At 45.6% G+C, this 230,686-nt stretch carries 211 protein-coding genes, 6 tRNA genes and 2 pseudogenes (2 of these 219 running past the window's edge); 123 read left to right on the forward strand and 96 right to left on the reverse strand.

The genetic code is table 11. The annotated features are described in order from the left end of the window. The 5 genes from LEP1GSC061_RS07155 to LEP1GSC061_RS07175 form a co-directional block, all read left to right on the forward strand. Positions 1-888, forward strand: partial view of a UDP-3-O-acyl-N-acetylglucosamine deacetylase gene (locus LEP1GSC061_RS07155; protein ID WP_016544696.1) — the 3' portion only. Its footprint begins 108 nt before the window's first position; the window shows 888 of its 996 coding nt (coding positions 109-996); its start codon lies off the left edge, out of view; its stop codon occupies positions 886-888. 123 nt (positions 889-1,011) lie between these two features. Next, positions 1,012-1,389, forward strand: a complete 378-nt coding sequence (locus tag LEP1GSC061_RS07160; RefSeq protein ID WP_016544872.1) for a TIGR04452 family lipoprotein — start codon at positions 1,012-1,014, stop codon at positions 1,387-1,389. 101 nt (positions 1,390-1,490) lie between these two features. Then, a complete protein-coding gene (lepA, locus tag LEP1GSC061_RS07165; protein WP_016544960.1) occupies positions 1,491-3,296 on the forward strand; it encodes a translation elongation factor 4 in 1,806 nt (601 codons plus the stop codon). Between the two features lie 6 nt (positions 3,297-3,302). Further along, entirely contained in the window at positions 3,303-4,253 is a 951-nt protein-coding gene (locus LEP1GSC061_RS07170; RefSeq protein ID WP_040508244.1) for a hypothetical protein, read from the forward strand. 78 nt (positions 4,254-4,331) lie between these two features. After that, positions 4,332-4,880: a hypothetical protein gene (locus tag LEP1GSC061_RS07175; RefSeq protein ID WP_016544709.1), complete on the forward strand. Its 549-nt coding sequence runs from the start codon at positions 4,332-4,334 to the stop codon at positions 4,878-4,880. Here LEP1GSC061_RS07175 and LEP1GSC061_RS07180 read toward each other — a convergent pair. Next, on the reverse strand, positions 4,867-5,280 hold the full coding sequence (locus LEP1GSC061_RS07180; RefSeq protein ID WP_016544859.1) for a membrane protein insertion efficiency factor YidD: 414 nt from the start codon (positions 5,278-5,280) through the stop codon (positions 4,867-4,869). The genes LEP1GSC061_RS07175 and LEP1GSC061_RS07180 overlap by 14 nt on opposite strands. Positions 5,281-5,336: 56 nt before the next feature. Here LEP1GSC061_RS07180 and LEP1GSC061_RS07185 point away from each other — a divergent pair, with 56 nt between their 5' ends. Further along, positions 5,337-6,131: a hypothetical protein gene (locus tag LEP1GSC061_RS07185; protein WP_156844507.1), complete on the forward strand. Its 795-nt coding sequence runs from the start codon at positions 5,337-5,339 to the stop codon at positions 6,129-6,131. Between the two features lie 59 nt (positions 6,132-6,190). Here LEP1GSC061_RS07185 and LEP1GSC061_RS07190 read toward each other — a convergent pair whose 3' ends face one another. Genes LEP1GSC061_RS07190 through LEP1GSC061_RS07200 form a run of 3 tightly spaced genes read right to left on the reverse strand, consistent with a single transcriptional unit; the run spans position 6,191 to position 9,542 of the window. After that, entirely contained in the window at positions 6,191-6,922 is a 732-nt protein-coding gene (locus tag LEP1GSC061_RS07190; RefSeq protein ID WP_016544511.1) for a succinate dehydrogenase/fumarate reductase iron-sulfur subunit, read from the reverse strand. Then, the gene (locus LEP1GSC061_RS07195; RefSeq protein WP_016544396.1) at positions 6,922-8,838 is read right to left on the reverse strand and encodes a fumarate reductase/succinate dehydrogenase flavoprotein subunit; all 1,917 of its coding nucleotides are present in this window, start codon (positions 8,836-8,838) and stop codon (positions 6,922-6,924) included. The genes LEP1GSC061_RS07190 and LEP1GSC061_RS07195 overlap by 1 nt, the downstream gene beginning before the upstream one ends. A 2-nt stretch (positions 8,839-8,840) precedes the next feature. Then, complete coding sequence (locus LEP1GSC061_RS07200; protein WP_016544294.1) at positions 8,841-9,542, reverse strand: succinate dehydrogenase cytochrome b subunit; 702 nt, start codon at positions 9,540-9,542, stop codon at positions 8,841-8,843. A gap of 309 nt (positions 9,543-9,851) precedes the next feature. On the opposite strand from LEP1GSC061_RS07200, the gene LEP1GSC061_RS07205 reads away from it, so the two are divergent. The 4 genes from LEP1GSC061_RS07205 to LEP1GSC061_RS07220 all read left to right on the forward strand — a co-directional run bounded on the left by LEP1GSC061_RS07205 (position 9,852) and on the right by LEP1GSC061_RS07220 (position 13,078). Next, entirely contained in the window at positions 9,852-11,327 is a 1,476-nt protein-coding gene (locus LEP1GSC061_RS07205) for an aldo/keto reductase (RefSeq protein WP_016544993.1), read from the forward strand. Further along, complete coding sequence (locus LEP1GSC061_RS07210; RefSeq protein ID WP_016545004.1) at positions 11,311-11,796, forward strand: DUF309 domain-containing protein; 486 nt, start codon at positions 11,311-11,313, stop codon at positions 11,794-11,796. The genes LEP1GSC061_RS07205 and LEP1GSC061_RS07210 overlap by 17 nt, the downstream gene beginning before the upstream one ends. Positions 11,797-11,809: 13 nt before the next feature. Further along, on the forward strand, positions 11,810-12,700 hold the full coding sequence (locus LEP1GSC061_RS07215) for an alpha/beta fold hydrolase (protein ID WP_016544698.1): 891 nt from the start codon (positions 11,810-11,812) through the stop codon (positions 12,698-12,700). A 168-nt stretch (positions 12,701-12,868) separates the two neighbouring features. After that, positions 12,869-13,078: a hypothetical protein gene (locus LEP1GSC061_RS07220; protein WP_016544757.1), complete on the forward strand. Its 210-nt coding sequence runs from the start codon at positions 12,869-12,871 to the stop codon at positions 13,076-13,078. A 95-nt stretch (positions 13,079-13,173) separates the two neighbouring features. Here LEP1GSC061_RS07220 and LEP1GSC061_RS07225 read toward each other — a convergent pair whose 3' ends face one another. After that, positions 13,174-13,479, reverse strand: a complete 306-nt coding sequence (locus LEP1GSC061_RS07225; protein WP_016544833.1) for a hypothetical protein — start codon at positions 13,477-13,479, stop codon at positions 13,174-13,176. A gap of 463 nt (positions 13,480-13,942) precedes the next feature. On the opposite strand from LEP1GSC061_RS07225, the gene LEP1GSC061_RS07230 reads away from it, so the two are divergent. Further along, positions 13,943-14,149 (forward strand): ribbon-helix-helix domain-containing protein, encoded by a 207-nt coding sequence (locus LEP1GSC061_RS07230; protein ID WP_016544672.1) that lies wholly within the window; start codon positions 13,943-13,945, stop codon positions 14,147-14,149. Between the two features lie 108 nt (positions 14,150-14,257). Further along, on the forward strand, positions 14,258-14,557 hold the full coding sequence (locus tag LEP1GSC061_RS21825; protein ID WP_269571854.1) for a putative toxin-antitoxin system toxin component, PIN family: 300 nt from the start codon (positions 14,258-14,260) through the stop codon (positions 14,555-14,557). Positions 14,558-14,572: 15 nt separating this feature from the next. Here the strand turns inward: LEP1GSC061_RS21825 and serA are convergent, their stop codons facing one another. After that, positions 14,573-15,796 (reverse strand): phosphoglycerate dehydrogenase, encoded by a 1,224-nt coding sequence (gene serA / locus LEP1GSC061_RS07240; RefSeq protein ID WP_016544985.1) that lies wholly within the window; start codon positions 15,794-15,796, stop codon positions 14,573-14,575. A gap of 116 nt (positions 15,797-15,912) precedes the next feature. Here serA and LEP1GSC061_RS07245 point away from each other — a divergent pair, with 116 nt between their 5' ends. Next, the gene (locus LEP1GSC061_RS07245) at positions 15,913-16,458 is read left to right on the forward strand and encodes a hypothetical protein (protein WP_016545059.1); all 546 of its coding nucleotides are present in this window, start codon (positions 15,913-15,915) and stop codon (positions 16,456-16,458) included. A gap of 20 nt (positions 16,459-16,478) precedes the next feature. Here the strand turns inward: LEP1GSC061_RS07245 and lysS are convergent, their stop codons facing one another. The 4 genes from lysS to LEP1GSC061_RS07265 all read right to left on the reverse strand — a co-directional run bounded on the left by lysS (position 16,479) and on the right by LEP1GSC061_RS07265 (position 19,495). Then, positions 16,479-17,978 carry a lysine--tRNA ligase gene (gene lysS, locus LEP1GSC061_RS07250; RefSeq protein WP_016544242.1) on the reverse strand — a complete coding sequence of 500 codons (1,500 nt, stop codon included), beginning with the start codon at positions 17,976-17,978 and terminating at the stop codon, positions 16,479-16,481. Between the two features lies 1 nt (position 17,979). Then, complete coding sequence (locus LEP1GSC061_RS07255; RefSeq protein ID WP_016544369.1) at positions 17,980-18,615, reverse strand: hypothetical protein; 636 nt, start codon at positions 18,613-18,615, stop codon at positions 17,980-17,982. Positions 18,616-18,675: 60 nt separating this feature from the next. Beyond that, positions 18,676-18,758: transfer RNA gene (locus LEP1GSC061_RS07260), tRNA-Leu, on the reverse strand. Between the two features lie 65 nt (positions 18,759-18,823). Beyond that, positions 18,824-19,495 (reverse strand): CDP-alcohol phosphatidyltransferase family protein, encoded by a 672-nt coding sequence (locus tag LEP1GSC061_RS07265; RefSeq protein ID WP_016544737.1) that lies wholly within the window; start codon positions 19,493-19,495, stop codon positions 18,824-18,826. Positions 19,496-19,623: 128 nt separating this feature from the next. Here LEP1GSC061_RS07265 and LEP1GSC061_RS07270 point away from each other — a divergent pair. Beyond that, a tRNA-Asp gene (locus LEP1GSC061_RS07270) sits at positions 19,624-19,697 on the forward strand. Between the two features lie 235 nt (positions 19,698-19,932). Here LEP1GSC061_RS07270 and fliG read toward each other — a convergent pair. From fliG to pdhA, 4 genes are read right to left on the reverse strand one after another with little or no spacing between them, the layout of a single operon-like run. Then, on the reverse strand, positions 19,933-20,952 hold the full coding sequence (fliG, locus tag LEP1GSC061_RS07275; RefSeq protein WP_016544632.1) for a flagellar motor switch protein FliG: 1,020 nt from the start codon (positions 20,950-20,952) through the stop codon (positions 19,933-19,935). Between the two features lie 26 nt (positions 20,953-20,978). Further along, positions 20,979-22,298 (reverse strand): pyruvate dehydrogenase complex dihydrolipoamide acetyltransferase, encoded by a 1,320-nt coding sequence (locus tag LEP1GSC061_RS07280; RefSeq protein WP_016545023.1) that lies wholly within the window; start codon positions 22,296-22,298, stop codon positions 20,979-20,981. 44 nt (positions 22,299-22,342) lie between these two features. Next, a complete protein-coding gene (locus LEP1GSC061_RS07285) occupies positions 22,343-23,317 on the reverse strand; it encodes a pyruvate dehydrogenase complex E1 component subunit beta (RefSeq protein ID WP_016544889.1) in 975 nt (324 codons plus the stop codon). After that, positions 23,317-24,300 (reverse strand): pyruvate dehydrogenase (acetyl-transferring) E1 component subunit alpha, encoded by a 984-nt coding sequence (gene pdhA / locus LEP1GSC061_RS07290; RefSeq protein ID WP_198014251.1) that lies wholly within the window; start codon positions 24,298-24,300, stop codon positions 23,317-23,319. The genes LEP1GSC061_RS07285 and pdhA overlap by 1 nt, the downstream gene beginning before the upstream one ends. Before the next feature lie 151 nt (positions 24,301-24,451). Between pdhA and LEP1GSC061_RS07295 the strand changes: the two genes are divergently transcribed. The 9 genes and pseudogenes from LEP1GSC061_RS07295 (at position 24,452) to LEP1GSC061_RS07335 (ending at position 33,305) form a co-directional block, all read left to right on the forward strand. Beyond that, positions 24,452-25,129 (forward strand): response regulator, encoded by a 678-nt coding sequence (locus tag LEP1GSC061_RS07295; protein WP_016544219.1) that lies wholly within the window; start codon positions 24,452-24,454, stop codon positions 25,127-25,129. Between the two features lie 97 nt (positions 25,130-25,226). Then, positions 25,227-26,567: pseudogene (gene creC, locus LEP1GSC061_RS07300) on the forward strand (two-component system sensor histidine kinase CreC). 77 nt (positions 26,568-26,644) lie between these two features. Beyond that, on the forward strand, positions 26,645-27,973 hold the full coding sequence (gene creD, locus LEP1GSC061_RS07305) for a cell envelope integrity protein CreD (protein ID WP_016544764.1): 1,329 nt from the start codon (positions 26,645-26,647) through the stop codon (positions 27,971-27,973). Between the two features lie 103 nt (positions 27,974-28,076). After that, positions 28,077-28,763: a DUF1361 domain-containing protein gene (locus LEP1GSC061_RS07310; RefSeq protein ID WP_016544651.1), complete on the forward strand. Its 687-nt coding sequence runs from the start codon at positions 28,077-28,079 to the stop codon at positions 28,761-28,763. Positions 28,764-29,168: 405 nt separating this feature from the next. Beyond that, on the forward strand, positions 29,169-30,014 hold the full coding sequence (locus LEP1GSC061_RS07315; RefSeq protein ID WP_040508121.1) for a flagellin N-terminal helical domain-containing protein: 846 nt from the start codon (positions 29,169-29,171) through the stop codon (positions 30,012-30,014). Positions 30,015-30,428: 414 nt separating this feature from the next. Next, positions 30,429-31,277 (forward strand): flagellin N-terminal helical domain-containing protein, encoded by an 849-nt coding sequence (locus LEP1GSC061_RS07320; protein ID WP_040508246.1) that lies wholly within the window; start codon positions 30,429-30,431, stop codon positions 31,275-31,277. Positions 31,278-31,550: 273 nt separating this feature from the next. Then, positions 31,551-32,318, forward strand: coding sequence for a hypothetical protein (locus tag LEP1GSC061_RS07325; protein WP_016544513.1), 768 nt, complete (start codon positions 31,551-31,553; stop codon positions 32,316-32,318). A 116-nt stretch (positions 32,319-32,434) separates the two neighbouring features. After that, a complete protein-coding gene (locus tag LEP1GSC061_RS07330) occupies positions 32,435-32,755 on the forward strand; it encodes an ArsR/SmtB family transcription factor (RefSeq protein ID WP_016544659.1) in 321 nt (106 codons plus the stop codon). A gap of 1 nt (position 32,756) precedes the next feature. After that, a complete protein-coding gene (locus LEP1GSC061_RS07335; RefSeq protein WP_016544255.1) occupies positions 32,757-33,305 on the forward strand; it encodes an SRPBCC family protein in 549 nt (182 codons plus the stop codon). Between the two features lie 56 nt (positions 33,306-33,361). On the opposite strand, the gene LEP1GSC061_RS07340 is transcribed toward LEP1GSC061_RS07335, so the two are convergent. Beyond that, positions 33,362-34,609, reverse strand: coding sequence for a lipoprotein LipL46 (locus LEP1GSC061_RS07340; protein ID WP_016544381.1), 1,248 nt, complete (start codon positions 34,607-34,609; stop codon positions 33,362-33,364). A gap of 66 nt (positions 34,610-34,675) precedes the next feature. On the opposite strand from LEP1GSC061_RS07340, the gene LEP1GSC061_RS07345 reads away from it, so the two are divergent. Genes LEP1GSC061_RS07345 through LEP1GSC061_RS07360 form a run of 4 tightly spaced genes read left to right on the forward strand, consistent with a single transcriptional unit; the run spans position 34,676 to position 38,212 of the window. Beyond that, complete coding sequence (locus LEP1GSC061_RS07345; RefSeq protein ID WP_016544945.1) at positions 34,676-35,935, forward strand: exo-beta-N-acetylmuramidase NamZ family protein; 1,260 nt, start codon at positions 34,676-34,678, stop codon at positions 35,933-35,935. Between the two features lie 31 nt (positions 35,936-35,966). Then, positions 35,967-36,500 carry a hypothetical protein gene (locus tag LEP1GSC061_RS07350; protein ID WP_016545050.1) on the forward strand — a complete coding sequence of 178 codons (534 nt, stop codon included), beginning with the start codon at positions 35,967-35,969 and terminating at the stop codon, positions 36,498-36,500. Further along, positions 36,497-37,351: a DUF2797 domain-containing protein gene (locus LEP1GSC061_RS07355; RefSeq protein ID WP_016544675.1), complete on the forward strand. Its 855-nt coding sequence runs from the start codon at positions 36,497-36,499 to the stop codon at positions 37,349-37,351. The genes LEP1GSC061_RS07350 and LEP1GSC061_RS07355 overlap by 4 nt, the downstream gene beginning before the upstream one ends. Positions 37,352-37,357: 6 nt before the next feature. Further along, entirely contained in the window at positions 37,358-38,212 is an 855-nt protein-coding gene (locus LEP1GSC061_RS07360; RefSeq protein ID WP_016544848.1) for a M48 family metalloprotease, read from the forward strand. Positions 38,213-38,225: 13 nt separating this feature from the next. On the opposite strand, the gene LEP1GSC061_RS07365 is transcribed toward LEP1GSC061_RS07360, so the two are convergent. After that, positions 38,226-38,297 (reverse strand) — tRNA-Pro (locus tag LEP1GSC061_RS07365). A 93-nt stretch (positions 38,298-38,390) separates the two neighbouring features. On the opposite strand from LEP1GSC061_RS07365, the gene LEP1GSC061_RS07370 reads away from it, so the two are divergent. Together LEP1GSC061_RS07370 and LEP1GSC061_RS07375 are read left to right on the forward strand one after the other, a co-directional pair. Then, the gene (locus tag LEP1GSC061_RS07370; RefSeq protein ID WP_016544431.1) at positions 38,391-39,575 is read left to right on the forward strand and encodes a DUF2157 domain-containing protein; all 1,185 of its coding nucleotides are present in this window, start codon (positions 38,391-38,393) and stop codon (positions 39,573-39,575) included. After that, complete coding sequence (locus LEP1GSC061_RS07375; protein ID WP_016544265.1) at positions 39,572-40,123, forward strand: GDYXXLXY domain-containing protein; 552 nt, start codon at positions 39,572-39,574, stop codon at positions 40,121-40,123. The genes LEP1GSC061_RS07370 and LEP1GSC061_RS07375 overlap by 4 nt, the downstream gene beginning before the upstream one ends. Here the strand turns inward: LEP1GSC061_RS07375 and LEP1GSC061_RS07380 are convergent. The 5 genes from LEP1GSC061_RS07380 to LEP1GSC061_RS07400 form a co-directional block, all read right to left on the reverse strand. Further along, positions 40,083-40,973, reverse strand: a complete 891-nt coding sequence (locus LEP1GSC061_RS07380) for an NAD(P)-dependent oxidoreductase (protein WP_016544373.1) — start codon at positions 40,971-40,973, stop codon at positions 40,083-40,085. The two genes, LEP1GSC061_RS07375 and LEP1GSC061_RS07380, sit on opposite strands and share 41 nt — an antisense overlap. Before the next feature lie 48 nt (positions 40,974-41,021). Beyond that, entirely contained in the window at positions 41,022-41,765 is a 744-nt protein-coding gene (gene mce, locus LEP1GSC061_RS07385; RefSeq protein WP_016544940.1) for a mammalian cell entry protein Mce, read from the reverse strand. A gap of 67 nt (positions 41,766-41,832) precedes the next feature. Then, entirely contained in the window at positions 41,833-42,600 is a 768-nt protein-coding gene (locus tag LEP1GSC061_RS07390; RefSeq protein WP_016544793.1) for an ABC transporter ATP-binding protein, read from the reverse strand. A 1-nt stretch (position 42,601) separates the two neighbouring features. Then, positions 42,602-43,381, reverse strand: coding sequence for an MlaE family ABC transporter permease (locus LEP1GSC061_RS07395; protein WP_016544679.1), 780 nt, complete (start codon positions 43,379-43,381; stop codon positions 42,602-42,604). 5 nt (positions 43,382-43,386) lie between these two features. Then, positions 43,387-44,646 (reverse strand): hypothetical protein, encoded by a 1,260-nt coding sequence (locus LEP1GSC061_RS07400; RefSeq protein WP_375517768.1) that lies wholly within the window; start codon positions 44,644-44,646, stop codon positions 43,387-43,389. A 261-nt stretch (positions 44,647-44,907) separates the two neighbouring features. On the opposite strand from LEP1GSC061_RS07400, the gene LEP1GSC061_RS07405 reads away from it, so the two are divergent. Next, positions 44,908-45,966: a D-alanine--D-alanine ligase gene (locus LEP1GSC061_RS07405; RefSeq protein WP_040508123.1), complete on the forward strand. Its 1,059-nt coding sequence runs from the start codon at positions 44,908-44,910 to the stop codon at positions 45,964-45,966. Between the two features lie 32 nt (positions 45,967-45,998). On the opposite strand, the gene metW is transcribed toward LEP1GSC061_RS07405, so the two are convergent. The 3 genes from metW to LEP1GSC061_RS07420 form a co-directional block, all read right to left on the reverse strand. Continuing rightward, positions 45,999-46,610, reverse strand: a complete 612-nt coding sequence (metW, locus tag LEP1GSC061_RS07410) for a methionine biosynthesis protein MetW (protein WP_016544399.1) — start codon at positions 46,608-46,610, stop codon at positions 45,999-46,001. Continuing rightward, positions 46,607-47,716, reverse strand: coding sequence for a homoserine O-acetyltransferase MetX (gene metX / locus LEP1GSC061_RS07415; protein WP_016544280.1), 1,110 nt, complete (start codon positions 47,714-47,716; stop codon positions 46,607-46,609). The genes metW and metX overlap by 4 nt, the downstream gene beginning before the upstream one ends. A gap of 117 nt (positions 47,717-47,833) precedes the next feature. Beyond that, the gene (locus tag LEP1GSC061_RS07420; protein WP_016544931.1) at positions 47,834-49,138 is read right to left on the reverse strand and encodes an O-acetylhomoserine aminocarboxypropyltransferase/cysteine synthase family protein; all 1,305 of its coding nucleotides are present in this window, start codon (positions 49,136-49,138) and stop codon (positions 47,834-47,836) included. 325 nt (positions 49,139-49,463) lie between these two features. On the opposite strand from LEP1GSC061_RS07420, the gene impL63 reads away from it, so the two are divergent. Then, the gene (gene impL63, locus LEP1GSC061_RS07425; protein ID WP_016544882.1) at positions 49,464-51,149 is read left to right on the forward strand and encodes a cytoplasmic membrane protein ImpL63; all 1,686 of its coding nucleotides are present in this window, start codon (positions 49,464-49,466) and stop codon (positions 51,147-51,149) included. Positions 51,150-51,172: 23 nt separating this feature from the next. Here impL63 and LEP1GSC061_RS07430 read toward each other — a convergent pair whose 3' ends face one another. From LEP1GSC061_RS07430 to LEP1GSC061_RS07445, 4 genes are all read right to left on the reverse strand, one after another. Continuing rightward, positions 51,173-51,937 carry an RsmE family RNA methyltransferase gene (locus LEP1GSC061_RS07430; protein ID WP_016545020.1) on the reverse strand — a complete coding sequence of 255 codons (765 nt, stop codon included), beginning with the start codon at positions 51,935-51,937 and terminating at the stop codon, positions 51,173-51,175. Further along, on the reverse strand, positions 51,937-52,446 hold the full coding sequence (locus tag LEP1GSC061_RS22105; RefSeq protein ID WP_198014243.1) for a zinc ribbon domain-containing protein: 510 nt from the start codon (positions 52,444-52,446) through the stop codon (positions 51,937-51,939). Before LEP1GSC061_RS22105 ends, LEP1GSC061_RS07430 begins: the two co-directional genes overlap by 1 nt. Then, positions 52,447-53,271 (reverse strand): flagellar-coiling protein FcpB, encoded by an 825-nt coding sequence (fcpB, locus tag LEP1GSC061_RS07440; protein ID WP_016544767.1) that lies wholly within the window; start codon positions 53,269-53,271, stop codon positions 52,447-52,449. A gap of 123 nt (positions 53,272-53,394) precedes the next feature. After that, entirely contained in the window at positions 53,395-54,693 is a 1,299-nt protein-coding gene (locus LEP1GSC061_RS07445) for an AAA family ATPase (protein ID WP_040508251.1), read from the reverse strand. 81 nt (positions 54,694-54,774) lie between these two features. Here LEP1GSC061_RS07445 and fliN point away from each other — a divergent pair, with 81 nt between their 5' ends. After that, positions 54,775-55,299 carry a flagellar motor switch protein FliN gene (fliN, locus tag LEP1GSC061_RS07450; RefSeq protein ID WP_016544543.1) on the forward strand — a complete coding sequence of 175 codons (525 nt, stop codon included), beginning with the start codon at positions 54,775-54,777 and terminating at the stop codon, positions 55,297-55,299. 41 nt (positions 55,300-55,340) lie between these two features. Here the strand turns inward: fliN and LEP1GSC061_RS07455 are convergent, their stop codons facing one another. From LEP1GSC061_RS07455 to LEP1GSC061_RS07465, 3 genes are read right to left on the reverse strand one after another with little or no spacing between them, the layout of a single operon-like run. Beyond that, positions 55,341-56,273, reverse strand: coding sequence for an SPFH domain-containing protein (locus LEP1GSC061_RS07455; protein ID WP_016544530.1), 933 nt, complete (start codon positions 56,271-56,273; stop codon positions 55,341-55,343). Positions 56,274-56,279: 6 nt separating this feature from the next. Further along, positions 56,280-57,209, reverse strand: a complete 930-nt coding sequence (locus tag LEP1GSC061_RS07460) for an SPFH domain-containing protein (protein WP_016544388.1) — start codon at positions 57,207-57,209, stop codon at positions 56,280-56,282. 33 nt (positions 57,210-57,242) lie between these two features. After that, complete coding sequence (locus LEP1GSC061_RS07465; protein WP_016544899.1) at positions 57,243-57,716, reverse strand: NfeD family protein; 474 nt, start codon at positions 57,714-57,716, stop codon at positions 57,243-57,245. A 70-nt stretch (positions 57,717-57,786) separates the two neighbouring features. Between LEP1GSC061_RS07465 and LEP1GSC061_RS07470 the strand changes: the two genes are divergently transcribed. The 6 genes from LEP1GSC061_RS07470 to fliM all read left to right on the forward strand — a co-directional run bounded on the left by LEP1GSC061_RS07470 (position 57,787) and on the right by fliM (position 63,360). Continuing rightward, positions 57,787-58,224, forward strand: coding sequence for a heme-binding domain-containing protein (locus tag LEP1GSC061_RS07470; RefSeq protein ID WP_016544979.1), 438 nt, complete (start codon positions 57,787-57,789; stop codon positions 58,222-58,224). A gap of 30 nt (positions 58,225-58,254) precedes the next feature. Beyond that, entirely contained in the window at positions 58,255-59,670 is a 1,416-nt protein-coding gene (gene argH, locus LEP1GSC061_RS07475; protein ID WP_016544406.1) for an argininosuccinate lyase, read from the forward strand. 29 nt (positions 59,671-59,699) lie between these two features. Continuing rightward, entirely contained in the window at positions 59,700-60,602 is a 903-nt protein-coding gene (locus LEP1GSC061_RS07480) for a peptidylprolyl isomerase (protein ID WP_040508254.1), read from the forward strand. After that, on the forward strand, positions 60,602-61,213 hold the full coding sequence (locus tag LEP1GSC061_RS07485) for a hypothetical protein (RefSeq protein ID WP_016544568.1): 612 nt from the start codon (positions 60,602-60,604) through the stop codon (positions 61,211-61,213). The genes LEP1GSC061_RS07480 and LEP1GSC061_RS07485 overlap by 1 nt, the downstream gene beginning before the upstream one ends. Positions 61,214-61,348: 135 nt before the next feature. Then, positions 61,349-62,338, forward strand: a complete 990-nt coding sequence (locus LEP1GSC061_RS07490) for a hypothetical protein (protein WP_040508256.1) — start codon at positions 61,349-61,351, stop codon at positions 62,336-62,338. Then, positions 62,335-63,360, forward strand: a complete 1,026-nt coding sequence (fliM, locus tag LEP1GSC061_RS07495) for a flagellar motor switch protein FliM (RefSeq protein ID WP_016544795.1) — start codon at positions 62,335-62,337, stop codon at positions 63,358-63,360. Before LEP1GSC061_RS07490 ends, fliM begins: the two co-directional genes overlap by 4 nt. A gap of 69 nt (positions 63,361-63,429) precedes the next feature. Here the strand turns inward: fliM and LEP1GSC061_RS21035 are convergent, their stop codons facing one another. Then, a complete protein-coding gene (locus LEP1GSC061_RS21035) occupies positions 63,430-63,648 on the reverse strand; it encodes a ferredoxin (protein WP_084680474.1) in 219 nt (72 codons plus the stop codon). A gap of 299 nt (positions 63,649-63,947) precedes the next feature. Here LEP1GSC061_RS21035 and lsa33 point away from each other — a divergent pair, with 299 nt between their 5' ends. After that, positions 63,948-64,877 (forward strand): surface adhesin Lsa33, encoded by a 930-nt coding sequence (gene lsa33, locus LEP1GSC061_RS07505; protein ID WP_016545041.1) that lies wholly within the window; start codon positions 63,948-63,950, stop codon positions 64,875-64,877. A 64-nt stretch (positions 64,878-64,941) separates the two neighbouring features. Here lsa33 and LEP1GSC061_RS07510 read toward each other — a convergent pair whose 3' ends face one another. Both LEP1GSC061_RS07510 and queF read right to left on the reverse strand, forming a co-directional pair. Further along, the gene (locus tag LEP1GSC061_RS07510; RefSeq protein WP_016544262.1) at positions 64,942-65,205 is read right to left on the reverse strand and encodes a SemiSWEET transporter; all 264 of its coding nucleotides are present in this window, start codon (positions 65,203-65,205) and stop codon (positions 64,942-64,944) included. Positions 65,206-65,207: 2 nt separating this feature from the next. Beyond that, positions 65,208-65,621, reverse strand: coding sequence for a preQ(1) synthase (gene queF / locus LEP1GSC061_RS07515; protein ID WP_040508258.1), 414 nt, complete (start codon positions 65,619-65,621; stop codon positions 65,208-65,210). A 95-nt stretch (positions 65,622-65,716) separates the two neighbouring features. On the opposite strand from queF, the gene guaA reads away from it, so the two are divergent. Next, positions 65,717-67,522 carry a glutamine-hydrolyzing GMP synthase gene (gene guaA, locus LEP1GSC061_RS07520; RefSeq protein WP_016544846.1) on the forward strand — a complete coding sequence of 602 codons (1,806 nt, stop codon included), beginning with the start codon at positions 65,717-65,719 and terminating at the stop codon, positions 67,520-67,522. Positions 67,523-67,531: 9 nt separating this feature from the next. On the opposite strand, the gene LEP1GSC061_RS07525 is transcribed toward guaA, so the two are convergent. Continuing rightward, positions 67,532-67,966, reverse strand: a complete 435-nt coding sequence (locus tag LEP1GSC061_RS07525; protein ID WP_016544758.1) for a DUF4505 family protein — start codon at positions 67,964-67,966, stop codon at positions 67,532-67,534. A 59-nt stretch (positions 67,967-68,025) separates the two neighbouring features. Here LEP1GSC061_RS07525 and LEP1GSC061_RS07530 point away from each other — a divergent pair. Together LEP1GSC061_RS07530 and LEP1GSC061_RS07535 are read left to right on the forward strand one after the other, a co-directional pair. Next, positions 68,026-68,096, forward strand: a tRNA-Cys gene (locus tag LEP1GSC061_RS07530). A 15-nt stretch (positions 68,097-68,111) separates the two neighbouring features. Then, a tRNA-Leu gene (locus LEP1GSC061_RS07535) sits at positions 68,112-68,198 on the forward strand. Between the two features lie 10 nt (positions 68,199-68,208). Here LEP1GSC061_RS07535 and LEP1GSC061_RS07540 read toward each other — a convergent pair. Beyond that, positions 68,209-70,173, reverse strand: coding sequence for an O-antigen ligase family protein (locus tag LEP1GSC061_RS07540; protein ID WP_040508259.1), 1,965 nt, complete (start codon positions 70,171-70,173; stop codon positions 68,209-68,211). 110 nt (positions 70,174-70,283) lie between these two features. Between LEP1GSC061_RS07540 and LEP1GSC061_RS07545 the strand changes: the two genes are divergently transcribed. The 9 genes from LEP1GSC061_RS07545 (at position 70,284) to LEP1GSC061_RS07585 (ending at position 79,932) form a co-directional block, all read left to right on the forward strand. Continuing rightward, on the forward strand, positions 70,284-71,183 hold the full coding sequence (locus LEP1GSC061_RS07545) for a glycosyltransferase family 2 protein (protein WP_016545021.1): 900 nt from the start codon (positions 70,284-70,286) through the stop codon (positions 71,181-71,183). A 2-nt stretch (positions 71,184-71,185) separates the two neighbouring features. Beyond that, positions 71,186-71,968 (forward strand): LBBP_01157 family protein, encoded by a 783-nt coding sequence (locus tag LEP1GSC061_RS07550; protein WP_016544973.1) that lies wholly within the window; start codon positions 71,186-71,188, stop codon positions 71,966-71,968. A gap of 2 nt (positions 71,969-71,970) precedes the next feature. Further along, complete coding sequence (gene gmhA / locus LEP1GSC061_RS07555; protein ID WP_016544319.1) at positions 71,971-72,558, forward strand: D-sedoheptulose 7-phosphate isomerase; 588 nt, start codon at positions 71,971-71,973, stop codon at positions 72,556-72,558. 30 nt (positions 72,559-72,588) lie between these two features. Further along, entirely contained in the window at positions 72,589-73,347 is a 759-nt protein-coding gene (locus LEP1GSC061_RS07560; RefSeq protein ID WP_232218380.1) for an ATP-binding cassette domain-containing protein, read from the forward strand. A 13-nt stretch (positions 73,348-73,360) separates the two neighbouring features. Continuing rightward, a complete protein-coding gene (locus LEP1GSC061_RS07565) occupies positions 73,361-74,806 on the forward strand; it encodes an FHA domain-containing protein (protein ID WP_016544540.1) in 1,446 nt (481 codons plus the stop codon). A 164-nt stretch (positions 74,807-74,970) separates the two neighbouring features. Further along, positions 74,971-76,368, forward strand: a complete 1,398-nt coding sequence (gene leuC, locus LEP1GSC061_RS07570; RefSeq protein ID WP_016544462.1) for a 3-isopropylmalate dehydratase large subunit — start codon at positions 74,971-74,973, stop codon at positions 76,366-76,368. A 10-nt stretch (positions 76,369-76,378) separates the two neighbouring features. Continuing rightward, a complete protein-coding gene (gene leuD, locus LEP1GSC061_RS07575) occupies positions 76,379-77,005 on the forward strand; it encodes a 3-isopropylmalate dehydratase small subunit (RefSeq protein WP_016544894.1) in 627 nt (208 codons plus the stop codon). A 40-nt stretch (positions 77,006-77,045) separates the two neighbouring features. Beyond that, positions 77,046-78,047 (forward strand): PLP-dependent cysteine synthase family protein, encoded by a 1,002-nt coding sequence (locus LEP1GSC061_RS07580; RefSeq protein WP_016544873.1) that lies wholly within the window; start codon positions 77,046-77,048, stop codon positions 78,045-78,047. Positions 78,048-78,051: 4 nt separating this feature from the next. Further along, the gene (locus LEP1GSC061_RS07585; protein ID WP_016544184.1) at positions 78,052-79,932 is read left to right on the forward strand and encodes an AAA domain-containing protein; all 1,881 of its coding nucleotides are present in this window, start codon (positions 78,052-78,054) and stop codon (positions 79,930-79,932) included. A 4-nt stretch (positions 79,933-79,936) separates the two neighbouring features. Here the strand turns inward: LEP1GSC061_RS07585 and LEP1GSC061_RS07590 are convergent, their stop codons facing one another. Beyond that, positions 79,937-80,563 (reverse strand): DUF1109 family protein, encoded by a 627-nt coding sequence (locus LEP1GSC061_RS07590; RefSeq protein WP_016544261.1) that lies wholly within the window; start codon positions 80,561-80,563, stop codon positions 79,937-79,939. A gap of 117 nt (positions 80,564-80,680) precedes the next feature. On the opposite strand from LEP1GSC061_RS07590, the gene LEP1GSC061_RS07595 reads away from it, so the two are divergent. From LEP1GSC061_RS07595 to LEP1GSC061_RS07625, 7 genes are all read left to right on the forward strand, one after another. Next, a complete protein-coding gene (locus LEP1GSC061_RS07595; protein ID WP_016544641.1) occupies positions 80,681-81,274 on the forward strand; it encodes an RNA polymerase sigma factor in 594 nt (197 codons plus the stop codon). 3 nt (positions 81,275-81,277) lie between these two features. Beyond that, positions 81,278-82,456: a GNAT family N-acetyltransferase gene (locus LEP1GSC061_RS07600; protein WP_016544483.1), complete on the forward strand. Its 1,179-nt coding sequence runs from the start codon at positions 81,278-81,280 to the stop codon at positions 82,454-82,456. Then, complete coding sequence (clpS, locus tag LEP1GSC061_RS07605; protein WP_016544773.1) at positions 82,453-82,779, forward strand: ATP-dependent Clp protease adapter ClpS; 327 nt, start codon at positions 82,453-82,455, stop codon at positions 82,777-82,779. Before LEP1GSC061_RS07600 ends, clpS begins: the two co-directional genes overlap by 4 nt. Further along, the gene (clpA, locus tag LEP1GSC061_RS07610) at positions 82,776-85,016 is read left to right on the forward strand and encodes an ATP-dependent Clp protease ATP-binding subunit ClpA (protein ID WP_016544683.1); all 2,241 of its coding nucleotides are present in this window, start codon (positions 82,776-82,778) and stop codon (positions 85,014-85,016) included. The genes clpS and clpA overlap by 4 nt, the downstream gene beginning before the upstream one ends. Before the next feature lie 114 nt (positions 85,017-85,130). Further along, positions 85,131-86,876, forward strand: coding sequence for a gamma-glutamyltransferase (gene ggt, locus LEP1GSC061_RS07615; protein ID WP_016544966.1), 1,746 nt, complete (start codon positions 85,131-85,133; stop codon positions 86,874-86,876). A 36-nt stretch (positions 86,877-86,912) separates the two neighbouring features. Then, on the forward strand, positions 86,913-88,454 hold the full coding sequence (gene gshA / locus LEP1GSC061_RS07620) for a glutamate--cysteine ligase (protein WP_016544657.1): 1,542 nt from the start codon (positions 86,913-86,915) through the stop codon (positions 88,452-88,454). A 2-nt stretch (positions 88,455-88,456) separates the two neighbouring features. Next, positions 88,457-89,479 (forward strand): carboxylate--amine ligase, encoded by a 1,023-nt coding sequence (locus tag LEP1GSC061_RS07625; RefSeq protein WP_415751828.1) that lies wholly within the window; start codon positions 88,457-88,459, stop codon positions 89,477-89,479. Between the two features lie 61 nt (positions 89,480-89,540). On the opposite strand, the gene LEP1GSC061_RS21420 is transcribed toward LEP1GSC061_RS07625, so the two are convergent. The 10 genes from LEP1GSC061_RS21420 to LEP1GSC061_RS07675 form a co-directional block, all read right to left on the reverse strand. Next, a complete protein-coding gene (locus LEP1GSC061_RS21420) occupies positions 89,541-90,275 on the reverse strand; it encodes a hypothetical protein (protein WP_156844509.1) in 735 nt (244 codons plus the stop codon). 1,127 nt (positions 90,276-91,402) lie between these two features. After that, a complete protein-coding gene (locus LEP1GSC061_RS07635; protein ID WP_040508260.1) occupies positions 91,403-91,645 on the reverse strand; it encodes a glutathione S-transferase N-terminal domain-containing protein in 243 nt (80 codons plus the stop codon). 7 nt (positions 91,646-91,652) lie between these two features. Then, positions 91,653-91,964 (reverse strand): Grx4 family monothiol glutaredoxin, encoded by a 312-nt coding sequence (gene grxD, locus LEP1GSC061_RS07640; RefSeq protein WP_040508126.1) that lies wholly within the window; start codon positions 91,962-91,964, stop codon positions 91,653-91,655. Between the two features lie 31 nt (positions 91,965-91,995). Then, positions 91,996-92,220 carry a BolA/IbaG family iron-sulfur metabolism protein gene (locus LEP1GSC061_RS07645; RefSeq protein ID WP_016544900.1) on the reverse strand — a complete coding sequence of 75 codons (225 nt, stop codon included), beginning with the start codon at positions 92,218-92,220 and terminating at the stop codon, positions 91,996-91,998. Positions 92,221-92,292: 72 nt separating this feature from the next. After that, a complete protein-coding gene (locus LEP1GSC061_RS07650; protein ID WP_016545079.1) occupies positions 92,293-92,571 on the reverse strand; it encodes a BolA family protein in 279 nt (92 codons plus the stop codon). Beyond that, positions 92,572-93,345 carry an ABC transporter permease gene (locus LEP1GSC061_RS07655; protein WP_016544906.1) on the reverse strand — a complete coding sequence of 258 codons (774 nt, stop codon included), beginning with the start codon at positions 93,343-93,345 and terminating at the stop codon, positions 92,572-92,574. It lies immediately after the preceding gene. Then, positions 93,342-94,259: an ABC transporter ATP-binding protein gene (locus LEP1GSC061_RS07660; protein WP_016544772.1), complete on the reverse strand. Its 918-nt coding sequence runs from the start codon at positions 94,257-94,259 to the stop codon at positions 93,342-93,344. Before LEP1GSC061_RS07660 ends, LEP1GSC061_RS07655 begins: the two co-directional genes overlap by 4 nt. A gap of 76 nt (positions 94,260-94,335) precedes the next feature. Then, a complete protein-coding gene (locus LEP1GSC061_RS07665; protein WP_040508127.1) occupies positions 94,336-95,715 on the reverse strand; it encodes a dihydrolipoyl dehydrogenase in 1,380 nt (459 codons plus the stop codon). Between the two features lie 148 nt (positions 95,716-95,863). Then, positions 95,864-96,679 carry a hydroxyacylglutathione hydrolase gene (locus LEP1GSC061_RS07670; RefSeq protein WP_016544227.1) on the reverse strand — a complete coding sequence of 272 codons (816 nt, stop codon included), beginning with the start codon at positions 96,677-96,679 and terminating at the stop codon, positions 95,864-95,866. 21 nt (positions 96,680-96,700) lie between these two features. Further along, on the reverse strand, positions 96,701-97,015 hold the full coding sequence (locus LEP1GSC061_RS07675; protein ID WP_016544302.1) for an STAS domain-containing protein: 315 nt from the start codon (positions 97,013-97,015) through the stop codon (positions 96,701-96,703). A 279-nt stretch (positions 97,016-97,294) separates the two neighbouring features. Between LEP1GSC061_RS07675 and LEP1GSC061_RS07680 the strand changes: the two genes are divergently transcribed. Both LEP1GSC061_RS07680 and glpK read left to right on the forward strand, forming a co-directional pair. Further along, positions 97,295-98,251 (forward strand): MBL fold metallo-hydrolase, encoded by a 957-nt coding sequence (locus LEP1GSC061_RS07680; RefSeq protein ID WP_016544643.1) that lies wholly within the window; start codon positions 97,295-97,297, stop codon positions 98,249-98,251. 25 nt (positions 98,252-98,276) lie between these two features. Beyond that, positions 98,277-99,770 (forward strand): glycerol kinase GlpK, encoded by a 1,494-nt coding sequence (gene glpK / locus LEP1GSC061_RS07685; RefSeq protein WP_016544721.1) that lies wholly within the window; start codon positions 98,277-98,279, stop codon positions 99,768-99,770. On the opposite strand, the gene LEP1GSC061_RS07690 is transcribed toward glpK, so the two are convergent. The 6 genes from LEP1GSC061_RS07690 to sppA form a co-directional block, all read right to left on the reverse strand. Further along, positions 99,771-101,057, reverse strand: a complete 1,287-nt coding sequence (locus LEP1GSC061_RS07690; RefSeq protein ID WP_016544871.1) for a hypothetical protein — start codon at positions 101,055-101,057, stop codon at positions 99,771-99,773. 15 nt (positions 101,058-101,072) lie between these two features. Next, the gene (locus LEP1GSC061_RS07695) at positions 101,073-101,360 is read right to left on the reverse strand and encodes a hypothetical protein (protein WP_016545003.1); all 288 of its coding nucleotides are present in this window, start codon (positions 101,358-101,360) and stop codon (positions 101,073-101,075) included. 51 nt (positions 101,361-101,411) lie between these two features. Continuing rightward, on the reverse strand, positions 101,412-102,392 hold the full coding sequence (locus LEP1GSC061_RS07700; protein WP_016544916.1) for a PP2C family protein-serine/threonine phosphatase: 981 nt from the start codon (positions 102,390-102,392) through the stop codon (positions 101,412-101,414). Further along, the gene (locus tag LEP1GSC061_RS07705) at positions 102,389-103,009 is read right to left on the reverse strand and encodes a hypothetical protein (RefSeq protein WP_016544745.1); all 621 of its coding nucleotides are present in this window, start codon (positions 103,007-103,009) and stop codon (positions 102,389-102,391) included. Before LEP1GSC061_RS07705 ends, LEP1GSC061_RS07700 begins: the two co-directional genes overlap by 4 nt. A gap of 106 nt (positions 103,010-103,115) precedes the next feature. Then, complete coding sequence (locus LEP1GSC061_RS07710) at positions 103,116-104,534, reverse strand: MBOAT family O-acyltransferase (RefSeq protein ID WP_016544839.1); 1,419 nt, start codon at positions 104,532-104,534, stop codon at positions 103,116-103,118. A gap of 32 nt (positions 104,535-104,566) precedes the next feature. Further along, positions 104,567-105,595, reverse strand: a complete 1,029-nt coding sequence (gene sppA / locus LEP1GSC061_RS07715) for a signal peptide peptidase SppA (RefSeq protein WP_016544496.1) — start codon at positions 105,593-105,595, stop codon at positions 104,567-104,569. A 106-nt stretch (positions 105,596-105,701) separates the two neighbouring features. On the opposite strand from sppA, the gene LEP1GSC061_RS07720 reads away from it, so the two are divergent. From LEP1GSC061_RS07720 to LEP1GSC061_RS07740, 5 genes are all read left to right on the forward strand, one after another. Then, a complete protein-coding gene (locus tag LEP1GSC061_RS07720; RefSeq protein WP_016545005.1) occupies positions 105,702-106,607 on the forward strand; it encodes an aldose epimerase family protein in 906 nt (301 codons plus the stop codon). 79 nt (positions 106,608-106,686) lie between these two features. After that, the gene (locus tag LEP1GSC061_RS07725; RefSeq protein WP_040508129.1) at positions 106,687-108,381 is read left to right on the forward strand and encodes a DNA repair helicase XPB; all 1,695 of its coding nucleotides are present in this window, start codon (positions 106,687-106,689) and stop codon (positions 108,379-108,381) included. 21 nt (positions 108,382-108,402) lie between these two features. After that, complete coding sequence (locus LEP1GSC061_RS07730) at positions 108,403-109,620, forward strand: pyridoxal phosphate-dependent aminotransferase (protein ID WP_016544929.1); 1,218 nt, start codon at positions 108,403-108,405, stop codon at positions 109,618-109,620. 5 nt (positions 109,621-109,625) lie between these two features. Further along, positions 109,626-110,615, forward strand: a complete 990-nt coding sequence (locus tag LEP1GSC061_RS07735; RefSeq protein WP_016544334.1) for an SH3 domain-containing protein — start codon at positions 109,626-109,628, stop codon at positions 110,613-110,615. Next, positions 110,612-111,397 carry an alpha/beta fold hydrolase gene (locus LEP1GSC061_RS07740; protein ID WP_016544434.1) on the forward strand — a complete coding sequence of 262 codons (786 nt, stop codon included), beginning with the start codon at positions 110,612-110,614 and terminating at the stop codon, positions 111,395-111,397. Before LEP1GSC061_RS07735 ends, LEP1GSC061_RS07740 begins: the two co-directional genes overlap by 4 nt. Here LEP1GSC061_RS07740 and LEP1GSC061_RS07745 read toward each other — a convergent pair. Next, a complete protein-coding gene (locus tag LEP1GSC061_RS07745) occupies positions 111,390-112,847 on the reverse strand; it encodes a sodium:solute symporter family transporter (RefSeq protein ID WP_040508130.1) in 1,458 nt (485 codons plus the stop codon). The genes LEP1GSC061_RS07740 and LEP1GSC061_RS07745 overlap by 8 nt on opposite strands. Before the next feature lie 145 nt (positions 112,848-112,992). Here LEP1GSC061_RS07745 and thrB point away from each other — a divergent pair, with 145 nt between their 5' ends. Beyond that, entirely contained in the window at positions 112,993-113,955 is a 963-nt protein-coding gene (thrB, locus tag LEP1GSC061_RS07750) for a homoserine kinase (RefSeq protein ID WP_016544670.1), read from the forward strand. Here thrB and LEP1GSC061_RS07755 read toward each other — a convergent pair whose 3' ends face one another. After that, positions 113,956-114,600: a hypothetical protein gene (locus tag LEP1GSC061_RS07755; protein WP_016544565.1), complete on the reverse strand. Its 645-nt coding sequence runs from the start codon at positions 114,598-114,600 to the stop codon at positions 113,956-113,958. It abuts the gene before it with no gap. 3 nt (positions 114,601-114,603) lie between these two features. After that, on the reverse strand, positions 114,604-114,927 hold the full coding sequence (locus tag LEP1GSC061_RS07760; RefSeq protein WP_016544414.1) for a hypothetical protein: 324 nt from the start codon (positions 114,925-114,927) through the stop codon (positions 114,604-114,606). A 332-nt stretch (positions 114,928-115,259) separates the two neighbouring features. Here LEP1GSC061_RS07760 and LEP1GSC061_RS07765 point away from each other — a divergent pair, with 332 nt between their 5' ends. From LEP1GSC061_RS07765 to serB, 9 genes are all read left to right on the forward strand, one after another. Beyond that, positions 115,260-116,321: a DsbA family protein gene (locus LEP1GSC061_RS07765; protein WP_040508264.1), complete on the forward strand. Its 1,062-nt coding sequence runs from the start codon at positions 115,260-115,262 to the stop codon at positions 116,319-116,321. A gap of 40 nt (positions 116,322-116,361) precedes the next feature. Next, complete coding sequence (locus LEP1GSC061_RS07770) at positions 116,362-117,342, forward strand: malate dehydrogenase (RefSeq protein WP_016544986.1); 981 nt, start codon at positions 116,362-116,364, stop codon at positions 117,340-117,342. A gap of 15 nt (positions 117,343-117,357) precedes the next feature. After that, complete coding sequence (locus LEP1GSC061_RS07775) at positions 117,358-118,497, forward strand: aminotransferase class I/II-fold pyridoxal phosphate-dependent enzyme (protein ID WP_016544861.1); 1,140 nt, start codon at positions 117,358-117,360, stop codon at positions 118,495-118,497. A 1-nt stretch (position 118,498) separates the two neighbouring features. Next, entirely contained in the window at positions 118,499-119,164 is a 666-nt protein-coding gene (gene bioD / locus LEP1GSC061_RS07780) for a dethiobiotin synthase (RefSeq protein ID WP_016544797.1), read from the forward strand. Next, positions 119,161-120,465 (forward strand): adenosylmethionine--8-amino-7-oxononanoate transaminase, encoded by a 1,305-nt coding sequence (gene bioA, locus LEP1GSC061_RS07785; RefSeq protein ID WP_016545053.1) that lies wholly within the window; start codon positions 119,161-119,163, stop codon positions 120,463-120,465. Before bioD ends, bioA begins: the two co-directional genes overlap by 4 nt. Before the next feature lie 67 nt (positions 120,466-120,532). Next, the gene (gene bioB, locus LEP1GSC061_RS07790) at positions 120,533-121,627 is read left to right on the forward strand and encodes a biotin synthase BioB (protein WP_016544959.1); all 1,095 of its coding nucleotides are present in this window, start codon (positions 120,533-120,535) and stop codon (positions 121,625-121,627) included. 147 nt (positions 121,628-121,774) lie between these two features. Continuing rightward, the gene (locus tag LEP1GSC061_RS21650; protein WP_016544656.1) at positions 121,775-121,948 is read left to right on the forward strand and encodes a hypothetical protein; all 174 of its coding nucleotides are present in this window, start codon (positions 121,775-121,777) and stop codon (positions 121,946-121,948) included. Between the two features lie 28 nt (positions 121,949-121,976). Next, positions 121,977-122,723, forward strand: coding sequence for a GDSL-type esterase/lipase family protein (locus LEP1GSC061_RS07795; protein WP_016545013.1), 747 nt, complete (start codon positions 121,977-121,979; stop codon positions 122,721-122,723). 6 nt (positions 122,724-122,729) lie between these two features. Next, positions 122,730-123,599: a phosphoserine phosphatase SerB gene (serB, locus tag LEP1GSC061_RS07800; RefSeq protein ID WP_040508131.1), complete on the forward strand. Its 870-nt coding sequence runs from the start codon at positions 122,730-122,732 to the stop codon at positions 123,597-123,599. 7 nt (positions 123,600-123,606) lie between these two features. Here serB and mutS read toward each other — a convergent pair whose 3' ends face one another. Further along, positions 123,607-126,171, reverse strand: coding sequence for a DNA mismatch repair protein MutS (mutS, locus tag LEP1GSC061_RS07805; protein ID WP_016544258.1), 2,565 nt, complete (start codon positions 126,169-126,171; stop codon positions 123,607-123,609). Then, positions 126,137-126,802, reverse strand: coding sequence for a phosphoribosylanthranilate isomerase (locus LEP1GSC061_RS07810; protein ID WP_040508132.1), 666 nt, complete (start codon positions 126,800-126,802; stop codon positions 126,137-126,139). The genes mutS and LEP1GSC061_RS07810 overlap by 35 nt, the downstream gene beginning before the upstream one ends. 95 nt (positions 126,803-126,897) lie before the next feature. Here LEP1GSC061_RS07810 and LEP1GSC061_RS07815 point away from each other — a divergent pair, with 95 nt between their 5' ends. Next, on the forward strand, positions 126,898-127,596 hold the full coding sequence (locus LEP1GSC061_RS07815; protein ID WP_016544531.1) for a purine nucleoside phosphorylase YfiH/LACC1 family protein: 699 nt from the start codon (positions 126,898-126,900) through the stop codon (positions 127,594-127,596). 14 nt (positions 127,597-127,610) lie between these two features. Here the strand turns inward: LEP1GSC061_RS07815 and LEP1GSC061_RS07820 are convergent, their stop codons facing one another. From LEP1GSC061_RS07820 to LEP1GSC061_RS07835, 4 genes are read right to left on the reverse strand one after another with little or no spacing between them, the layout of a single operon-like run. After that, on the reverse strand, positions 127,611-128,018 hold the full coding sequence (locus LEP1GSC061_RS07820; RefSeq protein ID WP_016544419.1) for a response regulator: 408 nt from the start codon (positions 128,016-128,018) through the stop codon (positions 127,611-127,613). Positions 128,019-128,057: 39 nt separating this feature from the next. Continuing rightward, positions 128,058-129,134, reverse strand: a complete 1,077-nt coding sequence (gene leuB, locus LEP1GSC061_RS07825) for a 3-isopropylmalate dehydrogenase (protein ID WP_016544785.1) — start codon at positions 129,132-129,134, stop codon at positions 128,058-128,060. Between the two features lie 15 nt (positions 129,135-129,149). Beyond that, positions 129,150-130,376 (reverse strand): aspartate aminotransferase family protein, encoded by a 1,227-nt coding sequence (locus LEP1GSC061_RS07830; protein ID WP_016544691.1) that lies wholly within the window; start codon positions 130,374-130,376, stop codon positions 129,150-129,152. After that, positions 130,373-132,142: a phospho-sugar mutase gene (locus LEP1GSC061_RS07835; RefSeq protein WP_016544311.1), complete on the reverse strand. Its 1,770-nt coding sequence runs from the start codon at positions 132,140-132,142 to the stop codon at positions 130,373-130,375. Before LEP1GSC061_RS07835 ends, LEP1GSC061_RS07830 begins: the two co-directional genes overlap by 4 nt. A 176-nt stretch (positions 132,143-132,318) precedes the next feature. On the opposite strand from LEP1GSC061_RS07835, the gene LEP1GSC061_RS07840 reads away from it, so the two are divergent. After that, positions 132,319-132,684 carry a hypothetical protein gene (locus LEP1GSC061_RS07840; protein WP_016544362.1) on the forward strand — a complete coding sequence of 122 codons (366 nt, stop codon included), beginning with the start codon at positions 132,319-132,321 and terminating at the stop codon, positions 132,682-132,684. A gap of 21 nt (positions 132,685-132,705) precedes the next feature. Further along, entirely contained in the window at positions 132,706-133,842 is a 1,137-nt protein-coding gene (locus LEP1GSC061_RS07845) for a pyridoxal phosphate-dependent aminotransferase (protein WP_016544898.1), read from the forward strand. Here the strand turns inward: LEP1GSC061_RS07845 and LEP1GSC061_RS07850 are convergent. Then, positions 133,740-134,843 (reverse strand): hypothetical protein, encoded by a 1,104-nt coding sequence (locus tag LEP1GSC061_RS07850; RefSeq protein ID WP_156844510.1) that lies wholly within the window; start codon positions 134,841-134,843, stop codon positions 133,740-133,742. The two genes, LEP1GSC061_RS07845 and LEP1GSC061_RS07850, sit on opposite strands and share 103 nt — an antisense overlap. A gap of 90 nt (positions 134,844-134,933) precedes the next feature. Between LEP1GSC061_RS07850 and LEP1GSC061_RS07855 the strand changes: the two genes are divergently transcribed. From LEP1GSC061_RS07855 to LEP1GSC061_RS07895, 9 genes are all read left to right on the forward strand, one after another. Beyond that, complete coding sequence (locus LEP1GSC061_RS07855) at positions 134,934-135,704, forward strand: LOG family protein (RefSeq protein WP_016544788.1); 771 nt, start codon at positions 134,934-134,936, stop codon at positions 135,702-135,704. 89 nt (positions 135,705-135,793) lie between these two features. Then, positions 135,794-136,075, forward strand: a complete 282-nt coding sequence (gene rpmB, locus LEP1GSC061_RS07860) for a 50S ribosomal protein L28 (RefSeq protein WP_016544385.1) — start codon at positions 135,794-135,796, stop codon at positions 136,073-136,075. Then, positions 136,026-136,715, forward strand: coding sequence for an endonuclease III domain-containing protein (locus LEP1GSC061_RS07865; protein ID WP_016544558.1), 690 nt, complete (start codon positions 136,026-136,028; stop codon positions 136,713-136,715). Before rpmB ends, LEP1GSC061_RS07865 begins: the two co-directional genes overlap by 50 nt. Positions 136,716-136,738: 23 nt before the next feature. Beyond that, the gene (locus LEP1GSC061_RS07870; RefSeq protein WP_040508265.1) at positions 136,739-137,164 is read left to right on the forward strand and encodes an acyl-CoA thioesterase; all 426 of its coding nucleotides are present in this window, start codon (positions 136,739-136,741) and stop codon (positions 137,162-137,164) included. A 5-nt stretch (positions 137,165-137,169) separates the two neighbouring features. After that, positions 137,170-137,628: a peptide chain release factor family protein gene (locus LEP1GSC061_RS07875; RefSeq protein WP_016545063.1), complete on the forward strand. Its 459-nt coding sequence runs from the start codon at positions 137,170-137,172 to the stop codon at positions 137,626-137,628. An 11-nt stretch (positions 137,629-137,639) separates the two neighbouring features. Continuing rightward, positions 137,640-139,499 carry an excinuclease ABC subunit UvrC gene (uvrC, locus tag LEP1GSC061_RS07880; RefSeq protein WP_016545045.1) on the forward strand — a complete coding sequence of 620 codons (1,860 nt, stop codon included), beginning with the start codon at positions 137,640-137,642 and terminating at the stop codon, positions 139,497-139,499. Between the two features lie 51 nt (positions 139,500-139,550). Continuing rightward, positions 139,551-141,761: an LIC11755 family lipoprotein gene (locus LEP1GSC061_RS07885; RefSeq protein WP_016544600.1), complete on the forward strand. Its 2,211-nt coding sequence runs from the start codon at positions 139,551-139,553 to the stop codon at positions 141,759-141,761. Beyond that, positions 141,758-143,149, forward strand: a complete 1,392-nt coding sequence (locus LEP1GSC061_RS07890) for an LA_2168 family protein (protein ID WP_016544810.1) — start codon at positions 141,758-141,760, stop codon at positions 143,147-143,149. The genes LEP1GSC061_RS07885 and LEP1GSC061_RS07890 overlap by 4 nt, the downstream gene beginning before the upstream one ends. Continuing rightward, positions 143,146-144,897 carry a phospholipase D-like domain-containing protein gene (locus LEP1GSC061_RS07895; protein WP_016544233.1) on the forward strand — a complete coding sequence of 584 codons (1,752 nt, stop codon included), beginning with the start codon at positions 143,146-143,148 and terminating at the stop codon, positions 144,895-144,897. The genes LEP1GSC061_RS07890 and LEP1GSC061_RS07895 overlap by 4 nt, the downstream gene beginning before the upstream one ends. Here LEP1GSC061_RS07895 and LEP1GSC061_RS07900 read toward each other — a convergent pair. Continuing rightward, positions 144,877-146,208: an O-antigen ligase family protein gene (locus tag LEP1GSC061_RS07900; protein WP_016544353.1), complete on the reverse strand. Its 1,332-nt coding sequence runs from the start codon at positions 146,206-146,208 to the stop codon at positions 144,877-144,879. The genes LEP1GSC061_RS07895 and LEP1GSC061_RS07900 overlap by 21 nt on opposite strands. 135 nt (positions 146,209-146,343) lie before the next feature. Here LEP1GSC061_RS07900 and LEP1GSC061_RS07905 point away from each other — a divergent pair, with 135 nt between their 5' ends. Then, positions 146,344-147,639, forward strand: a complete 1,296-nt coding sequence (locus LEP1GSC061_RS07905; RefSeq protein WP_016544520.1) for a glycosyltransferase — start codon at positions 146,344-146,346, stop codon at positions 147,637-147,639. Between the two features lies 1 nt (position 147,640). Here the strand turns inward: LEP1GSC061_RS07905 and LEP1GSC061_RS07910 are convergent, their stop codons facing one another. Next, complete coding sequence (locus LEP1GSC061_RS07910) at positions 147,641-148,699, reverse strand: glycosyltransferase family 9 protein (RefSeq protein ID WP_100759490.1); 1,059 nt, start codon at positions 148,697-148,699, stop codon at positions 147,641-147,643. Continuing rightward, a complete protein-coding gene (locus LEP1GSC061_RS07915; protein ID WP_016544187.1) occupies positions 148,696-149,298 on the reverse strand; it encodes a DUF4254 domain-containing protein in 603 nt (200 codons plus the stop codon). Before LEP1GSC061_RS07915 ends, LEP1GSC061_RS07910 begins: the two co-directional genes overlap by 4 nt. 132 nt (positions 149,299-149,430) lie before the next feature. Here LEP1GSC061_RS07915 and LEP1GSC061_RS07920 point away from each other — a divergent pair, with 132 nt between their 5' ends. Beyond that, positions 149,431-151,191 carry a patatin-like phospholipase family protein gene (locus tag LEP1GSC061_RS07920; protein ID WP_016544326.1) on the forward strand — a complete coding sequence of 587 codons (1,761 nt, stop codon included), beginning with the start codon at positions 149,431-149,433 and terminating at the stop codon, positions 151,189-151,191. Between the two features lie 3 nt (positions 151,192-151,194). Here the strand turns inward: LEP1GSC061_RS07920 and LEP1GSC061_RS07925 are convergent, their stop codons facing one another. The 5 genes from LEP1GSC061_RS07925 to LEP1GSC061_RS07945 form a co-directional block, all read right to left on the reverse strand. Next, a complete protein-coding gene (locus tag LEP1GSC061_RS07925; RefSeq protein WP_016544910.1) occupies positions 151,195-151,824 on the reverse strand; it encodes a phosphorylase family protein in 630 nt (209 codons plus the stop codon). A 5-nt stretch (positions 151,825-151,829) separates the two neighbouring features. After that, on the reverse strand, positions 151,830-153,758 hold the full coding sequence (locus LEP1GSC061_RS07930; RefSeq protein ID WP_016544333.1) for an AMP-dependent synthetase/ligase: 1,929 nt from the start codon (positions 153,756-153,758) through the stop codon (positions 151,830-151,832). A gap of 9 nt (positions 153,759-153,767) precedes the next feature. Next, the gene (argC, locus tag LEP1GSC061_RS07935; RefSeq protein ID WP_016544887.1) at positions 153,768-154,781 is read right to left on the reverse strand and encodes an N-acetyl-gamma-glutamyl-phosphate reductase; all 1,014 of its coding nucleotides are present in this window, start codon (positions 154,779-154,781) and stop codon (positions 153,768-153,770) included. Between the two features lie 118 nt (positions 154,782-154,899). Then, positions 154,900-155,988 (reverse strand): recombinase RecA, encoded by a 1,089-nt coding sequence (recA, locus tag LEP1GSC061_RS07940; RefSeq protein ID WP_016545015.1) that lies wholly within the window; start codon positions 155,986-155,988, stop codon positions 154,900-154,902. A gap of 280 nt (positions 155,989-156,268) precedes the next feature. Then, positions 156,269-157,102, reverse strand: coding sequence for a hypothetical protein (locus LEP1GSC061_RS07945; protein WP_016544741.1), 834 nt, complete (start codon positions 157,100-157,102; stop codon positions 156,269-156,271). Between the two features lie 70 nt (positions 157,103-157,172). Here LEP1GSC061_RS07945 and LEP1GSC061_RS07950 point away from each other — a divergent pair, with 70 nt between their 5' ends. From LEP1GSC061_RS07950 to LEP1GSC061_RS08000, 12 genes and pseudogenes are all read left to right on the forward strand, one after another. Next, positions 157,173-157,643, forward strand: coding sequence for a hypothetical protein (locus tag LEP1GSC061_RS07950; RefSeq protein ID WP_040508270.1), 471 nt, complete (start codon positions 157,173-157,175; stop codon positions 157,641-157,643). Positions 157,644-157,646: 3 nt separating this feature from the next. Beyond that, on the forward strand, positions 157,647-158,051 hold the full coding sequence (locus LEP1GSC061_RS07955) for an HIT family protein (protein WP_016544426.1): 405 nt from the start codon (positions 157,647-157,649) through the stop codon (positions 158,049-158,051). Positions 158,052-158,105: 54 nt separating this feature from the next. After that, the gene (locus tag LEP1GSC061_RS07960; protein ID WP_016544328.1) at positions 158,106-159,488 is read left to right on the forward strand and encodes a TldD/PmbA family protein; all 1,383 of its coding nucleotides are present in this window, start codon (positions 158,106-158,108) and stop codon (positions 159,486-159,488) included. After that, the gene (locus LEP1GSC061_RS07965; RefSeq protein ID WP_016544206.1) at positions 159,488-160,825 is read left to right on the forward strand and encodes a TldD/PmbA family protein; all 1,338 of its coding nucleotides are present in this window, start codon (positions 159,488-159,490) and stop codon (positions 160,823-160,825) included. Before LEP1GSC061_RS07960 ends, LEP1GSC061_RS07965 begins: the two co-directional genes overlap by 1 nt. A 208-nt stretch (positions 160,826-161,033) precedes the next feature. Beyond that, on the forward strand, positions 161,034-162,281 hold the full coding sequence (locus LEP1GSC061_RS07970; protein WP_040508134.1) for a hypothetical protein: 1,248 nt from the start codon (positions 161,034-161,036) through the stop codon (positions 162,279-162,281). A 211-nt stretch (positions 162,282-162,492) separates the two neighbouring features. Further along, positions 162,493-162,699 (forward strand): hypothetical protein, encoded by a 207-nt coding sequence (locus LEP1GSC061_RS07975; protein ID WP_040508135.1) that lies wholly within the window; start codon positions 162,493-162,495, stop codon positions 162,697-162,699. Continuing rightward, positions 162,636-162,818 (forward strand): annotated as a pseudogene (locus tag LEP1GSC061_RS21425) (metallopeptidase TldD-related protein); the annotation flags it as partial. The gene LEP1GSC061_RS07975 and the pseudogene LEP1GSC061_RS21425, both read left to right, overlap by 64 nt. Positions 162,819-163,554: 736 nt before the next feature. After that, positions 163,555-164,355, forward strand: a complete 801-nt coding sequence (locus tag LEP1GSC061_RS21430) for a hypothetical protein (protein ID WP_156844512.1) — start codon at positions 163,555-163,557, stop codon at positions 164,353-164,355. Positions 164,356-164,428: 73 nt separating this feature from the next. Next, on the forward strand, positions 164,429-170,113 hold the full coding sequence (locus LEP1GSC061_RS07985; RefSeq protein ID WP_016544312.1) for an alpha-2-macroglobulin family protein: 5,685 nt from the start codon (positions 164,429-164,431) through the stop codon (positions 170,111-170,113). A 9-nt stretch (positions 170,114-170,122) separates the two neighbouring features. Beyond that, complete coding sequence (pbpC, locus tag LEP1GSC061_RS07990) at positions 170,123-172,252, forward strand: penicillin-binding protein 1C (protein WP_052006500.1); 2,130 nt, start codon at positions 170,123-170,125, stop codon at positions 172,250-172,252. Positions 172,253-172,321: 69 nt separating this feature from the next. Next, on the forward strand, positions 172,322-173,125 hold the full coding sequence (locus tag LEP1GSC061_RS07995; protein ID WP_016544485.1) for an AAA family ATPase: 804 nt from the start codon (positions 172,322-172,324) through the stop codon (positions 173,123-173,125). A gap of 8 nt (positions 173,126-173,133) precedes the next feature. After that, positions 173,134-174,324: a hypothetical protein gene (locus LEP1GSC061_RS08000; protein ID WP_016544223.1), complete on the forward strand. Its 1,191-nt coding sequence runs from the start codon at positions 173,134-173,136 to the stop codon at positions 174,322-174,324. Position 174,325: 1 nt separating this feature from the next. Here the strand turns inward: LEP1GSC061_RS08000 and LEP1GSC061_RS08005 are convergent, their stop codons facing one another. From LEP1GSC061_RS08005 to LEP1GSC061_RS08045, 9 genes are all read right to left on the reverse strand, one after another. Then, positions 174,326-174,874 carry a YceI family protein gene (locus LEP1GSC061_RS08005; protein WP_016544330.1) on the reverse strand — a complete coding sequence of 183 codons (549 nt, stop codon included), beginning with the start codon at positions 174,872-174,874 and terminating at the stop codon, positions 174,326-174,328. A gap of 8 nt (positions 174,875-174,882) precedes the next feature. Continuing rightward, the gene (locus tag LEP1GSC061_RS08010; protein ID WP_016544914.1) at positions 174,883-175,596 is read right to left on the reverse strand and encodes a hypothetical protein; all 714 of its coding nucleotides are present in this window, start codon (positions 175,594-175,596) and stop codon (positions 174,883-174,885) included. A 197-nt stretch (positions 175,597-175,793) separates the two neighbouring features. After that, positions 175,794-176,549, reverse strand: coding sequence for a SprT-like domain-containing protein (locus tag LEP1GSC061_RS08015; RefSeq protein WP_016545008.1), 756 nt, complete (start codon positions 176,547-176,549; stop codon positions 175,794-175,796). Then, complete coding sequence (locus tag LEP1GSC061_RS08020; protein WP_016544487.1) at positions 176,512-178,503, reverse strand: ATP-dependent helicase; 1,992 nt, start codon at positions 178,501-178,503, stop codon at positions 176,512-176,514. Before LEP1GSC061_RS08020 ends, LEP1GSC061_RS08015 begins: the two co-directional genes overlap by 38 nt. 6 nt (positions 178,504-178,509) lie before the next feature. Continuing rightward, positions 178,510-178,980 (reverse strand): FKBP-type peptidyl-prolyl cis-trans isomerase, encoded by a 471-nt coding sequence (locus LEP1GSC061_RS08025; protein ID WP_016544354.1) that lies wholly within the window; start codon positions 178,978-178,980, stop codon positions 178,510-178,512. A gap of 125 nt (positions 178,981-179,105) precedes the next feature. Then, on the reverse strand, positions 179,106-179,441 hold the full coding sequence (locus tag LEP1GSC061_RS08030; protein ID WP_016544264.1) for an LIC14007 family protein: 336 nt from the start codon (positions 179,439-179,441) through the stop codon (positions 179,106-179,108). 148 nt (positions 179,442-179,589) lie between these two features. Further along, positions 179,590-181,992, reverse strand: coding sequence for a SpoIIE family protein phosphatase (locus tag LEP1GSC061_RS08035; RefSeq protein WP_016545078.1), 2,403 nt, complete (start codon positions 181,990-181,992; stop codon positions 179,590-179,592). Positions 181,993-182,046: 54 nt separating this feature from the next. Further along, the gene (locus tag LEP1GSC061_RS08040; RefSeq protein WP_016544827.1) at positions 182,047-184,071 is read right to left on the reverse strand and encodes an oxidoreductase; all 2,025 of its coding nucleotides are present in this window, start codon (positions 184,069-184,071) and stop codon (positions 182,047-182,049) included. Between the two features lie 144 nt (positions 184,072-184,215). Further along, entirely contained in the window at positions 184,216-185,733 is a 1,518-nt protein-coding gene (locus tag LEP1GSC061_RS08045) for a 2-isopropylmalate synthase (RefSeq protein ID WP_016544744.1), read from the reverse strand. Between the two features lie 113 nt (positions 185,734-185,846). Between LEP1GSC061_RS08045 and LEP1GSC061_RS08050 the strand changes: the two genes are divergently transcribed. Then, positions 185,847-186,185, forward strand: a complete 339-nt coding sequence (locus LEP1GSC061_RS08050) for a hypothetical protein (protein WP_016544321.1) — start codon at positions 185,847-185,849, stop codon at positions 186,183-186,185. On the opposite strand, the gene LEP1GSC061_RS08055 is transcribed toward LEP1GSC061_RS08050, so the two are convergent. Then, a complete protein-coding gene (locus LEP1GSC061_RS08055) occupies positions 186,182-186,895 on the reverse strand; it encodes a queuosine precursor transporter (protein WP_016544524.1) in 714 nt (237 codons plus the stop codon). The genes LEP1GSC061_RS08050 and LEP1GSC061_RS08055 overlap by 4 nt on opposite strands. 151 nt (positions 186,896-187,046) lie before the next feature. On the opposite strand from LEP1GSC061_RS08055, the gene LEP1GSC061_RS08060 reads away from it, so the two are divergent. Then, positions 187,047-188,645 (forward strand): glycosyl hydrolase family 18 protein, encoded by a 1,599-nt coding sequence (locus LEP1GSC061_RS08060; protein WP_016544253.1) that lies wholly within the window; start codon positions 187,047-187,049, stop codon positions 188,643-188,645. Further along, complete coding sequence (locus LEP1GSC061_RS08065; RefSeq protein ID WP_016544432.1) at positions 188,632-189,579, forward strand: L-threonylcarbamoyladenylate synthase; 948 nt, start codon at positions 188,632-188,634, stop codon at positions 189,577-189,579. The genes LEP1GSC061_RS08060 and LEP1GSC061_RS08065 overlap by 14 nt, the downstream gene beginning before the upstream one ends. A 30-nt stretch (positions 189,580-189,609) precedes the next feature. On the opposite strand, the gene LEP1GSC061_RS21835 is transcribed toward LEP1GSC061_RS08065, so the two are convergent. Continuing rightward, entirely contained in the window at positions 189,610-190,305 is a 696-nt protein-coding gene (locus tag LEP1GSC061_RS21835) for a S49 family peptidase (protein ID WP_232218391.1), read from the reverse strand. A gap of 256 nt (positions 190,306-190,561) precedes the next feature. Continuing rightward, a complete protein-coding gene (locus tag LEP1GSC061_RS21840) occupies positions 190,562-191,320 on the reverse strand; it encodes a Clp protease/crotonase-like domain-containing protein (protein ID WP_016544692.1) in 759 nt (252 codons plus the stop codon). Positions 191,321-191,446: 126 nt separating this feature from the next. On the opposite strand from LEP1GSC061_RS21840, the gene uvrA reads away from it, so the two are divergent. Further along, positions 191,447-194,281, forward strand: coding sequence for an excinuclease ABC subunit UvrA (gene uvrA, locus LEP1GSC061_RS08075; RefSeq protein ID WP_016544708.1), 2,835 nt, complete (start codon positions 191,447-191,449; stop codon positions 194,279-194,281). Between the two features lie 41 nt (positions 194,282-194,322). Beyond that, the gene (locus LEP1GSC061_RS08080) at positions 194,323-195,378 is read left to right on the forward strand and encodes an acyl-CoA dehydrogenase family protein (protein ID WP_016544693.1); all 1,056 of its coding nucleotides are present in this window, start codon (positions 194,323-194,325) and stop codon (positions 195,376-195,378) included. An 8-nt stretch (positions 195,379-195,386) separates the two neighbouring features. Here LEP1GSC061_RS08080 and LEP1GSC061_RS08085 read toward each other — a convergent pair whose 3' ends face one another. Both LEP1GSC061_RS08085 and LEP1GSC061_RS08090 read right to left on the reverse strand, forming a co-directional pair. Further along, complete coding sequence (locus tag LEP1GSC061_RS08085) at positions 195,387-196,412, reverse strand: cation diffusion facilitator family transporter (RefSeq protein WP_016544269.1); 1,026 nt, start codon at positions 196,410-196,412, stop codon at positions 195,387-195,389. A 15-nt stretch (positions 196,413-196,427) separates the two neighbouring features. Beyond that, positions 196,428-197,459 carry an OmpA/MotB family protein gene (locus tag LEP1GSC061_RS08090; protein ID WP_016544881.1) on the reverse strand — a complete coding sequence of 344 codons (1,032 nt, stop codon included), beginning with the start codon at positions 197,457-197,459 and terminating at the stop codon, positions 196,428-196,430. 138 nt (positions 197,460-197,597) lie between these two features. Between LEP1GSC061_RS08090 and mgtE the strand changes: the two genes are divergently transcribed. Beyond that, on the forward strand, positions 197,598-198,992 hold the full coding sequence (gene mgtE, locus LEP1GSC061_RS08095; RefSeq protein ID WP_016544490.1) for a magnesium transporter: 1,395 nt from the start codon (positions 197,598-197,600) through the stop codon (positions 198,990-198,992). Between the two features lie 48 nt (positions 198,993-199,040). Further along, complete coding sequence (locus LEP1GSC061_RS08100; RefSeq protein ID WP_016544356.1) at positions 199,041-199,673, forward strand: LA_2219 family laminin/E-cadherin/plasminogen-binding protein; 633 nt, start codon at positions 199,041-199,043, stop codon at positions 199,671-199,673. 13 nt (positions 199,674-199,686) lie between these two features. On the opposite strand, the gene LEP1GSC061_RS08105 is transcribed toward LEP1GSC061_RS08100, so the two are convergent. The 4 genes from LEP1GSC061_RS08105 to fbp form a co-directional block, all read right to left on the reverse strand. After that, entirely contained in the window at positions 199,687-200,052 is a 366-nt protein-coding gene (locus tag LEP1GSC061_RS08105; RefSeq protein WP_016544358.1) for a response regulator, read from the reverse strand. Positions 200,053-200,056: 4 nt separating this feature from the next. After that, positions 200,057-201,598 (reverse strand): MASE3 domain-containing protein, encoded by a 1,542-nt coding sequence (locus LEP1GSC061_RS08110; protein WP_016544944.1) that lies wholly within the window; start codon positions 201,596-201,598, stop codon positions 200,057-200,059. Positions 201,599-201,841: 243 nt separating this feature from the next. Then, positions 201,842-203,518: a thiol-activated cytolysin family protein gene (locus tag LEP1GSC061_RS08115; RefSeq protein WP_016544413.1), complete on the reverse strand. Its 1,677-nt coding sequence runs from the start codon at positions 203,516-203,518 to the stop codon at positions 201,842-201,844. A 351-nt stretch (positions 203,519-203,869) separates the two neighbouring features. Further along, positions 203,870-204,892 (reverse strand): class 1 fructose-bisphosphatase, encoded by a 1,023-nt coding sequence (gene fbp / locus LEP1GSC061_RS08120; protein ID WP_040508275.1) that lies wholly within the window; start codon positions 204,890-204,892, stop codon positions 203,870-203,872. 173 nt (positions 204,893-205,065) lie between these two features. Between fbp and LEP1GSC061_RS08125 the strand changes: the two genes are divergently transcribed. From LEP1GSC061_RS08125 to rpoD, 7 genes are all read left to right on the forward strand, one after another. Beyond that, positions 205,066-205,497 carry a hypothetical protein gene (locus LEP1GSC061_RS08125; RefSeq protein WP_040508137.1) on the forward strand — a complete coding sequence of 144 codons (432 nt, stop codon included), beginning with the start codon at positions 205,066-205,068 and terminating at the stop codon, positions 205,495-205,497. Positions 205,498-205,600: 103 nt separating this feature from the next. Continuing rightward, complete coding sequence (locus LEP1GSC061_RS08130) at positions 205,601-205,816, forward strand: hypothetical protein (protein ID WP_016544442.1); 216 nt, start codon at positions 205,601-205,603, stop codon at positions 205,814-205,816. A gap of 106 nt (positions 205,817-205,922) precedes the next feature. Further along, complete coding sequence (locus LEP1GSC061_RS08135; protein WP_016544563.1) at positions 205,923-206,387, forward strand: DUF6789 family protein; 465 nt, start codon at positions 205,923-205,925, stop codon at positions 206,385-206,387. Positions 206,388-206,593: 206 nt separating this feature from the next. Next, entirely contained in the window at positions 206,594-206,803 is a 210-nt protein-coding gene (gene rpsU / locus LEP1GSC061_RS08140; protein WP_008591132.1) for a 30S ribosomal protein S21, read from the forward strand. Positions 206,804-206,843: 40 nt separating this feature from the next. Next, the gene (locus LEP1GSC061_RS08145) at positions 206,844-207,293 is read left to right on the forward strand and encodes a GatB/YqeY domain-containing protein (protein WP_016544452.1); all 450 of its coding nucleotides are present in this window, start codon (positions 206,844-206,846) and stop codon (positions 207,291-207,293) included. A gap of 13 nt (positions 207,294-207,306) precedes the next feature. Then, positions 207,307-209,097 carry a DNA primase gene (gene dnaG, locus LEP1GSC061_RS08150; protein WP_016544957.1) on the forward strand — a complete coding sequence of 597 codons (1,791 nt, stop codon included), beginning with the start codon at positions 207,307-207,309 and terminating at the stop codon, positions 209,095-209,097. Positions 209,098-209,108: 11 nt separating this feature from the next. Then, entirely contained in the window at positions 209,109-210,875 is a 1,767-nt protein-coding gene (rpoD, locus tag LEP1GSC061_RS08155) for an RNA polymerase sigma factor RpoD (protein WP_016544384.1), read from the forward strand. Positions 210,876-210,992: 117 nt separating this feature from the next. Here the strand turns inward: rpoD and LEP1GSC061_RS08160 are convergent, their stop codons facing one another. Next, entirely contained in the window at positions 210,993-212,606 is a 1,614-nt protein-coding gene (locus LEP1GSC061_RS08160) for a glycerol-3-phosphate dehydrogenase/oxidase (protein ID WP_016544734.1), read from the reverse strand. A 62-nt stretch (positions 212,607-212,668) separates the two neighbouring features. Between LEP1GSC061_RS08160 and tyrS the strand changes: the two genes are divergently transcribed. Both tyrS and LEP1GSC061_RS08170 read left to right on the forward strand, forming a co-directional pair. Further along, complete coding sequence (gene tyrS / locus LEP1GSC061_RS08165) at positions 212,669-213,886, forward strand: tyrosine--tRNA ligase (RefSeq protein ID WP_016544903.1); 1,218 nt, start codon at positions 212,669-212,671, stop codon at positions 213,884-213,886. Between the two features lie 7 nt (positions 213,887-213,893). Further along, positions 213,894-215,093, forward strand: a complete 1,200-nt coding sequence (locus LEP1GSC061_RS08170) for a polysaccharide deacetylase family protein (RefSeq protein WP_016544574.1) — start codon at positions 213,894-213,896, stop codon at positions 215,091-215,093. On the opposite strand, the gene LEP1GSC061_RS08175 is transcribed toward LEP1GSC061_RS08170, so the two are convergent. The 5 genes from LEP1GSC061_RS08175 to LEP1GSC061_RS08195 all read right to left on the reverse strand — a co-directional run bounded on the left by LEP1GSC061_RS08175 (position 215,090) and on the right by LEP1GSC061_RS08195 (position 220,663). Beyond that, entirely contained in the window at positions 215,090-215,755 is a 666-nt protein-coding gene (locus tag LEP1GSC061_RS08175) for a hypothetical protein (RefSeq protein WP_016544461.1), read from the reverse strand. The two genes, LEP1GSC061_RS08170 and LEP1GSC061_RS08175, sit on opposite strands and share 4 nt — an antisense overlap. 188 nt (positions 215,756-215,943) lie before the next feature. Continuing rightward, positions 215,944-219,270: an efflux RND transporter permease subunit gene (locus LEP1GSC061_RS08180; protein WP_016544226.1), complete on the reverse strand. Its 3,327-nt coding sequence runs from the start codon at positions 219,268-219,270 to the stop codon at positions 215,944-215,946. A gap of 35 nt (positions 219,271-219,305) precedes the next feature. Continuing rightward, the gene (gene def / locus LEP1GSC061_RS08185; protein ID WP_016544209.1) at positions 219,306-219,836 is read right to left on the reverse strand and encodes a peptide deformylase; all 531 of its coding nucleotides are present in this window, start codon (positions 219,834-219,836) and stop codon (positions 219,306-219,308) included. A 2-nt stretch (positions 219,837-219,838) separates the two neighbouring features. Next, complete coding sequence (locus LEP1GSC061_RS08190; RefSeq protein ID WP_016545071.1) at positions 219,839-220,525, reverse strand: hypothetical protein; 687 nt, start codon at positions 220,523-220,525, stop codon at positions 219,839-219,841. A 65-nt stretch (positions 220,526-220,590) separates the two neighbouring features. After that, positions 220,591-220,663 (reverse strand) — tRNA-Ala (locus LEP1GSC061_RS08195). Between the two features lie 61 nt (positions 220,664-220,724). Here LEP1GSC061_RS08195 and LEP1GSC061_RS08200 point away from each other — a divergent pair. From LEP1GSC061_RS08200 to LEP1GSC061_RS08220, 5 genes are all read left to right on the forward strand, one after another. Further along, complete coding sequence (locus LEP1GSC061_RS08200; RefSeq protein ID WP_016544952.1) at positions 220,725-221,030, forward strand: hypothetical protein; 306 nt, start codon at positions 220,725-220,727, stop codon at positions 221,028-221,030. Between the two features lie 9 nt (positions 221,031-221,039). Beyond that, positions 221,040-223,805, forward strand: a complete 2,766-nt coding sequence (locus LEP1GSC061_RS08205) for a SpoIIE family protein phosphatase (protein ID WP_016545049.1) — start codon at positions 221,040-221,042, stop codon at positions 223,803-223,805. Positions 223,806-223,820: 15 nt separating this feature from the next. Continuing rightward, positions 223,821-224,150 carry an STAS domain-containing protein gene (locus tag LEP1GSC061_RS08210; RefSeq protein WP_016544240.1) on the forward strand — a complete coding sequence of 110 codons (330 nt, stop codon included), beginning with the start codon at positions 223,821-223,823 and terminating at the stop codon, positions 224,148-224,150. Between the two features lie 206 nt (positions 224,151-224,356). Next, positions 224,357-226,009, forward strand: coding sequence for an acyl-CoA carboxylase subunit beta (locus LEP1GSC061_RS08215; RefSeq protein ID WP_016544405.1), 1,653 nt, complete (start codon positions 224,357-224,359; stop codon positions 226,007-226,009). Positions 226,010-226,015: 6 nt separating this feature from the next. After that, positions 226,016-228,760, forward strand: coding sequence for an ATP-binding protein (locus LEP1GSC061_RS08220; protein ID WP_016544341.1), 2,745 nt, complete (start codon positions 226,016-226,018; stop codon positions 228,758-228,760). Between the two features lie 105 nt (positions 228,761-228,865). Here the strand turns inward: LEP1GSC061_RS08220 and ispH are convergent, their stop codons facing one another. Further along, on the reverse strand, positions 228,866-229,804 hold the full coding sequence (ispH, locus tag LEP1GSC061_RS08225) for a 4-hydroxy-3-methylbut-2-enyl diphosphate reductase (protein WP_016544447.1): 939 nt from the start codon (positions 229,802-229,804) through the stop codon (positions 228,866-228,868). Positions 229,805-230,193: 389 nt separating this feature from the next. Here ispH and LEP1GSC061_RS08230 point away from each other — a divergent pair, with 389 nt between their 5' ends. Next, on the forward strand, positions 230,194-230,686 hold the 5' portion of the coding sequence (locus tag LEP1GSC061_RS08230; RefSeq protein ID WP_010515586.1) for a flagellin N-terminal helical domain-containing protein. The gene runs 356 nt beyond the window's last position; the window shows 493 of its 849 coding nt (coding positions 1-493); it begins with the start codon at positions 230,194-230,196; the stop codon falls past the right edge of the window.

Genomic DNA, 230,686 nt, shown 5'->3' on the forward strand with positions numbered 1-230,686 from the left:
CCGGATCAAAATTTCTCCTACACCTTATCATCCGAATTCACTGTAAGCGGAAAAGCGACCTTCGAAAATAAGGATTCTAAGATTCGAGTATCTCCTGCACTCGGAAAACGTTCCAGTTTTACCTTCGGCGATCGTAGATACGAATTGGATCCTTCCTTATGCCATAAAGGAAATCATAATATTCAACTGGGAGAGATAAAGATCATAGAGCATCCTCTCGCATGGCTTTTGGCATTCGGAATCTACGCCGATTTCGAACTTTCGGAATCCAGTTTTCCTACATTCGATGATTGTGATCTTCCTTATATAGAAGGAATGCGGGGCAATTTGCGTAAAGGATCCGAGAGGCCTAAGATATCCGTTTCCAATCCTTTCGCAATGGTCTGGGAAAAGGGATATTGTATTTTGGAACCGGGCGATTCCGATTCTCTTGTCCTGGACCACCAGGTGGCGTATCCTGGAAATACGATAGGCAACTCCAGGATCAGAATGGAATTTCGTCCGGAAACATTTTCCTATTTCGCGGACGCTCGCACTACCGCGTTTAGAACCAAGAAAGACGCGGAAGGTTTTTATCAACTAGGGTTGGCGGGAGGACTGAAGGATTATCCTTTTACTTTGGAGAATGTACTACTTCTGGATGAGGAAAAGATTTATAATCCCAGAAAGAAATATTTCGATCCGGTGACTAATTTCGATTACGAGTTTCTCTGTCACGAAGCCATCGATATCGCTTCCTGGCTGCGATTCGTGGAGGAGGAATACCAGGGTAGGTTTGTGGGAAGAATGACTACTTTTTTATTCGATCATCACAAGCAGATCGATATCGCAAAATTTGCATGCGATCGGGAGAAGATGGAAGAGGCGGGTTTGAAGATCCTCCGTTGATCGATATTCTTCTGATTAAAAAAGTCGGAAAATCTCTGGGAATGGTTTAAAACTTCTTGTAAGCGAGGTGAGGATTCTTTAAGAATCCAAATTGTCAAAATTTTTCTAAAACGAGGTCTTTAGATGAGACTCAAGTTTCTATTAGTTTTAATCCTTGTTTCCGTTTTCGCGAATTGTGCTCTCTTGAACCGTTCGGGGCTTACGGATCGTTACAAAGGCAAGGAAGCTCAGGACATGATCCAAGACGCAGCGACAACTTCCGCGTTGATTTATGCGATTTCTACCGGAGATTATAACGCATCCGTCTATACACAAAATATCCTGCTACCGACGATTCTTGCCGGAATCAAACCTAGCGAATATTACGTGAAGGCGGATATAGATTCCTGCGTGAGCGAGATCAAACTCTTCGGAGTTTTAGGATTGTCTCCTACTTATTCGTCCATTTTCGGTCAATGCTCCAATTTGCAGCCGGAAGGCACGATTTACGGAGACTATTGATCTACTGTTTCCTTTTCCGGATTTAACCCGGACTTTCGATCTGGATCCCCCTCGTAAAAGACTTTTCAGGGGGGGAATCCCCGAGGACCTTGTTTTTAGCAATGTCCGACCGCCAACAATACATACGAAATTTTTCCATTATCGCTCATATCGATCACGGTAAATCCACCCTTGCCGACAGGCTTTTGGAGATAGGCCGGATCACGGACGATCGGACTAAAAAAGACCAGATTCTCGACTCCATGGATATTGAAAGGGAGAGGGGAATCACCATCAAGGCCAATAACGCTACCTTTAATTACCAGGCGGCGGACGGCAAAACCTATACCATGAACCTCATCGACACTCCCGGTCACGTGGATTTTACCTACGAGGTATCTCGTTCTCTCAAAGCATGCGAGGGAGTACTTCTGATCGTGGATGCGAGCCAAGGTGTGGAGGCCCAGACTCTGGCCAATCTGTATCTCGCTATGGAACAGGATCTCGCCATCATCCCGGTGATGAACAAGGTGGATCTTCCTGCTGCGGATGTCGAAAAGACTAAGCTACAGATCGAGGATAGCTTGGGATTGGACGCGGAGAATGCGGTGGCGATTTCCGCAAAGACCGGTCTGAATGTGCAGGCGGTCTTGGAAGAGATCACAAAACAGATCCCTCCGCCTAAAGGAGATCCGAAGGGTCCGCTCAAGGCTTTGATATACGATTCGTATTTCGATCCGTATATGGGGGTCGTGATCAAGATCCGAGTTTTCGACGGAACCGTAAAGAAAGGCGATCGCATTCTTCTAATGAGTAGCCAAAAGGACTTCACGGTAAACGAAGTCGGGATCAAGGGAATCACTTTGACTCCTACCGATATCCTCTCCGCGGGGGAAGTGGGTTATATCATCGCAGGGATCAAAAAGGTCTCCGACGCGAGAACCGGCGATACGGTTACTCTCTATTCCAATCAGGCCGCAGAGGCGGTGCCGGGATACAAAGATGCAAAGCCGATGGTCTTCGCGGGCCTCTTTCCTATCATGGGAGAACAGTTCGAGGAACTCGTGGATGCGATAGAGAAGATGAAGCTGAACGACGCGGCCTTGGTCTACGAAAAAGAAAGTTCCGCGGCTTTAGGATTCGGCTTCCGGGTAGGATATCTGGGGCTATTGCATATGGAGATCGTTCAGGAGCGTCTCGAAAGAGAATTCAACCTGGATCTCATTACTACCGCTCCTTCCGTTAAGTATACGATTCGAACGAAGAAGGGAGAAGTATTCGATATAGACAATCCTTCCAAATTTCCGGATCCGATTCTCATAGAAGCTACGGAAGAACCTTATGTGAAAGCGTCCATCATCACTCCTAACGAATACGTCGGAAATATCATGACCTTGGCCATCGAAAAGAGAGGGATGCAATTGGATACCGTGTATCTTTCCCAGGACAAGGTTCAGTTGACCTATGAGATTCCTCTCGCCGAGCTAATATTCGAATTTTATGATAAGTTAAAATCCCTTACCAGAGGATACGCCTCCTTGGATTACGAGCCTTCCGGTTATAAGGCTTCCCGACTCGTAAAAATGGACATTCTGGTGAACGGAGAGCCTGTGGACGCATTATCCATGATCGTCCACACATCGAAGGCGGAGCAAAGAGGAAGGGAGATCATAGAAAAATTAAAGGAGATCATTCCTCGCCACCAATTCATGATTCCTCTTCAGGCGGCAGTAGGAGGAAAAATTCTCGCCAGAGAAAGTATTTCCGCACTCAGGAAGAATGTGACCGCGAAATGCTACGGTGGGGATATTACCCGTAAGAAAAAACTCTTAGAGAAGCAGAAAGAAGGAAAGAAACGTATGAAGCAAATCGGAAACGTGGAAATTCCTCAGGAAGCTTTCTTGGCCGTTCTCAAAACGGGAGATTAAATGCCTATGGATCCGAACGCAATTTTCGCGATTCGGACTCCGATCCAATTCCTCTTTCGCTCCAAAAACGTCGAAGTCTATGTAAAGAGAGACGATCGGATCTTCTATTCTCAGGGCACAAAAATCAGAAAATTGCTCGGGATCTACCATGCGATCCTCCCGTTTTGGAAAAACGGCAAAATCCGAAAAGTAAGGATCGTCGGAAATCTGCATTCAAACGCGGTTTTATCCGGGGTTCTTTTCTTTCGGTATCTAGGAATTCCCGTCCGAAGCCTGGTCTATTCTAGAAACCCGATCTTAGTCACTCCTGCTTCTCAAATCGCTAAAAGATTTTCCGAAATTAGTATCTTTCCCACGAGGGAAGTCTGGAAAGAATCTATAAATACCGGGGAAGTTTCAGAAAGAATAGGGGGCTCCGCCGCCGGTCTGGAGTTCCTTCCTAAAACCGGAGAACTGATATTGCCGGAATATTTTTTTTCCTCTGAGGCTCTTCAAGGACTCAATTCTCTTTGGGAAGAAATTCCGGAAAAGGAATTTGATAGAGTCATAATCGATATCGGCTCCGGCCTGACCTGGATTTCCGCAAAGGATTGGGGAAGAACGGAAGTTTCCGGAATTTGCATCGGACTATCTCGGGAAAAAATGATTCCTTGGTTTCGGGAAAATATCCCCCGACTGGATAGGACATTCTTATCCCATTTGGGAGATGGCATGGAGGATCCGAGGGATCTTAAGGGGACCGCTTACGGTTTCGGCTCCAAAGATAGTACATGGATTTTCAAGAGTTTGGAATATTATAAAAGGACCGGGATCTATTTGGAGCCGATTTACGCCGCCAAATCCTTAGCGGCTATGGAAGAACGGATCGAAAAGGGGGAATGGGGAGGTAAAATCCTCTACATACACCAGGGAGGAAGTTTGATGGGAAGTCCGACCGGGATCTATTCGATCGAATAAATCGACTCTCAGGGAAATCTACGTTGACTGAAATCGATTTCCATAAAGTATCTCAAATAAATCAATTACGGATCTATTATGAAAAAAACGTTGTTCGCCCTTATACTTATTTTGATGCAATGTACTACTACGGTTCGCGTAAATACGGATCCGCAGGGATTGGATATCTATTATTTCGGCCAGAGAATGGGTAAGACTCCTCTGGAAATGGAGATGAACGACGGCGTTTTCGAAAGCCGGATCTTTGAAATCAAAAAGGACAGAAAGGTCTTGAGAATCGTACCGGTTGCGACGGAGATTAAGATTCCCGCATTGATCGGAGGTATCTGTTTCCTATTTCCTTTTCTTTGGGTAGTCGGACCTAAATCCTACCAACATTACACCATTGATGAGGCGTTCGATAAGACGACTCTCCGGGAAGATTCCGCTCTGGTGATGGTCCACCTTCCTAAGGGGATGGAAATGATCGTGGGGACCCGGGTTTTAAAGAGCGAAGACTTCGCGTACATTTCCGGACAGAGGGAGAATGTGAAACTTTGCGACTCGGAAAAGTGCAACGATCTGGGGAATCACGATTTTAAAAACGGCCAAGGCTATTTCTACCAATTGGACGCTAATCGTCTTTAAATTCGGATTTAAAAGAGTCTAGATCTCGAGGAGATTGGTCGATCGGTTTGTCCGAGACCAATCTTCCTCTTCCTTTCTCATACATATAACGTTTCAGTCCCCAGGAATCCAAGAATCGATTCTCCACGTATAGGATACGATTGAGGGAAAAGAAAAAGGCGGAGATAAAATCGCTGGATCGGAATTCTTCCTTAACGAACTGTGAACAGGACGGATGCATAGGGCAGGATACATTTTGGAATTTCCTGTCCTTGCTTTGGTGTTTTTCTACCCGATCCAGAACGAGTTTATTCAGAAAGAATGCATCCTCGTTTCTTTCCGATCCCGAAGAAGTTTGGCAGAATGAATAGAATCCGAAACTCAGTGCTATTAACGCTGCTATTTTTAGTCTGCGGATCATTTCCTTTACGTTCCTCTTCCATGCCCGGCTGCGAGCTGGATTTCTTACAGAAGAGTATGCTTCAAAACGCGATCCAATATTACAAGTCCGAAAGATACTTGGAGACTGAAATCGAGCTAAGCCGAATTTTAACGGGTGCGGATTGCAAGGATGTGCGTTTATTTAGAATCTTCTCCTTAATTCGCCAAGGAAGGGAGATCGGATCCTCCCTGACCGAAAAGGATTTCGACGATATTCGTATTCGGATTCTTTACGATTTCTCCAATTTGGTCCAAACACATAAGGATTATAAAGAGCCGAAAAGGAACTCCAATTGTTTCTATCCGGATTGCAGGCTGGAGAAACTGGAGATGACTTTGATTTATTTTATCACTCTCACTGATTTCGCTTCTAAGAACGAATCATCCGGCATTTCCGCTCAGGAAGGAGAGGAAAAGGAAAGGTTGGTCCGATTCCGGGAAGAAGAAGGGAAAAAGGTCGAAGAAAATTCTAAGAACCCCTACGGATCCGCGTTTCTTTCCGCGCTATTGCCGGGAGCGGGTCAGGTTTATAGCGATCAGTTTGCGGAAGGAGTGACTTCGTTTTTCGTAAACTTGGTACTGATATCCGCGAGTTACGCGCTTTATGTGGCGGAGCCAACGGGAGTTTTATTCTACACCGTTTCCGGAATATCCGTGATCACATATATCACGAATATAATCGGAGCTTATGCCGCAGCGAATCGGAATAATAATTATTGGAAAGAAGAAGCTATTCAAACCATCAAAAAGGAATTTATCGGTCTAGGAATCTTGGAGAAGGAAATTCTTTTTCGTCTATATCCGAGGGAGTTCGAGTCCGAAAAGAAATAAAAAACCCTCGGGTTCTTAAGTCCGAGGGTTTATCTAAACATCTCTTCGATCTTAACGGATCAGGAAAGAATGTACTCTTTGTTCAGGACTCGGATGAAATCCGCTTTGATATCCTTAGGACAAGCGGCTTCGCATTCGTATTGGTTGGTGCAATTTCCGAATCCTTCCTTGTCCATAGCGTTTACCATGTTCTTTACACGCTCTTTCTTCTCGACCTGTCCTTGAGGAAGAAGTGCAAGATGGGAAACTTTTGCGGAAACGAATAACATCGCGGAAGCGTTCTTACAAGAAGCGACGCATGCTCCGCAACCGATACAGGTAGCCGCATCCATGGCCACGTCCGCATCCTTTTTAGGAATGGGAAGAGCGTTCGCATCCGGAGCTCCTCCGGTATTGATGCTAACGAAACCTCCGGCTTGGATGATTCTATCGAAACCGCTTCGATCTACGACCAGATCTTTGATAACCGGGAATGCCTTGGCTCTCCAAGGCTCCAAGAAGATCGTATCTCCGTCCTTGAAGCTACGCATATGCAACTGGCAGGTTGTGACTCCCGGAAGAGGACCGTGAGCCTCCCCGTTGATCATGATATTGCAGGAGCCGCAGATACCTTCTCTGCAATCGTGTTCGAAAGCGATCGGATCGTCTCCTTTGGTGATCAGCTCTTCGTTGACCACATCCAACATTTCTAAGAAGGACATATCGGGAGAAACGTCTTTGGCGTCGTAATTTACGATTTTGCCTTTCTCCTGGGAGTTTTTCTGTCTCCAGACTTTTAATTTGAGATCCATTATTTGTAACTCCTAGTGGCGAGTTTAATGTTTTCGAACTCGAGTTTCTCTCTATGCTCCACGGGTTTAGCTCCGACTCCTTTCCATTCCCAAGCGGTTGCATGGCAGAATTTGTCGTCGTTACGCTTCGCTTCTCCGTCGTCCATTTGGTGCTCGGTGCGGAAATGTCCTCCGCAGGATTCTTCCCGAGTGAGAGCATCCAAGCAGAGTAGTTCTCCAAATTCCAAAAAGTCCGCAACTCTTCCCGCTTTTTCCAGGGATTGATTTAACTCAGATCCGGAACCGGGCACGTTTACATTTTGCCAGAATTCTTCGCGGATTTGCGGAATTTTGACTAGGGCTTCTTTTAAGCCCTTCTCGTCTCTCGCCATACCGCAATTGTCCCACATGAGTTTTCCGAGTTCTCTGTGGAAAGAGTCGACGGTTCGTTTTCCTTTGATGGAAAGAAACTTATTGAGTTGGGCGTTTGCGTCCGTTTCCGCCTTCTTGAATTCGGAGTGGTCGATGGAAGGAGTTTTTCCAAATCCTACTTCGGCCAGATAATTTCCGATGGTGTAAGGTAGAACGAAGTAACCGTCTGCTAGGCCTTGCATGAGCGCGGAGGCACCCAATCGGTTGGCTCCATGGTCGGAGAAGTTGGCTTCACCGATCACGAATAGGCCGGGAAGATTGCTCATCAGATTATAATCCACCCAGAGACCGCCCATGGTATAGTGAACGGCAGGGTAGATTCTCATCGGAACCTTGTAAGGATTTTCTCCGGTGATTTGTTCGTACATCTGGAAGAGGTTTCCGTATCTTTCCGCGATCGTATGTTCTCCCAAACGATTGATCGCAGAGGAGAAGTCCAGATATACACCTTGGCCTCCCGGTCCTACTCCGAATCCTGCGTCGCAGACTTCTTTCGCGGAACGAGATGCGATGTCTCGAGGACAAAGGTTTCCATAACTTGGATATTTTCTTTCCAGATAATAATCTCTTTCACTCTCCGGTATATCCGCAGGATTACGAGTGTCTCCCTTCTTCTTAGGAACCCAGATACGACCGTCGTTCCGTAGGGATTCGGACATCAGAGTCAATTTGGATTGGTGGTCTCCGGAAACGGGGATACAAGTAGGGTGAATTTGCGTGTAGCAAGGATTCGCGAAGAATGCGCCTTTTTTATAGGCGCGGAAGGTCGCGGTTACGTTAGATCCTTTTGCGTTCGTGGAAAGATAGAATACGTTTCCATAACCGCCGGAAGCGAGGACCACTGCATCCGCTGCGTGTACGGTTACCTTGCCGGTGACCAGATCCCGAATGACCACTCCTTTTGCGTGACCGTCTACTACGACCAGGTCCAACATCTCGGTTCTAGGATACATTTTCACGTTTCCGAGTCCGATTTGACGGGAAAGGGCGGAGTAGGCTCCGAGTAGAAGCTGCTGTCCGGTCTGGCCTTTCGCGTAGAATGTACGGGAAACTTGGGCTCCACCGAAAGATCGGTTGTCCAAATGTCCGCCGTATTCGCGAGCAAAAGGAACACCTTGCGCCACGCATTGGTCGATGATGTTCGCGGATACTTGGGCCAAGCGATAAACGTTCGCTTCTCTCGCGCGGAAGTCTCCACCTTTAATGGTGTCATAGAACAGACGATAAACCGAGTCTCCGTCGTTTTGGTAGTTCTTTGCGGCGTTGATACCGCCCTGAGCCGCGATGGAGTGAGCTCGTCTAGGGCTATCTTGGAAGCAGAAAGTTTTAACGTTGTAACCCAACTCTGCGAGAGTCGCGGATGCGGAACCTCCGGCGAGTCCGGTTCCGATTACGATTACGGTGTATTTTCTTTTATTGGCGGGGTTTACCAGTTTGATATGGGATTTATAGTCGTCCCATTTCTTTTCCAAGGGACCCGAAGGGATTTTGGAATCTAAACTCATGATTATTGCGCTCCCGAAACTTTTACGAAGTTAAGAAGTACGGCAACAGGCATAGATGTATTGCCGATGAAAATGGTCAGTGCGTATAGGATCGCAAATGCGTTCAATTTGGGAGCCCAGAAGGGAGTATTTAAACCTAAGGTTTGGAATACACTTGCTACTCCGTGTCTCAAGTGGAAGGCCAAAAGAAGCATCGCGAAGATATAGGATGCGGACACGTATATATTCTTAAATCCTAAAACGATCATGGAATATACGTCATGTCTGGACTTATCCCCGATCATTTCCTGGAGAGCGTAATTTTCCGGCTGAATTTTACCGAAGGTGAAATGCAGAAGATGGTAGATTACGAAGGCCAGGATTACGGAGCCCGTAAGTGCCATATAGCGGGAAGAAAGGGTAGCCTGGATCGTGCTTGGTTTTACGTAGCCGACCGGACGAGCCTGTTTGTTTTCAATAGACAATTGGATCGCATAGAACACGTGTAAAACGAAAGCGACCAAAAGAATTCCTCGAGCCAGCCAAAGTAGCCCGCCCAAGCTCTGCAGAAACTCGGCATAAGTATTAATCTTATCCGGTTCCTGGAAGATCTGGAGGTTCCCCAGCATATGTACGAATACAAAGCCGAAGAAAATGATTCCGGTAATCGCAACGATAGTTTTTCTACCGATGGAAGACCTTAGATATCCAGCCTGAAAATCCATTCAAAATCTCCTGTAAGGATCATGGGAAGAAGTCATCGATTTGTTGAAGAAGGGGCCAGGAAAAAGAACAAACGTTCTCCTTAGCTCCTACAAAATAGGATAAAAAAACAGGTCAGGACGAAAAGCACTTTTAGGCGAAAAGACAAAAAATGGACATTTAAGTGGGAAATGAGAAACTCGGGCCGAGATTTCGGAAACGGAGACTTCGAAAATGCGACAGACCGGCTCGGATCAAGTCGCTAAGAATCGGTCTCATTTGGTGCGGTGCCGAAAGCGTCACTAAGAATCAAATACGGAAAGTTTAGAAGAATGCAGACCCAGGATCCTTTTCAGTCTTTATACCGGAACCGATTGCAAGAAGGTTCGTTTTCCGTTTCAGAGGGACCCGAGACTTCCGGGTCCGGATATTTTTCCTTCCGAGGACTTCGGATTTCTCGGGTAGGTTTCGGAGGATATAGGATCGGTTTATCCGACCCGGAGCATAGGGAGGCTTTGGAATATTCTCTAGAATCCGGGGTCAATATAGTCGATGTATCCGCCAATTATGGAGACGGAGAGGCGGAAGGTTTGGTGGGAGATATACTCTCGCAAAAAGCGGAAGAGAAGAGAGAATTCCGTAAGAAAATATTTATAGTGACCAAGGCCGGTTATATACAGGGCAGAAATTTAAGAGTCCTAGAGGCTCGGGAAAAAGAAGGTAGGGGATTTTCGGAAATCACAAGATATCAGAACGGACTCTTCCATTGCATATCTCCGGATTTTTTGGAGGACCAATTGGAAAGATCCCGAAAGCGTCTCGGAGTTTTTACGATCGACGGATTCCTTTTGCATAATCCCGAATATTATCTGATGTTAGAGGAGAAGAAAGGACAGCGAAGAGAAGAAGCTAGGGAAGAATACTACCGGAGGATCCGAACTGCATTCGGTTTTCTGGAAAGGGCACGTAAAGAGGGGAAAATTAGATACTACGGAATCTCCAGTAATACATTTCCAGTACCCGAGGACCGTTTCACTCATACTTATTTGTCGAAGGTACTACAAATGGCAAAGGAAGCCGGGGGAGAAGAGCATGGTTTTGCCATCGTACAATTCCCGGGCAATTGGTATGAAGACGGATTTCTGCGGAATAAGAATTCCGAAGGAAGAACGATACTGGATCTATGCGAGGAAAATACGCTCCTCCCTCTAATCAATCGACCCTTGAATTCTTTCCGAGAAGGAATCGGAATGTTGCGTCTTTCCTATTCTCCCGGTGAAAAAGAACCGGATTTGTCGAAGGTACTACAAAACTTCTCCTCAGAGGCCGCAATCATAGAAAGATTAGAAGATTCCGAAGGACTTCCTTCTCTTTCCGGTCTTTGGTCGGAATATGGGGATAGAATACAAACGGAAGAGCAATTCCAAATTCTTCTGGAAAGATCCTGGATCCCGGAACTCCGAAAGACGATCGACCGGATCCATTCTGAATCGGGAAAAGCGGATGCGGAAGAATATATTGGAATTCTGAATGCGACCCTACCCAGACTCTCCGAAGTCTTAAGGCAAAGGGGAGAAGAGAAGCTTTCCTCCTTATATGAGAATCTGTCGGAAAGGTTCCCGAATCCGAATCCCCCGAAAAGCCTTTCCTCTCTCATGGTTTCTCATCTGGCCTCTCTTCTCTCCCACGGATCCGTTCTATTAGGAATGAGAAGAAGGTACTATGTAGACGATATTCTGCCCTTGTTTCGTAACCCTTGGCCTAAGATATCCTCTAAACACTGGGGAGAGCATGGAATTCGATCCTGAAATAATAGCGATATTGGATCGAATCCGCGGTAATCCTTCCGCCGACGAAACCTTCGATTATGCCTGGCAGGAGGGGCGGAACTTGTACGGTTCGGGAAGATATTTCGAATTGCACGAGGTATTCGAGTTCCAATGGAAAAAGGAAGTCGGGCCGAGAAGATTATTATTCCATGGTTGGATCCAACTTGCGATTTCTCTCAATAAGATTTTTGTAAAGCCAAATCCGAGAGGAGCGAGGATGCAGGCGGAAAAGGCCAGAGAGAAATTCCTTTCTCTCGGCGAAACGAAAGCGCTTTCTCCCTACGGTACCGATCGTAACCGGGAGATTTTGGAATTTCTGGAGGAACTACTCGGGCATTTCGAGGGAGAAAATGGTTGGGATCACGAACGAATTCGGAAAATTTCTCCTCCGGAAATAGATGCAGACGGTAAGGAATGGTTTTCAATCTCCGCTTTTTACGGAGAATGACCTCGGGGAAAAAATGAGCGATCCAGTTAAGATAGGGAAGGAGACCGAATCGGGATTTTTCGAATCCGGAGGTTATAAACTCTCGTATGCCAAGAGAGATAACGGGAAGGGGAGAGCGCTCCTATTATTGCATGGCTTCATGGATTCTTCCCGGACCTTTCTTTTCCAGGAAGAATTTCTATCCCAGTATTTCGATCTATACCGTTTCGATTATCGGGGTCACGGAGATTCAGAATGGCTGAGAGAAGGGTTCTATCATTTTCTACTTCCCTTATTGGATACGAAAAGTTTTATCCAGGCTTATCTTCCCAAAAAATTCCATATCCTGGGTCATTCCATGGGAGGAGGGCTTGGGTCCAGAATTTCAGGATTGTATCCGGATCGGGTGGAAACCCTGGTTTGTTTGGAAGGATTCAGTTCTCTCCAAGATCCCGAAAAGGAAAGAAGAAGGTTTCTTTCTTGGCTGGAAAATTGGGAAATCAGTCTGGCTGGAAAGGAAAGAAAACGCCAGAAAAGTTTTAAGAGTATAGAAGAAGCCGCTTCCAGGCTCGCTCCCGTTTATCCTCGACTCCCTTTTGATAGACTCTTAAAGATTACGGAGACCTTAATCAAGCCCACAGAAGACGGTTTTATTTGGAAAAGCGATCCTTCCTATAAAAACGGCCCTCCCGTTTTTTTGAGCCCTCAATTCACACGCCATCTTTGGGAAACGATTTCCTGTCCCGTCATGGTGATCTACGGACAAAAAACAAACCTTCCTTTGGACGACTCCAAGGAGGTGTTCTCTCATATTAAGAATTTAAGATATGAGGAAATTGCCGACGCAGGTCATAATATGCATCACGATCGTCCCGATGCCTTGGAAGAATTGCTGAAGAGTTTCTACGTAACGAATTTGAAGTAAATATTTCTTTCGTACTTTTTAATTTCGTCTAACGTTAATTCTGTACACATTCGTTTAGTACGGATTTTTTCCGAGACATAAAAAATTTCTAATAAAAAGATAAAAAAAACTTGTACTTTCCTAGGGGAAGCTTACTCTCCTTCCAACGTTTTGTCGTTAGGAGCGAACATGGTCAGCAGCAAATTCAAAGAGCAAATGGAAAGATACGTAAACTATAGAGGAATCGATATCATTCTACATTTGAAAGACGGATCCGTGATCGAATTGGATAAGAATCGCAGATTGATCGGCGAGGAGATCGTATACTTCCCTGAAAAATCCAGTCCCACAAAAGTTCCCCTGACCATGATCCAAAAAGCCGACCTATTCGTAGCCTAAGGAAAATAAAGTATTCGTTTTGCTTTTCTTTGCAAAACGACGAGACGAGTAGCCGGGAAAAGATTCCCGGCTTATTCAATCCGATTCTTACCGATTCAGGCCAGATCTTGGATCAATTCCTCGATTTCGCGAATCTTATCGAAATCCTTTTCGGTATAATTCAGGAATAGATCGTATTCCGATTCGGAAATCCGATCGCATTTGATGACCTTCATAGGAATATCGATGGAACCGGAAACGCTGAGCATTCCCACTTTTACGGCGAGGTTGGTGCCCGGATCGAAAGGGATCTCCGTCCTGTGAACGATTCCTACAAGAACGTTCTCGGCTATCCTCAATTTAGAGTTGTCGATGATCTGAATACCAACATTCAGGGTGGAGGGAATTCTATTGTATTTCATGGCGGGCCTCCCGATTGCTTCCTAAATTCTAAGAACCTTCGCTTACGTTCCGATTAAGATCCTTTTACGATCCCGAGAAAGGGGAACGAGCCGGAATTTCGGAGAATCAGAGCATTCTGACCTTATTTAAGCAAAATCCATGCCAAGTCCGCTTTCATTCAATCTATAGCGGGAATTTGGAAAGAAATTGATTATAATATTACGTCTCTATCCATTATAATAGATGCTTTGTTCATGAAAATAGAAGCTGGCGATACTAAAGGAAGATGAGCGGATTGAACCGGATATTTGCAGCAGTTTAGTGAGGATTCCCAGTATGATTTTTCTCAGGAAAGATCTGTCTTTTTATTAAGCGAAATGGACCTTCCCTATGCTAAGAATCTAAGAATCGCTTTTCCGCCGATTTTGATCTTTTTTTTTCATTTTCTTTTTATCTTATTACTCTGTATTACAGGTATTCCTTATGAGAAAAGTCGTCTCGGTCAGCCTGGATACGGATTTAGATTCCTTATTGGTTCGTTTTTCCGTCCAAGAAAATATTTCCAAAAGCGAAGTGATCCAAAAGGCATTGAGACAATATTTCTTCTTGAGCGAAGCTAAGAGATTGAGAGGAAAAGCCAAACAATACGCGGAAAAAGCCGGATATCTTAGCGAAGAGGATTATCTATAAAGATATTTCGTGAAAATCGTCCTGGATACGAACGTACTGCTTTCCAACTACCTTTTCCAGGGATACACTGCCGAGGTGTTCTAGCATATCTGGCTTAGGCACGAGATCATTCTATCCCCTTGGATCTTGGAGGAATTCCGGGACAAGTGCTTGTCTAAATTCAAAATGAAGCCCAAGGACTTTCGGGAAATTTTAAGTCACTTGAAAACCGGAGCCACAATCCTGGAACCGAAAGGGAAACCGCCCACAGTTTGTAAAGATCCGAACAACAATCCCGTTCTGCACTTGGCGGAATATTCGGAGGCGGAATTATTACTTACCGGAGACACCGATTTACTCGTAATCGGAGTATTCGCAAGGGCGAAAATTCTTTCTCCTCGCCAATACAAATTGAAATATCTGATCTAAGCGAAACTCAAGGAATCAGTACAGGATCCGAGTCTTAATGGAGCCCGGATGTTTTTCGATTCTTTCCTTCAATTCGTCTCCAACACTCATATTAATGACCATAGAGAGATAACCGATTTCCGCGCTGGTTCCCAGATGTTGGGAGCTGATATTCGCACCGATCTCGGAAACGAGACTGTTGATATCCTTCAAGAATCCGGGCTGGTTCTTGTGAACGTTTAGGATTCGATACATTCCCTGAGGGATCGGAGTCAATTCCAGATTGGGGAAATTCACCGCGAAAGTGGTCGAACCGTTATTTATGAATTTTATCAGTTTATTCGCGACTTCCGATCCGATATTCTTCTGAGCTTCTTCCGTGGAGCCTCCGATATGCGGAGTTAGAATAACGTTTTGCAAATTTTGGATGGGAGTGATGAAAGGATCGTTATTGGATTCCGGTTCTTCCGGAAATACGTCGATCCCCGCTCCTGCGATATGACCTGCCTTGATTCCTTCCGCCAAAGCCTCTAGATCCAACACTTTTCCTCTGGAAAGGTTGATGACATAGGCGCCTTTCTTGCTGAGTGCGATCTCTTTTTTGCCGTAGAGATTCATTGTCTCCGGAGTTTCGGGAACATGAAAGGTTAGAAAGTCTGCTTTCGCGAGAAGCTCTTCGTAGGAACCTACTGGACTTGCATTTCCCAAGGGAAGAACGGTTTGAACATCGTAATAAATGACTTTCAGTCCCATGGCTTCGGCAAGTACGGAAACTTGGCTACCGATATGTCCGTAGCCTACGATTCCTAGGGTCTTACCTCGGACCTCGAAACAATTCTTGGAGATTTTATTCCAGATTCCGCCGTGGGTGTTTCGGATATGATCCGGAACCCTCCTGGCTAACATTACGATTTCCGCAATTACCAATTCTGCAACGGATCTGGTATTGGAGTAGGGCGCGTTGAAGACGGGGACTCCTTTTTTCTCAGCTTCGATCAGATTGACCTGATTGGTTCCTATGCAGAAACAACCGATCGTCATGAGTCTTTTGGCCTTATTCAATACGGGAGGAGTGATATTGGTCTTGCTTCGTATTCCCAAAACGTGAACGTTCTCTATCTCTTTTAAAAGTTCCTCTTCGCTAAGGGCTTGGGGAAGCAGCCGGACGTTGAAACCGTCGTTTTGGAATAGCTGAAAGGCGTCTTGGTGGACGTTTTCCAAGAGTAGCACATTGATCTTTTCTTTTGGGTAGGAAATCATAGTTCTATGGCCATGGAACCCGTCCGCCTCTTCGCTGAAAACGGATTTTTTACTTCACCTTTGGAGCAACCGGGTCAGAATGGGAGGAAACCCTTATTCGGAGGTCGATTCGACCCATGCCAATTTCCCGATCCGTCTTTTGGAAAATTTCCATTTTGCTTCTGTTCGCATTTTTCTTTTTCGCTTCCTGTTCGGCAAGGGTTCAGATTCTCCCCGAGCCTGTGGTGGAGCAGACTCTATTTCGTTCCGGAGCCGTTTGTCCTTCTTCCTGGCTTTGTAGTCTGGGCAAATCCGGATCCCTGAATTTTAAGGGAATCCTAAACAATAAAACGGGGGAGAAACCGCTTTTCGTAGAATACTACGTGAGTTCCTTCGAGGAGAGTTTTCCAATCGGAATCTCAATCAAGTTGGACCAGACCTGGCATAATTTACGAAAGACTTCTACGGATTATGGGGATACGGTGAGAGTGGTTTCCATTCTACCTTCCGAGATCGTGGATAAGGTATTAGCCGCTAAGGAAATTCAGTTCAGCTTTTCTTCCCGGGACAATACGACCACTCTCGCTCTGAATGTTTCCGATGCGGAGAGTTTGAAATCCAAGTTAAAGGATTTAAAGGAAAGAATAGACGCCCAGGCAAAATTGAGCATCACAAATCATTAAAATGATTTCCGAGCGGCCGATTATTCCGGCCGCATCAGTGGGAACAGGATGGTATCACGGATAGAATGGGAATCCGTGAGTAACATCACCAATCGATCGATTCCGATTCCGAGTCCTCCGGTAGGCGGCATTCCGTATTCCAGGGCTCGGATATAATCCTCGTCCATCATAAACGCCTCGTCGTCGCCCGCTTCTCTTTGTTTTACCTGTTCTTCGAACCTCTCTTTCTGGTCGAACGGATCATTCAACTCGGAGAATGCGTTTCCGATTTCTCTTCCTACGATATAAGGTTCGAATCTTTCCACATAATCCGGATTATTAGGATCCGATTTAGCGAGAGGAGAAAGCTCTTTCGGATAATCCGTAACGAATACAGGTTGGATCAGATTCGGTTCCGCCTTTTCGGAGAAAACCTCGTCGGCCACTTTCCAAATGGAAGTGCATTTGCTTGCGTCCACTTTTACCGAAGACGCTTTTTCCTTGGCTTCTTCTAAAGTTTTCACTTGGGAGAAATCGATTCCGGAGTATTCCTTGATGATATCCACGTATTTCACTCTTCTCCAAGGAGGAGTGAGATCCACCATGTCTTTACCGTACTTAATCTTTAAGGATCCGCAGATTTTGGACGCGACTGTGGTGATGAGTTTTTCGGTTAACTCCAGCATTTTTCCCATGTCTCCGTAAGCCATATAGGCTTCCATCATGGTGAATTCGGGATTGTGTTTGGTGGAGATGCCTTCATTTCTGAAATTCCGGTTCAACTCGAAGACCCGATCCAGTCCTCCTACGATCAATCTTTTGAGATATAATTCGGGAGCGATCCGTAGGAACAATTGCATATCGAGAGTATTGTGATGCGTAACGAAGGGTCTCGCCGCGGCACCTCCCGCAATGGGTTGCATCATGGGAGTTTCCACTTCCAAGAATCCCTCGGAAGTAAGGAAGTTTCGGATCTCGGAGACGATTCTACTTCTGGTGATAAAGGTATCTCGGACGTGATCGTTCACTACGAGATCCACATATCTCATACGATATCTCTGTTCCACATCCGCGAATGCGTCGTAAACAACACCGTCTTTTTCCTTTACGACGGGAAGAGGGCGGATACATTTCGCAAGAAGGGTAACGGAAGTGAGATGAAGAGTCGTTTCTCCTTTTTGGGTTTGGAAAAGATAACCTTCGACTCCGATTAGATCGCCTAGGTCCAGGGTTTTGAAAAGGGAATACGAGTCTTCTCCCAAATCGTCTCTCGTCGCATAGAGTTGGATGACACCGGATCTGTCCTTCAAGTGCGCGAAGCTCGCCTTACCCATTACTCTTTTGGAATGTAATCTTCCGCCGAGTAGGAACTTTTTGTCGGAGCCGGTAGGATTTTTGGCGAAACCTTCGATCAATCCCGCCGAATCCGAATCCGGAAAAAAACGAACCGGATAGGGGTCCAAGCCCTTGCTCTTGAGCTCGTTTACCTTTTGGATCCTTTGTTGAATGAGTTCGTTCGTTTCTTTCTGATCTTGAGACATTCTAATTTCCTAATAATATGAGATATAAATGCTTAGCGAGCCTTCCTAAAACGGACTCCAGGCTCTTGGGTTTGAGAAACCAATCCGAGGCGGAGATTCCTTCCGGAACCTTGGATACAGCGATGTAAATTTCCGCCGGTTCCAAAACTCCCCTGTATAAACGGAGTAGGGTGGCGGAATCGTATTCCTTACCAATGAGAAGGAAAGTCTTCCATTGTCTGTCCAATGCGATTTTCAGAAGAGTCTTAGGAAAATCCTGGGGACCGGAAGCGACCGTGTAGATTAGAATTTTATTCTCCTCTACGCCTAAGGAAGTCAGATAGGTCTGGATAGAAGGGACCAGATCCGCTCCGATTCCCAAATCAGACTCAGCACCCGCAGGATAATAGAGCACAAGAATCGTAGGAGCGAGTCCCTTTTTGTAAAGAGCCGCAGCTTGCTTGAACTTGTCTTTTTTTCCGGTCTCTATGGCCTCTACGATGATCGCGTCCGACTTCTTGGAATCCGCTTTAGAAACTAGAAGAAAAGGAGCTGAGAAGAATAGAACCAAAAGAAGCAGAAGTAGTCCGAAGAATCCGTAAGAAACTAGCTTGGTCTTATCTAAGAATTCTTTAACGGAAAGAGGGCTGGATGCCATATAATTCGTACCGAGGAGCTAAATTTCCGAGGCGAGGGGCTAATTCTGATGCAACCTGATTGCTCGAGAGGGGACTCGAACCCCTACACCGAACCGGCACAAGCACCTCAAGCTTGCGTGTCTACCAATTCCACCACCCGAGCGGTTGCGATTGACAGAATGGGTGAGGGCCGAGCGGTGTCAAGGAAATTCAAAATAGTATTGCGAATCAGACCAATTGGTATTTTTTCTTCTGCTTTTTGTCTTCGGGATCCAGAACGAAACGCTCCGGATGGAATACGATATCCCAATAGCGTCTGGCATAGGCTACGATTCCCAAGGAAAGAATCAGAACTAACAAATACCCGGAAAATTCAGGATGCAGGAAGAAATGATCGGTGGGTAGACCTGGGCCAATCACGGGAAGAGTCATGTACCAAAGAACGGTTGCAGCCACAAGGCCCACCCCGATTTTACCCCACCAATTCGGTTTTCCTTGGATTCCTCTTTTTAAATAGAGAAATCCTCCCAGCCAAACTCCTAGGGTTTCTCTTAAGATGTAAACGATCAGGATCCAAAGAGGGAATTGGTAGTAGTGAACGATCACGGATAATCCGCCGATAGTCACAATCTTATCGCAGATCGGATCCAAGTATTTTCCTAAAACCGATTCCTGGCTTAAGAGTCTGGCGAGAAATCCGTCAAGATAATCGGTGAGAACCGCTAACACGCAGGTGCCGATCGCAAGATATAGATATTCTCCGTTGCGAGGTGATTCCATATGCTTTCTTGTGAATTGGATAAAAAAAGGAAGAAGTAAAACTCTGGATACCGATAGGAAATTGGAAACGGTGAATACCCTGTCTTCCAAAAGATCCTTAGGTTTTTTTTCGTGGAGCATCTTTGTTCGGCCGTTTCGAGGGAAAAATCGTTCTATGGGAGAGGCTAAGGAAGGGACTTAAAAATTCATCCCTTTTTCCTAAAACAGATTGACCCCCTGGCCCCAACAGAAATCATGATCTTCATTGAGGAGCTGTAGCTCAGCTGGTTAGAGTGCCTGCCTGTCACGCAGGATGTCGCGGGTTCGAGTCCCGTCAGCTCCGAAATAATCCCCCAAAAACAAGTAAACTAGAGCTGACGGGACTCGAAGCTTTTGCTCGAGAGCCAATCTAGCGACCCGTAGGGAGCGTAGTGATTGCGTCGCAAGCCACGGAAGGCGCAGCGCGAGCAAAAGACGCCGTGGAGCCAAATTCGCCACGATGGCGAATTGCGTAGCGGCGAGTCCCTACCTGACTCATGAAGAACGCGGAAGCATTCAGAATGAGCATCAGCTCCGTTTCAAATAAATTCTTCCGAATCCTTTTTCAAGATGATCTCTCCAATCTCTTCCAAATCCCGTAAGACTGTAAGAATACCATTCCTTGCGTCCGTGATTTCTTTCAGGGTTACTTTCCCGCGAATCTCCATACTTTCCAGAATATCGTTGGCTCTGTTCTTAGACATAGCTTCGAAGAAGTGCGCCTTGATCTGATCTCCTGCTCCTCGTAAGGCGATTGCGATCAAATCGTCTCCTCCCAATCTGTTGATCAGGATGCGCATTTCCTTGGAGTTGAGTAGTAAAATGTCCTCGAAGGTATAGAGTTTCTCCCTAACCTGAGAAGCCAATTCCGGAGAATGCTCCTCCAGTTCCTTAAGGATGGTTTCTTCCAAGGATTTGTCCATATGATTCAGGATGCTTGCCAGAGCTTCTGCTCCACCTGCTTCGCTGAATTCCGATTTATCCCTTTGTTCGTATTTTTTCTTCAGAACTTTGGCTATTTGGCGTATCGCGTCGGGATGGGTTTTGGTGGTGTTGGCGAGTCGGACCGCGACCTTACTTTGGATTTCCTTAGGCAAAAATTTCAAAGTCTCGGCCGCTTTCTTAGGATGAAGGAAGGCCAGGGTGACGGCGATCGTTTGGGTATGCTCCGGAGCGAGAAGATGAGCAAGCGTTTGGGGTTCTGCGTCGTTTAGAAAGGAAAAATCCTCTTCAGTATCCTTTCTATCTAGTTTTCCTAATATGCTTTCCGATTTTTCCTTACCCAGAGATTGGTAAAGTAGCTCTCTTGCAGTGTCGATTCCGCCCCTGGATTCTCCCGCTAGTTCCTTTAAGGAACCCTGAAAGTCCAGTAACGCTTCCTCTTTCTCGGACTTAGAGACCGCCTTGATCTTGGCCATTTCTTGAACGATTTCTTCGATCAGCTTCTCGTCCAATTGGGCTAATGCCTTTGCCGCGGCGTCCTTGTCTAAGGAAAGCAAAAGCATAGCGGCCTTTTTTACCTTTTGGTCGCGAGTCTGGAGTTTGGAGTCTTTTTCCACCGTAAGTCCCCGGTATAATGAAAATATTATGCGAGTAAACGGAGGGGATGCTCCAGGAAATTCTTAAATATCTCCAGCCATCCGGCTCCCACCGCTCCGTCCACGACTCTGTGGTCGCAGGACAAGCACACGGATAGGGTCTTACCGGGAACGATAGCGCCGTTTTTGATTACTGGCTTGGAAACAACGTTTCCAATTGCAAGAATGGCCGCTTCCGGTTCGTTGATAACCGCGGCAAATCGATCGATGCCGAACATTCCCAGATTGGAGACAGTAAAGGTTCCGTCCGAAAACTCTTCGGGTTTGAGTTTTCGTTCCCTTGCACGGGAGGCAAGTTCTTTTACCGTTCTTCCTATTTCTAAAACCGTCTTAAGATCCGCATTCCTCACATACGGAGTGATGAGTCCACCCTCGATGGATACTGCGACTCCCACATCCACTCTTCCGTGTTTGAGAATATGATCCTCTCTCCAAGAGGAATTCACTTCCGGAACCTTACGCAAAGAAAGAGCCGAGGCACGAATGATAAAATCGTTTAAGCTTAGTTTGATTTCCTCTCCGGAGGCTTTCAGATCCGAATTAAAATTCTCCCTAAGTTGTACTAGGGGTTCCGCATCTATCTCCATATCCAAATAAAAATGAGGTTGGTGGGTTTTGGAGTGAACGAGTCTGGAAGCTATGGTTCTTCTCATTCCCGAGATCGGTAATTTCTCCTCCTGAAAATTGGCTTCTAAGAAAGGAGAAGCTGGGGAGAGGAAAGCAGGGATTCCGGATTCTATATCTCTTTTGAGAATCCTTCCTTCCGGGCCGGTTCCGCGTATTCTGGATAGATCTACTCCGGAGTCTTCGGCAAGTTTGCGCGCTAACGGAGAAGCTTTGATTCTACCCTCGACGGCTGAAGGAGAAAGTCCTCTACTCGGATTTTGGATAGAGTTTTCTCTTTCCGGCTCCTTAGAAACGAATTTTTCCGAAGGGATCGATTCGGTTTTGGTTTCCATCTTTTTCTCCGCGGGGGGAGGAGACGGTGGGAGCGAGGGCGAGCTAGCGGAAGAAGGGGAGGGGGCCGATCTGGATTTCGCTTCCGTAAGAAGAGCCGAGATATCTTCCCCCGCCTTGCCGATGATAGCAACCGGGGCTCCTACAGGAAGCTTCGCTCCTTCCTGGGCTATGATTTCCAAAAGCACGCCCGAATCGAAGGCCTCCATTTCCATGACGGCCTTATCCGTTTCCACCTCCGCGATGGCTTCGCCCGGGTTCACGGAGTCGCCCTTTTTCTTGAGCCATTTAACCAGAACTCCCTCGGACATCGTGGGGCTGAGCTGGGTCATTTCGGATATTTTTGCCATAAATATTGCCTAAGTATAATATTATAATATTCAATTATTATGAATTATTTAATCATTTCTCTGACTTTTCGGATTATCTTATCCTCGCTCGGGAGGGAAAGTTTTTCCAGGTTGGCCGCATACGGCATAGGGACGTCTTCCTGGGTGATTCTTTCCACCGGTGCGTCCAGATAATCGAAAGCATCCTTTTGTATTTGGTAGGCTACCTGTGCTCCGAATCCGGCCACATTCCATCCTTCTTCCACAATGAGTGCCCGATTCGTCTTTCTAACGGATGCGAGAATGGCTTCTTCGTCCAAGGGCCGAATGCTCCTTAAGTCCAGGACTTCTACGGAAATTCCTTCCTTGGCGAGCTTTTCCGCCGCAGGCAGGACGTACATCAGTGCTCTCGACCAGCTGATGATCGTAAGCTGGGTTCCTTCTCTTTTGATGTCAGCCTTTCCCATCGGGATGGAAAATTCTCCTTCCGCGACTTCCCCTTTAGTTCCGTATAATACTTCGCTTTCTATGAAAATGGTGGGATTATTGTCGCGAATGGATGTCTTGAGCAAGCCGTAAGCGTCGGAAGGGGTGTAAGGAGCCAAGACTTTTAAGCCTGGAATATGAGCGTACCAACTCTCGAAAGATTGGGAATGTTGGGCCGCGAGTCTGCCTCCCGCTCCTCCCGCGCCTCGAAAAACGATGGGAATGGGAAATTGTCCGGCGCTCATATAATTCATTTTGGCTGCGGAGTTGATGATTTGATCAATGGCTACAAGAGAGAAATTCCAGGTCATGAATTCTATGATGGGTCTAAGCCCGACCATTGCCGCGCCGATTCCTACTCCCGCAAAGCCGTTCTCCGAGATAGGAGTATCTATGACTCTTTTTTCTCCGAATTTGGTAAGCATACCTTGGGAAACCTTATAGGCTCCCTCGTAATGGCCTACCTCTTCTCCCATGAGAAAGATATTCGGGTCCTTTTCCATTTCTTCGGTCATGGCCCGGTTTAGAGCTTCTCTATAAGTGAGTACGGCCATTATACATTCTCCGCATAAACGTGTTTATAAAGCCATCCCAGAGGCGGTTCCTCGCTTTTTTCTGCGAAGTCCACGGATTCCTCGATCAGCTTGGCGATATTCTCGTCCATTTGAGTCAGCTCTTCATGCGCCCATCCTGCGGCGACCAACTCTTTTTCGGCTCGGACGAGAGGGTCTCCTTGTTTATACTTTTCTAATTCTTCTTTGGTTCTGTATTTGGCGGGATCCGACATGGAGTGTCCGCGGAATCTATAGGTCGAGATCTCCATAAGAGTAGGACCTTCTCCTCTTCTCGCTCTTTCAACTGCGACTTTCACGTGGTCTCGAACTTTGCGAACTTCGTCGCCTTCTATATGATCTCTCGCTATATCGTAAGCTGTGGCCCGAACGGATACGTCTTTGACGGAAAGTGCGCGGTATTCCGGAGTTCCCATGGCGTAATGATTATTCTCACAGATCATTACTAACGGTAATTTCCAGATGGCCGCGAGATTCATTCCTTCGTGAAAGGATCCTATATTGGCCGCTCCTTCTCCGAAAAAGCAGAGTGTGACCGCACCGTCGTTTCTATATTTGGAAGCGTAGGCGATCCCGGCTGCTAGAGAGATATGTCCTCCTACGATTCCGTGACCACCCATGAAATTTTTGTTCTTATCGAAAAAGTGCATGGAGCCCCCGTTGCCTTTTACGATTCCTGTTCGTTTTCCGAATAGTTCGGCCATGAGAGACTTAGGTTCCAATCCTCTTGCCAAAGCGTGTCCGTGATCCCTATAAGTGGAAACGATATAATCCTTTGCTTCCAGTGCGGAGATAGCCCCTACGCCTACGGCTTCTTGACCGATGTATAAATGACAGAAGCCGCCGATTTTACCCATGCTATAGGCTTTTGCGGAAGCCTCTTCAAAGCGTCGGATCAGAAGCATCTGTCGATAGAGTTCGTGTAAATCTTGGGTGTCTTTTTTTGTTTTAGGTTGGCTCATAATGTAATGCGGTTCGCTGAAACAATCGCAAAGTATCGATCCAGAACTAGGATATGCAAACCGATTTCCGGATTTTAGGAAAAAAAATGGGAAAGTCGATCGAAGTAAAAAATTTTCCTTTCCTAAACGGGAGTTTCAATTTCCCTTTTTTTGAATGAACTTATCTAGGACGATTCTGGTCACAGAAGACGAGCCGGGCATACTAGATACGATACGTATCGTTCTGGAATCCGAAGGCTTCCGTATGTTGACCGCGATGACCGGAACGGATTGTCTTACTCTTCTAAAAGAATCTCCCGACTTACTCGTTTTGGACGTGGGTTTGCCCGATTCTAACGGATTTGAAATTTTAAAAGAGCTAAGAAAGAAATATTCCACACCCGTGATTCTTTTGACGGCGAGAGAATCCGAATTGGATCGAATCCTCGGATTGGAGTTGGGTGCGGACGATTATATGGTAAAACCGTTTAGTCCTAGAGAATTGACGGCAAGAATCCGCGCGGTCCTCCGTAGATATGACGTTAAATCCCAAGAGAAACCGAACGATTTTTTTGCGGACGAAGATCGTAAAACCATACATTATTTCGGGAAAGCTCTAACTCTAACGCCCTACGAATACAAAACACTGGTTCTTTTCCTAAAGAGAAGGGGAAGAATTTTCACTAGAGAGGAAATCATGGATCTGGTATGGACCGAACCCGAGGAAAGTTTCGATCGGGCGGTGGACACGGTAATCAAGAATCTGCGCTTCCGACTCAAGGAAATCCGACCCGATTTGGATCCGATTGAGACTAGGAGAGGCCAGGGATACGGTCTAAAGGAAACGCTATGAGTCTTTGGTTCCGAATCGTAATCGGTTTTTTTTTGTCTTTTCGATCGGATACTACTATTTCGTAGATAAGATCGAAGAGTCCATTCGTCCCCGTTATATGGAAACCGTCGAGGAATCCATAAACGATACGGCTCATCTACTTTCCGCTCTCCTAGAAGAGGAGATTTCCAAGCATCCTTCTTTTTCCTTGGCCGAAATCTCGGATCGATTCCTTTCCCATATTTTTCAGAATGCGAAGCGAAGAACCCTCACTTCTTGAATCTTTGCGGTGACTAAGAATAATGTGGACTTGCAAGTGTATGTCACGGATGATAAGGGAATCGTAATCTTCGATTCGGAAGGAATGCGTAAGGGAGAGAATTACTCTCGTATGAACGACGTGTATTTGACTCTGAGAGGAAAATACGGCGCTCGGTCCAGTAAATTATCCGCTTCGGATCCGGAAGGAGCCTTATTTATCGCCGCTCCGATCCGTAGATTCGGAAAGACGATCGGAGTACTCACAGTCATCAAACCTAAGAATAGCGTGATACCGTTCATAGAAACCGCTCGGGAAAAATTTTGGGACCTAAGCCTATTCGTAGCCCTATCCATCGTTATCCTATTCTTGAGCGTTGTGTATTTTATCTTTTCTCCGATTCGAAAATTATCCGAATACGTATCCGATTTGAGAGAAGAGAAAAGAGTTCCTTTTCCGAAGATCGGAGTTCCAGAGATCCGAGACTTGGGAGAAAGAATGGACCAATTGGTCCGGGAACTTGCGGGAAAGGAATACGTAGAAAATTACGTCCAGTCCTTGACTCATGAAATCAAAAGCCCTCTTTCCTCATTACTCGCTTCCGTAGAACTGATCTCCGAGGATCCGAAACGTTTGGAGTCCTTGCTCAATAATATCCAATTGGAAGGAAAAAGAATCCAAACGATTATAGAAAAATTATTGGAACTTAGCGCACTCGAGAACGTTTCCAGTTTGGATAAGACTCCCGATTTGGATCTTTCCGAAATCCTAAAGGAGACGGTCTCTTCTCTGCAACCGGAAGCGATTCGAAAAAATATTATATTAGAATCGCATACGGTTCCGGTATTCCTAGAAGGGAATCGGCTCTTCCTAAGCATGGCCTTAAGGAATTTGGTGCAGAATGCCCTGGATTTTTCTCCTCGCGGTTCTAAAATCCGGGTCACCTGCGGGATAGAGAACGGCTTGGGCTTTTGGGAGGTGAGAGACGAAGGGGAGGGAATTCCGGAATACGCATTGGCTCGGATTTACGAGAGATTCTATTCTTTACCTCGCCCCGATACCGGAAGGAAAAGTTCCGGACTCGGACTTGCGTTCGTTTTGGAAATCGCTAGACTACATGATTCTGAAGTGGAGATCAAGAATACAGAATCCAGAGGGGTGATCGCCCGTATTCTATTCCATAAAATCTCTATCGGATAAGGATCCTCACCCCGTCCTCACAATCGGCTCATAATGTCCACACGAAAGGGAGAGATACTTTCGGTCAGGAGTGAGCCATGTTCAAAATACAAACTTCAGTGAATCTTAGGATTCTTATATTAGGCGTTATGCTCGTAGGGTTCCTTGTCCCTCTCGCAATGGTAGGGGGACTCGTATCCGAAAGGCAGGACCGTGCGAGAGAAGCCCTTCTAGAGATGGGAAGCAAATGGGGTTCTCCTCAAATTGTGGCAGGCCCTTTCCTTGTGGTCCCTTATAAATTGTATAAGGAAAAGAAGAAGGGAGAGGATGCCGAAGAAGTCGCAGAAGAAGGAGAGGTCTATTTTTTACCGGAAACCCTAAATGTGGAGTCGGATCTAAAGGCGGAGAAAAGAAAGCGGGGAATTTACGAAGCCGTTCTATACGGGGGAAACGTAAAAATCCGAGGAGAATTCAAAGCTCCGACAAGAAACGATTTTCCGAGTAGAACCGAACGAATCGGTTGGGAAGAGGCAAAATTGATCGTTTCCGTTAGCGATCCTAAAGGAATCGGAAACGCGATCCAGTTGGCCTGGTCCGGAAAAGAGAAATCGTTCCAACCGGGATCCTCTTCTCCTTATATTCCATCCGGGTTGTATACGGATTTGGATCTTTCTAAGCGTGAATCTTCTCTATCTTTCCAAATCCAAATGCCTTTGAAAGGATCCGAATCCGTTTCCTTCGTCCCATTGGGAAAAGACAGTTCGATTAAAATTTCTTCCGACTGGAAGGATCCGTCCTTCGAAGGTTCCCTATTGCCCAGGGAAAGAACGATCACGGACAACGGGTTTCAAGCGGTTTGGGAATCCTCTTACTTTGCCAGAAATTATCCGCAAGTGATTCCTTATATGAATCGCGGGCTCATGGAAACTATGGAGATGTCCGGATACGGAGTACGTCTTATTCTTCCCGTGGACCATTATTTGAAATTGGAGAGGTCTTTGAAATATGCCATCCTGTTCTTGGCCACAAGTTTTACGTTATTCTTCCTTTTGGAAATATTCGGAGGCAAGATACTGCATCCTTTACAATATCTGATGATAGGAACCGCAATGGTAGTCTTCTATGTCTTGACTCTTTCCTTATCGGAGCATCTAGGATTCGGGTTCGCTTATCTTGCGGCATCTTTGGCAGTCTCCGGTTTGATCTCGTATTATGCAGGCTCCGTACTCCAGAGTCTTAAGAGGGGACTACTTGCGGGAGGATATTATGCAGGACTGTATTCTTTCCTGTATGTGATACTTTCTTCCGAAGACAACGCGCTCCTTTTAGGATCCGTCGCAGTCTTCCTTCTCTTAGCGCTTCTCATGCATCTGACTAGGAAGATCGATTGGTATTCCTTCGGGTCCAAGGAGAAGGCTCTCGCTTAATAAGCGGGAAAGAGATTTTCTAATTTGGGAAGAGGTTCCGCAAGGGGCGTCGGCCGTCTTGCTTGGGACCTCTTTCTGTATATTTCAATCAAACGGAGCCATTATGAATTTACTCCTTCGTATTCCTTTTTTATCCCAACTGTCCGTACTTTTTCTATCCTGCGGATTTAGCGTTCTTCTTTTGATAGCACGGATGATCGTATCCCAGGAGAGAAGCTTTCTTTTTTTAGTCTGGAATTTATTCTTAGCGATCGTGCCGGTCGTCGTGTCCTATTTCTCCTATTTATATTATCTTTGGAGAGGAGGAAGAATCGGAATTTTCTTCTTCGGCTTATTGTGTGTCTGGTTCATATTCTTTCCTAACTCGCCTTATATAGTAACGGATTTCATCCACTTACGAGCCAGGCATTCCATACCGATTTGGTTCGATATATTATTGATATTTTCCTTTGCCTGGAGCGGTTTCTTTGCTGGTTTGATTTCCTTAAGAATGATCCATCTGATCCTGAGCGAAAGAATCGGCGTCCGCAGCGGATGGCTTTTCATTCTCTCGGTGGCACCTATCACTTCGTTGGGAATTTGTATCGGCAGATTCTATCGTTGGAACAGTTGGGATGTTTTAGAAAATCCCAGGTCCCTTCTTTTGGACTCGTTGGACTTTCTAGGAAAAGTGATCGGTAGCCCAAGATTAGCAGGAGTCCTGGGGCTCATGTCTTTGGGGCTGGTTCTCGCCTATCTTCTGATTCTTTCCGTAGGGGATATGAGAAGGAGTAAGGAAAGAAATTCATAAGGGGATCGGGAGGGGAAGGGTGATGAGATCCAGCCTTTCCGCTTTCGGAAGAATTCTAAAAAAAGTGCTTAGGGAATTTCGCGAATCGTTCGAAGTTTTAGATGAGCCCAAAAAAGAAGAATTTTTTCTGCAAAAAATCTTTCCCTCCTTCGATCCTGAAAGCCTGAAAACAGACGAAAATTAGCGAATTTAATCTAAAATCGCTAATTTTAATCAAAAACGTAAGAATTAATCCCTGCCTATCCCATCTCCGAAGATATATCTGAAGGAAACTCGAGGAATTCTAGGATATTTCCCGGATTTTCGATCCTTCATTTATAAAAATAGAAAAAGACCAAAACCAAACCAACGCACAAGAACCCGGCACGGACGCCGGGCTCATGATCAGTTTCAAGGAGGAAACTCATGATCATTAACCACAACTTAGCCGCGATTAACTCCCACCGCGTTCTGAAGTTCCAGAACAACGAAGTGGCGAAAAACATGGAGGCTCTCTCTTCCGGTATGCGTATCAACCGTGCCGGTGACGACGCTTCCGGTCTTGCCGTTTCCGAGAAGATGAGAACTCAGGTGAAAGGACTTCGCCAAGCGGAGAGAAACACCGAGGACGGTATGTCCCTGATCCAAACTACGGAAGGGTATCTGCAGGAAACTAACGATATCATCCAAAGGATCCGCGTACTTGCCATCCAATCTTCTAACGGTATCTACGGCGCCGAAGACCGCCAAATGATCCAAGTGGAAGTTTCTCAGCTCGTTGACGAGATCGATCGCATTTCCTCCCAAGCAGAGTTCAATAAGATGGCATTGCTCCAAGGCGATTTCGCCCGTGGATCAAGAACCGCGTCTATGTGGTTCCACATCGGACCGAACCAGCACCAGAGGGAACGGGTTTATATCGCAACGATGACCGCTAAAGCCTTGAACTTGATCAAAGCTGACGGCTCTCTGTTGACTCTCTCCACTGCAGAGTGGGCGAACGACGCAATCGGACTTTTGGACGATGCGTTAATGAAAATCAACAAACAAAGAGCAAACCTCGGAGCTTACTTCAACCGTTTAGAGCATGCTTCTAAAGGCCTGATGGTAGCTTACGAGAACATCCAAGCTTCAGAGTCGAGAATCAGGGACGCGGATATGGCAGAGGAAACTGTATCGTTCACTAAGAACCAGATCCTGGTTCAGTCCGGTACTGCTATGTTAGCTCAGGCTAACGTAAGACCTCAGTCCGTCCTCCAGTTACTTAGGTAATTAGGACTTTCCGGCAGCGGGGGCAGCAATGCTCCCGCACCGGGAATCTTTTGAGTTTAGATTCGAAGCCGCGTAAGCGGCTATCTTTGTCTGAGCACCTAAAAAGAGGCACGGGAAAAATACTGGGGACTTGACTCGAATAATTATCCCAATCTTTTTCCGGTTCCTTTTTTAGGAAGAATTTCCTAAGAACCAAAGAACCCGGGTCGAATAGACTCGTGACTCGTTGAACGTATAAAAGGGCGGTACTATATAAGAGTAATCTTATGTAATCAGTGTAGATAAACATCCATTCCTCCTCGGGAGAATATGGCCTGTCGGGTGGTCCGACCGGGTCCATCCCGGAGCACCGGACAGACCATGTCCGATCGGAGGATAGGGAGATCCTCCGGAAATCTCTACAAGGAGTGTAGGATGATTATCAATCACAACCTGAGCGCGGTGAACTCTCATCGCTCTCTGAAGTTCAACGAGCAAGCTGTGGATAAAACCATGAAAGCTTTATCGTCCGGTATGAGGATCAACTCCGCCGGCGACGACGCTTCTGGTTTGGCTGTCTCCGAGAAACTTCGGACCCAAATCAACGGTCTGAGGCAAGCGGAGAGGAATACGGAAGACGGGATGAGTTTCATCCAGACTGCTGAGGGTTTCCTCCAGCAGACCTCGGACATCATCCAAAGAATCCGGGTTTTGGCCATCCAAACCTCGAATGGAATCTACAGCCCCGAAGACAGACAGTTGGTTCAGGTGGAAGTTTCCGCTTTAGTCGACGAGGTGGATCGGATTGCTTCCCAAGCGGAGTTCAACCGATTCAAATTGTTCGAAGGAGATTTCGCAAGAGGTTCTAAAAGAGCTTCTATGTGGTTCCATATGGGACCGAACCAGAACCAAAGGGAGAGGTTCTTCATTGGAACCATGACTTCCCGGGCGTTAAAGCTGACCAAGGCTGACGGCAGACCCATTGCGGTTTCTTCTCCTGGGGAAGCGAACGACGTGATCGGCTTAGCCGACGCCGCGCTCGGAAAGATCATGAAACAGAGGGCGGATATGGGGGCTTATTTTAACAGGCTCGAATATTCCGCAAAGGGGCTCATGGCTGCATACGAAAATATGCAAGCCTCCGAGTCTAGAATTCGGGACGCGGATATGGCGGAGGAAATGGTTACGCTAACTACAAAACAAATACTCGTGCAGAGTGGTACGGCGATGTTAGTGCAAGCCAATATGAAACCGAATTCGGTCCTGAAACTTCTCCAACTTTAGTCTTTGGGAAGAAGGTGCCACCGGAAGATTCTCTTCCGGTGGCTTTTTTATATCCCGACGTATTAGAAGAGTTCGAAACTCTTCTAATACATATTCGTCTAAATTGGATATTTCTAAATAGGACCGGTAAAAAAGAAGGACCGATTCTTACAAAAAATTCCGGTCCTATTTTTATCCGATAAGTATATAGATTTCGAAGAGAACGATTTAGCTTGACTCTATTCCGTCCTTTCGTGAAAATTCCGAGGCATCTTTTCCCGAAAGGATAATGGAATGATTCGTAGCCTCCTCATCTTAGCGATACTATTGGAATTACACTGTGCGACAGCAGATTCGGAAAGAAAGTCGACATCCGAGTCCGATAATTCGATTACGATAGATTGCTCGGATACCAAAAGCCCGTATCACCCCTCGGCGGTGGCGAGTAGAGGCGGTTTTTCAGTTACTCGATTCTTAGAAACTTCTCCTTCTTACATTGCCCATGAAAATTTCCTGAAACAAAACCAGAAAATCTGGGATAAGGCAAATGCGGATTACCAAGCCAGAAAATTCCAGGAAGTCAGGACATCCCTGCAAACCTTGGTAACGAAATACGAAAAAGATTTAACGTTAAGGGAATTATATGCGAAGTCCTGGTATTGGAGTCTGGGAAATAGGGGTAAGGAAGATAAGCTACTTGCTTTCTATTTGGATCTATATAAGCGCATTCAGAATGAAATCGACTTACAAGACGGAATCCGAAAAAAAGACGAGGTCATTTTAGTTGCCGGATTCCACGATGTGGAATGGAAGATCGCGACCATTTATCTTGACAGAGCGGAGTGGCAAACAGCGGAATCCTACTTAGAATTATCTCTGTTCGGAGGAACCATGCTCTCTGACGGATATAATACCAAGCATCCCGCAATCATTGAGAATTATGCCTACCTAACTGAAACCGCATATTATCTGAAGGATAAAGACAAGAACCGTTTTTATTTCTGCAAAACCAAGCAATTGGATCCTCAAAATACCTACGTATTTCAGTTTTTACTCCGTTAAATCTGAGTTTTTCTTTCATTCCCTTCGCTTCGATCCTGAAAAAAATTTTGGATGGGGATAGTTGTTTTATTTATTTAAGTATTGACTTATATAAGTGACGGATTTAATATTCGATCATGCAAGCATTAGATGCGATCGCAGATCCAACAAGGCGTAAGATCTTAGAACTATTGTTCGAAGGGGAATTGGGGGCGGGTGAAATTGCAGGGCATTTCGATATTAGCCAAGCCGCGATCTCCCAGCACCTGAAAGTTTTGAGAGATTGCCATTTGATCCAGGCTAGAGTGGATGGGCAACGTAGGATCCATTCCCTGGACTATAGAGGTTGGAAAGAGATCCAAGACTGGCTGGATCGAGCCAAGAATTTCTGGGAAGGAAGATTGGACGCCTTGGAAAAGGAATTGAGAGCCAATAAAATGAGGAAGGAGAAGAGATAGCATGAAGAATCTATCCATTAATAAGAATTACGGTACTTTCGTATCCGACAGCGAAGTGCGTTTCGAAAGATTATTACCCGGACCGATACAGACAGTTTGGGAATACCTAACCGATTCCGAGAAAAGGGGAACCTGGCTCGCCAAAGGAAATATGGAGATGAGAGTAGGAGGGAAGGTGGAATTAAACTTTCTGCATTCTTCTCTTTCGGATGAGAAGACTTATCCGGATCGATTCAAGGCCATGGAAAACGGAATCAGCGGCGAGGAAACGATTACTGAAATCGATCCACCTCGATTCTTAAGTTTTACTTGGTATCCGGATTCGGAGGTGAGTTTCGAATTGATCGAAAAGGGAGAGGACGTTCTTCTAACAGTAAGACATCATAAATTGAAGAAGGATAACGATAAGCTTTTGGTTTCCGCCGGATGGCATTCCCATCTGGATATATTGGTTTCCAAATTGTATAAGGAAACCGTTCCCAAATTCTGGCAAAGTTTCTTAAAATACGAATCCGAATACGAAAAGGCTTTGAAGGTAGCCGGGAAATAAATAAAAAAGGCCGACGAAATTCTCGCCGGCCTCCTTCTTTTCGGATTCGAAACCGATTATTTATTCGGAGTGAATTCCAAGGATACCACTCCTCTCGAAGCGGATTTTACGTTTAGTTTCTTACTAGCCAAGAAAGAGAAACCTCTATCCTTCTTGTATACCAACTCGTCCATGAAGAGAGCGTCTTTTCCGGGGTAGGTGACTTCCCATTCGGATCCGTTCACGTCTGAGGTTCTGATATTGATATCTTTAGCCGCAGTCAATTCGGTGAGATCGTCCTTGAACTTGGTGGCTTCGTCTGCGTTCAATCCGGTAAATTTCAGAATGATGGTGTTATTCTCTGTGAGATTGAACCATTCTTCTTTTAATTGTTTGCTTACCTTCTTGGTTACGCTTTCCGCCCAAGCAGCGACCGCTTTCTCGCGGGAAACTTTTTGGGTGATGTCCGCTCCTCTTCCGTCTCCGGTTCCGGTATCCACGATCTTACCGTCTCCCCAAAGTAGGACTACCTTGTAGGATCCGGTTGCCGCAGTACTGAAGATCGGACGATCCAAGTTTTTACCGCCTATATTGGAAATCTGGCCTTGGTCTTCGGTTTCAACGGTTCCTACAATCAGGACCTCCGCACCGGAAGCTTGGGCTTGGGCGATGATAGGAGAACCCGCATCCAAACCGCCGATCGCATCCGCATTGACTCCGGAAGGTTTTACGGTTTTAGAAGCGGTACTCGGATCTACGATTTTGTTTCCCGCTTTTTTCAAAGCCTTGATGACCTCTGCTTCCGCGATATTATTCGCGCTCAGTGGAGGAACAGGAGTTCCGCCAACAACGGAAGGGATCAAAACCACGAGTCTAGGATTACCAACGTCCGCGAGCAGAGACTCTACTGCGGTCGAAAGTTTGGTTTCTTCGATCGTGCAACGAACGGTGAGTTTTAAAATCGGTTGGGTATCTATTTTACCTTCCGCCTCGTCCACGATATCGTAGGTCTTTACGAATGCATCGGTCTTGGAAAGTAGACTAGAGCCCAAGCTTTCTCCGTCGGAGGCTTGGCTTTTGTTGGAGATCTCCTCTCCGACGACTTTACGAACCGCGTTGATCTTCGCGTCTTTGATGGCTCTTTGTTTTGCGTTGGCCTTATCGCCGTTGTAGATGGGAGCCTCTCCTAAGACGGTGATCGTATTGCCTTCGCGAGTATATTCTTCCTTTTTTTTACGGCCGGTACTGCTACCGGTTGCGCATGCAAAAGTGAAACCTAGTATGAGTGTGAGAGCGGTGAACCGCAGGATGGGCAGCTTTGCCATATCGCTTCCTTTTTCTCCTTGATGAATTGAATTCTGTCTATTTACTGAACAAATAAGGTATCTTACATGCGGTTCAAAGAAAGAAACAAAAAAATCCTAACTTTACTCATTTTTTTTCTGACAATATGCTCCGACTCTTGCGCGGAAGCATCATCCAGACGTCATATTTCCAAATCTAAAATCATCCCGGCCGAAGTTTCCTTTTATGAAGAAGTATTACCGACTCTCGCCGGCAAAAATGTCGTACTTGTTACGAATCCTTCCGGAATCGGCAGACATCCGGAAAAGATCCTGAAGGAATTCAAGGATAAGAAAGTCAAAATCAAGCATCTGATCGGACTAGAACACGGCTTTCTGGGTTTGGAAGAGGACTTTAGTAAGTCACCCGTTACAGTAGACGAAACGTTTCAATTACCGATTTATCATATTTATAAAGTAAAGAATTCCGAGATTCCCGCTATATTAAAAGGAGCCGATGCGATCGTATTCGACGTGGTGGATATGGGAATGCGCTGTTATACTTATTTGAGCGTACTCAAACGATTGATGGACAATCTTCCGGATCCGAATACCCGTTTCATCGTTTTGGATCATCCCAATCCCGCCTTATATCTGGGCGCGAGGGGAGAAGGGATACAAAAGAAATTCCTGAATTTCGCGGGAGAATTTCCCTCCCTATTCTTCACGGGTATGACTCTGGGAGAAGCTGCCGCCTTCTACAACGGAGAATATCTTTCCGGCAAAGTAAAATTGGATATCGTTTCCCCTACGAACCTGAAGAGAGGATTCGATTGGGAGAAGGACGGAATTCCATGGTCTACTCCTTCCCCGAATCTTCCCGTCTTGGATGCGGCCAGAAATTATCTGGGGCTCGTATTATTAGAAGGAGTCAACGTTTCCGTAGGAAGGGGAACTCAGGCTCCTTTCATCTATTTCGGAGCTCCTTGGATGAACGAACCGGAATCGGTGATTAGCGAACTAAACGAGGATAGCAACGGGGATTATTATTACCAGAGCGTATTCTTCAAACCTACTTTCGGCCCTTTTAAGGGAGAGATTTGTAGAGGGCTAAGACTCACCGTAGTAAATAAGAAATACGATCCGATCCGTATGGCTTATAACCTAACCTCCATTCTGAAAAAGCATTACAAAGACTTTAAGTGGAGACAGTATGCGGACGGGTCGCATAATATAGATTTCCTTTGGGGAACGGAAAAATTCCGGGAATCCGTGGACGCGGGAAAAACCTACGAAGAATTTAGGAAAACTTATGCGGAAACGGAATCCGCAACCAATAAGCAGATAGAAAAGTATCTGCTCTACTAAGGCTAAATCCGAAAAGTTCGAATAGATACATATGAATATTAGAATTTGGAGCATTCTCTCGCTCTTGTTATTCTTTTCTCCGATTCTATCCCTATCCGCGGAATGGAAAGAATACGGTTTGAAAGAAGTATTGGGAAGATTGAAATATTACGCTTTTGCGAAGATCGCGCAGAGCGTCCGAAGAGGGGCGAACTTCGATCAGGAAATCCGACTAAAGGAAAGTCCCTGTGAGGATACTTTTCCGGAATTGGAGGGAGAGTTTCGTTGTTCTTGGCTTAGAGTCTCTACGGTAGAGGCCAAGGATTCCGGTCCGGAAGCGGAACTTGTAGGAAAATGGTATGAAGGGCATACCCTCGCAGGTAAAGGAGTTCTATCCGTACCGGGAAGGAACGGCTCGCCGGATCTTAGAATATTCTACCATACGGACGGAAGAATCAGCCATTATTCTTTCGGAGATAGGATCGTAGTATTCGATTGGAAGGGACAGGAAATCAGTACTATTCTTTCTGTAAAAGTGGATTCTCAGTTGCGGCCTTTAGGTGGTAAGGAATACTTTTTCCCATGAAAGAAATCTCCCGGGGATTCTTGCGAATGATGGACCATTCCGGTCTAGACCCCGTGGAATACGTTTGGGTGACTGCGGAATATGCCTCCGGAGATTCCGGGAAACAGGAAGCCAAGGAAGTCGCCGCTACATTTAGGATGAACGATCTAGTAGGCAAGAGGGTAAAATTGGAATTTACCGGCAAGATCCGATGCGTCCATTGCGGAAAAATCACGAGCAAAAGTTTCAACCAGGGAAGTTGCTTCCAATGTTTTCAGACTCTGGCGCAGAATGATCTCTGTATTCTCCGTCCCGAGACCTGCCATTTTCATTTAGGAACCTGCAGAGAGCCGGAATGGGGAGAAGGATACTGCTTTCAAAAGCATACCGTCTATCTGGCCAATACGAGCGGACTGAAAGTGGGAATCACCAGAGAGAAGCCCGTTTCGAATCGTTGGGTGGACCAAGGTGCGCAGGAAGCGGTTCCTCTCTTGGAAGTGAACTATAGGAGGGACGCGGGACTCATAGAGAAGGAATTCACTTCGGTCATAGACGATAAGACCAAATGGCAAAAGATGGTGACAGAGGATTCGGAACCTTTCGATCTTCCCGCAAAGAAAAAGGAATTATTGGAAATCCTGGAGTCTTGGGATCTAGGAGTGCCGTATACGGAAGTCGAAGAAACCGTTCCCACCAAGTTAAAATATCCAATATTAGAATATCCTAAAAAATCCAAGTCTTTCAATCCCGAAAAGGAAACGGAGATAGACTCCAAATTATTGGGAATCAAGGGACAATACCTTCTTTTCGAAAGCGGAGTGATCAATATTCGCTCCTACGGCGGTTATGAGATTGTACTTAGCAGCGATTGAATTAGAATGAAAAAAAAGATCCGTCGAATTCTATTCCTGTTCTTATTCTCCTTTAGTCTCACAAACTGCGGCTGGATGGTCGATTCGTTCTTTCCCTTGGAGATAGACGAATTTCTGGGAAAACAATATTACCAAGGCGCAATCCGTGGGGAGCATGGAACCAAGGAATTCAAGAGCGAAGGCCTACGAAAATACGTGCAATCCATTACGGATCGTGTCTTGAAATCTCCTGAAATTCGTTATAAGGAGGTGTTTCCGTATAAGGTAACCGTAATCGATGACGACCAAACCATCAATGCGGTCTGCGCTCCCGGGGGATATATATTCGTTTATACGGGGCTGCTTCGTTTCGTGGACGACGAGGCGACCTTAGCCGGAATTCTCGCTCACGAAATCGCACACGCTGAAAAAAGACATTCTACCAAGCAATTGTCCTTTAATATCACTCTGTATTTTATCTTATACACAGTGCTTTCTTACGTTCTGGGACCGGATATGGCGGAACACGCGTCGGATATCGCGGGATTTTCTTCGGGAATCGTGGGACTTGCCAATAGTCGCTCCGCAGAAGAGGAGGCCGATCATTTCGGTTTCGAATATATCCGATCCACTCCGTATTATCCGGGAGCCATCGCGAAATTCTTCTCGGATATCCAGGTTTGGAAGAAGGAACATATGGGAGAGTCGGAGGAGAATCTACCTCTCGGAAAATACTTGAGCTCCCACCCGTTGGATGAGGAGAGAATTTCGGAAAACGAGAGAAGACTGAAAGAATCCGGAATCAAGGCTCCGAAGAAAGAGGCTTTTTTCAGAGATAGATATAAGGCGAAGATTTCCTCTTACTTACCGGAAGAAAAATAAAGAAGAATCGATATCGGGATGACTGGACTTGAACCAGCGACCCCTTCGTCCCGAACGAAGTGCGCTACCACTGCGCTACATCCCGAATCGTTTTCCAAATTGGCGGTAACCTGTGATTCGACAAGTCATTTTGAAACCGAGTTGACCGTTTTCGAATTCTCAAGGATAAAGACGGTCCATGAATTGGAAGAAAAAACTGCAGATCTGGGTGGAATCCGGACTCATCAGTAAAGATCAGTCCGAAGCCATCTTGCATTTCGAAAACTCCAAGCGAGTCCCTTATGCATTCTATTCTTTTCTGGCGGTAGGGATCGTCGTTTTAGGGTTAGGCGTGCTTGCGATTGTCGCGGCCAATTGGGATAAGATTCATTATTCCTTAAAACTGTTCGTGGCCTTTGCGAGTCTCTTTGCGATCGGCTTTCTTATTCTGTATTCCGGTAGAAAAGGAATCTGGAACGATACGATCCGTTATCTGCTGGTTTTATTATTCTCCGTATTGCTTTTCGCGAATATAGGACTCATATCCCAGGTATATCATACCCAAGGGAAATTATACCAAGGACTCCTGCTTTGGAGCGGCATTACGATTTTACTGGTGATTCTCTTTCCCGGCAAGGTTTTACAGCATCTTTGGATTTCCGTATTCAGTTTCTCTTTCTTTAGTTGGATTCTTTCCGGAGCGGACTTGGAATGGAAGGAAGAGGAATATTTCCTCAGTCTGGCGATCTATTGGTTTGCCTGGATCTTTTCCGCGATCTCCATCTTTGCGGAAAAAAGAATGGAAACGAAGGAAAATCAAAATTTCTTAATGAGTAATCCTTTTCTTCTTTGGGCTTTCGGTTATTTTCTGGTCGCTTCGATTTGGGGAAGTTATGCGACTCAGAGAGAGGAATATTTGGAAGATTTCCGCAGTTTTTCGAATCCCAATATTTTACATTCTTGGTATTTGCCTTTTCTACTCCCCGTTTTGCTTTTAGGACTAGGCGTTCTTTTTAGAACCCGTTTTTCCAAACGGAAATTGTTCCTACTCTTCCTTTCCGGAGTATTTCTGAGCCTGTTGAATTTTCCGAATCTTACACATTGGCACGGTAAATTGCCGTCTGCGGTTTATTTCTTCGGAGCTTGGTTACCATTCGCGTTTTTATTCTTTGAGTCCAGGAGATGGTTCGATCTTTCTTTATTCGTTCTGGGGCTTAGATTTGTCGCGGTTTATTTGGAAGTATTCGGAAGCCTCTTGGAAACCGGCATAGGACTTATCGTTTCGGGAATATTGATCTTAGGCTTTAGCATTCTATTCTTTAAATTAAAGGAAAAGATTCGAGAGAAAGCGAACCTTCTCTTTCCTTTGGAGGACGAAGCATGAATCGTTTTTATGCGTCTATCATCGCATTTTTAGTGCCGATTGCGGTTCTCGCTTCGATGGTAATCGATCGGGAAATGGATCTGCGCAGAGGCAAGATTCTAATTCTTCCGATTTCGGGTTACGATCCTAGGGATTTACTTTCAGGGCAGTATATTCGATTTAGAGTAGAGGGAGAATTTTCCGAACGAGGATGCCAGACTGCGGAGACTGCATCTGCGGATCCCACTGAGATTCCTAAACCGAAAAAGTCCAAGAGAGAATCTTGCGTTTGTTTCCAAGATAGGGAGCCAAGCGCCTACGAAACTATTTCCATACCGGATTGCAACCCGGAGTCCCTAAAAGACTCCGGATGCTGGACTTACGTAAGGGGAGAATGTAACGGAGATTATTTCGATTTTCCCTACCATAAATACTTCGTTCCGGAAGCCTCCGCCAAGGAATTCGAGGATAGACTTAGGACTCCCGGGGCTAAAATCCAGCTCAGGATGGACGAGTCCGGAAACGGAATTATCGAGAAGATTCTTTGGCCGGAGGTATCTTCGCAGTGACTTCGTTTAGGCTGCAATAATCCTTTTCTCCTAGTCCTTGGAGCATTCCGGATTCGTAAATTTCTCCTAAATGAGAGACCAAGGGAAGTTTTGTACCGGAATGCTCGGCCGAAGCGAGAGCGTGTTTCAGATCCTTGTACATATTCTTTAGGGCGAAATGGGTTTCGTAATTTCCGGAGAATACGAAAGGAAATTTGAATTCTGAAATTCCCGATTTGGCGGCGGATTGTTCCAAGATGGATTTCAAGATTTCAGGAGAAATCCCTTGAGCTTCGGCCAAGGAGAATCCTTCCATATAGATCTGGAAAATTCCGGCCTGAACCATATTCAATGCGATTTTCGCCCTTTGGCCGTCGCCTATGTTTCCGCAATAGACTACATTCTTACCGCATACTTCGAATACGAATCGGATTTCCGAAATGTCTTCTTGGGACGGAGCTCCCACCATAAATAGAATCTGCCCGTCTCTGGCCGCGTTTTTGGATCCTGTCATGGGAGCGTCCAGAAAACGGATCCCTCGCTTTAGGAAAATATCATGTAGTTTTAGGGTAAGTTCGGGAGAAGTGGTTCCCATATCGATGACGAATTTGGGATCGGATTCCAAAAGTCCTGAGTTGCATACCGCATCTTCCACCACCGAATCCTCGGTAAGGCATAAGACGATTATATCCGAATCTTTGGAGGCGGAGGCGACGTCTCCGAAGATCTCACGATTCTTTCCTTTCATGTCCAGGATCTTCTCCGGGTTCCGAGCGAATAATCGGAGCTGAGCTCCGGACCGGGAAAGATTATCCGCGATTCCTCTTCCCATGATTCCAGTACCTATGATTGCGATTCTTTGGGCCGACATGGTTTCAGGATCCGGGAAGAAGCGGGGTTTGGCAAGAAAAAGAGAATCTTAGAAAGAGCTAAGAGCCGCGCGGATAAAGCTCGTAACTGGAGCCTGTTCCCGCGTATCTTCCAGACCTTCTCGCAATTCTCTCAGAACGATTTGTGCGTCCGTCAGCACAGTATTCACGTTCGTATGCAGATCGTCCCGGTTGATGAGTCGTCCTAGAGTTCCGTCACCGGAATTGATCTTGGTGGTGATATCCGCAACATTGGAGAAGGTCCTACGAATATCTCCTCGGTTTTCCGCGATGAGCTCGGAGAGGGAGACTAGAGGATCTTGGAGAACTCTACCTTTCAAGGGACCCGACTTATAATCTACGGTCTGGAAAGATCTTTGCCCTACCTTTCCCTCTTCGGTGGATTCCGAAGTTCCGGGATCTATCGAAATCACACGACCGGAAAGAAGACTTTCGTTACGGATCGCGATATCGTAGTTTTCGTACATTCTCACAGGTTCTTTGAGAAGAATAGTGACTTCCACGCGAGTGGCGACTCCGACCTCTCCCGGAGGAAGAACGGCTCCTTCTTCGTTGATTTGGATGAGGCGAATATTGGAAACGTAACCGAAAGGAACCCCTTGGACGGTGACCTTATTACCCACCTTGATTCCTTCCGAGTTTTTGAAATTGATCTTTAGGAATTCTCCCCGCTTTTGCACGGGACCTCCTTCCGTCATGACCGTAAAGTATCCCACCACTACTACGGCGACGGAGAAAATGGCTCCTACGAGAAGGTAACGAAACGATTTCATTCTTAGATCGAATTCCCTTGGATTAATATCGGCATTCTAACCCCTATTCTTTGGTAGGACCGGGTTTTCACGATTTGGTTTCCAGAATCATGGGGCCTTTCGTCTTCCCATGAATGAACTGACGGATGAATTCATTCTCCGAATTCTGCACTTCTTCCGGGGTTCCGGTGAATAATACCTGACCTCCGTAAAAAAATGAAATGCGGTCGGCGATCATATAAGCGCTAGACATATCGTGAGTGACTACCACCTGGGCCGCTCCCGTTTCCTTTTTGATCCTCAGGATGAGTTCGTTGATCACGTTGGACATAACCGGATCGAGTCCGGAGGTAGGCTCGTCGTAGAGAATGATTTCCGGGTTCGCGGCGATGGCTCGGGCAAGACCGGCCCGTTTCTTCATACCGCCCGATATGTCGTTCGGAAAATTATCCTTGGCGACGGTCATATCCACCAATCTCAATTTTTCGGACACGATCTTCTGTATCTCTTCTTCGGTAAATAGTTTATGCTCTCGTAGGGGCAGGGCCACATTATCGAATACGGTCATCCAATTGATGAGCGCTCCCGACTGAAAAAGAACTCCCATTTTAGAACGGATTTTTTCCCTCTCCGGAACGGGAACGTGGGAAATTTTTTGACCGAAGATCCTACATTCTCCCGCGTCCGGTTCCAAGAGTCCTGTGATATGTTTGAGAGTTACCGATTTACCAGTACCGGACGGGCCCAAGACCACCATGGTCTCTCCCTTACGCACTTGTAGATCCATACCTTTCAGAATCTTACGGGCTCCGAAGGCTTTATGAAGATTTATAAGTTCGATCGCGTATTCTTCCATATTATTGCCTGTAGAAAATCGCGGTGATCACATAACCGAAGAATATGACCATAAGAAAGGAAGTGACCACGGACTCCCTGGTAGCTCTTCCCACTCCGATGGCTCCTCCGGAGGTTCTGAGTCCATGAGAGCAGGAAATCGAGGAAATGATCAACCCGAATATGAAACCCTTGAATAAACCGGTGTATAAGTCCTTTAAACCGGGAATGGAGGTGATTCTTTCGTATACGTCCTGGAAATAAACAATGTATTCGATCCCCAATTGGAAATGTCCTACTATGGCTCCGCCTAGGATTCCTAACGTGCTGGAATAGACGCAAAGAATGGGAACCATTAAAGAAAAACCTAATACTCTCGGAAAGACCAAAAAGCGTACCGGATCTATGGACATCACTTCGAGAGCGTCTATTTCTTCGGAGACTTTCATGGTCCCGATCTCCGCGGCGATCGCCGAACCAATGGATGCTGCAAGAATGAGAGCCGTCATAAAAGGAGACATTTCTCTAGTGAGGGTGATGGTAAGAAGAAGACCTATCTGGCCTTCCGCCCCGAAGTCCTTTAGGCCCAAGCCGGTATTCAAAGTGAGGAGCATTCCGGTAAATACTGCCACCACGGAAACCACGAATAGACTTCCTACTCCCGAGATGTACATTTGATCCAGAATTTCCTTCCGTTTCTCTATGGAGAATCGTAGGTTCAGAAAGGTTTCCACAATCAAGAGAATCGTGTAACCCGCTGCGTATAAGTTCTCGTTCACTTTTTCTTTTATGCTTTCGATCATCCTATCTATATCCTGATCCACCAGAGAAGCTGCACCGTGGTCTTCTCCTTGTCTTTTTCCAATCCGAAGAAACCGTACAGAAATTGGTACGAGGTCTTTTCCGGAGTGGAGCTATATTCCACCAAAAACGGAATATGAACGTGAAATTCTTCCCGGCTCCATCTTTGGGTGTACAATCTCATTAGGAGAGAGAGTCTTTTTTCCCCGTTGGACAGACTCTGAAATTCCAAGATGGACCAGACCGGGTCCCAAATCCTTTCCATAGTCTCCGATTTGAGCGGAAATAAGGAAAGAAGATTCCAAGTTAAATTTCCATCCCTGTCCTCATGCCATCGAAAGAATGGCCAGAGTTTATAATAATTTTCTTCTCTTCCCCATTGCACGTAGGTTCGGTTCGTCTTCCACCAAAATGGAATGAAATAGGTTTCGGAAGATTTGATATGATAACTGTCCGTGCTCAAACGGAAATAGAACGGAGTCAAGAAACGGGTTTCCTTATACGCGAAGCGATAGTAACCGTAAAAAGGAAAGAGAATTAACTTTCTGTAATCTTCGTCGTCGTTTCTGCCGTATTGCAAAAGAAAGAAGAGTGCGTTCCAATCCATTTCCTGGGTTTTTTTATCGTAACCATAGCCGAATAGGGAGCCGAAAATCGGAAACCATAAAAATGCCCTGGCTTTCATGTTTCCGAATTCGGAATCTTTGGAAAGGTAAAAAGGCCAGAACATAGCGTAGGAGAACGGCTCCCTTTTGTCTTGGTTGACTCTTCCCCATTGGAAGAACGGCCAGAGGGCAGAATACCTCTCGTACTTTCCTTTGTGAATCTTTTGAGAATAGAAAGGAAAAATCCTGAGATCGTTTCGAACCTCCGAACCTCCCCACATGATAATAGGCCAAAGAATTCCGTGCGCCTGATAATTCTTATGTTTCCAGTTCGAATAAAGAGGAAAAAGAATATAATTCATTTCCGAATAACTGACTTTCCCTCTCATCTGACCGAATAGAGGGAAGAATCCGAAATAAGAATCCTTAGCCGTATCCCCTTTGCCCCAGATTAGGAACGGAGAAAGAGTGTCCTCATCCCAACCTATATCGTCGTGAAAAGTCTCCGTTCCGGAAATGAAGAATAAAAAGGTCCAAACCCTCCAGTAATCCGTTTGTTCCGAATAGAAGAACGGAAACAGGACCGTTCTGTACTGGTAGTTGGATTTGGTTTCCTTATAGAAAGAGAAGAACGGACGGTAGATTTGTTCCTCTTCTCCCATTCTCTTTTCGGATTGGTACAGAAACCAGAACTGTTTGTATTCGGAAGGGTAGGGCGAAACAGGTTTGAATGGAAATTCAGAAAATAGGCTTTCCGTAAAAAACAGGAAGAAAAGGATAAGGAGAATATTCTTATAAAAGCCTGTTCTAAAAAGTCCAGGCTTTTGAAGCCCGAGACGGATTGTCGGAAGATGACCTGATCTTTGGGACGGACTATAAATCATTCTTCCTAAAAAATCCTAGAGAAGGGGTAAAAGAGGCTCATTGTGAAAATTGCGGTATTATTCGGAGGAACTTCCACGGAACACGAAATTTCCCTAAGAACGGGGAGTTTCATAAGTAAAACTTTGGCCGCAATGGGACATTCGGTCAAACCCATTCTGATTTCTAGGGACGGAAGATGGGTGATACCGAAAGAGTATTCGGTCCGTTTACCTGAATCTACACAGAATGACTCGGATTCCTTTCTCAGACAATTCGAAGAAATAAACGGTGTGAACGCGGGTCCGTTTTCCTCTTTAGATTGTGATGTCGTATTTTTAGGACTCCATGGAACCTCCGGAGAAGACGGTTCTATGCAAGGATTTTTGAAAGTACTCGGAATCCCTTTCACAGGTTCCGATGTGAAGGCTTCGGCTCTTGCCATGGACAAAATCCGTGCGAATCGACTCTTCCAACTAGCCGGAATGTCCGTGGCTCCTTTCTGGGAATTGAGAAAAAAGGAATTTCTTACCGAATCGACTCCGGTCGAAAGCCTGGGATTGACATATCCTTTGTTTCTAAAGCCTGTAGAAGGAGGTTCTAGCTTTCACACTTTTAGAATCAATACCATGGAAGAATTGGAACGTAGGCTTCCCGAATTCTTCGAACACGAAGACCACGCCATTTTACAGAAATTTCTAGATGGAACCGAAGTGTCCTGCGGGGTCTGGGAAAAAAGAGAAGCCGGAAAGAAGGTATGGCAAGCGCTTCCTCCGACCGAGATCATTCCGGGGGGAGAATTCTTCGATGTGCAATCCAAATACAAACCGGGACTCTCCCAAGAAATCACGCCGGCGCGCTTGCCCGCCGAAGTTATAGAGAAGATCCAGGAACAATCGGTTCTTGCTCATAAAACCTTGGGTTGTGAAGGATATTCTAGGACGGATTTTATCGTAGTATCCGGAATTCCTTTCGTATTGGAAACGAATACGCTTCCCGGGATGACCGAGACTAGCTTGATCCCACAACAAGCCAAGGCGGCGGGTATCGCAATTCAGGAATTGTACCAATCTCTGATAGATCAGGCTTTGGAAAGAGCGGGAAAAATTCCCGTCGGTTGATTCGATCGGAACCTGCGGTTTTCCGACTTGAGCTATCTAATCTGAAACAATGCCAATTTCGCGAAGAAATTCGGACGAAACTTTACCTGTTTGAAATCGGTAAAGAATGCTTTGTCTTCGACAGTGAACCCTCTTAAATCGCAAAATTCCTGGAAATCCAAGACGGATAAAAAGTGTAGGTTCGGAGTATTGAACCAGCGATAAGGAAGCAGGTCCGTAACGGGAGTCTTACCTTGGAATAGGATCTTAAATCGCACTTCCCAATATCCGAAATTAGGAAAAACTAAAATAACTTTTTTACCGATGCGCAGGCATTCCTTGATAATTTCTCCCGGATGCCTCGTCTCTTGGATCGTCTGGTTTAGGATCACGTAATCGAAACGTTTGTCTTCGTGGTGGCTCAATCCCTCGTCTATATCTCCGTGGTGTACATAGACGCCTTTGCGTATGCATTCCACGATCGCATCCTCGTCCTTTTCTATGCCTTGTCCTCGGATGCCTTTTTGCTTCAGAAGATAAAGGAGATCTCCGTTTCCGCACCCTAGATCTAAGACCTTGGATCCGGGAGAGATCGCATCTAGAATATAACCGAAGTCCGGTCTTTCTTTAAGAGTGGCGCTTTTAAGAATTTGGGATGCGATCATTCGTCCACCGGCATATTCAGGAATCCTCTTAGTACGTCCTCTTGCTTTGCGTTCGGAAGTAGGAAGCTATCGTGTCCTTCTTTGGCATTCAGTTCCACGTACATCACCCTTTTATCGGAAGCCTCTAGACTCTTCACGATCTCTCTGGATTGGGAAGGGGGATACAGCCAATCCGAACTATAGGAGATCACTAAGAATCTGCATTTAGCGGGAGATAATGCGCGCGTGAGTTCCTTTCCTTTGCCTAGGCTATAATGATCCAAGGCCTTGGTCACATATATGTAAGAATTCGCATCGAAGCGATCCACGAAACTTTCGCCCTGGTAAATAAGATAACTTCCTACGGCAAAATCCGAATTTAAGAGGGAACCTCTAGGCGGATTCCTGCCGAATTTTTCCCTCATCTTATCGTCCGAGAGATAGGTGATATGGCCCACCATTCTCGCGAGCGCCAATCCTTTGCGAGGAGAGGCGTTATCCTCGTATAGGCCATTATTCCAATTCGGATCTGATAAAATTGCCTGGCGACCCACTTCGTTGTATGCGATCTGCATCGCGGAATGTTCCGCAGTGGAGGCTAGTATGATACAGTTATCCAAAAGATCCGGATAAGCGATACTCCACTCTAATGCCTGCATTCCTCCCATGGAACCTCCGGCAACGCAGAATAATTTGGAAATTCCCAAATGATCCACTAAGAGTTTTTGGGCCGCCACCATATCCTTGATGGATACGAAAGGGAAACTGGAGCCGTAAGCTTTGCCTGTGACAGGATTTACGGTAAGAGGACCGGAGGATCCTTTGCAACCTCCGATCACATTGGAAGATATTACAAAATATTGATTCGTATCGAAGGCTTTTCCAGGGCCTATATAATCGTCCCACCAACCGGGGCGCTTATCGGTGGAAGTATGATAACCCGCCGCGTGAGCGTCGCCTGAAAGAGCATGACAGACCAGGATCGCGTTGTCTTTATTAGGAGAAAGAGTTCCGTAAGTTTCGTAAGCCAGGATGACGGGAGAGAGAACGGATCCGTTGTCCAGACGTAGATCACCTAAGACCGCCGTTTTCGGCTCAACGATTCCTATCGAACGAGCATCGATCATCCTTTACTTCCAAAACAGTTAGGCCACTTTCCTCACAAACTCCCTCCGGAAGAGAATTCCGAATAGAGAAGGGGAAAGTGGCCGATTATTAGACGATTTTTCCTAAGGAGTCGGAAGTCACACCTTTTTCAGTGCTTCGTCCAAATCCGTAAGAATATCGTCTATATGTTCGAGACCGACGGACAGACGGATAAATTCTGGAGTCACACCCGAGGCAAGTTGCTCTTCCGGACTCAACTGTTGGTGAGTGGTGGAAGCCGGATGGATCGCCAAGGACTTAGCGTCTCCTACGTTTGCGAGTAAGGAGAATAGTTCGAGTCCGTCGATGAGTTTCTTTGCTTCCGGAACTCCTCCTTTGACTCCAAATCCTAGGATGGCCCCGAAAAGACCGCGGGTATGGTATTTTTTCGCCAACGCATAGTTTTTGTCGGAAGGAAGACCCGGATAGTTCACCCAGGATACTTTCGGATGCTTAGAAAGGAATTCCGCGACTTTTAGGGCGTTTTGGGAGTGTTGGGTCACCCTCAGATGCAGGGTCTCGATTCCTTGCAGAATATTGAATGCGTTGAATGGAGAGATAGCCGGTCCGAGATCCCTGAGTCCTTGCACTCTTGCCTTGATGATAAAGGCGATATTCACACCTCCGAAAGGTTCGAATTTACCGAATACATCCCAGAATTTCAAGCCGTGGTAGCTTGGATCCGGTTCCGTGAAGTTTTTGAACTTACCGTTTCCCCAGTTGAATTTACCGGAGTCCACGATGATACCGCCTATGGAGGTTCCGTGTCCGCCTAAGAATTTGGTGAGAGAGTGAACGACTATGTCCGCACCATGATCGATAGGACGAACCAGATAAGGAGAAGGTAGTGTATTGTCGATTACAAGAGGAACTCCCGCTTCATGGGCGATTTTTGCGACCGCCTCGATGTCCAGGGTATCCAGTTTAGGATTTCCTAAGGTCTCCGCAAAGATTGCGCGGGTCTTATCGTTAATCGCTTTTTTGAAATTTTCCGGATTGGATTGGTCTACGAAATGGACCTTGATTCCTAATTTAGGGAAAGTATAATGCAGAAGGTTATAGGTTCCGCCGTAAAGAGAAGAAGAGGCTACGATTTCCTGTCCGGATTCTACAATATTCAAAAGAGCTAATGTTTCCGCGGATTGACCGGAAGCGGTAGCTAAAGCTGCGACTCCGCCTTCTAAAGCGGCCACTCTTTGCTCCAATACGTCGGTAGTCGGGTTACCGATTCTAGTGTATATATTACCGAACTCTTGCAGACCGAAAAGTCGCGCCGCATGGTCGGTATCTTTGAAAACGTAGGACGTAGTTTGGTAGATCGGAACCGCCCTAGAGGTAGTATGTGGATCCGGGGCCTGTCCCCCGTGGAGAGCGATAGTCTCCGGTTTGAATTGTCTTGCCATGCGATGGAAACTCCTTTTAGTCAATTAAAGATATCTTCTCTTTAATGTCCAGAAATATTCTATTAAATAAGATATTTTGTAAAATATAGCAGAATGGACTTCTGTTTTATATATTGGAACGTATTTTATTACTTAAGTAGGATCCGGGTTAAGAAAAAGAAAATTATTTCCAAAAAATGGAGAAACCTTCTTCTTTTACTGGTTTTTGTTTTTCGGGGCTGCTTAGAATCAGATCGTCGTTTAGATTCCAAGCTCGGCATACGATATTAAAGATAATCTTTTTCTTTTTACCGAGGGAGAGAATTCCGGCAAGTCCGGCGAATCTATGAAGTTAAAAGTAAGCAAGAAAATACGTAATTCTTTCCTTTTGCCCGGACTATTATTTATATCCGTCTATTTCTTTCCTTCTATCGGATCGGAATTGGAAGCACAGCTATGGATGCCTCCCGGAAGGCAATACATGCAACCCCCGGATCCGTTTACCTTCGACGCGGGGATTAATAAATTCAATAACGACTATTACTTTTATATAGCTCCCACTCTGAATCTGAATTTCGGAGGGGATTTCGGGATGTCTTTAACCGCTCCTCTGAACTTTCTGATCTACGATCAGGACCCTAAAGATCCCACCGTAAAATTGGGAAGTCTCAGAAAGATAGATTACGATCAGAAAAGCGATTATTTAAGGATTATTAATAATATCTGGTATGGAACCTACGGGATGTACAAACCCGGGGAGACCACATTCTCCTTTTTTGCAGGTAAGATTTTCGACGGGTATGTGGGGCATGGAACCATAGTAAACCGGTATGTAAACAACCAAAGGATTGATATTTATAATGTGGGTCTCATGGCCGATTTCAATAGCGATTTCGGCGGTGTGCAAGTATTTACAAATTCGGTGTACACTCACGAAATAGGGTCGGCACGCGCTTATATTCGTCCATTCGCGATGGCTTTTAAGCTATTCGATATCGTGACGGGACGATCCCAACTATTCTCCATGATGCAGGTGGGCCAGGGAAATGTGGCCGACGAAGCCGGACGTAGGAAAGTATACGAAGAAGCTGGAGTCGACCAAGAGGACAGGGAAAAATACCGGGCCTTAGTGGAAGACGAGAAGACAAAGCAGCAAAAGGAAGAGATGGTTCCCATCGATAAGAAGCCAGAAACGGCGCAACAAAGGCTGCGGGAATTCTTCAATCAGGATAATTTTACGAATCGTTTTGCGATCGGTTATACAACCGCTTTCGACACCAAGGCTCCTACTCAATTGGATTTCGATACGACAGGACGTCTGAGATTGGACTCCAATAATAATCCTCTCGTAGACCAAACGGAAAAGCTGACCATCCAAGGGATGGACGCAGAATACAAACTTTTGAGTTCCAAATACGTGGAGCTAACCCCGTACTACGACGTAAATACGATCAAGACCCTGAATAACGCCAAAGGTACTCATTATGGCGCGATGCTTCGCTTAGGCGGTAAGGAAATTTATCTAAAACTCAAGCCCGAATACAGAAACATGGACGCGAATTATATTCCCATGTATTTCGACAGCTTTTACGAAATAGAAAGATTTCAAGCAAACGTAAATTCCAAGATTCCTATGACCAAATTGGAAGCGGCCAAGCTTGCGGATCCGGACGCCCCCAAGTTAAAGGGAACCTTCACCTCTCTTATTCTAAACTTCTACCGTATGTCCTTGGAAGCTAACTACGAGAATTATTCCGGACCGAACAATTCTAGGATTTTCTTAGGTTTGTATATTCCTCTCGGAACGACTCTCATGCTTTCCGGATACTTTACCAAAAAGAACTTCGACGATAATAAGGATATGTTCAAGCAGGACAACAACTCCGTAGGCGCCGTAGAATTGGCCTTGAACCTGGGCTTTATCACGATCCGGGTTCAGGATATCCGCAGATGGGTGTATGATAGTACCACTAACGCATTCGTGGCCCAAGACGAACAAAAAGTTCTATTTTCGAATTCCTTAACTTTCTAGTGAAGCGGCCTTCCCATGGAGCTTTAAAAGGAAGTTAAGGCTTCCCATTGGGAAAGAAAAAAGGCAAACGCCTGCTCCGATCTGAGAATCGACCGAGAGAGTCGGATTCCTTGCATGCCGGAGCTTTTCAATAATTCGATTTCTTTCGGACTCCATCCTGCTTCCGGGCCCAGTAAAACCGTCTTAAGAGGTTCGGATTTTATCTTATGAGAGATCTTCTCCGAGAATAGACTCTCTCCTTTCGGATCCAAATAAAAGGAAGAAGAGGGGAGTTCTACGATTCTCTCCCGAAAAGACGAGCCCGACGATGATTTTCCTTTTTCGGGAGGAGAGAATGAGATTCTAATCTCGGGTCTATGCACATTCCCTCCCTGTTCCATTCCTAGTCGGATTTGTTCTCGGATAAGCGATTCTCTCCACACTGGAGAAGTGAGATATTCCCTACGAGAAAGGTCGGCGACCAGGAACTCCAAGGAGTCAAGACCCCAAACGCCTGCAAGGTGCAGGATTTTTTCCACTGTGGGAGGTCTTTGGACGGCTATAAGAATTTTTAGCCTTCTAGTTCGTTTTTGGGTTCGAATTATAGGAACGTATTTCCCTACGAGTTCGTTCGGGCCGGATTGGAGGATTCGAAATAGCCCTAGGGATTCGTTTTCAAAGCCCGCCTTTAGGCTATCTCCTTCCTTCTTCTTTAATATTCCAAAAATATGATCTAGAGTAATTCTGCGGCTTACCCTATACACCCCGGAGGAAATTCTGTCTTCGGGGCCTAAGAGTAGGATATTCATCAGATTTCCACTTGGGGAGGATCCTCTTCCGGTTGGGAAGGAGAGTTTGGTTCCTCTTGGAAAGGAGGAGGGCCTTCTTGTCTATTCGGAGAAAAATTATCCTTGGAAAAGAAGCAGGCTCTTAGGATTCCGATGAGGATCAAAGCGAAGAGCAGATATTTGGCAAAAAGAGGACCGAGTTCTCTTTTTGCGGAGAAGGACTCGGAATATTTGCTGGAGGTTTGAGCGGAAGGGGATTCCCAACCGTAAGCTTCATTCTTCCTGAATTTGGCTTTGAATTTGGAGAAAGTTTCCCTTAAGAAATGAAAAAATCCCCGCATAGAACGGGGATTTCCGCTTTCCGAGTTTTGTCTCGGAGAATCGTATCTTCCTCCTCGGAAGCTAGCCGAATCTTCGGGATCAAAAACGAACGAATGGTAACACCTGGGACACCGAACCGTCAGCCTTCCCAAATCGAGAGGAATTCTGAGTTCGGTGCCGCAGGAAGAACAAGGAACAATATAACGCACTTAGTACTTCAAGGACTCCTTGAGGGTATCTACGTTTTCCTTGTAGTTCTCATTTCCTAACTGGTCGTTATAATCGAAGATCTTGGTGAAAAGACGATCGAAATTGTCCAGATGTTTGATATAGAACGTTTTCTTAAAGCTGTTGCGAATCGGGTGAGTCTTGGTGTTTTCCACGTTGGAGAGAACATATTTACCCACTCCCTTTTCGCTAGGAGTTTCAGGACGGTTCCACTCCGGATATCCGTTCTTTTGGTAGAAAAGTTCGATCTTTTCGTTATGGCCGGGTTGGTCGTTAGGAGATCTATCGATGATTTCGGAAACCGATTTGTCCTCGATTAGGAAATTGTTCTTATAAACCCTGCTGATGATTTTGCTGATTTTGCGAGGAGGTTCCATTCTAGGATCCGGATCGTTGGTGTTCGGTCCTTCGAAATAGATTTCCATATACTTGGAGAGTCCGCCTTGGACGATCTTTCCCTGGCCTCTTTCCTCATCCTTAATGAAATCGTAAACTTCTACGCGGATGCAGTTATTAGCCTGGTCTTCCTGAGCGTTGCTTCCAGCGGGAACGCACTCGTCGTTATTGGCCTTTCCTTTGTATAGAACGGTGCGGAAAGGAAGAATGCGAACCTTCATTTTCATGAGAACGGTATGACGTTTCAGTCTCTCGTTCAGTGCGCTAACTCTTTGGTCCAGACCTTTTTCGGTGTCCAGGATAGCCGCACCTACTTGTTGGTCTTCCTTCTTCTGGGCTTGGTTGTCTTGAGCGTTGAGTATGCCGGCGATTGATAAAACGGCCAGACAAAAAGCGATTTTGCGTTTCATTGTACCCTATTCCTTGGTCTCTTTAGCGTGGGACTTCTCAGAAAAAACCGAGGAAACCCTGTTTTGAGTATCGGAAAAATAGACTCCCGATTAAAGCCAAGACTTACATTTTCGGGTGGAAAACTAGTATTTTCCCGATTTTGCGCTAGTTTCAAAATACAATTCATAGGGTGGAGGAGCGGCTTTCAATCCTTTTTCGATCAGGCTAGCCGCCCATCTCCTTTCTACGAAATCGCAGAAATCTCTTAAATCCCGCCCGGAAGCCGATTCTAAGCGCTCAGAAATGGTCGTTCTCTCGGATTCCGTCAAATGCTTAGCATAATTCCCTAATATAGCCGCCCTTTCCCTTACATTCGGAAGAGGAAAGTAAACGGATCGGTCGAAACGGGAAACCAAAGCCTTATCCAGGTCCTGTTTCCTATTCGTAGCTCCAAGGGTAATTGATTTTTGTCCCCCTTCGAAGCCGTCCAATTTTCTGAGTAGCACGGATAGAATATTACGAGTTGCCTCGAATAAACCGTCGTCTCGGGATCCTGCCAGAGAGTCGATTTCATCCAAAAACAATAAGCAAGAGGGGAATAAAGAGGCCACATCGAACACATAAGCCATGTTTTGTGCGCTTTCCCCGTAATATTTGCTTAGAATGGATTCTACTGGGACGTAAATTAACGGAATTCCGGTCATACAAGAAACGACTTTTGCCATGGTGGTTTTGCCCACCCCGGGCTCTCCCTCGAGTAGTATTGCTCTCGGTTTTACCCTTCCCGGAAATTTCCGGGTTAATTTAGCCACTTCTTCCAATGTTCCGGGAGATTGGAGGGGAAGTATAATGGATTCTAAAATCTGCCGCTTTACTTCCTCGTAACCGGCAACGGCATCGAAGGTGATCCAGTCACCCTTCTTCTTAGCTTCTTCCGGATCGAATACATCTATCCCCAAACGCAGTAGCAATTCTTTCGGATTTTGCACCGATTCCTGCTTGGATAAGCGGAGATATTTGAAAAGATCTATGGCCGCGAAGATTTCTTCCCGATGGAAATCTCCTTTTTTAGTGATTTCCACTCGGTTTTGGTTTCTGCCCGAGTAGAATCTGAATTTCGCATTATCCAGGATATTCTTGGTCTCGAATAAATTCTCATTCAATGCTTGTAGGCAATAGTATCCCGGTTCAAAGGTATGGATTCTGAGATTTTCGATATGATTTCGTACGATTTGGAAACAGTCCAAGAGTTGGGACTTATCCGCACCGGAAATGGGAAATTCGATCCTAAGATCCTTTTTATCCGGTACAAAGGCGGGGAGTTGTGAATCCTCCACTCCTAGCCCCTTTAATTCCGAATATAACAGGTTCTTTGCCTGGCTAAAGTCCAGAATCAGGGAAGAAGTTGGTCTGCTCGGCGGGTTCCAGTCCTCTGGTTTCATGTTCTCTCCGGTAGAATTTCTCTTGTATAATCTTTCGGTTCTGTCGAAGAATTTAGAAAGAACCTTTGGAGGCAATCTCTTATGGGTGAAGGCTCGCTTTCCCAAGATGATATTGACGCACTATTAACCGGGGCCGGTCCTTCCGGTGGTGGGGGAGGCGGAGGATCCGCCGATTTCAACCTCAGCGGAGAATTGGATTCCTTACTAGGAGATGCAGGCGGTGGTGGTGGCAGTCCTACCGCTTCCGATCCAGGGGGAGCTCCTTCTTTTGCGGATATCGCCGCAGCCTTAGGGCCTTCTGCGACTCCTGCCCCCGCTAAGACCAGCTCTAGATCCAGCTCCGTTTCTTCGAATACCGCCAATTTAAATCTACTCTTAGACGTTAATATCGCTCTAACCGTGGAATTAGGTAGAACGAATATGTATATCAAGGACGTTCTGGGTTTGAGCGAAGGCGCTGTAGTAGAATTGGACAATGCGGTCGGCGAGGACTTGGATATTTTAGCCAACGGTAAATTGGTTGGTAAAGGCAAGTTGGTCTTACTAGACGATTATTACGGAATCCGGATCACGGAAATCGTAGACCCTTCTCGTAGATTGATGTAATAGAAGTTCCGCATCGGGCTTTCCGATGCGGTGATCTCAATTTAAGATTTTTTCTCTTCGCTTCCTAATACGGTTTTCATTACCGATTTGAAATTCGAAAGATTTAGAGGAAGAACGAGTTCCGTTCCTTCCTGTCCTAATTTCTCCACTTCTTTGATAAATCTTTGAGCGATCCTCATCTTAACGGCTTCCTTTCCACCTTTGGAGCGAATGGCCGAGGAGAGTAGATCGATTCCTTTTGCGGTCGCAGTCGCTATGGATTCGATTTCGGAAGCTACACCTTCCGCCTCGTTGATTCGTTTTTGTTTTTCCCCTTCGGACTTATTGATCGCTTCTTCTTTAATACCCAGGGAACGGTTGATTCTAGAATCCCTGTCTCCTTCGGATAGGGAGATTTGCGCCTTCTTGGTGATTTGCGCCTTCTTCTCTCTTTCCATTGCCTCGATGACCGATTTAGGAGGAGCGATGTTTACTATCTCGTAACGGTTTACTCTGACCCCCCAGGGCTCGGCAGCCTGGTCTAGAACGTCCAGAATCTTACTGTTGATCGCTTCCCTGGTCTCGAAGGTCGTGTCCATGTCCATCGTACCTATAATCGCGCGCATGGTAGTCTGCACGAGTTGGGTGACCGCAAAACGATAATCGTCTATCCCATAACTCGCTTTTTGGGGATCCAGAACCCTTAAGTAAAGGATTCCGTCCATCTCCACTTTCACGTTATCCTTGGTGATGCAAGTTTGGGGAGGGACGTCTATCGCTTGCTCTTTTAATGTATGGTAATAAGCGTCGTTATCCATAAAAGGAACGAGCACATGAAAGCCTGCATGAAGAGTCTTACTATACTTTCCCAAACGCTCTACGATGATACATTCCTGTGCGGATACGATTCGGACGGATCTGTAAATCTTATATGCAAGATAAAACATGACCCCGAACCAGAAAATACCTAGAAAAACGTCGATAAAACCGCTCATGCTTTCTTACTCCTTGTCTCCGCCCAGGTCTGGCAGCTTGTTCGTTACTTTGGAGAGCCCTTCGAAAAGACCGACAATATTGGCCATCTCCACAGGCAATACGGTCGTCTTGGCTTTAGTTAGAATTTCTCCTAGACCGGAAAGATAATCTTCCGTGATCTGCAGGTTCACCGCTTCGGATCCGCCTTCTTTTCCGATCGCTTCCGCAATCTGTTGGATTCCGCTCGCCTTAGCTTTCGCTATGAACTCGATTTCTTTCGCCTTTCCTTCGGCTTCGTTGACTTTGCGGATTTTTTCCCCTTCCGAAAGGTTGATGGCTTCCTGTCTTTCTCCCATGGAACGATTGATTCGGGAGAGTTTTTCTCCCTCGGAAATGGTGATCTCCGCTCTTTTGACTCGCTCCGCTTTTACCTGCTCTTCCATCTCGTGAAGAATCTCTTTCGGAGGGGAGATATTCTTGATTTCGTAACGGGTCACCTTGATTCCCCAGGGGTCGGTGGCCTCATCCAAGGCCCGGACCACGTTCGCATTGATATCGTCTCTTTCGGAGAAGGTATGGTCCAAAACGAGTTTTCCTATTTCGGAACGAAGAGTGGTTTGGGCAAGTTGGATGGTTGCCATTCTAAAATTCTCGATCTCGTAGGAGGCTTTGTAAGCGTCCATGAGCCGGATATACAGGATACCGTCCACTAGGATGGATACGTTGTCTTTGGTAATACAGGTCTGGGGAGGAATATCGATTGCGATTTCCTTCATATTCTGCTTATAGCGTACCTTATCTAAGATAGGGATCAGGAAATGGAAACCGGCTCCTAAAGCGCCTCGAAAAACTCCTAAGCGTTCCACTACGAAACTATAATTCTGGGGAACTACGATAAACGTTTTTCGGACCAGATAGATTAGGGCGATGAACGCCAATGTGAAATACAGAAACATGGTGCCTAACGGCCTCCTTTGTTTTTTGGTTCGTCAAACTTCTTCCGGAAAATCCAAGGGTTCCACGATGAACGTTAGATTTTCTCTTTCTATGATTCTAACTTTTTTACCGGATCCGATTCTCTTTGTCTTACTTATGGCGTCCCATTCGGTTCCTTGGAAGAGAATCCTTCCTCCTTTCCTCTCCACCAATATATCTTTGGTGACGGGAACGATCCTGCCCGGGCCGTCCTCCGGATTCAGGATCGCCTTTTCGGAGGCCGAAGGAAAGAATTTTCTTAAAAAAGCTCCCCCGATTAGAATGAGAATACCGGATAGGGAGGCCCAAATCGCTGCTTGGGTCCAGATTCCCAGCTCCAGAAAGTAGGTTAAACCTCCTACGATCAATGCGGATAGGCCCAAAAAAACGACAAAGGTTCCCGGGATAAAAAGCTCGGCTACCATTAGAACGAGTCCCGTTCCGATCCAAAGGTAGGCGATATTGTGTCCGTCTTGAAAAAAGTCCATGCTCCGATATGAGAAAAGGGTAAAATTCTATTTTCAAAAACCTTCCCGTCCTTATTCTTAGCGGGAAACGATGAAAAAAATCTGGATCCGACTGGGACTAGGATTCTTGGTCCTTTTCCTAGCTCTACAATTTCTCCCCGTACAGCCTCCGTTGGGAATGAATGCTAATGAAATCAAAACGGAAGAAAGCGTCAAAAAGATTTTTCGAAGGGCTTGCTATGATTGCCATTCGGATATCGTTCGTTGGCCTTGGTATTCCAAGATTTTCCCCGTTTCACTTTATATCGCTCATCATGTCGAAGAAGGTCGAGAGGAATTGAATTTTTCGGAATGGGAGTCGCTAAAACCTTCCAAAAAATCGGATAAGGCAGAGGACATACTGGACGAAATAACGGAAGGCAATATGCCTCCTAAGGATTATCTTCTGATGCATCCCGATGCTAAGATAGATCCGGAAGAATTGGAAACCCTGAAGGATTGGCTCCAGACTTTCGGAACCGGCGAATAAGATTCCTTCGATTCTATTATTTTAAATATCATGCAAGATTCTAAAAAAGGAAAACTCTGGGGAGGAAGATTCAAAGAGTCCGCTTCTCCCATCATGGAAAGAATCGGGGAGTCGATTTCTTTCGATAAGAAATTATACAAAGAAGATCTGGAGGGAAGTAGAGCCCACGCCAAGATGCTCCAGAAAATCGGAATCCTCCAACCGGAAGAGTTACAAAAGATTCTTAAAGGTTTAGACCAAGTAGAATCGGAGATCGAGGCCGGAACTTTTCAATACTCCAGCGAGTTGGAAGACATTCATATGCATGTCGAATCTCGTTTGACTACCCTAGAGGGAGATGTGGGAAAGAAACTCCACACAGCCAGATCTAGAAACGATCAGGTCTCCCAGGATATGCGATTGTATGTACGCAATCGAATCTTGGAAATCGAGGAAAGACTCGATTCTCTAAGAGACGCTCTCTATGAACAAGCCGGAAAGAATATAGATACCATTATTCCTGGATATACTCATTTGCAGGTGGCTCAACCGGTAAGAGCTTCCCATTTTCTTTTGGCTTATTTCTGGATGTTCACAAGGGACCAGGAATTCTTCGGATTCGCGAAAGAAACCTCCAACTGGTTGGTATTAGGATCCGGAGCCATGGCGGGAGTGAATTACGAAAACGACAGGGAGTTTCTTTCTAAGGAATTAAAAACTTCCGGGATTTCTCCCAATAGTATGGATGCGGTGGCAAGTAGGGATCACTTACTGCAGTTCCTTTTTGCGGGAGTACAGACCATGCTCCATGCGTCCCGGTTTTGCGAAGATATCATACTATATTCTTCTCAGGAATTCGGACTCGTTCGACTCCCTGATTCCTTGACTACCGGTTCTTCCATCATGCCTCAAAAAAAGAATCCGGATATTGCCGAGTTGATTCGTGGAAAGTCGGCAAGAGTTGCCGGAAATCTGAATCATTTGATCGGTCTTTTAAAGGGATTGCCCTTAACTTATAACCGAGATCTCCAAGAGGATAAATTAGCCGTATTCGACGCTGTGGATACGATTCTAATCAGCCTGGAAGGATTGGAAGCGATGGTTCGGGAGATGGTCTTTAGACCGGAAAGAGGGGAACGTTCCCTAAAGGAAGGTTTTGCAACCGCTACGGATCTGGCCGATTTTCTTGTGGGAGTGAAAAAGGTTCCCTTTAGAACAGCTCATGAACTCGTGGGAAAACTCGTTTCCGAATGCACGGAAAGGAAAGAAAATCTCTTTACGATTTCCGAAGCAGTCAGAACTTCCATATCGCCGTTTTTCGGCGGAGAAGAATACTTCCGGGCGGTAAGTTTGGAATTATCCACGGATAAAAAAGCGAGTTTCGGCGGCACCGCTAGAACTAGACAGATAGAACAATTGGAGTTAGCGAAAAAATCCATCCAAGCGCTCCGAAGGAATACACCATGACCCATTTATTTCGATCCTTCTCTGCGAGTCTGAGAGTTATAGGAGTTTCCGCTTTAGGAATCCTATTTTCCCTAGGTTCGGCTAATTGTAAAACCAACCCGTATTCGGAGATGAGATACGTTCCGGAGATTTATAATCCGGTGGAAGTCGTAGTAAAGCGCGCAGATGTGATTCGTACCCCTCTTCCCGAAAAACCCGGGATCTATGCCTTGATTCAGACTAGCCAAGGGGATATGCTTTTCGAACTATTCTATAAGGATGCCTCCCATACGGTGCAAAACTTCATAGACCTGGCTCAGGGAGAAAAGGAATTCACCCTACGCAACGGACAGCCCCAAAAACGTCCCTTCTATGACGGGTTAGTTTTCCATAGAGTGATCGAAAACTTTATGATCCAGGGAGGATGTCCTTACGGAGACGGTTCCGGAACCCCCGGGTATAGATTTGCGGACGAAATCAACGCAAAGAGTCTCGGCCTGGATAAGGAAAAGATCGGACAGGTTCCTTATTACGGAAATTATCTACAAAGATATCTCATCCAAGAAATGGGAATCAAGAGCCAAAGAGAGTTCGAGGACAGAAGGGAAGAATTGGAAAGCAATCTGGAAAAAGCCAAGAATCTTTCCGTAATGGAAGTTCTGTATCGCCTAGGATATCGCTATAACGAGGCGGTCCAAAGTCACAAAGCGATCAAGGGCGCTCTTGCAATGGCAAACGCAGGACCGAACACGAACGGTTCCCAATTCTTTATCAACCAAGTGGATACTCCGCATTTGGACGGATTGCATACCGTATTCGGACAATTGGTTTCGGGAGAAGATGTAGTGGATCGAATCGTGGCCGTATCCAATCCAAAGCCTGGATCGAATGTTCCGGGAGCCAAAGTAACGATTCGTAAAGTATCCATCTTCGATAAGAGAGAGAAGAAATAATGCCGTCTCCGGTGGAACAGAATGCGATCTTTTTATCTCTTGTAAAGGAGATCCAATCTTCCGCCTCCACCGGAAAAATATCCGAAGTACTTTCGGATTTGATTCCTACGAATTCCGGTCCGGATATTTTCGAGGATTTGCGCTCTAAAAACGAGAGCTCCTGGGATTTCCGGTCCACTCTATATATCGTAAGGGTAGTGCAGGAAAATCGTCAATCCGTGAACCAGGCATACGAAGAAGCCATGTCCCGGTACAGCAAGGTGAACACGATCACTTCTAAGCGTAAGGCAAACGAGGAAGAGGTGCGCCTAAAGCAAACCCTCACGGATTATATTTTAAAGATAGAGTCCACATTCGAAAGAAACGACAGATGCGACGAGGCCATGTTCAAGGAGATTTCCAAATTCCTGGATGGCCTGGAGTCTGTGGACAAACTGAACGAATCCAATATCACAAGCCTATTCTTGTCCCCCAAAGCGGTCGCACTCGTAACCCCGATTTTGGAAAAATACGAAGAATGTTATAAGGAATACGGTAAATTAAAGCCTATTCTAGGCAGATTGATCCGAATCGCGGATTATATCATAGAGGATGCGGGCGCAGTCGGATAAATTCTACCGAAACAAAGAGGGGATTTGAGCGTATTTTTGGAGGGATTTCCCGGATTCCTGCCGAAGGTTAATAGGAGAGAAAGGAATTTCCATCGTTTCTCCGAGGATTCGTCCCGGAGAAAAAACGGGACTCGGATGAATCGGAAACTTATCATCTTCACATTATTAGCCTTAGCAATCACGACCCTGGACGCATTTCCTCGTAGGAATGCGAGAGGAGAGGTGTCCGAGAATTATATCCAGGCCCAGGGTATCGTAGATATCAAACTTCCCAAAATGCAATATAGAGAGAAGGAAGCCGTAACGGCAGTTCTCTCCGTGAAGAATACCGGAAACGAGACACTAAGAATTTTTCCTTACGGAAAGGATTTACGTTCCTTCCAAGTGATCGTTCGGGACGAAGACGGACGCACCGTTTCCAAATTGGAAACGGAAAAAAAGCCGGATCCGGTCCTTAGAAGAAGAAACAAGGTGGAGAATCTCGTAGGAGACGAGGTTAAAGAAATCATCTTACATAAGGACGAAACATTCTCCAAAGAAATCCGAATCGATCAATTGTACGAATTGGAAGCAGGAAGGAAATATTTCGTAACCGCCTATTTTTATCCCAATATTTCGGAGTATGGGGATCATTTTTTAAGATCCGAAAGCCATCCGTATTTCAGTGTAGAAGAGCGTAAGAAGGATTGGATACTTCCGGGAGTTCCATACCAGGATCCGGAGACGGACGGATTGGAGCCGGAAGAAGTCATCCATCTATTTTTAGGAGCGGAGAAGAAGGGGAACTGGAAACTACATTTCAAATGGATCCATTTTCCGGAATACATTCTCGCGTATGACCGTTATTCAAAGGATTGGCTCCAGGCCGAAGAGGCAGAGAAGGATTTCATCCTGGAAGAATTCAGGAATTATCTTACCGAAAACAGATCCGGTGTGCTACAATACTATAAGATTCTGTCGGTAGAGAAAGTGAATCGGAGCCTGTCCAAGGTGCGGGTCGCAGTGGAAAGAAAAGTAAATAAAGTTCCGGTTCGTTACGAATACGAATTCACTCTAAGAAGAGTTCCGGAGGAATCCGGGGTCTTTTGGAAAGTCGCTAATCTATTGGCAAAGGTGAGAAAATGACCGAGATTCTATCGCAAGACGAGATTGACGCGCTCTTAAACGCGATTTCCAGCGGAGAAGTCGCGGAGGACGAATATTCTTCCGTAGGAGAGCAGAAGAAAGTCAAGATCTACGACTTCAAGCGTCCGGATAAATTCTCCAAAGACCAGATCCGTACTCTGCAGATGATGCACGAGACATTTGCTCGATTGGCCACCACAGGCCTTTCCGCACAGTTGCGAGCCTTGGTTCATGTACACGTCGCCGCGGTGGACCAGTTGACCTACGAAGAATTCATTCGTTCTATTCCCAACCCGACTACACTCGCGGTCATCAATATGGACCCCTTAAGAGGTTCCGCGATTTTGGAAATCGATCCTTCCATCTCTTTTACCATCATCGATCGTCTGTTCGGAGGTAAGGGAGAAACCGCAAAGATTTCCCGAGAGCTCTCCGAGATAGAGATGAGCGTAATGGAAGGGATCATCGTGCGTATTCTCGGGAACATGAGGGAGGCCTGGTCTACCGTGATCGACCTTCGACCTCGTTTGGGTAACATCGAGACTAACCCTCAGTTCGCTCAGGTAGTTCCTCCGAACGACATGGTGGTTTTGATCAACTTGGAGACCAAGATCGGCGAAGTGGAAGGTTTGACCAACCTTTGTATTCCGTACATCACTATCGAGCCTATCATCAATAAGCTCTCCGCTCAATATTGGTATTCATCCATCCGCAAGGGAGAATTGGACGAGAACCGTGCTATTATCCAAGAACGACTGGATCAGGTACAGATTCCCGTGATTGCGGAAGTCGGCTCCGTGGATATCTCCATTATGGACTTCATGAATTTGACAGTGGGCGATGTGGTCAAATTGGAGAACACTACTACCCGTTCCGATATGCTAGTGAAAGTGGGAGAGAGGAAAAAATTCAAATGTCTCCCGGGTAGGGTGGGAAACCGTTTGGCTATCCAGATCGGAGACAGAGTGGAAGACATTCCAGACGAACTACTGGGATCCACACGTTCCGAACAAGAATACTGATCTTTATATAAAAAAAGCGGGACGAGCCCGCTTTTTATCACCCAGAATTTTTATTTATAGGACGAGGGTTTATTTTTTCCAATGAATGCACTCGCCTGGGCATTCATCCATTTCCTTTTGAACGGTCTTCCAATCCGATTCGGGAATTTCGGCTTGGTTGATGGACTCTCCTCCGATATGAGTTTCGGAAGTGTCATTTTCGTCCATTTGGAAGTATTTTGGTAGGTTGTCTGCACACTGATTGCAAGAAGTACAGTTGTCCTTGTCTACATAGGCTATTTTGGTCATTCTGTTTCTCCTCGTGAAGTCGTCTGAATGCCGACTAAAAGCGGTTCTAGGGCTACAATTTCCAGACAGGGCAGAAGCGCAAACTATTTTCTATAGATTACTCTCTTCTAGTATCTTAGACGTTCTAATCTTTCTATTTCGTCGTTCGTTTTCTAAGAGAGGGGGATGCTTGGAACGCATCGGAGTGGGGTTAGGGCGAGAGGGCAATAATTCCGGAACCGTGAGGAAAAATGTGGACGGAAATTTATTTCATCGGTATTCTTCCTGAAACCATTTTCTCAAGGGAGAATCAGAACTAAATGAAGCGTATTACTATTGCCTGTTTTCTGGCCCTCGCCCTGGCTTTCGTAGCATGTAAGAAGGCGAAGGAAGACCTCCAAGGAGGAGTCATCACCTTTTCCAAAGGAATCGTTAAGATATACGATAAGGACGGAAAGGAGAAAGAACTCAAGCAGGACACATTCCTTCTTCCAGAATATAAAATCGAAACCGGGAAGGATTCTTATGCAGATATCCAATTGGCTGAGGGAGTTCTTATTCGTGTAAAAGAGAATACGAGCCTCATTCTCAAAAAGGTATTCGTAGATTCCGCAAACGGGACCATCTTCACGGATTTGGGTCTGAACAAAGGAAAGATCTTCTCTAAAGTCGGATCCAAGCTGGATAAAACCAGCCAATTCAACGTGACCACTCCTACCGTGGTGGCGTCCGTAAGAGGTACCGAATTCATCGTAGAGGAAACCGGAAAGGGAACCAGCACTCGAGTGGGAGACGGTTCCGTAGAAGTCACCGATTTGGATAATCCTGAAAAGCAGGCTACTGCTGAGTCCGGAGAAGAAATCAGTGCCGACGGTAAGGATCTAAAAGAAGACAAACTTAGCGAGGACGAGGTCAAGGAATTGCAAGACGATTCCGCAACGATCCAGTCCATCACCGAAGAACAAAGAGCAAGAATCCAAGAAATCCTGAAGGATTTCCAAGAGAACAAGGCTCTCATTCTCCAAGGTCTGGAAGATCAGAAGGCTAGAAACCGAGAGCTGATCGAAGGCGCTAAGGATGAAAACAGAAGACTCTTAGAAGAAGCGAAGAGCTCAGGACAGGCCGAAAAAGAAGCCATCAAGAAAGCCGCTCAGGAAGATAAAGAAAAAGTAAAATCTTCCATAGACGACGCTAAGAAAGAGTTGGAAAACCAAAGAAAATCCTTAAAAGACCAAGCGGCTCCGAAATAATCGAGTCCTGAATCTTTTAGATGGAAAGGCCGTCCTCCAAGGACGGCTTTTTTGTTTAGTGGGATTATTCTTCGTCTTTGGATTTTAATTTGAACCAAAGAATGGTGACCGTGAAAATCAGGGTGACCCCATTTGCCAGAACGATAGGAAAATCCTTTTTTAGAATTCCGTAACAGAGCCAGAACGCGACTCCCACGGAAAGCACCACATACATATTGCGGGAAATGTCTCTGGTTTTCTTTTCCAGAACCACTTTTATGACTTGCGGGACAAAGGAGATGGTAGTCAGAGTGCAGGCGATATAGCCTATCCAGGTAATCGGATCCACGCTCAGATTTTTCCGAATTCGCGGGTCACGATCGTCTTGATTCCGCCTCTAAGATTATAATCCCCTTTGACTCTGACGTATTTGGGATCCACCGCTCGAACTAGATCTTCCAGGATATGGTTCACAACGTTTTCATGAAAGATCCCCAGATTTCTATAAGCGAGAATGTATTCTTTCAGAGATTTTAGTTCCACGCATTTAGCTTTGGGGATGTAGCTAATTTCGATGACTCCGAAATCTGGGAGCCCGGTCTTAGGACAAACCGCGGTGAACTCAGGGATGGTAAAATCGATTGTATAATCCTTCCCTTCGTAGACATTGGCGAAAGATTCTATCTCAGGAAGTTTCAAACTGGGGATATGGTCCTGTCTCCCTTCATAGGCTGAAATCTCGGTCGGCTCTTGTCGGTGGCTCATTTCTCCCTCTCTTTTAAGAACCAGAGTTTTCCGGACCTTATCTCTGGGAATCCTTTTACTACAAGGTCCATAGATCATACTAGGACTCGTACTGAATGGAGCACCAGAAAGTAATCGGAATCGTAGACTTCGGCGGCCAGTACGCCCACTTAATCGCCTCCCGCATCCGCAGGTTAGGGGCCTATTCCGAAATACTGAGCGACGACGAGCCTCTAGAAACATATTCCAAATTGAGCGGACTCATTCTCTCCGGAGGCCCCGAAAGCGTATACGAGCCGGATTCTCCTTCCATCTCCGAAAAAATCTTCGAGTTAGGGATCCCGATTTTAGGGATTTGTTACGGCCACCAACTCATGATGAAGTTGCTCGGAGGAGAAGTAAAAAAAGCGGGAGTCGCTGAATATGGCCGCGCCTCCTTGGATTCCATAGATAAGAATGGGACAAGACTCTTAGAAGGATTCTCCGGTGGAGAAGTGGTATGGATGAGCCACGGAGACGAGGTGACTCGATTGCCTGACGGATTCTCCCAGACGTCTTCCAGCCAGGATTGCAGGTATGCGGTCGTGGAAAACAAGGAGAAACGTTGGTATGGGATCCAATTCCATCCGGAAGTCACTCATACGGAAAAAGGCAGTATATTATTAAAAAATTTCGTTCGGATCTCCGGAGCAGAAGGCACCTGGGACCTGAAGCAATACCTCAAGTTAAAAGAAGAAGAATTAAGAGCCAGCGTTCCTTCGGACAAGAAAGTGTTCCTACTCGTTTCCGGAGGAGTGGATTCCACCGTTTGCTATCTTTTACTTTCCCAGGCCTTGGGAAAGGAAAGAGTAAAAGGAGTACTTATCGACACAGGATTCATGAGAAAGAACGAGGTTTCCGATCTCCAAAAGAATCTGGCTCCTCACGGAATCCACCTGCATGTGCATGACGCTTCCGAATTATTCTATACGAATCTAAAAGGAAAAACGGATCCCGAAGAGAAGAGAAAGATCGTCGGAAATCTATTCTTGCAAGCTCAAGCGGATTGCGCAAAAGAACTGGGTTTGAACTCGGAAGAATGGTTACTCGGTCAAGGCACCATCTATCCCGATACGATAGAAAGCGGGGGGACCAAACATTCTCATACGATCAAGACTCACCATAACCGGGTGGAAGCCATCCAAAAATTAATGGAAGAAGGAAAGATCGTGGAACCGATCAAGGATCTCTATAAGGACGAGGTGCGAGAACTGGGAAATTTCCTAGGCCTTTCCAAAGAATGGACCCAAAGACATCCTTTCCCCGGGCCGGGCCTAGTGGTTCGAATGATCGCGCAAAAACAAGACAGCACCGAATCCGTGCAAAAAGAATTGGACGCGGCTCTAAATTCTTCCGGATTAAAAGGTAAACTTTTACCGGTTGCTTCGGTAGGCGTTAAGGGAGACCAAAGATCCTATGCAAATTGTGCCGTGATTTCCGGCACAAAAGATTGGGACCGGTTAGATAAGATTTCCACCGTAGTTACGAACCAAATCGCTTCGATCAATCGAGTGGTTTTACTCTTGGGATCCGAAAAACTAGAAGATCTGAATTTTCATTTCCAAGCGATCGAACTAAACAAGAAAGATAGCGATCTTCTGAGAGAAGTGGATTCCGTCGTGGAAAAGATTCTCCGAAAAAGGGATCTGTACGATCGGATCTGGCAAATGCCTGTGGTACTCCTTCCTATTTCCTCCAAAGAGGGAGAGAAAAGTGTGGTGCTTCGTCCCGTAGATTCCCAAGAAGCGATGACGGCTAGTTTCTTTCGATTGGAACAAAGCGTGTTGGACGAGCTCGTGGCCGAGGTTCAAAAAGTCCCCGGAATCAGATACGTATTCTACGATCTTACGAATAAGCCTCCGGGAACCATCGAGTGGGAATAGATTTCCCACTTAGATCTTAGAAATCGAATACTCCCGGTTTTCCCAGATTAGAATCCAGGAATCCGGTTCTCTTTCCTTCCATTCCCAATCGGGGTGCAAGAGTAGACTTTGGGAAATTCTTCCCCAAATGGAATCCGAGAAGGGGTGGAGTAGATTTCCGTTTGCATCGAATCGCAGGTCTTCCGGATGAAATTCCAAATAGAGGTCCGGTCCGTACTGTAGTTTTCCGTTTTCAAACTTTCTGAACACGATCGGATAATGCTCCGTCTCCACGAAATTCATTTCCTTCCCGCAGGGAGAAAGGTATCTGCAATTCGGATACTTTCCGGTATCGTTTTCCCGCAAACGACTCAAGAAGAATGCTAGAAAATCCCGGTCGGTCAGTTCCGAACCCTCGTGAAAGATCCTGCCTCCCGAATCGATCGTGTAGAAATACGTCCTCAAAGTCTTGCCTCTACTTTTCTATTGACACCGGGTCCCGGACCAAAATCATACCTTATAACGGCGTCGTAGCCAAGTGGTAAGGCATGGCTCTGCAAAAGCTTGACCCCCGGTTCGAATCCGGGCGACGCCTTTCCCAAGTTCTCCCGCCTGGATGGTGGAATCGGTAGACACCCAGGACTTAAAATCCTGTGAGTTCACGCTCGTGCGGGTTCAAGTCCCGCTCCAGGTACCAACTTAGGTCTCTATTCTTTTTTAAAGTCGCAGAGATCTCCGAAATCCAAAGCCGGTAATTCCACCGGCTCGTTCTCACGAAAGTCCGAGAATCGAATCTTAAAACTCCTGAAAAAAACGATCTCCGGAAAGACGGTTTGTTTGGCCAAGGAAACCGTTTCCTCCCAAACGAACGGATTCCATCCGATAGAAAGAGGAATTTCCTTACTCTCTATATCGTATTTTCTGTGGGACCAATAGAGTTTGTCTTCGTCGAAAGATTCTTCCGAAAAAACGGTAACCGACATCTTACGGGGAGAATTCTTGGCATCGGGAGCTAGATATACTCCGAAAGAATACGGTTCCTTTCTTAGAAATGTAGGATTCGGATATCTATGTGTGAGGCATCCCTCTACTGAAAATTCTGCGGAAGCCTCTTCGGGAGAGACGGATAAAGACTCCCTGGTTCTTGTTTGCCTTTCCTTTTCCGAAGAACGAAAGGGTAGGATTCTCGCTTCTAAGGCGGAAGCTAATTTTGGGGAGGAAGCGAATACCTGACGAGAATAGGCAAGCTCAGGCGGTATCCATAGTCTCCATATCCAAAAGCTGGCGTTTAGAAAAAAAGTTATAGCTAAGAATAGAATCGCAAACTTGGACTCTTCTTTTCTTTCTTTCTCTCTTCCCCAAAGAACTCCTGCTAAGGCAAAAAAAGGCAAGGCTACTTCATCGTCTAGTAGGTAGCATTGGAAGAATCCTGCCACCCAGACGAATCCGAGTCCTAGTAAAGGAAAGGAGTCGCTTTTCCATTCCATGGTTCCTAATTTTCGGAAGAGTAGAAAGAAGAATCCCATCCATAAGATAGCCGAGAGCCATCCACCTACGATCGCGAATTGCAATAGATCGTTATGAGCGTGCTTATTGGGAGTGATAAATAATTCGTACCAAAGTTGCTCGTGCTTTTGGACCAACGGAATTTCTTCTTCGCCGGTGACTTCCTTGAATCTTCCACCTCCGACGCCTAGGACGGGATTCCTTTCCAATAAGGGAAGGCTGAGTTTATAGATCCAATATCTTTGGTTTTCCGGAGTTTGGATCGAAGTCAGTTGGGAGAAGGTTCTCTGCAAGAGCCAATTCTTCTGGAATAAAAAATACATACTTCCCGTTGCGGTTAAGAGAAGAGCGAGTAGGATTGCGATTCTGGAAGCGGAAAGTCGAGGAAGAATATTTCGAAACCGGTCCCGATTCGAAAGGAAAAAGAATCCGATTACGGAAATCACACCCAACCAGGCGGATTTACTTTGGTTCAAAAAGAAAACCCAGGAAGCTAGAAGAACCAAGCCGCCTAGTATAAGGCTTTCCTTCCATTTTCTTTCTTTGGCGGATAAAAGAAGTAAAAGAAAAAGTCCCGGCAAGTATAGGGAAAGTAATCCGCCATACGTCAAGTGGGTATTCATGAGCCCGATCGGCAGATAGGTAGCGATTCCGAAAAGAGGTCCTGCTGGATGCTGCCTTCTATCTCCGGGTGCGGGAGCGAATCCGTTGGAGATGAATTTTCCCAATCTGTATTCGCTGAATACGGAAGCGATTCCGGAAACCAAAACCAGGCAAAAAGAAATCCACAAGAAACGATTGATGAGTTTGCGATTCTCTCCCCGAGAAGAATGTACTGCCGCGATCGGAAAAATCAGGGCCAGCCAAAAATCTCCCGCTTCGGACTGCCTCGTAAATGTCTTCCAGAACCGATGGTATTCTTCCCAATGATAAATAGATGAAACAAAAACCAAAAAGTAGGCGCCTAAGATCAGGGCCCAGGGGAGGAGGTAAGGCCGGATTTCCGATAAGCATTTTCTTCCGGAAAAAAAGAATGCGAAAATCGTAAGACCCGCTAATACTTGAGACGCCGAAACGGATAAAGGAAAGGCGAGAAAAAAGAACAGAAAGGAATAGAATGAGACCTTGGCCGCCAAGGAGTTGAGCTGTTCTAACTTAGGATTCACTCTGCCTCCAAACTCCTTTTTTCCCCCCAGATTGCCAGAAAAAACCGCTGACAAGGAAGGAAAAGCTCCTATTCTGGGAATCTCTTCCGCTTTCGCGGCGAAAAACGCATATGACAGAAACGGCACATTCTAAGGAAGCTTCTCCCGTTAAGAAAAAAAAGAAAACCAAGGGAATCTCTCGCACAAGCGATACGATCAAGGAACGCTTCTCTAAGAAATTATCCGTAGCCATTATCACTTACAACGAAGAAAAGAATATCCGGGATTGCATTCTTTCTTGCAGAGATCTGGCGGACGAGATAGTGATCCTAGACTCGGACAGTACGGACAAAACCAGAGAAATCAGCATTTCTTATCCCGAGGTGAGATTTAGCTCCCAAAAATTCAAGGGCCATGTGGAGCAAAAAAACGATGCGATCTCTCTCTGCAAAAACGAGTGGGTACTTTCTCTGGACGCGGACGAAAGACTCAGCGAGGAACTGAAGGAATCCGTCCGGAAGTTTTTAGAGTCGTCAGAAGACTCGGAGTTGAACGGACTCAAAGTATCTCGCCTCACTTTTCATATGGGTAGGTTCATCCGTTTTTCCGGTTGGTATCCTCAAACTAAATTTCGAATCTTTCGTAAAAATAAAGCCAAATGGATCGGAGAAAATCCCCACGATTACCTATCCGTAGAAGGCCAGGGGAAAAAAATTCCCGGAGATATACTACATTATAGCTTCCAGGATCTGTCCCAACAGGTAGATACGATCAATAAATTCTCCTCCATTGTCGCATTCACACGCTGGAAAAAGAAAAAGCGCTTTTCGCTTTTGCGGACCTTGGTAAAACCCTTCGTTAAATTTATAGAGATTTATCTCTTTAAATTCGGATTCTTGGACGGTTTTCCAGGATTCGTGATCGCTATCTCTTCCGCATACTCCACATTCTTAAAAGAAGCTAAGGTATTCGAGCTCGGTCGTAATATCATCGAGCGGCCTTCCAATCTCAGGGAAGATTACGGAAAATAGAAATGGCAAAGAAGAAGGGAAAGAAGGAATCTTTCTGGAGCAGGATCGCTTTCTGGAAAAAGAAGAAACAAGCTTCTTTCGAACCGGAAAAAGAAGCGGTTCGTGAGAGCAGAGGTTATACCTGGGAGCTAAAGGATCTTCGGGAAAAGATAGATCGCTTCTTTCTCACGAGAAAGAAAACCTCGGGGACCGTTTTCGAATCTCCCGCTTTAAAGCTGACCAAGAATAATCGTCATCTTTTTCGATTGGAAGGAAAAGAAAAATCGGGAAGAGAATATTCCCTCGTCATAGCGACAGGGAATTATCTTACGGAGCAAAACGGCAAGGTTACCGGAGTCGTTTTTCTGGGAGAAGCTGAATTGAACCGACTTCTTTCCGGAGATCATAAGAATCTGAAGTCCATTCTTTCCGGAATACCGGCGCCGAACTGGGAGGAAGAGTCCTGGTCCGTACTCCAGGAAGAGCCTGAACTCAAACGTTCCGCCGATTCCTGGAAAGAGATATTACAATGGGAAGCCATTTGGAAACAGCAGGTGATGATTCTTCTCCGACCCAGCACGATCGGAATCTTACTCGTGTTTTTGGGAAAGGAATTCGAGGACTTTTTTCAGGAGAATACTTCGGAAAGAGTGAAGCAAATGGTGTCCAAGGAATTGTATTTTCTAAACGTAAGCGGGAATCGAAATTCTCCTCATACGGAAAATCTTTCCTTATACGAATTCGACTCAGCGAAAAAGGAATTTGAGACCGTTCTCTCCAAAATTCGGTCCAAAATAGGGAAGTAAAAATGGATTTAAAAGAGATCGCTGCCAAGCAAATTCAAGATTCCATCGATACCAAAAAATTGGTATTGGAGACTCTCGTGCCGGAAATCGTGCAAGCGGGGAAAATCGCTTCGGAAGTATTAGAAAAAGGACATACGATTCTTTTTTGCGGAAACGGAGGCTCTTCCTGCGACGCTTCCCATATCGCCGCGGAACTCGTGGTTCGTTATAAATCCGGTAACGAGAGACGTGCACTCCCTGCGATTTCTCTTTCCGCAGATTCCGCAGTCCTCACAGCCTGCTCCAACGATTACGGATACGAGGATGTATTTTCCCGCCAAGTGGCGGCATTCGGACGGAAAGGGGATCTTTTAATAGGGTTATCAACGAGTGGAAATTCTAAAAACGTTCTCTCGGCCTTGGAAGAAGCCAAGAAAATTGGAATGAAGACTATCTCGTTCTTAGGGGGAGACGGCGGAAAAATGAAGGGACTCGCCGATCTAGATATCATCGTTCCCAGAAAGGAGACTGCGAGAATCCAGGAATCCCATATTCTCATCGGTCATATTCTTTGCTCCATTATCGAGCAGGAACTTTTCCAATTGGCCTAAATCTTGGCGCTTACGGATTCTTCTCTTCTATTGAAAATCAAGTCCTTATCCGTTCGTGCGGCGGAAAAGTTAGTATTACAGGATTTCGATTTCGAAATCCGAAAAGGAGAAATCCATTCTCTCGTGGGGGAATCGGGCAGCGGTAAGTCCACGTTAGCCAGATTGATTTTAGGCCTTCTACAGGAAGGCCTGGAAAGCTCCTGGTCGGAGTTCGAGATTTTCGGGTTCGAGATCCCTCCGGGAGATTTCGGTGTCTGGAAAAATTGGAGAGGAAATAGGATCAGTTATATTCCCCAAACTTCCTCTTTAGGCCTCCATCCTTTTCTGAGTATAGGTTCGCAAATGAGAGAATACTTTTCCCTGATTCGTCCCGAACTTTCGGCGAGAAAGGAAGGAATACGATTATTGGAAGAGGCGGGGCTTGCGAATCCGAAGGCCGCCTGGGATTCTCGTCCCCATCAATTATCCGGTGGAGAAAGACAACGCGTCTTGATACTGCTTTCGTTGTATTCTGGGGCGGAGTTGATTCTTGCAGATGAGCCGACTTCCGCCTTGGATCCTAGCACAGGTGGCGCAATCCTGGAACTTCTGGAAAAACGGGTCCGAGACTTGGGCTCCACTCTCTTATTTATCAGTCATGATCTAGGTTCCGCTAAGTCACTGGCCGATACTATAACAGTGATGAGATCCGGACAAAAAGTGGAGACTTTAAAGAAAGAAGAAGGGACCTGGTCTCCTCATTCGGAATACTCTAGAAAACTGTTTACTCTGGAAGAGAATCTTGCTTAAATTGCGGATCCATATGCTAAGCCGGGTGAATATCCGAATTGCAGCGGTTCTATTCTTCGTATTTCCGCTGTTTACCGAGGCCCAAAATCTAGTTTTGGAAGAATACGACGTATCTTCCTTCCCTAAGGTGGAATTAAAGCTTAGAACGAACCGAGGATCCGCTCTGGATCGGGAAATTCTTAGGCTCTCGGAATGGAAAGGCCAAAGAACCAGAAGAATCGGAAACGCAGACCTGCATCGGCCTGAAGGAACGAGGCCGATTCATATTTATCTTTTGGTGCAGATGACGGACTCTCTCACCCAGAACATGCAAGGCACCGAAATTCTCAAAAGCATCGTAGAGGCTTCGGATCCGGAAGACCGATTTAGTTTCGTATTTTGGACGGACGACGTATTTATTCCTAAACTGGATTTAGGTAAAACGGAAAGCCTAAAGCAGGCGAATATTCCCGGAGGGAGTTCGAATAAGAATACTCCCGCTAATTTGGATTTCTTATTCCAGAAGATTTCCTCCCAGATTTCCGAAACCGATTATGTTCTGCTCTTATTTTACGATCGGGATATGATTCCTTCTCCGGATGCTCAAAATGGCGAATACCTACGTCGTATTCCTCTGAACGTTCTGGCCTTTCCTTCCGTAGGTTCCAAATTCCTGGCCAAGAAATACTCAGGACAATTTCATTCCTTAGCGAGTTCCGATCTCCGTAGCCAGGTCTTGGCCGATTTGGAATATTTTAGAAAGAAGCCCTGGTCCTTGACATATGATTCTCCTTTTCAGGAAGAATGGCAATGGGAAGGAAACGGCTCCGTTCAAGTGGAGTTGGAATCTCAAACATCTGGTAGAATTAGACTCGAATATGAAATTCCCTGGGGAACAAGGCTTAGGATTTTTCTTTTGCATCCGTCCATTTTTCTTCCTACGGTGAGCTTGCTTGTGATTCTCACCTTGGCCGGATTCCTAATCGTACTTAGAAAGGGGAACGGAAAGAAGCAAGAGGGTAGCGTTTCCCCAGAGGAACGACTTCATGCGATAGAAGACGAGCAGGACGCTTATCGGAAGATGTACGGAAACCAATACCAATTGGTTTATTCGGACGAAGACCGCATAGAGACGGAAAGATCTGCACCTATTGCCTTGAAAGAATTCGAAGAAGGAGAGGCCTACGAAAAAGCCACTCTGGTCCTAAAGGAGGGAAGAAATCCCGGAAAACAATATTCTCTTCAAAGAAGTGAAACCACGATCGGAAATTCGGATCTTTGCGATCTGGTATTGTACGAGCAAGCGGTGAGTAAAAGCCATGCAAGGATCCGCAAGGTGCGTAATCGGTACGTTCTATACGATCTGGTATCCGATGCGGGAACTTTCCTGAACGGTAAGAAGGTATTGCGCCCTAGAGTTCTATACGACTTCGACGAGATAGGAATCGGGAAGGCTCTCTTGGTTTTCCGAGGAAAGTAGGAACTCCTTCCCGCCTTTCTTTCCGGAACCTTCTTTACGAAAAAACCCATTTTTTTAACGTGGAAGTAGATACTCCCTCGCTATAGGAAATCTTCCTACTTCCTCGCGATTCGGCATGGGAGTCTAATCAATATCTTTTACTACCCCCTGGGGGAGAGCAAATCATGAAGACTATGTTCGAAAAAATCTGGGAAGACCATCTGGTCGGCGAGCTGGACGGAGGTTCTTACCTTCTGTATATCGATCGCCACTTAATCCATGAGGTGACGAGTCCCCAGGCATTCGAAGGGCTTCGTATGTCGCATAGAAAAGTTCGCCGTCCAGAGGCGACGTTTGCGACCATGGACCATAACGTTTCGACCAGACTTCGAAATCTGGACTCTGCGGATCCGGTTTCCGCCAACCAAATGCGCACTCTCATGAAGAATTGCGAAGAGAACGGCATTACTCTTTACGATCTGAATCACCCCGACCAAGGAATCATCCATGTTATCGCTCCCGAGATGGGACTCACTCATCCGGGGATGACAATCGTTTGCGGAGACTCCCACACTTCCACTCACGGCGCCTTCGGAGCGCTAGCTTTCGGGATCGGAACTTCCGAAGTGGAGCACGTACTCGCCACCCAAACACTGACTCAGAGAAGAGCCAAGACCATGGAGATCCGTGTAGACGGACAACTTTCTCCTCATGTGACCGCTAAGGATATCGTTCTTGCGATTATAGGTAAGATAGGAACCGGAGGAGCGACCGGTTATGTGATCGAATACCGAGGATCCGCTATCTCCAGTTTGAGTATGGAAGCGAGAATGACCATTTGCAATATGTCTATCGAGGCAGGTGCGCGAGCCGGACTCATCGCTCCCGACCAGATCACTTTCGATTATATCAAAGGTAAGGACTTCGCTCCTAAAGGAGCGGAATGGGACCTGGCCCTGCAGAAATGGAAACGTTATGTTACCGACGAAGGTGCGAAATTCGATACAACCATCGTTTTGAAAGCGGAAGATATCGCTCCTCAAGTGACCTGGGGAACTTCTCCCGGCCAAGTCGTGCCTGTAACCGGAATCGTTCCCGATCCTAAAGACGCGCAAGACCCGGTTGAAAAAGTGAGTATCGAAAACGCTCTCAAATATATGGATCTGAAGCCCGGGCAGAAAATGGAAGATGTCACTCTGAACAAAGTCTTTATCGGTTCTTGCACGAACTCCAGGATTGAAGACCTGAGAGTAGCCGCAAGCACGGTAAAAGGAAAGAAAGTCTCTCCGAAAGTACAGGCGATCGTAGTTCCCGGGTCGGGAAGAGTCAAACGCCAAGCAGAATCGGAAGGTCTGGACAAAATCTTTGTGGAAGCCGGATTCGAATGGAGGCAACCCGGATGCTCCATGTGCCTAGCTATGAATGACGATGTTCTGGAGCCGGGAGATCGCTGCGCCTCCACTTCCAATCGTAACTTCGAGGGAAGGCAAGGAAAGGGCGGACGTACCCACTTAGTCGGTCCCGCAATGGCTGCTGCGGCAGCAATCGAAGGTAAATTCGTAGACATTCGTAACTGGAAATAAGGAGAATAGGATGAAAGCTTTTACACAACACGACGGACTCGCGGTTATCATCGATCGTCCGAATATAGACACGGACCAAATCATCCCTAAACAATTTCTCCGGAAAATCGAGCGCACCGGTTTCGGAGTGCATTTATTCCACGACTGGAGATATCTAGACGACGCAGGCACCCAGCCGAATCCTGAGTTCACTCTCAACCTGGAGAGATATAAGGGTGCATCGATTCTAGTCACCCGGGACAATTTCGGATGCGGATCTTCCAGAGAACACGCCCCTTGGGCGCTGGAAGACTACGGCTTTCGGGCTATTATTGCTCCTTCTTACGCGGATATTTTTTATAATAACTGCTTTAAGAACGGTATGCTACCCATCGTTTTGACTTCTTCGGAAGTGGACGAACTTTTTCAAGCGATCGAAGCCGCTCCAGGATCCAGGATCAAAATCGATTTGGACAAGCAAAATGTGATCGGGCCTACGGGGAAAGTCTATCAGTTCGAGGTGGATTCTTTTCGCAAATATTGTTTGTATAACGGTCTGGACGATATAGGTTTAACTTTACAACACGAAGCCAAAATCAAAACATACGAAGATCAAAACCGGAAGGACGTTCCTTGGTTGTACGCAACCAGGAAATAAACTCCATCCGGCGAAACTCCGGCAATAGAAGAAGAGAAGTATGTTCGACGAAATTTCCCGATCCATAGACGAATTCGGAAATAGCCTTATCGGCGCCCTTAATAACGTCCAAAACGCGTTCGGGCGGGAACTTAGCGTCGCCAAGCCCATCAAGGAAAACGTATTGCAAATGATCGGCAATACGCCTCTTATCCGATTGAACCAGATCGGTTCCCATATCCCGAATGTGGAGATCTATCTCAAAGCGGAATTCTGTAATCCTACCGGAAGCGTAAAGGATCGTACTGCGCTTTCTATGGTTCTTTCCGCCGAAAGAAGGGGAGAATTGAAGCAGGGTGGAACCATCTTCCAAGCGGGATACAATACTACTGCGATTTCCTTGGCCTGGATCTCCACTCTAAAGCAATATAAATTCAAAGTCTTTCTCGCACCCGATACGGACCAAGAAAAGATCAAAGAGCTGAAGGCGTACGGTGCCTCTGTGGAAGTCGTGCAACTCGCCAAAGGCAACTGGGACGATTCACTATTAGAAACCGCTAAGGCAGCCAAGGAAAAAGAGAAGGGCAGCGTCATCTTAAACGAATACAAGGATATGGCCAATACTAACGCCCATTTCCTTTTCACAGGGCCTGAAATCTGGAGAGACCTAGGCGGCAACGTGGACGCATTCGTAGCGGGAGGAGGTTCCGGCGGAACCTTATCCGGAGTGGGAAGATTCCTAAAAGGAAAGAAACCCTCTTTACGAGTCATCATGGGAGTGAGCAAGAATTCCCGTTTCATACGTAAAATGGTGCAAGGAGATGCGAATCTCCGACTTCCCGAATCTTTCGATCCCAAAGTCACGGACCAGTATATAGGTGTCGACAGAGAAGAAGCCTTACGTTACCAATCCGAACTCTACCAGAGAGAAGGGATCTTTGCCGGATTGACTACCGGTACCACTCTCGCTTCCGCCATCCATTATGCGGAGAGCCTTCCCACAAGGGAGGAGCAAAAATCTCCATCCTACAAGATCGTAGTACTTTCTCCAGATCGACTCTAATTCGATGGAATCTCATTACGAGTTCTTAAGGGAATCTCTCCAGAAGGAAAGAAACGCCGAACTCGAAAGATACAAGGCTGAGATTTCCTCTTCCGATCTGCAAACCAGAGTTCGTACCGGGCTCACCATTTTTCCTTTGGTGTTCGAAGACGCGGAACTTGGCCCGGACGGAAATTGGAAGGTCCTGCTCAAACCCACTAAGCCGGGAAATACACCGGAGCTTTTTAGAACCGGGACGCCCGTTCGAATTCTAAAAGATACCGAGGACTATTCCAGCGTTCTCTTGAAGGCAAGCGACGACTCCTATCTGGTCAGCATGGAGGAAGTTCCTGAGTGGGTGGAAGAAGGAAAGCTCGCGTTGGAAATTTTGCCGGACGAGACCAGTTATAGAGAATGGGATAAGGGGTTGGAGAAAATTCTATCCGCCCCGAAAGGAACCCGTGCAAAATTCTTTGCGGACCTTTTCTCCGGAAAGATATCCCTTAGTTCTCCGCATTTTAAAGAAGAGGAGGGGATTTCTTCCGAGTTCAACGAATCCCAAAGACGGGCGATCTCCGCCGTTCTAGAAACGGAAGATTTCGTGTTGGTCCATGGACCGCCGGGGACCGGAAAGACAAAAACTCTCGTAGAGGCGATTCGACTCCTTGTGGAAAGGGAGAAGAAAGTTTTAGCATCCGCACCTACGAACGCCGCTTCCGATTTACTCGTGGAGTCCTTGTCCAAGATCGGGGTTCCCGTTTTAAGAATCGGCCATCCGGCTAGGATTCACCCGGCGGTGCTGGAGAATTCCTTGGAGTTAAAACTTATCGCTCATCCGGACGCTAAACTGCTGGAAAGGGACAAAAAGGAAGTCCAGGAACTCCTAAAGAAGGCTCGTAAATACAAACGCAATTTCGGGAGAGAAGAAGCGGAAGAGAGAAGACGTCTCTATAAGGAAGCGGACCAATTACGAAAAGGAATCAAGGAAAGGCAAAGGGCCTTGGTTCGGTATTTACTCGATTCTCATCCTGTAATCGTTTGCACTCATACCGGAGCTTCTTCTCATCTTTTGGAGAATCGCTCCTTCGATTATGCGATTTTGGACGAGGGAAGTCAAGCGATAGAGCCTGCCTCCTGGTTACCTATTTTAAAGGCGGAGAAAGTAGTAATCGCAGGAGACCCGTTCCAATTGCCTCCTACGGTTCTTTCCGAGGATCCCTTACTTAAGATTTCCTTAATGGAACGACTTCTTTCCGCATTTCCGGAAAAAGACAGGGTTTTCCTATTGGATACGCAGTATAGAATGACCGATCCAATCCAGGAATTTCCGAACCGTACATTCTACGAGGGGCAACTAAAGTCCGGACTCCGGGAATCGGAAAGAAACTTCGTCGTTCCCGAGATCTCCTCTCTATTCGGTTCTAGTTTGGTCTTTTTGGACAGTTCGGGTACGGATACCGCCGAAGAAACGTTCGAGGGGAGCCTCGGAAATCCTTGGGAAGCGGATTTCGTTTTCGGAATTCTAAAAAGAATTTTGGATTCGGGAATCTCTCCGGAAAGGATCGCTATCCTCACTCCCTATCGTTACCAAAGATATCTCATTAAGAATAGAATCGAAGAATTGTCCGCCGACCGAAAAAACTCGATCGAAGTGGAGACAGTGGATTCCTTTCAGGGAAGGGAGATGGAGATCGTACTCTTCAGTTTGGTTCGCTCGAATCCGGAAGGACAGGTGGGATTTCTCTCCGAAAGGAGACGCTGGAATGTGGGAATGACTCGCGCCAAACGACTCTTAGTGATGGTAGGAGATGGATCCACGGTGGGGCAGGACGAATTCTTCCGGGATTTGATCGGAACCGTGGAAGAAAAGGGAGAGTCCAAAACCGCTTGGGAATTTTTGGACTAGATCTTCACCAACTGAATTTTTTTCTAACGGGGATCCAGAGAAGCAAAATCCAACCCAGACTCGCTAATACATGGGAAAGAAAAATATGAGGAGCGGATTGCACCGGGCAAATAAATTTCAGTGCGAGATTCGAGCCGGCGAATAACAGGCTCAGGAAAAGAAAGGCGGAGAGCCCGGGACGAGCGCTTGCCATTCTACCTAGTAAAATCCAACTCAAACCTCCGAATAGAATCGTACAAGATACAAGCACCAATGGGCAGAAGCCGATATGCACATGCTCGATCTGGAATTCGTTCACAAAACCTACCGTATGGAATCCGATCCAAACGAATACGGAAGCACCTGCACCCCAAAACAACCAGGTCGAGCCTTCTTCCGGATAAGCGGATTTGGTTAATAGAATGGCTGTAAGAAGTCCCCAAGCAAGGATAAGTGTCGGTTCCGGCCACCAACCGGGGAATACGGATTGATGCCTGGCTAAGGAAACCGCGTAGCCCAGGATAATCCCGGAAACCAAAAGACCGGTCCAAGAAAGGAATAAAACCTTAGAATTCAAATGTCCTTTTGCCGAAATGTCTCGGCTTAGGGTCTGAATTAATTCCCGGGTCTTTTCCCGTTTAGGGTCTAACATTCATCCTCCGTTAGGATTTTATGCTTGGAAGTAAGAAAGATTGGACATCCTTTAAAAATCCAGTCGAATTGCTTTCTTTGATCCCTAGATTCTTCGAAAGAAACGGAAATTAGTTACATGGTCGATAAGCGAAAAATCTGGGAGACCCTTTCGGAGAGTATGCGCAAGGCCCAAGAAGGGGATTCGAGGGAATACGAACGATTACTCTCCCAATGCAGGGAAATTCTAAGCCATTATCTAAGTTCCAAGGTTCGCAACGAATCCGATCGAGAGGATCTGATCCAGGATATATTGATCGGAATGCATAAGGCAAAAGCGACCTATCGACCGAATCGACCCTTTGCTCCTTGGTTCTTTTCCATCGCCAGATATAAGACGATCGACTATATTCGCAGGGCCGGAATCCGGGACAGGACTGTTTCCTTGGAAATCCAGGATATTCCCGTGCCGGAGTCTAACTCCAAACGACCTGAGGACGAATGGGAGATCGCACAAGGATTGGAGTCCTGGCTTTCCGTATTGGAACCCAGGCAAAGGCAGATCCTTACCATGGCCAAGCTGGACGGTTTTAGCGTTCGAGAAATTTCCCAAAAGACCGGTCTCTCCGAATCCAACGTAAAAGTGATCGTGCATCGTTCTTTGGAAAAAATGAAACGCTTTTTTTCCGAGTCAGAGAGAACGGGTAGAGAGTCAAAACTGTCCAAGAAATAGCAGATGCCCGGCTCCCTGAAGATTCGTAAGATACATTCCCTCCAAACGATTTCACCCGCCGAATGGAACCGATTAGGAGATCCGAATAATCCTTTTACCGATTTCGAATTTTTCCATTCTTTGGAAAAGTCTCTGTGTATCGGAGGAAGAACTTCCTGGCAACCCGGGTATTGGATTGCGGAGGACGATTTAGGATTGCATTCCTGCATTCCCTTATTCCACAAATTCGATTCTTACGGAGAGTATGTCTTCGATCACGCGTGGGCTCATTTCTTCTCGCAGAATGGACTCTCATATTATCCCAAGGGGCTAGTTGCTTATCCGTTTACTCCGGTCAACGGTAAGAAGATTTTAAGAAGAGAGAATGTATCTTTGGACCAAGCCTTGGACGCTCTTCTTCCTTCTCTTTTGGAGGATTCCGAAAGAAGAAATCTTTCCAGTCTGCATTTTCTATTCTTGGAAGAAGATGAGGCTAACGCTCTCGGTAAAAGAGGATTCTCCACTCGGATTACTCACCAATTCCATTGGAAAAACAGGGGCTATTCGGGTTTCGAGGATTTTTTAAACGATTTTCGTTCCAAGAAAAGAATCCAGATTAAAAAGGAGAGGGAGGTTCTCGGTAAGGAAGGAATTCGAGTACTGATAAAAGAAGGAAAAGAGATCACGGAATCCGATATGAATCGGATTTACGGATTCTATACCGATACCTATTCCCGTAAATGGGGTTCTCCGTATTTAAATCGAAAGTTTTTCCAATTGGCTCGGGAAAAATTCACTGACAGGATCGTTCTATTCTTAGCGGAAAAGGAAGGGGAAACTTTAGGAGGAACATTTAATTTAAGAAAAGGGAATAAATTATACGGTAGATATTGGGGTTCGGCGGGACATTATCCTTATCTACATTTTGAATGTTGCTATTATTCTCCCATAGAATATTCCATCCGAAACGGATTGGACGTCTTCGAAGCGGGCGCCCAAGGAGAGCAGAAATTTTTGAGAGGTTTTCCTGCAGTTCCTACATACAGTTCCCATTTCATTTTCCACCCAGGAGCCAGAAATGCGATTGAACGTTTTTTAGAAAGCGAAAGAATGCAAATGAAGGAAATGATCCGAGAAACGAATTTATCGTCTCCACTAAAAACCGAATACGGAGCCGGAAGGGAGGGGAGCGAACTCTTATGAGCGAATTAAGGACGGAAGAAGAAACCCTTACCCGAGAAAAAATAAAACTGAAAAGACCCGCCAAATACCGGGTCGTCATACTAAACGACGATTACACTCCCATGGAATTCGTGGTTTGGATTTTGAGGGTGGTTTTTTACCGCACTCAGGTGGAAAGCGAGCAGATCATGTTAAAGGCGCATACAACCGGAAAGGCTCTCTGCGGAGTCTATTCTCATGACGTGGCTCGCACTAAAGTAAACGAAACACATATGTTGGCCGAAGAACACGGACATCCTCTGCATTGCCAGATGGAGATAGAAGACGGAGAGGAGGAATCATGACCCTGTCGGAAGAGCTGGAAAAAACGTTAAATCAAGCCAGAACGGAGGCCCTCCGTAGAAGGAATGAATACATCACCCTGGAGCATATTCTTCTCGCGTTAACCTACGATTCCGTCGGGCAGGAAGTTCTTCTTGCATGCGGAGCGGATCTGGAGCAATTACGGACGGAGCTCCGGGAATATCTAGATACCGAAATGGAATCGGTCGCAGAGAGTTTCGGAGAGATTGAGCCGGAATATACGATCGGTGCCCAAAGAGTTTTACAGCTCGCCGCTTTCCATGTCCAGTCGACTCAAAAAAAGACCTTGGATGGAGGATATGTACTCGCTTCCATCTTTAGAGAGGATCAGTCTCACGCCGTATTTTTCTTAGGACGCCAAGATATCACCCGTTTCGATGTGGTTCGATATATTTCCCATGGGATCAAGAAAGACGGGCAGAAAGTAGGAGAGGGAGCCGGAGGCTCCGAGGACGCTTCTAAAAAATTATCCGGAGATCCTTTGGCCGATTTCTGCGTGGATCTGACTGAAAAGGCTCGAAAAGGTAAATTGGATCCTTTGGTAGGTAGAGCGGAAGAAATCGAAAGAACGATCCATATTCTCGCAAGAAGAAGAAAGAATAATCCTATCTTTGTGGGAGATGCCGGGGTCGGTAAGACAGCCATCGTAGAAGGCTTGGCACTGGGAATCGTCTCCGGAAAAGTACCCGACGTATTAAAGAATACGAAACTATTTTCCCTGGATATGGGACTACTTCTTGCAGGAACGAAATTCAGAGGAGAATTCGAGGAAAGACTCAAGAACGTGGTCCAGGCGATTACCGCGGATCCGAATAACGTTCTATTTGTGGACGAGATCCATACCATCATCGGAGCCGGAGCCGTTTCCGGAGGATCCTTGGACGCTTCCAATCTTTTGAAGCCCGCTCTTTCCAACGGAGAGCTTCGTTGTATAGGAACGACTACTTATAAGGAATACAAGGCGATCTTCGAGAAGGACCATGCATTATCCCGCCGTTTCCAAAAACTGGAAGTCAACGAGCCTTCCGTAGAGGACACGATCCTGATCCTGAAAGGCCTTTTACCGAAATACGAAGAATTTCACGGAGTCAAATATTCTTCCCAAGCGGTGGAAGAAGCGGCTCGTCTATCGGAAAGATACATTTTGGATAGAAAGCTTCCGGATAAGGCGATCGATCTTTTGGACGAGGCAGGAGCCAAAGTGAAGTTACGCTCTCATGCTAAATCGAAAACGGTAAGTGTGAAGGAGATCGAGGAACTGGTTTCCAAGATCTCCAAGATTCCTCCTAGAACCGTCAAGGCCGATGATAGGGAAAAACTGAAGGTTTTGGACGAGGAACTCAAACGCAAGATCTACGGTCAAGACAAGGCGGTCACGGAACTCGTGCAGGCGATTCGTCTTTCCCGCAGCGGGCTGTCCGAACCGGGTAAACCAGTCGGCTCTTTCTTATTTGCCGGACCCACAGGAGTCGGAAAGACGGAGCTTTCCAAACAATTGGCCGCTATCTTAGGAGTGGAATTCATCCGCTTCGATATGAGCGAATATATGGAGAAGCATACAGTCTCCCGTTTGATCGGTTCTCCTCCCGGCTATGTGGGCTTCGAGCAGGGAGGACAACTTACAGATGCGATCGTGAGGACTCCTCATTGCGTTCTTCTTTTGGATGAGATAGAGAAGGCTCACGAAGATATTTATAATATTCTACTGCAAATCATGGACCATGCGACTCTTACGGACAATAATGGTAGGAAAGCGGATTTCAAACAGGTCATTCTGATCATGACGACGAATACCGGTGCGAGAGAGAGGGCGAGTAATCCTTTAGGCTTCGATAATGCCGCCATGCAAGACCGTGGAATGAAGGCCATTGAGAGACAATTCTCCCCTGAATTTCGAAATAGACTCACTTCCGTGATCGAATTCGCAAGTCTGGACGAGGGAATCGTATCCAAAGTGGTTCACAAGCAGTTGGAGCTATTGGAAATCAGATTAAAGGAAAAATCGGTGGTCTTAAAATACGGAGAAGAGGTCCTTCTATGGATCGCCCGCAAATCCTACGATCCTTTGTTCGGGGCAAGACCGGTGCAGAGATGGATCGATTCCAATATTTCCAAAAAACTTTCCGAAGAGATTCTCTTCGGGGCTCTCAAAAACGGGGGGAACGTGGGGTTGGAAATCAGAGAGGAAGAGTTGCATTTGGAATTCGTAGAAAAATAATTTGGATAAAATGTATAGGGCTTCCCCTTCTCGTTTGAACGGGGAAGTCTCAAGCTAAGCGGAAACCGAAGCGTTCTATAAAAAAAAACTAGAGACTCAGATTCGAATTTCCAAATGAAAAAAACATTCTTATCGGCAAACCTTTTCCTTCTTCTCGCTCTTTCCCTTTCCGTATGTAAAAATCCGGACCTCAAGATAGAGGGCCGGGAGGTATCCACACGCTACCTGGTTTCCCCGAAACTGGGAACGGATCCCTCCACTCTTTACGCCGAATCCAAGAACATTATGATTTCCACGGATTCCAAGGAAGCTTCCGAGGTAGGTTTGGAGATTCATAGAAAAGGAGGAAATGCGGTGGATGTCGCAGTGGCCTCTTCTTTTGCGGTATCGGTAACCCGTCCTCAATCCACAGGGATAGGAGGAGGAGGGTTTCTGGTTCTTCACGACGCTAAGTCCAAAAGGTCTTACGCTTTCGATTTTCGGGAAAGGGCTCCTAATTTAGCGAATCGTAATATGTATAAGAGCAGGCCTAAGGAGGAATCCTTACTCGGTTATAAGTCCGTAGGAATTCCGGGAACGGTAGCCGGGCTCGTCCTTATCCATAAGAAATTCGGAAAACTATCTTGGAAGGAGATTCTTGCTCCTTCTATCCGATTGGCGGAATCCGGATTTCCTATCTATCCCGATTTGGCCGAAGCCATCCAAGAATCCGAAAAGGACATGAGTGCGGGGATGAGAAAAATTTTTCTTCCGAACGGAGAAGCTCCTAAGCAGGGGGATATACTCGTACAAAAAGATTTGGCTAAGACGTTGCGGATCATTTCCGAAACGAAGGACGAGGACTTCTATAAAGGAGGAATCGCTAAGGAACTTGCCAGATTATCTTCCGAGAACGGCGGCCTTATCGGAATCAAGGATCTACAATCCTATAAGGTAAAAGAGGCGATCCCGCTTGAGATTCCCTATAGAGGATACAGGATCCTGACCATGGTGCCTCCTTCTTCCGGAGTGCATCTTCTCACCATGCTTCGAATGTTGGAGACGAAGGAATTACATTCTCTATCCGATTTCTCCTCCAGCGATTTCTATCATTTTCTCGCGGAAGTCATGAGAAGGGGTTACTCGGATCGAGCGGTTTTTGGAGGAGACCCGGAATATACTAAGATTCCCATAGAGACTTTACTTTCCGAAGAATATGCTCGTCAGAAAATCTCGGATTTTAATCCGGCGAGGGCGACTCCCAGTTCCACCTATCTGAATAGATTGAATCTAAAGACGGAGTCACATGATACTACTCATATATCGGTTGCGGATGCGGAAGGAAATGCGGTTTCTACCACTCAATCGGTCAATTATCGTTTCGGAGCGGCGGTCGTTTTGGACGGTTACGGTTTCGTGCTGAACGATACGATGGACGATTTTAGTAGGTCTCCCGGAGAACCGAATGTTTACGGTTTGATCGGAGCGGAGGCAAATTCTATCCAACCCGGAAAGACCCCTTTGAGTTCCATGTCTCCTACGATCGTTCTGAAAAACGATGAAGTATATTTAGTCACCGGGGCTCCCGGAGGTTCCTACATAGTGAACGCGGTATTGCAATCCTTGATTTTTAATATAGATCTCAAACTGACTCTTTACGAATCCGTGGCTAGAGGAAGAATCCACCACCAATTCTTTCCGGACGCTCTTTCTATGGAAGGTCCTGCCACCGACACGGCAACTTTCAATCAGCTCAAAGCCAAGAAACATGAGATACGTTTGGGAAACAATTATGCGAAATTATTCTCCGTGAAGAGGGAAAACGGAGTCTTATATGGGGCCTCGGATCCTAGAGGAGATGGAGTTCCTTTGGGAGAATGATTCGAAATTCTCCGCGTAGAATCTAATGGAATTTTTATGAAGAATTTGGAAGCGATCGGTTTACAACAGAATCTTAGGCATGCGGTCAAAGCAAAGCATGGGCTGGAAAAGGAGAGTATGCGTATCTTTCCAGACGGAAGAATTGCGACCACACCTCATCCGGAAGGTCTGGGTTCCAGTCTTACCAATCATTTTATTAAAACGGATTTTTCCGAACCGCAGTTGGAGTTCGCGACGAATCCAAGGCCCCGTATCGAGGCGATTGTGAGGGAATTGCAGGACCTACATATCTACACTTCTAGGCACCTAGACGGAGAATGGATCTGGCCTTTCAGTATGCCTCCTATTCTTCCGAAAGAGGATAAAGATATTCCTTTGGGACAATACGGGCATTCTTTTTCGGGAGAATGGAAAACGGTTTATCGTAACGGATTAGGTTTACGTTACGGAAGAAGAATGCAGACGATCTCGGGTGTGCATTATAATTTTTCCTTCTCGAATCTGTTCTTACGTCAGTTTTTGGGTAAGGATATCGCCAAGTTTACGAAAGAGGAAATCTCGGAATTATATCTGGATGTGACCCGTAATTTCATGAGAAGGGTGCCCGATCTCATGTATCTTACTGGCGCGACTCCCGCTTTCGACGAGACTTTTCTTCCCGTTTCGAGCGATTTTCCTTTTACCAAACATAAGAATCATACCTACTATGCGCCGTATGCGACTTCTCTTAGGATGAGCGAAATAGGATATACGAGCAAGGTCCAAGACGAGTTACCCATCAATTACAATTCCTTAAAGGAATATATTTCGGGTATGTGCTATGCGGTAGGAACGACCTACTCGGAATACGCGGGTTTCGGAGGAATTCCAAACCAACTCAATGATCATTTTCTGCAAATAGAAAACGAATTCTATTCTCCGATTCGTCCTAAACAGATTCCTAAAAATGACGAAAGGCCTTTGGACGCTCTCCAAAGCCGCGGTATCCAATACATAGAAATTCGTTGTTTGGATCTCCAACCGGAATCTCCTACGGGAATCCACAAGCCAAGCCTCGGGTTCATTCAAATGATTCTACTAGATGGACTCTTAAAAGGAAGTCCTTCCATTGATCCTAAGGAGAAATTACGAATCCGGGAGAATACTAGACGGGTACTATGGGAAGGTAGAAAGCCCGGATTGAAATTACTCGGAGACGAGGGGCAGGAAATTGATTTCTTAGAGCAAGGAAGGACATTCACCGAATCTCTTTTCCCGATTGCGGAGGACCTGGACAGGCATACCGGTCGCAAATTCTACCAGGAGACTTTGAATATCATGCTTTCTAGATGGAATGATCCGAAATCGACTCCGTCCGGAAAGCTAGTTCGGAGACTAGTAGAAGAAGATTGGGAATTCAGAGACTTAGGAGTTCATTTGGCAAAGGAGAATTATAGGAACCAATCCCAGATGGAATTGACTCCAGGAAAATGGAGTATGTTCGAGAAGGAAGTCCAAAAATCCGTCTTGGAAAGAACTAAAATAGAGGAATCCGAAAAGGTTCGAAAATTTCCTACTGCGAGAATTTGCAACCATTGAAACTGAAATTGCAGCCGGGAGAATATTTAGATCCGGCAGAATTCACTCTTAAGAATTTCGAGGATCTGGAGATTTCCAGTCAAATCATAATCCGAGACGCATTGAATCGAGGTTTAGAAGTGGAGATCCTGGAAAGGAAAAGCCATTTCATTAGGATTTCAGGAAAGGGAAATAGCCAACTCGTAAAGGAGGCCTCAAAGACTGCCTTGGATTCTTATATGACCTTCCTTGTAATGGAGAATAAGAACGTCACGAAAAGAATTTTAGAAGAATCGAATATAAATGTGCCGAAAGGGATCACTGTGACGGACCTGGACTCCGGCTTGAATTTCCTGCGAAAAACGGAATCGCTTACAATGGTGGTAAAGCCAACCACAACGAATTTCGGAATCGGCATCACGGTGCTTCCTCCTAGATCCGACGAGTCTTTGAAAAGGACTGCGATAGAAAAAGCCCTGGAGCTATCGGAAACCGCCATCATAGAGGAGTTCGCTCCGGGAAATGAATACAGGTTCTTGGTCATCGGAGAAGAATGTGTGGCGGTATGCAATCGGATTCCGGCCAACGTAATCGGCGACGGTAAGAAGACGATCCTAGAACTTGTAGAAGAAAAAAATTCCGATCCAAGAAGAGGAGTCGGTCATGTCACTCCGTTGGAGAAAATCCGGTTAGATGAAACGGAACTGGGAGTTTTGCAAGGAAACGGATATTCTAGGGATTCGGTTCCGGAAGAAGGAGAGAAGGTTTTCTTACGTAAGAATTCAAATATCAGTACGGGGGGCGATTCAGTCGACGTGACGGATATCGCTCACGAATCCTACAAACGTCTCGCGGTGAAGGCGGCCAAGGCGGTGGATGCTAAGATCTGCGGTGTGGATATTATTATCGCGGACAGTCTAGATAAGGAAGGGGATTACAGGATACTGGAGTTGAATTTCAATCCGGTATTATATATCCATAATTATCCTTTCCAGGGCAAGGATAGGAGAGTGGGGGAGAAGATTCTGGATCTTCTCGGGTTTTAAGATCGAGTCGTCCTCGCCTTCCATGCGGTTAAGAAAATCTTCGTAAGCCGGCCGAATTTTCCTAATATCGAATCACTTCCCAGTTTCGATCCAAAATCATTTTATCTACCGCATCCGACTTTTTAAGATAAAGAACGAGTAGTTTTGTTGATTCATCCAATGGAATCCAAAGGAAAGTCGGATGGTTCAATAAGCTTCTATCCTCAGGTAGTATTTCGAAAGCAAAGAATGAGTCGATAGAAAGAGTTTTATACTCGGGAGGTTTAAGGTATGTGGCTGCTGCAAATAATGCAGGAGAGTCGTCGTTGAAAAATTTGAATTTCGGATGAGCTATGACCAAGTTAACATTCTTCTCTAAAAGGTAATTGAGCGTGGAGTAACGTTTGTGTCCGCTTTTTAAGTTTTCAAGGACTCGAAAACGATTCGGATCTTTAATGTTTTTGTCCGACAATCCGAGCATATCGATCGTATACAGTTTGGAATAATACGGGATAGCTCCTGCGGCAGTAACGCTAATACGAACCTCCGTATCTCCGAAATACTCGTGGAATTTTTGTCCTACAAGACTCCATTTTTCAAAAGGGCCTTTTAAATGCCATTTGAGTATTTGTATGGATTCGATTCCTGTATAACTGAATGGAACCGCCATTTTATCTTTAATCCTGAAGTAAAATGAAGAAAAAGTAATGGTGAGTAGAATCGGAACGATTGCTATTTTTCCGAATGCTTCGTTGAATGCGAATACGGTTAGCAATATTATCAATGGAAAGAAAGGAACTAAGAATCTAAATTCCATAAAATCCCCTCCAATTGAAAGCAGATAGCAACTTTGTGCAAATAAGGTTAAGATGCAAAGTCCGAGAAAGCTTAAATATATGGCTTTTCCTTTTTTACTGAAGTAGAAGATCGAAACTATGAATAGCGGTCCAATCCAGTATGTAGTAAAAAATAAATGCAGATACTCCACGCCGGATAGAAGATTGAATACAAAAAGACCTTCGGTCTTTGCGCTTAGAGTATTCGGAAATATGGAACCGTAAAAGTGAATTTTCCAGGTTAGCCAAAGTAAGATAATCCCAAGGAAGGGGATTAGAGCAGTTAGCGTTAATTTTACGGTTCCCTTCACTTTTTCCTTTATCAAGTGAATAAGGAGATAAACGCCAGTAATAGTTATAAATAGCCCTGAGTCCATTCGGGTTAAAAATAACAAGGCTAGCAATAATCCTATGGTAAAGAATTGCAATTGGCCGTGTTTTTTATATTCAAGTATGCCTTGAACACAGTAGATGGATCCTAAAACTAAAAATGTGACGAGAGGGGTCTCTAAGCCCCCGGTTGCGTAAGAAGAGAATGAATAATTACTGCCGAGTAAAAATAAAAAAGATGAGATCAGGAAACTGTCGTTCCAAGTCCTTCTCGCTAGAAGAAGGCTCGTGATTAAGGTCCCGGTATATAATAAAATGCCTAACGCGATTGAAAACGTTTCCGGCTGGAAGCCGATTTTCATTCCGAATGCTATCAGTAGGGTCCATAAGAAATTGGTATAGCCTTCGACTCGCTCTCCGGGATTGAAAACGAGTCCGTATCCTTTGTTTAAATTTTCCGCATAGCGAAAAGATATAAAAGCGTCGTCTTGCAAAAACTGATTCTGGAGAGCAAACCAGATAGACCATAAAATGATTATGTACGGAAGATATGAGTAAAATCGCTCGAAGTATTTAACTGGTATAACTTGCGATCTGATGGTATTCATTTGCAATTGGATCCTTGGTTTTGCAAATTATTATCATAGCCGAAACGAGCAAGGACAAAATCTTTGTCGGGAGCATGTAGGGTTTAAGTTGAATAGATACCTAGAGTATAAAGTTTTCTAAAATTAGCAAATCCCGGAATTAGTGACTAATGCGCGTCTTGAATCTGATGCTATTTATCAGATTTCTTTTTTACGTAGTCTACGATATCCCTGGATTCGTACATTTTCCGGTCCCCGTCTACGAGAAAAGGTACCTGGCTCACTCCGCCTAGTCGGATGACTTCTTCCCGACCCGGGGTTCCCCGGCTTGCCTCTACCAATTCGTAATCCTTTCCTTCTTTCAGACCGAGTTTGTCGAAAGAGTCTCTAACATAAGCACAATAAGGACAGGATTCAAATTGGTAGAGTTTCATCATCGGATTAATTTCCTAATTTCTTCTGGAGTTCTCCGCTCTTTGCCATTTCAACCACGATATCGTGACCGCCTATAAACTCTCCGTCAACGTAGAGTTGTGGAATGGTAGGCCAATTGGCGAATTCTTTGATTCCTTCCCGAACGTTTTGGTCGGAAAGAACGTTGAAAGAACCGTAATCCGTTCCTAAACTGCGAAGCACGTTCGTCACTCCAGCGGAAAAACCGCACATAGGGGCATCCGGAGTCCCTTTCATGAATAGGAAGACCTTCTTAGATCCGATCATTCCTTCGATTTTGTCTTTCAATTCTTTGTCCATACCTTACGTCTTTCTTCCTTATATTTATGAATTATACAATCTTGGTTTCCAATCCTAAAGCGTGGACTTCTTCTTTCAGCTCGTCCTTAAGGGTGGAGTAGACCATTCTATGTTGCTCTACGACCGATTTTCCCGCAAAGCCGGAATACTTGACGATCGCCTTGATATGCACTCCGTCCCTGTAAGGGTCTAAAATTTCCACTTCGGCCCCGGGTAACCCTGCTTGGATTTTCTCTCGGATTTCTTGTATCGTCATTCTCTTTCTTCTTAGACAGTTTTACTATATTTAAGCAGTTTTTAAGATGCCTTCTTGGACAATCTTTTTTCCTTAGGAAGACGCTCCCGTCTTGAGTTCCAAGGCGTGGATTCCCTTCTTCTTTAAAAACGGGTCTAAAACTGCGTAGACGGCACGGTGTTGTTCTAAGAGGGATTTATTCCGAAAATCGGCGCTTTCCATTCTCACTCGAACATGAGTGCCTTTTTTTAGTTTATTCGGATTTCCGGAATGCCCGGCATGTTCCGCGGAAAAGTCTACCACTTCCAATATCGTAGGGGAGAATTTCTCTCTTAGTATTTCCTCGATCTTCTCTGCTGCTTCTTCTATCATTTAAGTCCTCGTTCCAAATCCTCTACTGAGTAAAAATACGGAGAGGGAATAAAGGAAGATCGTTCCTAACACCAGGAGTCCGATCGCGAAACCGGGTTCGATATCGCTTACTCCTAAAAATCCGTATCGGAAGGCGTTTACCATGTACAGAATCGGATTGAATTTCGATACGATCTGCCAACCCTCAGGCAACATTCGTATAGAATAAAATACCCCGCCGAGATAAGTCAATGGAGTCAGGATGAATGTAGGGATGATCGTCACATCGTCGAATTTCTTTGCATACAACGCGTTCAGAAACCCTCCCATGGAAAACATCAAGGCAGAAAGAGCTACCGTAACGATAACGACTCCTACATTATACAATCTGAGTTCCGTGAAGAATAGGGAAACCAGAGTGACTATGAAACCCACCAGAATTCCACGAATCACTCCCCCGATCGAATATCCTAGTACGATCAGATAGGCAGGTGTGGGGGAAACCAGAAGCTCCTCGATATTTCTACCGAACTTCGCACCGAAGAACGAGGAGACCACATTATTGTACGCATTCAGAATCACGGACATCATCACGAGTCCGGGGACGATGAACTGGATATAAGTATGACCACCCACATCACCGATTTGGGAGCCCACTAGCTTGCCGAAGATCAAAAAATATAAGGAAATCGTAATTCCGGGAGGTATCAGAGTCTGTATCCAAATTCTCAGAATTCGAACCGTTTCCTTTCTGACGATCGTGGAGAATGCGTTGTATTTCTCGTAAAAGTTCACAGCTTTTTCTCCACTAATTTCAGAAAGAGCTCTTCCAAGCGATTGGATTTGTTTCTCATGCTTGTGATCCGGATCCCTTTCTCATCCAAGAGTCGGAATAGATCGTTTAGGGAATGATGTTTACTGATCTCCACTTCGATCGTTTTTTCGTCCACTCTGTGTAAAGCGAAACCGTTGAGGGAAGGCGGAGTGGAAATAGGTTCCAATAAGTCCAGGATGAACGTTTCGGTATCCAATTTTACGATGAGTTCTTTCATGGAAGTGTTTTCCACGATTCTTCCCTGATCTATGATCGCGATCTTCCTACAAAGATTCTCCGCTTCTTCCAGGTAATGAGTGGTGAGAATGATGGTGATTCCGGATTCGTTCAGTTTTACCAAGAATTCCCAAAGGGATCTGCGAAACTCTATATCCACTCCGGCAGTAGGTTCGTCTAGAATAAGAATCTTAGGATTGTGGACCAAGGCCCTCGCAATCATTAGCCTTCTCTTCATTCCTCCGGAGAGCCTTCCGGCACCTTCTTTGCGCTTTTCGTAGAGCCCTAATTGGCTCAGATATTCTTCTGTCCTTTCGACTGCCACCTTTCGGGAAAGACCGTAATAGCCTCCTTGGTTGATGACTATATGTTCCACCTTCTCGAAGATATTGAAATTGAATTCTTGCGGAACGACTCCTATAAAGGACTTGGCCAAAGTTAGGTCCGTGTCTATGTCAGCTCCGTAGATTTTAACCTTTCCGGAGGTCTTATTCACTAAAGAGCTTAGGATTCCGATGGTCGTCGATTTTCCCGCTCCGTTCGGACCGAGCAATGCGAAGAATTCTCCCTCTTCGACCGTGAGGTTGATCCCCTTTAAGGCCTGTACTCCCCCCGAGTAGGTCTTAACCAAATTTTCTATCTCTAATGCTTTATTCATTTGGAAGAAAAATTACACTCCCATGTAATCGTTTTCCACCTGGCCCCTTTTCGCAATCTTTTGCCGCTTGAAAAGCTTAAGAGCCCAGTATTTCCCTGGCTTTTCTCGCCGCATTTCTTGCAATTTCCGGTAATGCCGGGTGAACATAAATCATCTTTAGTAAGTCCTCTAGAGTCCCACCCATGGTCATTAGGAGTATGAAAAGATGGATCAGATTGGAAGCTTCGTCTCCTATAATATGGGCTCCTAGAATCTTTCGAGTCTTAGGGCTCACTAGGATTTTCACGAAGCTATCTTCGGAGAGCCTGGCCATTCCGGTGGCGCTAGAAGAATAGGGATTGATCGCCGAAATATATTCCGTTCCTTCTCGGATCAGTTCGTCTTCCGTCTTCCCGACCGCAGCTACCTGGGGATGAGTGAATACCGCGTGGGGAACGGGAGGATATTCTATCACCGACCTTTTTTTATCCACGTATAAAGATTGGAAAAGAGCTTCTCCTTCAAAATTGACAGAGTGTCTAAAGAAATACTTTCCTATGATATCGCCGAAAGCGTAAACTCCAGGAGCCGTGGTCTCGAGATATTCGTTCGTCCGAATATAACCTTTCTCATCCAATTGTACATCCGTATTCTGCAGATCCAACCAGTCCGTATTCGGTCGGATTCCGGTGGCCACAAGTAATGCGTCTCCTTCTAGAACGAAGCTGCCATCGTTATCGCTCTTACAGTAGAGTGTGAAGGTTCCGTTTTGATAGGAAACCTTTTCCACCTGTGTTCCCAATCGCACGTCATGACGTTTGGAAAACGCTTTTTCGAAAGTATCTACCACGTCTTTATCTTCATGAGAAAGCATTCTTTTTCGGACAATAAACGTAGTCTCGGAGCCGAAGGAAGAATAGGCGAAGCCTAATTCTAGGCCTATATATCCGCCTCCGATCACGAGCAATTTCTTCGGTAATTCAGTCCGTCTCAAGGCCTCTCGGCTTGTCATATAGGGAGTTCCTTCCAGTCCGGGGATATCCGGAATGAACGGACGACATCCAGCGGTGATGAAGATTCGATCCGCAGTGATACGTTCTCCGTTTACTCGAACGATCTTATTCTCCTCGAACCTTCCTTCATGGGGATAATAATCGATATTCGGATTCTTCTCATACGCGGGAATAATACTATTCGAGTCCGCATCCACTGTCGCGGATACCCTTTCCACCAAGGTCTTAAAGTCCACATGGTAGGGGCGGGGAATGTCTAGTTGGAAGCGGGAGGAATCTCCTGCCAGCGCCAGGATCTCCGCAGGATAAATCAGCATTTTGGACGGAATGCATCCGCGATTTAGGCAGGTTCCCCCGAGACGGTCTTTTTCCAGAATGGCTACTTTATAGCCCAGCTTGGAAGGAGGGGTAACTAGCTTCGTTCCTCCTCCGGAACCTATGACTAGAATATCGTATTTTTTCATGCGTTTAGGACAATTGAGAATGGAGTATTCCTCGGGAAAAGAAATCTTTCCAAAGGACATCCGGGAATCTAGGAAACCCGTTCTCTATTCTCTATGTATTATTAAAATATTAGATAGTATCCGGATGGCACTTGGATGAAAAAAGAAACTACCATTTATCACGAAGAGATCTCAAAGCCAGGAATAATGCTTTGGGTTCTTTTTCCAAATTCTCGTTTCCGATATTCTTTCGGATTCCTTGTACAAGAGCATCCTTAGGCTGGAAAACCAGGAAGAACGGATTGAATTCTCTCTCTTCCGAGAAATCGGTCGTCCAAAATTCCTTATCCTTTTCTAGGGATTCGGCTTTTTGCAATGCCTTGCGTGCCGCTCCGTTTTCCGGATCTAGATGCAAACTGAATCGCAGATTATTGAGTAGATAATCGTGTCCCGGATAGAGTCGCACGGCACCCGGCAAAGAACGAAATGTTTCGGATACGGTAGAATAGAGAGCCTCCGGGTTTCCCCCATTCTTACAGTTTCCCACTCCGGAGTTAAAAATCGTATCTCCCGTAAATACGCTCTTAGGTTTCCCATTCTCCCATTCTAAAAGACAAACATGTGCGAAGGTATGACCGGGAGTGTATAGAACCTCTAGATAAGAATCTCCGGAAGAATCGGAGAGTATTCTTTCCTTTTCTCCCAATGCGACTGTCGCTCCGGGGATCTTTGAAATTGCGTTCGGATGCGCGAGTATCTTGGAGCCGAATTCTCGAACCAGGCCTTCGTTGCCGGAAGTATGGTCCGGGTGTTCGTGAGTATTGACTATAGAATCCAGATCCCAGGATTTGGATTCTAATACTTTTCGAATTTGCTCCGAATCGTAAGGATCGATGCATAGAGTTTCGCCCGTATCTTTCTGCCTGACTAGATAGGAGAAATTGCGAAGCGGACTATGCGTATAGATGCGAACGATTTCCAACATCTGCGAAAGAAGAGCGGCGGATTAGGGAATAATATCCAGATGCTTATCTAGATTGGCGATTCTTAGGATGGTCATCACATCCCGGCTCAGATTTCTGAGTCTTAAATGGCCGTGGCGTTCGGTGATGTATTTTTGGGTATTGAAGATAGCCCCGATTCCGGAGGAGTCCAGATAGACGTCCCCTTCGAAGTCTAGGATGATCTCCTTATACCCCTCGTCGAATTGTCGGATTACGAGTTCTTTTAACGCAAATGCATTCTTTAGGCTTACATTGCCCTGGATTTTGACGACGCAAATTCCATCTTCTAAAGAAACGTCTGTCTGAAAACCTTCCAAGTGAACGGCTCCGAATTCTCTATTTCTCTGACTAACCTCAAGGTAAGAATACAACGTAGTTCCGTAGAAAACGGAAAAGACTAAGGTTCGAAACCGGGAGGACCCGAACTCTGAGATTAATTTGTGGCAAAGCTGGGGTAAACTCTTTTTTCCGGCAATTTTTGGGAGATTTCTCTTACGTTTAAGATAAGAAATCGCTGGCAAAATGTAATCCCTGCGAAAAATTAAGTGGGCGATTTTATAGAAAAACCGGGGATTTCGGACGATAATTAGAACTGTATGCGGATAAAATTTTGGGGAGTTCGGGGCTCCATTTCTTCTCCCGTTCCGGGCGATTCGATTCGCTCTAAGATACTCAGAATTCTGAGCTTGGCCTCGCCGTCCGATCTGCAAAGCCCGGAGGCGATAGAGGATTTTCTGGATTCCTTGGCTTTATCCAATTGGAGTACGTACGGCGGAAACACCACATGTATCGAGATCCGGGATAGGGAAGACAAACTCGTCATCATAGATGGCGGAACCGGACTACGAGAATTAGGAAATTCTATTTTATCGGAAGGTTATGCTCATGGAAAGGGCTCGGCCGTCTGGATTTTCACTCATACCCACTGGGATCATATCCAGGGAATTCCATTCTTTGTTCCTCTTTATACTCCCGGAAACAAATTCGAATTCGTGAGTTCCGTGGAAAATTTGGAAGAAAGGCTTCGTTACCAACATACTTTCACTCATTTCCCGGTGCCTTTCGACGGTTTCAATGCGGAGAAGATATTTCGCCATGTACCCGAGGGGAGAGCCTTCAGGGTTACGGATTCCGTGACTGCGATTTCCAAAGCGGTTCGACATCCAGGTGGTAGCTTTTCGTATCGATTCGAGGAGGACGGTAAGTCTCTCATCTTTGCCTCGGATGCAGAGTTCAATCTGGACGAGATGGAGAATATAGAGGATTATCTGAATTATTTCCGCGGAGCCGACGTTTTAGTTTTCGATACCCAGTATACTTTCGAGGAATCCCTCCAAAAAATCGATTGGGGGCATAGTACCGCATCCATGGCTACGGATATTGCTCTCCGAGCGAATGTTAAAAAGCTGGTCATGTTCCATCACGATCCGTCTTACGACGACGAGAAATTGGACGCGGTATATTTGCGAGCGATCAAATACAAAGAAATGTTTGATCCCGACAACCAATTAGAAATCATTATGGCCAGAGAAGGTCTTGAAATCCAAATCTGATCCGATCCATTACGGAGAAAAATAAATGAGCGAATATATTATCGGTATAGATGCCGGAACAACCGGCATACGGACTTTTTGTTTCAATAAGGCTGGGAACGTAATCTCCAGCGCATACTCCGAATTCAAACAGCATTTTCCTAAGCCGGGCTGGGTGGAACACGATGCGGAAGAGATTTGGGCAAAGACCGAAAAACTGATTCTAAAAGCCATACGCAATGGAAAATTAAAACCGGAAAAGGCGGTTGCGATCGGGATCACCAACCAAAGGGAAACCACTGTATTATTCGATAAGGACACCGGAAAACCGGTATATAACGCGATCGTATGGCAATGCCGTCGTACTTCCGATTTTTGTTCCGGCTTGAAGAAAGAAGGTCTCGAACCCACATTCAGAAGAAAGACGGGGCTCGTAGTGGACGCTTATTTTAGCGGGACCAAGATTCGATGGATCCTGGATAATGTGAAAGGTGTTCGTGCCAAGGCGGAGAAGGGAAAGGTTTTATTCGGAACGATCGATACCTATCTTCTATACAGACTTACCAACGGAAAATCGCATAAGACGGATCATACGAATGCGAGTAGGACTCTTATATTCAATATAGAGAAGAAAGAATGGGATAAGGAACTATTAAAGATTCTGCAAATTCCAGAGGCGATTCTTCCCGAAACCCATAATTCCAGCACTCTTTTCGGAAGGACGGAATCCGTGGCCGGATTACCCGACGGAATTCCTATCTCTTCCTTGGTAGGAGACCAACAAGGTGCGCTTTTCGGGCAACTTTGCACGGAACCTGGCGAGGCAAAGAACACCTATGGAACGGGTTGCTTCCTGCTTTTCAATACCGGAAACAAACTACAGATCTCCAAAAACAATCTGATCACCACTTTGGCCTGCGGTCCTGAAGGGAAAACAGTGTATTGTCTGGAAGGCTCTATCTTTATCGGCGGAGCGGTAATCCAGTATCTTAGGGATAATTTACGTTTCTTTAAGGAATCCAAGCTCTCAGAAAAAATGGCCGCTTCCGTGAACAAGGAGGACGAGGTCGTATTCGTGCCTGCATTCTCCGGTTTAGGCGCTCCTTATTGGGATATGAATGCTAGAGGTGCAATTTTGGGGCTTACCCGGGATACGACCCAGGAACAGATCACCAGAGCCGCATTGAAGTCTATCGCATTGCAATCCTACGAGCTTGTGGAAGCGATGGAGAACGATACGGGAGCCAAATTAAAAATCCTGAAAGTGGACGGTGGCGCTACGGCCAATAATTGGCTTATGCAATACCAATCGGATATTCTGGGCAAAAAAATCGTTCGACCTTCCAATCTGGATACAACAGTCCTAGGAGCCGCCTATCTGGCGGGTTTGGAAAGAGGTTTTTATTCTTCCGTTGCCGAATTGAAGAAAAAGCAAAAGGCGAGCAAGGAATTCTCCCCGAAAATGGGAAATTCCCAAAGAGAGAAGGAAATCCGAATTTGGAAGGATTCCGTAAAAAGAATTCTTACCCCGGAAAAATAACTAATAGTTAAAGGAAGCCAAACTGAATTCCAGAGGCTTTCTATCCGACGGGATCGCCGCTCCTACGACCAATTTTGTTTGGTCGTAGCGAGGGATCTCTAAAATCGTACCCTTGGGTATTTTAAAATATTCGAAACTATCTTTTTCTTTCCGGGAGAGCAGAAGATCGAAACGTATTATTTCTAAGAATTCTTCCGTTAGAAATAGTAACTTTTCTTTCGTTACTGAATAAAGAGAAATCTCCCTTCCTGTAGAGTGTAGATTGTATTTCTCGGAGGGTAGGGTAGTAAATTCCGATTTGGAACGAGAGCCTAATTTTATTTTTTCCGAATCTTCTTCTTCCCTATATACGACGAAATTTCCTTCTTCGTAATAAATTCTACGGGAAAATCTTCGAAAGATTTCCTTTTCTACGATTTCCTCGAAGGACTCTCCCGGTTCCGGTTTCTTGATGGGGCTTGCTAGGATTTGTTTCCAACGGTTTTTAGAAACGTTTCTCTCCACCATCCTTCTTACAGGAACGGATAATTTAGGAACGGAAAAGCGAAGAATCCTCTCGTCGATTTTATTTAAGATCGTATTTAAGAAAGGCCCGTGGATTAACGGTAAAATCTCAATGGAGAAGATCCGGTCTCTCAGGAATTTTGCAAATTCGGCTTCGTGAGAAAATAGATTGGATACTAATTGTTGCTCTTCGCTCGGAGTTCCCGCATATAGTATTTTTACGAGTCTAAAAAGAAAGGTCTTACTCTCCGCATCGAAGTAGAGATCTTCGATTTTACGAATCACCATTTCTTCGTCCAATTCCGGGTTCACGATATCTCGTAGAGAAAGATAGCGAGTGGATTGCATTCTTTTTCTATTTTGCCTAGAAAGGGAAAGCGTTTCGTTTCGCATCGCGCCTAATTGTGTAAACCGGCCCTCTCTTCGGATCCAAACAGGAACGTTACCATGACAGGAATAAGGATTGGAAAGAATGGGATATTCCCTGCCGTCAAAAATCTCGTATGACCTTTGCGGAAATCGAGCCTCTTCCGAGATGACTTTTTTGCCTTGTAAGCTCAAGTAACTAGGGTTACGCATAGGACCGCTCGGATAGTCCCGTCTGTCGTATCGTATATTATACAGGAATTTAGGAATTAAGGAGGGTTGGGAATATAGATAAGGAAGTTCTTCTATATCTCGGGGAGAAAAATCGTAAAAAGGGGAGATCTTCGAATCCACCCTCGCTACCGAATCCGGAGTGCATATAAAGAAATGATAATTCTCCCCCTCGGTATGAATCATTCGTTTTGGATCGTATCAATCCTCTCCCACTAAGTCGGGATGTAAAATGGAAAGTCCCGGCGGCTCGTGTCGTCTTTTGGAGAGTTTGGAGACCAATTTTCCTTTGAATAGAGTCCAATCGTAGGTCTGTTTTAGATCCAGAATCTCTTCTTCGAATCCGTATTGTAGAAAATCCAGAGTCTCCTGTTCGGTCATACCGGTGACCAGGCAACTATCCGAAACTACACGTAGAATTTTGCGGATATCTTTTTCATTCCAATGTAGAAGCGAATTGAATCGCTCCACCCAATATTCCTGGTCCATGGCAACAGATTTATAGGGGGGAATCTAGTTTCAACCGAGAAAACGGGATTCTTAAAGTTTGCGTACGACTAAGAGGCTCATATCGTCTTGGATTCTGCCTCCCGTATGCTTTACCACGTCCGTGAAAAGATCATCCATCAGTCTTTCTATATTTTTTTTAGGGACGGATTCCAGAAATTTATACAGATTCTCTCCGTAGTATTCGCCTATATTTCGGTTCTTTTGTTCGAAGAGACCGTCCGTAAAGCAGAAAAGAATATCGTCAGGATCCATTTTAAAACTTAAGGAATGCTTGGTTCGTTTGAGAGGAGGATTCATGACCGTGGAAAGAAATTTACCGTCGGTGCCTACTATTTCGATTCTATCTTCTTTCTTTTTGTAAAGCACCAAGCTAGGATGGATTCCCGAATGAAGAAAATTGCCTTCCGAATCGGCTCGCATAAGAAGAAAGGTCGCATATAGGCTACGATGGATATGAGGGTAGATGCCGGTTCTTTCTTCCAAATGTTCTATAATCTGATCGATGATTTCATGCGGGTATTCGTTTTGGTGAACCAAATGAGTCATCTGATTCATCACCATCATACTGAATAGGCCCGCAACATAGCCGTGACCGGAAGTATCTCCGATCCCCATCCAATAGTTACCGGTCCTATCCTTTAGAAAATTATAGAAATCTCCTCCGATCGGATTGTATGTGAGACACCGCCCTCTGATTTCGTAATTCTCGTCCACGAAATCCAAAGGAAAAACGTAATTCTGCATCCGGTTATCGCCGCGACGGAATCTCTTAATGATCTTTCCTAATTCCTGCTCTTTGGGAAGCACTCTCTCCGTGAGAAATAGCACGAATGCCGAGTAATTCACGAAGACGGTAAAACAAGAAACTAAAAGAATCACGATGGTCGGACGCACCGGAGGCGTATAAAATTGTAGCCCGATAAAGGTGCAGATGATTACGGAAATATTAAGTACCAATACCACCGGCCAGGCGTCTCGGATGTATTGTTTAATGGAGGAGGAAGTTCTCATTTTACCTTGAAATAAGCGTGGCCTTGGTATTCTTTCCTGGAATAATTCCGTCTGGAAATCTGAAAATGATCGTCTTCTGAATGAGGATTCTTGGTTCCGTCCACCACTCCGAAAGGTTTCTCTCTATAGCCGGAATCATAGATCATGGGAATTATGGAATCGGAACCTCGGTCGTAATGATACAATAGTTTACGGGAAGAAGAACCCAAATCCGAAGTTTTTTGGGAGGAAATTTGCCTTCCGTCTTTCGAAACCGATTCTTCCGAGTCGATGTTTTCGGTAATCAACAAGACCCAATTTCCTTTGGATCGGTATTTTCCTGATCCCTCGATTCGAATCCGACGAAAAATCCCGCCATCCTCTATCTCTCTAATATAGATTTTTTGGAAAGATTTTTCCTTAGCGTTGAATTTTAAGATCTCGGAGTGTTTTTCCTTATAATAGACCGAGGTTAGGGGAGAAAGGGGTGGCAGCCTTTTTTCGAAGATTCCGTCCAATTCCGCATCCGGGGCGCTTTGCGGTTGGGTGGGCAGTTCCCGGATCCAAGAAGGGGGATAGCAGTCTAGTAGGAAAATCTGAACCAGAAATATTAAAAATAGATGAAACACTTTCTGCATGGGAAGGAACTATCGACCGGCAAATCTCCGGTCGAATATTAGATCTTAAGCATTATCCGCCGTTCCAGGCTGAATCCGGAAGGAAGTATTGGCAAACGGAAATATTTTAAAATTGGAAGTAGATGAACTCTCCGCCCCCGTCTCCGAAAATGCCCAATAATAGAAGCATAAGAACGGAAAAAGCGGGTAAAAGCCATCCGAAACGATTTTGAATCCTTTCCTTTAGATTCGGATAGTATTGGACCGCATTCCAAAAGAATGCCAGGAATACGAAAAGTAGTAGTTCTTCCCAGCGTAGTATTCCTTTTCCACCGATAAAATGTAGGAAGCCTTTGAAATATTCCCCGGCGAGTTTTAATGAGGCTGTGCCTGCCGAAGCGGTTCGGAAGAATATTCCGGAGATCGCGAAAAGATGAATGATGAGAGTCACCCTCCAAAAGCGCGAGAAACCTCGAGGTTCCTTTTCCTGTTTGGGATCCGCAGGTCCTAAAAGTCTTTCGACTCCCAGGATCATTCCCAAATACGCTCCCCAAATAATATAACCGAAATTCGCACCGTGCCATAGCCCGCCTAGGGTCATGGTGACAAGAGAGTTCCATTGTGTTTTCCAGAAACCGCCTCTACTTCCTCCCAAAGGAATATAGAGATAATCTTTCAGCCAGGTGGAGAGAGTGACATGCCAGCGACCCCAAAATTCTCTAAAGCTAGGCGAGAAGAATGGACCACGGAAGTTCTCGGGAATCTCGTAGCCCAGAAGATAAGCGGAACCTCTAGCGATATCCGTATATCCGCTAAAATCGCAATATACCTGGCTCACGAATCCGAACATGGAAAGATACAAACTGAGAGAATTGTATTCTTCCGGATGGGTAAAGATCGGCTGCACGATTCCGGAAATATTATCCGCAATCACCACTTTCTTGAATAGGCCCGAGAGAATGAGAAAGATGGCCCATTTAACCCTTTCAAAACTGATGGAAGGTTTATCTAACTTCGGAAGGAAGTCCGTGGTCCTCATGATCGGTCCCGCAATCAATTGTGGGAAGAATAGAATGAACAGAAAATAATCCAGAGAGGAGATTCTCTCGGGAACATGGTCCCTATGTATGTCCACTTGTAGGGCTACGAGCTGGAATGTGTAAAAACTGATGGCCAAAGGAAGCGGAATATGGATGCCTTTTCCGAATTCGGAGAAAGAAGAAGAACCTGCAAAGAAATCCAAGGAATCCAAAAAGAAATAGAAATACTTAAAGAACGCCAGGTTTAAGAAGTTCAGTATTACGATGAAACTCAAGAGACGAAACGTATCTTGGCCTTTGGTCTTTTTCTCCCAAAGTTTTAAGGAGAAGAAGAAATTCACGGCGATTACCAGAAGGAAGTGGATCGTAAAAGCGAAACCGGAATAGAAATAGAAAATAAACGAAGATACGAAGAGAAGCCGTTTTCTAAACTTCTGGGGAATCAGCCAGTAAGTCAAAAAAGTAAAGGCGAATAGCCAGATATAAGGTTGTGAGTTGAATAGCATTCTCGAAAGGGTCCGGTTCTAACTTTTTCTATTTAGGGGGTATAAAGATAATACATCCGGAAATCCCGCCATTGTTTTCCCGGAATCAATTCTTCCAGGACGCCTTGGCTTGCTTGTCCGTTGTTTTGGATCTGATAGAAATTTTCCGGAACGGATTCCTTATAGGAATAGAATATGATCTTAGGAACGGCGCCGGGAGAAGAGGCTTTGTATCCAGGCAGCCCTTTGGTTACGGTTACAATATTTTCGAAATATCCTATGGAATCTACAAGGCCTTTTTGCTGCGCCTGCTTCGCGCTATAAATCCGTCCATCTGCAAGAGTCCGGATTTCGTTCTCTTTCAATTTCGGTCTGCCTTCTTTTACGATAGTAAGGAATCTCTCGTATGTCTCGGTGATGATATCTTCGTAGACCTTTCTTTGTTCCGGAGTGAATTCTTCGAAGGGGTTCCCGGTAGCCTTATTCGGACCGGACCGAATCGTAGTGCTTCGGATGCCCAATTTGTCCAAGGCTTCCTTTGCATTCACATTGAAAAGAATGACTCCTATGGAGCCCGTGGTAGTGGTAGGGTGAGCCATGATATAATCAGTAGCCATAGCGATGTAATACCCGCCGGAAGCCGCCATATCCATGAAAAGAGAAACCACGGGTATATCTCTCTTTTTCTTGAATTCTTTGATTTCGTGATGGATGATATCGCTAGCGGTAACGGAGCCGCCCGGGCTATCGATTTTTAAAATGACCGCTTTGATATTCTCGTCCCTTTGGGCCATGGTCAGCTGGGTTTTTACGCGGCCGACTAGACTTTCTTTGGATCCGCCGAGTAAATTACCCGGACTAGAATGTTCGAAGATCTCTCCCTCTATCGAGATCACTAAAATCTTATCCTTTCCTCCCGGAGTAGTTCCTACCACGATTTTCTCTTGTGGAACTGCGAGAGGTTGGGACGGAAGCGGGATACTGATGCAATCGTAAAAATGACAGAGTGTAAACGAGATTAGTAAAAGGGCGCTTCTATTCGGAAATTTCATGCAAAGGCCTTTGTCCATTCTGGAAAGCATAGGTATCGCTTCAATTCCTTTCCCGACTTAGGCTTTCTCCAAAAAAAAGGGAAGGACTCGTTTTTTACTTTCCCTCTCGGAGCATTTTCCCAACCTCCTTCCCGCAATGTACGAATTTCGGACGGAAAGTTCTCGATTTTTTACCGACGGAACTCATTGGCATTCTTGGGAATGGAAGCCGCGTTCTGATAAGGATCCGATCCAGGTACTTGCCCCTTTTCGAGAAAGCGACGCACCTTTCGGATCCGGAAATTTCTTGATGTTCCCTTGGGTCAATCGGCATGCTTCTACGGAACTTTCCTTTAACGGAAAGCCGTTTACTTTCCCGGGAATCCAAAGAGACGAGAGCGGTTTTCCCGTTCACGGTCTAGTACATTCTCTCGAAAGAAAGCCGATCAAGATTCGTCCCGACGGAAAAGGCGGAGAATTTAGAGTGATCTTTCCGGAAGAATGGAGGGATTCTCCGATTTCGGCGATCGCGATCCGGGAAGAATACTTCATCGAAGAGACCAGTTCCGGAATTCTTCTCAGCCTAAAAACAAGATTCAATAATATGAAAGCCGATTCGATTCGGTTTGCTTACGGTTATCATCCGTATTTCTCCTTGGGCGGTCACAGGGATGATTGGAGACTCTTTCTACACCTGGATAAGAATCTGGAACTGGACGATAAATTGGTTCCGATACAACCGGGTATTTCCAATTCGATCGATTCCGTAATTCAGGACGGAAAACTTTCTTCCCTGGATCATTTATTTTACGGAAAGGATCCTAGAGTCGTTTTAGAAAATTCGAAACTAAAATATTCGATCTCCGTAATTAGTCCTCCTCCGGAAGAAGGACAGATCGCTCTGAATTACTACCAAATCTATACTAAACCCGATTTCAGTTCGATCGCAATCGAACCTTGTAGCGCTCCCGGAAACGCTTTGGTGTCCGGACAAGGACTCAGCGAGTTGAAAGGCTATTCGGAGATTTGGGGAGAATGTAGAATTCTCGCGAGAGTACTATGATTCGGCCCTATATTTTCTTTCTTCTTGACAAGGAAGGGGTCATTTTCAGTCTAAGTTTTAAGGGAGATCCCGTATCCAAATGAGTAAACCGTTAATAGTTCAGAGTGATAAGACCATGCTTCTCGAGGTGGATAACCCCGAATTCGAGGCTTGCCAGCTGGTCGTGTCCAAGTTCGCTGAATTGGAAAAAAGTCCCGAATACTTGCATACTTATAGAATTTCTCCGCTTTCCCTTTGGAATGCAGCCTCTATCAAAATGAGTGCGGATGAAATCGTCCAGTGCCTAGAGCAATATTCCCGCTACTCTGTTCCTAAAAACGTGGTCAACGAGATCCGTGAACAGATCGGAAGATACGGAAAAGTAAAACTAGTAAAAGAAGAGAACGGGGATCTCTGTATCATCTCCAACGAAAAAGGATTTCTGCAAGAGATCTCCAATCACAGAGCCGTTCAACCTTATATCGAAAAGACGATCGGAGATAAGATCTACATTAAAAAAGAGTTCCGGGGTCATATCAAGCAAGCGCTGATCAAGATCGGATTCCCAGTAGAAGACTTAGCCGGTTACGACGAAGGAAACAAATACGGATTCAACCTAAGACCTACCACTAAGTCCGGTAGAAAGTTCGGAATGAGGGATTACCAAAGAGCTTCCGTGGAAGTCTTTCATGCGGGCGGAGGAAATGAAGGCGGTTCGGGAGTGGTCGTGCTACCTTGCGGTGCCGGAAAAACCATCGTTGGAATCGGTGTGATGCAGATTGTAGGGGCGGAAACGTTAATTCTAGTCACGAACACTCTTTCTATCCGCCAGTGGAAAAACGAAATCCTAGACAAGACGGATATCCCGGAATCGGATATAGGAGAATATTCCGGAGAAGTGAAGGAAATCAAACCGATCACGATCGCGACCTATAATATTCTTACCCATAGAAAGAAGAAGGGCGGAGACTTCACACATTTCCATCTTTTCAGTGCGAACAATTGGGGACTCATCGTTTACGACGAGGTGCATTTGCTTCCCGCTCCTGTTTTCCGTATGACTTCGGAACTACAGGCGAAGCGTAGGCTGGGACTCACCGCTACTTTGGTTCGTGAGGACGGATTGGAAGAGGACGTATTCAGTCTGATCGGACCCAAAAAATACGACGTTCCTTGGAAGGAATTGGAAAGCAAATCCTGGATTGCAGAGGCAAAATGTAAGGAAATCAGAGTCGCAATGGAAGACGATCTCAGAATGAGATATTCCATCGCGGATGATCGCGAGAAATTCCGTCTGGCTTCCGAAAACCCGGAAAAACTTCGTGCGATCGAACTCATCATGAAAAAGCATTCCGAGTCTCATCTTCTCGTAATCGGTCAATACATCAACCAATTGGAGGAAATCTCCAAGAAGTTTAAGATTCCTTTAATTACCGGGAAAACTCCTTTGGGAGAGAGACAGGAACTTTACGATGCTTTCCGATCGGGAAGAATCAAATCTCTGGTAGTAAGTAAGGTTGCGAACTTCTCTATCGACTTACCCGACGCGAATATCGCCATCCAGGTATCGGGAACTTTCGGATCCCGCCAGGAAGAGGCGCAGCGTTTGGGAAGGATTCTTAGGCCGAAGGGAGACGATAATACCGCGGTGTTCTATTCCTTGATTTCCAGGGATACGAACGAGGAAAGATTCGGACAGAATAGACAATTATTCCTTACCGAACAAGGTTACGAATACGAAATATATACTCTGGACCAATTCCGGGAATCCCTAGAAGAAAAGGTCGGAGCTTAAATTAATACAAGCGAGGTATCAATGGAGTGGAACGCTAGGAGGCTGGATGTAATCGAGCCTTCACCTACTTTGGCAATCAGTGCCAAGGCGGCCGAGTTAAAAAAACAAGGCGAAGACATCGTGAGTTTCGGAGCCGGAGAACCGGATTTCGAAACGCCCGCTCATATCAAAGAAGCGGCCAAGAAAGCGATCGATAAAGGACAGACCCGTTACACGGCGGTATCGGGAACGGTCGAATTAAAAGACGCAATCATAACCAAATTCAAACGGGACAACGGTCTCGAATATTCCAGAAACCAAATTATCGTAGGAACCGGCGGTAAGCAGGTGATTTATAATTTCTTCCTCGCGATTCTGAATCCGGGGGACGAGGTGATCATACCTGCGCCTTACTGGGTGAGTTATGCGGATATCGTACGATTAGCGGAAGGAAAAGCGGTCATCGTTCCCACCTCTAAAGAAAAGGAGTTTCGTATCTCTCCTGAGGAATTGGAGAAAGCGATCACTCCTAAGACCAAGGCTGTCGTAATCAATTCGCCTTCTAATCCGACGGGTTCCGCCTATTCTCGAGCGGAGTTGGAAGCACTGGGCAAGGTTATCTTAAAGCATAAGATCATGGTCCTAAGTGACGATATCTATGAAAGCATAGTGTTCGACGGATTCCAATTTTCGAACTTGGCTATGCTTTCTCCTGAATTGAAGGAACTCACTTTCGTGGCAAACGGAGTATCCAAGGCTTATTCCATGACTGGTTGGAGAATCGGTTACGGCGCTGGGCCGGTCGAAATCATCCGTAATATGGATACCATCCAAAGCCAGTCCACTTCCAATCCTTCTTCCATTTCCCAAGCGGCAGCGGAAGCGGCTCTGACCGGAGACCAAGAATGCGTGAAAGAAATGGCAAAGGCCTTCCAAAAACGCAGGGATTTGATCGTGGGACTTCTCCGACAGATTCCGGGTGTGGAAGTGAACGTGCCGCAGGGCGCATTCTACGTATTTCCTTATCTGAGCGGCGTATACGAAACGGAAGGTTTCAAAAAGCTCGCAGCTTCTTCATCGGAAACCAGTAAGAGCAAATTATTCTGTGCTCATCTTCTGGATAAATACAAGGTCGCCGCCGTTCCGGGAATCGCGTTCGGAGACGACAATGCATTAAGACTCTCTTATGCGATGGGAGAGAAGGATATAGAGAAGGGTGTAGCGAGAATTTCGGAAATGGTTCGGGATCTCTCCCGTTAAAAGGAATGCATTCGGGCCGAATCCTTTTCCTGCTAGTTCTCGGATTCTCTTTCTTTCCGATTTTCGGAGAAGGAAAAAGAGAATTCATCGTGTTGGAACCCGGCTCGGATCTAGTTCTTTTTCCAGAAAAGAAATCCGAAGTATTACGCAAGCTTCCTTTCGGAGAGATTCTATACTCCGAAAACCAGAAAGAGACAGAAAGCAAATACCAACTCCTGACCGACCGGGACGGACTCAGGGGTTGGGTGGATTCTCGTTATGTTTTCCGGATCGGAAATAAGGGCACATATACCGTCGTAACTAAAGCCATAGAAAGGCTTTTGTACCAGGATTCCGGACCGGGAGAATTAGAATCCGTCTTTACCTACCTTTCCAAAGTGGAAGAAGGTCCCGTTTTCCAAGGAAACGAATTCCTATTCTTGAAAATCAGAAGGCTGGTGGTTTTGCAGAGATATCTGGAAGTGCTGCAATCTTCGGAATACAAAAATAAATCCAGGCAAAAATTGGAGGATCTGCTCAAGAATCTTCCTTCGGAAACGGGAGTATATTCTAAAAATGGAATATGGACCGATAGTCTGACCAACGCTAAGGAAGGTTCCAAGGTTCGGGTTAGGCCGGAGGCATATTGGAGGGTCGCCGAGGCCTATCCGAATTCCAAACCGGGGGACTTCGCGGCCTATCTTGCCGTGAAGCACACTCCGGAAATCCGTTGCGGAAGGGATCCAATCTGCGTCTTGGCGGACGAGGAAAACAGAAGGCTGAAATACCTTTTGCTGCAACCGAACGGAAATTATTCTGCGATATTCTCTTCCCAGTTGGAAAAACGATTAGTGGGTTTTACCAAGGATAGGGAAACCCTTCTATGCGATACCAAATTGCCGAAAGAAGAGAGCATTAGAAGCTTTAGATCCAAGGTACAGGAATTGCCGGCAAGATACGGAAAGAAATTCCATCCTAAAGTTAGGATCATCGAAGAGGAATGCTCTAAGAAGTGAAACTCGCGTTTCGACATTATCCCGCTAAGGAAGGCAAAAAGTTTTCCTCCCCGATCATCATTCTACACGGACTCTTCGGCTCTTCCAAAAATTGGATGGGCGTCGCCGATTTCTTGAGTCAATTTTCCGAAGTCTATGCCCTGGATCTCAGAAACCATGGTGATTCTCCCCATTCTTCCGAGCATACTCTAAGCGCGATGGCGGAGGATGTAAGGGAGTTTTTGTCCGACAGAGATATTCCTCAAATCATTCTGCTGGGCCATTCTATGGGAGGGCTTGTGGCGATGACTATCGCTCTCGAGAATCCGGAAATCGTACAGCATCTGATTATCCAGGATATCTCGCCCCGAGACTATGAATTCCGTTACGATTCCGAATTGTCCGTTCTAAACACGGATGTTTCCGGATTCCAAAATCGCCAGGAAGTCGATACGGCTGTTTCCGGTTTCGTCCCGGATCCATTCATCCGGAATTTTCTACTCATGAATTTGGAGAGGAGAGAGGAAGGAGGTTATCGTTGGAAATTGAACGTTTCCGGAATCTCCGGTTCTCGCAGAATGTTCGAATCTCAATTTCGGGGGGAGAATAAGACCTATCCCCGGGAGGTTCTTTTCATACTCGGAGGAGCTTCCGAGTATTTCGGAGAAAAGGATAAGGAGATCGCGCTACGCTATTTTCCTTTCGCAAAATTCGAGACGATTCCGGGTGGGGACCATTATATTCATTTTACGAAGGCCCCCGAATTTAAGAAAATCCTAACGGATTATCTTTCTTCTATTTGATTTCCTTTTTAAAAAATATTCCTAATAGGAATGCGAAAGTCCAAAACAGGACCATTCCCGTAGGAACTAATATCGTAAAATTATAATTCTTAACGGTCCCTAAAATTCCTGTGGATAGAATGGACGCTCCTAAAGAAAGCGCGAGTCCCGGATCGGAAACGACCAATCTTTTTTTCAAGTAAGGAATCACTTCCGATAAGAATACCGCAACCATGGATCCTACCGTGAATGAGGAAATCTTGAGTCCCAATTCCAATAGTCCTTTGGTATAGATTTCCGGAAGAGAAAAGAAGAAAAGGGAACTCAAGAAAAGAAGAACGGCAAAGAAGAACGCGGAAAATTTTTGACCTCCTAAAGACCAGCCGAAATCAGCCTTAGCTGTCAGAGACAAGGAATTGATGGAACTGGAAAGAGTGGACATGGTGGATGCTAGAATCCCTGAAAGGAGTAATCCGAGGAAAGGTGCCGGTACTTCTTCCACTAAAAATTTGGAGAACACTTTGTCCTGATTGAGAGAAGATCCGGAGAAATGGTAATAGAGCAGGGTCCCGATACTTAAGAATAGAATCATCTGGAAGAACACAGCGATTCCGGATCCGATCATCGCTTTTTGCGAGTCCTTAATATTACGAGCGGCAAGAGCTCTTTGGACAAACATCTGATCCGCTCCGTGCGTTCCTAAACTCAATAAGGCTCCTCCTAAAACCGCCCAAGGAAAGAAGTAGGTCGCCTGAGAATTGGAGAATTCCAAGAATCTGAATTTATTCTCTTCCCAGGCTTTGCCCAATAGAGAAACGGGTTCGGAACTTTCTCCTATGAGAAGGTAGAGTGCGAAAACTCCCCCGAAGATGTACACGAAATATTGCAATGTGTCTACCCAAACGACAGAACGGAATCCTCCCTGCATCGTATATGCGAGAGTGATTGCCGTAACTAAGAATAGAGTCGCGATTCCTATGGAGTATTGCCCAGGAGGGTTCGGTAAAAATCTAGACAAACCGATCTCCAGAAGCATCGCTACAGGTAATGTGGATGCGTAAAGTCTTACCCCGTCTCCTAAGACTCGAGTGATAGAGAACAATGCGGACATTGTCTTTTGGGAGGTCCTACCGTATTTCTTTCCCACCCATTCGTAGACCGAGAGAAAATTATGATGGTAAGTGATGGGAAGTAGAAAGAAGGCAACGATCGATCTTCCTAAAATATAACCGAGTACCACTTGCAGGAATGTGAAATTTCCAGAGTATCCGATTCCGGGAACGGAAAGGAAGGTCAAAGCGGAGGTTTCCGTCGCTACGATGGAAAGAGATAGGGGAATCCAAGAAAGAGTTCTACCGGCGAGATAGAATTCTTCCGTTCCTGAATTTTTAGCTCCGGATTTATATCCCGAATAGAGTACGATTGCGAAATAGAAAAATACGACTAGAGCGTCCGGCCATCCAAAATGCATATCCATGCATCCTTTCCGAATGCTTGGGTGATATGCAATGAAGAATTTCTTCTATTCCTCGAGCTTGGATTCTTCTCATATCCGAATGCGGAAAAGCAAATGACTGGTCAGGGAAGGGTCAAAGAATGGCCAAAAATCCGAAGACATGAAGAATCTTAAGTTCAAATTCCAAGTGAAGGTACCGGGAACGTCCGCCAATTTAGGTTCCGGCTTCGATCTCTTGGGTATGGCCTTTCGGATTTATAACGATTTCCATTTCGAATTCGGTAACGCCTCCGAATTCTCCCGAAAGGTAAAGGGATTCGAAGAAGCTCCCTTTTCCGACCGGGACGATTTGGTGCTCGAGTCTTATAAAAAATATTTTTCCGAATTCCTATCCGGAAACGATCCGATTCCTTATCGAATCCTAATGGATCTGAATCTTCCCATGAAGGGTGGTTTAGGCTCTAGCGCCAGCGCTGTCGTAGCCGGTTTTTCCGCAGGACGTTTCGTTCAGGAGAAATTCTTCCCGGAGATTCCTTTGCCTAGCGAGGCGGAATTCCTATACAAGCTGGCCTTACTCGAAGGTCATCCGGACAATACGACTCCCGCTTATTTGGGTGGCTTCGTATTCTCTTATTTTGCGGATGAGAAATTGTACTATTTCAAACGTAAGTTTCCTAAAACGATCGACTGCTTTTTCTTTCTCCCGAATTTCGAGACGGAAACCAACCATTCCCGAAAAATTCTCCCGGATAAGTATTCCGTGGAGGATACGATTTTCAATATGAGCCGCATGGCTACCTGGTGGGAGTTTTTGGATTCGGGAAAACCGGGTCTTTTGCAAAGAGCCTTGGAAGACCGCATTCATACTCCTTACAGAATGAATTCCGAATTTCCTCTTCTACCTTTGGTGGAGAAGGCGAAAGAAAAACTGATCGGCGTATCTCTTTCCGGAAGCGGACCGGCGGTGGTCGGGTATGCAAGAAGGAAGGATTCCAAAAGGTTGGAGAAGGTTTTGCAATCCTTATGCGATAGGTTCACGGAGGAGAAGGGGATACGTTGCAGATTGCTTCGTTTGGAACCGGATACCGTAGGAGTCCGAACCGCTTTCAGAAAGATCTCCTGATCAATCTTCTTCCGACCTTTCCTCTTTACCGAAGGAATACAGCCCCTTCTTATCCCTAGATCGAACCGCAAGTCCAGGATGGATTTTCTGGACGGAGAATATGAATTTCATTCTTTCCTGTCCTAGTTTGGTCACGAAGAATGTCGAGGTCAGACCGATCTCGAAATATTGCGTCATTCTATCCTTTGTGATTTTGTCTCCGATCCGGAAGGATGCCGTTTGGCCTATGATTTCATGGCTCTCGATTTTTTCTGAGGTTTCCATTTTTCCGAAATACTGCATTCTCGGAGGCTTCATGAGTGCCGGGCCGGACTTGGTTACGAGTATATCGTAGTTCTCGGCATCCTTGGATTTTTTGAGAGTGAAAACGATATGATCGTCCTGTATGGATTTACAGAGAGTAGGAAGATTGCCGTAAACCTGTCCCACGGAGAATTTATAAAAACGTGTGCTTTCCGGAACGACTACCTCGAAGGTATCTCCTTCTTCCGGAGGATCTAACTTACTCGGCTTCGTTTTGGCGGCATATGGACGTAATACTTCCAAATAAAAGAAGAATAGGAGTCCTAGGACCGCAACGAAAGTTGCTACTGTCAGGAATAGATCTAACTTAGGGGAAAAGACAAGCGCTAGTAGAAATACCAAGGCTTATCCTTTCCTATCGAATTTGTGTCCGGTCTTCCCTTCTTCCACGGTCGAGTCGAATTTCGAACGCACGATCATAGATAGTAAATCCTTCATTTGTTCCGGGCTAATGACTTGGCTTAACCTTTCCTCCGTGGTCAGTGGAGTAGGTTTCATCACTAATTCTTCCAATTCGGGTCTCTTTATGGATTCGGTTCTGGCTTTTTCCATTCCGTCAAAGCTGATCGTAACATGATCCAGAGTCTGTTCCGATTCCTTTGCCGGTTCTTGGGCCGGTGGAGACCATTGCGGGGAGTATGTTCCCGCTTGTACATTCGTTACATTCATAAACCTAAACCTCCATTTTCAGGCCTACCTTTCTTTGGACGCGCCCGAGGGAAAAACGCGGGTTCCAATTCGGGGGAATTCCTTCCTTTTTAAGTTTCTCCGACCTCGGGTTTGTTTGGAGAAGGAGTCCCTATTATTTCTATCGGATATAGGATCCTTTGCTTAATTTTTTTTTACCTATTTCCGGGTGGGAGGAGCCCAAAGATTAGGACCATTCTCTCCTAAATTTCCGGGAGAAGTGGGCCAAAATCCCGCCGAATTAATCGTTTGCCTCCCTATTGGAGCTTTCTAAATTGGCGGGAGGAACGATTGATTCCCCGGTTTTAACGATTATGTCAGAAGAAAGCTCTCCCCGGTTTTGGGAACGGTTTCCTGGAGCCAAATTCCAGGCCATTCTCCCCTGGATTTTTTTAGGATACGTACTTATATCCATTTATCCTCTCGTGAAATTCTTCCTTCCGGAACATTACATGAAGATCGGTTGGCGCTATTACACGATCGGCGATGTGAAGGATGAAAATCCTGCCGCTTATCGTAAATACGTGCAAGAAAATAACCAGCAGATGTACAGGCTGTTCTCCCAATTCGCTTCCAGCGAGATTTTGAAAAGGGAAGCCAAGGAAAGGGGAGTTACCGTCGAGGAACTGACTCGATTCGCAGAAGGATACGAACCTGCGGAAGCGGAAATCGAATTGGCGTATAACCAATTCAAAAACGAAGAGCAGCTGAAGGGTCGTCCTTATAAGGATGTCAGAGCCGATCTGATCAATTATCTGAAAGCGGTCCAAGAAGACCGTGAAAAACAAGCGCTCTACCAAGAACTGAGACAAAAATACGAGACCGAAATCCGCGGGCCCGAGCTTCCGCCAGCTACTAAAGTGGCCGTTGAAACCGGAGACAATCCAAGTATCGGACCGGACAACGCCAAGGTGACCATAGTAGAGTTTTCCGATTTCGAGTGTCCTTATTGCGCTATGAGCCAAACCACAACTGCGGCTCTGAGAGAACAATATAAGGATAGAATAAAATGGGTTTTCCGGGATTTCCCGATGTCCTTTCACCGAAACGCTATGTTCGCACATATCGCCGCGAACTGTGCTATTCCTCAAGGTAAATACTGGCAGTTGAACAATTTGCTCTTTAAGAACGGAGACAAATTGAGAAAAGAGAATGTGATATCTTTGGCTCAACAAGTAGGGCTGAACATGGGAGAATTCAACCGTTGTATCTCCGACGAGGCTGCGGCTAAGAAATCCATCCAGGAGGATATGGCTGCGGGACAGAAATACGGAGTCAACGGGACCCCGGCATTCTTCATCAACGGAATCATGGTGGAAGGCAATATGCCGATCCAAAATTTCACTAAAATCATAGACGAAGAGCTCAAAAATTAAAGAGCCAACGTAAGAAAAAAGTTAGGAGTTCATAAATCAAATGGCAAAGACAGTAAAAGTAGCAGTAACGGGAGCCGCAGGGCAGATCGGTTATTCTTTATTATTCAGAATAGCTTCCGGACAGATGTTCGGAGCGGATACCCCGGTAGAGATCCAAATGCTCGAGTTGGAAGCGGCGCTTCCTGCGGCTAAAGGCGTGATTATGGAACTCGAGGACTGTGCTTTTCCTCTTCTCCAAAAAGTCTCCGTTTCTTCCGAGTTGGATGTGGCTTTCAAAGACGTAAACTGGGCCCTGCTCGTAGGATCCGTTCCTAGAAAGGCCGGAATGGAAAGAAGCGATCTTCTAAAGATCAACGGTGGAATTTTCGTAAACCAAGGTAAGGCATTGGAGAAGAATGCGGCTTCCGACTTGAGAGTACTAGTCGTCGGAAACCCCTGCAATACTAACTGCTTGATCGCTATGAACAACGCGAAAGGAGTTCCTACAGAGCGTTGGTTTGCTATGACCAAATTGGATGAGAACCGTGCTAAGTCACAATTGGCCGTGAAGGCAGGATCTTTGGTAAAAGACGTGACCAATCTCGCTATCTGGGGAAATCACTCTTCCACTCAGTATCCGGACTTTTATAACGCTAAAATCGGCGGAAAAATCGCAACCGACGTGATCAAGGATCATGATTGGTTGAAAGGCGATTTCATTAAGAATGTGCAGCAAAGGGGAGCTGAGATCATCAAGGCGAGAGGAGCTTCTTCCGCAGCTTCCGCCGCGAACGGAGTCGTTGACACGGTTCGCCAAATCATCACTCCGACTCCTGCAGGCGACTGGTTCAGCGTGGCTCTCGCTTCCGACGGTTCTTACGGCGCCGATAAGGGACTCATCTTCGGTTACCCGGTTAAGTCCGACGGTAACAAAGTGGAGATCGTGAAAGGCCTGGAACTGAACGATTTTGCTAAGGAAAAATTCAATATCACTCACGACGAACTCAAATCGGAAAGAGACGAAGTGAAAGGGATGTTGTAATCCGGATATTTAAAAGTGCAGGAAGCTAAGTCTAAAGCCCTTCCATTCTACAAGGAGCTTCCTGCATTTTTCGCTCGGCTAGAATCTAAAAACAGAATCCGCAAACTGGAACCTCCCAAGGGAGCGGATTTCTGTTCCAACGATTATCTGGGCTTAGCGAACCATCCGGAACTAATCCAAGCCTTGAAAGAAGGCTTGGATCTCTACGGTGCCGGATCCACCGCTAGTCGCTTGGTCAGAGGTCATCGCAAGGTTTTCGACGAACTCGAGTCTTCTTTTTCCGAATGGGTCGGTTCCGAATCCTCCCTATTCTTCTCTAACGGATACGCCGCGAACGTGGGCGTAATTTCCTGCGTTGCGGATCCTTCTTATCTGATTTTTTGCGATCGAAAAAATCACGCATCCTTAATGGATGGAGTTCGTCTTTCCGGCGCTCAGAAGGTTTATTATAGACATTGCGATTTGGATCATCTGGAAGAATTGCTTAAAAAACATTCCGGCCATAAGAATAAGATGATCGTGACCGAATCCATCTTCAGTATGGACGGAGACAGAAGCGATATTCGGGGACTCCTATCTCTCAAAGACAAATACGGTTGTTTGCTTTTCCTGGATGAGGCTCATGCAATCGGAGTGTTCGGAGAAAGAGGCGAGGGCCTAGTTCCTTCCGTATTAGGAAAGGATTCGGAAAATGTGGATTTTAGGATGGCTACTTTAGGAAAGGCCCTCGGATTAGAAGGAGCCTTGGTAGCTTGTTCTTCCGACGTAAAAAAATATCTGTATCACTCCGCTCGCACTTTCGTTTTTTCTACGGCACCTCTTCCCGCTATCGCTCACGCTGGTTTATTCTCCATTCGATTGGCTTCTTCCATGAACCGGGAAAGGACTAAGATCCACGAGCTCTCGGAGCTATTGAGAACCAACCTGAATCGTTCCGGTTGGAACACCGGAAATTCTTCCTCTCAAATTATTCCGATTCTGCAAGACTCGGAGGAGAAGGCTTTGCAATTTGCGAATCGCCTAGAGGAGGAGGGCTTTCAGGCGAAAGCGATTCGTCCTCCTACCGTGGATATTTCCCGATTACGAGTCTCCATTCATTCTAAAATTTCCAAGGAAGAGGTTTTACGCTTCTTGGAATTGGTTACGGAGAACTGACTTGTCCGTATTCATCACCGGGACCGGAACGGACGTAGGTAAGACTCTTTTTTGCTCCTTAATGATGGCGAAATACGCCAAGACATTGGGATTGAAATACTTTAAGCCGGTGCAAACCGGCTCGGATTCGGATCGGGTCAAGATCATGAATCTTACCGGGTTGAACGAAAGTTACTTTCTGAAAAACTATTATACTTTCGAATTGCCTGCTTCTCCTCATCTGGCTTCGGAAATGGAAAACGTGGTTATTGACACGGACGAACTTTCCCGTCATCTTTTTAGCATTAAAGGGGAGAAGATTCTCATCGAAGGAGCCGGTGGAGTTTACGCTCCTCTTTCTCGTTATTTCTTCTCTATAGATCTTGCCGCACAATCCAAATTGCCCGTGGTATTAGTCGCTTCGACTGAATTGGGAACCATCAATCATACACTTCTTTCTATCCAAGCCATGAAGAGACAGGATGTGCCCGTTCTAGGAGTATATTTTATAGGTCCGGAAAATCCTCTTCGTTCTGATAATATACGGACGATTATCGAAGCGGCAGAGATCGGATTATTGGGCACTTTTTTAATAGAAGAAAGAATACTTCCTAGACAAGAGTTTCTGGACAAAGTCGCGGAGGAATTCGATCCTGATAGAATACTTCCGGATATTCTCTTCCCTTGATTTGGCATCCTTATACAATCCAATTGGACTCGGATCCTCCTTTAAAGATCCATTCTGCAAAGGGAGAATTTTTATACGATGAGAACGGCAAGGAATACGTGGATGCGATTTCCTCCTGGTGGGTGAGTATCCATGGTCATAATCATCCTAAGATCGCCGCCGAAGTAAAAGCCCAATTGGATAAATTGGATCATGTGCTTTTGGCCGGTTTTACTCATCCTCCCGCTTTGGAATTCGCTCATGAAATCCTGGAATTCGCGGATTGGAAATTTCATAAGGTAGTATATTCCGATAACGGATCGACTGCGCTGGAGATCATGCTCAAGATCGCATTCCAATTCTTTCGGAACCAAGGAGATACCAAGCGCAAGATTTTCGTTACCTTCTCTTCTTCTTATCATGGGGATACGATCGGCGCCATGAGCGTGGGTGGGGATTCCGTATTCAATCGAGTCTTCCAATCCTTATTATTTCCCACTAAGAATTTTCCTTCTCCCGCTTGTCACGATTGTCCCGTAGGTAAGTCGCCTCATTCCTGCGCGGAGGATTGTTTGGACGAGTTAGAGGCCTTTCTTTCGGCGCATTCTCCGGAAGTGGTGGGAGTTCTGATAGAGCCTCTGATTGCGGGTGCCGGAGGAATGTTATTCCATAAACCCGAGGTTCTGACTCGGCTTCGGGAAATGACTCGTAGATACGGAGTGCTTTTGCTTCTGGACGAGGTGTTTACAGGTTTCGGAAGAACCGGGACCGATTTCGCTTTCCAGGCGGCGGGGATTGAACCGGATATGATCGCTCTTTCCAAGGGACTGACCGCGGGCTTTCTTCCTTTGGGAGTTACTCTTGTGAGAGAGGAGATCTATAGAGAATTCGCTTCTTCCGATCCTTTAAAAGCATTCTATCACGGACATACGATGACAGGTTATCCGCCCGGATGTGCCGCGGCTCTCGCTTCTTTAAAGGTATATAAGGAAGAGAATCGTCTGCAAGATGTGAAGCGCTTGGAGTCCTTATTAGAAGAAGGTTGGTCTAAACTTAGGTCTGAGTTTCCGGAGAAGATACGGAATGTCCGGATTCTCGGATCCGTAGGCGTAGGAGAATTATTTACTGGAAACGCTCCTAGCGGCTATACAAATTCTTTTGCTCGGGAATTTCGTAGACTCTGCCAAGCGAGAGGAGTCATTCTTAGACCGCTTGGAAATGTAATCTACATCACTCCTCCTTATAATATTTCCAAATCCTCTCTGGATAGAGTCTTCGAGGCGGTCAGAGAAGCGATTTCCGTTTACAATGTGCCTGATTAAGAACAGTGTTTTGTAGAGCGATTTATCGATTGCCAAGGAAAAGTGGCCTTCGGAAACTATCGGCATAATGAAATCGACTTTAGATATCTCCCAAAACACAGAGGAAAAAGTGCTCTCCGAAGTGCCTAGTATCATTTCCAGAGAGGAGGCTTATGCGATCCTGAGCGGGGCTGTTCCTTTGACGGAGTGTTTGGATAAAGCGTATAAGGTTCGCGAGAAGTATTTCGGCAAGAACGTTCGAATTCATATTTTAGACAATATCAAAAATGGGCATTGCCCCGAGGATTGCGGTTACTGCGCTCAAAGAAAGAACGCAGGATCCGGCGTTCAGGAATATTCCGTCAAATCCGAAGAGGAGATCTTCCAAGATGCGGTACTGGCCAAGGAAAGCGGAGCCTACAGATTCTGTATGGTCACCGCGGGGACCGGGCCGACTTCTCTCGCTACGGAAAAATTGGCCTCCACAATCGAAAGGATCAGCAAGGAACTCGGCCTGAAAGTTTGTCTTTCTGCCGGGCTTTTGGATCGGGAGAAAGCGGAGCGTTTGAAGGCCGCAGGGTTGGATCGCTATAATCATAACCTGAATACCTCCAAGGCACATTATCCGGAAATCTGCGATACGCATACCTACGAGCAGAGGGTGGAAACGATTACCCATTTGATGAAGGCGGGAGTAGGGATGTGTTCCGGTGTCATCGTAGGAATGGGAGAAGGCCTACAGGATCTGGTAGATGTGATCTTTGAAATTAAGAATCTGAGAGTGATTTCCATTCCTGTGAATTTCTTTATCCCTGTAGCAGGACATGCAATACGCAATCCGCAACCACTAACGCCTGAATTCTGCGTTCGTACTCTAATCGCATTTCGTTTAGTGAATCCCGACTCAGAGGTGAGAATCGCCGCAGGAAGAGAGGGGCATTTGAGAGGTATGCAGGGAATGGCTCTATACGCCGCCAATTCCTTGTTTGCCAGCGGTTATCTGAACGTGAAAGGATCGGATGCACTGGATACGATCAAGACCATTCTGGATGCAGGTTTCTACCCCGAATTTTCCTCCGGCTTGGGAGAGGAGATTGACTGGGAATCCGCCTTGGGCAAGGACCATCCTTACGCCGCCGAGAATTTTCCCGAACTTTACAAATACCGAAAGTCCAACGCCTAATTTTTTCCGACCGCGTCTCGAATTGGTGTAGCCTTTCCAGGAGGGAAAGATTAGATTCTTCCTTCGGATCGGTTTTCCGCACTCGGGTTCGGAATAGATTGAAACTCTGGCAGGGGGGAAAATCCTGGATATATCGGAGATCGAGGGATGAAATATAAAATAGAGATCAATAAACTAAAGAACGGCTATATAGAGGCCAAATTGATCGATACAGTTTCCAATAATCCAATCGAGTTTCGCATTTGCGATACGGAAGAATATCTGCAGGCCCAAATCGCCGACTGGCATAAGCGATTTCATATGAAAGATCACGAGAACTGAGTCGAGTCTAATTGCGGAGATCGGAAAAATGAAAAAGATCCTGGGCGTTTCCTTTCTCCTTTGGTCCGCGGTTTCCTGCTCCTTATTTCACGCCAATACAATTTACGATTACTACCACCCTTCTTTTTCTTGCTATTCCGGAATCGGGATCCGAGACGAGGACCAATGGGAAATCTACCAAAGTAAGTATAAGGAAGCCGTAGAAAAATACGCGGCTGAAAATGCCCAGATCAAGAAAGCGAATATCGTCTTTGTGGGAAATAGCCTCATGGCCGCCTTTCCACCGGCTATTCTATCTTCCGAATTTTCCGGAGCCATAAATCGGGGGATTCCGGGAGATATGACGGAACTTCTATCCGGTAGATTGGACCGAACCGTATTGAATCTGAAGCCTTCTTTTATCGTTTTGGAGATCGGTGGAAACGATATCCGGGAAGGCAAATGCCTGGATTATATCGAGGAAATGCATAAGGGGATCGTTCGTAAGATTCGCACCTCATTGCCGAATACCAAGATTCTTCTTTTGGGAATTCCACCCGTATTAAGTAAGAATGTGAATTCTATTTCTCCTATTGCCAATGCCTGGTTCGCTAAGATTGCCGCAGAAGACGGAAATGTGCAGTACTTGGACATTTGGCCGAATTTCCGCCGTAAGGATTTACCTTTTATCAAGGAAGAATTCGTGCCGACTTACAACGGAAAGCAGGATCCGATTCATGTGAACGAAGAGGCCTATAAAATATGGGCCCAAAAAATCAAAGTCTTTCTAAAATAAGATAAAGTGATCCTTTTCTTTTACCCTCCAAGATCGGAATTTCCGGACGTTCGGATAGAAAATGCCTTGTTGCGGCGATTCGGAGAGACCGCGAACGTTCTGTCATATAGTAAAAAGGTACCGAGCGATTGGGGATGTTTCTCATGGGAAACGGATAGAATATTGTCTAGGGAAGAACTTGCCGCAGGTAGAGAAGAGCTATCCGAGTTTCGAATCGATCTTCTACAAATTCCGAATTATTTACGATCCCCATCCTTATTTTGCTTCGATATGGACTCCACATTGATCCGAGAAGAGGTGATAGACGAGCTCGCACGATTTGCTGGTGTATACGATCAGGTCGCCGGAGTCACCAAGCAAGCGATGGAAGGAAATCTGAATTTCATCGAAGCCTTGGAAAAACGCTGCACTTATCTCAAGGATCTGCCTGTTACAGTTTTCAACGATTTGTATCCTAAACTTCGTCCCAATCACGGAGTGCCGGATCTGATCTCAGGATTAAAGAAGAACGGAACGAAAATCGCAGTCTTTAGCGGCGGTTTCAGCGATATACTGGAAAAATTCCAGACTGAATACGGTATCGACGAAGTAAGAGCGAATTATCTGGATCGCCAAAACGGTAAATTGACCGGGAAAGTCGTTGGAAGAGTAGTCGATAAAAATGTAAAAAAAGATTCCTTAATAGAGTTGGGGAAAGTTTTTAGCATTCCTTCCGAAAATATAGTAGCTGTAGGGGACGGAGCCAACGACCAACTCATGCTGGATGCTGCCGGTATAGGCATCGGATTCCATGCAAAGGAAGGACTCAAGTCACAGATCCGAAATTGGGTGGATTTCGCACCTATGGACGTTCTACTTTATCTTTTTGAGAATTAAAAAATTCTTAATTACCTCGGGAGGAAATCCTCTTTTTCCAATCGTCCAAAAGCCGCAAAGCTTCCAAAGGAGTCATGGACTCTATGGGAAGATCGGTTACTTCCTTTTTGAAATCCTGCCAGAATTGGGAGTCCGATCCCACGGGTGAGACTTCTTGGAATAAGGAAGGTTCTCTGGTTTGGATACGGATCTCTTTTTTTCTAGATTCCATATCCGAAAGGATTTCCGTAGCTCGTTTGACCACGAAATCCGGGACCCCCGCTAGTTGAGCCACGTAGATACCGAAAGATTTCTTGGCCTTTCCCGGTTTTACTCTTCTGAGGAAAATGACCTTATCGTTTTTTTCGACCGTTTCCATATGAATATTGCGAACTCCGGGGAGTCTAGACAATTCGGTTAGCTCATGATAATGGGTTGCGAATACAGTCTTAGGCCTTGGGCTCATTTCGGATAGATATTCCAGAATAGCCCAAGCGATACTCATACCGTCATAAGTGGAGGTTCCTCTTCCCACTTCGTCGAATAGAAGTAAAGATTGGGGACTGCAGTTTTTAAGAATATTCGCAGTCTCCTTCATCTCCACGAAGAATGTGGACTCTCCCGCATTCAAATTGTCTCCGGCTCCGATACGAGTGAATAGCCGGTCTACCATAGGGAGTTTTGCCTTCTCTGCGGCTACGCTGGAACCGATTTGGAAAAGAATTTGGTTTAAAGCGATCTGCCTCATGAATGTGGACTTACCCGCCATATTCGGTCCGGTAAGAATGGCCAATGCGTTTTCCTGACTATCCAGATCCACATCGTTCGGCGTGAACTTGATGCCTACAGGAAGACTCGCCTCCACCACCGGGTGGCGAGAAGATTTCAGTTCTAGGCCGGAATCAGGGCTCAATTCGGGACGGATCCAGCCGTAATTCTCCTCCGCTTTGATAAGAGAAAGCTGGAAGTCCAAATCTCCGAATTCCTCGGAAAGATTGAGTAGATCCGAGGCGTATTCTAAAACGCTCTGGATCATTCTTTCGAATTCCTGGCGTTCCACCTTTTGGATGATCTCGTCCGCCTCTAAAATCGTTCTTTCGATTTCTTCCAGACGGGAAACGGTGAATCTTTCGCTGGTGACCAAAGTTTGTTTCTTTAGATATTCCTTGGGTGCTTGTTCCGCCTGGTTACGGGAGATCTCGATAAAATATCCTACGATCTTATTGTATTTGATCTTAAGAGTGGAAAGTCCCGTTTTCTTCTTTTCCTCGGCTTCCAGTTCCAGGATCCAATCCGTTCCTTTGGATCCAGCTTCCCTGGCCTTGTCCAGTTGAGAGTCGAATCCTTCTTTGATAAATTTACCGTTTCCTAATATAACAGGCAACTCTTCGGGATGAATTCTGTTCTCTATGTAAGAAGCGAGTTCCGAGAGTTTTCCGGGGCCCGAAATCGGATAACCGAGAGGTTGTAGAATGCTTTGCAATGTTTCCAAGGTTTGTATGGAAACCAGAATGGCCTTGAAATCTCTAGGATAGGCCTTATTGCCTCGAAAACGAGCGAGAATCCTTTCCAAATCTCCCAAATCTCTTAGGGGTTGCACCAGTTTAGAAAGAGGGACCTTCTTTAAAATATCCTGTTTCTCCCAGCGAGATTGGAGTATGGCAGGATCCGTTTCCGGAAATAGAATCCTTTGCTTTAGTACACGTTTTCCTTTGGCGGTGCTGCAAAAATTTAAGACGGAAAATAGGGTATGGCCTTTGGTTTCCTTTTCGTTTTCGATCAGCTCCAGATTCAAAACGGTTTCCCGGTCCATCTCCAAATAAGATCCTGTTTGTAGAATTCTTGGCTCTCTTAGAGTTAGGGACCCGTCTCTGTAATTTTCCCGGATATAATATTCTAAACCTTTCGTTACGATCAGGAAAGGATCCTTGGAAGAATCGATTCCCAGTTTGGATTCTTCCAATACAGTAAGAGGTCTTTCCTCGAAATTCGGCCAGGAACGAACCTTTTCCAAGTCTTTGGAGAATATGCAGATCTCACTAGGACGGAATTTAATAAGCTCCGATTCGAGAACCTGGGTTTTGGATAAAGGAACCGCGAAATGTAGAACTTCGCCCGTGGATACATCTGCCATTCCTACAAAGATCAAGGCAGCCTTGGGGATAAGAATACATAGATAATTGTTTTGGAATCCGGAGAGCAGATGCTCTTCGATTACGGTTCCGGGAGTGATGATTCTCACCACATCCCGAGTCATAAGTTTTGGATTTCCATCTTCCGGTTTGGATTGCTCGCAAACCGCGATCTTCTTACCTGCGGCTAAAAGTTTGGTGATATAGCCGTCTTTACTATGAAAGGGGATCCCGCACATAGGAACGGAATTCTGCCTTTTGGTAAGCGCGATATCCAGAATGGAAGACGCGATTTTAGCGTCTTCTAGGAACATCTCGTAAAAGTCTCCCATCCGGAAGAATAGAATGGAATCCGGAAACTTGGCCTTGATCTCCAGATACTGTCGCATCATGGGAGTGTCCAAGGCCTCGGTTAAATCGGGAGTGTTAGTTTCCGTTATGCGAGATTGTTCTTTTTGCATTGCTTATGAATTTCCGAATGAGTTCCGGATCTTTCACTCCTGGGGAGGATTCTACGCCGCTTGCCACATCCACTCCGAAGGCGCCTGTTTGTACGAGTGCGTTGGAAACGTTCTCCGGAGTCAAGCCTCCGGCTAAAAGGTAGGGTCTTTTGACTTTGGAGACCCTTTCCCATGGGAAGGGTTCTCCGGTTCCGCCTCCAGCCGAGGACGTATAACTATCCAATATTAGAAGTTTAGAATCTAAGAATGAAAGAGAATCGTCGGTAATCGAATCCCGGACCCGATAGGATATGATGCGGGAATTCGGACTCTGATAAAGAGGGGAAGTGAATCCGGGAGCCAAGGAATCGTCGCTCACATACTGTACGAAATCGTGGGGGATCCTTTTCAGGGCGTATTCTATAAAATAGCTGGAGTTTTTATAGAATAATAGCACGATTTTAGGTCTTTGGAATTCGGGTATGACCGAGTGTAAGTAGTTTAGGATGGAGTCCGCTTGAGAGACGGAAATCAATCTAGGACTGGATGGGACGAAATTCAATCCGATATAGTCCGCACCCGCCTCCAAGCAGATTTTGACATCCTCTACGCTACGCAATCCGCATATTTTAACTTTGGGGGTTGATGGCATATTCTTTCTTTTCGGAAAAAGCGGCCCTAATTCGTTTCGGACTCGAAATATTTTCCGTCTTTTCTATACAAGACTAGGACCGTCCCAAGTCAAGTATGATCGATCATCGATTTTTTTTAGAAGATAAAAGAAGCCTCCGCCTAGTCGTCCTAGGAAAGCGGGAGTTAAACGGAGATTCTACGGACCCTGCCTTTATTAGGTCCAGAGTTTCCTCTCTAAGCTCCGTTCCGGAAGAGGACATCTATATTCTGAACCAGGAGCACGGCACCGTATCCCGGGACACTAGGGACATTGCCGGTTTAGAGATTCCTAACGGAGACGCTTGGATCACCACCGAACCTCGCAAGGTTCTAGTCGTAAAGACCGCCGATTGTATGCCGATTTTCTTTTGGACTGGTAGACCTGCTTTGGTCGGACTCATTCATTCCGGATGGAAGGGGACTCTTGCTGGAATCACGGAAAAGACGTTGGACGCGGCTAGAAAGAAATACCAAATCGATCTGGAGTTAGTTCATTTTTATCTAGGCCCCTATGCTACGGGAAGGCATTATGAGGTGGGCGAAGACGTAGCGTCTCAATTTAGAAAAGAAGTTCCTAATTCTCTCAAACCCGGCCCGGAAGAGGGAAAATTCCTACTCGAACAAAAAATATTCTTAACGGAAAGAATCAAGAAATTGGGAATCCAGCCGTTTTTGGAAACGGCCGGAGTATGCACGATGGCCGAAGGTTCTAAATTCTTCAGCCACAGAAAAGGGGATACCGGAAGAAATCTAAATTGTATCTGGCTGGAATAAACCGCCGGATATTCTCAGACTTTAATCGCTTTGCGAACCGTCTCGTTCGCTTTTTCCAAAACCTTTTCGCGTTTGATCGGCTTCACGATATAATCCATGACTCCATTATCGGAAAGATTCTTTATGACGGCGGGGGTATTCTCTTCCGAGATCACAATGACTCTGGGCAATACTCCCATATCTTTGATCTCGTAGAATGCGGCAAATCCGTCCATAACCGGAAGTTGCAGATCCAGAGTGATGAGATCTACCTTACGATTTTCTTTGTACAGATTCAGAAGTTCTTTTCCGGTTTCGGCAAAGCCGATCACTTCATAACCTTCCGATTCTAAAATCTGGGCCAATTGCTTGGCTTGAAATTTAGAGTTTTCCGCAATAATTACCTGGTAGGGTCTTCCCGAAGGAGCTACTCCGCCTTTCATTCTATAACCGTTCCTTTTAATTCAAGAAATTTCAGACTCTTATAAAGCGTTTTCGATTTCTATTCCGATTTCGGCAGTTCCCAAAATTTCGGCGCCTTTCTCGGCGATGTCTCGAGTCCGTTTTCCGTTGGAAATCACTTTTCGAACTGCGGCCTCGATTCTTTGAGCTTCTTCTTCCATGGAGAACGAGTAACGCAGCATCAGAGCAGCGCTCAGAATTTGAGCGATCGGATTTGCCACCCCTTTTCCTGCGATATCCGGAGCGGAACCTCCGGAAGGTTCGTAAAGACCGAAACCGGTTTCCGAAAGAGAAGCCGAAGGAAGCATCCCGATGGATCCTGTGATAATGGAAGCCTCGTCCGAAAGGATATCACCAAACATGTTTTCGCAGAGAATGACGTCGAATTGTTTCGGATTTACGATCAATTGCATCGCGGCATTATCCACATAAAGATGTGATAATTGGACGTCCGAAAATTCCCGTTTATGCAGGTCGATCACCACTTCTTTCCAAAATACGGAGGTGGTTAATACGTTCGCCTTATCTATGCTCGTAACCTTATTATTCCGTTTGCGAGCTGCTTCGAAGGCGACTTTGGCCGCTCTTTCGATTTCTCTGCGAGAATATCTCATCGTATCGTAAGCGAATTCTTCCGCTCCGTTTCCTTCCCTTCCTTTGGGTTGGCCGAAATAGATTCCGGATGTCAATTCCCGAAGAATAAGAATATCCAAACCTTCCCCGATGATTTCTCCTTTAACAGGAGAAGCGTTTCTCAATTCGGGATAAATGATCGCAGGCCGTAAATTAGCGAATAGATCGAAATGCTTACGCAAGGGTAGAAGGGCGCCTCGCTCCGGCTGCTTCTCAGGTGGAAGGGATTCCCATTTAGGTCCGCCTACGCTTCCGAATAGAATCGCGTCCGATTCCTCGCAAAGCTTTAAGGTTTCAGGAGGAAGAGGACTTCCTGTCTTGTCGATAGCGATTCCGCCCACATAGCTTTCCGTAAATTGAAAGTCTGCGGCTTTAGAGCCGAGAGCTTTTTTCAGAACGGAGAGGGCCACCTTCATGACCTCGGGACCGATTCCGTCCCCTGCTAATACGGCTACTTTTTTCATGCGTTGATTATCCTTTTATTTCTGTTGTTCTTGGAACTCGGTCAATACCGCTTCTAAAATATCTAAGCCTTCGTTGAGATACTGGGTGGAAATCGTGAGAGGAGGCATGACCCGAATCACTGTATCTCCGGTTGCGTTCACGATGAGTCCTTTCTCCAAGCAGGCTTCCGCCACCGGTCTGGAAGGGACACTCAAATCCACACCTATATGCAATCCCTTGCCCCGTATTTCTTTTACGATTTTCAGTTTGTCTTTGATCTGGGCTAAACGGCTGAAAGCGATCTCGGAGCAGGAATTAACATTAGACAAGATATCTCTGGTTTGGATGATCCGTATCGTTTCGTAAGCGATAGCAGCGCCCAGATGGTTGCCTCCGTAGGTGGTTCCATGGGAACCTTTTCCTAAGACATCTTGGTATTTTTCTGCTACGATCATGGCACCGATCGGAAATCCGGAACCTAAACCTTTGGCAAGAGTCATCACGTCCGGTGAGAATCCGAAAGTCTCGAAAGCGAACATGGTGCCCGTTCTACCGAAGCCGGTCTGGATTTCGTCCAAGATGAGTAAGGCTTCGTTTTCCAGAGTCAATTCTCTCGCTAAAGTTAAATAACCGTGGGTCAGAGGAAAGATTCCACTCTCTCCCAAGATGGGCTCCGCAATGAAAGCTACGACTCTGCCTGCGAATCTTTGGAAGGCTTCCACTAGCTCTTCTTCGTCGTTCGGAGCCACGAATTCGATTCCTTCCAGAAGTTTCCCGAAACCTGTATGCAATTTCTTTTGTCCGGTCAGACTGATTCCGGAAACGGATCTACCGTGAAAGCTTTTGTGCAAGGAGAGAATAACCGGATCATGGATCTGCTTCTGTTCCGCATAAGCCCTGGCGAGTTTGAATGCGGCTTCGGTCGCTTCCGTTCCCGAATTACATAGAAATACCTTTCCGGGAAAAGTATTTTGGATGAGAAGTTCCGCAAGCCTAGACGCCTCTTCGGAATAAAACCAATTGGAAGTATGGACGATCCGATCGATTTGGTTGCGGATGGCCTCGATGATATCCGGATCGCTATGACCTAGATTGGTGACGGCGACCCCACATAGGAAGTCTATGTATTGCTTATTGTTCTGGTCGAAAAGGAGTTCGTTGACTCCGTATCTAAAAGCGACCGGATACTTGTTTACCAGGTCGAGTAGATATTTTTGGGTGAGTTCTTTGGTTTGTTTGAAGTCCGATGCAGTGTCGTTCATTCTAATCCTGCCAATTTTAAGAAGATCGATTCCGTTTCCTTGAGTTCGGAAACGAGACTTTGGGTTAAAGCCTGGATCTCCCCCTTTTTACGAGGGGATATTAGGCTTTTGAAAGAAGAGTAAATTTTGATCTTAGGTTCCGTCCCGGAGGGACGGATGGTTAATTTAGCGGATCCTTCCAACTCCAATTGGATCACGTCGGAAGCGGGTAGACCCGAAAATGCCGATTTGGATGCGCTTCCTTTGGCGATCTTATTCTTAAAATCCAAGAATCCGATCACTTTACGTCTTCCTAATTCTTTTCCGATCAGATCGTTTGCACGAAGAGATTGCAAGGAGTCCTGGATTTTTTTCTTTCCTGCGAGTCCTTCCAGAGTCAGGGATTTCAGTCCTTCTTGGTAGAGACCGTACTTCAGGTAGATCTCATCCATATAGTCCAGAAGGTTCTTTTTCTCCGTGAGCACTTCCATGAGTAATAGGGCGGAGGAAAGACTGTCCTTATCTCGGACGAAATTCACGGGAAGGTATCCGTAGGATTCTTCTCCTCCGAAAAGGAAATACTGGGTTTTACTCTTGTCCAGCTTGCCCATAACTTCCGCGATGAACTTGAATCCAGTAAGAACATTTTTCAAAGCGAGCTTATTCTTTTTAGCGATCTCCGCCTGAAGATCCGTCGTCACGACCGTTTTAACTAGAACGGGTTTTTTACCCTTCTTCGGTTTTTTTGCTACCTTTTCCGCTAGATAGGCGGCAAGAATCGATCCGATTTGGTTGCCATTTAGAAGTGCGTATCCTCCGTCCGGATTTTTGACTCCGATTCCGAGTCTATCCGCATCCGGATCGGTGGCGATAAATGCGTCCGCTCCGATTTTTTCGGAGAGTTTACGGCTAAGCTCCAATGCCTCCGGTTCTTCCGGATTCGGAAATTTGACGGTAGGAAATTCTCCGTCAGGATCTTTTTGCTCCGGGACCAGAGTCACTTTTTTATAGCCGAATTCGTTTAGTAGCTTTTTCATATATACTCCTCCCGTTCCATGGAGAGGAGAATATACTAAACTCATTTTAGCTCTTTCCTTGGCCGTAACGGAAGGAGAAACGATTCCTGATTTACGCAGATCCTTTAGATAAGAGGCGAAGCAATCGGCTCCGGCCCTCTTTACATATCTCTTATAGATAGGATCTTTTGCGGAGACGAACGGAATTTCGTTCCAATCTTTGATCGCGTCGATGAGAGAGATGATCTTTTTATCGTCCGGAGGAGCGAGCTGTTCTCCTTTGGAAAGATAGGCCTTGAAGCCGTTGTATTCCGGAGGATTATGAGAAGCGGTGAGAACGACTCCTCCCGTGGCCTTATAATAACGAACCGCATAGGAAAGAAGGGGAGTCGGCGCGACTTCCGAAAATAACACTACTTGGATTCCGACGGAGGCGGCGACCCCCGCGGTTACCTCCGCGAATTCTTTGGATCTTCTTCTGGAATCGTAAGCGATTACCAACACCGGCTTCTTGGACTTTTTGATGATATATCTGGAGAAACCGAGAGCCGCTTTGCCTACGGTAAATTCGTTCATCCTACCGATTCCGTTTCCGATTCTTCCCCTCATTCCTCCGGTTCCGAATTCCAGGGGAACGGTGAAGGCTTCGATCTCTAGTCCGGAGTTTTCTCCGTTTTGGAATCTTTTGAGGATGGATTCTGCTTCTTTGCGGACAGAGGCGGAAAAGGGGGCCTCGGTCCAAGATTGGATCAATTGTGATTCGTTCGCCATCTCTTATATCTCTTAGGTTTGGAAAGGGTCCGTTCCCGGTCCTTACTTTTATCTGTAGCTGGATTCCGGGGATCCCGTCTTTTGGGCCCTTGGTTCAGATTTTAGTAGAGTCCCTGTACTGGAAGAAAAATTCGCAATCCGGAGGGTTCAAGACGTTTTTTGCCGATTCTATAAGTATGGAATCGAATGAACTTTCCAGAGAGCAACATAGGGAATTGGACTCGCTGAGAGGCATACTCAGAAACATATCTTTTCTTCTCTTTCTACTCGCAGGTGTCTTGTGCTTCGGCGCATTCTTCCGAGAAAGCCCGGGAAGAGCCGTCTTGTATGCTGTTTCGGCATTATTACTTTTCATTCTAGGAATTCTGGGATATAGCGCCTCGGTTTCCTTTAGAAGGTCTCTCACATTGGAAGAAAGAGATCCGGAGCAATTCATCTACGCGTTAAAGGATCTGAAATTTTTCCTGGCATGGTTCGGTTGGATTCTTCTCGGATTATTTCTAGTTTCCTTTTTCGGAGCCTTTGCTTTGCTTCTTTCTTAAATACAGGAAAGAGAGTCGGATTTGAGTCTAAGAGAATTTTTCATAGAAGATCGTTTGGAAAGATTCCGAACCGAAGCCCCCTGCAATTTAGGGGAGAGCGGGATTCGCAATTTCAAACTTTCCGAATTCGCGGAAATTCTGGGTCTAGATCTGAGAGATCTGGGAGAAATCTCTCTGTCGGATTCTCCCAATAGGGGTGGTCGGGAACTCAGGGAAGAAATCTCCTCCTTGTATTCGGGCGTCTCTCCCGATCAGGTTTTACTGACTACGGGAACAGGAGAGGCCCTCTTTATCGCTTTTCATCTTCTTTTGCAAAAAGGGGACAAGGTTTCCTTGTTCTGGCCTGCCTTCCAAGGTTTGTATGAGGTTCCTATTTCTTTGGGAGCCGAGATTCTGAAAGTGGATGTTTTGTCTAGGCTCGAAAGCCAAAAATCCGGTTTCGGAGAGGAATGCTTGCGTCTTATGTTTTCTCCCGGACTCCGATTGGCGATTTGCAATCACCCTCATAATCCTACGGGAGTCGTAGCCACGGAGAAGGACCAAAGTCTGATTCTAAAATCGCTATCCGATTTCTCTGGCTGGACTTTATTCGACGAACATTACCGTTTTCTTTCGGACAAAGAGGATATAGGTTGGAGCGGTGCCTGTTTAGGAGAAAGAGCGATCGCTACCGGTTCCATCACGAAATGCTTCGGAGTCATGGGCCTCCGGATCGGTTGGTTAGTCGGACCTGAGGATTGGATCCAAAAAGCAAGATCCATGAAGGATTATTTGACTCATACCGTTTCACCGATCTCGGAGTATCTCACATTGCAATTACTTCGGAAAAGAAAACCCCTCCAGGAGAGAATACGTAAGGACCTGATTTCGAATATTCGTTTCTTTTCGGAATATTGGAAGGAACTTCCCGGGCTGGAATTCTTTCGGGCGCCGGAAGGAGGAGTCGTAGGATTTCCTAAATTGCAGCGGGGATTGGATTCTCGCAAATTCAGCGATTTGCTTTATGAAAAGGCGGGAGTATTTGTGCTTCCCTCCGCGGATTTCGAAACGGAAGGTTATTTGAGAATAGGATTCGGAGAGACACCGGATCGTTTCCGAGCGGGTTTGGAACGTTGGAGTAGGCTAGGGTCCGAAACTATAGCTCTCTTGAATAAATAAGCCTTGGCTCTATCCTTATTGAATTCTTTGGATTCGAGGCAATGGTAGGTCTTACCTAAAAATATATGAGGACTTTCTAATTCTTTCGGAAAATCCTCCTTTTGGGAAGAAGGCTTCCAAATCCAAAACCGATCTCGGATTCCGATTTGTAATTCTTCTCCCCGGATGTTCCAAGAGATATTACCTTCCCGGAAAGGGAGCCCCGCTCTGAGTCTAGGGTCTTCTTCTTTTAGAAAGTTCGGATTCAACCATACTCCTAAGGGAAAAAGCCTCGCCTCTTCCGGATCGATTTCTTTTTCCTTCTCGTGTCCGTAGACCCAAACCTCGGCCCTATGGACTAGGTGGGGTTTAGGAAATCTATCTTCGTACAAATTTCCGATCTGGTGGCTAAGTACTCTCATCGCATGGATTCTTACTTTCCATTTTCCCGGTTCTCCGGCGGGAAGAATGGACTTCGGCAGGCAATCGGAGAATAAGTCGGACGGAACCGAAGTCTCCCAAACAAGCAAAGGAGAAAGAGTTAAGGTACTTGTCTGAGGAAACCAGGTCTCCCAGAAATAAGGCCTGTCTCTAAGAGAGGAAGATTTCCGTTTAGAATGCGGAGTATTCTCCCCTGTAGTCTCTTGTCCCGGCAAAAAGGCCCTGGAAAGAGGGTCCGCATCTACGATTTTTTTCTTCCAAAAAAGAAAGGGAAGAAGGGACCAGAGGGAAACCTTGTATTCTCTGAAAGTGCGAATTTTACGTTTTGCGTTAGGAAGGATTTCCTCTTCTTCCGTTTCCGTAAAGGAAAAAGGAGGCAGATTTTTGGACCAGTCCGGAGAAAAATCCGGCGATTGAGAATCGAAAGGTCGGATCTCTTCGGAAACATTTCGATGCGTAAGGTAAGGATCCAGCTTTTTTTGGAGTCGTATCTTTCCCGCTTCCCACTTTACCGAGCCGAGAAATCCTAGGAAGGAAAACTGGGAAAGGATTCTCTCTTTTATGTTCCGGAATCGGCTCATTCTGGAAAAATATACGGAGCGAGTCGGGAAACGCAAGCCTAACTTCCCTGGTCGGAAGAGAAGGACAAAAATAGAAAAGGAAAAACCCTTATGGGAAGGACCGCGTTAGAACACGAAGAATTTTTGAAGTCGGTGGATGCATTCCACCTGAGAGTGCTTGCAGAAATCGATTATCCGCAAAGTCTATTTAGAGAAGGCAAGATCAAGGACACGATCTGCATCTTCGGATCCGCTCGTATTCTTTCTCCTAAAGAATGCGCGGAGAAGGAAAAGAAGACCTTAAACGAAAAAGAAAAAAAGGTCTTCCAAAAGCAGAAGGAGCTTTCTCGCTATTACGAAGAGGCCAGGGAAACTGCCAAACTAATCACGAATTGGGGGAGAGAGATCTCCAAAGAATACCGAAGAATGGCAGTCTGCACCGGAGGCGGACCCGGTATCATGGAGGCGGCGAATCTAGGAGCCAGGGAAGCGGGAGGACCGAGCCTGGGTTTGAATATCCGTCTCCCTTTTGAACAGACCGTGAATCCGTATGTGGATCCGGATGTGAGTGTGGAATTTCATTATTTCTTCATGAGAAAACTTTGGTTCCTTCGGCTTTCCAAAGGAGTCGTAGCCTTTCCGGGAGGTTTCGGGACAGTAGACGAGCTCTTCGAAACATTGACGCTCATACAAACCGGCAGGAATAACCTAAAGATCCCCGTCATTCTATACGGATCCGAATTTTGGAATCGAGTCATCCATTTGGATCCAATGCGGGAATATGGACTCATCGAACCCTGGGACTTGGATTTGATTACCTATTGCGATTCTCCCCAAGAGGTCTTGGAGGTGCTCAAGCGAAAGGTCCCTATGGAGGAGTGAAATCTCCTTTTCACATCGGAGAGGGCTTTTTTATCGAATTCCTAAGGTTTCCTTGACAGCTCGTTTCGGGAGAAAATTATGGTCGCAATATGGCCAGAAAATGTGTCGTGACCGGGAAAGGAACGATTGCAGGAAACAATGTTTCCCACTCTCACCTGAAAACCCGTAGAACCTGGAAAATCAACCTGATTAAAAAGCGTATCTTCTTAGAAGATGAGAACCGCTGGGTCACCGTTCGTATTTCTACTCGTGCTTTGAGAACTCTTAAGAAAAAAGGAATCAAGGCTGCGATCAAAGATCACGGCGGTACATTGCAAGCTATTGCCCCCAAAAAATACGTCGGAATCCAAAAAAAGGCCGTCCAAGCCTAAGTTTTCCGCCACCCCTGAATATGTTTCCCGGATTTACTTCCTTTTACGGAAGGAATTCGGGGACGTAAATTCTCCTCTTCATTATCATAAAGATTACGAATTCGCTATTTCGGTGATTCTTTCCGCCCAATGCACGGATGAAAGAGTCAACGAGGTGACCCCTCATTTATTTGCCGCTTTTCCGAGTCTGGAGGCCTTGGCTTCCGCTCCTTTGGCAAAGATAGAGAAGATTATCTATCCCACAGGATTCTACAGAAATAAGGCAAAGTCGGTTTCGGGCTTTGCGAATATGCTTCTGAACGAATACAATGGAAAATTGCCCAAGTCTATCCAAGAGCTAATCAAGCTTCCCGGCATAGGCAGAAAAACGGCGAACGTAGTATTAAACGAAATCCACGGAATCTCCGAGGGCTTCGTAGTGGATACTCACGTAAAGAGGGTATCCAAGAAATTGGGTCTGACCAAAGAATCGGATCCGGTCAAGGTGGAGAAGGACCTCATGAAAACCGTGCAAGCGGAATACTGGATGGATCTTTCTCTCTATTTCATATTCTTAGGAAGGAAATACTGTAAGGCGCATCGCACTCTTTGTGAGACCTGCGTTTTGAATAAGGAATGTCCTTCTTCGAGCGTTACTTAAAAATGGAAAGAAGTATGAGCGGTGTGGAAGTTTTTTTAGACGATAAACTGCAAGGTATGGAATTGAGTACCCAGCATATCGTGATGTCCCGAGACCTGAACCAACACGGTTTTCTTTTCGGAGGGCAGATGCTTGCCTGGATAGACGAAGGTTGCGCCATGTACGTGATGGAAAAAATCCGTTATTCGAATATAGTAACCGTAAGTATGGATAACGTCATTTTTCGCAGTCCCGGGCTCCTCGGCGATATCATCCAAATTTTCTCCAAGATTGAGAAGATAGGAAAGAGTTCGATTACCATTCGTACAACTTCCATCGCTAAGAACCAAAAGACCAAGGAAGTGAGAGAAATCATAGATTGTCGCGTGACCTACGTATGTTTGGACGAGTCCGGCAAGGCATTCCATTACTTCTTACAATTCGACACGGAAGAATTGCTTCGTAGATAATTTCCATGGCCGCCCGTTTTCCAATTTCTCCCGAAAAGGAATCCGCTCTTTTGAATAGAATGTCCAAGTTAGGAATCCAAGAATCCGATTTGGAGGAAAGCTTCATGCGTAGCGGAGGAAAGGGCGGTCAAAATGTGAACAAGGTCTCCACTGCGGTTCGCCTATTTCATAAACCGAGCGGAACCGAAGTAAAATGCTCCATACACCGCACGCAAGGACTCAATCGTTATAAAGCCAGGATTCTTCTCTGTGAAAAACTGGAAGAAGAGGCGAGACTTGCTTCCAAAATCGAGGATCCGGAACATGCTAAGATTCGAAAGGCGAAGGCGGATCGAGCTAGAAAAGCCAAAAGAAAGGCCCAAGCCAAATCCTCCTCCGGTCTAAAAAGAGAGTTCGTTCCCGAAGAGGACTGGGAAGAAGAATACGGGGACGACTGGATTCGCGAAGAAGGCGAAATTCCCTAAAACGAAATCGGATGCCGGAAGTAGTCAATCATACTCTAATCGTGGAAAAGCTGAAGAACCTAACCGGTTCTCCCGGCTGTTATCTTTGGAAAAACTCAGACGGAGAAATCATATACGTAGGAAAAGCCAAGAATCTAGATAAGAGAATTCGCAATTATCTAAAAGAAAGGCAGACGGATCTAAAGACCAGATTTTTGCAGAGGGAAATTTTCGATCTGGATTGGATCGCCACTTCCACCGAAAAAGAAGCCCTGATTCTTGAAGCCACTTTAATCAAGAAGCATAATCCCAGATTTAATGTAAGACTTAAGGACGACAAGAAATACCCTTATCTTTGTGTTTCCTTATCCGAACCGTTTCCCATGGTATTCGTTACTCGCAAAATCAAGGATAACGGAGACAGATATTTCGGACCTTATACGGATGTGAAAACCACTCGAGAGATTCTGGACGTGATTCATAGGATCTTTCCCGTTCGTAAAACCAAGCAAACTCTTCCCTTGCCCAAACCCCGTAGGCCTTGTCTGAATTTTCAAATGGGAAGATGCCTAGGCCCCTGCCAAGGAACCGTCCCGGTCGAAGATTATAGAATCGTAATCGATCAAATCATCCAATTCTTGGAAGGAAAGAAGGAAATTCTCGCGAATGAACTCGTTAGAAGAATGGAAGAATATTCCGCAAAAATGGATTTCGAGATCGCGGCAAGATACAGGGATATGCTCTCCAAATTGCAATCCTTCCGCCAGAAACAGACGGTAGTGAGTATGGACGGAGGGGACGAGGATGTGATCGCGTTCGCTAGAAAAGAGGATGAGGGACAGGTCGTTCTCATGGAGGTTCGTGGAGGAAGATTGGAGAACAAGAAATCCTTCCCGATCCAAGGGGTGCGAAATTCCACGGAAGAAGAGATTCTTTCCTCGTTCTTCCGGGATTATTATCTGGGTGCCGGAATGATTCCGGCTAGCATAGTCGTTTCCTACTCCTTGAAAGAGGAAGCCGAGGCGGTGTTGGACTTCCTACAGGAAAAGACCGGGTTCCGTCCTAAATTAAAATTCCCTAAAGCGGGAGAGAAGCGTTCCCTCCTGAAAATCGCGGAGAAAAATGCGGAGTTAAGTCTTACGGAAAGACTTTTGGCCACGCATTATAAGGACCAAACGGGAGCCTTAAAGGAAATCCAAGAGATGCTCCAGCTCTCCGATCCTCCTCATATCATAGAATGCTACGATATTTCCCATTTCCAAGGTTCCTTTCCCGTGGCAAGCGGAGTCATGTTCGTGGAAGGGAAACCTTTCAAGCAAGGATACAGAAAATATAATATTCGAGGTTATGAAGGAATCAACGACCCCGGAATGATGCACGAGGTCATTTCCAGGCGTTTGCAAAGAATCCTAAACGAGGACGGAGTCCTTCCCGATTTAATCGTAATAGACGGAGGTTTTACCCAATTGACCAAGGCCTGTGAGGCGGCGGTGGAAGCGGGAGTCCCCGATCTTCCCATGGTAGGCCTGGCTAAGAAAAGAGAGGAGATCTATTTTCCGGGAGAAGTCACTCCTTATTCCTTCGATATGAATTCTGTAGGAATGAGGTTACTACGCCATCTTAGGGACGAGGCGCATAGATTCGGAGTGGAGCACCATCGTTCTCGTAGAAACAGAGAAGCGCTTTCCGGTTTGATCCGAGAAGTTCCTGATATAGGACTCAAACGCAGCAAATTATTACTCCAGGCGTTTTCCGGACAGAAGAAGATTGAAGATGCTACGATCGAGGAACTTTTAAAAGTAAACGGAATCGGCGAAACTTTAGCCGAGAAAATCTATTCCTATTTCCATTCCGGAAACAAAATTCCGACAGAATCCCTCTCCCCAGAATAAATTTCGCACGCAGGATCCATTCTTTCCTACCCGTAGAAGAGGGAGGACAAAATGGAACATTCTGCAATTCAAAGGCATCGAAGCAAAGAGCTTATACTCTTTTTCAAATTAGGATCGGCTAAACTCTTAGGAGGAATCTTTTTCTATTATCTGGTTTGGATTTGCGCTTTCGCAATCCATTGCAAAGAAGAAGGGAATCCGCCGTTCTATATTCCGGAAGCCCGGGTAGGATTTTCTCTTCGGTACGAACCGGAATCAGCGAAGAAAACGATTATTTCCGAAGAAACTATACTCGAGGATTTAGCGGATTCATTCTGTTTACAAGCGGGAGAAGAGAATCTAGAGGCAAGAATCTGTGTTTCTTCTTCGGACCTGGAATCCGTTTCTAATCTTCGTAGATCGTATGAGGCTTGGAAAAAGGAAGAATTGATCCCTCAGTTTAGGATTCTTCTTTCGGATGGAAAAACCGCAAATATAGGAACTTATAAGAAGAAGGATCTTCTTAAAAAGATCGGGAATATTTCCTTCGGCTTTACCGGAGAATCGGGGGTATTCTCCAATTCCTCCGGAATCTGGGACCGCACTCGATATTCTCGCAAGCTACATAGAAAAGGATTTTCTTTCTTTATCTATTCAGGGACGGAAGCCGTTATTTTACCTTCGATCGGTTCGGAGGGGATCTATTGGCTCATCACTTTCCATTCTTATCATTCCGAAGGAGAAATCCGAGATAGATTCGAAAGCAAAAACCGATCTTTAGTTTCCCAATGCAGGGAAGACTTGCCTAGGGTAGCGGAAATTTTCGGCGAAACGGAATCGAAGATAGGCAGATGGATAGAGATCCATAATCCTCATGCCTTTCCGATTTGCGAAGCCGATTTGGAATGGGAACTTTTAGGGAATCGATTCTCTTTCCCGATAACGATAGGTGCAATCTCTCCGGGAGAAACTCGCGTTTACGGAGAATCGAGTACCAAACCGGAGAATTTTCTTCTCTCCGGGATTCGCTGGGGAGACCTGAAGAGAGTCGGAGAATTGAAATTTCTCCGAAAGGGAGAAGCGGTTTCCTTTCATTTGCCGGGAGGAGGCTATGTATTCGGAGAGGAGTCCTATTCTTGGACGAAATTCGGTTTTTCGGATTGCGGAAGAGTTAATTATTCCGTTTCCGATTCGCAAATCTATTGCATGGATCCGGGGATTCCGAATCAGGAACCGCAACCGAGGGATCTTCCTTTTTGCAATGTTCAAGATTTCCGCTTAGAGGAACTGAATGCGATCGGACTGAGAAAGGAAGGTGTTGTTCGTAAAGACTGGAAATATCTAGATCTAGAATATTTAGGAAATTTCACCTGCGATCCCTCCTTCCTGCAAGTGCGATGGGGGAGCATATTTAGGCCTATCTCATTGCAAAATGGCATAGAGCCGAATTCCATTCTCACTCTCGGCGCACTTCCTTTCCTTTTGCAGAAACCGGGCTTTGTTTATAGAGATTTTTCGGGAGGAATACTAGGAAGCTCCGTTTCTCTACAGGATAGAAGATCCGTTACGGAGAAAATTCTCTGGGATGGAGAATTTAGAACCGAGTATGGAATCGCAAACAGAGTTATATTAGAAAAAACGAATCTTTCGGTCGTTTCCCTGTCCTTCATCGAGGGATTTATCCGTTTGCATCCTGAAATGGATTCGGAGACTTCCGATCCGGTTCTAAACGAAAATCGTCGTTCTTCTCCTGGATTTCTTTTTCAAGGTAGTTCGGATGAAAATTCTTCCTTAAAATTTACGGAAGTATCCTGGATGGGATCTTATCTGGAATCGGAACCGATTTCCAAGGATCGATTTATAGAGATAAGAAAGGAGGAGGGAAATCCAGATTCTGCGGTATTGGAGATCGAATCCTCTTCTGGAAAGATTTCCATTTTGTTCCCGATCGATGGAAAATTCTCTCTATTATCTTCCGGAATCTCGACTTGTTTTCCGAAATCAGAATTTTGGAAGGATATTAATTTCAGCCTTCCGTCCACCGGCCAGAACATTTTACGTTTGTACGATCCGCGTTCTTCAAGTCTCTGGGATGAATTCCATTATTCTTCTTCCGGGCCCGGAATCAACGACACCAGAAATAAGATTCGCAAATCGGCTTCTTCTTACTTAGAGAATGGTGTTCGAATTTGGAAGGAAAGCGCTTATGCGGGAGATCCATTCCGAAATCCAGCCTGCGCCCTTACACATGCGAACCCAGGATTTGCAGGAGGAACTCCATGAAAAGATTTCTCCTACTCTTTTTTTTGCTGATATTGTCCGGTCCGTTTTTGAGAGCCGAGGACAAGGTAGAAGAGAAACGTAAGTCGGAAAAGTTTTCCGTTTCCTTTTGGCAGTTTCGTATGAAAGGAACAAGCCAAACTGAGATATTCGGCGGCATTTCTCAACCTATTTCCTTTCATCTGTATTTGAAGGGGGATAAGGAGAATTCGGAATATGATCTTGAATTAGATGCGATCACGAACTCGACAAACGGTTTAAGAGTGATTCCGGGAAGAAACGCATATTTCGGAATCATCGCCAAAGGATTCTTGTGGGGAATCGGGAGAAGATCGGATCCGATCTCTTTTCCTGCTTGGGAATTTTGGAAAGATGGAGTGGAGGGAGTCTTTGCGGAATCCAGAGAAGGCGGCTTCAAGGTTCGTTTCGATCTAATGGATTTGTATCGGGGGTTTCCCTTGTTGGAGAATCAATGGCTGATTTTACAAGGGAGAAGAGATTTTTTACCGGATTTCGCAGCCTCCGAACTTCTTAGCGATACGAAATCCGATTCCTTCGCCTTAAGCAGATATAGGGCCGGTATCCAGGTTTTCGGAACATTGGACAATATATGGGTTTTGAATTGTAGAGTGCGTTATCTGTCTTTAGGCGATTGGGGTAGATTCGGATCGGAGACTAAGGAGGCGAGAGCGCAACAAGAAATCGGAGATAAAGACTACTTAACCGAATGGAAATTAGGACTCGGATATCTGGGAAGAGTTTTCTATTTTTCCGCCGACGCATTTCTTTCTAGAGGAATGGATAAAACGGCAGGCAATCGCTTTCGTGTCGAAAAATCGATACCGATCTCCGGAGAAGCGTTACGCTTCGATACGGGATTTTATTTTCCCGGCATTAGAATTTCTTTCTTCGGCTTTCTTCCCGATCGGGAGAAGCGCAACTCCCAAGGAGAGATATTGGAGCTTGGATTTGTGGGAATGGGATCCACTCCTCTATCCAATCCGATTCTCGGTCAGGTTTGGGGTTTCTATCCGGCCGCCTGGGTCACCGGTTCCGGCTTAGAAAAAGAGGATACGATTTATCCGGGCAAGAAGTCCGCCGGACTGATCGGTATACAAGCGGAAGGCAAGATGGGAGAGATCCGTTTCGGTGTTCGATATACGTATATTTCCTTTTTGGATACGAAAGTAGAAACCTCCGGTAGATGGAGTCTTTCTACTTCCTCTTTTAGCAAGGATTTCGTTAGGGAAGCGGTAATCCATATCTCCTGGTTTCCGTTCCCGCCGGAATCCGATTATATTCGCCTGGATCTGGGAGGATTCGAGTCCCAGGACGCCTTAGGGCTAAAACAGTGGTTTTTGCTTTTGAGATTGGGGGCGGCATGGGAATGAAAGGTATACGTTATTCGATATTCTTATTCTTTTTGCTCTCCTGCTCGAATATGGAATCTACTCTTTCCCTTTTTGTTTCCGACCTGGAATATCCGAAGGCATTCTTCTCTTATCCCGGTAGATTTACCCCCGAAGGTAAGAAGAGGAATGTGAGAGATGAGATCCTTCGAATTATACGGGAAACGGAACATGAGATCTATATGCAGGTTTATTCTTTCAACGATCCGGAGATCGAATCGGAACTCTTGGATTCGGTAAAAAGAGGAATCAAATTGGAGATCGAAGGAGAATGGGGGAAGGATTACCCGATGGGAATTCTTCCTTTCCTAAGCTATTGGAAAGGAACCGGCCTGCACCATACGAAAGTCCTGGTTTCCGATAAGACACATGTCTTTCTGGGAACGGGAAATTTCACTTATTACGGTTTAGAAAGGGACCTGAACGGCTATATAGAATTCCTTCTTCCTTGGTCTCAGTCGGAAGATTTTCGGCTTTTCCTGGAGGAGAAATATTCCTTCCCGGTATTTCAGATCGGCTGTTTGGAATTCAGAAACTCACCTAAAGAGGGATTCTCTATCCAGAATCGATTTTTGAATTCCATAGAATCCTCAAAGGAAAGAATCGATTATCTAATTTTCGATCATTACGATCCAATTATGAGTATAGGTATGGCGGCTTCCCGTTCGGTCGGAATTCGCGGAATTTATGACAGACCCGTAGATCCGGAAGGAAAAATCCTTTCGCGCTTAGGAAAATTCAAAATCTACGAGGACGGAAACGAAGACCGGCTGGACGATCCGGAACCCGGAAAAGGAGGACTTCTCCATCATAAATCCATGATGCTTGACGGAGTAGAATTGCTTACGGGTTCCTATAATTTTTCCGCAAGCGCCCGAGATTCCAATCGAGAGATTTCCGTTAGAACGAAACACGATAGGTTGGTCACGGATTTTAAAAGCGAGTTTGAAAGAATATTAGCTTATTCCTCCGTCTACGAGGAGCGGGGGAGTGCGGGGATCGACTCTTTTTGGATCGATTCCGTTAACCGATCTTTGTGTAGATCGGGTTCTTCTCCGGAGGAAGCTTTACTGGATCTAGGGTCCGGATGGTTTCGCTGGAGGAATTTCTATAAATGGAAGGAGGGGGAATCTTGCAGAAAAATTTCCGAATACGAAACCGTCAGTTCCCGTTATATCGGAGGAAAGACGGAGTTTCCTACGGATTTTTGGGAAGATTTGGGAGCGAGACTCTATTCTAGGGAAGGAAGAATCCTGCTTTCTTCGGAGGGGAATGGAAACCTAAACGATTTTTATCTGGCCATACGAAAGCCCGCTTTTTTCCTACGTCCGGATTCTATTCTATTTACCGACTCTGCATGGATATTTCCCCCGGCAGCGGATCTAGAAGAGATTTCAAACGCAATTCTTCCTATGGGTGCCTGGATTTTAAGTAGGGGCAAAGTTCCGGAGAAAGCTAATGTAAGTATATCCTCCGGAGTATATTATCTATCTTTAAATTTGCCTGCAAATTCCGGTTTAATCCTTTTGGAATACGAAGATAAGAATTTGTATTTTTGCTATAAGAGTTTGGGATATTCTCTTAATTGGGCGGACCAAATCTTATATTCCGTTTGGGAAATGAATAGGGAAAGATTCCCACATGGGATTTCCAAGCAAGAATCGGATTTTTTCGGAGAGGCCGGAGCGGGAAACAGGAGGAGAAGTAATTTATGCGGTATTGCCTTTTGAAATTTCGGATTCTCCCCGGACGAATAATCCTAGAAGTAGCCAGAATAGAATGACCACCTCGTCGTCCTGGAAGTAGCACTGGAATAGTCCGGAAACGAAAAATCCCAATAATCCGTAGAAGAAAAGTATTCTAGAGAACTCTTGTTTGGATCGGAAAAGAAAATAAAGTATGGATCCTGCAAGACTTAGATAGATAAGTGCACCCGGCAGTCCGAATATCGTTGCCAGATGGAAATAATCGTTATGAGCGTGTCCTCTCTGGGTCACTTCGTAAAAGTATGCGAGTTCCGGATACGTTTCGGATTGTTCGGTTCTCGTTTTATCGATCGAGGCATTATAATTGCCCGGTCCTACTCCGATCCAGGGGTGATCTTGCACGAGAGGAAATGTGGATACCCAAATGAAAGTCCTTCCTGAATCCGTGTGTTTTTCCTTTCCGAAGAGGGGACCTATGACTTTTTTGCCGGCCGGACTAAACGCTAAGACGGAGGACACTAAAAGGAGTAATGCTAGGAAGGCTCCTGCTCCTTTGGCGAGGAAAGACTTGGGCAATTCTTTACGCACAAAGAATAGATGTATTCCCGCTAAGCCCAGAGTCACACCTGCGCCGATCATACTGGATCTAGCCTGATTCAACAAGAAGACGACGATGTAGAATAATAGTAGCGCGCCCGACCAAAGAACGCTTTTCCATTTTCGGTCGGCAAGTGTCCTCAGGAAATAAAAGGTCACGAATGCGGAGAAGAATTGCATCAGTCCGCCGAAGGTGAGATGCGTATTCATGAGCCCTATGGAAATATAAATCGGAACGGACAGGATGGATCCGAGAGGGTGCGTGAATTTGTACGTGGACGATTCCTTATAAAGCTCCGATACGAGTCTGGCTAAACGCACCGGGGAAAATCCTCCTATAAAACCGGTGATCACTAGTACGAGTAAAAGCCAGAAGAGTGCTCGATACGTCTTAGCCAAATCCTCTTTCGAAACGAAACAAACGGATAAGAATCCGAAGAATAGAAAGAAATCCTTAAGCTCGCCGTTCCATGCGTTCTTGATCGGAACGGAATTCGGAGAGTCTAAAAATCTATGCGCTCCGAATACAATGAAATACCAGGCGAATAACGAAACAGAGAGTAGAAATAGGGGATGTCTTGCCCAATTTCGGTTCCGATTCTCGGAAAGAAGGTAATGAGTTAATCCGAAAAGAAAGGAAAGAACTAAGAATCCCTGGCTTAAGCTTACGGAGACTCCGATGGTTACGAAAGTTGCGTACAAGCAAAAAAGATGGGATTTTCTAAAAATATCTTTCATCGTATTAAAGGATACTTGGGGAAAGAATCTGATTTAGCGAATGTTTGTAAATTCCATTATTTTTCCCAAAGATTCCATAGAATAAAGTGGAAAAATCCTACTTATGGGAAACATTGGTTTCGCCTAGGCATACGAATGAAGATCCTTTATTTCTCGGACACCTTTCTTCCTAAAATCGACGGGGTTGCGATCTCGATGAAAAATTTCTCGGAGGCGCTAACCGAAAGGGGGCACGAGTTCATGATTTGCTGCCCTAGATACGGAGAAGGCGATTTCGATCGGATGGGAGATAAGATCCGAGTGGAGAGATTCCGTAGCGGCTATCTTCCTAGTTATCCGGATATCAAAGTAGTTTTGCCGTCTCCTTCCAAAATTAAGAGATTGATCAAGGAATTTCAACCGGATTTGGTGCATATCCACACTCCGGGACTTATGGGGCTCTATGGGATCAACGCGACGGAAAAATACGGGATTCCCAGTATCGGAACCTACCACACTCTTATGTCCGAGCAGGACATGTATCTTTCTTTCTACCGTCTTTTGAAATTGGACAAGCTGTTCATGCGGATCGGAAAGCTGAATAAAAAGATCAAAATCAAGGATCTGCTCAAATTCGAAAAATTCGATAAGTTCAATATCCGTAAGAAAATCATTCTTAAGATCACGAATAATCTTTACGACCGTTGCGATCTGATCATTTCCCCATCCCATCTAATCAAAAAACAATTGGAAGAGTTCGGGTTGAAAAAGCCTGTAGCAGTGATTTCCAACGGTCTGGATCTTTCCCAATTCAAGGGCAGTCCTAAAACGCTAAGCGGTCCGCCTAAATTATTGCACGTGGGTAGGATCTCCTACGAAAAGAACTGCGACGTAGTTATAAATTCGTTTAAACTCATTTTGGACAAGATTCCGGGCGCAACTCTTACGATTATAGGAGACGGTCCCGCTCTCCCTTCCCTTAAAATCCAGGCCCAGAAATTAGGAATGGAAAACGCCGTTTCCTTTACCGGATTCATCGATCGAAAGGAATTACCGAATCATTATCCCAATTACGATCTGTTCCTGACGGCTTCTACTATGGAAACACAGGGTCTCGTGATCTTGGAATCGGTCGCTTGCGGTTTGCCCGCAGTAGGCGTGGATTCCTTCGCGATTCCTGAATTGGTCCACGACGGAGTGAACGGATACATAGCGAAGCCTTTCGATGTGAAGGATATCGCGGATAAGTCGATACGTATTCTGGAAAATCCGGAATTATACGCCAATTTCTCTAAAGAATCCATTCGGATCTCCAAAGGACATGAAATGAAGGCTTGTGTGGACAGAATGGAAGAGGTATATAAATCGGTGGCGGAGCAAAAGGACAAAAAGAAGAAGCGCTCTATTCTAAATACGATCTTTTCCTTGGACCCTCTCGGTATCTTCGGTTAGTTTAAAATAGAGTATTGATATTCTTGATCACATTGATGCGTTTTACGACGTCTTCCGGTGTGATCCTTTCCATACACGCAAAATCTTTTCTATAACAGGTCGTATTTCCGTAAATACTGCAAGGTCTACAAGGAAGATCTTCGATTTGCAGTACTCCCGTATCTTCCTGTCCGAAGGGAGCGAATCCGGAAAGAGGATGAGTTGTACCGAATAATGCGATCACGGGACGCTTTAATAATGCGGCGATATGAATATTGGAAGAATCCATTCCTATGATAACATCCATTCTTTCCATGATTCCGAGTTCTCCTCGGATGCCCAATTTACCTCCGGAAACGATTGTCATGGACTGATCTCCGTTTCTCCATTCCTCCATGACGGACGCTTCTTGGGAAGAACCGAAAAGGAAGATTCGTATATTAGGAAATTCTTCTTTGAGTAGTTTGAGAAGGGCGATGCTTTTTTCCAGGGGCCATTCTTTCAATTTGTGTCCTGCAAAAGGCGCGTAGCCGATCCATAGCCCTTCCTTCTTATCGATCTTACGTGCGAGCAAAAAGTCTTTGGCGTAAATCTTTGATTCGGGATCCACATTGATCCATGGTCCTTTTCTTACCGTGGCGGGAAATCCCGCTTTTTCAAAAACCTTAATGTACCTGTCCACTGTATGGGGAAGTTTTCGCAGAATCTTTCTTTTCCTGCGGATTTGTCTCATTTTTTCCCTTCTTCCTTTGATGATTTGGAAAACGGGGACTCCTTTGAAACGGAAGAATAGGCTGATAAAGCGGGAACGCACGCTTGCATGCAGGTCCACGATCTTTTCGTAAGGACCTAGTTTGTTCAATTCTTTAAATAGTCTGTATAAGCCGGAGAGGCCTTTATATTTTTTTAAATTGATCCCTATTACGTGAACATTCGGAATATTATAAAAAAATGGAGCGTAATTGCCGCGAGTTACTACGGTTAATTGTATATTCGTGTATTTTGCCGCAACGGCGATCAGGGCGGGAGCCATCAAGGCGACGTCTCCCATTGCCGAAAATCGAAGGACGAGTAAGTTCATGCCTGCTTGGTGTAAAGGGAAGGATTGAGAGACTTATCGTTGTACATCTTCATTTGCCTGTACACCTTATAGAATTTATCTCCCTTGGAAAGATCGTCCAACAATTCGTCCAAACATACGGAGAGATCCTTTCTTTGCTCCAAAAGAACCGCGAGCTTTCTTTTACAGGTTTCTATATGTTCCGTCCCGACGTCTTTTCTTCGGGTTTGCTCGTCCATATGGTAGATCTTGAGTTCGAGAATGCTCATTCTATCTATCAGCCAAGCGGGAGTCTCGGAGTTCATTCTCGCATTCGGCTTCCTTTCCACCGTTGCGAATTGCGCGGAAATTCTATCGTCTATCTGTTCGACCAGGTCGGTTCTTTCCTGGTTTAGGGCGTCGATTTTGCGCTTAAATTGGACCAATTCGGAATCCGGAAGATCCGGGCGTCGTATTTCGTCTTCGACATGCCATTGGATGGTATCGATTTGATTCTTCTTATAAAATAAGCTCTCGTCAGAGGATTCCGGGTAGGGATTTGGGGAGGCTTTTTCTTCTTTATGCCAATCCTCGACCGATTTCTTGAATATACCGACGACTTGGGCCGAATCTAACTTCATCGGAGCTAGGTTTTACCCGTGAGACTAAAAATCAAGAGGATTTCCGAATTGTTGTCGCGACGGAAATTCGCCGTATGTCGATAATCAGATAGGCTTTACAAAATAAATTTCCTAGGTTAGGATTCTTCGCGCATGAAAAAAATAGTTCCTCCGGAAGCATTGCAATTTTTGGCTTCCATTCCTTTGTTCAAAGGGCTTCCGAGAAAAATACTCGTCTTACTTTACGGACATATCGAAGAAAGAAGCGTCTACAACCATAGCGTCATCTACTATAAGGGAGAAATTTCCAAAGAGCTCTATCTGATCCGACACGGAGAAGTGATGATCTCTCTTGGAGAAGCCGGCAAGACCGTGCGATATCTGGGAGAAGGAGACGTATTCTCCGAAAACAGCGTATTGACCCGCTCCGCACATACCGGCTCGGCCACCGCAATTCTAGATACCTTACTCTATGTGATTGATGCCGAATACTTCATCAAGCTAGCTGCTAAGGAGAGAGTGCTTTCCCAAAACCTGATGAAGCTGATGGGGCAGAGAATGAGAGAGGTTCTGGAGGATTCCGGCAAGCATTCTCATTCTCCCCGTAGATTGGTTTGCCACGTGCCTTTGGAGGAGATAGAGGATTTTAAATCCCATTTAGAGGTCGTAGTGGACCACGGTAGGAAGGCGCATGACGGTCATGTTTCCTTGGTCAAGATGGATGCCTTCTACGGTAAATCCGTTCCGGAAATGGTGAGAACCGTCTCCCAACTCAGAAAGAAATCCACGGTCCTGCATTTGTATTTTAGGAAACCGGAATTGAATCCAGAGCTGGATAAGCTCGTACAACAATGCGATCAAATCGTATTCTGGGAGGATAATCCGGAAAGAAATCTGAGGCAGAAGAGCGAGATCCTGGATTACTGGCATCCTAGAATCCGGAATTTTTCAGGAAGGACATCTCGCATTATAGTTTCGGATAGCCCGGCCGCTAAGCAGGAAATTCTCGCGAACGAAAAAGTGTTTCATAAAGGGGAGACCTTCGCTAGATATCTAGTCTCTAAAACCAGAGGGATCGCTTTAGGAGGAGGTGGAGCGAGGGCGTTAGGACATGTGGGCCTACTCAAGGTATTGGAAAGAGAAGGGATTCGTTTCGATTACGTGTCCGGGTCTTCTTTCGGTGCGGTGATCGGGGCCTTGTATGCAAGGGGAGAAGATGTAGATTCTATCTACAAAATGATCGGTAAGTTTTTCGGTGGGATAGAAAAACCGTTCGATCCTACGATTCCTTTGATTTCCTTCTTCAAAGGAAAGAGAATGCTTCGCATGCTGAAGGACGCTTTCGGAACTCAGCTCATCGAGGACTTGAAAATTCCTTTTGTGACTTCCGCGGTGGACTTGCATAGCGGTCAAGAATATGTAATGGATCAGGGGCCGGTCTGGGAAGCACTCGCCGCGGCAATGAGTCTTCCGGGAATGTTTCCACCCGTATTTAAAGGGGATCATCTCTTAATCGACGGGGGAGTCATTAATAATGTACCGGAGAATTTAATCCGTAAGAGAGGAGCGGATGTTATCCTTTCAGTGAACGTATCTCCTTTGAGGGACGAAGGTATCGTGCGATTGCTGGAAGATCGCAAGGTCACTGGTAAATCGTTCTTCAAGAATCTTTGGGAAGACATTACGTATCCTCCGATTCTGAAAATTATGGCTAGAGCCATAACCCTGGAAGGAAGAGAAATCACCAAGCTCAGAAAGGAAAAAATGGATCTTTTCATCAATCTTCATATAGAAGAATTCGCATTCACGGATTTCGGAAAATATAAGGAAATCATCAAGAAGGGAGAACTGGAGACGGACGCGGTTGTTGGAGAAATCCGTTCCTTATTCTTTCCTTCGGAAAGAAAATACTAGGATCTATAGGTAGCTTAGTATTTTCTCCTGGAGACGATCCGAATGTTTTCTCCAGGAGAGTTTCCATTCTTCGCTTCCTTTGGGACCCACCTTATTCGTTAAGGATAGAACCGCTCCGAAGGGAATTCCGAGTAAGGCACAGACTTTGGCTAGTCCGAAAACTTCCATGTTTTCGAATCCGATTCCCTCCGACTTGATCCTTTCCATTGCCCTAGGACTCAGATCTTCCAGGGTTACGGATCCCGTCCCGTTGGTTACCGATTCCAGGAACTCGGGTCCCTCGAAAGGAAAAACGAAATCCGGAAAATCGTGCTTCAATAGCATTTGATCCGGAATCCTGACCTTTTTGTCCAAGGCAGCGATTTCATAGTTCACGAAGGATCGGGAAATTCCGAATTTTCCCTCCCATTCTTTTCTAGGAATCCAGGAATAGACTCCGGAGGATCCTATGAAGATGATGGATTTGGGGCGGGTGGCAGAAGGATCGGATAGATATTTCTGTAAATTGACGGCGGCTTCTAAGGCGCCGATTCCAGTCTCGAAAGTCCTAAGCCTGGAATCGGATTTGATTTTGTCGATTTCGCCTACAAAGGCTCCGCAAAAAAGAATTTCGGTGATTCCGTTTCCAGTCATTTTATTTACGCGAAGATCGTTTTTATCAGATCGGCGTAGAGTTCTGCAACCTTATTTCTTTTCACTTTCATGGTTTCGGTGAGTTCTTTTCCCTTTTCGAACTCTTGGGATAAGAGACGAATTTCCGAGATTTTCTCGAAATTCTTGAAACCGTTTCTTTCGGATACGGTGTTCTTAACCAAATCCTTATAAAAGCGTAATACTTCCGGATTCTGGACGAGGTCTATGTTCTCCGCGGGCAATTTTTTTCCAATAGAAAGGAAATGCTCTCTGATTTTAGCGAAGTCCGGAACGATGAGCGCGGCCAGAAATTTTTGGTCCTGGCCTACGATGACCGAAGTCAGTATCCAACCTGTTTCGAATATCTTTGCCTCGATCGGTTCCGGCTCCACATTCTCCCCGGAAGAAAGAACGATAGTGTCCTTGGCTCGACCGGCGAATTTCAATTCTCCCGTTCTAGTCCAAACTAAGATATCACCGGAGTGGAACCAATTGTCGTCGAAATTTGCCGTAGTCGCTTCCGGATTCCTGTAGTATCCCGCAGTGACATGAGGCCCTTTATGCCAGGCGATTCCTTTCTTGCCGGTTTCCGTGACCACCTGGCCCGTTTCGTCCACCAGTTTGATATGTGCTCCCGGAAACACTGGACCGATGGCTCCCGTCTTAGGGATAGGGAAGGAACCCAAGGCTCCCATGCCTGTGGTCTCCGTCATACCGTAGGTCTCAATGATAGGAACTCCTACGGAACGAAAGAAGAATTGGATCTTGGGAGGCATGGCGCCCGCTCCGCAGAATGCGAATCTTAGCTTTCCTCCGAATAGCGCCTTAACTGGGGCCAGTATCTTCTGCGCAAGTATATTCAAGGAGTAGAATATAGGAAGAAGCAAGAGTGCGGTAGTTCTATCCGTTAATACATCTTCCTTTTTGGAAGACTCCGTTTCGGAGTAATTTCCGAGAATAGTATCCAGTAATGAATTATAGAATTCGGCGATCTTGACGGAAATAGAAAAGATTCTGAACTTTAACGGGGAAGATTTAGCCGCCTTATCCCAAATCCTTCTGTACAATGCTTCCCAAACTCTTGGAACGGAAACTAAAACCGTAGGCTGGATGATTTCGAAATCCCGAGTCAGTTGGTTTACGGAAGAGCAAGCCAGGGAGGCTCCCCAAGATAGAAGAGCCGTTTCTAGAATCCTTTCTGCGATATGCCAAGGAGGCAAAAATACCACGACCCGGTCCGAGTAGCCCGCGGGAACGAATTGCTGGAGCTGATCCACAGTCCAAGTAAAAGATCTATGTTTTAGAACTACTCCCTTCGGAGTTCCAGTGGTCCCGGAAGTGTAGATGATGGTGGCGGTATCGTCCGCGTTTAAGGATTCGCCTACGGATCGGATCGGATCCTTTCCTTTCTTAGAAATCCAGGAACGTCCCAGTTGCAAAGCAGATTGCAAATCCATAAATTCCAGTCTAGGAAACGACTTTTTAATTTCAGTGAGAGATTTGAAATTATCCTCTCCTTCTATCAGGACAACGGTTTCTAAGTTCTTGAGTCGGGGGAGAATCTTGGCTAACTTTTGTAGTACATTCTCCTTTTCTACGAATACGATCCTGGACTCCGTATGGTCCAGGATATAGAAAATCTCTTCTTCGCTTGCATCCGTTCCTCTCGGAACGTCCACTCCTCCGGAACAAACTATGGAAAAGGAGCAAAGAGCCCATTCCGTCCGATTATCGCAAAGAAGCCCTACCTTTTCTCCCTTTCCTAAATTCTTACTACGAAAGAATCCGGACAGATCCTCGAGCCGAGAAAACCACTCCGAATAGGAAACTCCTTGGAAGGATTTGATTTTCTCGTCCCAGATCCATTGGAAAGGGCGGTCCTTATAATGCAGACAGGAGTCACGGACTAAATGGTAGACGCTTCTCTTTTCCATTCTAACTCGTTAAGGAAGGAGCCCTAAAATCTCGGACTCTCCGAGCATTAGATTGATATTCTGTAATGCTTGGCTCGCGGCGCCTTTCATCAAATTGTCCAAGGCGGAAACGATTGTGATCGTATTTCCTCTTTGGCGAACTCCTATATCCAAAAAGTTCGTTTGGCTCACTTTCGCTAGATCGATTTCTTCCGGAGTGTTTCTGATTCGAAGGAACGGTTCTTTTTCCGCAAGAGAACGCATTGTCTCCAGAACGGGAAGATCGTCCGATTCCGCTTCCAGGTATATGGTGGAAAGAATCCCCCGGTATACCGGAAGTAAATGAGGAACAAATAATACTTCAGGAAGAGGAAGTCCGGATCCTGCAAAACAATACTCCCGTATTTCCGGCTCATGTTGGTGGCTCAGGACTTTGTAAGCACGGAAGTTTTCGTAGACGCTATTGAAAGAATAGCCTCCGTCTTCCACTCTTCCTCCTGCACCGCTGATTCCGGATTTGCAATCGGCAATGATTCTTGGCCGGATTTTTTTTCTCAGATCCCCTAAAAGGTAAAGGGAAAGAATAACCGAAGTGGAGAAACAGCCCGGATTGGAAACGAAATCCGCTCCTTTCAATTTGTCCCTGAATATCTCGGGGATTCCGAAGACGGCTTTGTTCGTCAATTCGAAGCTGGTATGAGTGAGTTTGTAAGCTTTCTCGAATAATTCCTTATCGTGGAGTCTATATACCCCGGAAAGATCGATTACCTTATGACCTGCATTCAGGAATTTCGGCGCCAATTCCAGGGCGGCCTCGTTCGGAACGGCCAAAACCACTAAGGAGCCCTTGGGCAATTCGTCCTCATGGCGTTTGAATATTAGATTTTTAGGATAAACCAGATCGGGGAATACTTCGGACAGCGATTTTCCTGCGAGCTTATCGCTGGTGACATGAACGGCTTTCCATTTGGGATGATTGGCTAAGAGACCTAAGAGTTCCTTACCGGTGAATCCTCCGGCTCCTATAATGCTGATTTCGGACATTCCGTTTCCTTCGGGATGGTTTTAGAACAAGAATGAAAGAAGCCGAGCCTGTTGGAATAAAAAAACGCCGGATGAATTTCATCCGGCGGTCAATGGTTTCTAAAAAGAAAGCCAGCGTTTATCCTGCAGCCTTTTGTGTGTTTTCATTCGGTGCAGCGGGGAGGGGTTTCCCGTCCGGCGGTAGCGGAGGAAGTCCGTTCAGATCCCTAACCATATTTTCTATCTGGAAAGCGATCTCCGGATTGGCCCTAAGATACTCTTTGGCCGCTTCCTTACCTTGCCCGATCTTTTCCGTATTATAGGAATACCAGGCTCCGGATTTACTAATAATGTCGTGTTTTACGCCCAAGTCAACGAGAGAACTTTCTCGACTGATTCCGGTGTTATAGATTATGTCGAATTCCGCCTGACGGAAAGGAGGGGCCATCTTGTTTTTTACAACTTTTACACGGACCCGGTTTCCGGTTGCTTCTTCCTTTTCCTTTAAGGTTTCGATCTTACGAATATCCAGACGGATCGTACTATAGAACTTTAAAGCGTTTCCACCAGTGGTCGTTTCCGGAGAACCGAACATGACTCCGATTTTCATACGAATCTGGTTGATGAATACGACTACCGTCTTGGACTTGGAAATCGTTCCAGTAAGTTTCCTTAAGGCTTGGGACATAAGTCTTGCTTGTAGGCCCATATGGGAATCCCCCATATCGCCTTCGATTTCCGCCTTAGGAACCAAAGCAGCTACGGAGTCTAAAACCACGATATCGATCGCGTTGCTTCGGACCAAGGATTCACAAATTTCTAATGCTTCCTCTCCGTTATCCGGCTGGGAAACCAAAAGTTCTTCCAGGTTTACGCCTAGCTTTTTGGCGTAGGAAGGATCCAATGCGTGCTCCGCATCGATGAAAGCTGCGACGCCCCCTCTTTTTTGCGCCTCCGCAATGGCGGACAGCGTAAGGGTTGTTTTACCGGAAGATTCCGGTCCGTAGATTTCTACGATACGTCCCAACGGATAACCGCCAATGCCTAAGGCAATATCCAAATCCAGAGATCCGGTAGGAATCACCGGGGCTACGGAACTGGCTGCCGCGGATCCCAAACGCATGATGGATCCTTTTCCAAATTGCTTTTCAATTTGGGTAACGGCTTGGTCGATCGCTTGGCGTTTGGAATCGTCCAAACCCTGGGCTTCTTCTTTCTGCTTTTTCATGGACTCTTTAGCTCCTTCTCTTGCCAAGAACCGATTCCCCCTGGAAACAAACTGCGCGTCTTTTTTTAGGGAATCCTTTCTTTTCTATCAGAAGAATACTCGCTAGCCCGGACAAATTCCAGGTGCGAAAGAAAAAAACCTTTCGATTCCCTCGGGAAAAGCTTCCAGGAAACTTCACCTTATGTCACCCAAAAAATCGAATGGTAGGTGAAAAAAATACAAATATCCGTATAGTAAATATGCTTGGAGTAAAAATGGGGTCCTAAAACCGGGGCAAAACCTAGGTAGGAGGGGGCCCCAGTCTTTCTTTTTTACGTAAGAAGGAGATCTCCGCCTTATGAGTCCTTCTCGTTTGGTCCTTGAGGAAGATCCAAAAGCGATTGGAATACAAAGCGAATACCGCAATCGCCAAAAGACAGAGTAGAATTTTAGAGATCAGTAATATATAAAACGGAACTAAGTTATGGTTCGGGAAGTAAAAAAGTAGGTATCCGTTCTCTGAGAGAAGAGAAACGTTATTCTTTCTTTTCTTTTCCTCCTGAAAATAGGATCTGATTTCGGAAATATCCAGATTCTTAACAGGAAATCCTTGCCTTTCTCTGGAGAGAAGCAAGGCCCCCGATTCGCTGTATAGGAAGAAGCTACCTTGCAATTTCAATTCCAACCATTGGTCCAGAGGTCGGGAAGAAATATTACGAAAGGAATACCTGATCTTTCCTTGCTCCGTTTCGAAGCTAAATGCCGTTTCCGGAAAATTCTCTTCGGTTAATAGAACGGTATTCGGCTCCAAACCTGATAATTCGTAGCGGACCGCGGAGATTACTTTTAGGGCATCCAATTCTTTGCGGATGTTTTGGATCCACTTTGGGTGTTCCTTCTTTTTGACGGGGTAATCGGCAAAAAGTCGTTCTAATTTGGTCTCCGTATCTTTTCGGAGATCCTCTATATATTCTTTGGCGAGAGTCCTTACGATTCGTTTCTCTTGCAGGACCGGATGGCCAGACCACTCCAAGACGGAGTCCAGATATTCCGATACGGGTCGATCCGCGGAGAATAGGGCGGATGGAAGAACGAGGAAGAAAAGCAAGAAGAGCGAGCGTAAAACCTTTGACATGGAGGCCATTTTTCCTGTATTAATCAAACCATATTCGAAAACGGCAAATGAAAAGCGCAAAAATTTTCCTATGAGTCTCCAAGAATTACACAAAATACGAACCACCAAAGCCTCCTGGCAGGACTTCGTAGAATACAGCATTCACACTCCTTTTTATAAAGAAACGAAAGAAAAAACCAATTCTCTAGTCGAAGCCATCCAACTCACTCTTTTTCACGATTATCTCTCCACATTCTCCGAAGAGGAAAAGAAGATGTTTTTATCTTCTCCCGGCGATTTTAGGGCCTCGGCGGAAAAGTTTACGAATATCCTGGAAGGGGTGCGTTATTCTCCCGAAGGATACAACGAGAGGGAAAGGGCACTATTCTTAGGAATGGTGAAATCCCTTCTTCTCGAGCACAAATCCTCGGAAGGCGAGGTATCGGATATGGAAAGATACCATTTCTATCGCTGTATTATCCGCTTTTGTTCCAATCTGGACTATATCGTAAGAGTCTACGAAAGGTACAAGGCCTATATTTCCCAAGGTTCCGGAGTCTGATTCTTGTCCGAAAATCCGGATTGCCCGATTTGTAAGATTCACGCCGAGGAAAAGATCCTCGGCTTCCTATTTAAAAATCGTTCCTTCCTCGTCAGGCATGCCCCCGAAGATAAAAAAATTCCAGGTTATCTTTATGTTGAGCTTCTTTCTCATAGGGAAAAATATTCCGAATGGGACTCTAAAGAATTCGAGGACTTGGGAGAAGCGCTTCGGTCTGCGACGGATTGGATCCAGAGTCGCTATTCTCCTCCTAAGATCTATACGGTTCTCGTTGCAGAGAAGGTAGCGCATATGCATTTTCATTTGGTTCCCAGATTCGAGGATCTAAAAGGACCGGAGTACATTCGTCTGGCCTTGGAAGGACTGGCTCCGGCCCCGGTCGGGATCGCATTTCCCGAGTTCGCATAATCTATTCTCAAAGGATGTATTTCCCGAAACGATTCGGTCTAAAGTAACAAGTATATGAATCAAACTCAGATAGAATCTCTCATAGAAGCGGGCAAGTCCCGGAAAGCGGACTTTGTGGAAATCTACGAAGAAGAATCCCGCAATTCATCCATCGCATTAAGGGATCAGAAAATCGAACAATCTCTCGCAGCTACGGATTATGGAATCGGAATCCGGCTGGTTTACGGCACCGACGTTTTATACGCATATACGAGTAACGATGATAAGGATCACCTTCTTTCTCTCATTCATCTATTGGCGGATTCCAGGGGAGAAGCTAAGAATGCTCCCGGCGGTTTCAAATTAACGGGACAACCCGCAAAAGCGAACTTCGGAAAGAATATCCACGACCCCAGAAAGGTCCCGCCTTTCAGAAGGTTGGAGATCCTACAGACCGCGGACGATATCGCGAGAAAGGTATCCTCTAAGATCGTTCAAGTGGGAGTGAGTGCCTCCGATATAGTGACTAACGTTTTAATCGCGAATTCGGAAGGGCTTTGGGTGGAGGATCTTCGTATTCGTAGTCGATTCTTTCTTTCGGTGACTGCGGAGAAGGATGGAGAAAGATTCGTTGCTAGCGAATCTCCCGGTGCGGTTAGAGGATTCGAATTTTTCGAAGGACTACCCGTTGAGAATCTGGCAAGGAGAGCCGGAGAAAGAGCGATGTTCATGTTGGATGCGGGTTATATAGAAGGTAAAAGAATGCCCGTGGTCATGGGGAACGGGTTCGGAGGAGTGATTTTTCACGAAGCATGCGGTCATCCTCTAGAAACAGAAGCGATCCGAAAAAAATCCTCACCCTTTGTCGGGAAGTTGGGAGAAGCGATCGCTCAGTCCTGTCTGACTGCGTACGACGACGGAACGATAGAAGAGCAATACGGATCCCTTACAGTGGACGACGAAGGGATGCCGACTCAGAAGACCCTTCTCATCGAAAAAGGAATTCTAAAAGGTTATTTAGCGGATCGTATCGGTGCCCAGGAAACGGGTGTGCCCAGAACCGGAAGCGGGAGAAGAGAGTCGTACCAATATGCTCCCGTATCCCGTATGAGAAACACATATATCGCGGCCGGTTCGGATCGTTTGGACGATATGTTAGCCTCTGTGGATTTCGGTCTATATGCCAAGCGTATGGGCGGAGGATCTGTGAATCCGGCCACTGGAGAATTCAATTTCGCGGTAGAAGAAGGTTACGTTATCCGTAACGGAAAGATTGCGGAACCGGTAAGAGGGGCCACTCTGATAGGTAAGGGGCATGAGATCCTTCCAAGAATCTCCATGGTGGGCGAGGATTTGGAATTGGCCGCTGGAACCTGCGGAGCCTCGTCCGGATCCATACCGGTTACGGTCGGTCAACCTTCCTTGAAAGTGGATGAAATTCTCGTGGGAGGACGTTAATGGAGCTGGAAGAAGCCGCTCAGTTCGTTTTGGAAGAAGGAAAGCGTCTCGGGCTCGGCAGTTTCGATTTGATCGCTACTGATTCCGAAGATATCGGAATCGAAGTCTTCCAAGGTAGGATTACCTCCACGGAAACGTCTCGGTCAAGAGGCGTGGGTATACGAGTTTTCAATAATTCCAGGCCGGGATACTCTTATAGCGAGAGATTCAGTAAGCAAGCCCTTTCTCAGATGGTAAGGGACGCTATGGACCAGACGGAAATCACGGATCCTGTGGACATAGAGCTTCCTTATCCCCAAGCTTTACCTAATTTGGATCTGAAACATTTTAATCCAGAACTGGAGTCTTTAGGCTTCGATTGGATGCGTAAATTGGGATTGGAGTTGGACGAGGCAGCTTGGGCTTCCGATTCCAGAGTGGAGAATGTTCCGCATGTAGGCGTAGGCAAAAGCCGCTCCCAAAGTTTGATTGCGAACTCGAAAGGAATATTCGTAAAAAAGGAATCCAATGTGGCCTACACTGGTACGGGACTCGTGGTTGCTTCCGGAGAAAATAAAAAAATGGGAAGTTACTATCGTTCCGGTCGAGATCTCTCCCAATTCGATCCCAAACGGATCGCGAAGGAAGCCTCTCTGAGAGGAACGGAACTTCTGGACGCAAAACCGCTTTCGAGCGGAGTCTATACCGTCGTTTTAAGTAATAGAATCAGCGCTCAACTCGTCGGAATGTTCTCTTCTCCTTATTTTGCGGATGCGGTTCAGAAGGGACAGTCTAGATTACTCGGAAAACTGGGAAAAGAGATCGCATCTCCAATATTTAATATTTATTGTGAAGCTCATATTCCGGATTATCCAGGTTCCCGGTTGATAGATGCGGAAGGCATACCTACTTCCGAGCGAACCACTGTGGTGGAAAAAGGAGTCTTAGGAGCCTACCTTTATAATTTGGAATCTGCGAAGAAAGACGGTGTTCCTCCGAGTGGTCACGGCGTACGATCCTATTCAGGAAGAGCAGGGACATCCTTCTCTAATCTAATCGTTCCCAAAGGAGAGAAGAATCGGGCGGACCTTCTATCCTCCGCGAATCATTGCATATTAGTTACCAAACTGGAAGGTGGAGCGGGTTGTAGCGCCGTATCCGGAGAGATTTCGATCGGAATCCAAGGAATCTATTATAAGAACGGAAAACCGCAACATGCGGTGGATCGGATCACTATGAACACAAATTATTTCGATCTGCTCCTTAAAATCGGAGGAATCTCGAACGAATACTCGGATAGTTATTCCTCTATCAAGGTGCCCGATCTTCTTTTGGAAGAAATCCATATCGCCGGTTGATTTGTTGCTCTATGAAAAGGGATAGACATGTAAGAATAATACTTTCTACTTTGCGTTTTTGCCTGAATAGGAATGTGGTTGCCGATTGAACATTTTTAAAGATCCAGAACGTATAGAGACACATTTGCGGTCTTTAGTTTTATTGCTACTGGTGATCTCGACCTCTATCTTTATTCTTCTGATTACATATGGGGTTACTTTTCCTACGATGAACGTAGAAGGTGGTCAACTTTCTCCCGAAAATACTTCTTTATTTCCGAAGATCGGCCTAATAATTTCAATCGAACTCTTGTTCGCCTTTTTGATTCTACCTAAAATTCATTCATCTTACAATTCCGAACAGCAATCCTTAGAACGCAAATATGTTCATACTTTTAGTATCGTTTTAATCGTGATCGGTTACGTGATTTCATTTTATCGCGGCTTTCGGTTGCCGAATCTATGGACGATGGGATATTTCGTGCCTAGTTATTTTGACGGAATTTATCGTAGAGCATTTGGAGGAACTTTTCTTTATTTATTCGGAGAATTGAGATTCAATTATTATTTCATTCTTGGTGTGCAGATTCTTATTTTTCTGGCATTAAATCTTCTAATTCTAAAGGCAATTTTTAAGTCCAGTTATCAAATTAGGATTCTTTTCGCTCTTTTTCTTCTATCTCCAGCGGGAGGCTATTTTTTTCATGAAATCGGATACATCGACCAATTACTTTTTTTAATTCTTGGAGTTGCGATATCTTTGAGGAATCAGTATGCAGCATATTCTTTGATTGCGATTTCTCCGCTCTTCCATGAAGAAGCTTTAATTATTGTTTTTCCTTGCTATTATTTATCTTTTTTCTTTAGGGAAAGTCAGGTGGTTAGTAAGTGGAAATGGATATATCCGATTGCGTTTGCAAGTTTACTATTCATAATCATAGTTTCAGTTCGCTCTAAAGGGGATGCCATAGCCGAATTTACGATGAAATGGGCATTGAACGCTAACTATCCTCCTCGCTTTGACTATATCGCTTCAGTGCTTGCAACAAAGACTACTGCATTCGCTGCGCTTCATTATACGGAACATCAAATTGGCAGCTTGGCGATAACTGTATTCGCCGGTGTAATTGCCTCGTTTACGGCTTCGCAGCATGATTTCGGAAAAAAACAAAATTTATTATTCTGCGTTGCAATCTTATGTGCAAGTTTGCCGCTTTCACTCGGGTTTATAGGTTGGGATACAAGTCGCTGGATTTTCCTATCCTTGAGCGCTTCTTTACTCGTATTTTACTTGGCTCGCAAGTATTTGAGAGGTTTTCTGTTTTACGCAAGTGTAATTTCTATCGTTTTATTTTCGATGCAAGTGAGATTGCGCTATTTTGACGGTTTCGAACCGCGTAAACTAAATCCGACGGCGATAGAGGCCTTTTTCAAAAATGACTTTTTGCGTATAGCTACCGAAATTCCCAAACTATAGTCTTTTTCATTCGAATCCGAATCGATTATTTCGATAGAATTCTTTTGCTTTCTTACGGGCAATTTCTTGCTTGCAAGAACCGTGGCGATTTAGTCTCTGTCGGGGAATGCCTTAACTCCGGGTGTGGCTTATTCTTTTCATACGGGTGGGCCCTTGGTTTCCCGGATGGCTCCGTTGATATAGCCCCTTCTCGGAAGATCAGATTTTTGTTTTGGAATTTGACACGGAACCCAAGCTTTCCGACGTATCCGAGAAGATCTGGTTCGCTTTGGAAGGATTGGGGAATAAAATTCCTGTCCGACTCTTGCAGGGTAAGGATCGGGAAAAGATATTGAACATTTCCGGCTTCGATACAGAATCCAAGGAATCTATTATAAGAATGGAAAACCGCAACATGCGGTGGATCGGATCACTATGAGCACAAATTATTTCGATCTGCTCCTTAAAATCGGAGGAATCTCGAACGAGTACTCGGATAGTTATTCCTCCATCAAGGTGCCCGATCTTCTTTTGGAAGAAATCCATATCGCCGGTTGACCTTCCATCTTCTTGTGCCTGAGAGTAGGAATGAATCGAGCATTAACGAAGCCGATTCATTCTTTTGGCCTTTGGTAATAGAGGACAGCTAAAGTGGAATATTGAAATGGAAATTCTTAAACCGAGCGATTCTATAGAGAAGAATGTCGGAAGGCTCCTACCGTTTCTTTGCTTTTTATTGGTCGTTACATTCGTTTTTCTAATCGCTTTCGATGTTCAATTTCCCACCCTGAATATTGAGAAGAATGAACATTCGCCTAAACCGACTTTGCTCCTTCCTGCCGTCGGTTTAATCATTTCTGTCCAGATTTTGTTAGGCTTTCTGGCTTTGAGAAGAATACGCCTTGCGGATGCAACCGAGAAAATTGGCAGCTTTGAAAAATATTATAATATATTAAGTTACTGTTTGATGCTCCTAGGCTATGTCTTCTCGTTTTATCGGGGTTTTCGGATGCCCAATCTTTGGTCGATGGGTTATTTTGTTCCAGGATATTGGGATGGAATTTATAGACGTGCCTTGGCGGGAACTTTTCTTTCATTGTTCGGAGATCTTAGATTCGATTATTATTTTATCGTGTCAATTCAAGCGGCGATCTTCCTGGCTTTCCATGCGATTCTTTTGCGGGAAATGATTCGCTCTAATTTTGCCATTCGATTTGTATTCGCGTTCTTTTTGCTTTCGCCGGCCGGAGGCTACTGGTTCCACGAGATCGGGTATATCGATCAGCTGCTCTTTTTGATTTTATTTATTTGTATTTTATCTAAGAACTCGTTTGTGCCAGGATTCCTGGTCGGCGTTTCTCCTCTTTTTCACGAACAAGCACTTCTTATTATTCTGCCGGTCTATTTACTTTCCCTATACTTCAAGGAAAACGGTTTTTCTAAGTGGTGGTTTCTTCCCTTTATTCTTGCATTCGTTTCCTTTTTTATTTGTTTGTCTGTTCCTATCGTCGGATTATCTCTAGCAGAATTCTTTAATAGTTGGAAGTTGCACGCAAATTATTTTCCTCGTCTCGATTATGTGAACGATGCGCTCATCGCAAAAACAACAAGATTTATGGCGATGCATTATGCGGAAGACCAGATCCCGATTTTGGTTCTTACTGTGATTGTTGGCATATTTGCTTCCTGGACCGCGGCTCTAAACAACTCTGCGAAAACTCGGAATACTCTTTTCGGCTTAGGAGTTATCTGTTTTCTTTCTCCCTTGCTTTTGGGATTGGTAGGTTGGGATACGAGTCGGTGGATTTTTCTATCTTTAGTGAGTAGTCTTTTCATTTTTTATTTGGGGCGAGATAGCTTAAAAGGGAATTTATTCTATGGAAGTATATTCGCCCTTGTTTTACTGACCGCCGTCGGAAATCTGCGCTATTTCGACGGTTATCGACCGAGGAAGGTGTCTATTAATTCAGTGCAACAATTTATAGAATCCGGCTTTATCCAAGAATCGACAAGAATTCCGAAGCTTTATGTTTTAGGATCAATCACACTATATCCTTTGCAAAGACAACAGAAGATTGACTTTGTCTTTCTTTAAGACCGAAATTTCTTGCTTGCAAGAACCTTAGCGATTCGGAAAAAAGAATGCATTCTTTTCAAAGGGTGTACCTTTGCGCTTCTCATTTCTTCGTTTTTTCCCTCTATTCATTTTTTGTTTTTTTCTGACCTCCGTTTCCGGCCAAGGAGGGAAGGTCCAATTCTCCTTTTCCCCACAGGGAGAGATCAAAAAGGTCGGTCAGGTTCAGGTCTTGTTTAGGGAACCTATGGTTCCCTTGGGAGATCCGAAAAGAGCTGTCTCTCCTTTTACGATCGATTGTCCCGTCCAAGGAGAAGAAAGATGGGTAACGGAGACGGATTGGGTATACGAATTTTCCTCTCCTTTGGAGGGAGGAGTCTCTTGCAAATTCACTACGAAAGCGATTCGGTCTCTGGCGGGGAATACCTTAACTCCGGGTGTGGCTTATTCTTTTCATACGGGAGGGCCCTTGGTTTCCCGGATGGCTCCGTATTATTATAGCCCTATCTCGGAAGATCAGATTTTTGTTTTGGAATTCGACACGGAACCTAAGCTTTCCGACGTATCCGAGAAGATCTGGTTCGCTTTGGAAGGATTGGGGAATAAAATTCCTGTCCGACTCTTGCAGGGTAAGGATCGGGAAAAGATACTGAACATTTCCGGCTTCGATACAGGATCCAAAAAGACGATCGTATTCGCATCGAGGCAAATATTTCCCGCTAATTCCAAACTGAGACTGATCGTCGAGAAGGGATTTCGTTCCGCTTCGGGCGTAGCAAGTTCCTCGGATTGGGCCCAGAATTTCGACGTTCGAGCCGCATTTACAGCTTCCTTAAATTGCGAAAGAGTGCAAGCCAATTCAGGATGTACTCCTGTCTCGCCGGTGAATGTTCAATTCTCCGCGCCGGTTTCTAAAGTTTGGAAGAATCAGATCCATTTAAAGACTACCGACGGCAAAGTGATTCCGGTGGCAAAGAACCAATCGGATAGTGAAGAGGAAAATTCCTTCTATTCTCTTTCTTTCTCATCTCCTTTGCCTCCTAACGCCGAATTGCAGTTGGTTCTGCCGAAAGGAATCGTGGACGATATGGGAAGGCCTCTCCAAAATTTCGCCTCTTTCCCCTTGCCGTTTAAAACGGAGGACTTTCCACCTTTGGCTAAATTTTCCTCCGATTTCGGAGTCTTAGAAAAATTTCCGGAAGCTCTATTGCCTGTAACCGTTCGGAACATAGAAGCGCCCGTCTTCGCGCAACATCTGAATCCTCTTTCTCCCGAAGGAGAAGGGGAACTCATTCATGAGCAATGGGGAAAATTGAGCTCCAAAGGAAAGGAATTCCTAGGAAACGTTTTCGGTAAGGATGAGGAAAAGAAACCTAGCGGCGGAAAACCCTTGCAGGCTCAGTCGATCGTCATAGGTCCTTCCGATGTGAAGAATCTGATGCACTGGTACAGAAAAGGAAGAGAATACGATCATGAAAAATCCGTTTTCGAATCCTTGGATCAGAAAAAGCTTAAGTTCGGGATTCCGAGCCCGAACGGTCAGAAAAGATTCGAGGTAATCGGAATCCCTCTCAAAAAAAGCGGTTTGCACATCGTGGAGATTGAAAGCCCGATTCTCGGAGAATCTCTACATGAGAATAAAAAGCCGTATTATGTTCGCACTGCTGCTTTAGTTACGAACTTAAGCCTTCATTTTAAATGGGGAAAGTCTTCTTCGTTGGTTTGGGCTACGTCTCTGGACAAGGGTCTTCCTATGGAAGGTGTGGAAATAGGGATATACGATTGCAACGCGAATCTGATTTACCAAGGAACTACTGATTCCTCAGGTCTTTTTTCTTTTTCCAATAAAAACAACGGTGCGGAGGACAAGACCTGCTCCAATTCTCCGTTTTATAGCGGTCTATTTTTAGTAGGGAAAAAAGGAGACGATTTCACTTTCCTGCATTCGAGTTGGCAGGACGGAATCGAAACTTGGAGATACAATCTAAGCGGTGGATCCTACGACGGGGATTACCGTTATAAAACGGTGCTGGACCGACCTCTTTTCCGAGAAGGGGAAACGGTGCATATGAATCATATCGTTCGTAAAACCGACCCCTTCGGCTTCGAATATCCTAAAAACCCAGAGATTCCGACCGCGGTAATCGTGCAACACGAGGCCAGCGGTCAGAAATTCGAGATTCCGGTGCGCTGGTCCTCTTCTTTCACAGGAGAAACCGAGTTCCCCATTCCTAAAGACGTTATCTTGGGAGAATATTCGGTTTATCTAAAGCTTCCGCAAGATCGAACTGTGCAATCCGGAAGATTTACGGTGGCTCAGTTTCGTCTGCCTCTATTGAAAGGAGAATTGCAGGCGGACTCGGCAAAATTGGTCTCTCCGAAAGAAGTGCCTATCTCCGGATCGATCAGTTATCTCTCGGGTGGAAAGGCGGGATTATTACCGATCACCCTTCGTTCCTCTCTTCGAAATATAGGCGGGGCAAAATTCGCTTCTTACCCCGAATTTGAATTTTCGAACGGCACAGCGGTCAGCGCTTTTTCCCGCTACGACTACGGAGATGTAGAAGAGGGAACGGCCGCTTCTTCTCGTCAAGAATTCGGACAGATCAAAACTAAGACGGATGAGAATGGATTCTTATCCGAAAAAGTTTCCATTCCTAGGAAACTCGACGGAGTCCATTCTTTGGAAATGGAGATGGAATGGAAAGATCCTAATGGAGAAATCCAGACTGTAGGAAGATCCTTTCGTCTGCTTCCTTCTTCTTACCTGGTCGCTATCCAAAATGACGGATGGGTGGCTGTGAAAAATAAGATACGTTCCAAAGTGATCGTAGTGGATTCTTCCGGTTCTCCTGTTTCGGGAAAATCTGTGAAGGTGAAAGGTTGGGGAGTTCGATACATCTCGCATCGTAAAAGGATCGTGGGCGGATATTATGCTTACGATCATCGCTTGGAAAAGAAGGATTTGGGAGAAGTATGTTCCGGAAGCACGGACTCTCTGGGAAGATTGGATTGTCAAGGAGCCGTTTCCCAAGCGGGTCAGATTTATCTGGAGGCCAGGGTAGAAGGCGAGGAATCCTATGCTCATACCTCCGTTTGGGTGGTGAATGAAAAGGATCTTTGGTTCGGATCCACCGATCACGATCGAATGGACCTGATTCCGGAAAAGAAAAAATACGAGCCGGGAGACACCGCTAAATTCCAAGTTAGGATGCCTTTCAAGGCCGCTACAGCGCTTGTGACCGTGGAGAGGGAGGGAGTATTTCGCTCCTTCATACGGAATCTGAGCGGGAATGAGCCGGTAGTCGAAATTCCATTAGAGAAACATTATGGACCGAACGTTTTCGTCTCCGTACTTGCTGTGCGAGGAAGAGTCGAAGCGCCTAAGCCCACCGCCTTGATCGATTTGGCCAAGCCCGCTTTCAGATTGGGATTTGCGGAAATACAGGTGGGTTGGAAACCCTATGAATTGGATCTAAAGGTTTCTTCCGACAAGCAGGAATATAGGCCTAGAGAAAAGGCGAGGGTCAAAATCAAGCTTTCCGAAACGGATAGAGCGAATTGGAAGGGAGCTAAAATCACTATCGCGGCGGTGGATGAAAGTCTATTAGAACTAAAGCAAAATCTATCTTGGGATCTACTTTCTGCGATGATGGGACCGAGAGGGCTCTCCGTCCGAACTTCGACGGCTCAAATGTTCGTGGTCGGAAGAAGGCATTTCGGTTTGAAAAGCCTTCCCCCAGGAGGAGGTGGTGGTCAGTCCTCCACAAGGGAACTTTTCGACACGTTACTTTTTTGGAAAACGGATTTGGAACCGAATTCCGACGGAGAATTGGATTTGGAGATTCCTCTCAACGATTCTTTGACTTCTTTCCGGATCGTAGCGATCGGACTTAGCGGAGAAAATCGATTCGGTTCCGCCTCCACAAGTATCAGGTCATCCAAAGAAATTTTGGCTTACGCCAGCGCTTCTCCTTTCGTTCGGGAAAGCGATCGTATCCAAGCAGGGGTTTCTCTAAAGAACACTACTACCAAGCCCATATCGATAGATGTTTCCGCGGATACGAACCCGAATCTTGGATTACAAAAAAAGAATATTACTCTCGGTCCAAACGCTTCCGGAGTCGTTTTATGGGATTTCGAGGTGCCCAAGAATCTAACTTCCGTTCGTTACGAATTCCAAACGACTGCGGACTCGATCGGTTTTAAGGATAAGTTCGTATTCCAACAAAAGGTGGAGGGTTCCGTTCCCTTGCAAACTTTACAGGCGAATTTCTACCAACTCAAACCGAATGCGGAAATTCCTTTGGAGGAACCGGCGGACGCCGAGCCGAATCGAGGTAAGGTGGACGTTTCCCTAGCTCCGAGCCTGGTCTCCGGACCACTGGAGGGTATTAAGGGTTATATGTCCGCTTATCCTTATGATTGCTTGGAGCAGAAGCTCTCTCGTGCAGTTTCCTTGAACGATCCGGGACTATGGAAGGAAACGGTCGGCAAATTACCCAAGTATTTGGATTCGGACGGTCTCTTGCGTTTTTTCCCGGATTCTTATTCATACGGTAGCGTGGCACTTACGTCATACGCACTTTTATTGGCTTCTGAAGCGAAATGGGAGATTCCGGAGAAACCGAAGCAGGCTATGATAGGAGCGCTGAACCGTTTCATAGACGGAACATTATATCGATCCTCTCCCTTGGTGTCCACGGATACCATGCTTCGAAAAATCACCGCCTTGGAGGCCGTTTCCAAATACGGATCCGTAGAATCCTCCAAGATACGAGCCGTGCAAACGGATCCAAACCGACTCCCCGTGGAATCCTTGATTTCTCTTAGAAATCTATATAGGCAAACGAACTGGGATTCCGGTCAGAGAAAGAAATTGGACGAAGTTCTCCGTTCAAAATTAAGAATACAGGGAAGTTCCTACGAACTCTCCGGAGACGGATCCTATTTATGGTGGCTATTGTCCTCACGTGACACCGCTTCCGCGCGACTCTTAAATTCCATCATGGAGGACGGAACGTGGAAAGAGGAGACTCCTAAACTCTTACGAGGGCTTCTAAACCAATCCACTAGAGGTAAATTCGATTTAACCACGGCAAACGCTTTCGCAAGTATCGCCTTGAGAAGATACGGAAATATTTTCGAATCGGGAGAAGTTTCCGGGACTGCAAAACTGAAACTGGATTCTCAATCCGGACAGTTCGATTGGAAGAATAAGGAAGGAACGGTAAGTTTCGAATTTCCAAAAGGTAAATCCAAATTGGAAGTAAAGCAAGAAGGCAGCGGGGAACCTTATGCTTATGTGAAAACGATCTCGGCCATTCCTCTGAAAAAGCCGATTTATAGCGGATTGAGATTGGAAAAAGAAATTTTGGACCAAGACGGAAAACCGAAAACTAGCTTTAAAGAAGGGGATATCGTTCGAGTTCGATTAAAAATCAAATCCGAATTCTCCATATCTTGGTTGGTTCTAAAGGATCCGGTGCCCGGGGGCGCTACCATTTTAGGTTCCGGATTGGGACGGGATTCTTCCTTACTTTCGGAAACTGTAAAACAGAATTACTGGGATAGCCCTAGTTTTGTGGAAAGGAAATTCGAAGGGATGACCGCATATTACGAGTATTTCTTTCCCGGAGAAACGAGTTTCGAGTATATGTATCGGATCAATTCTCCCGGGAAATTCAATCTACCACCGACTAGATTGGAGGCGATGTACCAGCCGGAATTATTCTCCGTTATCCCGAATACGGACCAGGTAGTTTCTCCTACGAAATAGTGAGAGAATATGAGTAAGTTGCGTTTTTTAATCCTTTTAGTCGGTTTGATCCCATGGGCTTCCGACTTTGCGGTTCCTGTTCCCGATGAGATTCGTGAAACGGTAGATTCCGGCTCGGTTCCTAACTTTTACGAGTTGAGAAGAATGTACCGTCCCTCCGAAGGAATTCTACTGGATCGGAACGGACAGACATTGCAAGTATTACGTTTAGATAAAACGTATAGAAGATTGGAATGGACTACGAGTTCGGATGTGCCGGAGATATTTATTCTTGCCCTATTGGCTCAGGAGGATAGGCGCTTTCCCTTTCATAACGGAGTGGATTATAAAGCGTTACTAGGGTCTCTCAAGGATAGAATCCTCGGAAATTCCAAGAGAGGTGCAAGCACGATCAGTATGCAGCTTGCCGGATTTCTTTTGGAGACGAAACCGGGCGGCCGTTCTTTCTCGGATAAGATCCGCCAGATGAGAACCGCCTGGATCCTGGAAGAAAAATGGAGTAAGGCGCAAATCGCGGAGGCCTACTGGAATTTTGTTCCTTTCAAAGGAGAATGGGTCGGACTCAGAGCCGCATCCCGCGGAATCTTCGGAGTGGATCCTTCTTCTCTTGCCCCTGAACAATCCGTTTTATTGGTAAGTCTATTGCCGAATCCGAATCTCTCTTTTTCGAAATGGGGTACGAAGGCTTGTTCGCTTGCTTCGAAGGTGGGAAGAAAAGATCTTTGCGAGTCGATTCTTAGTACCGTCTCCTCATACAATAGACCGGTGTCCGTTTGGAATACGGAAAAATACGAAGCCTATCACGCTGCTCATAGGATTTTTCGAAAAGCAGAGTTGAGCCTGGAGAGCCAGACCAGCGGAAAAATACGAAGTACAATCGATTCGCTACTGCAAAGAAAAGCGGAGATCGCAATGGATCGTATCCTTCTCTCTATCCGTGAAAAGAATGTAAGAGAAGCCGGGATCTTAGCCTTGGACAATCGAAGCGGAGCCGTTCTGGTTTATTTAGGAAATTCTAAACTATCTCCGGAGAATTATTTCGTGGATTCGGTCCAGGCGCGTAGACAAGCGGGTTCGACATTAAAACCGTTTCTGTATGCTCTAGCATTCGAGACCGGAATACTGGAGCCTGATTCCATTCTTTACGATCGACCTAGAGAATGGGAACTATTGGGAGGTTCGTATAAACCGACCAATTACGAGGAGAAATATTGGGGAGCCGTTCCGGCGAAAACGGCTCTCGCTTCCTCTTTGAATATACCGGCAGTGCAAGTATTGGATTGGGTGGGGGTTCCCAGATTCGTATCCGAATTGAAGGAGTTAGGCTTCCAAAGGTTGGAAGGTCCGGATCATTACGGGCTGTCTTTAGCATTGGGAACAGCAGACATCAATCTCTGGGAATTGACGAACGCATATAGAACTCTTGCGAACGACGGATATCGTAGCGATCCTACATTCTTTCCCGAGGAGGCCTTGCAAAATTCTCTGCATTGGGAATCCTCGAAAGAGTCGAGTTTTCTATCCGTTTTTGATCCGAAAGCTGTGGAGAAAGTGAAAGGAATTTTATCTTCCAGGGACGATCGAGCTCCCGGTTTCGGTTGGGAATCGAACCTTGCCACTCGTTTTTATTCCTTTGCTAAGACCGGAACATCCCAGGATATGAGGGACAATTGGTGCGTGGGTTCCACCGCTAATTATACTGTCGGAGTATGGGTAGGAAATATGAGCGGGGAGCCCATGCACGACGTTTCCGGAATCACCGGTGCGGCTCCGCTCTGGAAGGAAATCGTGGAAATACTAGAGGATCATAAACCTTCCGAAAAGGTATTCGCGAAGGAAGATTCAGACATTAAGTCGACTCTTAAAATAGGAAATTTTCCATTCTCTGAATCAAGGATACTCTATCCGGAAACGGGAAACTTATTCGCATTGGATCCAGAGATTCCTTCCGAGAACGAAAGAATACGGTTTCGAGCGAGGAGCTCATCCAAAAAATTGGAATGGATCCTGAACGGGAAGCTTCTTGCAAAAACCAAGAATTCCTACTTGGACTGGAAGCCGAAGCGAGGAAATTATCTTCTTTCCGTAAGGGACGAATCGGGAAGGCTTTCTGAGACAGTCGCATTTCAGGTGCGCTAGTTTCCATTCTCTCTTAGAAAATTCCTTTTAAGACTATCTTGTCATCGAATCCTTGGATCAGGAGTACCGATGTCCGACGCAAGAAACAAAGCCGAAACCTATCTACTTTCCAAGGAATTACAGGAAGCGGTTCACGTGGCTGAGATCACGGCCCGTCCTTTGCTATTGAAAGGGGAACCCGGAACGGGAAAATCGCTATTAGCGGAATATTTAGCGTCCACTTATAAGCAAAAACTGTTCACTTGGCATGTGAAATCCACTTCTCTCGCCAAGGAAGGATTGTATTTCTACGACGCGGTCTCCCGCTTGAACGATTCCCGTTTCTCCGAGGACAAGGATAAGGTTCGGAACATAGAGAATTATATTCGTCTAGGGGCCTTGGGCCAGGCATTCTCCCAGAACGGACCTTGCGTCGTTCTGATCGACGAAATAGATAAGGCAGATATAGAATTTCCGAACGACCTACTCTTGGAATTGGATAGAATGGAGTTTGTCATCCAGGAAACGGGACGAGCCGTTAAGGCTCAGATTCGCCCTTTGACTCTTATCACATCCAATAACGAAAAGGAATTGCCCGCGGCATTCCTACGTAGATGCATTTTTCATTATATAGATTTTCCGGATCCTTCCTTTATGGGAGAAATAGTATCCTCCCATTTTCCTGACATAGAATCCTCTCTTTTAAAAAGAGCCTTGGAGACTTTTTACGTAATCCGAGGAATGGACGATATGAAGAAAAAGCCGGGAACGAGCGAACTGTTGGACTGGATCCAAATTCTAATCCATATGGGAGCGAAATTATCGGAAGACGGTCGGATTCCTTATATAGGGGCACTCGTAAAGAACGAGGAAGACCTGAGGATGTTTCGTTAGGTAAGATTTTGTTTTTTCCTTTATTCTACAGGCTCAAAAGCGTAGGAGTTCCTCTATCTACTGTGGAGCTTTTGGATTTTCTGAAGGCCGCGGATGTTCTAACCAAAGAACGTAGCTTTCTCACTCTAGAGCAATTCTATACCGTTTCCCGTCTTTGCTTGATAAAAGACGTAAAACACTATGATAGTTTCGACCAGGTATTTGCGGAAATCTTCGGAGAAAGGGGAGTTTTGCGAGAATCCTTGCGTAAGGAAATCATGGATTGGCTTTCCCAAATCTTCGATAATCCAGATAAACTTCCTCCCGGCATCGTCCCTCCCGAAAAACTCTGGGATGAATTTTTGGACAGACTCAAGAACCAAAAAGGGGAACATCACGGAGGAAATAAATGGATAGGAACGGGAGGCTCCTCTCCTTTCGGCCATAGCGGAGAGAACCCGGGAGGGGTGAGAATCGGAGGAGAGGGTAGAGGAAAATCCGCGGTCTTCCAAGCCATGGAAAGAAGGTACAAGGATTACCGAACGGACGAGCAACTGGATGTTCGACAATTGAAGATCGCTCTCAAACGTTTGCGCAATCTCAGGAAGGAAGGGATTCCAGAATTCCATCTCCCCAAAACTGTGGATGCGACTTGTAGGAATGCGGGCGATCCTGAACTGGTTTTCGAAAGAACCAGAAAGAACGGAATCAAGGTATTATTACTCATGGATACTGGAGGGAGTATGACTCCTCATGCGGAGAGGGTGAGTAAACTATTCTCCGCCGCCCACCAGATCAGCCATTTTAAGGAATTCGGGCATTATTATTTCCACAATTCCATATACGACTGCGTTTATCCTAAAGGGGATCTACGTTATCCGATTCCTCTTAAAAACCTATTCAAGAAACATAAGGAGGATACCAAGGTCATCCTTGTGGGAGATGCGTATATGGCGCCTTATGAACTGTTGGATCCTTCCTACGGTTTCTATCATTCCCGATTTCGTTCCGATCATAGATTACCCGAGGATCCGAAATCGGGATTGGATAGTTTCAAAAGACTTAAAAGCCATTTCCAAGAATCCATATGGATGAATCCGGAGCCCAAACGATACTGGGACGCGCCCACCATCTACGAACTCAAAAAAGTCTTTCCCATGTTCTTCCTGAGCATAGACGGCCTGGAAGATGGAATCAGGAGACTTCTGGGACAAACCTAATTTAAGGTTTTAGAATAAAAGAATATTCTATCGAAACTTCGTTCTTAGCCGTCGTGAAAAGAAGGCTAGGTGCGACCACTTCGAAATCGCTCATAAGAACCTGGAATTTTCCGGAGATGAAAATCTCCTGACCCTCATAGCGTACCTTGGCTTGGGATTTCACCGGTTTGGTAATCCCGTTCACCGTCAGATTTCCGGAAATAGTCCATTCTTCCTTGGAGGTCGCTATCGATCCCAATTGGAAAGTAATTTGACTGTGTACAGGAAATCCCAAGGCCTCGGAGATATGTTCGTCCCTATTCTCGTCTCCGGATCGGATTTCCTTGATCGGGACTTCGATTTTCAGAGTTTTGGGAGCGGCTAAACCGTCGGCATTTCTTTGGAACTGCACGGGAGAAACCACGGTTCCTTTACATTGGCCGATGACGGTCTTAAACGGATGAATAACGGTAAACTGGATATCCGTTTTGGCCAAATTTACGTTTTCGGAATGAACCGGAAGTATGGAAACGAATGCGAATATAAGAATGGAATAGAAAATACGAATCATTATCGTCCTCAAAAATAAAATACTGCTATAGAAACCGTGAACGCGGAGAATCCCGCCCATCCCACCGTCCTCATCGTATCGGCCGCGGAATGCCCGTCTTTCGGGATTTGCTGTCCGATAAAAGGGAGTGCGAGCATGGCAGGTAAATGGATCCAGATCATCGCCTTATGGGTAAAGATGGTACTCAGTCCTTCTTCTCTTTCGAAACTCTTGGAGGGAGAAAAGAAAGCCAGACCGGCGGTCAGTGCGTAGAGAGTGAAAGTCGTTCCTGCCAAGGATTTGTGAGTGCTTCCTCCCGGATCTCCGTCCCAAGGAGAAACTTGCATCAAATAGGTATATACGGGCAGATTTTGCTGCGGATTCTGAGCGAGAAAGAAAGTAGCAAACGGCTCGTATTCCTTATGAAGGTGGGAAAGGGATTTTTCTCCTGCGAGGTTAGTGGCTAACCAAAATCCCCAGGTAAGAAGCCCCAGTCCCTGGTGCCAGTTTAATAATGTCCTTCTAGTCTCTATGGTCTCTCTTTCCTTTTTTCGTTCTTCCGCATCCGGAGCGATCCGAACAGGAGTCGATTCTTGGGAGTAAAAGGACGGAGAATAGTTGGAGTAATCCGGAACTAAAGGATGGGAAGAATTGCCCGGAAAGGAGCCGAAAGGGTTGGAATTTTGAGCCAATAAAGGGCTCGAAAATAAGAATAGAATCAAAATGGATAAAGAGGATTTCACTTCTGCCTCGTTCCGATCGAAATCCGTTTAAATTTAAAGAAAATCTAAATTTGGAATATGGATAAAGGAACGAAATGAATTATACAAAAACGGGATTGGTTTGAAAACAAATTTCTTGGAATCAGGGAATTACTAGCTTAGAGAGAGAATTAACCTCAATCTCCTCTGGGCGGAAAAATCGATGGACTATTTCGTTCCTACCTAAAATGGGAAACATGCCTAGGGTATTCCTTTCTCAGCCAATGGAGAGCCTCTCTGTATCCTAGATACTCCTTTTCCTTGCGCTTGAACAAAGGGCTATGGATGGCGTTTCTACCTCCGACCCTATGTACGGGGAGAATATGATGTAAGACTTCGTGGTGTATCACATGCTCTAACACGTATAACGGAACGTTTCCGTGATCCAGAACGGGGCTGATCCGAATGGACATGGACTCTTTATCGTAGCTTCCCAGTCTTCTTTTTCCGATCCGGTCGGACCAAAAAATGGAAAGTAAATTAAAATCAATTTTCGGGAAATATTCCTCCGTGATTCTTTTGAGAAGGGAGTTTAGGTCATAGACTTTACCTAGGGCGGAAAGATTGGGAGCGCGCTTTACTTTTCTTTCCGGTAGAGAATTCAGAAAGTCCAACACATTCTCCTTCCATTCCGGTCGGACTTTGAGACGCAGTAATTTGGACACCAATAATCGGAGTAGGGAATCGACGAGTTCCGGAGATGCGCTACGAATTTGAGTATGCAGATTCGCATACAATACTCCTCCATCGTAACGTACCGAGTTGCTTCCGTTCTTATAAGGGTAGAATTTGATTTGAACGGAATGTACGGGTCGATTGTTATAACGGGAAGATTGCACACGGAGTTGGTTCCAAACTAGGAGAATTCTTTTTTCCCAATCTGAATCCGATTGGGAATCAGGAACCGAAAAATTCTCGGATTCTTTTTCTTGCATCCGCTTCCTTCGTTTGTCCGCCGTTTTCTGAATCCGGATGATTTGCATCCGAACTTTCGCTTTTTGAAATGAATTGTTTCTCCAGAACTTTTTCCGGCTCTCGAATCTCTTCTATAAAGCGGGAAACCCGATTGAAATGTTGCGAGTTTTTCTGAACGGAGATTTGAGGGAAGGTAAGTAAGAGCTTTCTTTTGGCGCGAGTGATCGCCACGTAAAAAAGTCTTCTTTCTTCCTCCAGATTCTTTTCTCCTCTGCCGGAAGGAAAGGAACCTTCGGTCACATTCAATAGGATTACCGTATCGAACTCTAATCCCTTGGAAGAATGCACCGTGGATAGGACCAATCTCTCGTCCTCTTCTTCTGGAGAAATTTTTTCCAGACTCTTGGAAGGACCGTCGAGACTCACATCCACTAAGAATTCATGTAACGTTTTGTATTTTTGGGAAAGAGTTAAGAATGCGTTCAAATCGTCGATTCTTCTCTTAGAATCGTCGTATTTCTTTTCCAAGAGAGGAGAATAGAAATCGATAAAACTGCCTAATGTTTTCTGTAGATCCGAATCATCCGATTCGAGTAGCCCGCCCAATTCCTTTAAATAAGAGGCGGAAGCTCCTTTTAAAGAATAGAATATATTCTTAAGATGTGTTTCCCCATTCTCCAATTCCTGAAGAATGGACTTGGCCTTTGCGGAACCGATTCCGGGGATTAAAAGAAGAATGCGCAGCCAGGAAATGGAATCCGAACGATTCTCCTTGATCTTCAATAATGCGAGATAGTCCTTAGCGTGAGCGCTTTCAACGAATTTCTTTCCACCGAATTTCAAAAACGGAATATTTCTTTGACTGAGCACTAATTCCAGCTGATTCGAATTCCAGCCGGATCGGAATAGAACTGCTATATCCTTGAGAGGAACCCCGTCTTCTCTTCTTTCGAGTATAAGGTCCGCGATTCCTTCCGCTTCCTCTAATTCGTCCGCAAACCCGACTAGTGCCGGTTTTTGAAAATCCTCGTTCTTGGTATATAGATACTTCTCGTATTTCTCTCTGAAATTTGAAAGGACTGTGTTCGCTAGATTTAATATGGAAGGGGTGCTTCTATAATTCCTTTCCAGATAAATCGTTTTTGTTTTGGGAAATATTTTAGGAAAATTGAAAATACCGTTCACGTCCGCGCCGCGAAAAGAATATACGCTTTGCGCGTCGTCTCCTACCACGAGTATATTTTCGTGGTCTAGAGCTAAGAGACAGGAGATATGGGCTTGGATCTGATTGGTGTCCTGGAATTCGTCCACCATGATGTAACGATATTGTTCCGATATTTTTTTGCGGACGGTCTCGTGCTTATTCAGAAGTTCCAAGCAATAAACGAGCAGATCATCATAGTCCACAAGAGATCGAAGCCTTTTGTATTCCGAATATTCCACGAATATCCTTTGGATCAGAATCGATTGGTCCAGAAATTTAGGGTATTCGGCTTTTAGGAGTTCCTCCAATGTTTTGGAGCGATTGATCATCGCAGAGTGTAAGGAAATCAGCGTATCGTTGGAAGGAAATCTGGATTTTTGTAATGCGTATTCTCCCTGAGTCCTAAGCAATTGAAAAATATCGGAGCAATCCGATTCGTCCAGAATGGAGAATTGAGAGGATAATCCCAAAACGGGAGCGTATTTTCGGAGAATATGACTACTAAAGGAATGGAAGGTTCCGCCATGGACCCGAGCGCAGCGTTTGTCCAATAGGGAAACGGAACGAGAGAGCATTTCTCTCGCTGCTTTTCGGGTAAAAGTGAGTAATAGAATGTTTTCTGCGGGAATTCCGGCTTCGACCAATTTCGCCAGGCGGTGGACGATGGTCTTCGTTTTTCCGGTCCCCGCTCCCGCTATGACGAGAACGGGACCTTCGGTGGTCTCGATGGCCTCTTTTTGCTTTTCGTTTAAGAGATCCGGTTCCGACATCGAGACTCAGTGGTGGTGGTGTCCCCCCTCTCCGTGAACGTGACCATGGCTGACTTCTTCGTCCGTAGCGGTGCGAGTGGTTACGATCTGCACGTCGAAAATCAGGTCCACGCCTGCAAGAGGATGGTTTCCGTCCACGATGATGGTTTCTCCCTTGATTTCGGTGATGGTATAAACTACATCGGGTTCGTCCGTTTGGAACATCATTCCTACGCTCAGCACTTCTCCTTCCGGAAACTGGCTCTTAGGAACATCGAAGACTTTTTCCGGATCTTTAGGGCCGTAGGCCTTATCCGCATCCACAGAGATGACTCGCTTGTCGCCTGCGTTTAGGCCTTTGATCTCGTCTTCCAGACCTGTGATGATCTGGCCCGTGCCTTCCAAATAGGAAAGAGGGTGGCTGCCTTCGGAGGTATCGATCAGATTTCCCTCTTTGTCCTTTAACGTATAATGGAAGGTTACGACTCTAGGATTCATTCAAATTGGCTCCGTTTGGGGGGTAATTCCCGGTTAGCGGTGGGACGGAAAGATTGGTTCCGAAACCGTGCTTAAGTTAGTATATTCTTGGAAGGTCCTGGGACAATCAGATTTTTGCGATTAGTCTAAAAGTCATAGGAAATTTCGACTCCGAAACTTTCCACTTCCTTGATGAATTGTTCCACTCGGTTTGCTAGGAAGAACCAAGAATCCCGATGGACTATATCGCTTAGGAAATTCAAGAAGCGATTGGTATTCATAAGGGCGAACGAGTTGTCCTGGGTATAATTGACTAAAATAGTATAGGCCAGGGACTTGAGAACGCGATCGTGAGCCGGAAGTTCGTGCAGATTGGGAAGGGAAGGTTCGGACAATATAAGCCTAGACTTGGAATTTCCTTCCGTAATGTAAAGGTTATAGTCCGTTGAATTCGGCACTCTTTCCGCGGAGTATACTTTCATTCTGATTTTCCCCTATCCTTTAAGAGGATTTTATGTCTGTACCGACTCAAAATCGAATTCCATTTAGAAACAATACCGGAAAAAGTCAACGGGAAAGAATCCTTTTGTCATTGCTAAGCCACAAAACGAATCTTAGCTTGGCCGATATTTAAGAAGCCTTTTTCAAAATATTTGTAGTCCGAAAGAAACTTTCCCCGTCTAAACCGTTCTCGGCTAGGAACTTTACGATTCTATCCTTAGAATAGCCCAGTTTAAAATAAATTTTTGCCAAGAGCAGGATATTTTCCTCTTTTTTAGACTCTCTATATAGTATCTTTTCAGAATATATTCTGGCCCGATCGAAATTTCCACTTTTATAAAGTGCCCAGGCGGTAAGATAAGAAAGTTCCAGATCCATAGGATGGGTTAGGGCTAAACTTTCGAATCTTAGGACCGCTTCCTTTCTTCTTCCCGATTTCCAAAAAGAGACTGCAGTTTGTAACGTTTTTCTTTTGGAGATTTCGCTCCGTTTCCCGGATGCTCGGGAGGTTTCTTCGTAAGATTCCCGAATCAACTGCACAAGACTCAGGTCGTCCGTAAAATCACCTAACATACGTATGCGATTCATTACCGATTCCAGGTCCGAAGGACTCTCAGAGGCGATTCTTAGAAATTCTTCGGAAAAGGAACGGATTTCGGAAGATTCTTCTCTAAGTCTTAGATCCTCTCTTCCGTCGGAACCGATTAAGATCCTGTCCCCTTCTTCCAGAGAAAGCCCGATTACTCTGATCTGGGTGGAATCGAAAGGAAAACCCATTTTAGGATTAGAATCCTCTTCTAAGAAACCGGCAATTCCGCGACGGACGAGTACGGATCTCGGATGGTCTGAATTGAGTAAGAATAAAGAGGAAGTTTCCGGATCCAACAGACAAAACACTCCTGTCACGAATAGGTTCCCGTCGAAGGTCTGAAAGACGCGGTGCAATTCTTGGTATACTCCAACAAGCCAGGTCTCCGGAGGTTGGGGAGAAGAATCGAAGTTTAATATCTTTGCACGAAATAAGGCCGATATCAATAGGGAGCCCGCGGCTCCTTGCAGGGATTTTCCCATCGCATCAGAATTCATTAAGGCTAAATAGGCTTTCTCCCCCAATTTGACCTCTTCCATCCAGATGGCATCTCCTCCCAATTCCCAAGTTTTACCCTTGAATTCGAATTTCTTAAATTGGGAAGAGAGAGTTTCCAAGCGGAATGTAGCGTAGGAGGCCATCTTGGACTCGAAACTTTTTTGTAGGATTCCCATAAGGAAATAATCGCCGTCCTGTTTTTCCTTCATGATCCTTGCTTCTTTTAGGGATTCTCTCAATTCTCCGGTTCGTGATTTCACTTCCTCCTGCAATTTTCCGTTCCAGACTTCCAACTCCAGTTTCATCTCTAAAAATCGTTGGGAGAGTCGAAATGCTGAAAATACGATCAAACCTAGAACGGAAAATCCGGAGGTTCTGGGAAGGTCCGCGATTCCTCTTGCGATCGCGGTATCCAATCCGATGGAAACGAATAGTATTAAAATTGCCCCTAAGAATCCGAAGGCGTCCTTTTCTCCGGAGCGAATTCTATCGACCAGTCTTAAAAGAATGAGGATACAATAGGGGATCCAAGAAGGTTGGAGTAGGGTTCGATTCCAGTGATCCATGTTTAGAATGGATTCCGAAAAATAGAAGATACTCGCGCATAAAACGGACCAGAGGAAAAGTAGGAAAGATACCTTTACCATTTTAACGCCGAAAAATCCGGAAAGAAAGGCGAAGAAACTAGGAAATAGAAAGGGAAGAATACAGTATTCCAGCTTCTTACAATCCGAAAAAGATAAACCTAGTTCGTATTTCCATTCGCTCCCTAAGAATTCGTAAACGGAGAATAATACCAAAAAGGTCCCGAAGAAAAGATTGGAGGAGAGACTTGTTTCCTTTAGTCCTAATAAAAGAAAATAGAAACCTATTGAAATGAATAAAGAGATGAGTATTAGAAGGGAAATCTGGAAAACGTAATATTCTTTTCGTATCTTGTCCGCCGGACCGATTTTGGGAGTTCCTCTTAAGACTCCGATCTCTTTTGGAAAATAGCCTCGAATATAAAGATCTATTCTGTTTTCGGAGGAAAACGGGATTCCGTATAGAATGCGGGTTTTGTCATACCTGTCTTCATATTCTTCTTGGTTGTAAATCGATTGTCCGTTCCAGAATATTTGCAAATTCTCCGAAACTTTACCAAGGGACAACGCTAGGCTGCATTCTTCCGAAGGAGAAGAATAGACTACGTTGCGACTGAGATAAACGAATCCGGAAGAGATTGGGAATAGATTTTTGGGAAGGTTCGTTTTTCCGATCGGGACCCTTTGCGAATCTAGTATATCCCAGCCTTCGGACAGATCTTGGATTTCCCTACAAGGATCTCCCGAGAAGCCGGGAGATCCAGAAAACGAATAGATTCCCTTCTCCAAAAATCCGAAGAAAAGGGAAATTCCTAGGCTAAAGATAGAAACGATAAAACAAACGACGCATTTTCCGAACATAACTGCCTCCGATAAGAGGCAGGTCGCTAAGAAGGGAAAATGCGCGCGTTTTTTCTAATTTTGTTCGGTTCCTATCCGGATGGCCGCGAGATATCCCTCTAACATCGCGCGTTTTGCATCGATTCCGGAAGCGTCTTTCGCGCCTCCGATTAAATAGGAAGGAACGTTCGCTCTTTCTTTTAAGAAACTCTCATACAAGGACTTATCGCTGACCTGTCCTGCGCATAATATGATCGAATCGCATTCCAAAGTTTTGGATCCGTCTTTTTTGGTTTCAATAACCAATCCTTGGTCCGTTACTTCCTTATAGGTTAGGGACGAAAGGAAATCCACTCCCTTGGATTGCAATTCTTGTAAGAGCGCCCAGGAGGTAGTTTGTCCGAGCCCCGCTCCCACTTTTCCGTTTCTGCGAAGGATGGAAACTTTGCGGTCCGCCTTTTCGGGAAGAATATGAGCCTCCGTATAAGATCCTACATTGTATCTGTGGAAGTAAGATGGAATATCGGGATCCTTTTCTTCGGTGAGTTTGTGAGCCACATCCACTCCGATTCCTCCTCCGCCTATGATGGCTACGGATTTTCCAGGACGGAAAGTTCCGTTTAGGAATTCCACATAGCTTGCGTGAGGTTTCTTTTCTAATCCAGGTAATTTCAAGTCCCGAGGAAGCACTCCGGTCGCGAAGATGACCGCATCCGGTTTCAAGGAATCCAAGAGAGCCAAATCCGCTCTGGTTTTCAGTCGTATATCCACGCCCAGTCTAGGAAGTTCGTTTTTGAAATAGCGAACCGTTTCGAAGAATTCGAATTTTCCTGGAATAGACGCTGCTAAATTCAATTGTCCCCCTAATTTTTCAGTGGCTTCCAGTAGAATGACTTCGTGTCCCCTAAGAGCGGAAACTCTTGCCGCTTCCATTCCGCCCGGTCCGGAACCTACTACGACTACTCTTTGCTTTTTGACGGGACTAAGAGTGTTCCAATCCAATTCTCTGTTTGCGGAAGGATTCACGAGACAGGATACCATTTCTTCTTTGAAAGTATGATCCAAACAAGCTTGGTTACATGCGACGCAAGTATTGATTCTCTCCGTCTCATTCTTCTTCATTTTCGTTACGATATCTGCATCCGCCAAGAAAGGACGCGCCATACTTACGATATCCGCTTCTCCCTTGGACAATACTTCTATGATAGTTTCCGGCATATTGATTCGGTTGGAGGCGATGATCGGAATACCGGGAACAGCATTCTTTACTTTAGCCGCAATTTTGGCCCAGGCTCCTCTAGGAACCAATTGAGAGATGGTAGGAATGCGAGACTCATGCCATCCGATTCCTATATTCAAAGCGTCTGCGCCGTTTGCTTTTAATTCTGTAGCAAGAGCTACGACTTCTTCGAAGCTAGGATTGCCGGGAATCAGATCTATTCCGGACATACGAACGATCACAGGATATCCAGGGCCGACTTGCTTTCGGACTTCTTTCATGACCTCGATTGCGAATCTTCTTCGGTTTTCAGGAGAACCTCCGAACTCGTCCGTTCTCTTGTTCGTGACTTCGGAGAAGAATTGATTCACCAGATAACCTTCGGAGGCCATGACCTCCACGGCACGGAATCCGATCTGCTTCGCTTTCAAAGCGGAAGAACCGAAATCGCGGATGGTTCTCCAAGCGTCTTCCGTAGAAAGCTCCTTAGGAATAAATCGATTGATAGGAGCGCGGAGAGGAGAAGGGGCCACGAGTTCCCTGTGATAGGCGTATCTACCCGCATGAAATAATTGGGCGCAGAAAATACCCTGAGGTTTCAGCGCCTGGGCCACTATTTCCAATTCTTTGCAATCTTCTTCCTTTTGGAAATCGAAGAAGATATTGGAACCTTTGCCTTCCGCGTTAACCGAGATTCCACCGGTGGTGATGAGACCGACTCCTCCTTCGAATCTTCTTCCGTAAAAAGCGATCATTCGATCCGCAGTATGGGGTAATCCTTCCAAACCCAGGTGCATGGAACCCATGATGATTCGGTTCGGAATCGTTTCGGAACCCAGGGTAATGGGTTGGAAGATTGAGGAAGTATCTAAAGAAGACATAGAAAGTCGCTTCTCCTAAGGATAAATACAGAACAGTCGTTCTACTAAGAAATGTTTTAATGGAAAGTGCAAAACGCAAACGGTTTTTCGAAGATTTCAAAAATTGGTACCGAACGACATTCGGTACCAATCCCGATTTTGGAGTTAAGAAATGGAGAAGCGATTCAAAGCAGAGATATAGGCTTGGCTACATGCCTCTATGATATCCGTGGAACTTGCTTTTCCTACGACTCTTTCTCCGTGTTTTTCCAATGTGACCGAGGCTTCCGCCAAAGCGTCTTGTCCTTCCGTTACGGGAGAGATCACCAGTTTGATTAGTTCTGCGTCCAGAACGGTCGCCTTTTGGATGGCTTTGAAGATGGAATCCACGGGGCCATCCCCGGTTGCGGATTCTTCCTTCATGGTTCCATTGATGGAAATACGAATGCTCGCTGTAGGTGTACTTTTCGTTCCCGTAGTGACATGAAAACTCTCCAGAACGAAGCGATCCTGTGATGACTTTCTGGATTCGTCCGCGAATAATGCGCGAATGTCTTCGTCGAAGATTTCCTTTTTACGATCCGCGATTTCCAGAAATCTCTGGTAAGCCGCTTCTAATTCGTCAGCATGAGGGCTGAATCCTAATCGCACGATCCTGTCTTTGAATCCCGCTCTACCGCTGTGTCTTCCGAGTACCATACGATTGGATTGGACTCCCACGCTTTCCGGAGTCATAATTTCATATGTTTCACGATTTTTTAATACACCGTCTTGGTGGATTCCGGATTCGTGAGCGAAAGCGTTGGCTCCTACGATCGCTTTATTGGGTTGGACTACCATTCCTGTGATGGTTTTGACTAAATAGGAAGCCTTCGCAATCTCTTCCGTGTTGATTCTGGTTTGGATGCCGAATTTATCCTTACGCGTGCGGAGAGACATCACCACTTCTTCCATGGCGGTGTTTCCGGCTCTCTCTCCGATTCCGTTCACTGTACATTCTACTTGTCTTGCTCCGTTTTGGATGGCGGCGAGGCTATTCGATGTTGCGAGCCCCAAATCGTTATGGCAATGAGCGGAGAAGATTGCCTTATCGCTACCTTTTACGTTCTGGATCAGGAACTGGAAGAGGTCTCCGTATTCGTAAGGAGTCGTATATCCTACCGTATCCGGAATATTGATCGTAGTCGCACCTGCCTCGATGACCGCTTCGCAGAGTTCCCGCAAAAAACTAGGCTCGGAACGGGTGGCGTCTTCGGGGGAAAACTCCACGTCTTCCACGTAGTCTCTCGCGATTTTTACCGCTTCTACCGCCATCTTCAGAACTTCCGCAGGTTCCTTTCCCAGTTTGAATTTCATATGAATGGGAGAAGATGCTATGAATGTATGGATCCTTCTTTTTTTGGCGGGAAGAGTCGCCTTGGCTGCCGCTTCCAAATCGGGACGAACGGCTCGGGCCAATGCCGCGATAATCGGTCCGTCTACTTCTCTGGAAATTCTTTCCACCGCTTGGAATTGCACGGGAGAGGAAACGGGGAAGCCGGCTTCTATGACGTCCACTTTCATCTTTGCCAACTGTAGAGCGATTTCTATCTTTTCGTTTTCGCTCATGGCCGCTCCGGGGCATTGCTCTCCGTCTCTCAGAGTGGTATCAAAAATACGTACAAAATCCTGATTTGCGCTCATATACTTGGAATTCTTCCCTTACTCCAAAATCCTGGCAGGAATCCGGCCGTAAACCCAATATTCCGGGAGAGTTTTCGAAGTTTTCCCTTTAGACCGGATCCGGGAGGAAGAATATGCAATTCTTTGCATCCAGCCTATATTCGGAAGATTGCGAGAAGGCCGCAGATATTTATGCCGGGCTATTTTCCGGATCCGTGCAATTTGCCTCTTCGAATCATGCCGAAATACTTTTCTCGGATTCCAATCGAGTGATCCTTAGTAAGGAAACCCCCGAATGCCCAGTGAGTCCCGGCACTCTGGTTTGGAGGATTTCTCCGGAAGAGGAGAAGGTACTACGAAATCGTCTGCAAGAGTCTGGATTTTCGGAAGAATCTTCCGGAAAGAAATACTTCTCCTATTTGGATCCCTGGGGAAATCGCAATTGGTTTTATTATCTTTCGGACAAGACCTAACCGGGATAAGCCTGCATCTCGTCTTTACCTTCTTTCAAGGCATGTTCCGCCATCTTATGAGCGTCTTCTCCCAGATATTTCTCTATGAAGTAATGGGAGATATAGATGATGGGAGTGATCCCTATGGCGATTAGAATCTTATAGCCGAAGTTCGTGTAGGAAATGGCGTTGAGAGTGGAAAATTCGTAGGTTCCCCAATAAGCCACGAAAATCACGACATAAGAATCCAATAATTGGGAGAATATCGTGGAACCTGTGGCTCTCAACCAGATGAATCGGTTCTTGGTTTTCCTCCGGATCAGATGGAAGATCTGGATGTCCACCAATTGCCCGATGAGATAGGCAATCACGGACCCGGCGATTACCTGTCCCGTATTGAAAAATACCACGCGGAAAGAATGGTCGTCCACGGGAGAATTGGCCGTGGCGGGAATGCTCATATCGATTTGCAGTAAGAAATAGGCCAAAACGATCATGACCATTCCTACTACCGTTAAGTAACGCACCCCTCTGCGGCCGTAATACTCGTTTAAAAGGTCGGTGACGATGAAAGTAATGGGGAAGGGAATCACCCCTAGAGTCAGATTGAAAGAATAGTCCGACACAACAAACTGGATCCACTTGGATCCTGTGACCTCAGCCATCAGAAGAAAAGTAAGGAAGATGGCTCCGAGAACGAAAAAGAGTTTGAAGGGTCGGTTGAATTGCATCGGAGGAAAAATTCTTCGGATTTTGGGACTGTCAATCAAAGAACGGGTCCGAATCCCACAAAGGTTTGACAGCTACGTAGCAACAAAATCACTGGAAGACAGTCGGTGCTTTACTTTTTGCCTCCGCGTTTCGATAAATATAAAGAGTCCAATGAATCCAAACGATGAACCACATACACCTGAGGACCTGATCCGTCCCGTTCCATACCAACCTAAAAAGGCCTCCGTCTGGCAGACGGGTCTTGTGAGCGCTATCTGGCTCTTACTTTCCGGGTTTTCCTTTTATCTGGGCGTCCAAGCCCTAAAGTCCGGACCTAAATCCGAGGCGGATAAGAAGGAAGTAACCGCTATAGTGCTTCCCAATGCAGGAGCGGGAGTAAAATCCGAGATCGCTCCCCAAGGCGCCTGGGAGGATTTTAAGAAATGGTGGAACGCTTCCGATTTCCTGAACGGAACCGACGGATCCAAGGAAAAGGCGGGGGAGTCGGATTCTCCTAAAGTCGTGATCGACGACGAGACCGGTTTTCGTGCCTCCACTTGGTTTTCCGATTATGAGGCGATGAAACGCACGGTTCATCTTTACAACGAAATCCATCCTTTCATTTACGGATTTAAAGGAAGAGAAACGAATAACGGAGATCTGTATTCTCTTTGGGGATCCGCCCAGAAGCATGCTCGTGTTGCGGAATTGAAGTCTTTGAATCCTAAAGTGAAGATTATTCCCACTATTTTCCGTTGGGAGAATAAGAATGAGAAGATCTCCGAAAACATAGGATTGAACGGACGAAACGATATCCGGGACAAGCATATCCAGAATATTCTATACGAAGTGGATACCTATAATTTCGACGGAATCGATATCGATTACGAAGGAATGAGCTGTGAAAAGAAGGAAAAATTCGAAGAGTTCATCGTTCTTCTTTCCAAAGAAATTCACAAGAGAGGGAAGCTTCTCTCCGTTGCGGTACACCCTAAGACCGCTGCCAAAAAAGTCGGCATGAAAGCCTGCAAAGGTCTGAAAGAAAAAATCAATATGGACTTCGCCGAAAACTGGCGGGGACCCATGACCCACGATTATGCTTTCTTAGCGAAGCATGCGGACCGCGTGAAAGTGATGGCTTACGAATTACATCCTCGTAAATACAGAAACCCGGGCCCCGGCCCTCAGGCTCCGAACGTTTGGATCCGTAATATCATTACTTACGCCAAAGAAAGAGTGCCTGCTAAGAAATTGTATATGGCGATCCCTACTTACGGTTACGATTGGGCTCTAAACTGTAACGCGAAGATCAAGTCCGTATATTGGTCGGACGCTCTGAAACGCCAACAATTGGGAGTGACCCATCAACCTACGAATATCACTCGAGTTCTGGCCGATAATAAGAATTCTTCCTCTTGGACCAACCTTTCCAAATTCAGTTGGGTGCATGAAGGAAAGACTTATGAAGACCCGAGCATTTGGTATAAATCCGAAGGTTGTGACCGAGTCGCTTTCTTTATGAATCGAAAAGCTTTCGAAGAAAAGATGACTCTACTTCGTTCCTACGATATCGGAGGATTTTCTTTCTGGCAGTTGCTATCGGATAACGATCCCGGAATCAACGATTACCTGGAACTACTCGTGACCAATAAGCTTCCTCCGGTTCCAAAGGCTCCGAACAAGGAAACTAATCCGGACGTAAAACAGATCGCTCCGGAAGAATCCCAGGAAGAAGCCAAGGCGGCTTCCGAGGAAGTTGTCAAAAAATAAAAATACGATTCTAACCAAAGATCCTTCTCTGGCGGCGAAAGCTCTGGAGAAGGGAGGAATCGTCCTTTTTCCCACGGAGACCGTATACGGGATAGGAGCCGACTCCCGTAATTTCGATTCTTGTTTAGAAATTTATAAAATTAAGAATCGACCCGCCGATAACCCGCTTATCGTTCATCTTGCCGATCCGAACGATATACAGAAAATCGCAGAACTCCCCAAGAACGCCGAAATCCTCTTGGAGAAGTATATGCCGGGTCCTTTGACTTTGGTTTTACCAAAAAAAGATCCCAAGGTATTTTCCGCCGGACTGGATACGATTGCGGTCAGAGTTCCTTCTCATTCTCTTGCGAGGGAAATGATACGATTGTCCGGAGTTCCCGTTTCCGCGCCATCTGCGAACCTTTCCGGTCGACCTTCCATCACTAGGCTCGAAGATGCGATCCACGAATTCGAAGGGAAGGTGGATGTAATTTTGGAAGGGCAAGAACCCGAAATCGGATTGGAGTCCACAGTGATCGATCTGAGCGGAAATTCTCCCAAGATTCTAAGACCCGGGTTCCTGGGTCCAGAGGAACTGAAGGAAATCTTCCCGGGTCTTTCCTATACATCCTACTATCCCAACGAAGAGGAAGGGATTCGTCCTGCGAGTCCCGGAATGAAATACAGGCATTATGCACCGGATGCGAATGTGATTTTTGCAGAAATAGGGACTTTGCCGAAAAAAGATTCCGCGGCAATAGGAATCGATCTACTAGAAGGTTGGGCGTTCTCTTTAAGCGTCCCGGATAATCTTGAATATATGAAAAATCTATATTCTTTTTTTCGGGACTGCGACCGGATGAGGATACGAACCGTGTATTGTTTTCCGCCGGCGGAAGGCCAAGGAAAAGAAGCATTACTCAATCGGATCCGAAAAGCCCAGGACAGATAAAAGATCGCATTTCGGATTTATAGAAACCGATTATTGCGATAAATCAGAAGCTATATCGGATAGATAGAGCACTTCGTTCGGATTATACTTCGGATTTTTTCCATTCCAGAAAGGAAGATTTAGGCCGATGGATTGCAATCCAGGTTTCATATCTTGGATGAAATCCTTCCAATTATAAGTTCCCGGCAAATACCGAACGTCTATTTTTTCGGCTTTGAGATCCTCTTTGACTTTTTGCAGGATTTCTAATACACTCGAGCAGGAATCCAGAAACCCGGCCTTGCGAAAGGTTTCTCCTAAAAAGACCCTACCTTCCCCCCATTTAGCTTCCAATTCTTTCGTACTCGTTTTTCTTGCCTCGGTGACCCTGGAATAGAATACGTCGCGAGAATGCAGTACTTCTCTTTTTAAGAATTGTTCCGACTTGGGAGAAAGTTTTCCGTACTCCGATAGGATATCTCTATGAGGGTAGAATCCGATTCTTTCCTTCTTGATTCCTAATTTCTCATATAGATTCTTCATTTCGAATCGGAGCATGACAGCACCTATGGATCCTACTACGGAATAAGGAGTTCCATGGATTTCTTTCGTTCCACAGGCAAGATAGTATCCTCCCGAAGCGGCTACGTTTAAAACATAAGTGACGACTGGTTTCTTCTCGGAAAGTTTTTTAATTTCACGGTATAGTAACTCGGAGACAAGAGCGCTACCTCCCGGAGAATTCATTTCCAGAACGACCGCGGAAATCCTCGGATCCTCCCGCAATTCCTTGAATGTTTCCTGGTAATATCTAAAAGAGACCTGTCTAGAACGAAATTCCTCTTCTCTACCTAGGTCGGGAAGAATATTCCCTTGCACGGGGAGCACTATCACAGTGGGAACCGGTCTGGATAGATAAGTGAAATTCTTCTTTTTGGAATATAGTCTGAGTCCTTTAGGTTTCAAGGTTCTATAGTCCGGCTTGCTATCTTCTTTCTCTTTTTTATACGTTTCGAAGAGATAATTTTCTTCGAACTCGTCTTCTTCCAAAAGATCCGTGAGAAATCCTAGCTTCTTTAGTCTTTCCGCACTTAGAATCGGTTCCTCTAAGATTTTTAGATCCAATCCGGAACTCTTGCGAAAGCCTTCTTCTAAAAGAGCTTTCTGGTCGGAGAGTAGGCTTTCTATATTCTTTTTTGCGGGCGGAGAGAAGGAAGTTTCTTTGGAAAGTTTCTCCAAACGCCTTGAAAGCGCCGCTTGCGTACGCTTCTACTCCCACACCTAGCTTTTTAGCCGTTCCACCGAAAAAGAAAGGCTCCGCAGAGGGAAGAACCGGAAAAAATTCGGAAGCGGAGGAGGCATATCTGGATTTGCAATGAGAGAGAAGAAGAATAGCCTTGGTTCCTCCGCCTAAGCAATATCCGGAAGTATGGATCCCTTTCTCATTTAAGGACTCGATCGCTCTGCATAGATTCCAAACTTCTCCAAATCCGTACTCAGGATTGGAAATTTGGAAAGAAATTTTCTTCAAACCCGGGACTGTACCCAATGCTTTGAGTCCCAGAAGAAAATCCAAAAGAAAGGGAGAGTCTTCCTTTCCAACTAGAACGCGGACGAAAAACGACCTTTTATCGAAGGAAAACGAACTAGGAATCTCCAAGTAAAAATGATCCCCTTTCCGGATCGCCCAGGAAAGAATCCTAAAGAATTGGAATAGAATTCGGATGGGGAGAAAGATTAGGGAGAGGATCGTTTTAAACATGTGTCGTCCTTTTGGCGACCAAATTACTAGAGCGTTTTATTCCGGAAAACGTAAAATTCCCCTCGGAAAACCGCTTTCCAACGGGGGTTTGCAAAATTTATCTGAAAGGAAAGAGAGGGTAAGAATTTGGATCACATCCGAATCAAAGGAGCTCGAGAGCATAATTTAAAGAATATCGACTTGGAGATTCCAAGAGATAGGCTTGTGGTGATCACCGGTTTATCCGGATCGGGTAAATCCTCTCTCGCTTTCGATACCATCTATGCGGAAGGTCAGAGAAGGTATGTCGAAAGTTTATCCGCCTACGCTCGGCAATTCTTGGGGCAAATGGAAAAGCCGGATCTGGATCTGATCGAGGGTTTGTCTCCCGCTATCTCCATAGAGCAAAAGACCACTCACAGAAACCCGAGATCCACAGTAGGAACCGTTACCGAGATCTACGATTACCTCAGATTATTATATGCAAGGATCGGAAAACCCCATTGTCCCATTTGCGGAACCCCTATCCAATCTTTATCCGTGGACCAAATAACGGACAGAATCCTAGGTTATCCCGAAGGAACTAAGATCCAACTCTTGGCTCCCGTAGTTTCTGGAAAAAAAGGGGAGCATAAGGACGCTCTAGAAAAAATCCGAAAAGACGGGTTCAATCGAATCCGACTAAACGGTGAAATCAAAACCTTGGACGAGGAGATCGTTTTAAAAAAGAGTTTTAAGGCGACGATCGAGATCGTGGTGGATCGCTTGGTGATCAAGGACGGGATTCGTTCTAGGCTTGCGGATTCTGTGGAAACTGCTCTCAAACAATCAGAAGGCATTTTGCTTTTGGACGACGGAAAGAAGGATCATACATTCTCCCAGAAGCTTTCCTGTCCGAATCACCCGGAAGAGTCCTTACCGGAGCTATCCCCTCGTTTGTTTTCCTTCAATTCTCCTTACGGTGCCTGCGAAATCTGCGACGGACTAGGCAGTCTTTTAGAATTCGACGAGGACTTACTTGTCACGGATCCGGAACTTTCTCTCGTAGAAGGTTGTATCGAAGCCTGGGCGGGATCCAAAAGCAATAGCTACTGGTTTCTCACAACCGTACATTCCATGGCCAAGACGTTGAAATTCGATTATAATACTCCTTGGAAGAAGCTGCCGGAAAAGGTAAGAAGAACGGTTCTTTACGGAGATAAGAATCTCAAAATAGATTACGATTTTAGAAAGGAGAATTCTCACTTCGAGTTCAGTAGAGAGTTCGAAGGTGTGATTCCGAATTTAAAGCGTAGATACAAGGACGCATCCGAAAGCAGGAGGCAAATCCTGGAAGGCTATATGACAAACCATCCTTGTCCTTCCTGCCACGGAAACAGATTAAAGCCGGTAAGTCTCGCAGTTCAGGTGAATGCTCTTACCATCGATAAATTCTCCGGATTCAGCGTGGAAAAGGCGTTGGAATTCGTACGATCCATGAAGCCAAAAGGTAGCGAAGAGGTAATTGCAAGACCCATCCTGAAGGAGATCCAACAAAGGCTTACCTTCTTAAACGATGTGGGAGTAGGCTACCTAAGTCTGGATCGGGCCGCAGGTTCCTTATCGGGGGGAGAAGCTCAACGGATTCGTTTGGCTACCCAAATCGGATCTAGGCTTCAGGGAGTATTATATATTCTGGATGAACCTTCCATCGGATTGCACCAAAGGGATAATACGAAATTAGTCAATACTCTCAAAGACCTTCGAGATTTGGGAAATACAGTACTCGTAGTGGAACACGACCAAGAGACCATGGAAGAAGCGGATTGGCTTATAGATATGGGCCCGGGAGCGGGAGTACATGGCGGAACCGTTGTATGCTCCGGAACTCCCGAAGAAGTCTCCAAGAATAAGAACTCCCTTACCGGAAAATATCTCTCCGGAAAGATGTTCATCCCCGTCCCTAAAACCTTGAGACCCGGAAACGGAAAAAAACTTAAGATCGTAAACGCTAAGGAAAATAACCTTAAGAACCTTTCCGTAGACATTCCTCTCGGAAAATTGGTGGTGGTAACGGGAGTCTCCGGTTCCGGAAAGTCAACTCTCATCAATGATATTCTATACAACGCGGCCGCTCATAAGGTAATGAAAGTTAGAACCACCTGGGGCAAACACGAGAAGATCACTGGTCTCGAAGAGATAGATAAGATCATCAATATAGACCAGTCGCCGATCGGAAGAACTCCTAGATCCAATCCCGCTACATATACCGGATTATTTACCGTGGTTAGGGATATCTTCTCCCAATTGGAAGATTCGAAGCTTCGGGGATATTCTCCCGGGAGATTCAGCTTCAATGTGAGCGGAGGAAGATGCGAGACCTGCGAGGGAGACGGAATCCTCAAAATTGAAATGCATTTCCTTCCGGATGTGTACGTAACCTGCGACGTATGCAAGGGAAAGAGATACAACCAAGAGACATTAGAAGTCCGTTATAAAGGAAAGAATATCTTCGAAATTCTGGAGATGACCGTGGAAGATTCCGTGAAATTCTTCGAGAATATTCCTGCTCTCAAAAGGAAATTGGAGACACTGGAGGAAGTAGGACTCGGTTATATCAAACTAGGCCAACCCGCTACTACCTTTTCCGGAGGGGAAGCGCAGAGAATCAAACTTGCGACCGAACTATCCAAGCGCCCTACCGGAAAGACTCTCTATATCCTGGACGAACCCACTACCGGATTGCATTTCGAGGATGTGAGGCATTTGATGACGGTTCTTCATACGCTAGTGGACCGAGGAAACTCGATGATCGTGATAGAGCATAATCTGGACGTGATCAAGCAAGCGGACTGGATCATAGATTTAGGACCCGAGGGCGGAGACGGAGGAGGAAAGATCATAGCCGAAGGAACTCCTACGGAAGTTTCCAAGGTAAAGGAATCTTTTACCGGGCAATATTTGAAGAAAGTCATGGGAAATCCGGGAAAAAAGGCGGGATAAAAAACCCGAAGATTTGTTTTATGTAAAACTAACGACTTCCCATGAAAGATCTGAGAGACAAATTAAGCTCCTTTCCTAAGGGAGAATTCCGTTCCGTTTACAAATCCTCCTTGCCGGAGATTGCGAAAGCCGGGCTTTTTTCCGCCCTGAACGGGGAAGGCTTTCGCTCTTTCCATGAAAAGCTGGTTCTATTGCCTTCCTTTCCGCACGGGGTGGGAGTCGGAGTGGGGCTTATGGCCCAAACCAATGTGGCTGGAAAAATCCTCCGATTTGTGACTGGCAAAGAGAAAGGGATCCATCCCAGCCCCGAGTCTTTGGAATTAGGAAAACAAATCTTAGATAGACTCGTAAACGGTCATGAAATATTGGGTCTGGGGGTGAGCGAGCCCGGATGGATGGGAAAACTTACGAATCTTAAATCCACTGCATCTCGCGCGGCAAACGGAAACATCATATTAACTTTTCATAAAGGGTTTGTGACGAATGGAGCCGATGCGGCCGGATTCCTGGTAGTCGCCCGTAAGGAAGAGGGAAATTTCGGCGTATTCTACGTTCCTAGAAATTCGGAAGGTCTGAAATTGGAAGAGTTTCATCTGGATTTCGCTCCCGAGGCCACTCATTGTAAGATCAGCGCCGAAAATTTGGAACTTCCTTCCCATTATGAATTCGTGGAGGATTATTCCAAATTCGGAGCGGACATCCATCTATCCGAAATGCTTTCCGCCGCGGTGTTATTCTGCGGAATGATTCGAAAGATCGTTTCCGATCTGAGCCAAGGACAGGAATCCAGGGAAAGGTTCTTCGTTTTGGGAAAACTTTGGGATCTAAGCGGTCTTCTATTCGGAAAATGTCTGGAGATCTCCGACAAAAAGGATAAGAATCCGGATTATAAAATCGAAGAGGATCATCCTTACGGATACGAAGCGATACTCGATGAATGTCTGAGCCTTCTGAAATCGATTCCGAATTTCGATGCGCAAAAGGAGTATCCGGATCTAGGATTATTCTCCTCCATCCATCCGGCACGTAGTCCCGTTTATGTAAAAAATAGGCTGAAGCAATCTAGGGAATGGAGAAAATTCGGATCCTTAAAATAAAACCTTCTTCAGCGGGAAGAATGGTCCAAATGAGAATGGTCGTGAGTATGTTGGTGGTGTCCCCATTCTTCCGAACCGATATCGTGCAATGTTTTTGCCACGATTCCATCCAATATCTGCGCCGTTTTGGAATCTTCCAATTGGATATAGATTTGTTCGAATTTCCATTCTCCTCTTAAAATCGAATAAGCTTCCTGTAGAATTTTTTTCTGGTTCGCTCGATCGACGATTAGAATCCGAAAGGCACAGGCATGAATACCTTTTGTAAGCGTCCATGTATGAGCGGAGAGTAATGCTTTGGTTCCCGGGATCGCTAAGATATCTTTTTGTAAATGATCCCACTCGTCACTCGTCGGAGAAGCTTCCAGAAGAATTGTGATACTTTCCTTTAGGATGCTACCGGCGGATTTCAGGATCACGAGAGAAAGAATCAGGCTAAGAATAGGATCCACCCAATTCCAACCGGTGAAGCGAATGATAACCGCTCCCACAAGAACGGAAACTGTTCCCAATAGATCACTGAGTACATGTAGATAAGCGGAACGCAGATTGATATTATTCTCCGCGATTCTACTCAATAATAGAACGGAAACCATATTGAACCCTATGGTTCCCAGACTGAAAATAAGCATGGAGTCGGGCAGGACTTCCACATGATTCTTGAATCTTTCTATCGCTTCGAATATGATATAGACGGAAATCCCCGAAATAAGAAGTGAATTCAGGAAGGCTGCAAATACCTCCACTCGAAAGAATCCGAAATTCATTTTGGGCGAGGGTTTTCGGTCCGCTATGAGTACGGCTGAAATGCTAAGAAGAAAAGCGAACGCATCCGAGATTACATGGCCTGCATCGGCAAGGAGCGCGAGACTCTTACTCTGAGAGGATCCGAAGATTTCCCAAAAGAAGATGATAAGTGAAAGAAAAAACGCGATGATTAGGGTCTTTACCGTTCCTTTCTTTCCAGGGCGAAGAATCGTCTGTCTGCCGAAAGGAAGGAAATCCGAATCGGAGTTTTTGTGTTCGATTTTCAAGGATGGACTCTTGCCTTAGTGATTCTTTCCGCTTTGCGGTTCTAATACGATATCCACTCTTCGGTTAAGAGATCTGTTTTCCGCCGAATCGTTGGATACGATGGGTTGGTGCTCCCCGTAACCTGCTACGGAGAAATGTCTCCCGTCCAATTTTTTACTCTCCAAAAGAAAACGCAGAACGGAAAGAGCTCTTTCCGAAGAGAGTTGCCAGTTGTCCTGGAATTTCTTAGTACGAATGGGGATATTATCCGTATGACCCTCAACGATGATCAGGTTTCCGGGGTAATCCGCAAGGATTTCCTTAATCTTTTCCAAAGCGGGGAAGATCTGCTTCTTCAATTCCGCGGAACCGGAATCGAAGGAAATCTGATCGTCGATATTGATGACTAGACGGTTATGAAAACGTTTTACCCGGATCTGTCCTTTTGCGATCTCTCCCGAAAGTTTGGACTCCAACTCGTTTGCCTGTTCGGAAAGTCTGTCGAGCTCACGCTTTTGGTTCTCGCTTAGATTTTCCAGTTTAGAGATCTGGTCGTTCAGAGCTTGGATTCTCGCCTCGAGACCCGCGATTTTGGATTCGTAATCCCGCTTTTGCTCGTCCATTTTGCGGATGCAGCCGATTTTTTCCTTTTCTAGCTCGGATCGAAGTTCCGCGATGATGTCCTGGTATTTCTTGGATTGCTTCTCGTGCTCTTCGATCAGCTCTTTTTCTTTGTTACCGCTTTTGGTTTTGAGGACGGCAATCTGATTCTCTAAAGCCTTGTTTTGCTCCGCGTATAGATTCTTGTCTTTTTCCCGGAAACTTTTTTCCTGAGCAAGCTGCTCCTCCAGAGTTTGGATCCTTCCGTCCAGAGCGAGTTTTTCTTTCTTAGAATTTTCCGACTCGTTTCTATAACGGAGACGGAGGGAATCCAACTCTAATTCCAAAGTTACCTTCTCGTTATACAGCTTGTTGTATTCCCAAGGAAAATAAAAGACGTCGGCGGAGACGGGGAGGGCTGAGGACAGAAGAAAAAAGGCGAGAAGTCGGAAATGGATCTGTTTCATAGTCGAATAGCGGGGTTAAGGTTCTATTCCTTAGGCTTCGGGCCCCCCGTCAAATGAAAAACTCCGGGGTCGAAATTCAGGAAATTCATTGAACGAGAATATTCAGGATGAATTCTGTCGAAATGGGGAGGAACCTCTGTGGAAGATAAAAATACCTCAAAGGAAGCGCTTTCCTTAAAGTCTCAGCCCCAATCCGGCGATTGGATGGAGTTCTTTTCGGAAAAGATCGAAAAGAAGGACACGGAGTTCCTGCTCGCTTTCACCTCCGCGAATCACCCAGCGGATATCGCAGAAGTCCTGGAAAAATTGGACATAGAGGACGCATTCTACGTCTTCAAACTCTGTGATTCAGAACAGCAATCCATGATTCTCGTAGAGTTCGACGAGGAATTGCAGGCGGACCTCATCTCCCGTCTGAATATGAAAGAAATTTCTCCTATCGTGGAGAATTTGGAAACGGACGAAGTAACCAATCTTATCTCCGAAATCCCCAAGGAAAAAGCGGAGGAAATCCTGAATTCCTTGGACAAGGAAGATTCTTCCCAAATCCGAAAACAATTGAATTTCCGGGAGTATACCGCCGGACGTCTGATGACCACCGAATTTGCCGCGGCCTTCGAATTCGATACGGTTCGAAAAGCGATCATCAAACTCAGAAGAGTGGCAAAAGAGACGGATGATATCTATCTACTCTATGTCACGGATGCGGAGAATCACTTAACCGGATTTATCAAATTAAAGGACCTATTTCTTGCGCCCCTCAACCAAAAGGTGAGTCGTCTCGTTAAGGAGGAAGTATTCTCCATCCATTACGATACGGACCAGGAAGAAGTGGCGAGAATGTTCCGTAAATACGACCTGGTTTCGGCGGCGGTTGTGGACGATCTCAACCGGATCATCGGACGAATCACCGTAGACGATATCCTGGACATCGTCCAAGAAGAGGCGTCCGAGGACATCTTGAGGATGGGGGGGGTCTCAGAAGAAGAAAGACTTAACACTTCCATTTGGGATTCCATTCGCCGCCGCTTGGTATGGCTATTCGTAAATTTAGGAACTGCGACCATTGCTTCTACGACTGTTTCCTTTTTCGAGGATACGATTCATAACGTTGTGTTCCTGGCGGCACTCATGCCTATCGTCGCCGGAATGGGAGGAAACGCAGGAACCCAGGCCATTACGGTGGTCGTTCGAAATATCGCTACCGGAGATTTGAATTCCGCCAACTGGATCGTTGCGTTTCGCAAGGAAAGTCTAATCGGAATCATTAACGGACTCACCTTGGGCTCCATTACCGGCCTTGCGGTTTATTTTTTCTGGGGAAAACCGGCCTTAGCGATTGTTATCTTTTTAGCTATGTTAGCGAATCTGATCCTTGCGGCTATCGTAGGTGCCTGCATTCCAATGGCTTTGAAAGTGTTAAGGATCGACCCGGCGATCGCTTCCTCTATCTTTGTTACTATGACCACGGATACTTTCGGGTTTTTCTGTTTTCTAGGTTTGGCTACGTTATTCTTACAATATTTGGTTTAGATGAAAATTACATTCATCGAATTAATATAAGTGCTTAAGGAGTTTTGGATGATTCGTTTTCAGGTCACGATTGCGGCCTTTTTGGTGTTCTTATTCTGCTTGGTTACAAGCTGTGCGACGACCTCCGGAGAAGCAGGGCCGGAAGTTCTCAAAGGGGAAGCGGTTCCAAATCCCGGCGGAGAAAGTGAGGCGGTTATAAACGAGGACGGAGATGAGGTGAAAATCACAACCTTAGATCCCGCATTCTTCCAAGCAGCCTCCAAGGATAAGGAAGAATATTTCCGGGTATTTATCACCAGCGAGTCTTATAAAGTAAGGCAGATCCGAGGAGCTAAATACATTCGCCGCAAAGTGGATAAGGGAGGAGATGCTCTTATCAGCGAGGAATTGGTGAAATACAATAAGATCAATTATTCGGACGATGGAATCATCATAGTAATCCTAAACGGAAACACCGGAGCCGTGGAAACGATTCGTTTCAATACCCGGGTTCCTCGCATCAACGATTTGGCCAAGATTATACAGAACGACGTTACTCGCTGGTCTATGGAGCATTCCGAAGAAAAGCCAGTCGTTACCAAATACCAGATCTTCTATTCCATCAAATTGGAAAACAAAAGCGGTATTACGCGAGATAATGTGAAGGATGAGCTCAAGAAAGAGGTCATTAAGAGAAAATAATCTCTTTACAATCTTAAAAATGATTCTGGATTAAATTCTGTAGCTTGTGTATTTCCAAAGGCTTTACGAAATACGCAAGCGGTTTGGTTTGAGAAGCTCGTTCCCGAGTTCGAGAATCCTGGTAACCTGTTAAGAAAATAATCGGTATATCGGACTCTTCCTTGATCTCCGAGGCCGCGGTGATTCCGTCCATATCACCGGAAAGAGTGATATCCATTAGGATCAGATCCGGTCTTACATCCGATTTCGCAAGTCGAACAGCGTCTTCTCCGGAAGTGGCCAAATCCAAAACATTGCATCCGATTTTTTCCAATTCCCTTTTCACGAGCATTGCTGTGATGACCTCGTCCTCTACCAAAAGCACTTTCAAACCTTCCAATTATTTAAACACGCTTCCTATAGATTTGCTTCGGGAAATCGATTTCGCAACGGAATCCGGGGCCGGAAAGAAGGCTAAGCTTGCCAGAAAGTTGGCTTTCGGCAATACCTCGGATAAGTTGCATTCCGAAGGAATCGTTCTTTTTGAAATCGTAATCCTTAGGCAATCCGATTCCATTGTCGGTATATTTCAAAACAAATCTATCTTCGTCTCTTTGGAAGAATAAAATCTGGATCCGAATCGAATCCGGAGCGGTAAAAGCGTGTTGGAGTGTATTGGACAGGAGTTCCGAAAGAATCAGGCCTATGGGTATAGCCACATCCATAAGTATTCTCTTGTCTTCCACTTCCATATCCAGAGAAACGTAAGTCAGTTTCTCTTCTTTCTTTTGTAGTACGTAGCTGGACAATTCCGAGATATATTGCCGCGCAGAAACGGAGGACAAATCTTTTTCTGCGAAAAGCAAACGATGTACAAGAGAGATCGCTTGGATTCTATCTTGGGTTCTATCCACAAGCAATCTAAGTTCCGAATTCTCAGGATCTCTTTCCGCTTGGAGCGAGATGAGACTTCCCACTACTTGTAGATTATTGTTGGAACGATGGTATACTTCTCGGACTAATCCCTCTTTTTCAGTCAAAGAACGTGTCAGGTCGTTTCTTGCTTTCTCATGCTCGTGAATCTCAACTCTCAGACGTTCATTCGTCTCCAGAATCTTTTCGTAAGGTTTATTTACGGAGGATATGAATACTCCGCGGTAAATAAGGCAGAATGCGATGATCTTATAGAGGTGTCCTATGACGTTATACACATCGAAAACGGTGCTGTATAACGCGAAAACCGTTTCGCTGAAAATGCAGAATATGAATGCGTAGAGGTAATTCTTAGTGGAAGCCCATCCATACTTAGGAATTCTAAATGCGTAGGCGATAAAGGAAAGAATGAGAAAAATGATGATTACGTATTCCGAGACTTTCTTGAATTGAGTGAGTCCGACTTCCGGCAAGTAAGTAGCGGGGAGAATTTGCGGAAATAGATTCACGGAAACAAAAGCGAAGGCGGAGACAAAAATCGGAAAAATCACGAATGCCCTACCGTAAGCTCCCGATCCTTTTCTGTTATCTATGAATGCGCTCGCTAAGAAAGAGAATGCGGAGAAGAATCGAACTACGATCCAGAATTGCGTGGATTTATTCGGAGAATTCGGAGTCAGAAAATCGGGCATCCCGGAATAGCCCAGCATATGCATTAAATCTATGAAGCCGATTCCTAAAAAACAGGTCCCTAAGAATAAGGTATGTCTATCTCTACTCTGCGTGTAGGTAAACCATCCCACCCCGAATATGGACATGGAAACGATTACACTGAATAATTCCGCGATATTGTGAAAGAGTAGATAAGGTGGAATCTCGGATTCGAAGTACAGGGAAGAATGGAAAATCTGGATCAGTAGGATAGGTAAAAGCGCCGAGAAAAATACGGTCCCTAAAGCCAGAGGACTTCCCTTAGAATCTATGACTTCCCGATCCATTTCCCGATTTCCCATTTAAGCACATTTCTATCTGTCACGGTAAAGGAATGACTCGGCGATTCCTTCTGAATCAATAGACGATAACGATTGGAGACAAACGTTTCCGAATTTCCGCCCAAATCCCACGTAAGCGCATTTGGGCGTAACGTTAGATTTCGGTCATTCCATTCTTAGGGACAAGAAAAGATAGCCAAATTGACAAATATCAAGAGGGGAGAGTTCTTACCCGGAAATGGATCCGGGTAAGAGAGAATGGTTTTACCAGCCTGAGGTTTCGGTTTCCTCCAATATCGACCAGGTTCCGGTGATTTTATTCAGTTTGTATCTGTATGTGAGCTGTTTTCCGCAAGTGCTCACTCCCTTGGAGAAATTCTTGGTCCTTAGGGAAGTTCCGTTCAATTTCAAGTCCAGATCCAAAGCGGTTCCGAAACAATTAGAGTTATAGAGTTCCACTTTGAACTCATGCTCGCTACCAACGCTCATCGCATTATTCAGATTGATTTCTGGTCCCGTATAAACGTCCGAATCAGGATTTGCGCTGAAGAATTCCGTCCCGTCCATATACAATTTAATGGAATCGTCGACTTTTCCGAGTTTTGCAGTAAAGACTTGCGGATTTTCCGAATATGTAGCCTCACAATCTCTTTGGTCGTAAACGGTAGTATAGCTCATCTTTGCTACGGAACGATCTTTTAGATAATTAAGAGTGTAAGCGATAGGAGCCCCCGGATTCGCCGCGGAATAATTCGCTGCTTCCGGATTCGCGAGAAAGTCCCGGATCGCTAGATACATACTCCCGGGATTGGAAGAATTCGCACTGCCGATCGGAGCCAAGGCCAAGCCTGCGTTTCCACCTCTTACGAAATAGGAGATTCTGGTCTTATCCAAAACTTCTTCGTGGGTCACGGAGACTTCTCCTCCTATAGGAGGAACCGGAGAAACCGCGGTCAATAATCCCGGATTCCAAGCCACTTCCAAAGCTGTCTTTACTTGGAGAGCTGTGTATTCGGATTCCAATAGGAAGTATACGACTCTACCGAAGGAAACCTTGGATACGTATAGAGGAGGATTGTTTTCCGCGATCTGACCTTCCGGATCCTGGAAATTTCCCAGGTCCTTGAATACGGAAGTGGAAAGAATCGGATCCTCGAAATTCACATCATAAAACTTTTGTGTAAACTTCATGAGGATATAGTTTTTCTTACCCAGATTATCGATTCCAAGGCTCGTCTTTAAGGCGACATCCGAGAATCTGGCATCCAAGCCTAGATTGAATAAAAGATGGTTCTCGCTATAAACCTGCTCTACACTGAAAGAAGCATCCGCTGCAGTTCCTACAACATTGGTGGAAAGTAGGTCTTCGATTGCTTGCTTCACATTAGAAGGCGAAATCTTGTCCAATTCCTTGGAGTAAATCGCATTAGGCGCCAATTTCACTCCGGTTAGGAATATCTTTCCTCCGGCGCGAGGGATTGTAATCGCAGTATAGCCTCCTGCCTCCAGGTATTTCCCCTGCAACAAGGCTCCCGGATATAATACTTCTATTCCTTGGTTCAGAATAGCACGGTCCGCTAGATTTCTGATCTCGGAAGCTCCCCATTGGGTAGTCGTGCAGGAATAATGCCCCGTTTTAGAATCCGGGATCGGAATCCCGGCAGGAAAAGGAGTAATATTCTCCTTGTTGGAAGCGGAGAGGGCCTTTCCATAAGAAGGCTCCGTATACAGGGATCCCGTAGCTGCGATCTTCAATCCGCCTACACTAGAGTCCGTAGCCGGTTGTTGCCCTGAGGAAGATCCACCCAATAGACCCAAAAGTCCTAAGGGAGAATTTCCGGATGGAGAGCAGGAAAAGTAAAGAGCGAAAACGCTCAGGATTCCCGACAATATATAGATTTGCTTTCGATTCGATTTGGATTTCATTTGATTCTCATTCACCAGATTTCGTTTGCACCTACGATTGGAGCGAACGCTACACACTTGCAAGAATTATTATGTTTTTGAGAGAATCGCCGAATTCCGTTGGAACACGTTATCTATATTATAAATAATTTACATTCAAATCCCGTATAAGGGAAATAAGTGAATTTGAGGAAATATAAGTAAAATAGAGGCTCGTCCGGAAGACGGCATGGAAAAAATTTGTGAAAAATAAGTAAGTTTTTTCGAGGGAAGAGGAGGGGGATGGAAATCTTAGAGAAAGCTATCTATAATTGAGAATAAGAAGGGCTTTTTGTCTTCCAAACGAATCGGCGGCTCGGTCCATATCCCAGGCCGCCGATATCCGATTTATTTCTTTATAAACGTAAGGAAATGCTCTACCTCGTTTTTAGAACCCACTATAAAAGTGGTTCTTTCGTGCAATTCTTCCGGTTGTAGGTCTAGAATTCTTTTTCCTTCTACGGTTACGGCCATTCCTCCCGCTTGTTCCGCGATCAATGCCATAGGCGCTACTTCATACAAGAGTCTGAGTTTTCCTTTGGGATATTTGGAGGATTTCGTATCGTTTGGATAGAGGAAGATTCCGCCTTTGAGCAGGTTTCTATGGAAATCGGCCACAAGGGACCCGATATATCGAAGGGATTGAGGTTTTCTGCCGCCTTCGATGGACTTGATATTTCGGATATAATTCTTCACTTCATCCGACCAATAATCATAATTTCCTTCGTTGATGGAGTAGATTCCTCCGGACTCCGGCATTTTCATTTCCGGGTGGGAGAGTAAAAATTCCCCGCAAGAAGGGTCCAAGGTGAATCCGGAAACTCCCTTTCCTACGCATAGAACGAGCATTGTTGAGGAACCGTAAACGATATATCCAGCGGCTCTTTGCTTGGAGCCTTTTTGTAGAAGGTCTTCCTTGGTTCCGGGAGTTCCTTGGGGAGAAGTTCTGAGATGCACGGAGAAAATGGTCCCAATGGAAACGTTTGCGTCTATATTCGAGGATCCGTCCAGTGGGTCGATAGCGATCGTATATTTGCCTATCTTATAACCGGTCGGAATGGAGATAACATCTTCCTGTTCCTCGCTTCCCATAACGCAAAGGTGTCCGCAACGTGTAAGTGTATGGGTAAAGATCTTATCCGCATACTCGTCTAGTTTCATCACTGTTTCGCCCTGAACGTTCGTTTGATCGGTGGCTCCTAAGATATTCTCTAGTAGACCCGCTTTTCTCACTTCTCTGGAAACCACTTTGGCTGCGTAGACTAGATGGCTCATGAGTGCCGTAAAATCCCCGGTTGCCTGGGGTAATTTGAGTTGTTCCTCGATTAAGTATTGGGAAAGACTCATCAATTGAGTTGGATGGGCGCTCACGATCGGACTCCTTTTGCGATTTTCGCTCTTACCGGATAGGAAATCGCCCCTGTCCCCGCTGACAAGCCGGATTTCCGGCATGAATTCTTGCCCTAAATCACATTATCTCAGGGCATTCGTTTCCGAAAATGGCTGCAATTTTCGATACTGCCGGTCGATATTCGTAAAGAATCATGGAAAACCAGAATCCAAGGCCTCCGATTCCCGACGTTTTCGAGGAATTCACCAATCAATTCCTCCGAGATGTGAAAAATTCACTTAGCACTGAAATGGTTCTAACCCATTTTTATTTCCAAGATCTATCCCAGTATTTTCGGTTGTTGGGAGAGCAAAAGTCCGGTGAGATATTGGGAGAGTTAAAATCCGTCATCCAAGCCCACCTACGTCCTTACGATAAGCTTTATGTTATGAATTCACGTTCGTTTCTCACGTTCTGTCCGGATTGCAAACTGGATATAGTAAAAAGTCGTTTCGACGAAGTGATTTTCCAAGTAAACCATCTAATCATAGACTATGAAATTCGATTTTTGGAACTAAACGAACCCCCGGATTCTTTCCGCCCAGTTTACGAAAAACTTCTGAAACCGCTGGCAGAATCCCTATAATATTCTTCTCTTTTCTGCCGATATTTTCCGGTTCGAAAAAAAAAATCTCTATAGTGAAAGTGAACGTTTGTACCGTTAATTTAGAAGGTGGGGAAGGTGATATATGAAAGACCGCAAAGATAAATTCAAGACGATTCTGGAACGTTACATCAATTATCGCGGTATAGATATCATTCTTACCTTAAAAGATGGAACCGTCATCGAGTTGGATAAGAATCGAAGAATGGACGGAGACGTCGTAATCAAAAACGGCGAGTTTGGAATCGAGGCTACGATCGAAATTTCCAAGATCCAAAAAGCCGATTTTTTCGCAGCATAAGTGATTTCCTCGGAAAAAAATCCCCTTTAATTCTTGCCCCCGACTTTTAATTGATATAAAATCGATTCCCGCAAAAGGAACGGATGCCTTCAAGGAGGAAGGTGTGATGGAATCGATTCTCTTTGTCCTAATGGCGGGCCTTTTCGGGACCGTCTGTATGTCCGCCGTAATGTGGTCCATCCATTACGCCGGTTCCACCAACGCGGATATGATACGAGCCATCGGTAGCTTCTTCACAAAAAAGATGGAGACCGCTTTTGTTCCGGGCATCGTCACTCATATCGTATTCGGAGTGATGTTCGCGTTTCCCTATGTGTTTCTCATCAATCTCGCTCCCCATATCTTTATCGCGTCCATAGTTACCGGCGGGGCAGTTGGCTTCTTTCACGGATATTTGGTCGGTTTTCTGTTGGTTTCGTTGGTAGCTCAAAAGCACCCTTTGGAGCAATTCAGGGAAGCGGGGATTAGCGTGGCGGCCGCCCATGTATTCGGGCATTTGATCTACGGAGTGGCGATCGGGCTTTCCGTAGGGTATTTCGGCATCGATTTAAAAAGCCAGATCGGAGGCTAGAAAAGTCGGTTTTAACCATTTCTGGTCAAAATCGACCCGATTGACGTTGACTTCCAACCCGGTCAACGGAAATTAGTAAATACGGGATATTTTGTCCCCAGAGTTTCCGGGTTTGGGGAGCGATTCCCATTATATGTCCGGCGCATTTGTTCGGGAAGCTGTTTTTACGGTTTCCAAAAGTATCCAAGCAGGAGGAGTTCCACCGAATGGTAGGAATCATCGTTAAGGAAGGAGAATCCATCGAGTCCGCTCTCAAGCGTTTTAAGAGAGATTGCGCGAACGCTGGAATCATGAGCGAGATCAAAAGACGCGAATTTTATGAAAAGCCTAGCATCAAAAAGAAAAAGGCTCTCGAATCCGCAAAACGTAAGTTAGAAAAGAAAAAACGTCTCTTCTCTCGTAAAGACCGCGGTTAATCCCCGGTCTTCCTACGAGCGGAAATAAAAGGGAACGGGTATGTCCCTGCAATTAAAAATCAATGCAGATCTAAAGGAAGCGATCAAATCCAAACAGGAACCGCTTCTATCCACTCTTCGCCTATTAAAAGCGGATATTCAATACGAGCTCACTAAAACGGGAGCCCAGGAATTGAATGACGAGCAGGTCATTACCTTAATCAAACGCGGATACGCAAAACGTACTGACGCAATCCAGATGTACGAAAAAGCGAATCGCACGGACCTCGCCGAAAAAGAAAAGGCAGAGGCCGAAGTTCTCAAATCCTATCTTCCTCCGGACGTACCGGAAGAGCAGATCCAAGCGGCAGTCGAAAAAATCGTACAAGAAATGAACGCATCCGGCCCAAAAGATATCGGAAAGGTCATGGGCAGGGTGATGGCCGAATTTAAAGGATTGAATATAGACGGATCAAAGGTCTCTGCGATCGTAAAATCCAAACTTTCCTAAGCGGGCAAAACCATTGCAGTTCCAAAGGGAATTCATCGACCGGATACGTAGGGAAGTTCCCATCGAAAGTTTTATCAGTCGATTTGTACCTTTGCAAAAAAGGGGTAGAACCATGGTAGGTCTTTGCCCCTTCCACCAAGAAAAAACCCCTTCTTTCAATGTATCCGTAGACAAGCAATTCTACCATTGCTTCGGATGCAAGGCATCCGGAGATATCTTTCAATTCGTAATGAGTTACGAGAAGGTAGATTTCCAAAGAGCAAAGGAGATTCTCTCCGAGTATTCCGGAATTCCTATCCAAGAAAAAGGAAAGGAAGAAAGGGACAGAACCGAACTATTATATAAAGTAAATAAGCGAGCGCTCCAATTCTTCCAAGAGAATTTGCGGGCACCTGCGGGACTCGCCGCAAGAGAATATCTTTCCTCCAGGGGTTTGGGAGAGGAAGTCCAAAAGTCTTTCCAGCTAGGGTATGCTCCTGCCGGCTTCCAGAATCTGACTCCAAAGGTTTTCCAAACCAGGGAGGAGATCAAGGCGGCATTGGAAGTCGGCCTCATCCGAGAGTCGGATAAGGGAAGAGAGCCCTACGATTTTTTTAGGGACAGGATCATGTTTCCCGTCTTCGATCTTTCCGGTCGAGTCATCGCATTTTCGGGTAGAATTATAGGTCCGGGCAAGGAAGCGAAATATGTGAATAGCCCTGCTTCTTCCATTTTCGACAAGGGCAGGACATTCTATCATTTAAACCAGGCCAAAGAATTCGTCCAGAAATCCAGAACCGCCGTTTTGGTGGAGGGATATTTGGATGTCATCGGTCTCGTAGATAAGGGCGTAGAAAATACGGTAGCTTGTATGGGAACCGCGGTGACCGAAAATCATATCCGCACGATTAAGAAATTCTCCGATCGATTTCTCTTGGTTCTGGACGGGGATTCCGCAGGAAGGAAAGGGGCTCTGCACGCAGCCGAACTTTGCCTAAAAGAGGGTTTGGAGTGCGCCGTTGTATTATTGCCGGAAGGAAAAGATCCTTTCGACCTTTCCAAGGAAATCAGCCGCCAAGAATTGCATAAATTATTAGAGAATTCCACTCCCGCATCCTCCTTCGTTGTGGACGAATTATTAGATAGAGCGGATTCTCGTGCCCTTCCGGAAAAAAAGAGAAAGGCCTTGGACAATCTGTATTCGTTTTTAAGGGGCTTAAATCGGGACTCCGATAGGGAATTCTTTCTGGGACTGGGAGCTCGTAAATTGGGAATCAGCATGGATGCGGTTTTACGAGATTATAAAGGGGGAGGAGCCAAGTTTGGCGCCCAAGGGTCCGATAATAATAGGACAAAGACTAGAGAAAGCGGTTCCGGTCCAAGTGCTGCGGAGAATTGCGAGAGAGAAATCATCGCTCTACTCATTCGGATCGGCGCATTGTTCCAGTTTTCCGAGGAAGTGTCGAATTTGGAATTCTTGGATACGAAAAGCGCCTTTCTATGGGACTTTTTATATACTAGATACGCTAGCGAAGAGGAGATCTCTCCTGCGGCGATCATTGCCTCGGAAATTCCCGGGGAATTTAAGGAAGCGATCGCTCCCTTTCTTTTGGATGAATCGGAAATGAGCGTCGAGGATGCTTCAACGATATTCAAGAGACTTTTAAAACAACAAAAGGTCTTCGTCATCGACGAGAAGATGAAGGAATTGGATTCCGATTCCTCCTTAGACCAATTGGAAAAACTTACAAAACTGGCATATTATAGGACCGAGAAAGCGAAGCTGTTGGAAAATATTCGCGGCGAGAACTCGGGCGTTAGATAGGGGACCTTAGAATGGAAAATCTGCAAAGCATGCCGGAAGTTCAGAAGATCATCGCGATAGGAAAAGCGAATAGCGAAATTTCCTACGACGAGATCAATGAGATCCTTCCGGATAAAATCCTAAACTCGGAGAAGATAGACGACGTATTCACTCTTCTTCACGAGATGGGTATAGAAATCGTAGAAGAATATACCCGTAAGACTTTGGAGCCAGCTTCCTCCATTCTTCCCAAGGAAGATCCGTCTCTACCTGCTAAGCCCGCACGTAAGAAAAAGGAAACAGCTTCTTCCGCGGGAGGTTCCGAAGATCCGATCCGTCTGTATTTAAAGGAAATCGGTAAGGTAAACCTGATCTCCGGAGAGACCGAAGTATTCCTCGCTAAGAAGATCGAAAAAGGCGAGAAGATCATCGAGGAAACCATCTTAGGCTCTTCTATTCTACGCGCGAACTTCATTAAGCTTTTACCTAAGATCCGCAGTAAGAAGACGAAAGTATACGATCTGGTCCGCGTGGACAAGATGTATGCAATGAACGCGGAAGAGGCCAAAAAATTAGAGGAACTCTTCTTCAAGAATATATCCGTCATCCAAGAACAGGAAAAAGTATTACAAGAAGCGCAATCCAGGATCCGTAAATATTCCGAAAACTCCAAGAAATACAAGGAGTTCAAGGAGAAGATCGACGTATCCAAAGGGATCATAGACACCGCCGTCAGAGAATTGGGAGTCTCACAAAAAGAGATCCAGAAAATCTCCCAGAAGATCAAATCCATGGTCTTCCGCATCAAAGAGATCGATCGTCATTTCCTAAAAATCAAGGCTCAATACGGCTACGACGTTAAGGATATCAAGGCCTTCAACCGCTTCATAGAGAAGAATGAGAAGCTGGAAGATATCGAAAAGATGATGGGCGTCTCCATAGACGAGGTCCGAGAAGTCATCAAGGATATCCGAAACAACGAAAGAAAGCTCCGTCGTATGGAGCAAGAGGCGGGATCTTCCGTCCAGGAAATCAAAGACTGGGGCGAGAAAATCATTAAGGGCGAGAGAGAAATCGCCCAAGCCAAGAAGGAACTCGTTAAAGCGAACCTACGACTCGTTGTTTCCATCGCGAAGCGTTACGCCAACCGAGGAATGCATTTCTTCGACCTGATCCAAGAAGGAAATATCGGTCTTATCAAAGCGGTAGACAAATTCGAATACAAGAAAGGGTATAAGTTCTCGACTTACGCCACTTGGTGGATTCGTCAGGCGATCACTCGCGCTATTTCCGACCAGGCAAGAACCATCCGCGTTCCTGTCCATATGATCGAGCAGGTCAATAAGGTGATCCGCGAGACTAGGCTATTCGTCCAGGAATTCGGAAGGGATCCTTCCAACGAGGAAATCGCGGAACGTTTAGGCTGGCCTGTCCAGAAAGTCAAAGCGGTGAAAAACGTAGCCAGAGAACCGATCTCTCTCGAGATTCCCGTCGGATCCGAAGAAGATTCCGAGTTGGGAGATTTCATCGAAGACAAGGATGTGGAGTCTCCGGTAAATTCCGCCGCTTCCAGTATTCTTGCGGAACAAATTCGTCAGGTATTACATACTCTTCCTGCGAGGGAACAGAAAGTGATTCGCATGCGTTTCGGTTTGGACGACGGTTATCCGCAAACTCTGGAAGAGGTAGGATACCAATTCAAGGTCACTCGGGAGAGGATCCGTCAGATCGAAGCGAAAGCTCTTCGAAGACTGCGACATCCTTCCAGATCCAAGAAACTACGGGATTATATCGATTAATTTTCCTCGATACACGCTTCGCGCACTCGGAATCCTATTTCGGTCTTCCTTGTATCAAAGCTGAAATGTATGGTCCCCGAATGATTTTCCCGAAAGGGAAAATCATATCGAGGGGCCTCAACGTGCCGAGGAATCGTAAGTCGCTCTAAGAGAATGGATCAGATCTAAAGCTTCTTTCTCTTTGACTTTTCGTTCGGCTTCTTTCCAACCCAACGACTTGGCCAAGATGAGAGATACCGGCCCTGCGAGTTTCTCCGTTAATTTTAGATCCAGGAATTGTACCCGGAATCTTCTAGCAAGTACGTCGGTTACGCTCAAGGCAAATTCTTCTTTTGTGAACCATTCCACTTCTTCTTTGAAATATTCGACTCCTTTTGCAAGAGGAGTGGGCTTCTTCCCTAAGACCAGAAAGACTTCTCCGCCGTAATAATTCTGGAGTCGTTTTGCGGAAACTTCGCTTACCTTGTACATTTTTTGGATTTCTTGGTAGAGATTTTCCGCGTATCCAACTTTTCCGGGAAATGCGTAGGTAGTGGTTCTACTTTCTCCGAATTTTTCCAATCCACCTTCTAGTAACACTCTATCGATTAGGTCTTCCGCCATCTTACGATAGGTGGACCATTTTCCCCCGCCCATAGTGACGAGTCCGGATGAAGAGACGAGAATCACTTCTTCTCTAGAAATGCTTTTGGTGTCCTGATTTCCTTCCGGAGAAATAAGAGGGCGAATTCCGGCGAAAACGGAAAGAATATCTTTTCGAGAAAGAGGTTTTGCTAAATAATCGGAACCGGTTTGGAGTAGGAACTCCACTTCGGATTCCAAAGGCATAGGATCTTCGGAAGCTTCATGGATAGGAGTGTCGGTGGTTCCAAGCACCACGTGATCCTCCCAAGGAATCAAAAACACCACTCTTCCGTCCTTGGTTTTAGGAATGATAAGCGCCGTATTGCAGGGAATGGTTTCTTTTTTGAAGACAAGATGGATCCCTTGGCTAGGAGAAAGAACACGATAGGTGCGTGGATCGTCTTTGAGACGTATATCGTCCACCCAGGGGCCGGTAGCGTTAACGACTACTTTTGCTTTTACGCTAATCACTTCTCCCGTGAGTAGATCCTTGATCTTTCCTCCTACGATTTTACCCTTCTTCTTTTCGAAGGAGATTAACTCCGCACGACTCAGGACGGTCGCTCCTTCTTTGGAAGCGGCTCGGGCTAAGTTTACATTTAGGCGGGAATCGTTGAACTGAGAATCGTAATATAAGATCCCTCCTACGAGTCCCTTGGATTGGAGAGCCGGAAAATCTTTTAACACCTCTTCCTTGGATACTCTCTTGTGAGAGGGTAATTTCCCTCTCCAGGCCAGAATATCGTACATGGTCATTCCGATACTGTAATACGGTTTTTCGTAAAGTTTGTATGTAGGAAGAATGAAGGGCAGTGGTTTCACTAAATGGGGGGCGTTTTCCAAAAGTCTCTGTCTTTCCGTGAGCGCCTCGTGTATGAGTTTAAAATGAAACTGAGCCAGATAACGGACCCCGCCGTGAATCAATTTGGTGGAACGGGAAGATGTGCCCGAAGCAAAATCGGATTTTTCCAGTAGGGCAACTTTCAGTCCTCTTAGGCTGGCGTCCAGAGCGGCGCCGGCACCCGTGGCACCTCCGCCTAAAATCAGGACGTCGAATTCTTCTTTAGAGAGTTTTTGAAACCGGTTTTTGCGGTCGTGTTTTTGCATAGTCAGAGTCTTCCTGCTTTACAGGCTGATTTCGCTAGTTGAAATTGCAATAAAAGAGCCAAATGGAACCTAAAAAACAATTAGAATTGATCCGACGTGGAACCGTCGACTTAATCAGCGAGGAGGAATTGACCTCCAAACTCACCAAGAAAAAATCCTTAAAAATCAAGGCCGGCTTCGATCCCACGGCTCCCGATTTGCATCTTGGCCATTTCGTATTACTCAGAAAACTCAGGCACTTCCAGGACCTGGGTCACGAGGTGAATTTTCTACTAGGGGATTTTACCGCAATGATCGGAGATCCCACAGGGAAATCCGAAACCCGGAAGAGACTTTCCCGGGACGAAGTTCTAAAGAATTCCGAAACCTATCAAAGCCAGGTATTCAAGGTCCTGGACAAGGAAAAGACCAAGATCGTTTATAATTCCGCCTGGTGCGCCAGTATGAAATTCGAGGACGTATTAGTCCTCACCTCCAAATACAGCGTAGCTCAGATTTTGGAGAGAGACGATTTCAGTAAAAGATACAGCGGAGGACAACCCATCTCCCTGATAGAATTCCTATATCCCTTGGTCCAAGGCTACGATTCCGTAGAAATGGAAGCGGACGTGGAACTGGGGGGAACCGACCAGAAATTCAATCTGCTGGTGGGAAGAGAACTCCAAAGACAGTACGGAAAAGAGGCTCAGTGCGTGATCACACTTCCTCTCCTTGTGGGACTGGACGGTGTGAAAAAAATGTCCAAGTCATTAGGCAATTACGTTGGAATCACCGAAGAGCCCATCGATATGTTCGGAAAGCTCATGTCCATCTCTGACGATCTGATGTGGAATTATTTCGAACTTTTGACCGATCTTCCCATGGACCAGGTGCAGGAAAGAAAGAAAGGTATCCAGTCCGGAGGACTCCATCCTAAGGAAGTCAAGACGGAACTCGCCAAATTGATCATGGACCAATTCTCTCCGTCGGATGCGAATACCGCCGCGATCGAAGAATGGAACCGGGTGCATAATCCCAAGGCTAGGGCGGTTCCGGAAGACGTTCCTGTGACCCAACTCGGGCCCGAATTCTTCGAGGAGTCCGATTCTCCTCAGCTAGCTTGGATTCTCGCCAAACTAGGATTTGTTCCTTCCGTCTCCGAAGGCAGGAGGATCATCAAGTCCGGGGGGATTTATGTCGACGAAGAGAAACTCACGGATGAAAAATTTAGTATTTCCAAAGGCGCAGAATACTTGATCCGACAGGGTAAGAAAGGAAAATTCATCCGTCTGGTAGGCTGACGGTATCATGCTGAGCGAAGAAGAATCTTCCGTACTATCCAAAACCATCCGAGAAATCCAGGACACGGGTATTCAATCCGAGGTCTTGGAGAGGAAGTTTCGTTCCATTCGGATCTTTAGTTCCGCTTTCTTCTTCTTACTTTTAAGCCTCACTACCGTTTTCGCTTTAGCTAGACGATTGGATTCTCTCCAGACGACCGTAGACAAACAAAGCCAAGTCATTTCCGTTCTCTCCGAAGACATTACTAGTTTAAGGCTGGAAGAACAACAGAGAGAAGAGGAAGTCCTCAGATTCAAGTCCTCCATCTTGGACGACGTTCCCGAAGGGGACTTGAGCGATGAGGTGGAAAAGAATCTATCCTCTCTAAACGCCGTAGTCTCTTCTCCTGGATCCGGAAAAAATATCAGCCGGGGAAATCCGAAATTCAAAGAGATCGCTCTCACATTCGATTTGGGGACGGGAGAGGATCTGCAAATTCTTTACGATTTTATGATGCGTTTTCCTATTAAGGTGACTCTTTTTGTTTCCAACGAAAATCCCGCAAAAAAGGGAGGATCCTTATTTTCCAAGACCAACCTGGTATATTTGAAAAAATTGCAGGCCTTACAAGGAAGAGTAGTATTCGGAAACCATACCTGGAGTCATTTCAATCTTCCTCGAAGTTTAAAGGAAACTTCTCTACGTAAAAGAGCCTTACTCAGCTACGTAGCCGACGAGATCCCGGATTTCAATACGTTGATGGAAGAGCTGACCTCGGTGGAGGAAAAATTCAAAACTATCACGGGAGCGGAGTTAACCAAATACTATCGCTTACCCTACGGAGCGGTGGATCCGATTATTTTGGACGTATACGCTACCCAAGGATATGAGAACCATATTTTTTGGAGCAATAATACCGTAGGTTCTTTGGACGTTCCTGACTTCGTATATAAGAAATATATCACAAAGAAGGACCCGATAACGGGTAAAACAAAACTTCTACAAAATCCGCATTATAAGACCAAACAGGAAATGTTGGATTTTCTGTATCGCTGGGAATCTTCGGATAAGAATGGAATGAACGGCGCAATCATCCTCATGCACCTAGGTTCTCCCCGTCAATCGGAGAAACTGATCTATATTCTGCCGGATTTCATCCAGGCGATGTTGGATAAAGGATATAGATTCGCTACCATTCCGGAAGTTCTAAACGACCAGCAAGACTAACGCCAGAAACCGGATTCTTTTCCTTTTAAAATAGAATCTTCGCCTAAGATTTTCACCGCCTGTTCGAATTCAGGTCCGGGCAATTCCAAAAAAGGAGAAGTAAATAAGAATACGGAAGACCAATATACGTTCACCGACTTAAAATTAGAGAATTTTCCCACTCGATTTCCTTTCTTATCCAAAATCTCGTAAGATAAAACGAAACGATATCGGTCCACTGCGGGAGCGAAGCCCAAAGTGGCGATGTTTAGAATACTGGCAAAGGTACCTCTATAAAGAATCTGCTCGTCTAGATTGATCTTGAGTAAAAGATCGTAATCTCTCTCTACGAAAAGATTTTCTCCCCGGACCCATCCCGCATCCGTAAAGGAGCGAAGCAATCCTTCGAAGAACGGGTCTTTGTCTCCTCCTCTAACGATATCCTGGCAACCCTTGGAATTGGTATGCAAAGAAGGAGAATCCGGAAAGCCGGAATCGTGAAAAGAACGACCGCATGCGTATTCGATCTTCAATTTCGGAAAAAAGGAAAGCTTACTAGCTCTTTCCGAAGATGCAGGCTTAGTATCCACCAGAAAAGCTTGGGGATATCCTCCACATCGGAGAAGAAGGAAGATTGGAATTAGTATTAAAAAGAATAGATTTCTGACGGGTTTTATATTCATAAGTGTCTTTGTTTAAGGTTGCGGCATCTCATTCTTATTCGATTCTAAGAAGGCTTGAGGAGCAGCACAGGATTGCAAAGCGGTTAAAAGTAGAATGAAAAATACGATCCGGTGAGCACTAACCAAATTTAAAAATCGGATCCTTGAGCATTTCATCTCTTAATCGACTCATCTTCGACCGGACGAATCTACTTCTTCTTCTTTCCGTTTCCGGAAACGGAAGTCGGAATATAAGAATACGAAGGCTCCGATTTTATTTTCGGTCCGAAGAGCCTACGTCTCTTTTCCGAGAACCAGGTCTGGAACCTATACATGTGCAGATAAAATACCGGAACCATGACAAGTGTGATCACGCTTGCGAACGCCAGTCCCCATCCGAACGCCAAAGCCATCGGAACCAAGAACGGATCGTAGCCTCCGATCCCGTAGGCAGTGGGCAAGAGTCCGAGTACCGTCGTGACCGTCGTCAAGGTCACCGCACGTAATCTTAGATTTCCGGTATCTAGCAAGATCTCAATGATATCCTTATTCGGATATTCTTTACGCAAAGAATTTGCAAAATCCACAAGTACTATGGAATCGTTCACTACCACTCCGGCCAGTCCCACGATCCCGAGCATCGCCAAAAATCCAAAAGGTTCGCCATGACTCACAAACGCAAGAATCACTCCGATAAAGGAGAACGGAATCGCACTGCCGATTACGAAAGGTTGCATCAAAGAACCGAATTGGGAAGCGATAATGATGTACATAATCAGAAGCGCCATCAAGAATAGAAATCCTAAGGATCCCATAGATTCCTCGGTATCCTTATTTTCTCCCCCGAAACGGACGATATAACCCGGATATTTATCTATGATCTTCTCCTTCAACGCCAGTTTCTTTGCCTGATCGTTCACGAATTTGGAGTTGGATTGGTTTCCAGCGGCTAAATTTCCCGTTACTGTCACGAGTCTCTTTCCGTCGAGGTGATTGATATTCGAAACTCCCGGAAGTCTCTGCATAGTCACCAAACGGGAGACAGGGATCATCTTGCCGATCGAATTCGAAACATATACGTGATTCAGACTATCCACGGATTTACGGTACGATTCCGGAAAACGGACCTTGACCTCGACTTCCTCATCCGTTCGTTTGATCTTAGTCGCTACGGTTCCTTGGAAAGCGGTATTGATCGCTTGCGCCACTTTTGCTACGGAAACCCCGGCGGTAGACGCAAGTGACTCACTCACCTTGATCCGTACTTCGTCCTTTCCTTCGTTGAAATCGTCCGTGATATCCGTGACCCCGTTGATCTGTCCGAGTACCTTTTTGTAATCGGCTGCAATTTTGAGAAGAGTATCGTAATTATCTCCTCTGATTTCGATTGCGACCGGTTTTCCTACTGGAGGTCCTCCGGAGACTTTTTCATATTCTAAAGAGAGCAATTTTCCACGGAGAGAAGCAAATTCCTCCGGAATGACGACGGGCTCGGGAGAATCGCAAGTATTCTTCTTTCCCTTACTTTCTTCCTCGATTTTTTTCTCTTCTATTTGGCGGGAAGTCTCGTTTAGAAGCCACAGAGTTCTTCTTCTAAGTCTCTGTACGATATCGTCCGTCTTATGGCATTTTTTTCTATTTTCTTCGGCGGTTAGATAGGCCATCACCATTCCGAAATGTTTTCCTCTCTTTGTAAAAGGATCGTTCGGGTTTGCCTGGATGATTCCTACTCGGGTCGCGTAATTCTCCAAATCTTCGGAAGGGATCTTTGCGATTTCGTTTTCGATCACGCTTAGATAACGATACGTCTCCGTAAGATTCGCTCCCGTTTTCGCGGTGACCTTCACGTAAAATTGATCCACCGATCCTGGAAATAGTTTGAACGAAGAGAATAGTTTGAGCATTACGAAACTTAAAATTAACAGGGCGACGATTCCGAATGTCATCATTTTCGGATGATGTAATGCGAATCGCAAAGTAGGAATGTATTTCGTATTTCTGAATTTAGCGAACCATCCGGACTCTTCCTTGATCTCCCCCGATTTCACTCCTCCCTTGTTGATATCGTAAAGATGGTTGGGAAGAATAAAGAACGCTTCCATCAAAGACGCGCAAAGCGCGATAATCACTACGAGAGGAATACTGAATACGAATTTGCCGAAAATTCCCGGCATAAAGAGTAGGGGAGCGAAGGCCGCGATCGTAGTGGTAACGGTCGCGGTCACAGGAGAGACTACTTCCAAGGTTCCCTTTAGAGTCGCTTCGTAGGGAGGAAGTCCTTCTTCTATATATCTATATACGTTTTCGCAGATAATGATCGCATCGTCTACCAGGATACCTACGACCAAAACCAATCCGAACATGGAGATCAGATTCAAGGTGATTCCGAACTGATCCATAATGAGAAACGTCGCCCCGAAAGAAACCGGGATCCCCAAGGCGGTCATAAGAGCCACTCTCCATCCTAGAAAGAAGAATAGGGATCCGGTAACGAGAATCATTCCGAAGGCCGCATTAGAAACGAGTACATTCAATCTTCGCTTGATGTATTTGGATAGATCGTTTACGAATGCGTATTGGAATTCCGGCGTGGACTTCTTGAATTTTTCCACGGTAGCTTTTACGGAATCCACGACGAGAATTGCATCCGCGCTCCGTCTCTTTAATACTGTCAGCGCTACGGTTTTAGTGCCGTTCACATTCTCGATATAATCGGCTTCTCTTAAGCCTTCCGTGACCTTGGCTACGTCCTGGATACGAATCGCATTTCCGATTTCGTTTCCTCGTACATGCACCTTGGAAATCTCCTCCGGAGTGTCGAATTCTCCTATGGTTCTAAGAATTATTTCCTTATCCGAACCGGTGATATTCCCACCCGGAACGTTTACGTTACGGTTTTTTAATGCATTAATTACATCCTGACCGGTAAGGTAGAATCCGAAAAGACTGCTCGGGAAAATATCCACCTGCATTTCGGTTTCTCTCCATCCTCTTCTGGAAACCTTAGCCACCCCCGAAATATCCAGTAGAGCCTGCTCCAGGATCTTTGCCTGAGCCCTGAGTCTTTTTTCAGCCTCTACGGATCCGTCATCGTCTCTCAAAGTGATGGATACCTCGATTACGGGAGTACGGGCTGTCGTAATCTCCGTGACTAAAGGATCTTCCGCTTCTTCGGGTAAATCTTCCACTCGGTCGATGGCGGACTTGATATCATCCACCACTTTCTGGGTATCCTTTACATCCGGATCTAAGGTGATCACGATTCCGGATCTACCTTCGATGGAGGCGGATCTGTATTCTTTGATACCGTCCACTTCCTTTACCGCTTTCTCGAGCGGATTTGTGACTAGCTTTTCCACTTCTTGGGGAGATGCGCCCAGATACAGAGTGGATACGGAAACGATATCGAAATTGATGTTCGGAAAGGCTTCCCGATTCATTGTGAAAGCTTTAAAGCCTCCCGCAATGATGATCAAAAAGGTGAGTAGATTTACGAAGATACTCTTCGAGAGAAAATATTCGATGATGGATTTCATGAGTTCTTACGCTTGGGGGTTTTAATTATCGAGGATCAGTCTAGGATAGGACCGGACAATTCCATGGAATCGTTGAATCCGAACATCTTAGTGCTTTTGAGTCGGTCTACATAGAGTATTCCGTTCAAATGGTCGCACTCATGCTGGTATACGATCGCTTGGTATCCTTGGATGGTTTCGTCATGGGAATTTCCCTTTTCATCCATCCATTTTATTCTGATCTTATTGGGTCTTTCCACATAGCCTCTCATTCCCGGAACGGAAAGACAACCTTCCCAGTTACCGTCTACGGATTCGGTGAGAGGAGTGATTTCCGGATTGATGAGGATTTTTTCCGGAACGGTAACCGAGCCGTCATCGTCCGGTTCCGAACCTACGACCACGATCTTTTTCATGATTCCGATCTGAGGGGCGGCCAGTCCCACTCCGTCCGCGTGGCGCATGGTATCGAACATATCTCGGATCAATTTCTTGAATTCCTTTGTACTCAATTCGTCCGGGTGAACGGACTCGCTCGTTTTACGAAGCAGAGGATCTCCGATTTTAAGAATTTTACGTACCGACATATTTAGAACCTGGTCCTAGTGGCTGCTTTCGGCTGTTTTTGCCCACCAGATTTTAAGAACGCTTCTAAGATTTTAGACAGCTTTTCCGTATCGGGTTCCGAAAATCTAGGATTTCGAGTCTCCCAACGAAAGACCTGCAAGCTTTCTGATAATTTAATTAGATCTTCCGACTGAGACGCACTCGTTCCCGTGGTCCTGGGGAGTAAGATTCCCAACGGAACCGAAAGGGGTTTCCGATACAATTCATCCTTCTCTAGACCGTTCCAAATCTTTTCCAACCGGAACGGGTCGCCGAATATCTTTCCGATCTGCGGGAGATTTCTCAAAAACCAGTCGGCCTTTTCTATCCAGGAAAGAGAGAGACCGGAAACAGGTAGGGGTTGGGGGAAAATCAGGAAGGCGGAATGTACTAAATCGGGAGAATTTTCTAAAAAAGGCCATACCGTTCGGACGGAAAAACCTTCCGAGACTAGAATCGGTTTTCTCTTTCTATTTTTTACGAAAGAATGCAGTTCCGAAACGGGGAATTCCGAAGATTTTTCCGGACTTTCCGCAATCGTGAGATAGTATTCGTTGGAAAGTTCGGGGGAGAAAGAACGATCGAAGGATCGAAACGGATCCCTTAGCCAAATGACTTCTTGGCCTTTCGGATTTCCTCTACTTGTAAAAGTCCAGCGGTTCTCTTGCATAGATCCCAAAAGATATTGACAGTGTTCGCTAAAAGAAACTATCTATAGGGTTGAGTTGGAGGGTGTGGAGACGAGGGGAATCGAACCCCCGACCTTTTGAATGCCATTCAAACGCTCTCCCAACTGAGCTACGTCCCCGTGAATTCCAAATTGGCGTTCCGGGGCCTACTGTCAATAGATAATTCATAGGAGCATTCGGATGAGCGATTCCGTCGAGGAACTACAGAAAAAAATAAAGATCCAGAACGATATTATCAAGGGTTACGAAAAAGTTCTGAGATTGAACGAGCAGGAATTAGAAAACGCCGACGAGATCATCCGGATGTACGAAACTATTATCCAATATTCCGGACAAGAATTGAAAGACGTGAAAGAAGCTTTCGACGCAACTTCCGTCGTTACCAATTTATCCAGGGACGAATTGATTTCCGCGATGAATCGCATCAAAGAATTAGAACATGCGAATAAAAAACTGAGGGAAGAATCCCTTAAATTCCAATCTTAAAATCCAGCCTTGACTCAAATTAAAAGAAAGGAGACATTACTTCGAACCCGACCCGACGGCTCTCTTTTTTTAGAGGAGGGTCCGGGTGTATCCGCTATTTTCGATAGTTTCCTGAGAGAATCCGCAGGACTCACTCGTGCAGAGCATGGTGGAGTCTTTTCCCCGACGGAATCGGGAACCATCCGTCAAATTTCGGGAAAAGAAGGAAAGGACCTGGTGGAGGCGGCTCATTGGGCGCTTTCCGATTCCGGAAAAGATCTTCTTCTGGAAAAAGGGAAAACGCCTCCTTGGGCAAAGCATGCCTCCGACCGTCCGATCTTAGTCTGTAGGCTTAAGGCGGAGGATGCGGGAAATTTTCCCGGCAATAAAGCCAGTTACGCGGTATTAGTTCTTACCGGTAAAATCACATCGGATCGTTTTTCCAAAACGGATTTCGAGTTATTAAGAACGACTTGTAAAACGGTAGGCAGACTATTAAGAGAATCTCATATTTCGGGTGACGCGTCTCTCGTTACCCTTTCTCTTCTCGCTACCACTCAATTGGTTTTGGAGGCCGCTCAGGCCAAAAGACAATCGGAGCGTTTCGATTTTTTACTTACCGAAGTCATACGAGTTTCCGGACTCATCAATTCTTCCCTGGATCTTTCCCAACTTTTGGAAGCGATCATGCTTTCTTCCAAGACCGTATTTCGTACGGAAGCCTGTAGTGTTTTGCTTTTGGACGAATCCAAGGAATACCTATATTTTCACACCGTCTTAGGAGAGAAAAGCGAGGCGGTGACTAAAATGAAGGTGCCTGTGGGCAAGGGCGTTGCCGGACTCGTAGTAAGAGAAAGAAAACCGATGATCATCAACGATGCGCAGCACGATGATCGGGTTTATAAGGAGGTGGATAAGGCCTCCCAATTCACCACTCGAAATATTATGGCAGCTCCTCTTGTGGCAAACGACGAGGTCATAGGTGTGATCGAGGCCATCAATACCATGGACCGTGAATCCTTCACGGGAGAGGATTTGGAACTCTTCTTGAGTTTTTCAGGAACCTCCGCTCTCGCCATCCAGAAGACGGGACTACTCCAAAATTTAGAGAACGCCAACAAGGATTTGAGAAAGAAGGTTTCCGAATTGGAATCCCTTTTCGATCTTTCTCAAGCGGTTACCCAATCCACGAATCGCTTGGGACTGGTAAGAAAATCCATACGCTTGATCATCCGAGAACTGGACGCAAGTGTTGCAGGCATTTTTTTGTACAGTCTTACCAAACCCGGTTATGTAAACTGCGCCTACTTCGACGGTAGATCCGAAAAAATAGATCGCTTCCTGGATTCGGAAATCCAAGGAACTCAGATTCTCTCCAGTATGAAAGAGGGTCTTCCCGTTTTGAAACGGGATATTTTGGACCAGCCTTTTCCGAATCTATTGGATAGAAGATTCCTAAAAGGATCCTATATCATAGTGCCGCTTTTTCTTTCTAGCGGAGAACCTTACGGAGCATTGACCGTCGCCGACAGAAAGGATAAATTATCCTACCAGGATTCGGATTTCCGTCTCTTGCAGACCATGGCCTCGCAATTTACGAAAGGATTCGAGGCTTTTCGACTTAGGAACGAGATGCTGGAAAAGAAGGCCATCCAACAGGAGATGGAGATTACGAGGAAGATCCAACAGAATATTCTTCCCTCTGAGAAAGTATTCCACTCCAACTTCGATCTAGGAATTTTATCCGTTCCCGCAAAGGATGTATCCGGGGACTTTTACGATTATTATCAGTACAGTGACGGTCAATATTCTTTTTTGATCGCGGATGTCTCCGGAAAAAGCCTACCAGCCGCTCTCTTTATGGCCATGAGTTCTTCCATCATCCGAACCTTGGCTAGAAATCACGATCTGACTCCCGAAGAAATCCTGAGACAAGGAAACGAACTCATTTTCGAAGATTCCCATTTCGGCATGTTCGTTACCGCATTCTTCATACATTATAATCCTTCTTTATTTACGATCGAGTATGCTTCGGCAGGTCATAACGATCAGGTATGGATCAAAGAAGACGGTTCTTACGAATTATTGAAAGGCCAAGGACCTCCTCTGGGCGTGATTCCGACCGCAAAATACAAAGGGGGAAATTTCCGAGTCAAACCGGGAGATATCTTCGTGCTTTATACGGACGGAGCCGTGGAGGAAAAGGATTCCCAAGGGAACGAATTCGGTTTGGAAAGAATGATAGAAGAGATTCGGATTCGAAAACATCTTCCCGCCCAGAAAATCGTGGAAGAACTCTACGGAATCGTTCGAAATTTCTCCGCAGGCAGGGATCCTTTCGACGATTTTACCGTCCTTCTTCTGAAATATAACGACGATTTCCAATTTTCCCGCACCTTCGACGCGACCACCTCTCAAATTCCTATCTTCCGAGAATTCATCTACGATGCGATCAAGGTCCGAAATCTGGCGGAGGCTCTACGGGACGATATTCTCTTGGCCTGCGACGAGGCGGGTACGAATATCGTTATGCACGGATACAAGGATACTCTGCTCCGAAATCCGAAATTCGATTGTAAAATTCGCTTCACCGAGGATTCTATCACGATCGTGCTAACCGACTCCGGAAAAGGATTCGACCGGGCGAGTGTAAAAGACCCGTCCATCGAGGAAAATCTAAGCGGAAAAAGAAAGGGAGGCTTCGGAGTCTATCTCATCGAAACCCTTATGGACACGGTGGATTATAAAATAGAAGAGGGGAGAAATATTCTCACCCTCCAAAAATACTTTCGCTAAACGGCGGTAGGAAGAATGGAACTGACGGTAGAAATTAAGGGCAATTCTAGGGTGATCCATCTCATCGGGAACATGGACGTTCATAACACCCATAGAATAGAACAGGCGTTCATGGAGCATATCCGAAAGGCTACGGAGCAGAGTATCGTTCTGGATATGTCTAATGTGGAGTTTGTTTCTTCTGCGGGACTCCGGGTTATCGTCGGATCCCTAAAGGTATGCAAGGAAAGAGAGATCCAATTAAAGTTGGCGGCTCTTAGACCGGCGGTCCGGAAAGTTTTCGAAATCATAGATATGGATTCTTTGTTTAGAATTTACGATACGGTAGATTCCTCTTTGCAGTAGTTCTACATCTTTCCTTGCGCCCGAAAAACGGGCGCGTAAATCTTTCGCTTTGTTTGTTTCCCCATTCGTTTGATTTTAAGCTTTCCTCCCTGGCCTTTCTCTAAAAACTGTGTACCGGCGGTCGGTCCCCGCTTTCCCGACAGTCTCTTCCGGGACTATTCAAAAGCGAGACGGATCCCGAATCCCCTTAGTGGACAGCACTTAATATGTCGGAACCTATATATTCCATAGATAATCCGTTCGTCTCTAGTCAGAGAACGGAATCTCAAACTACCCCGGGCATTTATGAAGAAGCGAATGCGATGGGTCAGGAACTCCTGGAAAAACCCCTAAAAGGCGGAGGTACAGATCGTATTCTCGTGCAACACTCCAAGGGGAGGATGACCGTTTGGGAAAGAATCAAGGTACTCACCAATTCCGAACCCAATATTCTCTTCCAAAACTGGGGAAAAAATCTGGATGGAGCTTCTCTCATCACCGGAATCTTGAATATCAACGGACGAGATGTGGCGGTGTACGGACACGACTTCACTCTTCGTGCCGGTTCCATGGATGCCACCAACGGAAATAAATTAGCCAGACTCATCTATATGGCGGGCGAACACGGAATTCCTCTGATCGGTATGAACGATTCTGCAGGTGCTTATGTTCCTGCAGGAGTGGGTGGACTAGACGGATATTCCGAAGCGTTTACCGCTCTCAGAAAAATCAGCGGCGTGGTTCCAAGCCTAATGCTCATGTTCGGGTTTAATGCGGGCGGGGGAGCTTATCTTCCTAGACAAGGTTCCTTTATGATCCAACCGGAGAATACATTCTTCGGACTCACCGGACCCGGGGTCGTAAAGTCGGTACTCGGAGAGGATATCACCGCCGACGATTTGGGTGGACCTAAGGTTCACGGACAAAGCGGGGTTGTGGATCTGGTTACGAGCGACGAGTTAGGCGCTCTTCGTACGGCTCTTAGACTTCTTTCCTACTTGCCGGACAATAACCATTCTGCGGCGCCTTTTCATGCTACTTCGGATCCTACTGACAGATTCATTTACGAAGAGGAGATTCTTTTCAAGAAGACCTTCAATTCTCCGACCGGGATGAATACACCTTTCGATATCACTTTATATATCCAGAATATCTGCGACCATGGACAATATTTTGAAATCCAACCCCAAAGATCCAGAAACCTGATTACAGCATTCGGAAGATTGGGCGGACACGTAGTCGGGTTCGTCGCGAACAACTCCGCGGTTTCCTCCGGTCAGATAGATATCGGCGCGGCTCGTAAGGGAACCCGCTTCATCCGATTCTGTAATGTTTATAATATTCCTCTTATCTTCCTAGAAGATACGACAGGATTCCTTCCAGGAAAAGAACAGGAGCATAACGGAATCGTCTTAGAAGGCAGAAAGCTTCTGGATTCCATTATCGACCTAAGAACTCCTAGACTCACTCTCATCATCCGAAACGCGTTCGGTGGAGCTTATGCCACCTTCAACTCCTATCATACGGGAGCAGATATGGTATTCGCGCTTCCTACCGCAAGAATCGCGGTGATGGGACCGGCGGGTAAGGACTACGTCTATAAGGACGAGGTCTCCGCCATCCAAAGGGAATTTAAGGAAAATCTAAAGAAAGGAGTCTCCGAGAAGGAAGCGATTACCATCCGGGACAAAAAACTCCAAGTTCTTTCCCAGCAATACGAAAAGGAGCTCATGAATCCGAAAGAGGCTCTCTCATTAGGATCCGTCTCCAGAATCGTGCTTCCCGGAACCACCAGAAGCATTCTTTTCCAAAATCTAGATTATCTAGTAAGACATTATAAACCGGGCCCTATGTCCGGACCCCAAAGGGAGTTCGAGTAAACAACGATGATCGACTACCAAAATCGACGCATTACCTTCCGCGAATCCGCTTCTCCTTGGATCCATTCCTTTACGCTGGAGAGCATCAAATGTCTGATCGTTTGCCGTGGGCCTGTCCGAAAAGAGGCTATGGAGATATTCGATCAGATCGGAATCAGAGAATACGGAATTCTTCTCTCCGAAAAGGATTCCGTGGTTTATCCTATGGCTCTCGCTCCGGAACTAAGAGGCTTTCGTTTTCCTTCCAATATACACCGAGTTCCGGATTATATGGGAGCGGGAGCGGAAGAGAAAGCCGCACGCATTAAACAAATCATCCAGATCGCCAAGGATAACGAATACACTCATATCTTTGCAGGATACGGATTCATGGCGGAGGATTCCGAATTCATCGAGGCAATCGAAGAAAGCGGAATCACGTTTATGGGACCTTCTTCTCATGTGGCTCACCAAGCAGGGTCCAAGGACGAGGCCAAGAAACTCGCACGTAAGCTGAACGTTTCCGTCACTCCCGGTGTGGATAATATTTCCGCTATCTGCCTTCTCAAAAAAGCGGGAGATGAAAAAGCTCTCACTTCTTTGGCGAAAGAAAAGGGATTGGACTTCAAATTCGATTCTTCCAAATCTTTGGAGGACAACGCGGAAGCTCTCTTATACGCCGGATACGAGAAGATCGTCGAGTTGGTAACTATCGCCGATCTGCAAGCTCAAGCTGAAATCGAGACCGCCAAAATCTGGGAAAAATTTCCATCCAATCGGATTCGATTCAAATACGTAGGCGGAGGCGGCGGTAAAGGCCAAAGGGTTGTCGCCAAGCCGGAGGAAGTAAAGACCGCGGTTCAGGAAATTCTTTCCGAATCCAAGGTGACGGCTCCCGGTTCCAACCGGAACTTCCTCATGGAATTGAACATCGAAAAGACTCGCCATAACGAGATCCAATTGATCGGAAACGGAGAATGGTGTCTTGCATTGGGCGGAAGGGATTGCTCTGTGCAGATGCACGAGCAAAAACTTTTAGAGATCTCTCTCACCCAGGAACTTCTTGAAAAGGAAATCCAAGACTCCGAGAAAGCGTCCCAAAAGAAAAAGGCCGAAATCCTAAAAGCTGATCTCCAAGTCTTGAAGGACATGGAAGAACAATCCGAAAGATTCGGACAAGCGGTTAACCTAAATAGCGTTTCCACCTTCGAGTTGATCGTGGACGGAACCAATCACTTCTTCATGGAGATGAATACTCGGATCCAAGTGGAGCATAGGGTGACTGAAATTGCCTATACTCTCAAGTTTACGAATCCGGAAAATAAATCCGAGTTCTTTATCGTAGATAGCCTTATCGAAGCTATGGCGTTACTTTCCCTGCACGGAAAACGACTGCCTAAACCAGAAAGAGTGGTTCGCAATATTTCGGGAGCGGAAGTCCGAATCAATGCTACGAACAAAGCCATCCAGCCTCACGCAGGCGGTGTGATTTTAAATTGGTCTAAGCCTCTTCCGGAAGAAATCCGTGACGACCAAGGGATCTCCGTCCGCAATCCGGATACCGGTCTATTTATCCATTACAAGGTCGCAGGAGCTTACGATTCCAATATCGCTCTTTTAATCACCTACGGAACGAGTAGAGAAGATAACCTTCGCAAATTAGGAAATATTCTCCGCAAGACCGAACTTAGGGGACAGGACCTTCAAACCAACCTGATCGTACATTACGGTTTGATAAATTGGATTTTGGGCAAGGATCCCATGTTCAAACCTTCCACCGCTTTTATGATCTCTTATCTGGCGGCGGTAGGCGCTCTGGAAAGTCTGGGTAAGGACGTGGATCTGGAAGTGGCCTGGAACAAAATCGTTTCTTCCGCTCCAGCGGAAGCGAAGAAGATTCTCGCGCGTAAACTCACTCTGATCACTCGACCGGTAACGGAACTACTTTCCGATGCGCATCTACTCGCGGGCTTTCTAGGATACCACGAGAATGTTTCCTGGAAGATAGAGAAGGAAAAAGTAGTTTGGCTCAGAAACCCGATCTTCGTTTTATCAGAGCTCTATTATTATCTGCATATGGAAGGAGAATTGCACCAATCTCCTTCCGAGCAAATCTGGGATCACGACCAGGCGATACTGCAATCCGCATTCGCTTTCTACAAGGAATTGGAAGCTAAGACAGGCAAAAAAGCGGACTCTGTAGAATGGGACGCGTTCTTTTCCGGAAAGGCGCCTGCCGGTTTCGAACCGGAGCTTTGGAACAAAGCCGTTTCTTCTCATAAAGGATTCCAAGTAGGTTTGGAGTTATTGAACCTAATCCCGAATCTGGGAAGCAAATCCGGTTTCTATACTCTTACCGTGGATGAAAATCTGGAACCGGTTATTCCGGAAATATTCAAAAAATCGGATACTAGAGACGCGTTCATCAAGCATCTGGCGCCGGCTCCTAAGGCGAGTTCCGACGAGATCGTTTCTCCTATGGGGGGAATGTTCTATTCCAAGGAGGCTCCGGATCTTCCTTCAATGGTGAATGTGGGCGACCACTTCAAAGTGGGACAGCCTCTCTTTATCGTGGAAGTGATGAAAATGTTCAATAAGATCACGGCTCCTTTCTCGGGAACCATCAAAGAGGTTCTTCTGCAGGATAGCGATGGAAAGATCATCCAGAAAGGACAGTCCATCTTCAAGATCGTTCCGGACGAGGTTTTAAAGATCGAAACTCCGGAAGAAATCCAAGATAGAAGAAATAAGATTACTCTTTCTCTTCTTTAAGAATTTCTAAACAGAAACTAAAAAGACCGTTCTACCAATGCCGGGAGAGCGGTCTTTTTTTGTCTTTTTAAGGGAGAACGTAATTCGGGATCGATTCCGATCGAATTACATCAACAAATTTGCGGGTAATTTAAAGCTCATGGAATCTTCTCTGGATCCTGGGAATAATTCCACACTGGCTTGCGGATAAAATTCTCGGAGCTTGGCTATGATCTCATCCACTAGAATCTGAGGAGTGGAGGCTCCGGCAGTGATTCCGAGCATTTTGATGGAAGCGGAAAGGATTCTTTCCCTATCTAGATCCTCTACGGATGTGACTTTAAAAGAAAGCGGCTTGGACTTCTGCGCCAATTGCAATAAGCGGAGAGAATTGGAACTATTATCCGCCCCGATCACCATCATCGCGTCTATGGAATCCATCATGGAGGCGACCGCCTCCTGTCTTTCCGTGGTCGCGTAGCATATATCGTCTTTGGAGGGATGCTCCACCATCGGAAAGAGTTCCCCGATCTTTTCGACTACCTTTTTCGTGTCTGCGATGGAAAGAGTAGTCTGCATGAGATAAGTGATCGGTTTCGTAATATCCAATTTTCCCACTAGAGCCTGTACATCTTCGGGAGATTCCACGAGAAACATCTCCGCCTCTCCCGTGGTTCCGATCGCCTCGTCATGACCTTGGTGGCCTATATAAATGATCTGATGAGTATCCTTGTATCTGCGCGCCTTACGATGGACCCGAGTCACTAAAGGGCAGGTGGCGTCGCCTATTTTCATGTTTCTACGTTTCGCTTCCTCGACCACCGCGGGAGAAACTCCGTGAGCCGAAAAAATCACCGTGGATCCGTCCGGAGCTTCTTCCAGCTCGTTGATAAACTTGATCCCGCGCTTTTTCATATCCTCTACGACTCTACGATTATGGACGATTTCCTTTCGAACATAGATTTGGTCCTGGGAATGGGACTGCACCTGTTCCACATAAGAAATCGCATACTTTACTCCGGCGCAGAAGCCTCGGGGGTTGGCGAGATAGATCTTTTCGAGCATCGTTCTTTCAGACTCTTGTCCTTCCGAAATCCGGCAAGCATTTTAGGATGGATTTTGCATCCAACCGCGCCAGAGACGCGGACGGCTTTAGTCCCGAGCGGCTTGCCATAATGGGAAATTGGAAAAGAAAGAAGATCGCGAGCGGATGAGGGCCATGCCCGAACCGGTAGCGGCTCGGTCCTGAGGCTTTGCCGAAGGAGGCGCCCGAAATACTCAAAAAGCGACATATCCGAATCCGAGAGGAAGCTTCTTTTATCGGTGAATCCTCAAAAAAAGTCTCTCTTCCGTTTCTCCGAACTTCCCGATTTTGAACATGAAGAGGTCAAGGAAGACCTCTAGGAAAATCAAATTCTCCTCGTTGAGGAGATTCGGATTCAAGGAGGAACCGAATGATTATTAACCACAATATCAGTGCCATTTTCGCTCATAGAACTTTGAAGTTCAATAGCGAAAGCATGAACAAAGACATCGAAAAATTGTCTTCCGGTATGCGTATTAACCGTGCAGGTGACGACGCTTCCGGTTTGGCCGTGTCCGAAAAAATGAGGACTCAGGTCGGAGGTTTGCGCAGGGCGGAACAAAACACTGAAGACGGTATGTCTTTGATCCAAACGGCGGAAGGGTATCTGCAAGAAACCCATGAAGTCGTCCAAAGGATCCGCGTGCTTGCGGTGCAGGCTGCGAACGGTATCTACACCGAAGAAGACCGTCAACAAATACAAGTAGAGGTGTCCCAGTTGGTCGACGAGATCGACAGGATCGCATCTCAGGCCGAGTTCAACAAGATGAAACTCCTTACCGGAGCCTTCGCTCGTTTGAATCCGACTGCTAGTATGTGGTTCCATATGGGTGCTAACATGCACCAAAGAGAGAGAGTGTATA

The organism is Leptospira wolffii serovar Khorat str. Khorat-H2 (genome assembly GCF_000306115.2).
Taxonomy (GTDB): domain Bacteria; phylum Spirochaetota; class Leptospiria; order Leptospirales; family Leptospiraceae; genus Leptospira_B; species Leptospira_B wolffii.

Coding starts and splice junctions, on each gene's coding strand:
- LEP1GSC061_RS07160 (WP_016544872.1), top strand. CDS start 1,012: ATGAGACTCAAGTTTCTATTAGTTTTAATCCTTGTTTCCGTTTTCGCG.
- lepA (WP_016544960.1), top strand. CDS start 1,491: ATGTCCGACCGCCAACAATACATACGAAATTTTTCCATTATCGCTCAT.
- LEP1GSC061_RS07170 (WP_040508244.1), top strand. CDS start 3,303: ATGGATCCGAACGCAATTTTCGCGATTCGGACTCCGATCCAATTCCTC.
- LEP1GSC061_RS07175 (WP_016544709.1), top strand. CDS start 4,332: ATGAAAAAAACGTTGTTCGCCCTTATACTTATTTTGATGCAATGTACT.
- LEP1GSC061_RS07180 (WP_016544859.1), bottom strand. CDS start 5,280: ATGATCCGCAGACTAAAAATAGCAGCGTTAATAGCACTGAGTTTCGGA.
- LEP1GSC061_RS07185 (WP_156844507.1), top strand. CDS start 5,337: ATGCTTCAAAACGCGATCCAATATTACAAGTCCGAAAGATACTTGGAG.
- LEP1GSC061_RS07190 (WP_016544511.1), bottom strand. CDS start 6,922: ATGGATCTCAAATTAAAAGTCTGGAGACAGAAAAACTCCCAGGAGAAA.
- LEP1GSC061_RS07195 (WP_016544396.1), bottom strand. CDS start 8,838: ATGAGTTTAGATTCCAAAATCCCTTCGGGTCCCTTGGAAAAGAAATGG.
- LEP1GSC061_RS07200 (WP_016544294.1), bottom strand. CDS start 9,542: ATGGATTTTCAGGCTGGATATCTAAGGTCTTCCATCGGTAGAAAAACT.
- LEP1GSC061_RS07205 (WP_016544993.1), top strand. CDS start 9,852: ATGCAGACCCAGGATCCTTTTCAGTCTTTATACCGGAACCGATTGCAA.
- LEP1GSC061_RS07210 (WP_016545004.1), top strand. CDS start 11,311: ATGGAATTCGATCCTGAAATAATAGCGATATTGGATCGAATCCGCGGT.
- LEP1GSC061_RS07215 (WP_016544698.1), top strand. CDS start 11,810: ATGAGCGATCCAGTTAAGATAGGGAAGGAGACCGAATCGGGATTTTTC.
- LEP1GSC061_RS07220 (WP_016544757.1), top strand. CDS start 12,869: ATGGTCAGCAGCAAATTCAAAGAGCAAATGGAAAGATACGTAAACTAT.
- LEP1GSC061_RS07225 (WP_016544833.1), bottom strand. CDS start 13,479: ATGAAATACAATAGAATTCCCTCCACCCTGAATGTTGGTATTCAGATC.
- LEP1GSC061_RS07230 (WP_016544672.1), top strand. CDS start 13,943: ATGAGAAAAGTCGTCTCGGTCAGCCTGGATACGGATTTAGATTCCTTA.
- serA (WP_016544985.1), bottom strand. CDS start 15,796: ATGATTTCCTACCCAAAAGAAAAGATCAATGTGCTACTCTTGGAAAAC.
- LEP1GSC061_RS07245 (WP_016545059.1), top strand. CDS start 15,913: ATGCCAATTTCCCGATCCGTCTTTTGGAAAATTTCCATTTTGCTTCTG.
- lysS (WP_016544242.1), bottom strand. CDS start 17,978: ATGTCTCAAGATCAGAAAGAAACGAACGAACTCATTCAACAAAGGATC.
- LEP1GSC061_RS07255 (WP_016544369.1), bottom strand. CDS start 18,615: ATGGCATCCAGCCCTCTTTCCGTTAAAGAATTCTTAGATAAGACCAAG.
- LEP1GSC061_RS07265 (WP_016544737.1), bottom strand. CDS start 19,495: ATGCTCCACGAAAAAAAACCTAAGGATCTTTTGGAAGACAGGGTATTC.
- LEP1GSC061_RS07280 (WP_016545023.1), bottom strand. CDS start 22,298: ATGGCAAAAATATCCGAAATGACCCAGCTCAGCCCCACGATGTCCGAG.
- LEP1GSC061_RS07285 (WP_016544889.1), bottom strand. CDS start 23,317: ATGGCCGTACTCACTTATAGAGAAGCTCTAAACCGGGCCATGACCGAA.
- LEP1GSC061_RS07295 (WP_016544219.1), top strand. CDS start 24,452: ATGAACTTATCTAGGACGATTCTGGTCACAGAAGACGAGCCGGGCATA.
- creD (WP_016544764.1), top strand. CDS start 26,645: ATGTTCAAAATACAAACTTCAGTGAATCTTAGGATTCTTATATTAGGC.
- LEP1GSC061_RS07310 (WP_016544651.1), top strand. CDS start 28,077: ATGAATTTACTCCTTCGTATTCCTTTTTTATCCCAACTGTCCGTACTT.
- LEP1GSC061_RS07315 (WP_040508121.1), top strand. CDS start 29,169: ATGATCATTAACCACAACTTAGCCGCGATTAACTCCCACCGCGTTCTG.
- LEP1GSC061_RS07320 (WP_040508246.1), top strand. CDS start 30,429: ATGATTATCAATCACAACCTGAGCGCGGTGAACTCTCATCGCTCTCTG.
- LEP1GSC061_RS07325 (WP_016544513.1), top strand. CDS start 31,551: ATGATTCGTAGCCTCCTCATCTTAGCGATACTATTGGAATTACACTGT.
- LEP1GSC061_RS07330 (WP_016544659.1), top strand. CDS start 32,435: ATGCAAGCATTAGATGCGATCGCAGATCCAACAAGGCGTAAGATCTTA.
- LEP1GSC061_RS07335 (WP_016544255.1), top strand. CDS start 32,757: ATGAAGAATCTATCCATTAATAAGAATTACGGTACTTTCGTATCCGAC.
- LEP1GSC061_RS07340 (WP_016544381.1), bottom strand. CDS start 34,609: ATGGCAAAGCTGCCCATCCTGCGGTTCACCGCTCTCACACTCATACTA.
- LEP1GSC061_RS07345 (WP_016544945.1), top strand. CDS start 34,676: ATGCGGTTCAAAGAAAGAAACAAAAAAATCCTAACTTTACTCATTTTT.
- LEP1GSC061_RS07350 (WP_016545050.1), top strand. CDS start 35,967: ATGAATATTAGAATTTGGAGCATTCTCTCGCTCTTGTTATTCTTTTCT.
- LEP1GSC061_RS07355 (WP_016544675.1), top strand. CDS start 36,497: ATGAAAGAAATCTCCCGGGGATTCTTGCGAATGATGGACCATTCCGGT.
- LEP1GSC061_RS07360 (WP_016544848.1), top strand. CDS start 37,358: ATGAAAAAAAAGATCCGTCGAATTCTATTCCTGTTCTTATTCTCCTTT.
- LEP1GSC061_RS07370 (WP_016544431.1), top strand. CDS start 38,391: ATGAATTGGAAGAAAAAACTGCAGATCTGGGTGGAATCCGGACTCATC.
- LEP1GSC061_RS07375 (WP_016544265.1), top strand. CDS start 39,572: ATGAATCGTTTTTATGCGTCTATCATCGCATTTTTAGTGCCGATTGCG.
- LEP1GSC061_RS07380 (WP_016544373.1), bottom strand. CDS start 40,973: ATGTCGGCCCAAAGAATCGCAATCATAGGTACTGGAATCATGGGAAGA.
- mce (WP_016544940.1), bottom strand. CDS start 41,765: ATGAAATCGTTTCGTTACCTTCTCGTAGGAGCCATTTTCTCCGTCGCC.
- LEP1GSC061_RS07390 (WP_016544793.1), bottom strand. CDS start 42,600: ATGGAAGAATACGCGATCGAACTTATAAATCTTCATAAAGCCTTCGGA.
- LEP1GSC061_RS07395 (WP_016544679.1), bottom strand. CDS start 43,381: ATGATCGAAAGCATAAAAGAAAAAGTGAACGAGAACTTATACGCAGCG.
- LEP1GSC061_RS07400 (WP_375517768.1), bottom strand. CDS start 44,646: ATGGGAGAAGAGGAACAAATCTACCGTCCGTTCTTCTCTTTCTATAAG.
- metW (WP_016544399.1), bottom strand. CDS start 46,610: ATGATCGCATCCCAAATTCTTAAAAGCGCCACTCTTAAAGAAAGACCG.
- metX (WP_016544280.1), bottom strand. CDS start 47,716: ATGATCGATGCTCGTTCGATAGGAATCGTTGAGCCGAAAACGGCGGTC.
- LEP1GSC061_RS07420 (WP_016544931.1), bottom strand. CDS start 49,138: ATGGCAAGACAATTCAAACCGGAGACTATCGCTCTCCACGGGGGACAG.
- impL63 (WP_016544882.1), top strand. CDS start 49,464: ATGAAGTTAAAAGTAAGCAAGAAAATACGTAATTCTTTCCTTTTGCCC.
- LEP1GSC061_RS07430 (WP_016545020.1), bottom strand. CDS start 51,937: ATGAATATCCTACTCTTAGGCCCCGAAGACAGAATTTCCTCCGGGGTG.
- fcpB (WP_016544767.1), bottom strand. CDS start 53,271: ATGAAACGCAAAATCGCTTTTTGTCTGGCCGTTTTATCAATCGCCGGC.
- LEP1GSC061_RS07445 (WP_040508251.1), bottom strand. CDS start 54,693: ATGAAACCAGAGGACTGGAACCCGCCGAGCAGACCAACTTCTTCCCTG.
- fliN (WP_016544543.1), top strand. CDS start 54,775: ATGGGTGAAGGCTCGCTTTCCCAAGATGATATTGACGCACTATTAACC.
- LEP1GSC061_RS07455 (WP_016544530.1), bottom strand. CDS start 56,273: ATGAGCGGTTTTATCGACGTTTTTCTAGGTATTTTCTGGTTCGGGGTC.
- LEP1GSC061_RS07460 (WP_016544388.1), bottom strand. CDS start 57,209: ATGTTTCTGTATTTCACATTGGCGTTCATCGCCCTAATCTATCTGGTC.
- LEP1GSC061_RS07465 (WP_016544899.1), bottom strand. CDS start 57,716: ATGGACTTTTTTCAAGACGGACACAATATCGCCTACCTTTGGATCGGA.
- LEP1GSC061_RS07470 (WP_016544979.1), top strand. CDS start 57,787: ATGAAAAAAATCTGGATCCGACTGGGACTAGGATTCTTGGTCCTTTTC.
- argH (WP_016544406.1), top strand. CDS start 58,255: ATGCAAGATTCTAAAAAAGGAAAACTCTGGGGAGGAAGATTCAAAGAG.
- LEP1GSC061_RS07485 (WP_016544568.1), top strand. CDS start 60,602: ATGCCGTCTCCGGTGGAACAGAATGCGATCTTTTTATCTCTTGTAAAG.
- LEP1GSC061_RS07490 (WP_040508256.1), top strand. CDS start 61,349: ATGAATCGGAAACTTATCATCTTCACATTATTAGCCTTAGCAATCACG.
- fliM (WP_016544795.1), top strand. CDS start 62,335: ATGACCGAGATTCTATCGCAAGACGAGATTGACGCGCTCTTAAACGCG.
- LEP1GSC061_RS21035 (WP_084680474.1), bottom strand. CDS start 63,648: ATGACCAAAATAGCCTATGTAGACAAGGACAACTGTACTTCTTGCAAT.
- lsa33 (WP_016545041.1), top strand. CDS start 63,948: ATGAAGCGTATTACTATTGCCTGTTTTCTGGCCCTCGCCCTGGCTTTC.
- queF (WP_040508258.1), bottom strand. CDS start 65,621: ATGAGCCACCGACAAGAGCCGACCGAGATTTCAGCCTATGAAGGGAGA.
- guaA (WP_016544846.1), top strand. CDS start 65,717: ATGGAGCACCAGAAAGTAATCGGAATCGTAGACTTCGGCGGCCAGTAC.
- LEP1GSC061_RS07545 (WP_016545021.1), top strand. CDS start 70,284: ATGACAGAAACGGCACATTCTAAGGAAGCTTCTCCCGTTAAGAAAAAA.
- LEP1GSC061_RS07550 (WP_016544973.1), top strand. CDS start 71,186: ATGGCAAAGAAGAAGGGAAAGAAGGAATCTTTCTGGAGCAGGATCGCT.
- gmhA (WP_016544319.1), top strand. CDS start 71,971: ATGGATTTAAAAGAGATCGCTGCCAAGCAAATTCAAGATTCCATCGAT.
- LEP1GSC061_RS07565 (WP_016544540.1), top strand. CDS start 73,361: ATGCTAAGCCGGGTGAATATCCGAATTGCAGCGGTTCTATTCTTCGTA.
- leuC (WP_016544462.1), top strand. CDS start 74,971: ATGAAGACTATGTTCGAAAAAATCTGGGAAGACCATCTGGTCGGCGAG.
- leuD (WP_016544894.1), top strand. CDS start 76,379: ATGAAAGCTTTTACACAACACGACGGACTCGCGGTTATCATCGATCGT.
- LEP1GSC061_RS07580 (WP_016544873.1), top strand. CDS start 77,046: ATGTTCGACGAAATTTCCCGATCCATAGACGAATTCGGAAATAGCCTT.
- LEP1GSC061_RS07585 (WP_016544184.1), top strand. CDS start 78,052: ATGGAATCTCATTACGAGTTCTTAAGGGAATCTCTCCAGAAGGAAAGA.
- LEP1GSC061_RS07590 (WP_016544261.1), bottom strand. CDS start 80,563: ATGTTAGACCCTAAACGGGAAAAGACCCGGGAATTAATTCAGACCCTA.
- LEP1GSC061_RS07595 (WP_016544641.1), top strand. CDS start 80,681: ATGGTCGATAAGCGAAAAATCTGGGAGACCCTTTCGGAGAGTATGCGC.
- LEP1GSC061_RS07600 (WP_016544483.1), top strand. CDS start 81,278: ATGCCCGGCTCCCTGAAGATTCGTAAGATACATTCCCTCCAAACGATT.
- clpS (WP_016544773.1), top strand. CDS start 82,453: ATGAGCGAATTAAGGACGGAAGAAGAAACCCTTACCCGAGAAAAAATA.
- clpA (WP_016544683.1), top strand. CDS start 82,776: ATGACCCTGTCGGAAGAGCTGGAAAAAACGTTAAATCAAGCCAGAACG.
- ggt (WP_016544966.1), top strand. CDS start 85,131: ATGAAAAAAACATTCTTATCGGCAAACCTTTTCCTTCTTCTCGCTCTT.
- gshA (WP_016544657.1), top strand. CDS start 86,913: ATGAAGAATTTGGAAGCGATCGGTTTACAACAGAATCTTAGGCATGCG.
- LEP1GSC061_RS21420 (WP_156844509.1), bottom strand. CDS start 90,275: ATGGAATTTAGATTCTTAGTTCCTTTCTTTCCATTGATAATATTGCTA.
- LEP1GSC061_RS07635 (WP_040508260.1), bottom strand. CDS start 91,645: ATGAAACTCTACCAATTTGAATCCTGTCCTTATTGTGCTTATGTTAGA.
- grxD (WP_040508126.1), bottom strand. CDS start 91,964: ATGGACAAAGAATTGAAAGACAAAATCGAAGGAATGATCGGATCTAAG.
- LEP1GSC061_RS07645 (WP_016544900.1), bottom strand. CDS start 92,220: ATGACGATACAAGAAATCCGAGAGAAAATCCAAGCAGGGTTACCCGGG.
- LEP1GSC061_RS07650 (WP_016545079.1), bottom strand. CDS start 92,571: ATGATAGAAGAAGCAGCAGAGAAGATCGAGGAAATACTAAGAGAGAAA.
- LEP1GSC061_RS07660 (WP_016544772.1), bottom strand. CDS start 94,259: ATGAATAAAGCATTAGAGATAGAAAATTTGGTTAAGACCTACTCGGGG.
- LEP1GSC061_RS07665 (WP_040508127.1), bottom strand. CDS start 95,715: ATGAAAAAATACGATATTCTAGTCATAGGTTCCGGAGGAGGAACGAAG.
- LEP1GSC061_RS07670 (WP_016544227.1), bottom strand. CDS start 96,679: ATGTTGGAAATCGTTCGCATCTATACGCATAGTCCGCTTCGCAATTTC.
- LEP1GSC061_RS07680 (WP_016544643.1), top strand. CDS start 97,295: ATGCGGATAAAATTTTGGGGAGTTCGGGGCTCCATTTCTTCTCCCGTT.
- glpK (WP_016544721.1), top strand. CDS start 98,277: ATGAGCGAATATATTATCGGTATAGATGCCGGAACAACCGGCATACGG.
- LEP1GSC061_RS07690 (WP_016544871.1), bottom strand. CDS start 101,057: ATGATTCATACCGAGGGGGAGAATTATCATTTCTTTATATGCACTCCG.
- LEP1GSC061_RS07695 (WP_016545003.1), bottom strand. CDS start 101,360: ATGGACCAGGAATATTGGGTGGAGCGATTCAATTCGCTTCTACATTGG.
- LEP1GSC061_RS07700 (WP_016544916.1), bottom strand. CDS start 102,392: ATGAGAACTTCCTCCTCCATTAAACAATACATCCGAGACGCCTGGCCG.
- LEP1GSC061_RS07705 (WP_016544745.1), bottom strand. CDS start 103,009: ATGCAGAAAGTGTTTCATCTATTTTTAATATTTCTGGTTCAGATTTTC.
- LEP1GSC061_RS07710 (WP_016544839.1), bottom strand. CDS start 104,534: ATGCTATTCAACTCACAACCTTATATCTGGCTATTCGCCTTTACTTTT.
- sppA (WP_016544496.1), bottom strand. CDS start 105,595: ATGCTTTCCAGAATGGACAAAGGCCTTTGCATGAAATTTCCGAATAGA.
- LEP1GSC061_RS07720 (WP_016545005.1), top strand. CDS start 105,702: ATGTACGAATTTCGGACGGAAAGTTCTCGATTTTTTACCGACGGAACT.
- LEP1GSC061_RS07725 (WP_040508129.1), top strand. CDS start 106,687: ATGAGTAAACCGTTAATAGTTCAGAGTGATAAGACCATGCTTCTCGAG.
- LEP1GSC061_RS07730 (WP_016544929.1), top strand. CDS start 108,403: ATGGAGTGGAACGCTAGGAGGCTGGATGTAATCGAGCCTTCACCTACT.
- LEP1GSC061_RS07735 (WP_016544334.1), top strand. CDS start 109,626: ATGCATTCGGGCCGAATCCTTTTCCTGCTAGTTCTCGGATTCTCTTTC.
- LEP1GSC061_RS07745 (WP_040508130.1), bottom strand. CDS start 112,847: ATGCATTTTGGATGGCCGGACGCTCTAGTCGTATTTTTCTATTTCGCA.
- thrB (WP_016544670.1), top strand. CDS start 112,993: ATGAAGAATCTTAAGTTCAAATTCCAAGTGAAGGTACCGGGAACGTCC.
- LEP1GSC061_RS07760 (WP_016544414.1), bottom strand. CDS start 114,927: ATGAATGTAACGAATGTACAAGCGGGAACATACTCCCCGCAATGGTCT.
- LEP1GSC061_RS07765 (WP_040508264.1), top strand. CDS start 115,260: ATGTCAGAAGAAAGCTCTCCCCGGTTTTGGGAACGGTTTCCTGGAGCC.
- LEP1GSC061_RS07770 (WP_016544986.1), top strand. CDS start 116,362: ATGGCAAAGACAGTAAAAGTAGCAGTAACGGGAGCCGCAGGGCAGATC.
- bioB (WP_016544959.1), top strand. CDS start 120,533: ATGAAATCGACTTTAGATATCTCCCAAAACACAGAGGAAAAAGTGCTC.
- LEP1GSC061_RS21650 (WP_016544656.1), top strand. CDS start 121,775: ATGAAATATAAAATAGAGATCAATAAACTAAAGAACGGCTATATAGAG.
- LEP1GSC061_RS07795 (WP_016545013.1), top strand. CDS start 121,977: ATGAAAAAGATCCTGGGCGTTTCCTTTCTCCTTTGGTCCGCGGTTTCC.
- mutS (WP_016544258.1), bottom strand. CDS start 126,171: ATGCAAAAAGAACAATCTCGCATAACGGAAACTAACACTCCCGATTTA.
- LEP1GSC061_RS07810 (WP_040508132.1), bottom strand. CDS start 126,802: ATGCCATCAACCCCCAAAGTTAAAATATGCGGATTGCGTAGCGTAGAG.
- LEP1GSC061_RS07815 (WP_016544531.1), top strand. CDS start 126,898: ATGATCGATCATCGATTTTTTTTAGAAGATAAAAGAAGCCTCCGCCTA.
- LEP1GSC061_RS07820 (WP_016544419.1), bottom strand. CDS start 128,018: ATGAAAGGCGGAGTAGCTCCTTCGGGAAGACCCTACCAGGTAATTATT.
- leuB (WP_016544785.1), bottom strand. CDS start 129,134: ATGAAAAAAGTAGCCGTATTAGCAGGGGACGGAATCGGTCCCGAGGTC.
- LEP1GSC061_RS07830 (WP_016544691.1), bottom strand. CDS start 130,376: ATGAACGACACTGCATCGGACTTCAAACAAACCAAAGAACTCACCCAA.
- LEP1GSC061_RS07835 (WP_016544311.1), bottom strand. CDS start 132,142: ATGGCGAACGAATCACAATTGATCCAATCTTGGACCGAGGCCCCCTTT.
- LEP1GSC061_RS07840 (WP_016544362.1), top strand. CDS start 132,319: ATGGAATCGAATGAACTTTCCAGAGAGCAACATAGGGAATTGGACTCG.
- LEP1GSC061_RS07850 (WP_156844510.1), bottom strand. CDS start 134,843: ATGAGCCGATTCCGGAACATAAAAGAGAGAATCCTTTCCCAGTTTTCC.
- LEP1GSC061_RS07855 (WP_016544788.1), top strand. CDS start 134,934: ATGGGAAGGACCGCGTTAGAACACGAAGAATTTTTGAAGTCGGTGGAT.
- rpmB (WP_016544385.1), top strand. CDS start 135,794: ATGGCCAGAAAATGTGTCGTGACCGGGAAAGGAACGATTGCAGGAAAC.
- LEP1GSC061_RS07875 (WP_016545063.1), top strand. CDS start 137,170: ATGGCCGCCCGTTTTCCAATTTCTCCCGAAAAGGAATCCGCTCTTTTG.
- uvrC (WP_016545045.1), top strand. CDS start 137,640: ATGCCGGAAGTAGTCAATCATACTCTAATCGTGGAAAAGCTGAAGAAC.
- LEP1GSC061_RS07885 (WP_016544600.1), top strand. CDS start 139,551: ATGGAACATTCTGCAATTCAAAGGCATCGAAGCAAAGAGCTTATACTC.
- LEP1GSC061_RS07890 (WP_016544810.1), top strand. CDS start 141,758: ATGAAAAGATTTCTCCTACTCTTTTTTTTGCTGATATTGTCCGGTCCG.
- LEP1GSC061_RS07895 (WP_016544233.1), top strand. CDS start 143,146: ATGAAAGGTATACGTTATTCGATATTCTTATTCTTTTTGCTCTCCTGC.
- LEP1GSC061_RS07900 (WP_016544353.1), bottom strand. CDS start 146,208: ATGAAAGATATTTTTAGAAAATCCCATCTTTTTTGCTTGTACGCAACT.
- LEP1GSC061_RS07905 (WP_016544520.1), top strand. CDS start 146,344: ATGAAGATCCTTTATTTCTCGGACACCTTTCTTCCTAAAATCGACGGG.
- LEP1GSC061_RS07910 (WP_100759490.1), bottom strand. CDS start 148,699: ATGAACTTACTCGTCCTTCGATTTTCGGCAATGGGAGACGTCGCCTTG.
- LEP1GSC061_RS07915 (WP_016544187.1), bottom strand. CDS start 149,298: ATGAAGTTAGATTCGGCCCAAGTCGTCGGTATATTCAAGAAATCGGTC.
- LEP1GSC061_RS07920 (WP_016544326.1), top strand. CDS start 149,431: ATGAAAAAAATAGTTCCTCCGGAAGCATTGCAATTTTTGGCTTCCATT.
- LEP1GSC061_RS07925 (WP_016544910.1), bottom strand. CDS start 151,824: ATGACTGGAAACGGAATCACCGAAATTCTTTTTTGCGGAGCCTTTGTA.
- LEP1GSC061_RS07930 (WP_016544333.1), bottom strand. CDS start 153,758: ATGGAAAAGAGAAGCGTCTACCATTTAGTCCGTGACTCCTGTCTGCAT.
- argC (WP_016544887.1), bottom strand. CDS start 154,781: ATGTCCGAAATCAGCATTATAGGAGCCGGAGGATTCACCGGTAAGGAA.
- recA (WP_016545015.1), bottom strand. CDS start 155,988: ATGAAAAAGCAGAAAGAAGAAGCCCAGGGTTTGGACGATTCCAAACGC.
- LEP1GSC061_RS07945 (WP_016544741.1), bottom strand. CDS start 157,102: ATGTCAAAGGTTTTACGCTCGCTCTTCTTGCTTTTCTTCCTCGTTCTT.
- LEP1GSC061_RS07950 (WP_040508270.1), top strand. CDS start 157,173: ATGAGTCTCCAAGAATTACACAAAATACGAACCACCAAAGCCTCCTGG.
- LEP1GSC061_RS07960 (WP_016544328.1), top strand. CDS start 158,106: ATGAATCAAACTCAGATAGAATCTCTCATAGAAGCGGGCAAGTCCCGG.
- LEP1GSC061_RS07965 (WP_016544206.1), top strand. CDS start 159,488: ATGGAGCTGGAAGAAGCCGCTCAGTTCGTTTTGGAAGAAGGAAAGCGT.
- LEP1GSC061_RS07970 (WP_040508134.1), top strand. CDS start 161,034: ATGAACGTAGAAGGTGGTCAACTTTCTCCCGAAAATACTTCTTTATTT.
- pbpC (WP_052006500.1), top strand. CDS start 170,123: ATGAGTAAGTTGCGTTTTTTAATCCTTTTAGTCGGTTTGATCCCATGG.
- LEP1GSC061_RS07995 (WP_016544485.1), top strand. CDS start 172,322: ATGTCCGACGCAAGAAACAAAGCCGAAACCTATCTACTTTCCAAGGAA.
- LEP1GSC061_RS08005 (WP_016544330.1), bottom strand. CDS start 174,874: ATGATTCGTATTTTCTATTCCATTCTTATATTCGCATTCGTTTCCATA.
- LEP1GSC061_RS08015 (WP_016545008.1), bottom strand. CDS start 176,549: ATGCAAGAAAAAGAATCCGAGAATTTTTCGGTTCCTGATTCCCAATCG.
- LEP1GSC061_RS08020 (WP_016544487.1), bottom strand. CDS start 178,503: ATGTCGGAACCGGATCTCTTAAACGAAAAGCAAAAAGAGGCCATCGAG.
- LEP1GSC061_RS08025 (WP_016544354.1), bottom strand. CDS start 178,980: ATGAATCCTAGAGTCGTAACCTTCCATTATACGTTAAAGGACAAAGAG.
- LEP1GSC061_RS08030 (WP_016544264.1), bottom strand. CDS start 179,441: ATGAAAGTATACTCCGCGGAAAGAGTGCCGAATTCAACGGACTATAAC.
- LEP1GSC061_RS08035 (WP_016545078.1), bottom strand. CDS start 181,992: ATGTTCGGAAAATGCGTCGTTTGTTTTATCGTTTCTATCTTTAGCCTA.
- LEP1GSC061_RS08040 (WP_016544827.1), bottom strand. CDS start 184,071: ATGTCTTCTTTAGATACTTCCTCAATCTTCCAACCCATTACCCTGGGT.
- LEP1GSC061_RS08045 (WP_016544744.1), bottom strand. CDS start 185,733: ATGAGCGCAAATCAGGATTTTGTACGTATTTTTGATACCACTCTGAGA.
- LEP1GSC061_RS08050 (WP_016544321.1), top strand. CDS start 185,847: ATGCAATTCTTTGCATCCAGCCTATATTCGGAAGATTGCGAGAAGGCC.
- LEP1GSC061_RS08055 (WP_016544524.1), bottom strand. CDS start 186,895: ATGCAATTCAACCGACCCTTCAAACTCTTTTTCGTTCTCGGAGCCATC.
- LEP1GSC061_RS08060 (WP_016544253.1), top strand. CDS start 187,047: ATGAATCCAAACGATGAACCACATACACCTGAGGACCTGATCCGTCCC.
- LEP1GSC061_RS21835 (WP_232218391.1), bottom strand. CDS start 190,305: ATGAATTCTCCGGGAGGTAGCGCTCTTGTCTCCGAGTTACTATACCGT.
- LEP1GSC061_RS21840 (WP_016544692.1), bottom strand. CDS start 191,320: ATGTTTAAAACGATCCTCTCCCTAATCTTTCTCCCCATCCGAATTCTA.
- LEP1GSC061_RS08080 (WP_016544693.1), top strand. CDS start 194,323: ATGAAAGATCTGAGAGACAAATTAAGCTCCTTTCCTAAGGGAGAATTC.
- LEP1GSC061_RS08090 (WP_016544881.1), bottom strand. CDS start 197,459: ATGAAACAGATCCATTTCCGACTTCTCGCCTTTTTTCTTCTGTCCTCA.
- LEP1GSC061_RS08100 (WP_016544356.1), top strand. CDS start 199,041: ATGATTCGTTTTCAGGTCACGATTGCGGCCTTTTTGGTGTTCTTATTC.
- LEP1GSC061_RS08110 (WP_016544944.1), bottom strand. CDS start 201,598: ATGGGAAATCGGGAAATGGATCGGGAAGTCATAGATTCTAAGGGAAGT.
- LEP1GSC061_RS08125 (WP_040508137.1), top strand. CDS start 205,066: ATGGAAAACCAGAATCCAAGGCCTCCGATTCCCGACGTTTTCGAGGAA.
- LEP1GSC061_RS08130 (WP_016544442.1), top strand. CDS start 205,601: ATGAAAGACCGCAAAGATAAATTCAAGACGATTCTGGAACGTTACATC.
- LEP1GSC061_RS08135 (WP_016544563.1), top strand. CDS start 205,923: ATGGAATCGATTCTCTTTGTCCTAATGGCGGGCCTTTTCGGGACCGTC.
- rpsU (WP_008591132.1), top strand. CDS start 206,594: ATGGTAGGAATCATCGTTAAGGAAGGAGAATCCATCGAGTCCGCTCTC.
- LEP1GSC061_RS08145 (WP_016544452.1), top strand. CDS start 206,844: ATGTCCCTGCAATTAAAAATCAATGCAGATCTAAAGGAAGCGATCAAA.
- rpoD (WP_016544384.1), top strand. CDS start 209,109: ATGGAAAATCTGCAAAGCATGCCGGAAGTTCAGAAGATCATCGCGATA.
- LEP1GSC061_RS08160 (WP_016544734.1), bottom strand. CDS start 212,606: ATGCAAAAACACGACCGCAAAAACCGGTTTCAAAAACTCTCTAAAGAA.
- tyrS (WP_016544903.1), top strand. CDS start 212,669: ATGGAACCTAAAAAACAATTAGAATTGATCCGACGTGGAACCGTCGAC.
- LEP1GSC061_RS08170 (WP_016544574.1), top strand. CDS start 213,894: ATGCTGAGCGAAGAAGAATCTTCCGTACTATCCAAAACCATCCGAGAA.
- LEP1GSC061_RS08175 (WP_016544461.1), bottom strand. CDS start 215,755: ATGAATATAAAACCCGTCAGAAATCTATTCTTTTTAATACTAATTCCA.
- LEP1GSC061_RS08180 (WP_016544226.1), bottom strand. CDS start 219,270: ATGAAATCCATCATCGAATATTTTCTCTCGAAGAGTATCTTCGTAAAT.
- def (WP_016544209.1), bottom strand. CDS start 219,836: ATGTCGGTACGTAAAATTCTTAAAATCGGAGATCCTCTGCTTCGTAAA.
- LEP1GSC061_RS08190 (WP_016545071.1), bottom strand. CDS start 220,525: ATGCAAGAGAACCGCTGGACTTTTACAAGTAGAGGAAATCCGAAAGGC.
- LEP1GSC061_RS08200 (WP_016544952.1), top strand. CDS start 220,725: ATGAGCGATTCCGTCGAGGAACTACAGAAAAAAATAAAGATCCAGAAC.
- LEP1GSC061_RS08210 (WP_016544240.1), top strand. CDS start 223,821: ATGGAACTGACGGTAGAAATTAAGGGCAATTCTAGGGTGATCCATCTC.
- LEP1GSC061_RS08215 (WP_016544405.1), top strand. CDS start 224,357: ATGTCGGAACCTATATATTCCATAGATAATCCGTTCGTCTCTAGTCAG.
- LEP1GSC061_RS08220 (WP_016544341.1), top strand. CDS start 226,016: ATGATCGACTACCAAAATCGACGCATTACCTTCCGCGAATCCGCTTCT.
- ispH (WP_016544447.1), bottom strand. CDS start 229,804: ATGCTCGAAAAGATCTATCTCGCCAACCCCCGAGGCTTCTGCGCCGGA.